Source organism: Ancylobacter sp. FA202 (assembly GCF_000380205.1).
Lineage (GTDB): Bacteria > Pseudomonadota > Alphaproteobacteria > Rhizobiales > Xanthobacteraceae > Ancylobacter.
In genome coordinates this window covers 2,493,509-2,716,591 of sequence record NZ_KB904818.1, presented here as the reverse complement: position 1 = coordinate 2,716,591, position 223,083 = coordinate 2,493,509, and the positions used below count along the sequence as shown (strand labels likewise).

Genomic DNA, 223,083 nt, shown 5'->3' with positions numbered 1-223,083 from the left:
GGCGCGCGATCCACCCCACCTTCCGACGAAAGGCCGCGCGCACCCGGTTGCCGGGGGGCCATGGTTCGATTATGAAGACGCGGCACAGGCGCCTCGCGCGCCTCGGCACCCGTAGCTCAGCTGGATAGAGCGCTGCCCTCCGAAGGCAGAGGTCGCACGTTCGAATCGTGCCGGGTGCGCCATTTCGGTACAAAACTGCGAACGCCGTTCGCCGCCGCTCCTACGCTTGATGCGGCCGCAAGAGTGCGCATTGGATCGACTTAACTCCCATCAGCCGACTCTCCGACCGGCTCACCACCGCGACGCGCTCGCAGGTGACATCACACTGTGGGACTGGAAACCTAGGCGGTGGGAACCGTGCCGCCGTCTATGATGTACTCGGTGCCGGTGATCGACGCCGCGCGGTCGGAGGCGAGAAAGGCGATGAGGCTGGCGACTTCGTCCGGCTTGGCCGGGCGGCCGAGCGGAATGCCGCCCAGGCCGTCCATGATGATCCTCTTCCCGCCCTCATAGTCCGTGCCGGCCTGGTCGGCCAGGCGCTGGACGAGCCGTTCGGCGGCTTCCGTCTCGATCCAGCCGGGGGCGACGCGCACCACGCGCACGCCCTCCGGCGATACTTCCTTCGACAGCGCCTTGCTGTAGGTCGAGAGCGCGGCCTTGGCGGCGGCATAGGCCGTCGTCGATTCCGGGAGCGGCAATACGCGCTGGATCGACGAGACATGGATGACGACGCCGCTTCCGCGCTCGACCATGCCGGGCACGAGTTGCCGATCCAGCCGGACGGCGGGCATCAGGTTGAGGTCGAGCTCCTGCTGCCACAGGGCGTCGGTCAACGCCGCGAAGCCACCCCCCGGTGCCGAGGAGCCGCCGAGCATGTGGACGATGATGTCCACGCCGCCCAGGCGCCGGTGGGTCTCTTCGGCCACGCGCGCGCAACCTTCCCCAGTGGTCAGGTCCGCCGCGACGAAGTGTTCCTCGGGCACGCCCTCGGGGCGCGCGCGGGCCGTCGTCAGCACCTTGGCGCCGAGCGCGCGGAACAGTTCGACGGTGGCCGCGCCGGCGCCCTTGGTTCCCGCCGTGATCAGGGCGCGCTTGCCGTTCAGGTTCAGGAAATCGGTCATCATCCGATCTCCAGCGCGACGATCTTGCCCTGCGCGATCGTGAAGGCGAAATCGAGCGTGGCCGGGCTGTTGGGGAAATCGCCTGACACCAGCGCGCAGACGGACACCGTCTCGCCGCCTCCGGACATCTCGATCGGGGCGGTGACGTGGTGGGTCTTCTCCTTGGCCGCGACCCACCAGCGGCGGATCGCGGTAAGCCCCTCATGGACGGCCCCCTCATCCCGCACCACCGCGCCGACGGCAAACGCCGCCACCAGCGCATCGGCGTCGTTGCGACGCTCAGCGTCGAAATAGGCCTGCACGCTCTCCGGCATATCCATCGTTGTGCTCCTCATCGGAAAATCCTGATTTTCACAATAAGGCTCGACGATTATTCCCATAAGTGGGACAAAGCAGGATGTCGTATCGAGGATTTCGGGACAATGAACCGCGCTGGGCTGAGTGAGCTGGAGGCCATCCTCACGATCGCCCGGCGCGGGACCTTCCGCGCCGCCGCGATCGATCTCGGCATGTCGACCACCGCGCTCAGCCACGCCGTCGCCAAGCTGGAGGCGAGCCTCGGCGTCCGCCTGTTCAACCGCACCACCCGCAGCGTCGCCTTGACCGAAGCCGGCACGCTGTTCGTGGAACAGGTGGGGCCGGCGCTGCAGGACATTCACGGCGCGCTGGAGGCGGTGCGCGCGCAACGCGAGACCCTGTCCGGCACGATCCGGATCAACGCGGCGCCCTTCGCCGCGCGTGCCATTCTCTCGCCCCTGGTGCTGGAATTTGTGCGTCGCTACCCCGACATGCATGTGGACCTCGTCACCGAGGGGCGCCTGATCGACGTCGTCGCCGAGGGGTTCGACCTCGGCGTGCGTGTCGCCGGGCTGGTTCCCACCGACATGATCGCCTTGTCGCTCGGGCACCCGCAGCGGCACGCCATCGTCGGGTCGGCCGATTATTTCGCCCGGCATGAGAAGCCGCGCGTTCCCCCGGATCTGTTCCACCACCGGTGCATCCGCGTGCGTCTGCCGGATGGTTCGCTGTTCCGCTGGCGCTTCGAGAAGGACGGAGAGGCCGTCCAGATCGACGTGCAAGGCCCCCTCATTCTCGACGAAGCCAGCCTTGCCCGAACGGCGGTGCTGGAGAATATCGGCATTGGCTACTTCATGGAGCAAAGCGTTCTTGCCGAGATAGAGGCCGGCCATCTGGTCCGGGTGCTGGCAGACTGGACGCCCCCCTATCCCGGCCTCAGCCTCTATTATCCCGGCCGCCGGAATTTACCGGCGGGCGTGAAGGCCTTCCTGGCCTTGGCGCGTGAGATGGCGGGCCGCCCGGGCACCTTCTCTGCCCGTTGACGATGCCGGCCTGCACGCTTCGGCTTGGGCTAGGCTGCACAACGCATCAAGATACCGCTTAGGTTGATTGACACCCCGGAACGGGCGCCGCCATGATCTTCCAGCGGTAAAATGCTGGGCAGCTCGGGCGAGGAATGCCGAATCGATGTCGGAAGAGGATACTCATTTCGCCCAGAGGCTTCGCTCCTGGCGTCGACTGAACGGCATCAAGCAGGTCGCGCTGGCGGATATGCTCGGCGTGTCCCAGGCGGCCGTGTCGTATTGGGAAAACGGGCACGACACGCCATCCGCCGACCTCATGCGGCGGATCCGCGACCTGATCGACCGGACGGACTGCGACGAGATCCTGCTGGAGCGTGTGTTCACCGAGCGCCAGCCCGGCATCATGGCGCTCTATGATCTTGACGGCGTCCGCTTGCTGGCGGCATCGCGGGGGTATCGCGCCCTGTGGCCGGGCATGTCGCTGCTGCAGGGCAAGTCGCTGGAACGTCATCTCGTGAACGAGTCCGGCGAGCTACTGGCGAACGCGGCTCTCCGGCGGGACATCAACTCCGGCAAGCTGGCGCTGGTCAGCGGCGTGAGCGACCGACATACCGATATCATCGTCGACACTGCGGTGCGGCATGAGTGGAACACCCGTGTCCGTCGCTTTGGGTCCAAGACGCTCCTGTCCATCTCCTACGATCCCTGCCCCGAAACGGTCCCGGTGGGCATCACCGAGGTCAAGCTCTTCACCGACCTGAGGTGAGCCACGGGAGGCGCGGCGCTTATGAAATATAAGCACCTGTCATCCAGCGGCACCCTCATGGCGCCCTTGCTCCGCTTCGCCAGCGCGCGCCATAATTCTGCACGACGGGCCAAGGTGACATACATCCACGGAATGCACGCGCTCACCCCTTCCAGATGCCAATGGTCGGCCACTGCGCGGCCGCTGGCGATGGGGTGTCGATGACAGCGCGCCCTGCTGAGCCCGGGCCGCCGCGCCGTCGCCTCGGCCGCGTGGTCGGCACCGTGCTCGACGGCAGCCGGCAGGCCCTCATCGGCGTCGGGGTGTTCAGCGGCGTCACCAACCTCCTGATGCTCACCGGCCCGCTGTTCATGCTCCAGGTGTATGACCGGGTGCTGGTCAGCCGTTCCTTGCCAACCCTGTGGGTGCTGGGTCTGATTGCGACGGCGCTCTACATCGCCTTCGCGATGATCGACTATGCGAGAGGCCGGGTTCTGGCACGCCTTGGCGATCGGCTGGAAGCGCAGTTCTCCGGGCCGGCCTTTCGCAGCGAGATCGCCGATGCGTTCGCGGGGCATGCGAGCACCGGCCGGCCGACAGCGGATCTGGCCACGGTCCGCCGCTTTCTCGGCGGGCCCGCGCCGCTGGCGCTGTTCGACCTGCCCTGGGTGCCACTTTATCTGGTGGTGCTGGGGCTTCTCCACTGGTCGCTCGGGCTCATCGGCCTGCTTGGCGTCGCGGTGGTGGTGTCACTTGCCCTCCTGAACAATCACCTGACGCAGGCGCCGATGGCGCTGGCGGCGAGCGAGGCGGCGCAGGCGGGCACGATGCTGGAAGGCGCCCGCCGCTCCTCCGAGGCGGTGACGGCGCTCGGCATGCGGCCGCAGGTGGCGGGCCTGTGGGGCGGGACACTGGCCCGGGCACGGGCCACCGAACGCGACGGCGGCGACGCGGCCGCCCGCATCGCGGCGATCTCACGCGGGTTCCGCCTGTTCCTGCAGTCGGCGACGCTGGCGATCGGCGCGGTTCTGGTGATCGAGCAGGCGGCGACCGGCGGCATCATGATCGCCTCGTCGATCATGCTGGGCCGGGCTCTGGCGCCCATCGACCAAATCGTCGCCCAGTGGAAGGCCATGGCCGGCGCCCGTGCCGCCCTTGAGCGACTGGAGCGGCGGCTTGCCGATGAGGCCGATGCGGCACCGAAGATGGATCTTCCCACACCCACCGGCCATCTCTCCCTTGCCGGCGTCATGGCGGCGCCGCCAGGGCTGCGTCGCCCGGTGCTGGAAGGCATCGGCTTCCGGCTCGAACCCGGCGAGGGACTCGGCATTCTCGGGCCAAGCGCCTCGGGCAAGTCCACCCTCGCCCGCATCATCGTCGGCCTCTGGCGCCCGATGAGCGGCAGCGTGCGGCTGGACGGCGCGACGCTCGACCAGTGGGACGCCGACAGGCTCGGCCGGCATATCGGCTATCTCCCGCAGGATGTGGAACTGATCGGCGGCACCGTGCGCGACGCGATCAGCCGGCACCAGCCGGGCGCGAAGGACGAGACCATCATCCGTGCCGCTCAGGCCGCGGCGGCTCACGCCATGATCCTGGCGCTGCCCGAGGGATATATGACCCGCCTCGGGCCGGGCGGAGCGGCGCTTTCCGGTGGTCAACGCCAGCGCATCGCCCTGGCCCGGGCACTTTATGGCGACCCCTGCCTGATCGTGCTCGACGAACCGAACGCCAGTCTCGACCAGGAGGGCGATGCCGCGCTGACGGCCGCGCTGCTGGCCGCCCGCAAGCGCGGCGCCGCCGTGATCGTCATCACCCACCGCGCCAGCGGCCTTGCCGCCTGCGACCGGGCGCTGGTGCTGAAGGAGGGGCGCATCGCCGCGCTCGGTCCCAAGGAAGCGGTGCTGCGCGACCTGATGAAGCCGCCCGCCGAGGCGGTGGCAAGGGCGGCGGTTGCGACGGAGAACGCCTCGTGAGCTCCGGCCCCTCGGATGACCGCCGCGCTTTGTCGTCCGACAAGGCTTCCCCGCCGCCATCCGCAGGGCCGGAACGCGCCGAAGGGCGAAAGTTCTTCGGCCGGCGCCGACCGGCCGCCTCCGGTTCCCGCGCAACCGATGACCCGGCCGATCCAGCCGGGCATCTGCGCTTTGGTGCCCTGGTCTGCGTCAGTGTCATTCTCGGCTTCGGCCTCTGGTCGGCCCTCGCCCTGCTGCAGAGCGCGGTGGTCTCCCCGGGCATCGTGGTGACGGAAGGAAAGTCACGCGCCATCCAGCACCTGGACGGCGGCATCATCAGCGCGCTGGCCGTGCGCGATGGCGCATCGGTCAAGGCCGGCGACCTGCTGATCCGCCTCGACGCCACCCGCCATGCCGCCGAACGGGCGATTGTCGAGAACCGGCTCTATGAGGCGCTGGCCCGGCAGGCCCGCCTCAAGGCCGAGCGCGACGATGCCCCGGCGATGACGCGGCCGGCCATGCTCGATGCCATGGTGGCGGTCGACCGGCAATGGGCGAATGCCGTGCCTCCCGGGGCCGGGCCGGACCTCGCCGGCGCGGGCCTGCTCGCCGACGGTATCGCGCCCCCCGAGACCGGCGCGGAAATCGCCGACCGCGTGTTCACCGGCCAGCAGCGGCTGTTTCAGGCCCGGCGCGAGACGCTGAAGGCGCAGGTGGCCCGCCTTGAGGCCGGCATTGCCCAGAGCCGGGAGCAGATCGGCGGCCTGGAGGCCCAGCGCGCGGCGGCCCTGCGCCAGCACGTCCTCATCGGCCGGGAGCTGGAGGCGGCGCGCGCGCTCGGCGAGAGGGGGCTGATGCCGACCACACGCCTTCTGGCGCTGGAGCGCCAGCAGGCCGAGCTGGAAGGCGCCATCGCCGGGCGCATTGCCGACAAGGCCGCCATCGAGCAAGGGATCGGCCAATTGCAACTGCAGATCCTGGAGCTTGAGCGCGACACGCGGGAGAAGGTACTGACCGAGCTGCGCGAGGCGGAGGCCAATGTGCAGGAGCAGACCGAGGAGCGCATCGCCGCCATCGACAAGCTCAAGCGCACGGATATTCGTGCGCCCGTGAGCGGCCGGGTCAACGGCCTCGCGTTCCACACCCTTGGTGGCGTCATCAAGCCGGGCGACGTGGTGATGGAAATCGTGCCTGATAACGAGACCCTGATTGTGGAAGCCCGCGCGGACCCGGCATCGGTGGACCGGATTCGCGCCGGACAGCCCGCCCGTGTCCGCCTCGCCGCCTTTGACCAGCACTCCACACCGGAATTGTCCGGCACGCTGCTCGTCGTCTCGCCTGACCGCCTGGTCGATCCCCAGACCGGCACACCCTATTATGCGCTGAAGGTCGGTATTGATGCTGGCCAGCTGGCCCTGCTCGGCCCGGAACAGGTTCTGGTTCCCGGCATGCCGGCCGACGTGTTCGTCGTGACCGGCGCGCGCACGCCGCTGAGCTACCTGACAAAGCCGCTGACCGACCAGATGGCGCGGGCGTTTCGGGAAGACTGAGCCCGGCGCCACGCCCGAAATCCGGTAGCGAGGGCCGCGCGCGCAAACAACTCTTCCACGCAGAGAGACGAAGGTCGCGTATGTCGCGCGCGGCGGCGATGCCGTTATTTCGGAAATCTCCCACTTATAAAATATAACCTGCCGAAAACGGCAGGAGAGCTAACCTTTTGACATGATGCCTTGATGCGCGGGGTGCATTCAGGCGTGGGCTGCGCAACACGGGCGCCGGAATGGTGCGCTTGGGACGGCTCGACCCTGCGGGTGGTGATACTGATCAGGAGGTTTCGATGTCTTTTGTTTCCGGTACAACGACAACGATCACATGGCAGTGGGGCACCGCGACGGTGCTTGCCTTCGACCCGGCCGCCGACGTGCTCGACTTCGGCTGGTTTTCCTCGACCAATTTCACCATCTCGGAAGTCGACGGCGAGGTCGTCATCTCCATTCCTTCCAACAACCAGACCTACCGGCTGGAAGGTGTCCAGCTGTCCGATCTGACCCTCGACAACATCACCGCCCGCGACGCCTCGGCCCTTTTGGCCTGGCAGGTCGCGCTCGAGGCGGCTGGCAGCGGCGACGGCACGGATGATGGCGGCGAGCCCGGCGATACCGGCGGGGATTCCGACGGGGATTCCGACGGCGACGGCGGTTCCGATGGCGACGGCGAAGAACCGGAAGCCGGCTATGCAGCCGCCTGGTCGGCCAGCGACATCTACACCGGGGGCGACCGCGTCAGCATCGGCAATCTGGTGTATCAGGCCGGGTGGTGGACGCAGGGCGAAGACCCCTCCGCCGGCGGGTCGGTATGGACCCTTGTCGGCTACATGGACACCACGCCCGTGGTGCCGGACGCACCGGAGGACCTCTATGCCGCCGGCACTTCCGCGACGACCACCGTGCTGGTGTGGGATGCGGCCGAGGTGAACGGGGTCGGCACGGTCAGCGCCTATCAGATCTACCAGGACGGCGTGCTGATCGCGACCACCTCCTCCACCTATTACAAGGTGACGGGGCTGGAGCCCTCCACCGCCTATGCCTTCAGCATCGTCGCGATCGACGAGGCCGGGGCTTCCCAGGCCTCCGAGGTGGTGAGCGTGAGCACCGCCGTCGAGGGCACGGGCGGGGGCGACAAGACCTTCTCGCCCTATATCGACATGTCGCTGTCCAGCAGCCAGAACCTGGTCGACATCGTCGACGCCGCCGGGCTGAGCGCCGTCACCCTGGCCTTCGTCCTCTCCTCCGGTCCCGACACGCTCGGCTGGGGCGGCATCGGCACGATTGCGGCGGACACGCTGCCCAATGGCACCTCCATCCTGTCGCAGATCGAGACGCTGCAGGCGCGGGGCGTGGAAGTGACAATCTCGCTGGGCGGCGCCAACGGCCAGGAAGGGGCGCTCACCTTCTCCAGCGCCGAGGCCCTTGCCGCCGCCTATCAGGAGATCATCGACCGCTACCACGTCACCCAGCTGGACTTCGACATCGAGGGATCGGCGATCGCCAATGACGCGGCCAATGCGCTGCGCAACGAGGCGCTGGTGCTGCTGCAGGCGGCCAATCCCGAGCTGGAAATCTCGTTCACCCTGCCGGTGCTCACCGTCGGCCTGACACAGGACGGCATCGACCTGCTCACCGCGGCCATGGCGGCGGGGGTGGAGATCGCCACCGTCAACATCATGGCGATGGACTATGGCGAGTATTACGACACCGGCGACATGGGCAATGACGCCATTTCCGCCGCGCAGGCGACCCTCGCCCAGATGGAGACGATCGGCCTCGACAGCCCGCTCGTGATCACGGTGATGATCGGCATCAACGATGTCACCTCGGAAGTGTTCACGCTGGAGGATGCCGAGCAGCTCGTCGCCTTTGCCCAGGCCAATGACAGCGTCGCCGGCATCTCCATGTGGTCGCTCAGCCGCGACAACGGTTCCGCCACCGGCTATGTCTCGCCGACCGGCAGCGGCCTCGTTCAGGACAGCTATGCCTTCGCCGAGATCCTGAAGACAGTGACCGACAGCAGCGATACCGACACCGGCAATGGCGACGGTGACGGCGATACCGATGGCGGCGATACCGACACCGGAAGCGAAGATGGTGACGGCGATACCGATGACGGCGACACCGATACCGGGAACGGTGACGGCGACACCGATGGCGGCGACACCGACACCGGGAACGGCGATGGTGACGGCGACACCGGAAACGGCGATGGCGTCAGCACCACCACCGCCATCAACTGGGCCTGGGGCACCGACACCGTGCTGGCCTTCGAGCCGAGCACCGACACGCTCGATTTCGGCTGGATGTCGGCGCAGAGCTTCTCGGTTTCGGAAGTTGGCGGCTCGGTCGTCATCGACATCGCCGGCAACAACCAGAGCTACACGCTCGACGGCGTGACGCTGGCCGACATGTCGATCGACGACATCACGGCCAAGGATGCCTCGGCGCTGGCCGAATGGCAGGCCCTGCTTGATGCCGCCGATGATGCCGCTGCGCAAACAGCCGTCGTCGCCAGCGCGCTGCACGCATCGGACGGCCTCGTCTGATCCACCGACCGCGACCAAGCCGCAGGCGGCCGTGATCCGCCTGCGGCCGCAGCTTTGGTCGCATCAACTGTGGTCGCAGGCGTTCGCGGGCACGCCGGGACCGGCCGTGAGGCACTCCACGAGATGGCGTGCGGCTTGCGTGCCCGGCGTTCCAAGGTCCGCCATGATGCTCATATGGTCGGCGCCGGGAAGCGTGCGTTGACAGACGCGGCTGCCGGCGGCGATCGCCAGATGCGCGCCGAAGGCGTTCATCTGCTGGTGAAACGGTGCCGTCTCCAACTCCCCGACCAGCAGCCGGATGTTGGCGCCGGCCGTGTAGTGCCGGGCCAGCGGGCTGAAGTCGCGGATCTCCTGGTCGGTGAGGCCGATCAGCTCCCGCAGGAACGAGCCCTGCAGCGGCGCGAGATCGTAGATGCCGCTGAGCAGAACGGCGCCGGCGATCGACCCCGCCGGGGCGCTCGCATCCAACAGCAGCGCGCCGAGTTGGGCACCGGCGGAGTGGCCGCTAATGGTGAGGCGGGAAGCGTCGCCGCCATAGGCGCCGATATGCGCCGCTATCCAGTCCCGGGCCCGGCGCACCTGCGCGACGAGCGTCGCCATCCGCACGGCGGGCATCAGGGCGTAATCGACGATCACCGCGATCGCCCCCGCCCCCGTCACCGTCTCGGCGACGAAGGAGAAGTCCTCCTTGGCGAACATGCGCCAATAGCCGCCATGAATGAACATGTGCACGGCGCCGGTCGCCAGATGCGACGGCGGGAGGAACAGATCGAGGCATTCCGCCGGCGAGGGGCCATAGGCGATATCGGCATGCATCGGCAGCCGCGCCCGCGTGATGAGGCTGCGCGCGGCATAGGCGGCCACGTGGCGGTCGAAATCCGGCACGACGTCGCGGGTTCGAAAGGGATCGGCCATGGCGGCGCATCTTCACGTTCAGGAGGGAAGCGGCGAGATCGGGCGCGCCGGGCGGTTTCCGCAGGCTGAGGAGCACCGGGCCGCCCAAGTGGGCACGGGCTGTCCGCACGGGAACGCGGCGTCGCGGCCGGCGCCGGCGCGCGCGCCGTAACAGGCGCAGGACCGGCGACGCGACAGCATCGACACGCCTCCACCGGCCGGCGCGCCGGGCACAATCAGGCGGCGCAAGAGGCCGACCGCTGCCGATAGCACTGTCCCGCGTCATCCGCGCCGTTGAGATGTCAGCCAAATGCCCCTCCCATGTTTCTGGTATAATGTATTATTAGTGAGCTATTGGCCTATATAAAATCGTATAGGATATCGTATTGAGTGGTGGAGAGGATCGTGCTAGCTGTTGATCGCTGTCAAGGGGCAACGCATGCGCAGTTCCAAACCTCACGCTACTTCCCGCTACCTCGCCGAAGACGGCGGATCGACGCCGGCGGTGCATCGTGGCGCCGGACTGGCCGATGAAGTCTATGAGGCGATCTTCGCGCGTCTTATGGCGCTGAAGATTCCGCCCGGCGCGCGCATCACTGTCGATAATCTGGTGCGCGAGCTGGAAGTGTCGCAGACCCCGATCCGGGAAGCGCTGGGGCGGCTGGAGGGCGAGGGCCTCGTCGTCAAGACCCATCTGGTCGGCTACAGCGCCGCGCCGCAGATCACCCGCGCCCGCTTCGAGGAGCTGTATGATCTGCGCCTGCTGCTGGAGCCGGAAATGGCCGGCCGCGCCGCGTCATCCATGACCGAGCCGGCGCTCAAGGCGCTGACGGGCGCCGCCGGCGTCAACCTGCGCGGTGGCGGCACGGATGAGCGCGCCCGCTACCCGCAATTCGCCCGGCAGGATGCCATCTTCCACGACATGATCCTGGAAATCGGCGGCAACGGCCTGGTGCGGGAAACGCTGGCGCACCAGCACACCCATTTTCACATCTTCCGCCTGATGTTCCATGCGCTCGTGACCGAAGAGGCGCTTGACGAGCATGAGGCCCTCCTCGCGGCCTTCGCCGCCCGCGATGTCGACGCCGCACGCCATGCGATGCGCGCCCATCTCGAGCGCTCGCGCGACCGCCTCTCACCGGCCTTCGACCAATGAGCGCGGCGCACGCCCATCTCCCCGCGCTAGAGGGCGCGCCGGTGCTTCGGGCCGAGCGGCTCGGCAAGGAATTCGGCGGCGTCACGGTGCTCTCGGAGGTGACGCTGGACATCCGGCCCGGCGAAATCCACGCCATCATCGGCGAGAACGGCGCCGGCAAGTCCACGCTCATGCGCCTGCTCTCCGGCTATCTCCAGCCGAGCGACGGCGAGCTGCTGATGGATGGCGCGCCGATCCGCTTCCACACGCCGGCGCAGGCGCAGTCGGTCGGCATCGCGCTGGTGCACCAGGAGATCCTGCTCGCCGAGGCGCTGACCGTCGCCGAGAACATCTTCATCGGCCGCGAGATCGCCCGCTTCGGCCGGCTCGACGAGCGCGCCATGCGCGAGGCCGCCGCCGCACAGCTCGCCGCCATCGGCTGCAGCGTGTCGCCGCGCGCCCGGGTCGGCGACCTCTCCATCGCCAACCGGCAGCTGGTGCAGATCGCCAAGGCGCTGCTCGGCAGCCACCGCGTGGTGATCTTCGACGAGCCGACAGCCGTGCTGACCCATGAAGAGGTCGACCCGCTGCTCGACATCATCCTCGCGCTGAAGCAGCGCGGAGTCGCCATTCTCTATATCAGCCACCGGCTGGACGAGGTGGAGCGGCTGGCCGACCGTGTCACCGTGCTGCGCGACGGGCGCATGGTCGGCACCTATGAGGCTGAGGGCCTCACCCCCCAGCGCATGGCGAGCCTGATGGTCGGGCGCGAATTCGCCAGCCTCTATCCGCCGAAGCTTGAAAGAGAGCTGGGCGAGCCTGCGCTCGACATCGCCCACGCCCAGGTGCCCGGCTTCGTGAACGACGTGTCGCTCACGCTGCGCAAGGGCGAGATTCTTGGCCTTGCCGGCATGATCGGTGCCGGACGGACCGAGCTTTTCGAGGGGCTGCTCGGCCTGCGGCCGGCCAGCTTCGGCGAGGTCCGCCTGCACGGCCGGCCGGTGCATTTCCGCTCGCCGGCCGAGGCCGCGCGGGCGGGGCTCGGCTATCTCACCGAGGACCGCAAGGGCAAGGGCCTGCTGCTCGGCGAGCGCCTCGCGCCCAATCTGACGCTGGCGGCGCTGGACCGAGTGCACCCCTTTGCCGGGCTCGACCTTGCCGGCGAGGCGCAGCAGCTCGACCGGGCCGTGCGCGGCTACGATATTCGCCTGCGCAGCCGCGACGCCCGCGCCGGCCAGCTCTCCGGCGGCAACCAGCAGAAGCTGCTGCTGGCCAAGGTGATGCTGAACGACCCTACCGTCCTCGTCATCGACGAGCCGACGCGCGGCATCGACATCGCCAATAAGAGCCAGATCTACGCCTTCATCCAGTCGCTGGTGCGGGAGGGGCGCTCCTGCATCGTCATCTCCTCGGAGATGCAGGAACTGATCGGCCTGTGCGACCGCATTCTGGTCATGCGGTCCGGCCGGATCAACGGGGAACTCACCGGCGACGCCATGTCGGAGAGCAATGTCGCGCTTTACGCCACCAGCAGTGTGGCGCGTGAACGAGCCTTAGAGGAAAACGCCCATGGCTGATGTCGCCACCGCGCCGCCGCGCGCCCAGCATAACTGGTCCATCGGCTGGGGTGATGCCGGCCCCTTCCTGGCGCTCGCCGCGCTGGTGGCGATCGGCTACCTGATCAATCCCGACTTCCTGTCGGCCAACAACATCGCCAACGTCGTCACCCGCAGCGCCTTCATCGCCATCATCGCGATCGGCGCGACCTTCGTCATCTCCTCGGGCGGGCTCGATCTGTCGGTCGGCTCGATGGCCGCCTTCATCACCGGGGTGATGATCCTGTTCATGAACACGGTGGCGCCGAATGTGGGCACGGCGGCGATCCCGCTCGGCATGGCGGTGGCGCTCGTCACCGGCATCGCCTGCGGCCTGCTCAACGGCACCATCGTCACAGTGGGGCGCATCGAGCCCTTCATCGCCACGCTGGGCACGATGGGGATCTTCCGCGCCCTCATCACCTATATGACCGATGGCGGCACGGTGGCGATCGACCGCAGCCTGCGCGATGCCTATCGCCCGGTCTATTTCGGCGATGTGCTTGGTGTGCCGATCCCGATCCTCGTCTCGCTCGCCGTGGCGCTGGTCGCCGCCTATGTGCTCTACCGCACGCGCTATGGACGGCGCTGCGTGGCGGTGGGCGCCAATGAGGACGTAGCGCGCTATTCCGGCATCTCGGTCACGCGCGTGCGCATCACCGCCTATGTGATCCAGGGCGCCTGCGTCGCCATCGCCGCCATCTGCTATGTGCCCCGGCTTGGCGCGGCGACCCCGACCACCGGGCTGCTGTGGGAGCTGCAGGTGATCACCGCCGTGGTGATCGGCGGCACCGCCCTGCGCGGCGGGCGCGGGCGCGTCTGGGGCACGGTGGCCGGCGCGGTGATCCTCGAATTCATCGCCAACCTCATGGTCCTTTCCGACTTCGTCTCCGAGTACCTCGTCGCGGCGGTGCAGGGCGTGATCATCATCATCGCCATGCTGATCCAGCGGATGTCCAAGAGGTAGCGAAGAGAAGAACCGGCGCGCGCGAGGCAGCCGCGACGCGCCGGGCATCAATCAAGACTGCCGCACCTGGTGGAGGAAACACATGCTCAGGAATGCACTCATTGCCGCTGGGGTGACGACCGCGCTGCTGGCGGCCGGCCCGGCTTCAGCCGCCGAAAAGAAGGTCATCGCCGTCTCCATTCCCGCCGCCGACCATGGCTGGACCGCCGGCGTCGTCTACCATGCGAACGCCGCCGCCAAGGAGATCAACAAGGCCTTTCCCGGCATCGAGGTGATCGTGAAGACCTCACCCTCGGCCAGTGCGCAGGTGAGCGCCATCGAGGACATGTCGGCCACGCGCAAGATGGACGCGCTTGTCATCCTGCCGCACAGCTCCGAGGAGCTGACCACGCCGGTGAAGACCATCAAGGAGAAGGGCACCTTCATCACCGTGGTCGACCGCGGCCTGAACGACCCGCATATCCAGGACCTCTATGTCGCCGGCGACAACATCGCCGTCGGCTTCAACACGGCGAAGTTCCTGGTCGAGAAGATGGGCGGCAAGGGCAATCTCGTCGTGCTGCGCGGCATCCCGACCGTCATTGACGACGAGCGCATCAAGGGCTTCCAGGACGGGATCAAGGGCTCGGACCTGAAGATCCTCGACATCCAGTACGCCAACTGGAACAGCGACGAAGCCTTCAAGCTGATGCAGGACTATCTCGCCAAATACCCGCAGATCGATGCGGTGTGGGCCAATGACGACGACATGCTGCTCGGCGTGCTGGAAGCGATCAAGCAGTCCGGCCGCAAGGACATCAAGTTCGCGCTCGGCGGCAACGGCATGAAGGAGATCATCGAGAAGGTGAAGGCGGGCGACGCCATGACCCCGGTCGAGACGCCCTATCCGCCCTCGATGATCAAGACCGCCATCTATCTCACCGCCGCGCATTTCGCCGGCCACGCCCCGGTGCGCGGCGCGCTCAAGCTCGATGCGCCGCTCATCACCAAGGACAATGCCGAGGAATACTACTTCCCCGACTCGCCGTTCTGACCCTTACCCTATCGGCCGGGCAGGCAAGACCGCGCCCGGCCCCTCACAATGAGCGGAGGTACTCATCATGCCGGGCAAGAAAATCCTGATGCTGACGGGCGAATTCACCGAGGAATACGAGATCTTCGTGTTCCAGCAGGGGATGGAAGCGGTCGGCCACACGGTCCATGTCGTCTGCCCCGACAAGAAGGCCGGCGACAAGATCCAGACCTCGCTGCACGATTTCGAGGGACACCAGACCTATATCGAGCGCTACGGCCACCTCGCCGACATCAACAAGACCTTCTCCGAGGTGAAGCTGGAGGAGTATGACGCCGTCTACTGCGCCGGCGGGCGCGGGCCGGAATATATCCGCACCGACAAGCGCATTCAGGCGATGGTCCGCCACTTCCACGAGACCGGCAAGCCGATCTTCACCATCTGCCACGGCGCGCAAATTCTGATGGCGGTGGACGGGGTGCTGACCGGCAAGCGGGTTGGCGCGCTCGGCGCCTGCGAGCCGGAAGTGCGCCTCGCCGGCGGCATCTATGTCGACCTCTCGCCGACCGAGGCGCTGGTCGACGGCAACATGGTCTCCGCCAAGGGCTGGACGGCGCTGGCCGCCTTCATGCGCGAATGCCTGAAGGTGCTCGGCACCGAAATCCGCCATTCCGACAACGTGCCGGCCGTCGCGACACGGGCGGCGTAGCGCCGGCTATCCCCGGGCGCCCACAGGGCCGCCCGGGGGTTCGCTCGATCGGCCGCCTGCCGAAGCGTCAAAGGCCAGGAAGGCGAAGGCGAAGGGCGCGCCCCGCGTCAGAACCGCTCGCCGACGAGTTCCTCGCTTTTGCGCCACAGGGCCTCCGCCCGCTCGGCGTCGAGGGCATAGGGGCGCACGCCGCCGCGAATGCCTTCGCCGTCCTGCACCTGAGCGACATGACAGTCCTCGCAATAGCGCCCGCCGACCGCCTCCGCATCGGCGACGCAGGCGGCCCATACCGTGGTCGCCGCCCCCTGCGGGATCGTCTTGAACGCGAAGGGCGGCAGGCCGGCCGCCGCGTGCGCGACGTTGATGGAGGCGACCAGAGCTTCCATGTCTTCGGGGGTCATGTGCCGGCCGAGCTCGGTATGGATGCCCCCGGGATGCACCGCCGTGGCGCGCACGCCGCGCGCGCGGTGCCGCCGGTCGAACGCGACGGCGAACAGGCTGTTGGCCGTCTTCGAACGTCCATACGCGACCCACGGGTCATAAGGGGTCCGTTCGAAATTGGGGTCGTCGAGCTCGACATCGGCGAAGCGATGGCCGGCGGAGGACAGGTTCACCAGCCGCCCGCCCTCGCCGATCAGGCCGGCGATCTTGTTCACCAGCACGAAGTGGCCGAGATGGTTGGTGCCGAACTGTGTCTCGAACCCGTCGGCGGTTCGGCCGAAGGGCGGCGCCATGACGCCGGCATTGGCGATCACCAGGTCGAAGCCGCGGCCATCCGCCAGCAGCCGGTCGGCGCAGGCGCGCACGCTGGCAAGCGAGGCGAGATCAAGCTCGATAAGCTCGAAGCTGCCGTCCTTCGCCCGGGCCGCTTCCCGCACGCCGGCGGTCGCCCGCTCGGCCTTGGCAAGGTCGCGCGCCGCGCCGACCACATGCGCGCCATGCGCCGCCAGAACCCTCGCGGTCTCGACGCCGAGCCCCGCCGAGGTGCCCGTCACCAGGACGCGCCTGCCGTGGAGATCGACCCCGGCAAGCACCTCGTCCGTGGTCGATGTCGCACCGAAAACCTCTGTCATGATCTGTTCCTGTTCGCTTGAAGCCGCGCGGTGATGCCGCGCGGTGATGCCGCGCGGTGATGCCGCGCGGTGATGCCGCGTCCCTGGCCGATATGGTCAGCGGCTTGCGAAGCCGAGCGCCCGATCGTATCAACTCCTTGCCTGATCCTATCAGCGGCGCTTGCGATGCCGGCGAGGAAGGAAAAGATCACCCCCATGCAGAATTTGCTCGATCGCATGTGCCACCGCATCGCGCGCCACACGGACGGCATGCGGCCGGAGACGCCGTTGCCGCATGTCGGCATAGGAATCGCCCGCCAGCACAGCGCGCCGGTGACGACGCTCTATGAACCGATGGCTTGCGTGGTGCTGCAGGGCACCAAGCAGGTGCTGATCGGCGACCGGATGCTGCGCTATGGCGCGGGCAGCTGCTTCATCGCCTCGCTGGAACTGCCGGCCACCGGCTGCGTGATCGAGGCGGCCCGCGACGCGCCCTATGTCGTCGCCAGCCTCGCCCTTGATCGCGACGTGCTCACCAGCCTGCTCGCGGAGATGCCGCCCGCCCCGCCTGCCGCGCCCACAGCCGCGCCGGCCTCCGGCTTCGGCGTGGCGCCCGCCACGGCCGCTCTGCTGGAGGCCTGGGATCAGCTGCTCGCGCTGCTGGACACGCCCGCCGACATCCGCTTTCTCGCGCCCTCGCGCGAGCGCGAAGTGCTGTACCGCCTGCTGCAGGGCGCGCACGGCCCGCTGCTCCGCCAGGCCGGGCGCACCGACAGCCGCCTGTCGCAGGTGCGGCGCGCGATCAGCTGGATCCGCCGCAACTTCGACCAGACGCTGCGGACCGAGGCACTGGCCGAGATCGCCGGCATGAGCGTCCCTTCCTTCCACCGCCATTTCAAGGCGGCGACGGCGATGAGCCCGCTGCAATACCAGAAGACGCTGCGCCTTCAGGCCGCGCGGCGATTGCTGACGACCCACACCGATGCCGCCCGCGCCGCCTATGCGGTCGGCTATGAAAGCGCCTCGCAGTTCAGCCGCGAATATGCCCGCCTGTTCGGCATGCCTCCCGCCCGCGACGCCGAGCGCCTGCGCCGCGCCGCGCAGCTGGGGGAGGCCATCTGACGGCGCCGGTTACGGGCGTTCGGCTCGGCGGCCAGGGACTGGCGGTCTTTTCCCGGCGACGGCGCAGCCGGGCCAGCGCGGGCTCTACTCCTCGCGGAAGGCGCGCATGAGCTGGTCCTGCAACGGCTTGAGGAAATAGGATAAAGCGAGGCGCGGGCCGGTGTCGATGAACACCTCCACCGGCATGCCGGGCACCAGCTTCAGCGGCGCGAGCCGTGCCACCGCTGCGGGATCGAGCGTGAGGCGGACCGTATACCAGCTCTCGCCGCTCGCCTCGTTCACGAACACATCCGGCGAGAGCCGTGCCACCACGCCGGCGAGTTCGGGCGTGGTGCGCCGGTTGAAGCTGGTGAGCCGCAGCAGCGCCGCCTCGCCGGCATGAACGTCGTCGATATCGTCCGGGCTCAGCCGCATCTCGGCGACCAGCGCGGCGCGCGGGACGATCTGCATGAGGGTTTCGCCCGGCGCGACGACGGCCCCGATCGTGTGCACGGCGAGGTCGTGCACGAGGCCGGCCTGCGGGGCGCGGACCTCCATGCGCCGGAGGCGGTCGCGGGCGGCGATCCGCTGCTCGGCGAGCTGGGCCAGCCTTGCGTCGATCTCGCGCAGGGCCTCCAGCGCCTCGGCCTGGCGCGTCTGGTCGATCTCGATGATCTGCAGCTCCGTCTCGGCGATCCGCCCTTCGGCGCGGGCGATCTCGGCGGTGAACTGGCCGTGTTCGCCGGTGAGCTGGGCGCGCAGCCGGCTCAGCTCCGCCACCTGGCCGAGGGTGGCGAGATCGCGGCCCCGCAACGTCTCGATGCTCTCAAGCTCGCGCGCGTTCCACGCCAGTTCCTCGGTCTTGGCGTCGCGCCGCTCGGCGAGGCCGTCGATCTCGCGGTGAATCTGGGCGATGCGCTCCCGAAGCTGGCGCTTCTGGCCGGCGGCAAGCGCGCGGCGGGCGCGGAACAGCGCCTGCTCGGAGGCGATGAGGGCGGCCGCGGCGCCGGGGGCCTCGCCGGCTTCCAATTCCACAGGCACCACAAGCTCCTCCGCCGCGTCGCGCTCGCCGACGAGACGCAGGCGCTGGGCGGCCAGATGCCGGATCTGGTCCTCGACAATGGCGAGGTTGGCCTTTGTCAGCGTGTCGTCGAGCCGGATCAGCAGCTGCCCCGCCGCCACCGCGTCGCCATCGCGCACATGGATGGCGCCGACCACGCCGCCATCGCGGGTCTCCACCTGCTTCACCCGGCCCTCGACCACCAGCGTGCCCTGCCCGACCACCGCGCCGGCAAGTTCGGTCGTCGCCGCCCAGCCGCCGAGGCCGCCGAACAGCAGGGCGACAAGGCCGAAGCCCATGGCCAAGTTGCGCCGGATCGACCGGGTCGCCGGCGAGGCGGACCCGCCCCGTGCGGAAGAGGGAAGGACCAGGCGCGGCTCCGCAGCACGCTCAGGCGGGGTCAGGGCGTCCATCGCGCTACTCCACCGGCGCTTTCAGCCGGGCGATCACTTCCGCCCGGGGCCCGAGGGCGGCCACCCGCCCCTCCTTGATGATCAAAAGCTGGTCGAGCGTGTCCAGCAGCTGGGTGCGGTGGGCAATGACGATGACGATCGCCCCACCCTGGCGGGCGCCGAGAATGGCGGCGGCGAGCGCGGCCTCGCCTTCCCTGTCGAGATTGGCGTTCGGCTCGTCGAGCACGATGAGGAAAGGCCGGCGGTAGAGCGCGCGGGCCAGCCCAATGCGCTGGCGCTGCCCGGCCGAGAGCGCCGTGCCGTCCACCCCGATCCGTGTGTCGTAGCCGGCCGGAAAGTGCAGGATCATGTCGTGGCAATTGGCGTTGCGGGCTGCCGCCAGCACCTCTTCCGCCGGGGCGTGTGGCTCGAAGCGGGCGATGTTCTGCGCCACGGTGCCGTCGAACAGCTCCACATCCTGCGGGAGATAGCCGATATGGCGGCCGATCGCCTCGGGCCGCCACTGCTTCAGCTCGGCACCGTCCAGCCGGATGGTGCCGCGCAGGCACGGCCAGCTTCCCACCAGCGCCCGGGCGAGGCTCGACTTGCCCGAGCCACTCGGCCCGGCTACGCCGAGGCCCTGCCCCGCCTCCAGCCGAAAGCTCGCCTCCCGCAGAACAGGCTGCGCGCTCCCCGGCGGCGCGACGGCGAGATGCTCGACGACGAGGCTGCGCGAGGGCGCCGGCAGGGCCATCGTCTCGGCCTCGGGCGGCACGGCGAGAAGCGCCTCCAGCCGGCTGCGGGCCTGCCGCGCCGCGATGAAGCCGCGCCAATGGGCCACCGCCTGCTCAATCGGCGCCAGCGCCCGCGAGGTGACGATGGAGGCGGCGATCATCACCCCCGGCGAAAGCTCCTGCCGGATCACCAGCAAGGCACCGAGCGCCAGCACGGCCGCCTGCAGCGCCAGCCGCAGCACCCGCGCAAAGCTGGCGTGCAGCCCGGCGATGTCGGCGATGCGCCGGCGCAGCCCCGTCTGCTCGCCATCGGTCCGGCGCCAGGTCGCGGCATAGGCGGGCACCATGCCCATGGCGTGCAGCACCTCGGCATTGCGCCGTCCCGCCTCCATGAGATCATGGCGGCGCAGGGCGAGGTCCGCGCTGTGCCGCACCGGCCCGCGCAGCGCCAGCTCATTGGCCACTGTGCTGCCCACCAGCAGAACCGCCCCCGCCACCGCCAGCCAGCCGAGCCAGGAATGGAAGGCGAAGACCACGACGAGATAGACCGGCAGCCAGGGCAGATCGCACAGCGCGATCGGCCCCGGCCCGGCGAGGAAGCCGCGGATCTGGTCGAGTTCGCCGACGGGCCGGCCGGCCCTTCCCGGGGGCGCGCCCAGCGGCAGTTCCAGCGCCAGGCGAAAACCGGCGGGTCCCAGCGTCTCGTCCAGCCGGTCGCCTATCCGGGTCAGCACGCGGCCCCGCACGATCTCGATCAGGCCGAGGCCGGCATAGAGCACCATCACCAGCACGCACAGCGCCGCGAGCGTCGGCACGCTGCGGCTGGTCAGCACCCGGTCATAGATCTGGATCAGGAACAGCGGGCCGGTGAGCATTAACAGGTTGCTCACCCCGCTCAGCACGCCGACGCCGAGGAACGCGCCGCGCACGTCGCGCAGTGCCCGCGCCACAAGGGTGCCGCCAGCGGGGGAGGCGGCGCTCATGGCCGGCTCCGCGCCACGGGGCGGCAGCTGGGCGCGTTCATCCGGCAGGCGGCTCGGCGGAGAGGGAGGGAAACGCATCGCTGCGCGGGCGAAAACACCTTGGCGTGATCCTCGTCCCGCGACCGCGCGGCCTCTCCCACTACTACAAGGCTATATGCTACCTGTAGAGCCTTCTCATCAAGGGAGTTCTCCGATGAGCCCAACGCCTGGCCCCGACCTTCCCGACGCAGCGCGTTCCCTTTCCGAGGCCGCGCCCTCCAGCGTTGCACGCGCGGGCACCGGCAGCGGCGATGACCGCCCAAGCGAGGAGATCAGCCTCAGCTTCGGCAGGATCGACGATCCGGCGACCAGCGCGGCGGGCACCGGCAGCGGCGATGACCGGCCGGGCGAGGAGCTCAGCCTCAGCTTCACCAAGCCGCCCGGGTCGGAGGCGACGGGCGGGACAGATGGCTTCGTGCCGTCCGACCCTGCGGGCGCATCGTCTGACCTCCTCGACTTCTCCGGCCTCACTGCCGAAGGCCCGGAGGAGATGGACGAGGCCTTTGCATCCGACGCGCTGGCGGGCGAGGCGACAGCCTTCGCCGGCACTTCGCACCCGGACCCGACCGGGGACCGGATCGAAGACATCGTCACCGCACCGGCTTCCCCTGCCGACGACTTCATCGCCTGAAGATGCCGCCTTTGGCGCGGTCGCGGGGGCGGCTGCGGCGTGAGGCGCCCCCTCCCCCGCTGCCTCACCCGGCAGGCGTGACCCGGACGCCGCGTCACAGCGGCGGGGCGTCGTCCCTGATCGGCGGCGTGATCGACAGGCGCCGCACTTCCGGCCGGTAGGTCTGGTTTTGCTGCCGGCGCAGCGAGGCGCGGAACTCGCGCGGCGCCATGCCGAACTGGGCATGAAAGGCGCGGGTGAACACGCTCGGATAGGAAAAGCCGCAGGCGGTGGCGACCTCCTTGATGCCGAATTCCTCATAGAACAGCATGTTGCGGGCGGCCTGCAGGCGGATGCGCAGATAAAGCCGCATCGGCGTCTCGTCGAAGCTGCGGCGGCAGGCGCGCAGCACGGTCTTCGGCGACACCTCCAGCCTTTCGGCGATCTCGTCCAGCGGCAGCGGGAAATCGAGATGGCGCTCCATCAGCGCGACGATGCGGTCCGGCAGCGCCGGCTGGGCGGCGACGCCGGGCAGGTCGTCGAGCCGCTGCGGCGCGGTGGCCGGGCGCGGGGCATAGACGAGGGCGTTGGCCACCTCGCTGGCCAAGGTCGGCGTCTTCAGCCGGCCGATCAGGTCGAGCATCATGTCGAGCGTGGCGATGCCGCCGGCGCAGGTCAGGCGCGGACCGTCGATCAGGTAGATCTGGTTCTTGACGCCCAGGCCGGGGAAGCGCTCGCGAAAGGTCGGCACCGCCTCCCAGTGCAGCACCACATCGCGCCGGTCGATCAGCCCGGCCTGGGCCAGCGCGAAGGTGCCGGTATCGATGGCGCCGATCGCGGCGCCGAAGCGGGCGGCGGTGCGCAGCTGGCCGAGCAGCTTCGAGGAATTGCGCTGCATCGGCAGATTGCCCTCGAAGACGAGATAGAAATCGGCCGCCGGCATGGAGGCCAGGCTGTCGTTGGCCGACATCCAGAAGCCGTTGCTGGCCCGCACCGGGGCGCCGTCCTCGGAGACGAAGCGCCAGCGGAAGATCTCGCGGCCGCTGTTCTGGTTGGCGATGCGCAGCGCCTCGCTGGCCAGCACCAGCGCGTTCAGCGGGAATTCCGGCTGCAGGATGAAGTTGAACGCGGGGACCCCGCCCCCGCCCGCTCTCCCGCCCGGGCCCGGTGTTTCAGTGGTGGAGGGCTGTGGCGGCATGGATGGCGCACCGATGAAGGCCAGTTGACCAGAATGATCAACAATACGTCCTTTCCTGTCAATTCACGGCGCATTTTCTCGGCACTATTGGGGCACGGAAGGCTTCGAGGAACCGCTGGCGGGACCGTCGGCGCCCGGATGTGTTGACCTGACATTTTGAGCAGCCACGCGACTTTTCGTCCGTGAATGCCTGCGGCCCGGCGGCCGCAGGCACGCGATGACGCGCGGCTGCGGTGAGCGGCGGAGTTGCGACGTGCAGACGGACATTCTCAAGAAGAAGCTCGAAGGTTGCTATGTCACCGTGCCGACGCCGTTTCGCGACGAGGAAGGTTTTCCCGTCGACGAGGCGGCGCTGCGCACCTATGTGCGCTTTCTCATCGAGGGCGGGCTGACGGCGGAGACGGCGGTGTTTCTCGCCGGCGGCGCGGCGGGCGACTTCTCCACCATGAGCTTCGACGAGCGGGTGCGGGTGGCGGAGATCGTCGTCGACGAGGTCGGCGGCCGGGTGCCGGTGGCGATGGGCGCCCAGACCACCAGCACGCTCGAACTCGTCCGCCTCGCCAAGGCCGCCCAGCGTATCGGGGCGGACTTCATCCAGGTGTCGTGCCCGTTCTACTTCAGCCATACCGAGGCGGATTTCGAGGAGTTCGTCCGCGCCGCCGCCGCCGCGGCGCCCGATATCGGCATCATCATCTACAACACCTTCTGGAACACCACGAACATCTCGTTCCGCATGGTCGAGCGCCTGGCGGAGATCCCGAATGTGGTCGGCCTTAAATGGGCGACCCCGCGCACCGACGCGATGGAATTCGAGAGCGTGGCGGCGCATTTCTCCAAGCGCTTCACCATCATCGACAACAATCTGTTCTTCGCCTTCAGCGCCATGCCCGCGCTCGGCGCCAGGGCGTTCGAGGTGCATCTGTGCAATTTCTGGCCCGCCTGGGGGCTGAAGCTGGTGCGCGAGATCGGCGCTGGCAATTACCCGGAAGTCGCGCGCATGCTGGTGGAGGAGGCGATGCCCTTCTACAAGCTCTGGGTCGAGATCGAGCGCGATTTCACCAGCGGCGACGGCTATCTCGACAAGCTCTGCATGGAACTGGTCGGCCTGCCCTCCAGCCGCTGCCGGCCGCCGACCCGCGACGTGCGCCGGGAATACCGCGCGGCGACGCTGGAAATGATGCGCGCCATCGGCACCCCCAACCTTGTCGCGGGCTGAGGGCGCCATGGCCGCATCGGCGAACCTCATCATCCTGGCGGCCGGCGACAATGTCGGCATCGCGCTGCGCGATATCGCCGCCGGGGAGATCGCCGCGACGCTGCCGGGCGTGACGCTGCGCGCCGAGGAAGCCATCCCGCAGGGGCACAAGCTGGCGCTCGACGCCATCGCCGAGGGGCAGGACATCGTGCGCTTCGGCATGAAGGTCGCGCTGGCGAGCGCGGCGATCGGCAAGGGGCGGCTCGTGCATGTCCACAATGTCACCAGCCGCTACCTGAACAATGACGAGGACCATTATGAATAGCCTCGCCCCCTCGCCCCCCGCCGCCGGAGGGATGCGCGGCTTCCTGCGGGCGGACGGCCGCAAGGGCATTCGCAACCAGGTGCTGGTCGCCTATCTCGTGGAATGCGCGCACCACGTCGCCCGGATGATCGCGGCGCCCTATCAGGGCGAGGGCGCGCAGCTCATCGGCTTTCCCGGCTGCTATCCCAGCGACTATGCCGAGCGGGTGATGACCAGTATCGCCACCCATCCCAATGTCGGCGCGGTGCTGCTGGTCTCGCTCGGCTGCGAGGAATTCCAGCGCACCCGGCTCAAGGTGGCGATCGCCGCCAGCGGCCGGCCGGTGGAGCTTCTCACCATCCAGTCCTGTGGCGGCACCGCCGGCACGGTGGCGAAGGGCCGGGCCTTTGTCGAGGCGCAGCTGGCCGTGCTCGCGCGTGTGCCAAGCGTGCCGATCACGCTGGCCGACCTCGTCATCGGCACCAAATGCGGTGGCTCGGACGGGCTGTCCGGCGTCACCATCAACCCGGCGGTCGGCCATGCCAGCGACCTTCTGGTCGATGCCGGCGCGACTGTCATGTTCGAGGAAACCTGCGAACTTATCGGCTGCGAAGCGCATATGGCGAGCCGCGCCACCACGCCTGCACTCGCCGAGGCGCTGCGCGAGGCGGTGCGCAAGGCCGACGCCTATTACACCGCGCTCGGCCATGGCAGCTTTGGCGGCGGCAACATCAAATATGGCCTGTCGACGCTGGAGGAGAAGTCGCTCGGCGCCTATGCCAAGAGCGGCTCGCGCCCGATCAGCGGCGTGCTGAAGCCGGGCGTGCGCCCGCCCGCCACCGGGCTCTATTTGATGGACACGGTGAATGACGGGCCGGTGCGCTACGGCATTCCCAACATCAACGACACCCAGACCATCACCGAAATGGTGGCGAGCGGCTGCCATCTGATCCTGTTCACGACAGGTGCCGGCTCGGTGGTCGGGCAGGCGGTGGCGCCTGTCATCAAGGGCGTGTCGAACTCGCGGACCTATGCCCGCATGGAGGGCGACATGGACATCAATGCCGGCACCATCGCCGACGGTGTCGAGACGGTGGAGGAGGTGGGGCGGCGCCTGCTGGCGGCCATCATCGCCGCCGCTTCCGGCGCGCCGACCAAGTCCGAGGCGCTCGGGCATCAGGAGTTCGTGCTGTCCTACAAGACGTACGAACCTCTCGGGCCCGGCTGCCTGCCGGCCTGAGCTTTTCCCGGTAACGCATAAGCAAAAACCAGAGCGAGGATCGAAATGATGATGTCTGCGACACTCGGAAAACGACTTGCCGGCGCGGCGCTGCTTGCCGTCAGCCTGTTCGGTGCCGGCGAGGCCAAGGCGCTCGACGATGTGCGGCTGCGACTCAACTGGATGTGGTACGGCTCGCACGCCGCCTTCGCCCTCGGCAAGGACCGTGGCTACTTCAAGGAAGCCGGCATCAATCTGGATGTCCGCTCGGGCAATGGCTCCGGTTCGGCGCACCGGCTGGTCGCCAATGGCGACAGCACCTTTTCCTATGGCTCCTGCGCCGGGCTGGTGAACCTTGCCGCCAAGGGCGCGCCGCTGGTGTCGGTCGCCGTCATCGACGCGATGGGGACGGAGGCCATCATCGTGCGGCCGGATGCCGGCGTCACCAAGATCGCCGATCTCAAGGGCAAGAAGCTGCTCACCACCTCCAATGCCGGGGTGAACACCTTCTTCCCGCTGGTGCTGAAGAATGCCGGGCTCGCCGAGGGCGATGTCGGCATCATCAACGTGCCCGATGGCGCGCTGGTGTCGAGCTATCTGCAGGGCGCGGGTGGCACGGTCGGCCTGCTCGGCGGGCTCGACGACAAGCCGGCCGAAATCAAGGCCGCCGGCGGCGCCCAGCCCGTCACCTTCCCCTATTCCGCCTTCGGCGTGAACCAGGTCGGCTATTGCATCGTCGCCTCGCGCGACACGGTGGCCAAGAACCCGGACCTGGTGAAGCGCTTCCTCGCCGCCACCATCAAATCCTACAAGGCGGCCGAGGCCGACCCGCAGGCGGCGGTCAACGCGATGGGCGACATTGTCGGCGGCACGATGAACGAGGAGGCCGGAAAGAAGCAGGCGGCCGAGGTGCAGAAGGTGACGCTCGACGTGCTCTATTCCGAAGCCAATAGCGGCAAAGTGCTGGGCCTGAACGTGCCGGCCGACTGGGCGGACATGATCGAGCTGATGAAGAAGTATAACGGGCTCGACACCAAGGAGCCGCCGACCTTCTTCTACACCAACGATTTCCTGCCGAAGTAGGATCATCCGGCTCGCGCGCGGGCGGCGTGTTTCCGCCCGCTTCGTTTCCAAGGGAGTGCTGGTGCGTTATGGGCGCGACGATCGACATCCGGTCGCTGACGAAGACGTTCGGGGCCGGTCCGGGGGCGGTACACGCCTTCGGGCCGATCGACCTGACCATCGAATCCGGTAGCTTCGTTTCACTGCTCGGCCCGTCGGGCTGCGGCAAGTCCACCCTCATGCTGATGATCGCCGGCCTGCTCGACGCCACGCGCGGCGACGTGTTCTTCGACGACGCGAAAGTCGATGGCCCGCGCACCGATATCGGCATCATGTTCCAGGACAACACGCTGGTGCCCTGGCGCACGGTGGAGGGTAATGTCGCCCTGCAGCTCGAACTGCGTGGGCTCGACCCGCGCGACTATGCCGACCGCATTCGCGACCTGCTGCGCTCGGTGAAGCTGGACGGCTTCCAGCACCGGCACCCCTATGAGCTTTCCGGCGGCATGCAGCAGCGGGCGGCCTTCTGCCAGGCGCTGGTGCACGAGCCGGACACGCTGCTGTTCGACGAGCCGCTCGGCAAGCTCGACGCCATGACCCGCGAGAGCATCCGCACCGACCTTCAGGCGCTGTGGATGCAGAAGCGGCCGACCGTGGTGTTCGTCACCCACTCCATCGAGGAAGCGGTGCAGCTCTCCTCCACCGTCTGCGTGGTGACGCCACGTCCAGGCCGGATCGAGCGCCGCATCGACATCGACCTGCCCTGGCCGCGCGACCTCGAAGTGAAGGCCAGCGCCCGGTTCACCCAGTATGTCCGCGAAATCCAGGGGATCTTCCATGACTATGGTGTCCTCTAGCATGCCGCCGGAGCCGGGCATGGCCGCCCGCGCCGCCGCCTGGCTGGCGATGGCGCTGCGCGCTTCCTGGCCCTTCGCCGCCTTCTTCATCGGCTTCTTCCTGGTGTGGGAATATTCCGTCGCGATCTTCAAGATCCCCGGCTATATCCTGCCGACACCCTCGCAGATCGTCAGCAATGGCTGGGCGGATATTCCCCGGCTGCTTGACTACACGCTGATAACGGGCGCCGAGAGCCTGATCGGCTATCTGCTCGCCATATGCATCGGCGTTCCCGTGGGCCTCGCCATCGCCTTTTGGAAGCCGCTGCAGCGCACGGTCTATCCCTTTCTGGTCAGCCTGGAGATGGTGCCGAAGATCGCCTTCGCGCCGCTGTTCATCGCCTGGCTCGGCTTCGGGCTGCTGCCGAAGGTCATCATCGTCGTGCTGGTGTGCTTCTTCCCCGTCGCGCTGAACGCGATCCATGCCTTCGGCTCGCTGTCGGACGAGCTCACCCGCTTCTGCCGCTCCACCGGGGCGGGGCCGCTGCGCACCTTCTGGAAGGTGCGGCTGCCGGCGGCGCTGCCGCAATGCTTCGTCGGCTTCAAATACGCGGCGCTGAACGCCACGGTGGGCGCGACCATCGCCGAGTTCATGGGTTCGGACCAGGGGCTCGGTTTCTACATCCAGATCGCCACCGGCAATATGCGCCCCGACCTCGCCTTTGCCGGCATCTTCTTCCTCACCTTGCTCGGCCTCGCTTTGTTCGGCGCCGTCTCGCTGGCCGAGAAGCTGCTCATTCCCTGGCACATCACGCTGCGCCGGCACTGAGCGCGCTGTTTCCCGAAGGATCTTCCATGGCGCCGCGTTTCGCCTCTTCCGAGCTTGTCTCCCTCGCCGAGGCCGTGCTGGCGCAGGCCGGCCTGCCGGCTGAGCCCGCCGCCGCGGTGGCGCTCGGCCTCACCGAGGCGGACCTGCTCGGCCACACCACGCACGGGCTGGCGCTGCTCGCCGATTATGTCGAGGAACTCGACAATGGCACGATGGAGCGCGAGGGCCGGCCGGAGACGATCGCCGACCAGCTCGCGGTCGCGACTTGGGACGCGCGGCGCCTGCCGGGCATCTGGACCACGCAGCTGGCGGTGGAGGACGCCACGCGACGGGCCGCCACCTTCGGCATCGGCGCCATCGCGCTGCGGCGCAGCCACCACATCGCCTGCCTCGCGGCCTTTCTGGAGGCGCCGGCGCGGGCGGGACTGCTCACCCTGGTCTATTCCTCCGACCCCAGCGACGCCCATGTCGCGCCGTTCGGCGGGCTGACCCCGGTGATGACGCCGAACCCCATCGCCGCCGGCATTCCCGCCGAGCCCGATCCGATCCTCATCGACGTCTCGACCTCGATCACCACCGCCGCCATGTGCGGGCGGGTGCGGGCCGCCGGGGGGCGCCTCAATGGGGCGTGGATCAAGGACAGCGACGGCAACGCCACCAACGACCCGGCGGCCTTCAAGGCGGGCGGCTCGATCCTGCCGATCGGCGGGCTCGACCATGGCCATAAGGGCTATGGCCTGTCGCTGATGGTGGAGGCGATGACGCAGGGGCTTGGCGGCTATGGCCGCGCCGACGCGCCGCGCGACTGGGGCGCCAGCGTGCTGGTGCTGGCGCTGTCGCCGGCGGCCTTTGGCGGGCTGGACGGCTTCACCCGCCAGACCGGCTGGCTGGCCGATGCCTGCCGCGCCTCCCGCGTGCCGGAAGGGGCGCCGCGGGTGCGGCTGCCGGGCGAGGCGGGGCTCGGCCGCAAGCGCCGCGCCCTGGCCGAGGGCGTCGTTCTGCATGACGGCATCGCCGACGATCTCGCCCGGCTCGCCCGCCGCTTTGGCCTGCCCGCCCCCACCCCGCTCGCCGATTGACCCTACAGGAGACCCGCCGATGAGCGCCTACACATCCACCGATGCCTACCGCGCCATCGCCGGGCGTCTCATTTTGCCCGCGCGGGCCTTCATCGATGGCGACTGGACGGGTGCCGCCTCGCAGCAGGTGTTCGAGAACATCAACCCGGCGACCGGCGCTGTGCTGGGAACGGTCGCGGCCTGCGACAGCGCCGATGTCGACCGCGCGGTGAAGGCGGCGCGCCGCTCCTTCGAGGCGGGCGTGTGGTCCCGCGCCGCGCCAGAGGAGCGCAAGGCGGTGCTGCTCAAGCTCGCGGAGCTGGTGCGCGCCCATGCCGAGGAACTGGCGGTGCTGGAAAGCCTCGACAGCGGCAAGACCATCAAGGACTGCCTGAACGAGATCGGCCACGAGGTGCCGACCTTCTTCCAGTGGTATGGCGAACTCGCGGACAAGTCGTTCGGCAAGGTGGCGCCGACCGCCGACAAGGTGGTGGCGATGATCGTGAAGGAGCCGATCGGCGTCGTAGGCCTCGTGCTGCCGTGGAATTTTCCGCTGCTGATGGCGGCGTGGAAAGTGGCGCCGGCGCTCGCCGCCGGCTGCTCGGTGGTGCTGAAGCCGGCGGAGCAGACCCCGCTCTCGGCGCTGCGCCTCGCCGAACTCGCCATCGAGGCCGGCGTGCCGCCCGGCGTGCTGAACGTGGTGCCGGGTTTCGGCGAGACGGCCGGGCAGGCGATCGGCCGGCACATGGATATCGACGCGGTGTCGTTCACCGGCTCGACTGAGGTCGGCGCCTATTTCCTGAAATACGCCAGCGAGAGCAATCTCAAGCCGGTGGGGCTGGAGATGGGCGGCAAGAGCCCGATGATCGTGCTGGACGATGCCGATATCGACGACACGCTTGTCTCTTCCGCCATCAACGCCGCGTTCTGGAATGGCGGGCAGAACTGCTCGGCCAATATGCGCCAGATCGTCGACCGCAAGGTGAAGGACGCCTTTCTCGACCGCGTGCTGGAAAAGACCCGCGCGCTTGTTGTGGGCGATCCGCTCGACCCGGCGACCGATCTCGGCTCGATGGTCAGCGCCGAGCACAAGGCGCGGGTGCTCTCCTATATCGCGATCGGCAAGGGCGAGGGCGCGCAGCTGCTCGCCGGCGGCGGCGCCAGCGCGGGGCTGCCGGGCGCCTTCGTCGACCCCACCGTGTTCGACAATGTCGCCCCTTCCATGCGCGTCGCCCGCGAGGAGATCTTCGGGCCGGTTCTTGGTGTCATTCCGGTCGACGGCATCGACGAGGCGCTGGCGATCGCGCGCGACACCGATTACGGCCTGCACGCCACCATTTTCACCCGCGACATCGACAAGGCCTTCCACCTCGCCAAGCGGCTGCCCTGCGGCACGGTGGCGATCAACGGCTTCAGCGAGGGCAATGTGACCACGCCCTTCGGCGGCTACAAGCGCTCGGGCTCAACCGCACGCGACAATGGCACCGAGGCGATGGACCAATATCTGCAGACCAAGACGATCTGGCTGTCGCTGCGGTGAGGTGAGCCGGTCTCGGCCAGGACAACTGAACCAAGACGGCGGAACCCCGCCCGGGCGCGCGGCCGATCCGTGATTCGTCGAAGCGGCGCGCCCGTGCCACCTCACTATCGGCGACGGGCCATCGGCGCGGGGGCGAACCCGCCCGCGCCGGCGCTCTCCCGGGGGCCGGAGGGCGCCGCCTTCGGAGCCCCGGGCCGCAAACCCGCGGCGGCGGCGCGCCCCTTGACCGTCAAGACCTCCAAAACCTTACATTTCCTCGCATTTCGCCCATCCATGGCGCGCGCCGGGCGGGCGCGACTGCCATTGTTTGTAATTATTAAATTTTGACTGTATTGGCTTTATTTTAGACATGCCAAACTGCTTCTGTTTGGAATCGATATAAGAGATTCCCTAGTTTTTAAGTTATATAAATCGAATGGATACGTGATTTGACTCAAGTATTTACTTAAATTAACCCTCCTCGCTCGAAATCAACTCAGCGTTCGGCACCGGCCGGACAGGGATGCGGGCGCCCGGTGCCCGCCGGGGAAAATCGTGTCGTCCGGCGGACGCGCGATTCGGGGATGGACACAGATGCGCAAGACCGACCGGGGCTCGTCCCGTCTCTCGACAGTCGCGCGGACGGCAGGGCTGGGCGTCTCCTGGCTCGCTTTGCTGGCCGCCGCGCCGGCAATGGCGCAGGAGGCGGCCGCGCAGTCCCCGGCCTCCAGCGCCGCCGTGGTCGAGACGGACGAGTTCGTCGAGCTCGACCCGATCACCGTCGTCGCCACCCGCACCGCCGAAAGCTGGATCGACACGCTGGCGGGCGTCACCGTTCGCCGCTCGGCGCAGCTGGAAACGCTGATGCCCGAGCGCACCGCGGACCTGTTCCAGGGCATGCCCGGCACCACCGCGATCCAGAACGCCAATACCAGCCAGACGCAGATCAATATTCGCGGCCTGCAGGATTTCGGCCGCGTGGCGGTGATCGTCGACGGCGCCCGGCAGAACTTCAACCAGCTCGGCCATGCCGGTGCCGGCGGCTTCTTCATTGAGCCCGGCCTCATCGCCGATGTCGACGTGGTGCGCGGCCCGGTGTCGAACATCTACGGTTCGGGCGCCATTGGCGGCGTCGTCACTATGCGGACCAAGGACGCCGACGACATCATCGCCCCCGGCCAGAGCTGGGGCGTCGAGGCCACCGGCGAAGCTGCCGGCAACGGGTTCATGGGCTATGGCTCGGTGCTCGGCGCGGCGAAGGTCGGCCAGAATGTCGACCTGTTCATCGGCGGCACCTATCGCGAGGCCGACAATTACCATGACGGCAATGGCGACGTGGTGCCCGACAGCGGCTTCGAGACCTGGACCGGCATCGCCAAGGCGACCTTCCGGCCGGTCGAGTTCCACGAGATCAAGCTGACCGCGCTGAACTACGACACCCAGTTCACCACCAGCGCCGACGCCAACGCCTCCACCTCCTACAGCACCCAGGCGACCAACCGCACGGTGACGGCGAACTGGAACTACCAGAACCCCGAGGACAATCTGTTCGACTGGCGCAGCTCGGTCTACTGGAACCAGGTCGACCAGGACCAGGTGAAGGTTTCCGGTTCGTCCAACCCGATCACCGGCGCGGTGGGCGATCCGCGCAGCTTCGTCATCGACACGGTGGGCTTCGACGCCAACAATACCAGCCGCTTTGATGCCGCCGGCTGGAACAACGCCATCACCTTCGGCGGCGACTATTTCGAGGACAAGATCGACAACACCGACGATTACGGCTTCGGCGAGGGCTATAATCCCTCGGGCGATCGCGGGGTCGGCGGCGCCTTCGTGCAGTGGAAGGCCAACTATTCCACCTGGCTGGAGGCCATCGCGGCGCTTCGCTACGATGCCTATTCGCTCAATTCCGACGATGGCGGCACCAGCGGCGAACGGCTCTCGCCGAAATTCACCCTTGGCGTCACCCCCTGGTCGTGGCTGACCCTCTACGGCACCTATGCCGAGGGCTACCGCGCCCCCACCGTGACCGAGGCGCTGGTCTCCGGCCCGCACCCGCTGCCGTTCAACACCGGCGGCACGATGTTCTACTTCCTGCCCAATCCCGGCCTTGAGGCCGAAATCGGCAAGAACAAGGAAGTCGGCATCAACATCAAGAAGGACGATCTGTTCGTTACGGGCGACAAGCTGCGCGCCAAGCTCAATTACTATCAGAATGACGTCGAGAACTATATCGAACTGGTCGAGTTCGGTGACTCCACCGGCACGATCTGCCCCATTCCCGGCCGGCCGACCACCTGCTTCCCCTATAATTGGGGCGTGCCCGGCTATGCGCAGTACCAGAACGTGCAGGAAGCGCGGCTGAAGGGCTTCGAGTTCGAGGGCACCTATGACGCGCGCAAATGGTTCCTCGGCCTCGCCGGCCAGATCTCGGAAGGCGAAGTCACGGCCGGCCTCTATGCCGGGCAGCCGCTGTCGAGCATCCAGCCGGACCAGGTCACGGCGACGCTCGGCTTCCGCTTCCTGGAGGAAAAGCTGACGGTCGCCGTGCGCTGGACCGCCGTCGCCGCCGTCACCGCCTCCGACCTGCCGACCGATTCGGTGTTCGAGCCGACGGACAGCTTCAACCTGGTCAGCGTCTATGCCGGCTACCAGCCGAACGCGAACACGCTGTGGCGGCTCTCGGTGGAAAACCTGCTGGACGAGCAATACACCCAGTATGAGAACTTCCTGCCGAGCGCCGGCCTCACCGTGAAGGCCGCCCTGACCATGCGTTTCGGCGGCGGCGAGATCGCCTCGGTCGCAGACCCGCTTTATGTGAAGTGAAACGTTTTCAAAGAGCGTGCCCGCCGGCCTGGCGGGATGAGAGGAGCACGATATGTCGATAGCCACGGATGTGGAGGCACCCAACCGCGCCAAGCGCCTCAAGGCTGCATCCACAGCCGCGCATGAGCGGGTGGATTCGGGCGTCATGCAGGCCGCCCCCTTCGCCGACAGCGCGAATTACCAGCGTTTCCTGCGCTTCCAGTACCATCTGCACCGTCGCGTCGAGACGCTCTACGCCGATGCAGAGCTGCAGGAATTGCTGCCGGATCTCGCCGAGCGCTCGCGTCTGGCGGCGCTGGAGCAGGACTTCGCCGATCTCGGCCTGACACCGCCGGAAGCCCCGCTCGGCCCGACACTGGAGCGGCCCGAGGCGTTCGGCTGGCTCTATGTCGTCGAGGGCTCCAACATGGGCGCCGCCATTCTTGCCAAGGAAGCGGCCAAGCTCGGCTTCACCGCCGAGCATGGCGCGCGCCACCTCGCCGGCCATCCCGAGGGACGGGCGCTGCACTGGCGCCGCTTCACCGCCGCGCTTAACGAGGCCGAGCTGACATCCGAGGAAGAGGCGCGGCTGGAGGCGGCCGCCAACGCCGCTTTCAGCCATGTCGAGGCGCTGGTCGGCCGCGAGCTCGCCTCCTAGCGCGGACGCCACCGCACCCGCCGCCTTCAGGCCCGCGAGGCGGCCTGCGGCAAGAGGAAGGGCGTGGGCGGTGCCCAGCCGACGCGCACCTTCACGCCATAGAGCTCGGCGATACGGGCATCGGTGAGCACCTGCGCCGGCGTGCCCCGCGCGGCGACGCAGCCCTGTTTCAGCGCGACAATCTCGTCCGCCACCATGGCGGCGAGGTTGAGATCGTGCAGCACGGCGAGCACGCCCACCCCTTCACCCGCCAGGTCCCGTATCAGCCGCAGCACCAGCAATTGCTGGGCAAGGTCGAGGCTGGCGGTCGGCTCGTCGAGCAGCAGATAGCCCGGCCCCTCGCCACCCTGCAGCTGCACCAGGGCGCGGGCAAGCTGCACGCGCTGCCTCTCGCCGCCGGAGAGAGGGTCATAGCTGTGGCCCGCCATCCCGGCGAGTTCGACCCGCGCCAGCGCCCTTCGGATACGCGCCGCGCTGTCGCGGCCGGGGGTGGCGCCAATGCCGACGACTTCCTCGACGGTGAAGGGAAAGGCGACATGCACGCTCTGCGGCAGCACCGCCCGCAGCCGTGCCAGCCGCGCCGGCTTCAGCCCGGCAAGATCGACGCCGTCGAGCGTCACCTGCCCGCGCTGCGGCCGCCGCTCGCCCGCCAGCACCTTGAACAGCGTCGATTTGCCGGCGCCGTTCGGGCCGATCAGCACGGTGACATGGCCGGGGCGGATGTCGACCGAGGCGCCGTCCAGCAGCGTGCGGCCACTGAGGGCAACGCCTATGTCACGCGCGCGGTACATCGGCTCACCCCATCAGCGCCGCGCGCTTGCGCAGCAGCAGCCAGAGGAAGAACGGCGCGCCGAAGCCGGCGGTGACGACGCCGAGCGGCAGTTCCGCCGGGCTGACAAGGGTGCGCGCCACCACATCCGCCCCGAGCAGCAGCGCCCCGCCGAGCAGGCCGGCGCAGGGCAGCAGCAGGCGATGGCCGGGGCCGAACATCAGGCGGATGAGATGGGGCACGACAAGGCCGACAAAGCCGATCACGCCCGCCACCGCCACCGAGGCCCCCGCGCCGGCGGCGATGCCGAGAATGGCGAGCCACTTGGCGCGCTGCACATCGATGCCGACATGGAACGCCTCCGCCTCGCCGAGCGCCAGCGCGTCAAGAGCGCGGGCCAGCCGGGTGCAGATCACCGCCAGCAGCCCCATGAAGGGCAGCGCCGCCGCCACCTTCTGCCAGGTGGCGCCGCCGAGCGAGCCGAAGGACCAGAAGGTGAAGTCGCGCAATTGCTGGTCCGACGCCACGAAGACCGTGAGGCCGGTGCCGGCGGCGGCCAGAGCGGCGATCGCGATGCCGGCAAACAGCATGGTGACGACAGAGGTCCGCCCCTCATGGGTGGAGATGGCATAGAGCGCCACCGTGGCGATGAGCGCGCCGCAGAAGGCCATGAGCGGCAGGCCGGCATCGGCAAGAGCCGGCGGCAGATAGAAAGCGAGCGACCCACCGGCGACGATCCACACCGCCGCCGCCAGCGCCGCGCCGTTGGAAATACCGATCAGCCCGGGATCGGCCAGCGGGTTGCGGAAAATCCCCTGCGTCACCGCGCCGGCCAGCGCGATGCCGCCGCCGACCAGCAGGCCGAGCAGGGTGCGCGGCAGGCGTACATCGAGCACGATCACCGCCTCGCGCAGCGCCGCCCCGCTCGCCCGCTCGCCGCGCAGGGCCGCGGCCAGGATCTCCACGATCCGTCCCGGGGCGATCGTCACCGGCCCGATCGCCAGCGAGGCGAGGAAGGCGGCAACGACCAGCACGGTGCAGAGGCCCAGCGCGAGCAGCGTCCGCCGCGGCCGGTGCGCCCGCAGCTCCGTGGCGGTCGGGACGGCCATGCTCACGGCGTGCCGGGCGCGGCGGAAGCGTGGGCCGGAAGCGCCGGCAAGGCCAGCTCGGGATAGATCAACGCGGCGAGATCACGCGCCGCCTGCGGCGTGCGCGGCCCGAAGCTCAGGAGATAGCCACCATCCATGCGGTAAAACCGACCGGCCGTCATCGCGGAGGTACCGGCAAAGGCCGGCATCGCCTTCACCGCGTCGTCGGTCAGCGCGTGGTTCTGGTCCTTCATCAGCACGATGGCGTAGGGATCGGCGCCCAGCACCGCCTCGCCCACCGCCGGCTTGTAGCCGTTGAGCGCCGCCATCGCATTGGTGACGCCGGCGAGTTCAAACATCGCCTGCGCCCCGGTGCCGGCCCCGCCGACAACCGGCGCCGCGCCGGAGGCCGACAGCACGAACACCGCGCTGCGCGGCGCGGGGATGCGGGCGCGGATCTGCGCCAGCGCCGCGAAATCCGCCGCCACCGCGCGCGCCAGCTCTTCGCCGCGCTCCGGCACGCCGGCCAGCGCCGCAATGCGCCGTATGTTGGCGAGAATGCCGGCCTCGTCGCGCGCCTCGGGAAGCGTCTCAAAGGGAATAGCGGCGCCCTTCAGCACCTTCACCGCGTCCGGCGGGCCGGCGCCGTCGAGGGCGATGATGAGATCCGGGCCGACCGACAGCACGCCTTCCGGCGACAGGGCGCGGAGATAGCCGACATTGGGCTTGTCGGCCAAAGCGCGGGGCGGATAGGTGCTCGACGTGTCGACTGCGACCACCCGGTCCTCCAGCCCCAGCGCATACAGCGTCTCGGTCACGGCGCCACCAATCGCCAGGATGCGCTGGGGCGACGCGGCGGAAGCGCCCCACGCCGGAAGCCCGCCGCCCGCAGAAGCCACGGCCAGCATCAGCAGGACCGCCGTCAGGGCCTTTTGGATCATTACGCGCCGCAGCATCGCTGTTCTCACTTCTGTTCGACGCGGGCGACAATAGGCAGGGGAAAGCCTGAGTTCCACAACAAGACGCGACAAAAAGGAACAAAGACGCAGATTATAAATGTAATAAATTGAAGACCTTAGGCCCTTTTTGCCAACCCGCCCGCGCCATACCAGCCGGGCCGGGAGCCACGTGCGGGATCACCGCGAAATCGTGGCGGACAACCCCGCCCCTCGCCGCCGGAATGGTTCCCCCGATGGGACGGACGCCCCCCATGGCCACGGCGACTCTTGGCACGCCCGCGCTCGCCCGGCATTGGCCTCGGGCTGTTGCAGCGCGAGAGGATCGGGTAAGGTTCTCTAGGAATCCTTCCTTTGATCACTATAATCGTGGCGTTTCCGATAGCCGCGCCTGATGACTGAGGCCAAGCGCCATTTCCGGCGTTCGCGGCCATCTCTGGATTGGGCTTGATGCACGGACAGATTACCCGAGCGCCGGCGAGCGACGACGACGATCGCATCGATCTCCATCAGATCATCGACTTTCTGGTCCGTCGCCGCCTGCTGATCGGCTTCATCGCCGTGATGACGATGGCGCTGGCGCTGGGCAGCGCCTTCCTGATGACGCCGCGCTACACCAGCACCGCCGAAATCCTGCTCGACCAGGCCTCGCGCTCGGCGCTGGGCACCGAGCTCAGCGGCATGGATGCCAACTCGGTGGCGGCCGCCGCGAATATCGAAAACCAGATCTCCATCATTGAATCGCTCAATTTGCTGCGGCGGGTGGTGGAGAAGGAAGGCCTGGTCAACGATCCGGAATTCGGGAATCAGGCTTCCAGCCGCTCCTGGAGCGCGGCGCTCCGAAGCCTGTTCGGAGCGACACAAGCCACGGTCGAGGCGGCGCTTCCGCCGGGTCCGGGCGCCTCCGGCATTCCCGACGACATACGGGCCTCGATCTACCGGCTGCGCGGGGCGCTCCTCGTCGAGCGCGTCGGGCGCTCCTATATTCTTCAGATCTCCGTCACCTCCACCGATCGCGACCGCGCCGCGCGGCTGGCCAATGCCGTCGCCGATGCCTTCATCGTCGACCAGCTCGAAACCCGCTTCGATGCCGCCCGCCGTGCCTCGGACTGGCTGAACGACCGGCTGCAGCGACTGCGCGACGCCCTGCGCCGTTCCGAAGAGGCCGTGTCGCAGTTCCGCACCGAGCACAATCTCGTCTCGGTCGGCACCCGTTCGCTCAATGAGCAGCAGCTCTCCGAAGTCAGCGCCGAACTCGTGCAGGTGGAGACCGAAGCGGCCGAGAAGCAGGCGAAGTACGAACAGGCCAAGAAGCTTCTCGACGGCGGCGGCAACCTCGCGACGCTTCCCGATGTGATCCGCTCGGGCGTGGTGACAAATCTGCGCAGCCGCCACGCCGAGGTCACCGGGCGCGAGGCGGACCTCGTCACCCGCTATGGCGAGCGCCATCCGATGGTGGTGAATGTGCGGGCCGAGCGGCGGGAGGTCGAGCGCCAGATTTCAGCCGAGATCAACCGCATCGTCGCCAATCTCGAAAACGACTATGATGTCGCCCGCACCCGGGCGGCGGCGATGGCGGCCAATGTCGCCGCAGCCTCCGGGCAGAACACCAGCGACAATGCCCTCACCGTGAAGCTACGCGAGCTGGAGCGGGACGCCGCGGCCAACCGCACGCTCTATGAGACCTTCCTGAGCCAGTCCAAAGTGACGTCCGAGCAGTCGGAACTGGACATTCGCGACGCCCGGATCATCACCCCGGCCTTCCCCTCGGGGTCACCCTCCTTCCCCAAAAAGTCGCTGTTCCTGGCCGCCGGCACCGCGCTGGGGCTGGTGCTCGGCATCGGCCTGGCGGCCTTGCTGGATATGCTCAATGCCGGCTTCAGCAGCCCGCGCCAGCTGGAAGAGGCGACCGGCCTGCCCGTGCTCGCCTCGGTGGAATGGGCTGACTTCACCGAGGGCGAGAAGACCAAGGGCGCCATTCCGATACTCGATTTCCTCACGACCAAGCCGCTCTCCCGCTTCAGCGAATCCATCCGCAGCCTGCGGGCCGGGGTGCAGATGTCCGATGTCGACAACCCGCCCCGGGTGGTCGAAGTCACCTCCGCCTCGCCTTCCGAAGGCAAGACCTCGATCGCACTGGCGATCGCCGCCTCCGCCGCCAGTTCCGGCAAGCGCGTGGTCCTGATCGACTGCGACCTGCGCCGCCCGTCGATCACCCAGCAATTCGGGCTCGACGAGAAGCCGGGCCTCGTCGAATGGCTGGCGCAGGCGGTGTCCTCCGATGGGCTGCTGCACCGCCACGGCGCCTCCGGCATCTATGTGCTGGGCGCCGGCGCCAAAACGCAGAACCCGCCGGACCTGCTCGGCTCGGCGCGGATGCAGCACCTGATCGAGCAGCTGCGGCAGAATTTCGACCTGGTGGTGATGGATGCGCCCCCTATCGGCCCGGTGGTGGACGCGGCCATCCTCGCTCCGGTGGCGGACAAGGTGCTGTTCGTCGTGCGCTGGAACACCACGGCGCGTGAATTCGTGCGGCATTCGATCGAGCGCATTCCCGGCGACCGCAAGATCTGCGGCATCGTTCTCAACATGATCGATCTGCGCGGCGCGCCGAAATATGGCCGCTATTCCTACCACTCCTCCGCCTATTACAAGAAATACTATGTCGGCTGACGCGCCCCGTCGGCAGGGCGGCAGCCGGGCGCTGCACGCGGTGTTTTCGCTGGTGCTGATCGCGCTCGCCGCCGGCGCCATCTTCAAGGGTGTCGCCTTCGCCCGGCTCGGCGCGCTCGAATGGCAGATGGAACGCGAAAGCGCCAGGATAGAAGCCAAGACCGGCGTCGTGACCGGCGCCGTCACCGGCGTCGTGACCGACTCGCGCTCCGGCGCGCGGGAGGCGCAGGCGCAGCGCGCGGCGCTGGCGCAGTGGCACGATGCCTGGGGGCTTCGCGACAAGGCGCGCCAGCTCTCGTTCAGCCTGGGCCAGCACGCGCTCGAACCGCCTTCCTCGACCGGGCTGGAGGAGCTTGTCGCCGTGCTGGAGGTGGATCCGCTGCGGTCCGCCTCCTGGATGGACCTTGCCCAGCTGACATGGCCGGACCTCGCCCTTCGCCCCACCTCGCTGGCGGCGTGGGAGCTCTCCCGCCTGACCGGGCCTTATGAATATGCCGAGATGCTGCGCCGGGTAAACTTCCTGGCGCGGCGCTGGATTTTTGCCGACGCCGACAGCAAGCGTCACTTCGTCTACGACGTGACCGTGATGCGCCGGTTTCCGGAGCCGTTCCTGCGCAGCTGGCAGCGCCTGCTGGCCTCGCTGCCCGCAGCCCAAAGCCGGCTTCTTAACGATGAGCTCAAAGCTCCGTCACCCTGATACCGCAACGCGGCATATTGCAGCCGATTCACCCGTTTCGTCCTGGCTGATTCCCGGCAAAGGCCTGAAATGACTTGAATGCTGCGTTGCCGAGGATGGCAATGCCGTCCTCGCTCTGCTATTCTTTTTGTCGGGTTTCGGGGCGGACGGGGCATGATTGTCAGAGCGGTTCGCGTGCTTGCAGTGATTGCCGCCACCAGCGCGACTGTGCCGGTGGGCGGCATCCTGTTGCCGACGATGGTTCAGGCCGCGCTTTCAACCGGTGAGCAGGCGGCTCTGAGTGTCGTCACTTCAGTCGAAGGCGAGGCCAGTCCCGCCGCGCAGGTCGCGGCCATCATGGGCTCCTCACTCAGCGGCCCGCAAAAGGCCCTTGCCCTGCAGTGGCTGGCCGAAGGTGCCGCGACCGATGCGCAAGTGGCCGCGATCGCGGCCGCGATCATCTCGGCCGTCGTCGAAGCCGGCGCCGCCGGCCAGACGGGCACGGTTGCCGTGCTCGGTACCGGCCTCGGCCAGGCGTACAAGGCGCTTAATGGCGATGGCCGCGCCTCCGCCGCCGGCGCTGTCATGGCGGCGATGCAGAACGCAACGGCCGAGCCCGGAGCGGCGGGTGGCCTGTCGCGGCAGACGGCTCAGGCTTTGACCACCGCCTTCACCGAGGCCGCCGCCGGCACCCCGCGCAGCGCCGCCGGCTCCTCGGGGGAAGATACGCCCGATCCCGGGCAGACCGACACCCCCGGGCCCACGCCTGAGAGCCCGAGCCCCTCGTGAGGAGCATCGGCTCATGAGAGCGCTCCCCCTCGCTGGATTGCTGGTCGGCCTGACGGTGCTTTCCGCACCGATGGACACGCGCGCGGACGATATCGCCCCCAGCTACCGTCCGGCCGTGGAAGTGGATCCGGCGCGCGCGGCGGTTCTGGACCGCCAGCCGGTCAACTACATGCCGCTCGGCGTGCCTGTCGGCGCCTTCGTGCTGTTTCCGACGCTCGGCCTCTCGACGGGCTACGACACCAACATCACCGCGACGAACAACAACCAGAAAGAGGATTGGCTGTTCACCGTCCGGCCGGCCTTCGACCTGCAGTCGGACTGGGGGCGCCACTTCCTTGCTTTCGACGGGTATTTCGAGAGCGCCAGCTACGCCAAATACAGCAATGCGGACTATGAGAACTACGCCGCCGGCGCGCGCGGCCGCATTGATGTCACCAGCGACTTCAACATTGGCGGCTATGCACGCTATGCCCATCTCAACGAGCTGCCGGGTGACGACGAGACCAATGTGAACAATCTCGGCGACCCGCTGCCTTATGAGCAGGTGACGGCGGGCGTAAGCTTCGACAAGCAGTTCAACCGTATCTGGACGACGGGCGGCTTCGATTTCCGCTACCGGGATTTCGACGACTGGCTGGATGGCGAGCCGACCGACCAATCCTACCGCGACGGCAGCGACTACAAGCTGGGCGGGCGTATCGGCTATGAGCTCAGCGCGCTGACCAGCGTGTTCGTCGGCGGCTCCTACCAATGGTTCGAGGTCCAGAATTCGGACTATAATTCCAGTGAATACAGGATCATCACCGGCGTTCAGATCGAACCCTCCCGCCTGACCCGCGGTGAGGCCTTCATCGGCTATTACAACTGGACCTCGGAGAACGGCTATCTCGACGGCAGTTCCGGACTGACCTTCGGCGCCAATCTGCAATGGTTCGTGACGCCGCTCGTGACCGCCACCTTCTCCGCCGGCCAGCAGGTCACGACCTCGAACTTTGAATATAACGGCTTCACCGGCTCGGCGGTGGTGAGCTCGACGGCCGGGGTGCGGCTCGACTATGAGTTCCGCCGCAACATCGTCATTTCCGGCTGGGTCGACTATCTGAACCAGGACTATGACGAATTCCCGCGCGTCGATAACCAGTATGTCGTCGGGGCGGAGATGCGTTACTCGATAAACCGCTACGCCACCGCCAAGATCAATTACTCCTACACCGATTTTGAAACGAACTTTAACAACATCAACGGCGCCGAGAACTACATCCGCAATTTGGTGATGGCCGGCGTCACCCTCGCCTATTGAACCCGCCCGGCCCCGGATCGCCGCCGGATGGCCTCAGCCATTTCGGCTAGGGAATTCGCCGTGAAAGCGGATAGGTTCGTCGCGAATAGAAAATGCTCCAGCGTGTTGATGGCAGAGCACTTTCTTATCGATCCGGTGCTACCACCTGATCGGAAAGGGCTTCTCGCATGTTCTTCTCCCGCTTCCGCGCGGCCGGAACACGGCGCGCACCGGCACGCATTCCCGAAGGCGTGCGCGTCTACGCCATCGGCGACATTCACGGCCGCCACGACCTGCTCCTTGCCCTTCTCGCGGCCATCGCCGCCGACACGGCGACCAGCACGAACGCCTGCCGGCTGGTCTTTCTCGGCGACTATATCGACCGGGGCGACGGCAGTGCGGGGGTGATCGCGCGTCTCCTCAGCGGCGTTGCCGAGGGCGATGCCGACGGACGAACCGATGCGTCCTGGACCTGCCTGATGGGCAATCACGAGGCGACGCTGCTGGCGGCGCTCGCGGGCGAGGCCGACTGGGAGACGTGGCTGCGGATGGGTGGGGCGGAGACGCTGTTCTCCTATGGACTCTCCGCGCGCAGCTTCGCCGGCCCGGGTCGCGACGAACAATTGCGCGAGGCGGCGCTCGCCGCCATTCCCGCCGCGCATCTCGACTTTCTGCGCCAGTTGCCCGCCAGCACCGAGATCGGCGACTATTATTTCTGCCATGCCGGCATCCGGCCGGGCGTCCCGCTGGATCAGCAGTCGCGTGACGACCTGATCTGGATACGCGACCCGTTCATCCGCTCCGCGCGCGACCACGGCAAGCGCATCGTGCATGGGCACACGCCGGTGATGGAGGTCGAACTGCACGCCAACCGGATCAATGTCGACACCGGCGCCTATCTCACCCATCGCCTGTCCTGCGTCGTGCTCGAAGGCGATCAGGCGCGGGTGATCCACACATGAGACCGTCGGCCGCCGCGCGTAGCGCGCCGCGCGCCGCAAGGCCCGGCGCCCCGCGAGCCTCGGCCTTTCTGGCGCGCGGCACACGGGCGGAAACCTATAATGACCTTGTCTTCGCCGGGCTTGTCCTATGCCTCGCCTGGGTTCCCTTCCTCCTCGGCAGCAACCGCCTGGTCGCCTGGGGCGTGAACGCGGTGCTGTTCGGCCTGCTGCTGGCGCTGTTCGAGGCCGGGCGGCTTGTCACCGGCGCCCGCCATCCCATCGCGCCACGCCGGCTCTGGTGGGGCTTTCTGCTGTTGAGCGCCGTTGCCGGCTGGATTGTCTTCCAGCTCTCGTCCTGGGCGCCGCCGGCCTGGCAGAACCCGTTCTGGTCGTTGTCCGCGGATGTGCTTCAGGCCCTGCCGGGCGCGGCGCCAAGCGAGGGCCACGTCTCGGTGACGCCGGATGCCGGCGTTCGCGGGCTTGTTCTGCTGCTGACGAATGCGATGGCGTTCTACCTTGCTTTGCAGCTTTGCCGCGATGGGCGGCGGGCCGACCTGCTGCTGCGCGCCCTGGTCGTGATCGGCGTCGTCTATGCTTTTTTTGGCCTTGCCCAGCACGCGCTGGCACCGCGCACGCTGCTGTGGTTCGAGCGTCAGGCCTATATCGGGCAGGTGACATCGACCTTCGTCAACAAGAACAGCTACGCGACCTATGCCGCCATCGGGCTGGTTGCGACCATCGGTCTGCTGATCGATGTCTATCGCCGCGCCGGGCGCCGGCGCGACCTGCCACTGGCGGTGCGCGCCACCGCCTTCGTCGAAACCACTCTGCAATCCGCATTGCCGATCCTCGCCAGCGCCGGCGTCATCGGCGTCGCGCTGGTGCTCACCGTGTCGCGGGCGGGGTTTATTGCCGGCATCGCCGGCTTGCTGACGCTGATCCTGCTGGCGCTCACCGCCAGCCGCCGGCGCTGGCTGATCTTCGTCATCGCCGCCCCGGTGCTCGCCGTCCTGTTCGCCGCGCTGGCGCTGTTCGGCGACGATCTGGGGGAACGCTTCGCCTTGCCGGGCGCCCGCGACGCCCGCTGGGAGGTGGCCGCCCGCGCGCTGGAAGCGGTGCGCGACGCGCCGCTGACCGGGTTCGGCTATGGCAGCTTCGAGCGCATGTTCGCCGTCTATCGCGGCAGCGAAGCCTTCACGCCCTGGCATCATTGGGACAAGGCCCACAATACCTATATCGAGCTTCTGTTCGACCTCGGCATTCCAGCCACCGCCCTGCTTGTCGTGCTGGTCGGCGCCCTGCTCGCGGTCCTGCTGGCCAATATGCTGCGCCGGGAGGCCCCGCATATGATCAGCCTTGTCGCTCTGGCGGCGAGCGCGACCGTTCTCCTGCACGCGGCGTTTGATTTCAGCCTGCAGATCCAGGCGGTGGCGATCACCTACTGGGCCCTTGTCGGCGCCGGCCTGGCACAGAGCTGGAGCCGGCGGATCGACACCGCCGCCTGAGCGCGCCGGCGCCCGCCGGGGGATCAGAACAGCCGCTCGCCAACCCGCACAATATCCCCGGGAAGAACCATGGTGGTGGTGGTGACGGGGTAGGAATATTCCTGGGTCTGGCCGGCGCGGCGGATATTCACCGTGGAATCGTTCGCCCGATAGGTGAAGCCGCCGGCCACCGCCACCGCGCTCATGATGTTCATGCCGTTGCGATAGGGATACTCGCCCGGCTTCGACACCTCGCCAATGATGTAGAAGGGACGATACTGCAGAACCTCGATATTCACGCGCGGGTCCCGCATGTAGCCGGACGACAGCTTCTGCGTGATCACGCTCTCCAGACCATGCGCCGTCTCGCCCTGGGCCTTGATGTTGCCGATGAGCGGAATCGAGATCATGCCGGCGGAATTCACCTCGAACTCGCCCGAGAGGGTCGGCTCGTTGAACACGGTGAGGCGCAGCCGGTCGCCGGTACCGAACTTGTATTCGACGGAGGCGTCCGCATCGGCCGCGGCGGGCGGCGGCGCGCTTGGTGCTGTCGAGCAGCCGGCCAGCGCAAGGAGGATCGGCACGAGAGCCAGCAGCAGCCTTGCAGGGCTCATTCGCTTCAAACGACCAACGCTCATATGGCTTCCGAACTCCTGTCTTCGCGGCCTGCGCCGTCCCTGCCCCATCGCCCCGCCTGAACAAGGCGTTCGTCGATGAAGGCCTTGATCCGGCTTTCAAACAGCTCGCGGCCGAACCGCGCGACATGCGAGCGGTAATCCTCGGCCGTGCCGTCGACAGCGCCCGCCTCGAAGCGCTGCACCGCGTCAATGATCGCATCGGCGGTTTGTTCATGAAAAAGCAGGCCGGTCTTGCCATCGACCACCGTTTCCCGCGCCCCGCCACGGCCGAAGGCCAGCACCGGGCGTCCGCTCGCCATGGCCTCCAGCGGAACGATGCCGAAATCCTCGACGCCGGGAAACACCAGCGCCTGGCAGCGCGCGAGGTGCCGCTCCATCTGCGTGTCGCTCACCGGGCCGAGGAAGCGGATGGTGGGGCCGGCCAGTCGCTTCAACGCCTCGCTGGCGCCGTCACCGATGATGTCGAGCCGGCGCCCCAGCCGGTTGAACGCCTCGATCGCCAGCTCGATCTTCTTGTAGGGCGTGATCTGGCCGGCGCAGAGATAGGCCTCGTCAAGCGTATCGCTGGGGGCGAAACGGCTGAGTTCGACCGGGGGATTGATGACGGTGGACTCGCGGCGATAGAACTTCTCGATCCGCCGGGCGACATAGTCGGAATTGGCGATGAAGGCGTCGACCCGGGCGGCCGTGGTCACGTCCCACTGGCGCAAGCCAGGACCGAAGAGCGACATGGCCAGCCGGGTGATCGGGCCGGAAGCGGCACGATATTGCGGCTCCAGATCCCAGATATAGCGGATCGGCGAGTGGCAATAGCAGACATGCAGACTGTCCGGCCGCGTCACCACGCCCTTGGCGGGCCCGGCCTCGCTGGAGATCACCAGATCGTAACCCGTGAGGTCGAGACTCTCCAGCGCATAGGGCATGAGCGGCAGCATCTTCTGGTAATGCCGGCGCCCGCCGATCTTCTGGAGGAACGATATGGTAATGGAATGACGCCGGATGGTCTCGGAAAGATTAGCCGGCTCTGCGACCAGGGTGAAAATATCGGCCTGCGGGTACAGCCGGCAGAAGGATTCGAGCACCTTCTCCCCGCCCCGCATGCCGACCAGCCAATAGTGAACCAGGGCGACCTTCATCAGGCTTCGTCTTTCATCGGGCGTTGGGAGAAGAAGAAAAGGTCCGTCGTCAATCGAACGCGCCCGCAGAATCGTCTTTCCACCGTTGCAGCGCCGCCGGCAGCAGGCCGCGACGGGCAAGACCGCGCGATTCCAGCCAGCCGGGCACCACATCCGTCGAACGCACCAGCTTCATCACACGGTCGGGATGGATGCCGATACCCGCGCCGGCCATCGGCCGCAGCGCGGCCGCCAGCCCGAGCACCACGGCGCGCGGCACCGTCAGCGTTCGTGCCTGCGGAAAGTGTTGCGAGCGGAAGGTTTCGACAATCTCCTCCAGTGTGTAGCGGTCGGCATAGCAGCCGTTGAACACAATGAAGCGCTCTTCAAGCGAGGCGGCATGGAGCAGCGAGTCCACGAGATCCTCGACATAGTAGCACGCCTTTATAGTGTCCCGCCGCCCGGGATAGACGAAGAGCCCCCGGCGCAGCAGCCGGGCGAGCCGGGTGAAGTTTCCTCCCTCGGCATGGCCGAAAATCACCGCCGGCCGGCAGATGACCAATTGGCGCCCCTCGCTTTCCGCCAGCCAGGAGCGGTGAATATCCTCCGCCATCCATTTCGACCGCCCATAGGGCGATTCCGGCTGGGGCGGGGAGGCTTCGGACTTCGTTTCCTCGCCAGCTCCGTAAACGGAGATAGAACTGGTGAAGACGATCCTCTTCACCCCCTGCCGGCGGGCGAAGGCCGACACTTCCAGCGCCCCGCGAATGTTGGTCTCGTAATATTCGTGCGCGGGGTGGCCCGGCGTGGTGTGAACTGCCGCGAGATTGTAGATCGTCCCGACCTCGGCACCGACATCGAGTGCTGAGAGATCCCGGACATCGGCAATTCTGTAATCGACACCGGGAACTTTTACCTTAGGCGGACGGATATCTACACTGATAAGCCCAGACGCGCACTTGGATACCATCTTGCGCAGCAGATGTGACCCGATGAATCCCCCACCCCCAAAAGCAACAATGGCCCCTTGATCGCTCATGCACCCCACCCGGCCGCAACCGACCCATGACCTGTCGTCAATTGCTTTAGATTAAAATTACTCTAAAATTCTAACGATACTCTCTACCGCCCCCCTTAGGCTTGCACGCGATCCCTCGCCCCATGTCCCTACGGAATATTGCCTAGCGGCAATTGCTTCTGCTATGAAAACACCATAGCGAATGGGAGCGGCATAAGACAGCTGGTAACGGCTCGACCGTGTATTTCTCATGGGTCGGATCGACATCCGTTGTCACGCTCGGTTCCAGACTACAGCGCGACATTTTCTTCCCAACGGCAGTGGTAACGCCGCCATGTGACCGGCGACAGGGCTCATCTGGCAGAAGCTTTGCCGGCTGTTGCGCGCTCATTGCCCGCACCATCCGGGTCTCAAATGAAGGAAGACGGACGGATGGATGGCATCGGCGCTTACGGTGGCAGGCGCGACGCTGCCACGGGCAGCGCATCGGAGGAGCGATCCCCCGACAGCCTCATGCGCTACCGCGACGCCATCCGGGTCTGCCTTACGGCAGGGTTGGCGGCTGTCGACCTGCTCGCCATTGCCGGCGGGTGCCTGGCCGGCGCGGCCCTGCGGCATGGCAGCCCGTTCGACGGCAATGTCGGCATCTTCTTCTTTCTCGCGCCCACCTATCTTCTCGCGGCGATCGCGTTGCGGGCCTATTCCATCGGGGCCGCAACATCGCCGAGCCGCGCGATCTCGGCCACCTTCACCGCCCTGCTCATTGCCGCCGGCCTCTTCCTCACCGCCCTCTTTGCGCTCAAGGTCGGCAGCCTGCTCTCGCGCCTCGAGATCGGCTACAGCTTCGTGACCGCCTTCGCGCTGATCGGCCTCGGCCGAATCGGCGCCATTCTCCTCACGCAAAAGCTGCTGGCTCCGATCGTCGCCCCGCGGCTGGTGGTTTTCACCGACGACACGGAACGGGGCGCGCTGCCGAACGATGCGTTGACCACCTATGTGGATGTGCGCGCGGCCCGACTGGTCCCGCATGTGCACGATCCCGATTTCTTCGCCGCCGTCAGCGACGTCATCGGCTATGCCGACCGGGTCGTGCTTGCTTTCGCGGACGCGCAGGAGCGGCTGAAATGGACCGAAGCCATGCGGCTGAGCGGCTTTGAAGCCGAAATCGTCTTCGATCTCGGCGGGTTCGAGCCGCTCGCGCTGTCGCGCTGGAGCGAGCGGACCACCCTGATCATTTCGCGAGGCCCCCTCACGCTTGCCGAGCGCCTGACCAAGCGGCTGTTCGATCTCGTCGTTACCCTGCCGCTCATCGTGGCCGTTGCCCCCACCATCGCGCTGGTCGCCCTGCTGGTGAAGCTCGATTCCCCCGGTCCGGCGTTCTTCGTCCAGGAACGGGTGGGCCGGAACAACCGCAGCTATCGCTGCTTCAAGTTGCGAACGATGCGCAGCGAGGCAAGCGATGCCACCGGCCGGGTCTCCACCTCACGCAACGACCGGCGCGTCACCCGGGTGGGCCGGTTCCTGCGGCGAACGAGCCTCGACGAGCTCCCCCAGCTCCTGAACGTCCTGATCGGCAATATGAGCCTGGTGGGACCGCGCCCCCATGCGCTGGGCTCGCGCGCGGAAGGGGCGCTGTTCTGGGAACTCGTCCCCGACTATTGGAGCCGGCATTCGGTGAAGCCGGGACTGACCGGCCTCGCCCAGATCCGCGGCCTGCGCGGGGCGACCCATAGCCGCCGGGACATCGAGGCGCGTGTAGCCTCGGATCTCGAATACATCAACAACTGGTCGCTGTGGATGGATGTGAAGGTTCTGCTGCTGACAGTTCGCGTCATCATCCACCGCAATGCCCATTGATTTAATGCGGAATGAAGCCTCTCGGCAGGCCTGCCGCGTTTCACATCCGGCAGGGCGCGCATGAATCCCACCATCGAATTCTCCGTCGCCATCGTGGTCGCCACGCTGGGGCGGGCGAAGAATGTCGCGGCATTGCTCGACCGGCTGGCACTGCAGAGCCCGCTGCCGGCCTGCGTGGTGCTGTCGATGGAGACCGCCGCGGACGCACCGCCGGCGCGCGACTATCCCTTCCCGCTGATCTCGCTCTTCGGGCCGCGCGGCCTGTGCCAGCAACGCAACCGCGCCCTCGACAGCCTGCCGCCCGCTATCGATATCGTCCTGTTCCTCGACGACGATTATGTTCCTTCCCGTCGCCTCGTCGCGGGCCTCGTGCGCTTCTTCACCGCCTTCCCGGCCATTGCCGGGGCGAGCGGCCGCCTGCTGGCGGACGGGATCGGCGGACCCGGCATCACGCCGCAGGCGGCGGCGGCGCTGGTGGAGGCGGAAGACGCCCGGGACGAGCGGCCGAGCCTCGGCGTTTCCGCGGCCCAGCCCGGGCTCTATGGCTGCAACATGGCGTACCGGACGGCTGCCATCGGCAGCTGCCGCTTCGACGAGAACCTGCCGCTCTATGGCTGGCAGGAGGATATCGACTTCGGCGGCCAGATCACCGGCCCGCTGGTCTACACGGATGCCTTCTATGGCGTGCATTGCGGCGAAAAGTCCGGACGCGAGCGCAATGGCCGGCGGCTGGGCTATAGCCAGATCGCCAACCCCTGGTATCTCTGGCGCAAGGGCACCATGCCGGCAGGCTTCGCGGGCCGGCTGATGCTGCGCAGCCTCGCCGCGAACGGCGCCCGCCTGCTCCGGCCGGAACCCTGGATCGACCGAAAAGGGCGCATGATCGGCAACTGGCTGGCGGTGCGTGATATCCTGCTGAGCCGCGTTCACCCGCGCCGTATCCTGGAGCTTTAAGCGTGCGTAGAAGACCGCCCCTGTACATCAACGGCAAGTTCGCTACAGGCGGCCCGGCCGCGGTGCATCGCGTCGCGCAAGAGTTAATCGCAGGCCTGGCGACAATCGTGGCGGATCGCCCTCTGGTCATGCTTGCCCCACAGGGACCTCTTGGTTTGGACATCGACCCGCGCGTCCCCACGGTGCGGGTCGGGCGGCTGAGCAAAACCGCCTGGGAGCAGCTTTCCCTGCCCCTTCACGTACGCGATGGCTTTCTGCTCAACCTGTGCAACGGGACCCCTTGGGCGACACGAAACGGCCTCACCCTGCTACACGACGCCCAAGTCTTCATGACGCCACAGTCCTACCCGTTCCTTCGCGCCAAATGGGGCCAGTGGCAGAGCCTCGCCGCCGGGCGGCGGCAGCTGGGGCTGCTCACCGTGTCGGAATTCGCGAAGTCCGAGCTTGTTGGCCTGCGCCTCGCCCCAGCCGGGCGGGTGCATGTCATCCCCAATGGCGTCGACCATGTGCTGCGCACGCCGGCGCAGCACGACATCCTCCCCCGGCTCGGGCTGGAGACGCGCGGCTACGCGCTGGCGCTCGCCAACCTCATGCCGCACAAGAACATCCCGCTGCTGATCCGCGCCTTCGCCCGCCCCGCTCTGGCTGAGATGACCCTGGTGCTGGTGGGTGGCGCCGGCCGGGAGGCCTTCGCCGCCGCCGGTCTCGCTCCCGGGGCCAATATCGTGTTTCCCGGCTATGTCACGGATGGCGAAATGCGCGCCTTGCAGGCCAACGCCCTGGCGGTGTGCACGCCCTCGCTGACCGAGGGCTTCGGCATGCCGCCGGTGGAAGGGCTGATGCTGGGCACGCCCGCCGTGATCGCGCCCTGCGGCGCGCTGCCGGAAGTGTGCGGCCCCGGAGCGCTGCAGGCGGACCCGCGCGACCCCGCCGCCTGGGAGGCCGCGCTGCTGCGGCTGCGCGACGACAGGGGGGTGCATGACCGCCTCGCCCGCGACGGCCAGGCCTTCGTCGCCCGCTTCACCTGGCAGGCCGCCGCCCGCCGCCTGCTCGACGTCATCGACGCGGTGGCGCCAAACTGACAAGGACGGCGCGTGGATCGGCGTTTGGATTTCTGCATCAATGGCCGCTTTCTCGCCGGTCCGCCGGCCGCAACCTATGCGGTCGCCGAACATTTGGCCCGCGCGGTCGCGCTGCTGACGGCCGAATCCGGCGAGCGGGAAGCCGCCCGGCAGATCCATGTGCTGGCACCGCGCAATGCGCGCCATGTCGACATGGGGCTGCCGATCGAGAGGGTCGGCCGCCGGACCGGCAATGTCTGGGAGCAGATTGATCTTCCGCGCGCCACCGCCGGCCGGATCCTCGTCAATCTCGCCTCGCGCAGTCCATTCCTACTGCGCCAGGGGCTGACCATGGTGCATGACGCGCAGGTCTTCACCACGCCGGCTTCCTATTCGCTGGCCTTCCGCGCGACCCTGAAGGCCAATGTCCGCCTTGCCGGGCGGCGGCAGCTGGGGCTGCTCACCGTGTCGGAATTCGCGAAGTCCGAGCTTGTTGGCCTGCGCCTCGCCCCAGCCGGGCGGGTGCATGTCATCCCCAATGGCGTCGACCATGTGCTGCGCACGCCGGCGCAGCACGACATCCTCCCCCGGCTCGGGCTGGAGACGCGCGGCTACGCGCTGGCGCTCGCCAACCTCATGCCGCACAAGAACATCCCGCTGCTGATCCGCGCCTTCGCCCGCCCCGCTCTGGCTGAGATGACCCTGGTGCTGGTGGGTGGCGCCGGCCGGGAGGCCTTCGCCGCCGCCGGTCTCGCTCCCGGGGCCAATATCGTGTTTCCCGGCTATGTCACGGATGGCGAAATGCGCGCCTTGCAGGCCAACGCCCTGGCGGTGTGCACGCCCTCGCTGACCGAGGGCTTCGGCATGCCGCCGGTGGAAGGGCTGATGCTGGGCACGCCCGCCGTGATCGCGCCCTGCGGCGCGCTGCCGGAAGTGTGCGGCCCCGGAGCGCTGCAGGCGGACCCGCGCGACCCCGCCGCCTGGGAGGCCGCGCTGCTGCGGCTGCGCGACGACAGGGGGGTGCATGACCGCCTCGCCCGCGACGGCCAGGCCTTCGTCGCCCGCTTCACCTGGCAGGCCGCCGCCCGCCGCCTGCTCGACGTCATCGACGCGGTGGCGCCCGCCGGTGACAGGACGGGGCGGCGCGCTGCATGAATGCGCTGGCGATCGCCTGTTTCTGGTCGCTGGCGCTGTGGGGCCTGTTCTCGCGGCGCCAGGTTCTGCTGTGGCTGTTCTTCGCCATGCTGCCCTTCGGCGCCTTCGCCGTCGTCCCGGTGGAAGTGACGGGAGGCCTCTCGATTCTGGCCGTGCATGTTACGGCCGCCTTTTTTTTGCTGCGCCGGTTTCTGCTGCGGCGGCACGGCATCACCGATCTGCTGACCACCGCCTTGCGATGGCCCGGCGTGATTTTGACGGTGTTCTGGGCGGTCGCGCTGCTGGTCACGCTGTTTGCGCCGCGCCTGCTGGCGGGGCAGGTCGCCATTGTCCCGATGGCGACGGCCTATCAGGAAGTCGCGCTGTTGCGCCCGACCCTTCAGAATGTCTCGCAGCTTGGCTATCTGACGGTGTCGACCTTGCTGGTCTTCGCCTTCGCCAATTTCTTCCGATCGCCGCAGCACCAACCGCTGATCCTGCGCGGCCTGATGTTCAGCGGCATCGTCACCATCATCACGGGGGTTCTGAGCTATCTTAACGCCCTCCTGCCGCTCGACCCCTTCCTCGATGCCTTCAAGAACGCCAGTTATGCGCTGCTGGACGCAGCCGCCATTTCGGATGGCAGTCGTCGGATCACCGGGCTGATGCCGGAAGCTTCCGCCTATGGCGCGCTGACGCTGAGCTTGCTGTCCTGCCTGTATTTTCTGCGCGGCATCGTCGAAAATCGGGCGCAGGCTATCCGCCTCAACAGCATCATCATCGCCCTCGCCATATTGCTGGTGATGTCCACGTCCTCGGCCGGCTATGTCGGCCTCGGGGTTCTCGGGCTGCTGATCGGCCTCGACTGGTTCACCCGCGCCTTCCGGATCAATCGCCCGCGCTTCTCCTATAGCGGCGTGCGGCAGGACTTCTTCCTGGCATTGGCGATCATCGGCTTCGCGGCCGCCGCGGTGATGGTCACACCGGGCGTCTTTGAGCCCGTCATGGAGCGCCTTGACGAGATGGTCTTCAACAAAACGGAGACCAGTTCCTATGTCGAACGCAGCGCTTGGAGCGCGAGATCGCTGCAGGCGGGGCTCGACAGCTATCTGCTGGGCGTCGGTCTCGGCTCGACACGGGCGTCGAACTTCGCCGTCGTGCTGTTCGCCAGTACCGGCCTCCTCGGTTTCACTCTCTATTTCGCCTTCGTCGCATGGCTGCTGCTCACCTCCGCCGCGACGGGAGACCCACGGCTTCAGGGGCTGGCGAGCGGGCTGAAATGGTCATTTTTCCCGGCTTTCGTCGTGAGCCTGCTGATCGGAACCACGCCGGATTTCGGCGTGTTCGAGGCGCTGCGCTTCGGCGCGCTGATGGCTCTGCTTCGAGCCGGAGGCGCAGCGATGCCCGCTGCCAGAGCCGGTCCGGTGCGAGCCGGCTCACCGGACCGGCTCTAGATTTTTGTTTTTACGCATTTTCTTCATGCGAACCGGAACCCACTTCGCTCGAAAATGCTCTAGGCCTTTGTTTTTAAGCATTTTCTTCACGCGACCGGGAACCCGCTTCGCTCGAAAATGCTCTATCCCTGCGGATCGTTTGCGGCCCGGGTCCGGTCGAGGAAGTCGATCAGCGAGACGCAGGCGCCGAGTATGTGCTGACGGGTCAGGTCGGCCGCTTCCTCGGCATCGCGGCGGATGCAGGCGAGAAGAATGCCCTCATGCTCGCGGCGCGCCCGTGCCATGCCGTCGGTCAGCACCAGCTGGGCGCGCAGATAGCGGTCGACGCGATCCAGCGCCGCGCTGATGGTCTGCAGGAAATAGGGGCGGCCGGACGCCTCGTAGAGGCTGTAATGGAAGCTCCGGTTCAGCTCGCCCCAATGCGAGGAATCGGTTTCGGTGGCGAAAGCATGGGCGAAGCGCTTGGCCGCCTCCAGCCCGTCGTCGGAGATGCGCTCGACCGAATAGCGCAGCACTTCCGGCTCCAGCAGGGCGCGAAACGCGAAGATCTCACGGATTTCCTCGGTGGACAGGGTGGTGACGACGGCCCCGCGATAGCGCTGGGTCGACACCAGCCCCTGCTCTTCCAGCCGTGTCAGCGCCTCGCGCACGGGGATGCGGCTGACATTGAACATGCGGGCGATATGGTCCTGACGCAGGGTCTGGCCCTCGGCGATATCGCCCTTGGCGATCGCCTCGCGCAGCGCGTCGAAAATGACATCCGACGCGGACGCCATCTGCGCAATGTCCGTAGCCTTGACCTTCAACGTGCCTGCCTCCTCAACGGCGTCGCCGGGCCGCCGGCCCATTTCACCGGACCAAACCCGCCGTCCCCACACCCTGCCGTTTTGTCGCGCGCGATGCCACCGGCCGACCACAGGTAAATTTCATTCGGCTCCTGCAAAATGGATATTGAAACTTGGATCCAAAAATCGCAAGCTTCTCCTGTCGCCGGAACCGGCACCTCGCTTGGCGCCGCCGGCCATCAACAATGAAGACAGCTTCCTCCAGAGGAGAGCCATCAATGGCTAAGGGATTCGGCATTCTGGCCGCGGCGGCGCTGACGCTCGCCGCCGTCCTGCCCGCGCAGGCGGACAAGCTCGACGACATCATCGCTTCCGGCACGCTGCGCTGCGCCGTGGTGCTGGATTTCCCGCCCATGGGATCGCGCGACGCCAATAACGAGCCGATCGGCTTCGACGTCGATTACTGCAACGACCTCGCCAAGGCGCTGGGCGTGAAGGCGGAAGTCGTCGAGACCCCCTTCCCCGACCGCATTCCCGCGCTGGTCTCCGGCCGCGTCGATGTCGGCGTCGCCTCGACCTCCGACACGCTGGAGCGCGCCAAGACCGCCGGCTTCACCATCCCCTATTTCGCCTTCAAGATGGTCGTTCTCACCAAGGACGGCCTCGGCATCAAGGATTACGACAGCCTGAAGGGCAAGAAGACCGGCTCGGTCTCCGGCACGTTCGAGGCGCTCGCGCTTGAGAAGGACGTGAAGGCCTGGGGCACCGGCTCGTTCCGTGGCTACCAGACCCAGGCCGACGTGTTCCTCGCCCTTTCCCAGGGGCAGATCGAGGCCACCGTCGTCACCTCCACCGTCGCCGCGGCGATCGTGAAAGAAGGCAAGTATAAGGGCCTGATGATGGGCGGCGACGCCCCCTACGACATCGACTATGTCGCGCTGATCGCCCTGCGCAATGAGCAGGGCCTGCTCAACTACCTGAACCTGTTCGTGAACCAGCAGGTTCGCACCGGCCGCTACAAGGCGCTCTACGACAAGTGGATCGGCCTTGGCGAGGCACCCGACCTGACGGTTCCCGGCGTCTATCGCTGAGCGGGTCTCCCTCGGTCATCCCGGTCGGCCGGCAGGCCGATCCGGGATGACACCGAGGCCAGCCCGGTCGACGATCCCGGCTCTGTGGCTTCGCCTCAGGCCGGGATGACGGCCCGGCATCTTTCTTGCCCCTGCATTCTGTGCCCGATGCCCGCGACCACGAGCCCGCCATGAACTATACTTTCCACTGGCTGCCAGCGTTCCGCGCGCTGCCCGAGATGCTGTGGGGCGCGCTGGTGACGCTTGAGATCGCCGTGCTCTCCATGGTGCTCGGCGTGTTGTTCGCGGTGCTGCTCGCGGTCGGCGCCTCCTCGCAATACCGCATCTTCCGCGCGGCGGCGGTGAGCTGGGTCGAACTCGCCCGCAACACGCCGGCGCTGTTCCAGATCTACATGGCCTATTTCGGCCTCGGCTCGCTCGGCATCCATCTCGACAGCTTCGTCGCGCTGCTGGCGGGCATCACCTTCAACAATGCCGGCTATCTCGCGGAGACCTTTCGCGGCGGCCTGCGCGCCGTGCCGCAGACCCAGGTGCGCGCCGCCCGCTCGCTCGGCATGGGCCAGATCCAGGCCTTCCGGCTGGTGGTGATGCCGCAGATGTTCCGCATCGTCTTCTATCCGCTCACCAACCAGATGGTCTGGGCGATCCTGATGACCTCGCTCGGCGTCATCGTCGGCCTCAACAACGACCTGACCGGGGTGACGCAGGAATATAATGTCCGCTCCTTCCGCACCTTCGAATATTTCGCCCTGGCGGCGGTGATCTACTATCTGCTCGCCAAGTTCGTCACCGTTTCCGCGCGCCTGATGGCGTGGCGGCTGTTCCGCTACTGAGGGAGGCGCGCCATGTTCTCCTCCCTGTTCGAGACCAGTTTCTCGGCCAACGACCTGATGTTCATGCTGAAGGGCGCCGGCGTCACGCTGATGCTCACCTTCTGGGCGGTGCTGGGCGGCACGCTGCTCGGCGTGGTCTTCGGCGTCATCCGCGCCATCTCGCCCTGGTGGGTGAATGCCCCGCTCGGCGCGGTGCTGGACGTGTTCCGTTCCATTCCGCTGCTGATCCAGCTGGTGGTGGCGAACTCGTTCAAGACCATTGTCGGCATTCACTGGAGCCCGTTCACCGTGGGCTGCGTGGTGCTGGCGCTCTACATGTCGGCCTATTGCACCGAAATCGTGCGCTCGGGCTTCCTCGCCGTGCCGACCACGACGCGCCGCGCGGCGCGCTCGCTGGGGCTGAGCTGGCGGCAGGACCTGACCGAGATCGTCTTCCCCATCGCGCTGCGCGTCGCTTTGCCGAGCTGGATCGGCCTGACGCTCGGCGTGATGAAGGACACCGCCATGGTGTGGTGGATCGGCGTGGTCGAATTGCTGCGCTCCTCGCAGGTGATCGTCACCCGCATCCAGGAGCCGCTCTTCGTGCTGTCCATCGCCGGGCTGATCTACTTCCTGATGAGCTTCCCCATCGCCCGCCTCGGCGCACGCCTTGAGAAGCGCTGGCGCGAGAACGACTGAGGACCGAAATGTCGATCGAAATTCAGGACGTCCACAAAGCCTTCGGCTCGCTCGAAGTGGTCAAGGGCGTGACCATGACCGTCGAGAAGGGGGAAGTTGTTTCCATCATCGGCGGCTCGGGCTCGGGCAAATCCACCCTGCTCATGTGCATCAACGGGCTGGAGCCGATCAATTCCGGCCGCATCCTCGTCGACGGCACCGATGTGCACGGGCGCGGCACCGACCTCAACAAGCTGCGCCGCAAGATCGGCATTGTTTTCCAGCAGTGGAATGCGTTTCCTCACCTCACCGTGCTGGAAAACGTGATGCTGGCGCCGCGCAAGGTGCTCGGCAAGTCGAAGGCCGAGGCCGAAGCGATCGCGGTGGAAAAGCTCGCCCGCGTCGGCCTCAGCGAGAAGATCAAGGTCTACCCCTCCAAGCTTTCCGGCGGCCAGCAGCAGCGCATGGCGATCGCCCGCGCGCTGGCCATGTCGCCGGACTACATGCTGTTCGACGAAGTGACCTCGGCGCTCGACCCGCAGCTGGTGGGCGAGGTGCTGGACACGATGCGCCTGCTCTCCTCCGAGGGCATGACGATGATCGTCGTCACCCACGAGATCGCCTTCGCCCGCGAGGTGTCGAACCGCGTCGCCTTCTTCCACAAGGGCCGCATCCACGAGATCGGCCCACCCGCCCAGGTGATCGGTAATCCGCGCGAGCCGGAAACGATCGACTTCCTGAAATCCGTCCTCTGATCCATAGATCGCATTCGCAAGAGACTTAAGGAGCACTCCCATGTGGCAGGGCGTCTATCCCGCCGTTACCGCCAAGTTCAACGAAGACGACACGCTCGACCACAAGGAGATGGAGCGCTGCTTCGCCTTGCAGATCGACGCCGGCGTCGACGGCATCATCGTCAATGGTTCGCTCGGCGAAGGCCCGATGCTCTCGCATGACGAGCGCCTCGCCGTGCTGAAGACCGCCAAGTCGGTCGCCGGCAAGCGCTCGGTGCTGATGACCATCGCCGACGCCTCGACCCGCGATTGCGCGAGCCTCGCCAAGCGCGCCGCGCAGGCCGGCGCCGACGGGCTGATGGTGGTGCCGAGCCTCGTCTACCACACCAACCCGAAGGAGACGGTCGCGACCCTCTCCGCGGTGGCTGAGGCCGCCGACCTGCCGGTCATGATCTATTCCAACCGCATCGCCTACCGCGTCGACATCACCATCGAGATCATGGCCGAACTGGCCAAGGACAAGCGCTTCGTCGCGGTGAAGGAGTCCTCGGACGACATCCGCCGCACGGTGGAACTGCAGAACGCCTTCGGCGACCGTTTCGACATCTTCACCGGCGTCGACAACCTCGCCTTCGAGGCGCTGGCGCTCGGCGCGGTGGGCTGGGTCGCCGGCCTCGTGGTCGCCTTCCCCGAGGAGACGGTGGCGATCTACCGGCTGATGAAGGCCAAGCGCTATGACGAGGCGCTGGAAATCTACCGCTGGTTCCGCCCGCTGCTCGATCTCGACGTGTCGACCTATCTCGTCCAGAACCTGAAGCTGGTCGAGGCGATGGTGACCGGCACCACCGAGCGCGTGCGCGCCCCCCGCCTGCCGCTCGATGGCGAGCAGCGCGCCAAGGTCGAGCGCATCGTGCGCGAAGGCCTCGCCACCCGCCCGACCCTCGCCAAGGCGGCGTGAGGCGGCAAAACGCCGAGTGACCCCTCATCCCCGGGCGTGACCCGGGGACCCAGGGACTGGATGCTTCCTACCGTCTGGGTGGCCGGGTCAAGCCCGGCCATGAGGGTGATACTTCCCATGTGCCTGAGCATGACAGCATGAGCGCCAAGACCGCCTCGGGCGACATCGTCATCGTCGGTGCCGGCATTGTCGGCCTCGCCACCGCGTTCCATCTGCTGGCCGAGGGGCATCGGGTGCGGCTCGTTGAGCGTGGCGGCGTGGCGGAAGGGGCGAGCTACGGCAATGCCGGGGCGCTGGCCTTTACCGACATTCTCCCCCTCGCCTCGCCCGGCATGCTGCGCAAGGCGCCGAAATGGCTGCTCGACCCGCTGGGGCCGCTCTCCATTCCCCCGCGCTACCTCCCGCAGATCACGCCGTGGCTGATCCGTTTCTGGCGTGCCAGCCTGCCCGACCGCTACGCCGCCTCGATAACGGCGCAGGGCAATCTGATGCGCTTCGCCGCCACCGCGACGCAGGCTCTGGTGACCCAGGCCGGTCTTGCCGAACATCTGCGCTCCGACGGCAATCTGCAGCTCTACGAGAGCGAGGCCGAGCTTGCCGCCTCCCTCCCCGGCTGGGAGGCGCGGGCGCGCGAAGGCATCGCTTTCGAACATGTGCGCGGCGAGGCGCTGGCCGCGCTTCAGCCGGGGCTTTCGCCGCGCTTCACGGTCGGCACCTTCACCCCGCACTGGCAGACGGTGAGCGACCCCTATCACTACGCGCTCGCCTTGTTCCGCATGGTGATGGCCCGCGGCGCCGGCCTCGTCCATGGCGAGGTTGTCAGCCTCAGCGCCGGGGCCGAGGGCGTGCAGTTGCGGCTCGCCGACGGCAAGGTGCTGACTGCCGGCCGGGCGGTGATCGCCGGTGGCGCCTGGTCGCGCCCGCTGGCGAAGTCGCTGGGCGATTCCATCCCACTGGAAACCGAGCGCGGCTACAACACCACCTTGCCGCCCGGCGCCTTCGACCTGCGCCGCCAGCTCACCTTTGGCGGGCATGGCTTCGTGGTCACGCCGCTCTCCACCGGCATCCGCGTCGGCGGGGCGGTGGAATTGGGTGGACTGAAGGCGCCGCCGAACTTCAAGCGTTCCGAGGCGATGCTGACCAAGGCGGCGCGCTTCCTGCCGGGGCTGCGCACCGAGGGCGGCCGGCAATGGATGGGCTTTCGTCCCTCGCTGCCGGATTCGCTGCCCGTCATCGGCCCCGCCACCGCCTCGCCCCGCGTGCTCTATGCCTTCGGCCATGGCCATCTCGGGCTGACCCAGAGCGCGGCGACAGGCCGGCTGATCGCCGATCTCGTGGCCGGGCGCCGCCCCTCCATTCCGCTCGAACCCTTCCGCCCCGACCGTTTCTGACGAGTATCCCCATGGCGCGACACAGCTTTTTCTGCATTGACGGCCACACCTGCGGCAACCCGGTGCGGCTGGTGGCCGGCGGCGGGCCGAACCTTGTCGGCGACACCATGATCGAGAAACGCGCGCATTTCCTGCGCGACTTCGACTGGATCCGCACCGGGCTGATGTTCGAGCCGCGCGGCCACGACATGATGTCGGGCTCGATCCTCTATCCCCCGACGCGGCCGGATTGCGACGTCGCCATCCTGTTCATCGAGACCTCGGGCTGCCTGCCCATGTGCGGCCACGGCACCATCGGCACGGTGACGATGGCGATCGAGCATGGGCTGGTGACGCCGAAGACCCCCGGCGTCTTGATGCTCGACACCCCCGCCGGCGTGGTGAAGGCGGAATACCGCCAGGTCGGGCAATATGTGGAAGAAGTGCGGATCACCAATGTGCCCGCCTTCCTCTATGCGCGCGGGCTGACCGCGCAATGTCCCGGCCTTGGCGAGGTGAAGGTGGATGTCGCCTATGGCGGCAATTTCTACGCCATCGTCGAGCCGCAGGAAGCCTTCCGCGACATGGCGGACTTCACCGCCGGCGAACTGGTGGGCATGAGCCCGGCGCTGCGCCGGGCGCTGAACGAAAAGTATGAATTCGTGCACCCGGAGAAGCCGGAGATTCGCGGCCTGTCGCACATTCTCTGGACCGGCGCCGCCCGCCACCCGGAGGCGCATGCGCGCAACGCGGTGTTCTATGGCGACAAGGCGATCGACCGCTCGCCCTGCGGCACCGGCACCTCCTCGCGCATGGCGCACCTCGCCGCGCTCGGCCAGCTGAAGGTGGGCGACGATTTCGTGCATGAGAGCATTATCGGCTCGCTGTTCAAGGGCCGGGTCGAGGCGGCGGTGAAGGTGGGGAATCGCGACGCGATCATCCCCTCCATCGGCGGCTGGGCCCGCATGACCGGCTACAACACCATCTTCATCGACGACCGCGACCCCTTCGCGCACGGCTTCGTGGTGGTGTGAGGCCTTCTTTTCGGCGCACCGTCATCCTGAGGTGCTCGGGCTTCGCCCGAGCCTCGAAGGAGGCTCACCCAGGGCGCCATCTGTTTCAACATCCTTCGAGGCTCGCTGCGCTCGCACCTCAAGATGACGGCTGAACGCGGGCGGCAACGGCAGACAACGGAAACCACGCCATGAAGATCACCGGCATCAAGGCCTATAAAGTCGGTCTCCCTCTCAAGGAGGGCCGCTACAACTGGTCGAACGGCAATTTCATCGAGGTGTTCGATTCCACCGTGGTGGCGGTGGAGACGGATGCCGGCATCACCGGCTATGCTGAATGCTGCCCGCTCGGCTCGGCCTATCTGCCGGCCTATGCCCATGGCGTGCGCGCCGGGCTGGAGGAAATCGGCCCGAAGGTGCTCGGCCTCGATCCCACCGATCTCAACGTGCTGAACCGGCACATGGACGCGGTGCTGCGCGGCCACCCCTATGTGAAGGCGCCGATCGACATTGCCTGCTGGGACATTCTCGGCAAGGTGGCGGGGCTGCCGGTCTACAAACTGCTGGGCGGCGCGGCGCAGGAGAAGGTCGCGCTCTACCGCGCCATCTCGCAGGAAGCGCCCGAGGTGATGGCGAAGAAGATCGCCGGCTACAAGGCCGAGGGCTACACCAAGTTCCAGCTGAAGGTCGGCGGCGATGCCGACCAGGACATCGACCGCATCCGCGCCACCCGCGAGATTCTCGACGCCTCCGACATTCTGGTCGCCGACGCCAATACCGGCTGGACGCGGGCGGAAGCGGCGCGCATCTGCGCGGAAGTGGCCGATCTCGACGTCTATATCGAACAGCCCTGCCCGACCTATGAGGAATGCCTCTCGGTGCGCGCCCGCACCGCGCGGCCCTTCGTGCTCGACGAGGTGATCGACGGCGTCGGCACGCTGATGAAGGGGCTGGCCGATGACGCCATGGACATCATCAACCTGAAGATCTCGAAAGTCGGCGGCCTCACCAAGGCGCGGCTGATGCGCGACATCTGCGTCGCCTCTGGCACCCCGATGACCATTGAGGACACCTGGGGCGGCGACATCGTCACAGCGACCATCGCCCATCTCGCCCGCTCGACGCCGGAGGAGTTCACCTTCTCCGCCACCGATTTCAACAGCTACGGCACGGTGGATATCGCGAGCGGCGCGCCCAAGCGCGAGAACGGCTTCATGACCGCCTCCGACGCGCCGGGGCTGGGCATCACCCCGTTGTTCGACGTGCTCGGCGATCCGGTGGTGGTGATCGGCTGAGATCGCCACGACGACTTTCCCGCCGCGCACCGTCATCCTGAGGTGCGAGCGAAGCGAGCCTCGAAGGATGTTCTTCAACGAGCATCCTTCGAGGCCCGGCCCAGGGCCGGGCGCCTCAGGATGACGTTGCTCTCTTCACGCGAGGCCCCCATGCGCTCCAGCAAGATCATCCACATCGTCGGCTGCCATGCCGAGGGCGAAGTCGGCGACGTGATCGTTGGGGGCGTGGCGCCCCCGCCCGGCGACAGCGTGTGGGCGCAGTCGCGCTTCCTCGCCAGCGACAACAATCTGCGCAATTTCGTGCTGCAGGAACCGCGCGGCGGGGTGTTCCGCCATGTGAACCTGCTGGTGCCGCCGAAGAACCCGAAGGCGGTGGCGGCCTTCATCATCATGGAGCCGGAAGACACCCCGCCCATGTCCGGCTCCAACTCGATCTGCGTCGCCACCGTGCTGCTCGACAGCGGCATCGTGCCGATGACCGAGCCGGAGACTTATATGGTGCTGGAAGCGCCGGGCGGGTTGATCGAGGTCACCGCCTATTGCCGCAACGGCAAGGCCGAGCGGATCAAGGTGCGCAACCACCCCTCCTTCGCCGACAAGCTCGACGCGAAGCTGGAGGTCGAGGGGCTCGGCACGCTGACCGTCGATACCGCCTATGGCGGCGACAGCTTCGTCATCGTCGACGCCCATGCGTTGGGCTTCTCCATCCGCCCGGATGAAGCCAAGGACCTTGCCGAGACCGGCATGCGCATCGTCAAGGCGGCGAACCGCCAGCTCGGCTTCAAGCACCCTGAGAATGCCGACTGGAACCACATTTCCTTCTGCCAGTTCGCCGCGCCCGTGGTGGAGATGGACGGCGTGAAATCAGGCGCCAATGCGGTGGCGATCCGCCCCGGCAAGATCGACCGTTCGCCCACCGGCACCGGCTGCTCGGCGCGCATGGCGGTGCTGCACGCCAAGGGCCAGCTGAAAGTGGGCGAGACCTTCATCGGCCGCTCGATCATCGATTCACGCTTCGAGTGCCGGATCGAGGGCGAAACGACGCTCGGAGGCCGCCCGGCGATCCTGCCCTCGATCATGGGCCGCGCCTGGGTGACGCACACCGCGCAGCTGATGGTGGACCCGGAAGACCCGTGGCCGACCGGCTACCGGCTCTCCGACACGTGGCCGGTTTGGACCGCGGAGTGATGTCCGCCTTTCGGCCGGTTGGGATGGCGGAGTGACGGGGCTTCACCCCTTCGCGCCGTCATCCTGAGGTGCTCGGGCATCGCCCGAGCCTCGAAGGATGCTCCCGCAGGGCGCCCTCGGCTTCAGCATCCTTCGAGGCTCGCTAACGCTCGCACCTCAGGATGACGTTGTGAGTCATGAAAAAAAGAGGCGCCCCGCGAGGCGCCTCTTTCATTTCAAGCGGCAACCGCTCTCAGCCCAGTGTCGCGCCGATCTTGCGCAGCTCGGGCAGGATGGGAGCCTTCGGCGCCCAGATCTTGTCGTATTCGGCGATGATCGGCGCCGCGTCGGCGGTCGGCGGCACGACGATCTTGATGCCAGTGCCCTCGAAGTCCTTCAGCAGCTTCGGCGCATTGGTCACGGTCTGGTCGACCTGCACGGCCAGCGCTTCCTTGGTGGCGGCGGTGATCAGCGCGCGGTCCTCAGTGGACAGCGTCTGCCAGGCCTTGCCCGACGCCAGCGCGATGAAGGGCATGAACACGGCGTCCATACGCATCAGCACCTTCGACACCTTGTCGAAGCGCTGGTTCCACGAGAAGTCGAGATCGGCCTCCAGCCCGTCCACCTGACCATTGGCCATGGCGTCATAGACCTGCGGCGTCGGGATCGGGGTCGGGGCGGCGCCGAGCAGCGAGTAGAAGTCGCGGAACGCCGGGGTGGTGTTGATGCGCAGCTTCATGCCGTTGAGGCCGGCGATACCGTCGATCTCCTTGGCCGAGAACACGACGCGGATCGAGGTGATTCCCCAGCCGAGGCCGATCGTGCCGGTCTCCTTCGGCAGCGGCTCCAGCATCTGCATGGCGATGGGCTGGCGCACCAGCTTGGCGGCGGCCTCGGTCGAGCGGATGACGTAAGGCGCGAGGATGGCAGCGACGTTGGGCACGCGGTTGCCGACTTCGGCCGCCTGCAGGAAGGCCATGTCGAGCGCGCCGGTCTGCAGCTGCTGCATCATCGCGCCTTCATTGCCGAGCTGGCCGGCATGGAACACGGTCATGGTCAGCTTGCCGCCGGTCTTTTCCTTCAGAACCTCGGCAACCTTCAGCGCCGCATTGTTCCAGGGGTGGCCGGGCGGGGTGATGATGCCGAGGCGCAGGTCACGCGCCTGGGCGCGCAGCACGCCGGGGGCGGCCAGCGGGAGAGTGGCGCCGGCAGCGGCGGCGAGCAGGGTACGGCGGGAGATCATCGGGGCGGTCCTTTCGGCTGGAAGGGTTCAGCGAACGAGGGCAGTGGAGAGGCCGGGGAAGATCGAGAGCAGCACCAGCAGCAGGCAGGCGGCGAAGAAGAACGGCAGGGTGACGAGGAACATCTTGCCGGGCTTGGCCCCCGTCACCGCCGCCGCCACGAAGAAGCACAGACCGACGGGCGGCGAGAGGAAGCCGAGCACAAGGTTGACCACCGCCACCACGCCGAACTGCACCGGGTCGATGTGATAGACCTCGGTGGCGATCGGCAGCAGGATCGGCACCGTCATGATCAGGCCCGGCGCGCCGTCGATCACCGTTCCGATGACCAGCAGGATGACGTTGACCAGCAGCATGAAGCTGATCGGCCCGGTGGCGATGGACTGGATCCACAGCGCCACTTCCTGCGGCACCTTGGCGAACACCAGCACCCAGGAGAGCACGCCGGCGGCCGCCACCAGGAACAGCACGATGCCGGAATAGACGCCCGCCCGAACCAGCATGCGCGGCAGCTGCGACAGGGAGAGTTCCCGCGTCCAGAACCGCCCGACCAGCACCGAGGCCAGCGCGCCGACGGCGGCGGATTCGGTGGGGTTGGCGAGGCCGGTGAGGATGGAGCCGACGATGACGATCGGGATCAGCAGCGTCGGGGCGCAGGCCACCACGGTGGCAACGCGCTCGCGCAGGGTGAAGCTCTCGCCGCGCGGGTAGTTGTAAACATAGCCCATGACGGCGATGACGACGCAGAACATCGCGGTGAGCACGACACCAGGGATGAGGCCGGCGACCAGCATGGTGCTGACCGGCACCTGCGCCAGCACCGAATACATGACGAACATGATCGAGGGCGGGATGATCGGCCCCAGCATGCCGGCATAGGCGCTGAGGCCGGCGGCGAAGGTCTTGTCATAGCCCTTCGCCTCCATCTCCGGCACCATGATCTGCGCCATGATCGCGACCTGCGCGGTCGCCGAGCCGAGAATGGACGAGACGAACATGTTGGCCAGCATGTTCACATAAGCGAGCCCGCCGCGCAGCGAGCCGACAAAGGCCATGGTCATGGAGATGATCTGGCGGGTGATGCCGCCGCCATTCATGATCTCGCCGATGAGGATGAAAAGCGGGATGGCGATCAGCCCGTAATTGTCGACCGAGCCGAACATCTGCATCGGGAAGCTCTGGTAGAGCACCGGATTGCCGGAGGCCTGGATGAAGACCACGCCGGTGAGGCAGATGGCAATGCCGATCGGCACCCCGATGAGCAGGAAGGCGAGGAAGGCGGCGCCGGTGAGCATCAGGCGACCTCCTCGGCATTGTGCAGGCCGATGCTGCTGCGATCGGGCGGGGACGCGAGGCCGAGATCTTCAAGCAGATTGGCCATGCTGTGGACCATCAGGGTGACGGCGAAAAGCGGCATCACCAGATAGACCACCCAGCTCGGCCAGTTCAGCGTCTGGGTGCGCTCGGTGTAGAGGAAATTGAACGTCGCACCGCCATATTCGCGGGCGTCGAAACCGGCGGAAGCGATGCCGACCGGGTCCATCCACAGCCAGCACATGGCGGCCAGCGCCAGGCCGAAGCCGAGGATGCAGAGCGTGGAGAGGACGCGCATCGCCTTCACCGCGCCCGCCGGAAGCCGCTCGGTCAGCAGCGTCATCGAGAAGTCGAGCCGCAGCCGCGACATGGCGGACGCGCCGATGAAGGTGAGCCAGACGGTGGTGAAGATGGCGGATTCGTCGATCCAGTACAGCGGGACGTGACCGTAGCGGGTGACGACGTTGAGGAGGATCAGCCCGGTGAGCAGCGCCATCAGCGCGCCGATGGCAAAGCGCTCCAGGACCAGAAGGGCTTCTGATGCGGCTGTGACGGCACGCAAGGGCCGGCCACCGGCAGCAAAGCCGTTGGTGTGCGACATGGTACCCATTCCCCTCTTTTGGTGGATCGTAGATTTTATAAATTATCTCCGTCAATATGCCTGATGTGATTATTCGGGGTGCGACGCCAGGAAAATGAACCCGCTTCTCAAGCACCGCACGCTGACGGCGGCCATACTCGACCAGTTGCGCATGGCGATCCTCGACGGCACCTATCCGGCCGGGGCGCAGCTGCGGCAGGACGCGCTGGCCGCGACGTTCAAGGTCAGCCGCATCCCCGTGCGCGAGGCGCTGTTCCAGCTCGACGCCGAGGGGCTGGTGCGCTTCGTGCCGCAGAAGGGCGCGGTGGTGGCCCAGCTCTCCACAGCCGAAATCCGCGACGTGTTCGAGCTGCGCCGGCTGCTGGAGCCGCGGCTGCTCGCCGGCTCCATTCCCGCGCTCGACGCCGACGACTTCGCGCGGCTCGACGCGCTGCACGCGGAAATGGTGACGGCCACGGCGGCGAACGATCTCGGCCGCTGGGGCCAGATCAACGCCGACTTCCACATGGCGCTTTATGCGCGGGCCGAACTGCCACGCTCGCTTACCATCGTCCACGGCCTGCTCCAGGCCAGCGACCGCTACACCCGCGTGCATCTGAGTGATGTCGCCGGCATGGGCATTGTCGGCATGCAGCGGGCGGTGAGCGAGCACGCCGCGCTCGCCGATCTCGCCCGCGCGGGCGATGTCGCCGGGGCCTGCGCCTTTCTCGACACGCATATCCTGACCGTGCAGCAGGACCTTCTGCGCGAGCTGGAGCGCAGCCAGCGCAAGGCGACGCCATGACCCGATCCCACACGCCCCCGCCCGACATGGTTCGCCTCAGCCTCGACGAGGTGCATGCTCTCACCCGCGACACGCTGCTGGCCGCCGGGCTCGGCGCGGCGCACGCCGAGGCGATCGCCCGCTCGATCACCCGGGCACAGGCCGATGAGTGCCATTCGCATGGGTTCTACCGGCTGCTGGGCTATGTCGACAGCGTCCGCAGCGGCAAGGCGGAGCGGGAAGCGCTGCCGGTGCTGACCCGGGCGACGCCGGTGGTGTTGCGGGTGGATGCGCGCCGCGCCTTCGCCCCACTCGCCATCGAGGCCGGCGTGCCGGCGCTGATCGCGGCGGCGAAGACCTATGGCATCGCCGCGCTGGCCATTCACGATTGCTACCATTTCTCGGCCCTGTGGGCGGATATCGAGCCGGCGATCGACGCCGGGCTCGCCGCCTGGTGCTTCACCGTCGGCCAGTGCTGCGTCGCCCCCGCCGGCGGCACGGCGCCGCTGATGGGCACCAACCCGATCGCCTTCGGCTGGCCGGGGCCGCAGGACCAGCCCTTCATCTTCGATTTCGCCACCAGCGCCGCCGCGCGCGGCGAGGTGGAGCTGAAGCGCCGGGCGGGCAAGGCCCTGCCCGCCGGATGGGCGGTGGGCCCGGACGGCGCCCCGACCACCGACCCCGCCGCCGCGCTGGCCGGGGCGCTGCTGCCCTTTGGCGGGCACAAGGGATCGGCCCTCTCGATGATGGTGGAGCTGATCGCCGGGCCGTTGATCGGCGACCTGACCAGCCGGCAGGCGAAGGCGGCGGAGAATGGCGATTCCGGCCCGCCGCTCGGGGGCGAATTGTTCATCGCCATCGACCCCGCCGTGTTCGGCGGCGCGACGCTGGCGCAGCGCATGGGCGATGCGCAGGAGCTGTTCGCCCTCGCCAAGGCGCAGCCCGGGGTGCGGCTGCCCTCGGAACGCCGCTACGCCGCCCGCGCCCGCAGTGCCGGGGGCGTGCTGATCCCGGCCGGCCTGCTCCAGGAAATCCGCGCGCTGACGAGCCCTCACGCGGCGGCAGAACGCGCCGGAGGCGGGTAGCGAGCGAGCGACCGCTTGGTATATCAGTGGCGGGCGCGGCGCTGAGGGCCGGGCCGGTGACAGGCGGACAGGCATGCGCGAGGAAGCGGTGGACGATATGGCAGCGGCGGGCACGCGCCCCTCGCTGCCGGGCGCTGACGGCCTTAGCCGGCATTTGTCCGCGATCGCCCGCTTTCTCATCCTCGTATTGCTGGTGGGAGGCGGCGGCGCCATCGCCTGGACGGCGGGCGTCTCCTCGCAGGACCATGTGCTTACCCGCGCCGTGCTGGAGGACCGCGACGGCACGCTGACCATCGACGAGGTGGCCGGCGCCGACTTCGCCCCCGTGTCCCCGATTCTGGCGCGCGGCTACACGCCATCGGCCACATGGCTGCGGCTGACGGTCGGCCCCGCCGACGGGGGGCCGCTGGTGCTGCGGATCCGCCCGACCTATCTCGACCGTGTCTCCCTGTTCGAGCCGGTGCCCGGCCGGCCCGGCGTCTGGCGCGAATATGTGACCGGCGACCGCACGCCATTTCTCGAACGCGAAATACCTTCGGTCACGCTTGGCTTCACCATCTGGCCGAGTGGACCGGAAACCACCTATTATCTGCGACTCTCCACCACCAGCACCTCGTTGATGCATGTCGAGGCGCTGCTGCCGCAGGTGGCCGCGCTGCGCGACCTGCACATCCATGTCAGCCAGATCTTCATCCTGGCGCTGCTGCTGTTCATCCTGTTCTGGACCACCAGCGAATTCGCCCTCAACAACGACATCGTGGTGGGCTGCTTCGCCATCAACCAGATTTTCTTCATCAGCTACAACGTCCTGATCATGGGCTATGGCGCCCTGATCTTTCCTGATGCTCCGACGGGCTTCGTCGACACGCTGACCAGCGTCGTCGTCATTGCCACGCCGCTGTTCTCGATCCTGACCAACCGCCTGCTGCTGCGCCAGTTCGACCTCATCCCGGTGGCGCGCTGGGCGCTCGACGCGCTGCTGCTGGCGCAGATCGTCGCGCTGGGCCTGCTGGCCTCCGGCGCAACCCAGACGGCGCTGACGGTGAATGCGCTGGTGGTGGCGCTGATCGTGCCGCTGCTGCCGGTGATGGCGTTCGGCACGCGGCGCGATGCCCCGCCCGGCCGGCGGACGCTGCGCATCTTCTATGTCATCCAGGCGGTGTCGCTGCTTCTCACCATGCTGCCCATCCTCGGCGTCCTGCCGGCCTCGGCCTGGAATCTCGACGCCAACATCATTCATGGGCTGCTGTCCGACCTGCCAATGTTCGTGCTGCTGGCCCTGCGCTCGCGCGAGGCACGGCTGCGCGGCATCGAGGCGCAGCTGGCGCTCGACCTGACGCGCGGCCAGCTGGAGCTGCAGCGGGACCAGTTCGAGATGCAGAACCGTTTCATGGCGATGCTGACCCATGAGCTGCGCACGCCGCTCTCCGTCATTCGCCTCGCCGTCGGCACGGCGAAAGTGGAGGGCGAGCCGCGCCGGCTGATCGAGGCGGCGTTCGGCAACATGGACGGCATCATCGACCGCTGCAGCTTCGCCGATCGCATGGAACAGAACAGCCTTGATGTCGTCCGCGCGCCGGTAGACCTTGCCGCCCTATTGCGCGCGACGGTGTCAGCAAGCACCGAATCCGCGCGCATCGCACTGCGCACCGAGGCGCTGCCCCCGATCAATTCCGACCGACAGCTCATCGCCACGGTCCTGCAAAACCTGATCGACAACGCGCTGAAATACTCGCCGGAGGGCTTGACCGTCGAGGTGGCGGCGACCGCGACGACCGGCGACGCCGGCCCCGGTGTGTGGATCACCGTCGAGAACGAATGCGGGCGCACCGGCACGCCCGACCCGGCGCAGCTGTTCGAGAAATTCTACCGGGGGCCGCATGCCCGCACCAAGAGCGGCTCAGGACTGGGGCTTTACATCGTCCACGGAATCGTGGACCTCCTCGATGGTTCGCTTGCATATGATCTCATCGAGGGGAGAGCGCGCTTCAGCGTCTGGTTGCCATGCTCAGCATTGCCGTCGTCGAAGACAATGACGATCTCAGGGCCGCCATCGTCAACGCCCTGAGCGGTGAAGGCCACCATGCGGTTGGTTTCGACTGTGCCGAAGCGATTGCCGAGCAGGGGCAGGCGCTGCGGATCGACCTTGTCGTGGTCGATCTCAACCTGCCGGGCGAGGACGGGCTGAGCCTCACCCGCCGGCTGCGCGTCACCAATCCCGATATCGGCATCATCATGATGACCGCCCGCACCCGCACCGACGACAAGCGGATCGGCTATGAGAGCGGCGCCGACATCTATCTGGCAAAGCCGGTCTCGCTCGACGAGCTGGCCGCCGCCATTCTCGCCCTGTCGCGGCGGCTGCGCCCGGCCCTGCCGCCCCCGGCGGCGCTCATGCTGGATACGGTGCGGCTCACCCTGGGTGGGCCACGGGGCCTGACCGCCCTCTCCGCCCCCGAGGCGGCGCTGCTCGCCGCCTTCGCGCGGGCGCAGGACCACCGGCTGGAAACCTGGCAGATCATCGGCGTGCTCGAACAGGGCGACCGCGCACCCAATCGCAACGCGCTTAATGTCACCATGTCCCGCCTGTCCGCCAAGGTGAGGCAGTGCGGCGCCGGCGCGCATCCCCTCCGCTCGATCCGCAATTGGGGCTACCAGTTCTGCGAGCCGATCATCCTCACCTGAGCGGCGCGCCGCAACGCCTGGAACCCTCGATTACCTTTCGTAAGCTTCGGTAATCCTTCCGTTTTCCGCTTCGCTAGGCTGCCACCATGGGACAGCCAGGCGCGGGAGCCTGGGCGGGGGGATCGCAGGGATATGGGCAAAGGTGAACGCCGGGTGAGCCGCATGCGCGGCGCCGGGAGACTGGCTGTTGGCGGCGCGCTGGTCGTCGCCTTCTCCGGCCTGGCCACGCAAGCACAGGCAGACTGCGTGCGCGACGGCACGGTCGTCACCTGCGCCACCGCCTCGCCCAATGGCTATGAGGAGACCGTCACCGACGGGCGAACGGACCGCACGGTGAACGTCTCGGCCGATGTGGCCGACGGGATCGACATCACCCTCTCGGCTGGCGGCAACATCGTCATCGACCAGACGGCCGGAACGATCACCAATAATTACGGCGACAGCGTCTATCTCAAGACCACCGACGGCAAGGTTTCCGGCACAGTCGGCAACCTTTCGACCAAGGACAACGCGCTTGAGATCGTGGCGTCGGAGATTGACGTCACCGTCGCCGGCTCGGTGAGCGGGACGGGGCGTTTCTCCTCCGGCGTGGTCTTCAACGATGTCGGCACCGTCAAGATCACCAATGCGGGCGGGACCGATCATGCCATCTCCGGCAATTCGGCCGGCATCAATGTCTGGCACGCCGACAGCCTGACGCTCATCAACGAGAACGGAAGCAAGATCCTCGGCACCGGGCGGAGCAATAGCGGCGTTTTCGCCAACGACGTCTCAGGTGATGTCTGGATCTCCAACGACGCCAGTTCCATCACCGGCTCCACCGCGCTCGGCGTCTGGTACAGCGGCGGCGATGTCACCGTGCTGAATGGCAGCGGGACGATGTCCGGCTCTGATTACGGCATCGACATCTATTCCTTGGCCGGCAATGCCAGCGTCACCAATGGCAGCGGCCTCCTCGCGGGCGGCACCTATAGCGGCGTTTCCTTCGTCACCATCGGCGGCGACGTCGAGCTGCACAATGGCGCCGGCGGGCGGATCACCAGCACCAGCGACTATGGCGTGCTGGCCTATCTGGTCGAGGGCGATACGCGCATCGAGAATCTCGGCGGCTTCATCTCGTCGGGTGGTTATGGCGGCATCTATGCCGACGGGGCGAGCGTGACGATCGTCAATGGCACGGGAACCGATGCCGAGGAGATCGAGCAACTGGGCTTCATCACCGGCGGCATCGTCATTGACAGCGGCGCCTATTCGGCAATCGACAACACGGGCGGCGCGACGCTTACCAACGAAGCCGGCGGCGTCATCATCAGCCAGGCACTTGATGTGCTCGACCAGGAAATCACCCGCGAGCAGATCGCGGCAGCCTCGGCCGATCGGGTGGTGAAGGCCACTGGCGGCCGGATCGCCATAGTCAATGACGGCATCCTGATCGGGCGGGTCGAACTCACCAAGTCAGACGACACGTTCGAGAATTCGCGGGTCTGGGCCGTGACCGGGATCAACGATTTCGGTGCGGGCCACGACGTGCTCACCAATCACGGGACCCTTTACGCGGCCTCCTTTGCCGAGACCGCCGAGACGACCCGGTTCGACAATCTCGAAAGCTTCGTCAACCATCGTATCTTCAGCCTAGCCGATGGCGGCGCGGGCGACTTGGCCAGCTTCAGCGGCGATGTCTCATTCGAGACGGGCGCGACTTACCTGATCGACGTCGACCTCGCTGGCCATGCCGACCTGATCTCGGCCGGGGGCACGGCCACCATCGATCCCGGCGCCAGCATCCGGCTGCGGGCGGTGGACGATATCGCCTTCGGGACCGATTATCACGTGCTCACCGCCACCGGCGGCGTGGATGGCAATTTCGGGAATGTCGACGGCGAGACCCCGGTCTCGGCTTTTGTCGGCCTTACCTCCAGCAATACCGGCAACGACATTTTCGTGCGCTTCGACCAGGCGCGCGCCTTCACGCAAGCGGCGTCAACGCGCAACCAGCGGGCGACCGCCACCGCGCTCGACACGCTGCCGGCCAAGGGACCGACGCGCGGCCTGCGCAACGCGCTGCTGTTCCTCGAAACCGATGCCCAGGCGCGCGGCGCCTTCGACCAGCTAGCGGGCGAGGTACACGCCTCGTCGCAGAGCCTGTTCATCCAGCAGAGCGGGCTGATCCGTTCTGCGCTGATCGACCGGATGCGCGCGGCGCAGGGGGCGGTGGCTGCTTCCGCCGCGCCGGTGCTGAGCTATGCACCGGCTCAAGGCACCAGCGCCGCCGGGCGTGCCATCGACGACGGCCTCGTCACCAAGGCGGCCCCGGCCGCGGCGACCACGCCCGAGCGGGCGCTGTGGGCCACCGGCTTCGGCTCCTGGACCAATATCGACGGCACCGCCAATTCCACCGGGCTCAATGGGGCGACGGGCGGCTTCCTGATGGGCGGCGACGGGGCACTCGATGGCGGCTGGCGCCTCGGCGTGGCCGGTGGCTACAGCTCCACCTCGTTCAGCGGCCAAGGCGCCTCCGGCGACAGCGACAACTGGCATATCGGCGCCTATGGCGGCAACCAGTGGGGTGCGCTCGCCCTGCGCGCCGGCCTCGCCTATACGTGGCAGGACGTGTCGACCTCCCGCTCGGTCGCCTTTCCCGGCTTTGCCGACAGCCTGAGCGCTGACTATCACGCCGGCCTGTTCCAGGCCTTTGGCGAGCTCGGCTACCGGCTGGACACGGCGTTCGCCGCCTTCGAGCCCTTCGCCAACCTCTCCTATGTCAGCCTCGACACCGATGGCTATGGCGAATGGGGCGGCGCGGCGGCGCTCTCCTCCAGCGGCACCGACATGGAAACCAGCTTCACCACGCTCGGCCTCAGGGCGGAGAAAGAGGTGCTGCTCGGCGCCTTCGCCACGACCTTGCGCGGCGCGGCCGGCTGGCGGCACGCCTTCGGCGACATCACCCCGGTGGCGACGCAGGCTTTCCTCGGCTCGGCCGCGTTCGACACGACAGGCGTGGCGATCGCGCAGGATGCCGCCGTGCTGGAAGTCGGCCTCGACGTGCAGGTGGGTGCCGGGGCGACGCTCGGCGTCGCGTACACCGGCCAGTTCGGCGACGGCGTCAGCGAGAACGGCTTCAACGCAACCTTCACACTGGGCTTCTGAAGCTTCGCCGAGCTTCCGAAGGTTCGCATCGCGAGATCCCGGCGGAATGCGGGTTCCGCCGGCTCTTCGTGGAGGATCGGCACCGAAAGGTGCGGTGACGTCGCGAAGGCCCCGGGCTGCCAGGGTGGGGGCGCCCGGGGGACGCTTTTCGGGACTGTGAGGCTGCCTATTCCTCCAGCTCCTCACTGTCGACGTCGGACGACAGATGCTGCACCGCCTCGCGCGTCGGCTGGCGGGTGAAGCCCTTGAGGTCGGCCGTCTGCTGGAAATCGCGGGTGATCTCGACCGGGCTGACGACATAGGCCGTCACCAGCTCGGCCAGCGAGCGCAGCGCGTGCATATGGATGCGCTCATAGCCGTGCGAGGCATCGACGCCGAAGGTGATCAGCGCCGTGCGCACATCCGCCCCGGCCACCACAGCGCTGGCCGAATCCGAACGGTAATAGCGAAAAACGTCCTTCTGGCAGCGTATGTCGTTGGCACGGCACAGCTCGGCCAGCTTGCGGGTGAGGTGGTAGTCGAACGGCCCGCTCTGGTCGGCCATGGAGAGGGTGACGCCGAACTCGTCGGAATTCTGCCCCGGCGCGGTGGTGCCGTTGTCGATCGCCACCAGCGAGGCGACATCGGCGGTGAGCACGGCGGAGGCGCCGACCCCGACCTCCTCGGCAATCGAGAACAGCCAGTGAATATCCACCGGCGTCTCGGCCTTAACCTCGTGCAGCGCCTTGATCGCCGCCAGCATCACCGCGACGCCAGCCTTGTCGTCGAGATGGCGCGAGACGATGAAGCCGTTGTCGAGAAATTCCGACTGCGGATCGATGGCGATGATGTCGCCGACCTCGAAGCCGAGATGGGCGAGGTCGGCCGCGTTGCGCGTCCGTGCATCGACCCGCAACTCGACATGGTCCCAGCCGATCGGGTGCCGGTCCACCTCGTCGTTGAAGGTGTGGCCCGAGGCCTTCAGCGGCAGGATGGTGCCGCTATAGCCGCCCTTCTCGGTGAAGACAGTGCCGCGCGCACCTTCCGCGAAGCGCGCCGACCAGGTGCCGATGGGCGCCAGCGACAGCCGCCCATTCTCCTTCAGCATCTTCACCTGGGCGCCGAGCGTGTCGACATGGGCGACCAGCGCCCGCGCGCCCAGATGCGTGCCGCCGGGGCGGATGGCGCGGATGGCGCCACGCCGCGTCAGCTCCACCTTCAAATCGAAATGGGCGAGCTCCTTGGCGACGAAGCGGACGATGGTGTCGGTGTAGCCGGTGGGGCTGGGGATGGCGAGCAGCCGGCGCAGCATCTTGGCGAGGTAATCGGCGTCGATGGTCAGCCGCGTCATGCCTCCGCCCTCCCCTGCGGGGCGTCCATCACCTGACGCACCCCGGCGGGGATGGCGAGGGGGAACAAGAGGTCGATGAAGCGCTCGGCGGTGGGCTGCGGCTCGTGATTGGCAAGGCCGGGGCGCTCATTGGCCTCGATGAAGGCGTAGTCCGGCCCGGAGGGCGACGTCACCATCAGGTCGACGCCGACGACGGGAATATCGATCGCCCGCGCCACCTTGATGGCGGCCTCCACCAGCGTGGGATGCACCATGTCGGTGATGTCGTGAATGGTGCCGCCCGTATGCAGATTAGCGGTGCGCCGCACCTTCAGCTCGCGGCCGGCGGGCAGCACGCTGTCCATCGCCATGCCGGCGTCGCGCACCGTCCGCTCGGTTTCGGCGTCGATGGGAATGCGGGATTCGCCTCCGGTGGCGGCGGCGCGGCGCCGGCTCTGCGCCTCGATGAGGTCGAGCACGGTGCTGCGGCCGTCGCCGACCACGGTCGCCGGACGGCGGATGGCCGCGGCCACGACCCTGAAATTGATGACCACCAGACGGACATCCTCCCCCGCGACGCATTCCTCCACCAGCACTTCGCTGGCGAAGGTGCGCGCCTCGGCGATGGCGGCGTCGAGCTCGTCCAGCGAGGCCACCCCGACGCTGACGCCCTGCCCCTGCTCGCCGCGTGCCGGCTTCACCACCAGCCGTCCGTGCCGCTTGAGAAAGGCGGCGATCTCGTCCATCGGCGCGCTCGTGGTGAGTTGGGCAGGCACCCGCACGCCCGCCTCGGCGACGATGCGGCGGGTGATGCTCTTGTCGTCGCAAATCGACATCGCCACCGCCGAGGTCAGTTCCGACAGGCTCTCGCGGCAGCGCACCGTGCGGGCGCCGAAGGCCAGCCGGAAGAAGCCGCCGGCGGGGTCGATCGGCTCCACCAGAATGCCCCGACGGCGGGCTTCGTTGATGATGATCTGGGCATAGGGATTATATCCCTCGCTTTGCTCGGGGCCGGCGAACAGCCTCTCATTGATCGGGTTCTTGCGCTTCACCGTGAAATAGGTGACGCGCTCGAAGCCAAGCTTCTCATAGAGCGCAATGGCCTGCGCATTGTCGTACATGACCGAGAGGTCGAGAAAGGCCGCGCCCTTTTCTTTGAAGTGCTCGGCGAGGCGGCGCACCAGCGCCTCGCCAATGCCGGGCTGGCGCGCCTGCGGGTCGACCGCGAGACACCAGAGCGAAGCGCCGAATTCGGGATCGTCAAAGGCCAGGCCATGGTCGACGCCCGTCACCGTGCCGATGATGCGGCCCGTCGCCTCGTCTTCGGCCACCAGATAGGTGAGCGGGTCGGGCGCGCGCGGGGACTGGAAGAACTCCAGCGGCACCGTCACCATGCCGCGCGAGGAATAGATGCGGTTGATGGCGTCGGCATCCGCCCCGCTCGACAGCGCACGCACACCAAAGCCGGCGAACGGCCGGTCGGAGGGGCGATAGGAGGCAAGGTCCAGCCGGAAGGTGTGGGAGGGATCGAGAAACACTTCCTGCGGCGCGTGCGAGAGCAGCACATGCGGCTCCTGGACATAGACGGCAATGTCGCGCCGGTCCGGTCCTTCCTCGCGCAGCGTCTCCACCAGATCGGGCAGCTTGTCGAAGGTCTGGCCGAAGATCAGCCGGCCCCAGCCGACATCGAGGGCGCAATTGGATGTCACGTCGCTCTCCTCCCGCTCAGACGCCATGCGACTGGAGCCACATTTCCAGCAGCGCCACCTGCCACAGCTCGGAGCCGCGCAGCGGCGTGATGTGGGAGACGGGGTCGGCGAACAGCGTGTCGAGATATTCCTGCCGGAACAGCCCGCGCTCGCGCGCCGCCTGCGAGCCGAGCACGTCGCGCACCATGTCGAGATAGGGGCCGGAGATATATTTCAGCTGCGGCACCGGGAAATAGCCCTTCGGCCGGTCGATCACCTCATGCGGCACCACCAGGCGGGCGGCGTCCTTCAGCACGCCCTTGCCGCCATGGGCGAGCTTGAAGGCGGGCGGAATGGTGGCGGCCAGTTCCACCAGCTCATGGTCGAGGAAGGGCACGCGGGCTTCCAGCCCCCAGGCCATGGTCATGTTGTCGACTCGCTTCACCGGATCGTCGACCAGCATCACCTGCGAATCCAGCCGCAGCGCCCGGTCCACCGGGGTCGCGGCGCCCTCCGCCAGCAGATGGGCGGCGACGAGATCGCGGCTGGCATCGGTGTCGGCAAGCCATTGCGGCCCGAGCTGGCGGGCGAGCGTGGCATGGTCGCGGTCGAAGAAGCCGCGGGCATAATCGCCGACCACGTCGTTGCTGTCGGCGAGCGGGGGATACCAGTGATAGCCGGCGAACACCTCGTCGGCGCCCTGGCCGGACTGCACCACCTTGATCGACTTCGAGACCTCGCGGGAGAGCAGATAGAAGCCGATATTGTCATAGGACACCATCGGCTCGGACATGGCGTGGATGGTGTCGGGGAGCGCGCCCATCAGGTCCGAGGACGGCACGAAGATCTTGTGGTGGTTGGTGCCGAAATGTTTGGCGATGAGGTCGGAATAGACGAATTCGTCGCCCTTCTCGCCATTGGCCTCCTCGAAGCCGATGGAATAGGTGGCGAGGTCCTTCTGGCCTTCCTGAGCCAGCAGGCCGACGATGATCGAGGAATCCACCCCGCCCGAGAGCAGCACGCCGACCGGCACATCCGCCACCATGCGCCGGCGCACGGCGGTGCGCAGGGCGTCCAGCACCCGGTCGCGCCAGTCCTGCGCGGTGAGATTGGAATCCTCCGCGCGGCGCTCATAGGGCGGCTGCCAATAGACCCGCTCGGTGAAGCTGCCATCGGGGGCGTAGCGGCGCACCGTGGCCGGGGGCAGCTTGCGCACGCCCTTGAGGATGGTGCGCGGCGGCGGCACCACGGCGTGGAAGCTCATGTAATTGTGCAGGGCGTCGCGGTCGATCGAGCTATCGACATCGCCCGCCGCCAGCAGCGCCGGCAGGCTGGAAGCGAAGCGCAGGCGCTTGCCGCCCTCGGTGTAGTAGAGCGGCTTGATGCCGAAACGGTCGCGCGCCAGCACCACCGCGCCGCTGTCGCGCTCGGCGATGGCGAAGGCGAACATGCCGTGGAAGCGCTCGACGCAGGCCTCGCCCCAGGCGTGATAGGCCTTGAGGATCACCTCGGTGTCGCCCTGCGAGAAGAAGCGGTAGCCCTTGGCTTCCAGCTCGGCCCGCAGCTCGGGGTAATTGTAGATGCAGCCATTGAAGGTGAGCGTCAGCCCGAGTTCCGGGTCGACCATGGGCTGGGCGGCCTTGTCGGAAAGGTCGATGATCCGCAGCCGCCGATGCCCGAAGGCAACCGGTCCACGCGCCTCCAGCCCGGCGCCATCGGGGCCGCGCGGGGCAAGGACATCCATCATGGCGGAGATGGCGCGCGCATCCGCGAATGAGCCATCAAATCGAACTTCACCGGCAATCCCACACATGCGGCTGTCTGTCTCCCTGGCGTTTCATCCCGACCGAGCACAGGCGCGTGGCAGCACCCGCTCCGACCTACTGGGATAGGGATAAGCCGACGGGAGCCGAAACGTTTCACGCGAGGGGTCGTTTTTTACCGCCCCCGCCCCCTCGACGACGCGGTGGGGGGGAACAGGTTCAGCCGCCTTCGGGCCCGGCGAGGGCGAGGCGGGTCCTGACGCCCGTCATGGCGACAGCCGCCACCGCCTTCAGTTCCGCCCCGCTGGTCCCGTCGCGGGCGAGGAGCGACATGCCGGTCTGCACCGTCTGCACGAAGCGGGCGATCTCCTCGCAATCCGAGCCGGCGGGCATCTCGCCTTCGGCCACGCCACGCTCCAGCCGCTCTTTCAGCCGGGCGAAGGTGACGGCGCGAGCTGCGCGCACGAGATCGCCGAGGTCGCGGTGCGCCTCGCAGTCGACGGTCGCCAGCGCCACCATGCAGCCCGGCGGCATGTCGGCCACACCTCCGGTCAACGCCGACGCGGAATCGAACAGCAGTGCGGCGATGGCGCCTTCGGCCGTCTCCGCGGCCCTGAACCCTGCCCAGACGCGGCCTTCATAGCTGCGTTCATAATGGCGCAGCGTCTCGACATACAACGCCTCTTTGCAGCCGAAGGCGGCATAGAGGCTGGGCGAGCCGATGCCCATCGCCTCGGTGAGATCGGCGATCGAGGTCGCCTCATAACCCTTGAGCCAGAACAGCCGCATGGCCTGCGCCAAGGCCGCGTCGCGATCGAAGGCACGCGGGCGCCCCCGGCGGCGACAGGCCTCGATTGTGCTGGCGTCTGAAGGTCCGTCCGAATTATGCATCGCTCACTATATAAAGGCTTGACCGCCTCAATCAATCGCTTTAGCCATTTATGTATCAATCACTATATAATTGGATCGATCATGAGTGAGCTTGCAGGAAAACGCGCTTTGGTCACGGGCGCCTCGCGCGGAATCGGTGCGGCCATCGCCCTGGCGCTGGCGGAAAAGGGAGCGGATGTCGCCCTCACCTATGAGCGCTCGGCCGAGCGGGCGGCAGAGGTGGTGCGCTCCATCGAGGCGATGGGCCGGCGGGCCATTGCGATCCAGGCCGACAGCGCCGATCCGGCGGCGGTGAAGCGCTCGGTCGAAGAGGCGGTGGAGCGCCTCGGCGGCCTCGATATCCTCGTCAACAATGCCGGCATCGCCCGGCAGGGGCCGGTGGCGGAGATAAGCCTCGCCGACATCGACGCACTGTTGAACGTCAATGTGCGGGCCGTGGTGCTGGCCTCGCAGGCGGCGATCCGGCATCTGACGGCGGGCGGGCGCATCATTTCCATCGGCTCATGCCTCGGCGAACGGGTGCCGTTCGGCGGCGTAACGGTCTATTCGATGACCAAGTCGGCGCTGCTCTCCTTCACCCGAGGTCTCGCCCGCGAACTCGGCCCCGCCGACATCACGGTGAACCTCGTGCAGCCCGGCGCCACCGACACCGAGATGAACCCGGCCGATGGCGAACAGGCGGACGGGATGCGCAGCCTCACCCCGCTGGGGCGCTATGGCACGCCGGCCGATATCGCGGCGGCGGTGGCCTTCCTCGCCAGCCCGGCGGCGCGGCAGATCACCGGCACCACCGTCACCGTCGATGGCGGCTTCAACGCCTGAACGCAGAAGGCGCCGCGCAGGGCCCGGCCGTCGAGGCCGGACCCTGCCGCAGCCTGCCCGCCGACGGGCCCTTGCAGCGTTTCATCGCCGCCCATAGCCGGCGCCACCGCGCCATTTCCCATCCCGTTCCGGCCATCATCCACCCGATCCGCGCGCTTCCGAGCGCGCGGCGGCACAGCCGCGTCTTGACCTCGCTCTCTTGGTATGTACACTGGTCTTACCACGGCAAGACTAGGGTCCTTTCCCGGCGATGGACGAGACATTTGAAATCACCCGCCTCGACGAGCAGGGCGGCAAGGGCTTCGAGAAGGTGTTCGCCTTCCTGCGTGAGCGTTTGCTCGCCGGCGCCCTCAAGCCGGGCGACCGGCTGATCCCGGAACGCGACCTTGCCGCGCAGCTCGGCGTCAGCCGTCCGATTTTGCGTGAGGCGCTGCGGGCGCTGACCGTGCTCGGCATCGTCGAGATCCGCGACCGCGTCGGCACCATTGTGCGCCGGCCGGACATTTCGGTGCTGAACGACTTCTTCACCTTCGCCCTCGCCCACCGCGCCGACCTGATGGACGACATCGTCCAGGCGCGCGTCGCCATCGAGTGCCAGTCCATCCGGCTGGCGGCCGAGCGGGCGAGCGTGAGCGACCTTGAGCGCCTCCAGACCGCGCTGCGCCGCATCGAGGCGACGATCGACGATGTCGACGCCGGCGGCCGCGCCGATTTCGATTTCCATCACGCCATCGTCCAGGCCAGCGGCTCGGAGACGTTGCGCGTGCTCTACGAATCGATGTCGGCCGTGCTGATGCGCTCGCATGTCGACCGCCGTCATCTCGTCGGCGTCTTCGACATGCGCACCTACCTCATCGAGGACCACAAGCGCGTCTTCGACGCCATTGTCGCCGGCGACCCTGAAGTCGCGGACCGCTCGCTGCGCGAGCACTTCGCCATTGGCGACGAGTTCCGCCGCAAGCTGGCCATTCAGGGAGGGCCACGGGTCGCCAAACCCGACTGAACCGCGCCACAACAAAAAACGCAGGATGCTATGGGACGGAAACACCAAGGAAGCGTCGGCTTCATCGGCCTCGGCACGATGGGCCGCGAGATGGCACGCAATCTTCTCGAAGCCGGCTTCGCCGTGCGCGTGTTCGACGTCGTGCCGGCGGCGATCGACGCTCTCGTCGCGCTGGGCGCCGAGGCCGCGAGCGGGCCTGCTGATGCCGCCCGCGATGCCGATATCGCCATCACCATGCTGCCGGACACGCCGCAGGTCGAGGAGGTCGTGCTCGGCCCCGGCGGCCTGCGGACCGATCCGCCGCGCGGGCGCCTCATTGTCGATATGAGCACAATCGCGCCGGTGGCGGTTCGGCGCATGGCGGCAGACCTCAAGGCGGCCGGCATCGACATGCTCGACGCCCCGGTTTCCGGCGGCCCGATGGGGGCCAAGAACGCCGCGCTCTCCATCATGGCCGGCGGCGAGGCCGACGCCTTCGCCCGCGCCCTCCCCTATTTCGAGGCGATGGGCACCACCATCAACCATGTCGGCGGCCCGGGTGCCGGCCAGGCGGTGAAGCTGTGCAACCAGCTGATCTGCGGCATCAACCTTCAGGCGATCTGCGAGGCGCTGGCGCTCGGGCGTGCCTGCGGGGTCGATCTCGACCAGCTCAGGCAGGTGCTGCTGGGCGGCTCGGCCGCCTCGTGGATGCTCGACCGGCTCGGCCCGGCGATGATCGCCGGCGACGACGCGGCCGGCTTTCGCATCGACCTGATGCTGAAGGACCTGCGGCTGGTGCAGGAGCAAGCGCTGGCGCTGGCTGTGCCGCTACCGGCGACCGCGCTCGTCACCAGCCAATATGTCGAGGCGCGCGCCCATGGCGAGGGCGCCAACGGCAACCAGGCGCTGTTCCGCGTCTATGACCGCATGGCCAACCAGCCGCGCCACCCCGTCGACGGCTGAGCCGCCGGCCGCCTTCCCCTACGCCTCCTGGACAGTTGGGCGGAGCCTCCCCCATGGGTCTCGTACTAGATTTTTCGGTCGTGCTCGATCGCTGGCAAGCCCTGCTCGACGGCGCCACCCTGACCTTGCAGCTCGCCTTCATCGCGGTGGTGTGCGGCGCGGCGATCGGCGTGTTTGGCGCCATCGGCCGGCGCGGCGGCAATGTGCTGGTCGAGCGGCTGTGCGGCGCCTATGTCGAGGCCATCCGCAACACGCCGCTGCTGGTGCAGATCTTCCTGGTCTATTTCGGCCTCTCCAGCCTGGGGCTGCAGTTCTCCGCCTTCACCGTCGCCGCCGTGGCGCTGACCATCAATGTCGGTGCCTACACCACCGAAATCATGCGGGCGGGCTTCGATTCCATCCACAAGGGCCAGATCGAGGCGGCGGAAGGGCTCGGCCTGTCCCGGGCGCAGATCTACTGGCACGTCATCATCTGGCCGGGCATTGAGCGGGTCTATCCCGCCCTCACCAGCCAGTTCGTGCTGCTGATGCTGGCCTCCTCGGTCACGTCGCAGATTTCGGCGGAGGAACTGACGGCGGTCGCCAACTACATCCAGTCCGAGACCTACCGTTCCTTTGAAACCTACATCGTCGTCGCGCTGATCTATGTGGCGCTGTCCTTCATCATGCGGTTCGGCTTCTGGCTTCTTGGCCTGGCGCTGTTCCCGCGCCGGCGCCGCCTCGGCACGCCGCTGTGAGGAGATGACCATGGGCGGCGCTCTCAACATCAACCACCTTCTCTTCCTTGGCCATGGCGCGCTGTGGACCATCGGGCTTTCCGCCATCGCGCTGGTCGGCGGCGGTAGCTTCGGCTTCCTGATCGCGCTCGGCCGGGTGTCGCCGAGCCGGGCGGTGCGGCTGCTGGCGGCCACCTATGTGCAGCTCATCCAGGGCACGCCGCTGCTGGTGATCATGTTCCTGTCCTTCTTCGGGCTGGCGGCGCTCGGCCTCAACATCTCGCCGCTGCTCGCCGCCGGGGCCTCCATGACGATCTTCGTCGCCGCCTATCTCGGCGAGATCTGGCGCGGCTGCATCGAGGCGGTGCCGAAGCAGCAATGGGAGGCGGCCGAAGGCCTCGCTTTGTCCCGCAGCCAGCGCATGGTCAAGGTCATCCTGCCGCAGGCCATCCGCCTCGCCACGCCGCCCACGGTCGGCTTCATGGTGCAGATCGTCAAGAATACCTCGCTCGCCTCGGTGGTCGGCTTCGTCGAACTGACGCGCTCAGGCCAGATCATCAACAATTCCCTGTTCGAGCCCTTCATCATCTACTCGATCATTGCCGTCGTTTACTTCTCGCTCTGCTACCCGCTCTCGCGCCTCAGCCGCCGGCTGGAGCGTTCGGCCCTCCAGAAGAAGCCGGCACTTGCGTGACACGGCCCGCGGAACGCCAAGGAAACCGCCCATGAACGCTCATGTAAATCCGCCCTCCGTGCCCCCGAACGCCCCGGTCGTGGCGCTGCGCAATGTCCATAAGAGCTTCGGCTCGCTCAAAGTGCTCGACGGCGTCAGCTTCACCGTCGGGCGCGGCGAGGTCACGGTGCTGATCGGCCGCTCCGGCTCCGGCAAGAGCACGGCGCTGCGCTGCATCGACCGTTTCGAGACCATCGATGGCGGCGAGATCGAGGTGTGCGGCCGGCGGGTGGACGATGCCGGGCTCGATGTGCGGGCACTGCGCCAGGATGTCGGCATCGTCTTCCAGAGCTACAATCTGTTTCCGCACCTCACCATCGAGGAGAACATCACCCTCGCCCCGCATGCGGTGAAAAAGGTGCCGAAAGCCGAGGCCCGTGCCCTCGCCGCCAAAGTGCTGGCGCAGGTGGGGCTGGAGGAAAAGCTCCACGCCTATCCCGAGCAGCTTTCCGGCGGCCAGCAGCAGCGCGCCGCCATCGCCCGCTCGCTCGCCATGCAGCCCAAGGTGATGCTGTTCGACGAGGTGACCTCCGCGCTCGACCCGGAACTCACCGGCGAGGTGCTGAAGGTCATCGAGGCGCTCGCGGCTGAAGGCATGACCATGGTGCTGGTCACGCATGAGATGAGCTTCGCGCGCGGCATCGCCGACCAGGTGGTGTTCATGCACAAGGGCAAGGTCCACGAAGCGGGACCGGCCGGCATCCTCTCATCGCCCTCCACGCCCGAACTCGCGCAGTTCGTCGGCACGGGGTTCTGAGCCTTCACAACAAAATGCAAGCAAGGGAGAGACGCATGATCAAGCATACGATGTTCGCGGCCGCCGTGGCGGCGGCCTGCCTCCTTGGCGCCACCGCCGCGCGGGCCGATCTTCTCGACGACATCATGGCGGCGAAGAAGATCCGCATTTCAACCGACCTCGCCATCCCGCCGTCGGGCATGATGGACGCCAGCATGAAGCCCACCGGCTCTGACGTGGAAACCGCCGAGCTTCTCGCCAAGGATCTCGGCCTGCAGATCGAGTGGGTGCAGACCACGGGCGCGACCCGCATTCCCAACCTGCAGACCAACAAGGCGGACGTCGTCATCTCCACCCTCTCGGTCACGCCCGAGCGCGCCAAGGTGATCGACTTCACCGAGCCCTATGCGGCGCTGGAATCGGTGGTCGGCGGCCTCAAATCGATCGAGGTCAAGGACTGGGACGGCCTGAAGGGCAAGAAGATCGCCGTCTCGCGCGGCACCACCCAGGACACGGCGCTGACCAATCGCGCCAAGGATGGCGGCGGGTTCGAGGTGGCGCGCTATGACGACGACGCCACCATGGTGACGGCGGCGGTGACCGGCCAGGCCGACTTCGTCGCCACCTCGGCCACCATCGTCAACCAGATCGGCGTCAAGAACCCGGCGCGCGCCTTCGAGCCCAAGGTGCTGATCACCACCTTCAATCTCGCCATGGGCGTGAAGAAGGGCGAGCCGCGCCTCGTCGCCAAGCTCAATGAGTGGATCGCCGCCAACATCGCCAACGGCAAGCTGAACGCGATCTACAAGAAATATCACGGCGCCGACCTGCCGGCAAACATGCGCGGCGCCAGCTGAGCCGCCCCCCTTCCCAACCGGCGGCGTCCGCGAACGGGCGCCGCCGCCCTGCCACACTCAAGGAAACCAACATGCGCCTTGTCATTGGATCCGATCATGCCGGCTGGTCGCTGAAAGGCGCCGTCATCGAGCACATTCGCAGCCTCGGGCACGAGGTGATCGATGTCGGCTCGTATGACGACACGCCGGTCGACTTCCCCGACATTGCCCGCCAGGTGGCGGCGAAAGTCACCTCGGGCGAGGCCGAGCGCGGCATCATGGTGTGCGGCACCGGCGTCGGCGCCTCGATCGCGGCCAACAAGATGAAGGGCATTCGCGCCGCCGTCTGCCACGACATCCACTCCGCCCACCAATCGGTCGAGCATGACGATGTGAACGTCATGTGCATCGGCGCGCAGATCATCGGCCCGTGGCTGGCGCAGGATCTCGTGGCCTCCTATCTTGCCGCCGAATTCTCCACCGACGAGGATTTCCGCCGCCGGGTGGAAAAGCTGCACCAGATGGACGCGGAAGGCTGACGGCCGTCAGGGCGGCGATGGGGAGGAAACCGTGATCCTTGTCTTCGGATCGATCAATATGGACCTCGTCGCCTGCGTCCCGGCGATTCCCCGGCCGGGTGAAACCGTGCTGTCGCCGGGCTACCGCACATTGTTCGGCGGCAAGGGGGCGAACCAGGCGGTGGCGGCCGCGCGCATGGGCGGGAAGGTCACCATGGTCGGCCGCGTCGGCGCGGACGGTTTCGGCGAGGCCTGCCGCGCCAACCTCGCCGCCAATGGCGTGACAACCGACCACGTCGCCACCTGCGCCACGCCGACCGGCTGCGCCTTCATCACCGTGGACAGCGCAGGCGAGAACGCCATCACGGTCGCCAGCGGCGCGAATGGAGAAGTCGAAGTCGGCGACCTGCCGGACGGCGTTCTCGCTTCCGCGTCCTTGGCGGTGATGCAGATGGAGGTGCCGCTGGCGGCCAGCCTCGCGGCCGCGGCGAGGGTGCGGGCCGCCGGCGGGCGGGTGATCTGGAACCTCGCCCCCGCCCCGGCCGGCCTCGGCGCGGCGGACATGCTCGCGATCCTCGCCGCGACGGACATACTTGTCGTCAATGAGATCGAGGCGCTGATGGCCGCCCACGCCCTTGGCGGCGCTCCCGATTTCAGCACCGCCGCGCGCCAGCTGGCGGCGCAGGGCGACACGGTCTGCGTCGTCACCGCCGGCGCGCAGGGGGCTTTTTTCGCAACACCCGATGGCGCGCTCCACCACGCCCCGGCCTTTCCGGTAACGCCGGTCGACACCACGGGCGCCGGCGACACCTTCGTTGGCGCCCTCGCCAGCGAACTGGCCTCGTTCACCGGGCTTGACCAGGCCGTGCAGCGCGCCTGCGCGGCCGCGTCGATGGCCTGCCTCGTCAGCGGCGCGCAGGACGGCATGCCGACGCGCCCGCAGCTCGACGCCTGGATCGCACGCTGATCCCTGCGACCACCGCGGACTGGCAGAACCGCAGGAGAAGCGGGCGCGAAAGCCGTGATCGCGGGGCCGGAGGAACGTTTCTTTTATTTGGAACACCACACCCGGCTTGACCGGCCCGGGCTCTGTCGGATTAGCTGCGGGGAAGCATTGAATTACCTGTACCGACGGACTTTCCACCGCCCTTGGGGATCAGCGTTCCACCACCAGAGGACAGCATCCACGGCGCCATGAGATCACGGTCGAGGCCCCCCAGCCGGATCCCCCCTCTCGCTTTCGGCAGCCACCAGGCTCTCGAATTCACCGATGCCGAGCAGATGTCGGAGGTGCTGACGCGGGCGGGGACCGCCACGACCGTCTACCGGCCCACGGGGCGCGACACGTCCTTTCTCAGCCGCGCCGCGATGTTGCGCGCCGGCAAGGCGCGTCTTGTCGCCAGCGCGTCGTCCTCCGTCCAGTTCGATGCCGGCGGCGCCAGCATCGGCATTCTGATGGTGCCTTTTCACGGCCTGACGACGACACGCTGCGACGGACGCAGCCTCGAATGGGGGGCGGCGCGCAGCGCGCTGTTCCTGCCGCCCGGCGGATGCAGCGGCCAGTCTACCGCCCGCTCAGTGGTGGGGATCGACATCGAGCCTGACGTGCTGGGCGCGATTCTGCGCGGCATGCTCGGCGATCAGCGCGCGGCCGACCGGAAGCCGGCCGCCGATTTCACCACGCCGCGCGCCTTGGGCCTCGCTTTGGAGGGCGTGGATTTCAGCCAGCTGCTGTTCCAGCACATCGCCCTGGATGAATGCGATGAATGGCGATCCCGAACGGATCACCCGCGGCCTGAACATGGCGTGCGACTATATCGACGCCAATCTGGACGGGCGGATCACCCTCAGCGATCTGGAACGGGTGAGCGGGTTGTCGGCGCGCAGCCTGCAATATGCTTTCCGTGCCACCTTCAATCGCTCGCCCATGCAATGGACCACGGACCGGCGCCTGGAAAAGGTGCGGGAACGGATCTTGTCCGCCCGCACCGGCGACACGCTGACCGCTATTGCCGGCGCGTATTTCACCAACCTCGGCGATTTCTCCCACTCTTACCGGGCGCGCTACGGAGAGCTTCCCTCGCAGACGCTGCAGAACGTGCTGGCGCGGCCGCTGCGCAGCTGAGGCCATGGCCGCCGCAATCCCGCGCCGGCGCCGGCCTTTTTCGGCTCCCGAGTCATGGCGGCGAGCCGGCTCAGCGAGATCGGTCAATAGAGTGCCGACGTCCTCGCGCGGCAATTGGCGCAGCGAGCGCCAACGCCATCCGCGCCGTCCCCACCCTGCCGCGTATTGGAACGAACACGCAAGCAGGATGGAAGCGCCGACACGCGTCGAGCCTTACTTCAGCGACAGGGCCAGCCCGCTCAGATCAAGGCTGACGATGACGCCCTTTTGCTCGCCGCTCAGCTCCAAAATGGCACCGTTCTGGTTCGTCAGGACGACGACTTGCGCGCCCTTTCCAAAGGCGGCGCCAGCACCGCCCTGGGCATAGACCCCAGACACGTCAGACGGACGCCGGATATTCTTGACCGTTCCGTGCAACCGCGTCTCGGAAGCGCCGAAGGTCAGGCCATAGCTCAGACCCCCGACCGAGAGGGGATATTTGCGGCCCTGAAACGTCAGCACGCCGTCACCGGCCGATCCGCCGACCACAAACCCGGCCTTCAAGATACGGATGCTGATGGTGCCGTCATCGGCATGCGCCATCGATACGGCACCGAAGAAGGTTGCCAATGCGAGGAGCCCGACCCTTAGTACCGACAAGAATTTCATCGACGATGCCTTCCAGACGAGAGCGATGCGCGATGTTGCCCACCGTTAGATAACGTTCACTCTGGCGTTTCGTTGCGCGACAATCAACCGGAGGAGGAACGCCTTTTCGTTGCGCCGAGTTGGCTTCGTTGCGCCAAGGTGGCCTGCCGCTTTGGCGTCTCCCACTCCGGCGCAGCGGCGAGAGCGCCGGCTTGACGCACGGCAGATGCCGCTCACGCGATCCGGCGACCGCGCGGTCGATACAAAGGGCACCGGGCAGGTGCTGTTTGGAGGGGTCTTTTCCAAGATACTGGATTGGGCGCCGGATTGGCTCCGCCTTCATCACGGCGCCATGTGTTGCGATAATCTGATCAGGACGTGATCGCCTGAAGCGGCAGTGGCATGCGGTGCGGCCAACACGTCTTCACTCGGGAGGCGGGAATGGTCCACGATGGCACCGGATGGTACCGGACCATCAACAGTTGTGTTTTCGTTGATATTACTACGTTTCCTGGACCTGGCAGGACAGCGCCAACCAAGCCCTCAATGCGATCGTGGAATTCGATCCAGACTGAACACGCCTCTTGGCCGATCGGCAGTTCCCGCGGATTGAGCTCGTTGGCGATGAACTCCGGGGGTAGAAGCGCGGGCTTGGCTTCCAGAAGGCGAAGCAGATGGGCGCTGTACTGGCGGATCGTCGCATCCACGTCTGAGGGAACGTCGCGATGGAAACGTGTGCCGGCTAGGCTCTCTGGCGAGGCGACGAGAAAGCGCGACAGCAGGCCCTGATCGAGCAGAGCTTCGCTGCCCAGGAAGTCCGCTGCCCCTCCCGGCTGGATCATGATGTGAATGGCAAGCCGCCGCCCATTGAGGATCGACACCCCGTCGCCCGCTCGGACCCGCTTGATGGGACTTCCATCCCATGCTTCGGAGAGAAGGGCGGCAGTACGCCGGCGGTTGTCCTCGGTCATAGCGTGACCGCCTGTGAACATGCTGCCTTCAGCGGTAATGAACCGCCCCGCGTTTTCTAGACGCCCTCGGCTTTGGCTTTGTGCTGCCGTTCGAACTCGATTGGGGACAGCATCCCATTGCGTGCGTGCTTGCGGGTGGGGTTGTAGAACATCTCGATGTAATCGAACACGTCCCCGCGTGCCTCGTCGCGCGTGCGGTAGACCTTGCGGCGGATACGCTCGCGCTTGAGCAGGTTGAAGAAGCTCTCGGCCACGGCGTTGTCATGGCAGTTGCCGCGCCGGCTCATGGATGGCTCCAGGTCGTGGTGCTTCAGGAACGACGCCCATTCCATGCTGGTGAACTGGCTCCCCTGGTCCGAATGCACCAGCACACGGCCCTTCGGCTTGCGTCGCCAGACGGCGGCCAGCAGCGCCTGAAGCACGACGTTGGTCGTCTGCCGGGCCTGCATGGACCAGCCGACGACGCGGCGGGAGAAGAGGTCGATCACGACCGCCAGATAGGCGAAGCCTTCGTGGGTGCGGATGTAGGTGATGTCGGTCACCCAGGCCTTGTCCGGCGCCTCCGCGTCAAACCGGCGATCGAGCGTGTTGTCGACCGCCAGGGATGGCTTGCCTCCATAGTGGCCGGGGCGGCGCTTGTAGCCGATCTGCGCTCGGATGCCGGCAAGCCGCGTCAGCCGCGCAACTCGGTTGGGACAGCAGCTCTCGCCCATGTCCGCCAAGTCATCGTGGAGCTTTCGGTAGCCATAGACCTTGCCGCTCTCGCTCCATGCCGCGCGGATCAGCTCGGTCTGTCGGTGGTCTTCCTGCGCGCGCTTGCTCAGCGGATCCTTCAGCCAGGCGTAGAAGCCACTGGGCTGGACACGCAGGCACCGACACATGGCACGGATCGAAAACAGCAGGCGATGCTCAGCGATGAACGCGTACTTCACTTTGCATCCTTGGCGAAGTACGCGGCTGCTTTTTTTAGGATGTCGCGCTCCTCCGTAACGCGTTGCAACTCGCGCTTCAGCCGGCGGACCTCCGCAGCCTGATCGTCATCGCGGGCCACGGCGGCAGGCTTGCCGTACCGTTTCCTCCACTCGTAGAGCGAGTACTTGCTGATCCCCAGTCGCGCCGCCACCTCCGCAACCGGATAGCCCCGCTCGGTGATCTGAAGGACCGCGTCGCGCTTGAAGTCCTCGGTGAAGTTCGCCTTGCCCATTGGGGCCTCCTTGCCTCAAAATTTAGGGAAGAAGGCGTCCAGGAATCTAGGGGCGGTTCAGAAGAAGTGGTCGACCAATTGAAGTCTCCTGACAAATTGCCACACATCCCATCCTTGGTCGCAACGGCATTTCAGACGGCACGTTTGTGGCCGAGTCATCGGCCTCAGGCCTTTGCGCAGATTCGTTCTGCAGTAGCCAGCCGAGATCCGATGCGCGTTTATCCAGCCTACGTCGCGATGAGTCAATTTGTCAGGAACGCGTCGCCAAGGGCCAAGGTTCCCCGTGAGATCAAAGAGCTTCTACTCCACGCTTGTGAACAGCGGACGCAACCGGGTCTGAGTTCCACTCTCAAGCTGTTGGGTGACATGATTGAAAAAAGCCAGCTGAACGACGATGACGTCGAGCGTCTTTCAAGCGCTCTACCCGACGTGCTCAATGAGTATCGCTATGACCAGCGAAACTTGGAGGTTCCGTCAATGGCGGAATTGCCCAACGTTCGCAAAGGCGTGCATCGCCTCTCGAAAATGTTGCTGGATAGCAGCGCTGAGGTGAAACGAATAATGTTAGAACTGGATAAGGACCCGCTGCCGGAAGTTCGTTTTCTCAATGAATAAAGCGATGCTACAGCTTCGAGCGGCAGGTCTTCGCGGAGGGCGGTGAAGGCCATGGTGTGCGTCTGGTCGGAATAGAAGACCTCGGCCAGGCATGGCCGTCGCGCGAACCTTCCTACAGCTGGAGGAACTTGCCATCACGCTCTAGATCGCTGCCAAACTCCATCGTGTAGGTGAGGCCGGCTAGGGAGAGGGAAGTCGCCATACGGCTCATCCCCCTATATCATCCCGAAATGCCGGAGCACATCCTCGATCGCGCCCCGCTTTTCGGGCGGGTACGGATGCTGCCTCACATTGCTATCGGCGCGGTTGAACGCTTCCCTGCCGACCAGGCCGTGGTCGCTTTTGACATGCGCAATCCAGCACGTCTTCGGCACGAAGCCAGCGGACGATTTCACCCGCTCCTGAACTTGCCGGCAAGTCGCCACGTCCCCCTCCATTCCGTTCCGGATCCCTGCGCAAGCCTTACCGGCCCGCCGGGGTCATCGCTCGCCTTCGGTCCAATTGCTCATTCGGTCACTCGGATGGCGCACCCAGCGAAGCCTCCCGGCGCCGCCCACTCAGGGTGTCGAGCGCGGCAGCGAGCTGGCCATCATTGAACAGCGCCTCCAGCCACGCATTGACCTGGCTGTAGATCGCCTGCGCCTGCTCGCGCTCTGTCGGCTTCTCTCGGATCACGTCGAGCAGCGAGCGTTGCACGATGATGAGTGTATGGCGGTTCTTGTTCTCGCCATCTCCTTGCAAGCGAACGACAACACCAGCCGAGGCGAGGCCTCCACGCTTGGCTGCCAGAACCCTCAATGCCTCGCTGCGGCGATCGCCAAGAGCCGGATTGGCCTCGATCCGCAGTATGACGTCGATGCTGTTTGCTGTGCCGTCAGCGAATGGAACGCCATGGTCGCCATTGTTGTGAAGGAACCCGATGGTGATCGTTCCATTCCAGTCTTCGGGCGCGAACTCGATCGCCACGCGCCCATAGATATCGCGGACGCGGTGGGGTTCAGATGCATTGTTCCATTCAGGGATGCGTTTCCAATCGTGCTCCATGAGGAGCTTTTTGGCCAAGCGATCAAGTTTGGATAAGAAGTTTTTGCTTTCGAGATACGCTTGAATCATCGAGGGCGTAATTGGCGGGCGAGCGCTCAGTGCGTGGCGATCCATGAACGCGATTAACTCCCCTAGAAGCCCATTGCGGCTTTCGGCCGAATACAGGAAGGCATACACATCCTCCCAGCGCAGCGCTTTGAATCCTATGCCATTATTCGGAGGAACGTATGTGCGTGCAAGGTTGTAGTCTTTAAAATCGGCACATATAAATACAACAAATGGGTTGATGTAGTCGTCAATCAAATGGCAATATTGTTCTATCTGTCTCTTCTGATAAGCGGAGCTCCACTTATTCTCGATTAAAATCGTGAACTCCGATTCATCCAGAAAGCGACCGCAAATATCGATGTCAGGATATATTGTCGTTCCGGCGGGCCCCTCATAGGACGATCGGGTGACGATTTTGACCGAGGCGGGATCCGGATCACGATCGGTCAATAACTTGACCCAGGCGCTCCGCAATTCATCATTAGTGCGCAGCACATAGACCAGCGCCTCTGTGAGAAAATTCTCCGCTGGGGTCATCCTATCGCGGGGACGCCACTCGAACAGCGACAAGAAAACGTTGGGTGAAGCGGCATCCATCGGCACAAGCGCCCCGTGCAGGTGAGTTAGGGCATTACTCTACCGTTTGCGCAGGCGGACGCCAGGACCCTCACCGTTCTCGTCGACGAAGATGACCCCGGCGGCTTCGAGAGCACCACGCATCGCCGCCATGGTCGCTTTTATGGGCTCACGGCGCCCCGCCTCGAAGTCGGAGATGGTGCGAACCGCAACCCCGGCCGATGCCGCCAACTCTTCCCGCGACCACTCAATCAGAGCCCGTGCGGCGCGGCACTGGGCAGGCGTCAAAGACATCTTGCAACGTTGCCTGTTTTAGGTATACCTATATCCGGCAATTTCGCCTTATATGGGTTCATACCACAGGAGCACGCGCATGGACAGCCATGTTCGCGAACGGGAGAGCCTTGTTCCCAGCCGGCGCCAGGCGCTTTGCCTTGGCGCGGCGCTTGTGACCGTGCCGACGGGCGTTCTGGCGCTGGCGGCGGCCCCAACCGCAAGCCTCGCCTCACCGACGACCGCCCCCATCGACCCGCTGCAGCGCGCCCGTGCGGCGTGGCTGGCCTTCGCGGCCGCCATGGACGAACTGGCGGCACCCGGCGATGGCTGGATGCTGGAGGGCGCCGGCGCCCGGCGGGCGGCGCATGGGCGCCCGGCCGAGGCGTGGGTCTATGCCAGCCGCCTGACCTATGAGTGGCAGGCCGATCCCCGCTTTCAATGCGGCGGCTTCCTCGACGAGCGCGCCGAACCGATCGACCTTTGGCGACGGGCGCGGGGCGCTGTCGGGCCGGAGGGCCGGGCATGAGCACCGAATCCCTCACCCCCAGCCGGCGCGAGGCGCTCGCCCTCGGCGCTGCACTGGTCACGGTGCCGACGGGTGCTCTCGCGATGGCGGCGGCGCCCGATCCGATCTTCGCGCGCATCGCCTGGCATAAGCGGCTGATGGAGCCTGCCCGGCCGTGACGGAGGAGGACGAGGACCGGCTCGCCGTGCTGGTCCGCATCGCAGACCATGGCTATGCCGAGATGCTCGGTACGGCGCCCACCTCGCTCGCCGGCCTGTACGCCCTCGTGGACTATGTTGAAGGCTCCGGCCAGGGCGGCGTGCGCCGCGACCTGCCGCTCGGCACCCAGGAGACGGATGACGGCGTGACCTATGAGGACCTGTTCCTCGCCGCGCTGCGCCGCTCACTTGCCCAGCTTTGCGGGGAGGCCCGGCCATGAACGGCGACCTGTTCGGGCAGGCGGCGCCGGCGACGGCGTTGCTCTCGCCGCAGCTGCGGCTGGAGATAGTGCCCAGCGACGCGATGGAGCCGACCTTGCGCAGCCAGTGGGACCATGTGCTGGTGCGCCCCTGCACGCGCTATGAGGGCGAGGGGATTTATCTGCTGCAGGACGTGTTTGGCGGGCGCAAGCTCGCCCGCGCCTCCAGCGTGCTCGGCGGGCCGGGGCATATCCTGCTGCATGTCGACAACAAGCATTATGGCGAGCACCTCGTGCCGCGCGAGGCGTTCGAGGACAATGTGCTCGCCATCGTGGTGGCCGATGTGAAGGTGCGCGACGCGCGGCTACTTAGCCAGGTGCAGCACCATGGCGAGGTGCGGCCATGAACGCCCACACCCGCGAGTTTGTCATGGTGGAGCGCCAGCGCCTGCGCGAGCGGGCCGAGCGCACAATCGAGGCGCTGATCGTGCTGCTCGACGAGCTGGACGCCGACCCGGACGAGGAAGACGGCGGCGATGATGAGCCGGACAGCGACGGCGAGCCCTCGCTCGGCTGGGAGGGCGGGCGGCCGGAGCACTTCGGCGGCGGCATCGGCCATTGGGACTGCGACTGCGAGCACGACCAGGCGGAAGACGGGATCGCCGATGCCGAGGGGCTGATCGAGCAGCGGGGCGGCGAGTGGAACGGGTGGCGTGTCGAGTGACCACGCGCCCAAATAATGACGTCGCACAAACCATCAGCACATTTCTTCTGTGTGGGGCTTCACACGTGAGAACGAACGCGCTATCAACTCAGGTGACGTGGGAGTTCACACATGGCCGAGATCGGCACCAGCATCACCATTCACCGGGCGCGCTTTACTGCCCCGGAAGTCGAGGAGATCACCGGCGTGCCGCAGGTGGTCATTCGCGACTGGCGCCGTCGCAAGCTGCTCGACAAGCTTCAGACCGAGATGGTCGGGCGCCGCGGCGCCTATACCGCGTTCGATCTTGGCTATCTCACGGTCCTGCACGACCTGACCTCGAAGGGCATGGCCATCGGCCAGGCGTTGATCGCGGCCGATGTGGCGGCGCCGCTGGTCGAGACCTTTGCCGAGTTCGCCACTTCCAAGGGGCCCGACGCCGCCTTCGTTGGTTTGCACGGCTCGCGCCTCGCCCGTTACGTGATCGTGGCGGGCGATGGCGAGATCGTTCGTGCCGGCAGCCTGGGCGATTGGGAGGCCTTTCGCGACAAGGAAGGCAAATCGGCCTCTGGCATCGTCATCGACTGCAAGGCCCTCGGCGAGCAGATCGCCGCCAAGGCGCCGCGTCCCGTCGTCTCCGTCGAGCGGAGCGCGCCGTGATGGGCAACCTTCTTTCCTCCCTCTTTGACCGCGCCAAGGGCGCGCTGCGCCCGGCCTCGCGCTCCTATGAGGGCGCGGCGACGGGCCGGCGTGCGACCGGCTGGGGCGCGATGCGCAACCAGCACGGCGCGGCGCAGGCGGCCCGCGCCCCGCTCGGCTATCGCGCCCGCTATCTCGTCGCCAACAACCCGCACGCGGCCGCCGCCAAAGCGGCATGGGTGGCGGCACTGATCGGCACCGGCATCGTGCCGGCCGTGACCGGCACGCTGGCGGCGCGCTGGACGGCGTGGACGGATGAGGCGGACGCCGACGGCCTGATGGACTTCTATGGCCTCACCGCCCTGATGGTGGGCGGCATGGTGGTGGATGGCGAGGCGCTGGCGCTGCTGATCGCCACCCCGGCGGGCCTGCGTATCCGGGTGCTCGATCCCGACCAGCTGGATGCCTCGCTCACCCGGCCGCTGCCCAATGGCGGGCGCATCGTCAACGGCGTCGAGTTCGATATGTTCGGCTCCCGCGTCGCCTACTGGATCGTCAAGGAGCGCCCCGAGATCGGCCTCGGCCTGAACCTCCAGCCGGTGCGCGTGCCGGCCGAGGACGTGGTGCATCTGTTCCGCCCCGACTTCCCCGGCCAGGTGCGCGGCGTCTCGTGGTTCGCCCCGGCGATCCTGCGCCTGGCCGAGCATGACGAGTGGCACGGCGCCCAGCTCACCCGCCAGAAGGTCGGCGCGCTGCTCGCCGGCCTCATCACCACCAATGACGGCACCGTGCCCTTCGGCGGCGAGACGCAGGGCGAGGCGCTGATCGGCTCGCTGGAGCCGGGCGCCATCGTGGTGCTGCCGCCGGGCAAGGACGTGACCTTCTCCAACCCGCCGGCGATTGCGCAGGAGGCCAACGACTTCGCCCGCATCACCCTGCACGAGATCGCCGCCGCGCTCGGCCTGCCCTATGAGGTGCTGACCGGCGACCTCTCCAGCGTCAACTATTCCTCGATCCGCGCCGGCCTCGTCGAGTGGCGCCGCCGGGTGGAGATGATCCAGCACAACGTGATCGTCTTCCAGGCGCTGCGTCCCATCTGGCGACGCTGGGCGATGATCGAGAGCCTGCAGGGCCGGCTTGCCGCCCGCCCGCAGGAGCTTCTCCCCGTGCGCTGGATCACCCCGAAGCAGCAATGGGTGGACCCGGCCAAGGACGTGCAGGCGGAGATCGAGGCGATCAATGCCGGGCTGATGAGCCGCCGCGAGGCGGTTGCGGCGCGCGGCATGGATGTCGGCGCGCTCGACGCCGAGATCGCCGCCGACAAGGCCCGCGAGGCGAGCCTCGGCCTCACCTTCACCGCCCCGGCCAAGCCTGCCGCCGCGCCGGCGATCGAGGAGACCGTGGCATGAACGCTCCCACCGAGATCCTCACCCGCCGCGCGCCGCTCCCCGCCTCCAGCTGGGATGCCGACAGCCAGACCTTCGAGGCCGTGCTCTCCACCGGCGCCGCTGTCGAGCGCTGGGACGTGCGCGGCCCCTATGACGAGATTCTCCTCCTGTCGCAGCCGGCGTGGCCCGCCCGCGTGCCGCTGCTCGACAGCCACGGAAGGGAGAGCGTGGACCGCCAGCTCGGGAGCGTCGACACGCTGCGCGTCGTCGGCGGGGACCTCCTCGGCCGCGCCACGCTCTCCCGCCATAATCTCCGCTCCCAGCGCATCGCCGCCGAGCTGACCGACGGTGCCACCTTCGGCATCTCCATCGGCTATGGCGTCGAGCGCTGGTCCGAGCGCACCAACCCGAAGACCGGCCGCCGCGAGAAGCGGGCCGAGCGCTTCACCCTGATCGAGGTCAGCCTCGTCGTTGTCCCCGCCGACCCGCATGCAGGCATCAGGAGCCACGACATGACGGTCAGCACCGAGCCGGCGCCCGCGCCCGCTCCCTCCGCCCAGCCCCTCAACCCCACGCCGGCCGCTATGGAGCGCGCCGCCGTCAACACGGAGATACGTTCCATCGCCAACGTCGCCGGCCTCGACCAGGGCTGGATCGACAGCCAGATCGACGCCAACGCCACCCCGGACGCCGCCCGTGGCGCCGCCTTCGCCGCCATGCAGGCCCGCAGCGCCCCGCTGCAGACCTTCCACCCCACGGTGGCGACCGTCACCCATGACCACGCCGACCCGGCCGCGATCCGCTCCGCCATGGGCGAGGCGCTCGCCCATCGCCTGGCTCCCGGCCGCGTCAAGCTGGAGGAGCGCTCCCGCCCCTATGCCGGCTTCCGCATGCTGGACATGATCTGCGACCTCGCCCAGGCGCGCGGCGAGCGTCTTAACCCGCGCGACCAGAACGCGCTGATGGAGCGCGCCGTCGGCGCCCATTCCACCAGCGACTTCCCCCTCCTGCTGGCGGACGCGGCCAACAAGGCCCTGCTCGCCAACTACGCCGCCGCCGAGCCGACCTATCGCCTGATCGCTGCCCAGCGGTCCTTCACCGACTTCCGCGATCATTCCTTCCTGCGCATCGGCGACTTCCCGACCTTCCAGGAGACCAACGAGGCCGGCGAGCTCAAATACGGCACGCTCTCCGAGAACCGCGAGAAGGTGCGGGCGAAGGAGCTGAATGCCGGCATCGCCATCGGCCGCCGCGCCCTCATCAATGACGACCTGTCGGCGCTGGCGGACTTCTCCTCGATGATCGCCATCCGCGCCGCCAGCGACGAGAACGCCCGCGTCTACGGCCTGCTCGCCGCCAATGCCGCCCTCTCCGACGGCAAGGCGCTGTTCCATGCCGACCATGGCAACAAGGCCACCACCGGCGCCGTCCTCTCGGTCGCCTCGGTCGGCCTCGCCGTCGCCGCGCTGCGCAAGCAGAAGAGCCTCGACGGCGTGCCGCTCAACCTCGCCCCCCGCTTCCTTGTGGTCGGGCCGGACACCGAGCTTGCCGCCCGCCAGGTGCTCGCCGCCATCACCGCCGCCAAGGCAGGCGACGTGAACCCCTGGGCGGGCACGATGGAGCTGGTGGTCGACGCCAATATCACCGGCGCCGGCTGGTACGTCATGGCGGACCCGGCCGCCGCTCCCAGCCTCGTCTATGGCTATGTCTCCGGCGCTGAGGGGCCGCAGATCCGCACCGAGATCGACTTCGACACCCGCGCCGTCAAGGTCGCCGCCGGGCTCGACTTCGGCTGCGGCGTCATCGACTTCCGTGGCCTCTACAAGAACGAGGGCGCGTGATGGCGATCAATGACAGCCTCGAAGACCGCCTTGCCAAGCTGCGCAAGATGCGCGCCGACGGCGTCCGCCGCCTGCGCTACACCGACGGCAAGGAGGTGGAGTATCGCACCGACAGCGAACTCGCCGCCGCCATCGCCGACGTCGAGCGCCAGATCGCCGGGGCAAACGCCCCGGCGAAGGTCGTCTATCTCGCAACAAGCAAGGGGCTCTGATGATGGCGAAGGCGATGCTCTCTCTTCAGGTGCAGCCCTACCGCATGCTGAAGAAGGCCGATGCGGCGGCCTATTGTGGCCTGCCGGCGAGCCGGTTCGAACTGCTCTGCCCCGTGGCGGCCGTCGCCTATCCCGACGGCTCGCGCCTCTGGGACGTGCGCGACCTCGATTCGTGGGTCGACAGCCTCAAGACCGGCGCCCTCGACAGCGACGACGCCATTCTGGAAAGGCTCGGCTAGCGATGACCGTGGTGCACGTCAAAGGCTTCCAGATCTTCAAGGACCGGCACGGAAAGATGCGGTGCTATCACCGCGCTTCCCGCACGCCGGTTGATCTTGTGAAGGCGCCGATTGGCACCGCCGCGTTCCTGGCGGAATGCACCCGCATCACCGCCCTTCAGGAGCGCACCAAAACGACGCGCCCGGGCACGCTCGGCGCCCTCATCAAGGAGTACCGTGGCAGCAGGGATTACCTTGAGCGGCTGACGCGCACGACCCGCGCCGGCTATCAGCGGGTGTTCGACTATCTCCAGCCGATCGAGGATACGCCCCTCACCCGTTTCACCTCGCCCTTCGTGGTGAAGATGCGCGACAAAGCCGAGGCCAAGCACAAGCGCTGGTTCGCGAACTATCTCAAAACCGTCCTGTCCCTGCTCTTCGCCTGGGGCAAGGAGCGCGGCCACATGAAGGACAACCCGGCGGAGGGCATTCGCAGCATCCGCCGCCCCAAGGGCCTGCCGAAGCAGAATCGCCGATGGACCGACGACGAGCGCCACGCGGTGCTCGACGCCGCCCCCGCGCATATGCTGCCGGCTCTCGCCCTGATGATGTTTACCGGCCTGGGGCCGAATGATGCGCTCAACCTGCCCCGCACGGCCTATGCCGGCGGCCGGATCAACACCAGCCGGTCCAAGACCGAGGAAGGCGTCATCTGGCCTGTCATCGACCCGCTGCGCGACATTCTCGCGGCGGCGCCGGCGCATTCGGCGATCACCCTCTGCGCCAACTCGCGCGGCCGGCCGTGGACCGTCTCCGGCTTCAACTCGTCATGGATGAAGCTTCAGCACACGCTGGAGAAGGCCGGGGCTGTCGGCGAGGGCCTGACGCTCTACGGGCTGCGGCACACGGTGGCGGCGATCCTGCGCGAGAGCGGCGCCGACCTGCGCACCATCGCCGACGCGCTCGGCCAGAAGACCGAGGCCATGGCGCAGATGTACGCGCAGGGTTCCGACCTGTCGAAAAAGATGGATGAGGTAGCCGGCCGCTTCGGCCACGAAGTGAACAGCCGCAGAACAAAGGCTGTCAAACCGGGTCAGAAAATATGACAAACTGGCTGAAAATCACTGCCCCTTGCGCCGGAAAACCTAGCAATATCAAGGGGGTAGATGGTGCCCAGGGACGGAGTCGAACCGCCGACACTGCGATTTTCAGTCGCATGCTCTACCAACTGAGCTACCTGGGCGTAGCCGGCAAGGCTTCAAGCCATGCGGAGCGGGCGGGTTATAGAGTCTTGGCCGCGCCCTGTCCATATCCAGGCAAAGGGAAATTCCGGCTTTCCCCAGAACTGCGTTCCGCATCGCCGGTGGCGCGGCGTCGGGCGACCGCTGCAGGAGCGGCAGAGCGAGCCGCGCCGAGGCGGCCGTGACGTCGCGCCTAGCCTTACGCAACGTCCGCCTGGCAGCAACGCTCCTGCGCGGGACAGCGGTCGGTTACGGTGGCCACAATCAGTGCGGCTGCCGGACAGCCGGCGCGTCGATCCCTCATCGCGCGTCGCCCTGCCACATGGCGGCTTCAAGGTAAGGCAGGCCCCTCGCCCTGCCTGCCGTCGCCGATCAGCCGGGCGCCGGAGGTCCCGCACGCAACCTGCGCCTCAGATCTCGCGGGGGGGATTCGGGGCGAGGGAGGGTTCCTCGCCGTCCTCGTCATCATTTTCCGTGACCGGGATCGCATAGGCGCCGGTGAGCCAGCGGTGCAGGTCGATATCGGCGCAGCGGGCGGAACAGAAGGGCCTGTACTTTTCCACCATCGGCTTGCCGCAGATCGGGCAGGGCTTGCCGCCGGCGGCGGGCGGGGTGGCGGCGCTCATTCCGGGTGGCCCCAGCGCTGATAGACCGGGAAGCGCTCGCCCCCCAGCAGCGCCACCGTCTCGGCGAGCGGCAGGCCGACGACATTGGTGTAGGAGCCGACCAGCTTGATCACGAACGCGCCGGCCAGGCCCTGAATGGCGTAGCCGCCGGCCTTGCCCTCCCATTCGCGCGACGCGACATAGGCGTCCATCTCTTCGCGCGAGAGGCGCTTGAACCGCACGCGGGTCTCGACCAGCCGCGTACGGATGCCGCCCTTCGGCGTCATCAGGGCGATGCCGGTATAGACGCGATGGGCGCGGCCGGAGAGCAGGCGCAGGCACTCGGCCGCCTCTTCCGAAACATCGGGCTTGGGCAGGATGCGCCGGCCCACCGCCACCACCGTATCGGCGGCGAGCAGGAAGGCGCCTTCATGCTCGCCCAGCATCCGGCGGCGCGCATCGGAGGCGTCGAGCTTCTCGCGCGCCAGGCGCAGCGCCAGCCGGCGGGGAAGCTCGCCGCGCTCCGGCGTCTCGTCAATATCGGCCGGCAGCAGGGCATCGGGTTCGATTCCGGCCTGGGCCAGCAGCGCCAGGCGGCGCGGCGAGCCCGAGGCCAGCACCAGTTTCGGGCGGGCGCTCACGCAGTCACTCCTTTTCCGCCGGCGGGCCCGGCGGTCCAATTCGCCGGCACGCTAGAGCATGTCCGGGCAAAGTTGAACGCTTTTCGCGAACTTCCCACCCCACTCATCGCGGGCGGAAGCGGGTACGGATGCGCCGCTCCAGCTCGTCGCGCACGCCGCGATAGGCGTCGAGGCGCTGCTCGCGATTGCCGCTGGCCAGCGTCGGGTCGGGGGTCGGCCAGTATTCCACGTCGATGGCGTTGGTGCGGGTAAGCTCCAGCGCCCGGTGATGGGCGTCGGGCGACAGCGTGATGACGAGATCGAAGCCGAGGCCCTCATTCTCCTCCAGCTCCTCCAGTGTCTGCGGCCGGTGGCGGGAGAGGTCGAGCCCCACCTCGTCGATGGCGGCGGTGACGAAGGGGTCGGTCTCGCCCTTGAGCACGCCGGCCGAGCCGACATAAAGCGAGCGGCCAAACAGATGCCGCGCCAGCACCGCCGCCATGGGCGAGCGCACGCTGTTCTGCCCGCACATGAACAGCACCGATTGCGGCCGGTCCCGACGGGGGGCCGGGCCGGGGCCGGCCGCTGCACCTTCTAAGGTGCCGGGCGCGGCCACGCTCAGCCTTTCCAGTGCAGGGCGCAGACCAGCGTGAACAGCCGCCGGGCCGTGCCGAAATCGAGGGCGATCTTGTCCTTCAGCCGCTCGCGCAGCAGCTCGGAGGCCTCATTGTGCAGGCCGCGCCGGCCCATGTCGATGGCCTCGATCTGCGACGGGCTGGCGGTGCGGATCGCCGAATAATAGCTCTCGCAGACCATGAAGTAATCGCGCACCACCCGCCGCAGCGGGCTCAGCGACAGCTGGTGCTGCACGACCGGGGCGCCGTCCTCGCGGGTGACATCAAGCACGAGGCGCCCCTCGCTCAGCGAGATGGTGAGGCAATAGGGGCCGGGGGCGGTATCGCCATGCGGGGCAAAGCTGTTCTCGGCCAGCAGATCATAGATGGCCACGGCCCGCTCATGCTCGACATCGACATTGGAACGGCCGATGGAAGCGCCATCCAGCGTCACTGACGCCAGGCGGCGGGTCTCCACATAGGGATCCTCCCCGGCCATCGCGCGGCCGTCAGAGGTTGAGCCGGATCGCGACGGAGCGGGCATGGGCGCTGAGCCCCTCCGCCTCGCCGAGCGCGATCGCCGCCGGGCCGAGCGCGCGCAGTTGCTCCGGCCCGCATTTGAGGATCGAGGTGCGCTTCATGAAGTCGAGCACGCCGAGGCCCGAGGAGAACCGCGCCGAGCGCGCGGTCGGCAGCACATGGTTGGAGCCGCCGACATAATCGCCGATCGCTTCCGGCGTGTGGGCGCCGAGGAAGATGGCGCCGGCGTGGTGGATGGCGTCGGCCAACCCCTCGGCATCCGCCGCCATGATTTCCAGATGCTCGGGGGCGAGGCGGTTGGCCAGCGCCGGCGCCTCACTGAGGCTGCCGAGCAGGATCACCGCGCCGAACTCGGCCCAGCTCTTCGCCGCGATGTCGCGGCGCGGCAGGGTGACAAGCTGCCGCTCGAGCGCGGCGATCACCGCCTCCGCCAGCGCCGCATCGTCGGTCATCAAAATCGACTGGGCGGCGGTGTCGTGCTCGGCCTGGGCGAGAAGATCGGCGGCGATCCAGTCCGGATTCTGCTCGCCATCGGCGATGACCAGCACCTCGGAGGGGCCGGCCACCATGTCGATGCCCACCGTGCCGAAGACATGGCGCTTGGCGGCCGCGACATAGGCGTTGCCCGGGCCGACGATCTTGGCCACGGGGGCGATGGTCTCAGTCCCATAAGCCAGCGCGGCGATGGCCTGCGCCCCGCCGACGCGGTACACCTCGTCGACCCCGGCGAGGTCGGCGGCGGCGAGCACCAGCGGGTTGAGCACGCCGTCGGGCGCCGGCACCACCATGGCGAGACGCTTCACCCCCGCCACCTTGGCCGGCACGGCATTCATCAGCACGGAAGAGGGATAGGCGGCGGTACCGCCGGGCACATAGAGCCCCACCGCGTCGACCGCCGTCCAGCGATGACCCAGCTCGACGCCAGCGGCATCGACATAGCGGCCGCTCTCCGGCAGCTGGCGCTGGTGATGGGAGCGGATGCGGCCATGGGCGAAGGCCAGCGCCTCGCGCGTCGCCGGATCGGAGGCCGCGACCGCCGCCGCGATTTCCTCGCCCGTCACGCGGATGCCGAGCGCGCCGAGATCGACGCGGTCGAAGGTCTTGGAAAGGGCGATCAGCGCCGCATCGCCGTGCTGGCGCACCTCCTCGACAATATGCGCCACCGCTTGCGCGACATCGGCCGACACCTCGCGCTTGGTGCCGAGGAAGGCGCGGAAGCGCTCAGCAAAATCGGGGGAGCGTGTGTCGAGGCGAAGCGGCATGTCGGAGTCCTGCGGGTCGGCGGTCCTGCGCGTCGAGGGCCGGTGCCCAGGCTCCCGCGGGCCGGGCCGCCGCGCACGCGCAGCAGGCGCTAGGCCGCGCAAAAGCGCAGGCACCGATTTTGGCTTGTCCTATCGCAACCGCGCTCGCCGAAGACAAGCGCATTCCGACACGGCCTGCCATCCCGCATCGCACACGGGCACCCGCGGGTGGCGCCCCTCACTCCACCTCGTGGCAGGGCGTTCCCTTGGCATCCCAGGCCGGCCCAAGATCCTCCAGCCCCGCCTCCAGGCATTCGACATCGAGCTGCACCTCGCCGCCACCGGAAAACAGGAAGGTCACGGTGCCGGAAGGCGCCTCGATCTCCTCGAAGGTCAGGGCCAGCAGGTTGAGGACACCCTGCTTCTTCTTGAGGTCGAGCCCGCGCACCCGGGCGCCAAGCACCCGCTCGAAACGCAGGCCCGCCCGGCGCCGCACGCAGGGGCCGGCAGCGGCGGCGGCCGCGCCGATCGGCGCGTCGATTTCGGCCATCGCCTCGGCCTGGATCGCCTTTTCCCAATCGAAGCGGTTGGCGAGCAGCACGAAGCGCTGCTCTTTCGGCAGGAAGGTCATGTCGCCAAGCGCGACTACCGCGTCCTGCAGATGCACCGAGAGAACCGCGAGATCCTCGCTATCGAGCGCAATCAGCTTCAACCCGGCCATGTCTTCTCTCCGCCTGCCTACCTGTCGCCCAGATGGCGCCGCGCAGCCGCATCGGCAAGGGGCGCGGTGAGACTGCGTAGATGCCCGCTCAGCCGGCCAGCCGTTCGATTTCGGCACCGCAGGCGGAGAGCTTCTCCTCCAGCCGCTCGAAACCGCGATCGAGATGGTAGACCCGGTGGATCATGCTCTCGCCCTCGGCCGCGAGCGCGCCGATCACCAGCGACACCGAGGCGCGCAGATCCGTGGCCATGACGGGCGCGCCCTTCAGCCGTTCCACGCCCTCGATCGTGGCGGTTTCGCCGTCGAGATGGATGCGCGCGCCAAGCCGGGCCAGTTCCTGCACATGCATGAAGCGGTTCTCGAAAATGGTCTCGGTGATGCGCGAGGTGCCGCGCGCCCTTGTGGTGAGCGCCATGAGCTGCGCCTGCAGATCGGTCGGGAAGCCCGGGAAAGGCTCGGTCGTCACCGTGACCGGGGAAATGCCGGCACCGTTGCGCTTCACCCGCAGGCCTTCATTGGAAACGGTGATGTCCGCGCCGGCCTCGCGCAGCGTATCGAGCGCCGATTGCAGCAAATCCGCCCGCGCGCCGGACAGCAGCACATCGCCGCCGGTCATCGCAACCGCCATCGCATAGGTGCCGGTCTCGATCCGGTCCGGCAGCACGCTGTGGCGGGCGCCCTTGAGGCGCGGCACGCCGACGACGCGGATGGTGGACGTGCCCTGCCCCTCGATGCGTCCGCCCATGGCGTTGATGCAATCGGCGACGTCGACGATCTCCGGCTCGCGCGCGGCGTTCTCGATGATCGTCTCGCCATCGGCGAGGCTCGCGGCCATGATCGCCGTGTGGGTGGCGCCGACCGACACCTTGGGGAAGACGATCCGCGCGCCTTTCAGCCCCTTCGGGGCCCGGGCGAGCACATAGCCCGCATCGATCTCGATCTCGGCGCCGAGCGCGCGCAGCGCGTCGAGATGGAAATCCACCGGCCGCGTGCCGATGGCGCAGCCGCCCGGCAGCGAGACCTTGGCCTCGCCCATGCGGGCCAGCAGTGGCGCGATGACCCAGAAGCTTGCCCGCATCTTCGAGACCAGTTCATAGGGCGCCGTGGTGTCGACGATGACCCGCGCGTCGATTTCCAGCGTCTGGCCGGCATAGGCATCATCGCCCCGCCTTTTGCCGTTCACCGTGATGTCGATGCCGTGATTGCCGAGAATGCGCTGCAGCTGCGACACATCGGCGAGGCGCGGCACATTCTCCAGCACCAGCTTCTCGTCGGTCAGCAGGCCCGCGATCATCAGCGGCAGGGCGGCGTTCTTGGCGCCGGAAATCGGGATGGTCCCATTGAGCGGGTTGCCGCCGACGATGCGGATGCGGTCCATGAAGCTCGGTACTCCTTCAGCGCGCGACAGAGGGCGCGACCTGTCCATTGCCCGGAACAATGTCGCATCCGGCGCCTGTCGGCAGCGGCATGTCTGGACGATGGGGCCGATTCGTGGCGGGCCACCGTCAATTCCCGTCCATCTCTACCGCGTGTGGCCGGGCGCGACAACGCGCGCGCTCACCCCTCGCCGTCCGGCCGGGCCGGCGCCTCGGCAAGTGGTGACAGGTCCGGCGACGTCGCACCGCCGTCCGGCGAATCCGGTGCGGTGCGCGTCGTCTCCTGCGCGTCGGGCGGTTCCTTGCGGCCGCGCGCCTGCTGCTTGCGCCGGGCGAGATTGGCGCGCAGCGCCGCCGCCAGCCGTTCCGCGCGCGCCGCTTCCTCCTGGCTGCTCATCCCGCTTCCTCCCCGCTGGTCCGGGCACGAGCGGCCCGCCGCCCCTCCTCTGCCGGCCGCACCCTGCGGCCCGCCGACTGCGCAGAGCCTTAACCTGCGGCCCTTGCGGGCGGAAGGGGCGAGGCAGGCGCAAACGAAGGGCGCCGGCGGGGTCCCGCCCCCCTTTTTGCGCATGCCATGCACAGGCAACGGGGGATTTGCACGGCGAACGCTTGCGCCGGCCGGCGCGCTGTGGCAAACGTCCCCGCGCCTTGGTGGCCCGTGCCGCCAACAGCCGGCGCTGCGGTAGCTCAGTGGTAGAGCACTCCCTTGGTAAGGGAGAGGTCGAGAGTTCAATCCTCTCTCGCAGCACCATCGTACCCCATTGAAATCGTTAGAAGCCTTGACCCGCAAGGGTTTCTGTCCATTCTGATGTTACAAAACACGTAACAAATCAGGTGGCGCGCGATGGCCGGCAAGGTCCGCAACCTTCTCAACCGAGACGGCCGATTCTTCGCCCGGTTGGTGATCCCGAAAGAGCTTCGGCCCTTCATGGATCGGAAGACCGAGCTTCGCACCCCGCTTGGTCCTGACTACCGCACCGCCCTGAAAAAGCTCCCCGGCGCGGTGGCTCTGCTTCAGCACGAGATCGCTCTTGCCGAACGCCGCGCGGTGGACGCTGGGCAGCAGGTGGCTACAGGCAGATACCCCCTCGCTCACGATCAGATTGCGCTCCGCAACTATCAGGCGCGCCTCGTGGATGACGAAGAGCTGCGCAACAGCGATCCCCGCTATGCACTGCACGGATTTGTCGACGATGTGCTGATCGCTCGCCTGCGTGACGGCATCGCCGGGCGTTTGACCGATAACGAGCTTGCGGAGATCGTCGGCAACCGGATCGAGCGCTATCGACGCCTCGGCAACACCACGCAGTGAACCGCCCCGGTTTCACCGGAGGCCATTTGGTTTAAGTCACGCCGCCATTTGCTGCTCACCGAGCATGACGTAGTAGCGCTCCTCGGCTTCGGCCGGCGGGATGTTGCCGATAGGCTCCAGGAGCCGGCGATGGTTGAACCAGTCGACCCAGGTCAGCGTGGCGAACTCGACGGCCTCGAAGGATCGCCAAGGCCCCCCACGATGGATGACCTCGGCCTTGTAGAGGCCGTTGATCGTCTCGGCGAGTGCGTTGTCATAGCTGTCACCGACGCTGCCGACGGAGGGCTCGATGCCGGCCTCAGCCAGCCGTTCGGTGTAGCGAATGCTCACATATTGCGAACCGCGGTCGCTATGGTGCACCAGGCCGCCGCGATGGGCGGGCCGTCGCTCGTGAAGGGCCTGCTCCAGGGCATCAAGCACGAAGCTGGCATGCGCGGTCCGGCTCACCCTCCAGCCGACGATGCGGCGAGCATAGGCGTCGATCACAAAGGCGACGTAGACGAAGCCCGCCCAGGTGCTGACATAGGTGAAGTCCGAGAGCCAGAGCCGGTTAGGCGCCGGCGCATGGAACACCCGGTTCACACGGTCGAGCGGGCACGGTGCCGACTTGTCCGAGATGGTCGTGCGGACCGGCTTGCCGCGGATCACACCAGCGAGGCCCATGCCCTGCATCAGCCGTTCGACGGTGCAACGGGCAACGTCAAACCCTTCGCGCATCATCTGTCGCCAGACCTTGCGCGCTCCATAGACCTCGAAGTTCTCGGCGAACACGCGCTCGATCTCGGGCCGCAAGGCCGCGTCCCGTAGCGCCCGTGCCGAGCACTTCGACGGATCAAGCCGCCGGGCGACATGCGCATGATAGGTCGATGGGGCGATCGGCAGGACCTTGCAGATCGGCTCGACCCCATACGCACCGCGATGATCATCGATGAACGCGATCATGTCTTCGACCGGCGGTCGAGCTCCGCCATGGCGAAATATGCAGATGCCTTGCGCAGGATCTCGTTCGCCTGCCGCAGCTCGCGGTTCTCGCGCTCAAGGGCCTTCAGCTTCGCAGACATATCCGTCGTCACCCCGGCCCGCTTACCGGCGTCGACCTCAGCCTTCTTCAGCCACTCGTTCAGTGAGTGTGCCGAGCAGCCAATCTTCGCCGCTATCGACACAATCGCCTGCCAGCGCGACGGATGCTCAGCCTCATGATCCAGCACCATCCGCACCGCGCGAGCGCGCACCTCAGGCGAGAACTTGTTCGTCGTCTTGCTCGTCATAGCCCCATCCTCTCAGGAGTTGGGGTCTCCGGCAAAGCCGGGGCGGTTCAATACGACATGAGTCTTACTTCAAAGGCGCTCTCCTAACGAATTCTGAAGATTCGAGCGAGTCAGAACAGAAGACTCAGGAAGCGGAAATTGGGTCGGCTCAATCTTAACGAGTGGGGGACGGAGCCATATTTGGGGTATAATGGCAGCCACGTAGGAGGAACCCCATGACCACCCCATTGAGGCCGTCGAACGTCATCCTGCTCTGGTTTCCAAAGGGTGAGATCCCTGTCGTCACGAATTTCGAGACGCTCGAGGATCTGAGTCCGCCGTCCCCCAATCCGGAGCCGCACGAATATATCGAGGACGCGATCAAACACGCCAACTTCTATGACGTCCGAGGCATCAACAAGGAGCCGTGGATCCTTGTTCGAACGGAGGGCGATCAGAGCGAAATTCTGTCCCCGAAAGTGATCAAGAGCCGCTGGTGGCGCCGGCCCGACGCATCCTGATCAGGGAACGGCGACGGCAGCGGTGATCTCGCAGCTCGTGGAAGTCGCTTGATTGTGGATGAATCCCATATTGAAGTCGTTCACCCGACGCGATCCGTTCGCCTTCACCACCTGGTAGATCACCCTGGAACTGGAATCGATCCGCGTGCCACTCTCGGCGAAATGCCTGCAGGTCAACTCGATGTCCTTGATATCGATCGGCGCCGTATTCCCGAGAGTGACGTCCACCATCATCACCGAGCCGAAGGCCTCCTTTGACCAACTGAGCTTCTTGACCTCGATGAACTGCTCGGGGCGTCTGATCGCGTCGGCTTTCTGTCGCTTGCGCTCGACCAGATTGACCCAATTGTCCCGAAAACGGGCATACTCGCGATTGTTGGGCTCCAGCTCGGCCAGTCGCTTGTAGAAGATGACGCTCTCCTCGTCGGTCATCGGTGGCGGGTTCTTGAGCTTCTCCTTCATGGCGGCGAGCTCGTCCGCTCTGGCCTTTTTCTCGGCTATGGCTCGCTGACGCTTCTCCTCCTCGCGCCGGGCGAGCTCTTCCGTGTGAGCGACCGGATCGATTGCCTTCAGCTCAGACATATATCGATCGTCGGACGCCCGCCCTTTTATGGTCGCGAGATAGAGCGTAGGATTGGTGCTCCTGATAAGATCGGTGGCCTCGCTGACAACCAGCGAGTCCGGGCCGGTCCGGCTGATCTCCAGGAGGTACGTCTCAGGAGCGGTGCTGCGCAGATTGGCCAGCCGATGCTTTTCGCCATTTTCCGCTGCGGCGAGAACTGCGATTAAGGAGATTGCGGAGACAATAATGCCGAAGCACGAAACGGCTCGGTTGTTTATCCACAGTCGCTCTATCGGCATCCATAATGATACAATGAATACCAATATAGCAAGGCTCGACGCTACAACCCCTGCTGGTAGCGATACTGCGGATATTACCACAAGAACAAGAAACGTCCCAAATAAAACTGCCAAGCTCTTGAGAATTGCGAGAATTATACGCATAGTTCGCCTTTGACATCGCATGGTGTACAGCTAGTTGCTTTTAATTATTATGCAATCATCGATTGGCCGTCAACATCTTACTCCCGGGCGCGACGCATTGAAAACCGCACATGCGCGCGCTACATTGACAAACGAGGTGATGAGATGAACGCGCAGCGCAAGCCCAATCCACAGACTTCCAGCGATCGTCCCGAGGACAAGCTGATGGATGCGATCTTTGGCGAAGCCAAGGTCGAGGCACGCGTGCGTCCGCAGATCAACGCCGTTGAGTTCGCGCGCAAGACGCTCGTCCGCTGGCCTAATGTGATCGCCAAACTCGCCGAGTAGGTCTCTTGCAAGAGCCGTTCTTTGTCGACGCCGACGAGGTCGTCGCGCTCAATCATGTCTATGTGAACGAGACGGGCGAGCCGCATCAGGTTCGCGATCCCGGACTTCTGCACTCAGCCCTGGCTGTGCCGAAAAATCGCTTCCACTATGAAGGGCGCGCGATTGATCAGCTCGGTCTCGACCTGGCGGTTGCAATCGCGCGCAACCATCCGTTCACCCAGGGCAACAAGCGCACAGGCTGGGGCGCCATGCTGCTGTTCTGGGAGCTCAACGGCTGGGAGCTCGTCAATGAGGATCACGCCTATTACGCGGATCTCTTCGTGGGCGTGATCACAGGCGAGGTTGCCGAAGAGGCGCTGCTGGCCCAGATGCACCTGCTCGAGATCTAATCGCTCTCGGGCGGTGTTTCGCCGTGCTTTTCGAGCAAATTTAACGGTCGTTACAACGTTACAAAACTCATTGTAACCCATTGATTTTATTTTCTAGTTCGAGAGTTCAATCCTCTCTCGCAGCACCATTTTTATGCCGGAAAAATCAAGAACTTACTGATAGATCAAGACCTTTGTGGCCGCCATTTCTCCGGAATGGTGCTACAGATGGCATTGCGCATGGCCCGTCCTTTCCGACATTCCAAGACCGGCATTTTCTGGTTTCGCAAGGCGGTTCCCGTCACCCTTCGCGAGCGAGTCGGGAAGCGGGAAATCTCCCAAAGCCTCGCCACGCGAGACCCTGACACGGCCAAGGAACTGATCGCGCCGCTCGATGCCGAGTGGAATGCGCGCTTCAAGTCGCTCCAGTCAGGCGTAAGCCGCATGCCCCGCTTTGCGGGACTTGCCGCCACTGTACCTGCGCCTGTTTTTTTACTGGCGGCCCTGCAGCGCCGCGATGAGCCCTGTTGCAGGAATGTGACGCCGGCTCCGCTACCGCTTCCGACGCATTCACGGTTGATTTTCTAATCGAGTGGGCGGCTGCAAAGCCACACTCAATGGAATCAAGGGCTAAGCCGTCTCACGTCCATCCGAGCGCAGCATCTCTCCTCATAATCTAGAAATGATCCAAATCATTGTGATTGCACGATATTTTTGCTGAACTTAAGAATGCGCAGCCGCTGGAGCACGTGAGGGCGCTCCAAATCTCTCAGGTTGCGCGACATTTCATGAACGCCCGTACCTTCAACATGGCAAAGCTGTACGAGGCGGAGCACGGCCGGCTTCGCACATTCGTGCGCCGCCTTGTCGGCAACCCAGCCACCGCCGACGATCTCGTCCAGCAGGCCTTTGCCAATCTGCTGGGCAAGAGCACGGAGACGGTACCCGAAAGCACCGCCTATATGACCCAGGCGGTGCGCAACCTGGCCCTCAACCATCTGCGCGACGCGCGCTGGCGTGCCAAGATCGAGATCTCGGGCGTCGAGGTCGAGCATATAGCGGATGCCCGGCCGTCGCCGGAGATGGCTGCGCTTTACCGCAGCGAGCTGCGCCGGCTGCTCGAAGCCATCGCCCAATTGCCGGCTCGCCGCCGGCAGGCTTTCGTTCTCAACCGGATTTCCGGCCTGTCCTATGACGAGATCGCGGCGCGCATGGGCATCTCCCGCAACACGGTGATCTCCCAGGTCGTCGCGGCGATGATGGAACTCGATCGCCGAATTCCGGTGAGATAAACACTCGCATCGATCATTAGTTTGCGCCTCTCGGGTGTCTAAGACATGAGAGGGACGTTGCGTCGGGACTCTGCCGGTCATGGCCGTTCCGGCAGCATCCAAGGCACGCACAGAGTGAACATGCAGGATTACGCGACCGATCCGGCCTATCTGGAAGCGCTGGAATGGTTCGTCCTGATGAAGGATGAAGAGGTCGGCGACGCCGAACGCAAAGCCTTTGTTGAGTGGCTGGCGGCCGATCCATCGCATGTCGCCGCCTATGATCGCGCGCGCGCCTTGTGGGATCGCTTCGAGATCGTGAAGCCGGAATATGACCGCCTGCATCGGGCGGGGCGTATCGGCCGTCGCAGCGCGCTGCTAGGCGGCCTGGCCGCGCTCGTTGCCGCGCCGGCATTCTACATGCTCACCCGGCCGGGCGCATTCGCCGACTACTCAACCGGAGCGGCCGAACGGTTCACTGCAACGCTACCTGATGGCAGCACGGTCGAGCTCGGCAGCTATTCTGCTTTGTCGCTCGACTTCACGCCGGAGCAGCGCCGGCTCGTCCTGCATCGCGGGCAGGCCTTCTTCCACGTGGCGACCGAACCGGCACGGCCTTTTGTCGTTCAGGCCGATGGGGGCACGATCCAGGCGCTCGGCACGGCGTTCGACGTAAAGATCGCGATGGATCAGGTCATCGTCACCGTCATCGAACATTCCGTGAAAGTTCACGCGGCTCACACATCACCCGTCGTGCTCGAGGCCGGCTGGCAACTCAGCTATGGCAACAACGGAGTACGACCGCCGGTGCGCGCCGATCTTGCCGCAGTACAAGCCTGGCGGCAGGATCGCCTCATCGTCGAGGACGTGCCCCTTCGTCAGGTCCTGACCGAGTTGGAACGCTACCGGCGAGGTCGCATCGTGCTGATGGACAATGCAATCGGGGACATCCCGGTAACGGCGGTTTTCAATACCCAGCACACTGACAAGGCCCTTCAGGTCATTGCCGAAACCCTGCCGGTCCAGGTGCTGAACGCTTATGGTTATCTCACCCTCGTTTATCCGAAGTGAGGCCCCGCATTTTTTTAAAGAAAGGCCGTCGATCCGATCATTAGATCGGTTCGCCCACGTGTCTAGCAATATGAGGGCCCATGACACCGCCCTCATGTGAGCACCGCACCCCTTCCATCACGGGTGCCAGACGCAGGGTGGGTTTATGCAGACCGGACAGCCACTGGAGCTAATGCGGGATACGACCGGCCCCCACAAGCAAGCGATCAAAGCGGGACAAAAATCCTCGCTCCTGCTGCTCCTGCTGATGACGACCGCCCTCGCGGCTCCTTCTTCGCACATGTCGCCTGCCAATGCGCAGGCGATCCCGACCCCCGCCTCTGTTGAACCGATATCCTACGATATTCCTGCCCAGCCGCTGTCGAGGGCGCTGGTCGCGTTCTCGAAAGCGACCGGCTCGGAGCTTTTCTTCGATGCGACCCTCGTTCGTGAAAAAACCTCGCCGGGCGCTCGCGGCCGCCTTACGCGAGAGGAGGCGCTCGGACGCATTCTCGCAGGTGCGGGGCTGACCTATCGCATCAGCGGCAACGCCGTGATCATCTCGGAAGTGAGCGCTGCGGTAGATGGCACCCTTAGCGCCGACGGCGCGATCGAGCTCGGCACGATCGATGTCACCGGCGCCGGCTCTCCCGCCGACTTGCCCTTCGAGACGCCGGGCTCGACCAATTTCATTTCCGGCCAGGAACTGGAGCGTTTCCCCGGCCTCACCTCCGGCTCGATGTTCCAGGGCACGCCGGGCGTGATCTCGGGCTCCAGCAATAACGGCGCCGCCATCGACCCCAACATCCGCGGCCTGCAGGGCATGAACCGCGTCGCCACCACCATCGACGGTTCGCAGCAATCCACCTCCACCTATCGCGGCTATGCCGGCGTCGACAACCGCACCTATGTCGACCCGGACCTCATTTCCGGCATCACCGTCACCAAAGGGCCGGACGGTAGTGTCGGCGGGGCCATCGGCGGCACCATCGCCATGGAAACGCTGAACGTCGACGACATTCTCAAGGCCGGCGAACGTTGGGGCGTACGGGTGCGCGCGGGGCTCAACACCAATTCGGTGGCGCCTGTCATCGACCAGACCTCGGCGGTGTTCGGTGGCGGCGACGGGGCGGACCTCACCAATGGCAGCTTCGCCGTCGCGGTGCGCGAAGACAATGTGGACCTGGTCGGCGCCTTCGTGCGCCGCAAGACCGGCAATTACTTTGCCGGCACGGAAGGCTCTCTCACCACCACCGACTATCTCGGCGAACAGGCTTCCCTGTCGAAATACGGCCATGGCCAGCTCGTCTACAACACCTCAGAGGACGTGACCTCGGCGCTGCTCAAGACCACCCTGCGCCCCACCGACGAGCAGGAACTGCAGATCGGTTATCTCTATTACGGCAACGATTTCGGCGAGGTCTCCCCTTCCGCGGTTGCCGCCACCACCGGCGTGACATGGCAGCTCCCGCTGAGTTCGGTCGAGGTCAGCCAGGTGACAGCACGCTATCACTTCAACCCGGAGGATAACGATCTCGTTGACTTCCGCCTGAACAGCTACTTTTCAAATGTAGATGAGACTAACGTCTTCGCCCTGCTGGGAGAATCCGGGACTATCCAGCAGCAATCAAAGAATGTGGGTGTCAGCGCGAGCAACGTGTCCCGCCTGTCCTTGCTGGGGGCGCCCCTGTCCCTCGAATATGGCGGTTCCTACACATATGAACGGGCAACACCGAGCGCCGGGACGGAAATCCTGAGTGGCTATCCCCGTTGGGCGATGGCGGCGGATGGCGAACGCCAGGTGTCGACGCTCAACGCCAGCGCGACCTGGGAGCCGTTCTCCTGGCTCGAGCTGGAAGCCGGCCTCGAATACATCTCCTATGAAACGACCTTCCTCGGCACCCTGCAGTATGATTACGAAGGGCCTGACTATACCGGCTATTCCGGCAGCGGCGTGAGCCCAAGCGCCAGCGTGATGGTGACGCCGCTTCCCGGCTGGCAGCTCTATGCGCAATACCAGAGCGGCATCCGCCCGCTCAGCGTGCGCGAGGTCAGCCAGACGCGCTTTGAGCAGGTTTTCAACCCGGACCTTGAAGCCGAAGAAGCCAGCAACTGGGAATTCGTCACGAATTTCCTGAAGAGTGATTGGCTGCAGGAAGGCGACAAGGCACGACTAAAGATTGCCTATTTCGATAATACAACAAATAACTATGTTGGTCGTTCTTATGAAAATTCCGATATGGTATTTTTCAACTACGACTATGTGCGCTTCAAGGGCATCGAAATCTCGGGTGGCTACGATGCCGGCTGGGGGTTCGTCGATTTCGGCTTCAACTATTACACCGGCTTCGAGTCCTGCCTGAAGAACGGCCAGTGCCAGGACTACACCCTTCAGGCCGACTATCTCACCAACCAGATCCCGCCCGACTTCACCGCGTCGATCACCGCTGGCCTGCGGTTCATGGACGATCGCCTCACCGTCGGTGGCCGCCTGACCTATATGGGTCAGCGCCTCGCGCCTTCGATCGAGGATGAGAGCTACTTCTGGGTCACAAGGCTATGGGAGCCCTACACCGTCGTCGACCTGTTCGGGCAATGGAAGATCAACGATGCGCTGACCCTTGACGTGAGCGTGCAGAACCTTTTGGACGCCTATTATGTGGACGCTCTCAACAACACGGATATGCCGGCTCCCGGCCGCGTGATCCGCGGCACGCTGACGGCGAAGCTCGGCAGTTCGGAGCCGGCGAAGGCGCCGACCTTCGGCCTCCCGCCGCGGTCGGAAAGCACCCCGTGGACCGGGTTCTATGCGGGTGGCCATTTTGGCTACGGCTTCGGCCAGATCGAGGGAAACACGACGCTCGGCGACGGCACGGCCAACTTCATTGCCGCCACTGAATCGGCGGACCAGAACCCGTCCAACATGTTGGGCGGCGCGCAAGTGGGCTTCAATTACCAGCTGTCCAACGGCTTTGTCTTCGGCGTGGAGGCCGACTATTCCTGGATGAACATGGTCGACTATCGCAACGCCTTCGCCACGGAAGGACAAAAGCTCATCGACAACCACCAGCTCCAGGCGCGCACCGACTACAGCTTCGACTGGCTGGCCACCATTCGCGGCCGTGTTGGATACGCCTGGGACCGGTTGTTCGTCTATGGCACGGGTGGTGTCGCCTTCCTGCAGGAGACCGAGACCCGCACGCAGTACCGCTCGTCGGCCGCCACTGCCGATCTGCCTGCCTGGCGGACCACTGACACCTTCTTTGTCGAATCCGCCAGTGCGACACGGACCGGTTTCGCCGTGGGCGGTGGCGCCGAATATGCTTTGTCGAACAATTGGTCGCTGAAGCTTGAGTACCTCTTTGCAGGCTTCGGTGCCACGGACTTTCTGTTCAAGAATGCGCGTGCCGGTGTCACCAAGAGCTACACAGTAACCACCAGATGCACCCGGTCCAACACGACCCCTCCCTGCCGGGGTATTCGTGAAAACGTGAATACCACATACCCTGGAACATCCGAGACCGTGAACGGCCGCGAGGCGTCCAACGACGCCGACCTGCAGATGCTGAAGATCGGCCTCAACTACCGCTTCTGAGCGCGGCGGTGCTCCCAAGGCCGCGGCCGCATCGTGCCCGCGAACTGGCCGGAGACTGAGGTCAAGCGGTGCAGGCAGCTTCGCCTGCGCCGCCGCCTTCGGCGCGTGTCGAAATGGGTAGCAGCGTCGCCCGCCAGCACTGTCGAGCGCCAGCAGCAAGGAGAGGATCGTGTTGCGAACGTCGCCGCCGCACGTCTCCAGGGCCGCGTCGATATCAGCCTCGCCAATGACGGGCTCAAGGGTCTGAGGGGCGTGGGATTCGGGTAGCTTCAGCGACACGCGGCGCGAAGGTCGAGCCTCGCCTCTGACGGTTCTGATGCGGAAGAGCGAGGAACCACGGCTCGGGCGTCGAATCCGTCCCTTGCGGCGCCGTCCCTGGGCCGCTTGCGGGTGCCGACGCGGGCGGCGCACCTTTTATCTATAATCACTCTAATTCATTGATGTTGCGTCGTAATTCCGATTGTTTAAGGCTATCGGGGCTTTCTTTCTGCGATCCTCCTGCGCCGGCGATGAGCGGCGCCGGCCGTTTTCGGTGACAGCCTTGGCCCCAAGCGCGACATCACACTGCCCAATGCCAGTCTCCGCCATCGCCCGTGCCGGCGGGGGCGCCTGTGAGTAGCGCGCTCAATATCTGGCTGGGTGATCTCTACCGGCGGCATCATCGCGATCTCGTGCGCTTCGCCGCCCGGCTGGTGGGCGATCGCGACGGCGGCGAGGAGGTAGTGCAGAACGCCTATCTCAGGCTCGCCGGGCGCCCCGCCCAGGCGGTGGCGATCGAGCACCCCAAGACCTATGCCTTCGCCGCCACCCGCACCGCCGCTATCGATTTTACCGCCCGGCGCCATGCCGAATGGCTCCACCGGGTCGATATCGAGGAAATCGACGCGCTCGCGGCCGGCGGCGCTATCGATGGCGCCCTCCACCACCGGCGGCGCATCGTCCGGCTCGCCGTGCTGCTGAACGAGCTGCCATCGGCCTGCCAGACGGCCTTCGTGATGAACAAGCTGGAGGGGCGGGGCCACCGCGAAATAGCGGCGCATCTCGGCGTGTCGGTCAGCATGGTGGAGAAGCACATCCTGCGCGCGCTGATGCACTGCCGCAACCTGATGCGCGATGATGACTGAGGCGCGAGCATTGAGGATTTTGCGCCCGGCGGCCGTCTATAAGGATGAGCCCTTCCCTCATTCCGGTGCGAGAAGCCCCGCGTGACGCCGCCGATCCATCGCCCTGCCCATCCGCCCCGCGCCTTGTCCGACGAAGCGCTGGCTTTCATCGTGCGCCTGCATTCCGGCGAGGCGCAGCCGGCCACCCTGGCTGCCTTCGCCGCCTGGCGACGGCTCAGCGCAGACCATGAGGCTGCCGCGCGCGAGGCCGAGCAGCTCTGGGGCGATGCCTCGGAACTGCATCAGGATGCGCGCAGCGGCCTCATCCGCCCTGGGTCGGGCCGACGTACCGGCCCGACCCAGGGCCTCTCGCGACGCGCCCTGCTGGGCGGCGCCGCCGGACTTGCTGTCGCGGGCGCGGGGGGCGCATGGCTGGCGGGCAGGCTGGGGCCGCGCGCGGATATCGCGACCGGCACCGGCGAGGTGAGGACGGTCACGCTGGCCGATCGCTCGCGCGTCACGTTGAACGCCCGCAGCGCCATCGCCCTCGATCTCAGCCCCGCCCATCGCCATGTCCGGCTGCTTGAAGGACAGGCCTTTTTCCAGGTGGCGGCCGACCCCGCACGCCCGTTCGAGGTGACGGCGGGGGCGGGCCGGCTGCAGGCGCTGGGCACCGCCTTCGATGTCGACGCCAATCGCGGCGACGGCTCGCTGGCGGTGAGCGTGGTCGAACATGCGGTGCGGGTCGCGGGCGCGAGCGAACTGACGCTGCAGGCGGGCGAGCGCGTCCGGATCGCCCCGGATGGCCGGCTCGGACCGGTCACACTCCAGCCGGCGGACATCACCCTCGCCTGGCGCTCGGGGCTGTATATCGCCGAGGACCGCCCGCTCGCCGACATCATCGCCGCGCTGCGCCCCTACCATGCCGGGTGGATCCTCGCCCGTGGATCGGGCATCGACGGGCTGCGGGTCAATGCGGTGCTGGATCTGCGCACCCCTGAGGCCTCACTCGCAGCCCTCGCCCAGGGCCTGCCGATCCGGGTGATGGCGCTCTCCCCCTTCCTCACCATCGTCTCGGCAGCGTGAGGATAAATTTTTTCCGAACCGCGCTGAGGATTTCCGCGCCGCGCCCCGTCTTAGCCAGCGAGGGACCAGACGACCCAGCAGGGCACGTCCCTCCTCACGCGAGCGGAGACGGGATGATGGTGGGCTTCAAGGGGCGGACGGGACTTCTGCGGGCATGGCTGGTGGCAACAACCATGCTGGTGCCTTTGCCCCTTGCCAGCGCGCAGGCGCAGCAGGCGAGCGCGGCGCGGAACAGCTTCGATATTCCGGCCCAGCCGCTCGGCGCGGCGCTGACCGCCTTCGCCCGCCAGACCGGCATCACATTCGCCTATCCCGCCGCGCTCACCGCCGGGCGAACCTCGCCGGCGCTGCGCGGCAGCTTTTCGCACGAAGAAGCGCTGGCCCGGCTGCTGGGCGGCAGCGGGCTGGCCTATGCCTTCACCAGCCCGACCCGCGTGACCATCTCGGCGCCGCTGTCGGGCGGCACGGAGGCGGCAGCTGACGGCGCGATCGAGCTCGGCACGATCGATGTCACCGGCGCCGGCGCGGCGGCCGACCTGCCCTTCGAGACGACAGGCTCCACCAACTACATCTCCTCCGAGGAAATCGAGCGCTTCCCGCCGCAGACCGCCGGCGCGCTGTTCCAGGGCACGCCCGGCGTCATTTCCGGCGGCGGCAATAACGGCGCCTCGATCGACCCGAACATTCGCGGCCTGCAGGGCCAGAACCGCGTCGCCACCACGATCGACGGTTCCCAGCAGTCGACCTCCTCCTATCGCGGCTATGCCGGCGTCGACAGCCGCACCTATGTCGACCCCGACCTCATTTCCGGCATCACCATCACCAAGGGGCCGGACGGCGCGGTGGCCGGCGCCATCGGCGGCACCATCGCCATGGAGACGCTGAACGTCGAGGACATCCTCAAGGCCGGCGAGCGCTGGGGCGTACGGGTGCGCGGTGGGCTCGCCACCAACTCGGTCGCCCCGGTGATTGGCGAGACGGCGGCGGTGTTTGGCGGCGGCGATGGCGCGGCCATCACCAATGGCAGCTTCGCCCTCGCCGTGCGCGAGGACAATGTGGACCTCGTCGGCGCCTTTGTGCGGCGGAAGACGGGCAACTACTTTGCCGGCACGGAAGGTTCGCTCACCACCACCGACTATCTCGGCGAGCAGGTTGGCCTGTCGAATTACGGCCATGGCCAGCTGGTCTACAACACCTCCGAGGACGTGACCTCGGCGCTGCTGAAGGCCACGTTCCGCCCGACCGACGAGCAGGAATTGCAGATCGGCTATCTCTATTACGGCAACGAATTCGGCGAGATTTCGCCCTCGGCGATCAATGTCGGCACCAATGTGACCTTCCAGATTCCGCTCAGCTCCGTCACCATCAACCAGGTAACGGCGCGTTATCACTACGACCCCACGGACAACGACCTCGTCGACTTCAAGGTCAATGCCTATCTCTCCAACACCGACGAGAGCAATGTGTTCGCCGTTCTGGGCACGACGCCCGAACTTCAGCAGCAATCGCAGAATGTCGGGGTGAATGCGAGCAACACCTCGCATTTCATGGTGAAGGACACCCCGCTCGACCTCACCCTCGGCGGTTCCTTCACCTATGAGGACGCCGAGCCCGTTTCCGTCGACGCCTGGGCCGACACGACGTGGTGGGCCATTCCGGCGGATGGCGACCGCACGATCGGCTCGCTGTTCGCCCGAGTAAACTGGGAGCCGACCTCCTGGCTCGCCTTGGCGGCGGGGGTCGAATACCTCTCCTATGAGACCAATTTCAACGGCACGACCTATTACGCCACCGACGAACCCTTCGCCGGCTATTCCGGCGACGGCTTCAGCCCGAGCGCCAGCATCACGGTGACGCCGCTGGAGGGCTGGCAGATCTACGGCCAGTACCAGAGCGGCATCCGCCCGCCCAGCGTGCGCGAGACCAGCCAGACCCGTGCCGACCAGGTGTTCACCAGCGATCTCGACGCGGAACAGGCGAGCAACTGGGAAGTGGGCACCAATTTCCTGCGCGACAACCTGTTCATGGAAGGCGACAAGGCGCGGCTGAAGCTGGCCTATTTCGACAACACCACGAATAACTATATCGGCCGCACCTATGACGGTAGGCTAGGCTTGTTCAATTACGACTATGTCCGGTTCAAGGGCTTCGAGATTTCCGGCCGCTACGATGCCGGGCCGATTTTCACCGAGTTCGGGTTCAACTATTACACCGACTATGAAGCCTGCCTTGATGACGGCACCTGCCTCGACTACACGCTGCCGGCGGATTACCTGACCAACCAGATCCCGCCGCAGTTCACCGCCTCCTTCACCGCCGGCGCCCGGCTGTTCGACGACCGCGTGACCATTGGCGGCCGCGTCACCTATATGGGCGAGCGCCTCGCCCCCGTGGTGGATGACGGTTCCTATTTCGTCACCACCAAGCTGTGGGAGCCCTACACCACGGTCGATGCCTTCGTGCAGTGGAAGATGAACGAGAACCTCACCCTCGACATCAGCGCTCTGAACATCCTCGACGCCTATTATGTCGACGCGCTCAACAACACCGACATGCCGGCGCCCGGCCGCACCATCACCGCCACCCTGACCGGTCGCTTCGGCAGCGGCGAGAAGCTCGCCCCGCTCCCGCTCGGCCTGCGGCTGAACAGCGAGGCCTGGACCGGCCTCTATGCCGGCGCCTCCTTCGGCTATGGCTTCGCCTCCATCAGCGGCACCACCACGCTGGCGGACGGCACGGCGAACGATATCGCGGCGACAGAATCGGCCGATGAATCGCTCGACGGCATGCTCGGGGGCGGGCAGATAGGCTATAATTACCAGCTCCGCAACGGCATCGTGCTCGGCGTCGAGGCGGATTTCAGCTGGCTGAGCCAGAAGGCCACGCATGCGGCGATGGCCACCGAGGCGCAGATCCTCATCGACAACGAGATGTGGCAGGCCAAAACCGACTATTCCCTCGAATGGCTCTCCACCATCCGCGGCAAGGCCGGCTACGCCCTCAACGACCGGCTGTTCGTCTACGGCACCGGCGGCGTCGCCTTCCTGCGCGAGAGCGAGCAGCGCTCGCAATACATCGCCACCACGTCAGGGGCGAGCGTGCCGAACGGGCATACCACCACGCTCTTCTTCACCGAGGCGGCCGGCGCGACCCGCACCGGCTTCGCCGTGGGCGGCGGCGCCGAATATGCGCTCTCCGACCGCTGGTCGCTGAAGATGGACTATCTCTTCACCGGCTTCGGTTCCGAGAGCTTCCTCTTCCCCAACGCCCGGGCCGGCGTCGGCAAATCCTACACCGTGACGACGCGGTGTACGCGAAACCCGACGCCGATGCCGCCCTGCCCCGGCGGGTGGGCCGGCACCATCACCCAGAACTTCACCGGCAGTTCCGAGACGGTGAACGGCCGCGAGGCCTCCAACTCGGCTGACCTGCAAATGCTGAAGATCGGCCTCAATTACCGCTTCTGACGCCCGGCACCGGCCTTCGCGCTCCCCCACAGGAAACGCGAAGGCCGGCGCGCGGCGGGGAGAGGAACATGCGCGCCATGTGAGGCGTTGCGCCCGGGGTATCTCAACGGGAGCGCGCGCGTGATCACCGACCTCTGGTACAAGAACGCCATCGTCTATTGTCTCTCCGTCGAAGGCTTCATGGATTCGAACGGCGATGGCGTCGGCGACTTCCGCGGCCTGATGCGGCGGCTTGATTACCTGCACGGGCTCGGCGTCACCGCCATCTGGCTGATGCCGTTCCAGGCCTCCCCCGGGAAGGATGACGGCTATGACGTCGCCGATTATTACGGCGTCGATCCGCGCTACGGCACGCTGGGCGATTTCGTCGAGTTCACCCACGCCGCCCGGCAGCGCGGCATGCGGGTGCTGATCGACCTCGTGGTGAACCACACCTCGAACCAGCATCCCTGGTTCAAATCCGCCCGCTCCGACCCGGATTCACCGTACCGCGATTGGTATGTCTGGTCGACGACCAAGCCGAAGAATGCCAATGAGGGCATGGTGTTTCCCGGCGTGCAGAAGACCACCTGGACCTATGACAAGGCGGCTAAGGAATATTATTTCCACCGCTTCTACGACTTCCAGCCTGACCTCAACACCGCCAACCCCGACGTGCAGGCGGAGATCCTGCGCATCATGGGGTTCTGGCTGGAACTCGGCGTCTCCGGCTTCCGCATGGACGCCGTGCCCTTCGTCATCGCCGAGAAGGGCGCCGACATCGACGGTAAGCCGATCGAGCATTTCAACATGCTGCGCACCTTCCGCGAATTCCTGCAGTGGCGGCGGGGCGACGCCATCATCCTGGCGGAGGCGAACATTCTTCCCGAGGACGACAAGAAGTATTTCGGCGAAGACGGCGACCGCATGCACATGATGTTCAACTTCCAGGTCAACCAGTCGCTGTTCTACGCCCTGGCCAGCGCCGACATGAAGCCGCTGGTGAAGGCGCTGAACGCGACAAGGCCGGACTATGCGACGGCGCAATGGGGCCTGTTCCTGCGCAATCATGACGAGCTCGACCTCGGCCGGCTGACGCCGGCGCAGCGCGAGCAGGTGTTCCAGGCGTTCGGGCCGGACAAATCGATGCAGCTCTATGATCGCGGCATCCGCCGCCGGCTCGCGCCGATGCTGAAGGGCGACCGCCGCATGATGGAGCTGGCCTACAGCCTCATGCTGTCGCTGCCCGGCACGCCGGTGCTGCGCTATGGCGACGAGATTGGCATGGGCGACGATCTCGGCCTGCCCGAGCGCTATTGCGCCCGCACGCCGATGCAATGGTCGAACGAGCCGCAGGGCGGCTTCAGCGCGGCGGAGAAGACCTATCTGCCCGTTATCTCCGAGGGGGCCTATGGCTTTGAGCAGGTGAACGTCGCCGACCAGCGCCGCGACCCACAATCCTTCCTCAACTGGATGGAACGGATGATCCGCACCCGCCAGGAGACGCAGGAAATCGGCTGGGGCGCTTTCGAGATCGTCGATGTCGGCCACGACGCGGTGCTGTGCCTGCGCTATGAGTGGCGCAACAATGTCGCCGTGTTCCTGCACAATTTCCACCCCGAGGGGCTGAGCGTGCAGTTCAAGCTCACGCCGCCGGAAGGCGAGCCGAACCGCCTTGTGAACCTGCTGTCGGACAGCCACAGCGAGGCGGACGGCAAGGGCCGGCACGCCATCACGCTCGAACCCTATGGCTACCGCTGGTTCCGCATGGGCGGTCTCGACTACGCCTTCCGCCGCACAGAACTTTAGAGCCACACCGATCAGCCTGCGACGCAGGCTGATCGGTTGCGTTCTCTCCTTGGTTCAAAGCCGGGCGTCGAGCGCGACGATGACGCCTTCATGGGGCCGCAGGGAAAGGTGGCCCTCCACCCTCTCCTCGCGCGGGCGGTCAGGCTCGGTGGAGAGAAGCACCCGCCCTTGGGTGCCGGGCGGCAGCGGGATGTCGTCCTGCACGGTGCCCGCGAGATTCAGCGCCACCAGCACGCATTCCTCGGCGCTCTCACGCAGGAACACCAGCACATCGCCCAGCGCGGTGATCTTGCGATAGGTGCCGGCATGCAGCACCGGATGGGCGCGGCGCAGGGCGATCAGGTCGCGATAGAGCCCGAGCAGCGAGGCGGGCTGTTCCAGCTGGACGGCGACGTTGCGCGTGGTGAAGTCGGCCGCCAGCGGCAGCCAGGGCCGGCCATTGGTGAAGCCGGCATTGGGCGAGGCGTCCCACTGCATCGGCGTGCGCTCGGGATCGCGGCCAAGGCCGAGCCCCGGCTCGTTCTTCTCCCAGGGGTCGTGAGCATCCTCGGTGGCGATCGGCACATTCTCCATGCCGATCTCGTCGCCATAATACATGGTCGGCGTGCCACGCAGGGTGAGCAGCAGCATGGCCGCGACCCGGGCGCGGCGGGCACCGATGCGCGAGGCGATGCGCGGCTGGTCGTGATTGCCCAGCACCCAGTTCGGCCAGCCACCTTCCGGCACCGCCGCGTCATAGTCGGCGATCAGCTCGGCGAGGCGAGGCGCGCTCCAGCTGGCGTGGATCAATTGGAAATTGAACGGCAGATGGGCGCCTTCGAGATTCTCGCCGTAATAGGCGACCAGCCGATCGATCGGCAGGTAGATCTCGCCGATCAGCACCCGGTCCTCATATTCGTCGATCACAGCGCGCAGCTCGGCGATGATCGCATGCACGTCCGGCTGGTCGGTGGAGCGGGTCTGCAGGAAGCGGCGGATATCGGCGTCGCCCGGCCCATATTCCGGGTTGGGCGGGTTGTCGCGGAAATTGGCGTCCTTCATCAGGTGCCAGATCACATCGACCCGAAAGCCATCGACGCCGCGCGCCATCCAGAAGCGCAGCACGTCGTGCATCGCGGCGCGCACCTGCGGGTTGCGCCAGTTCAGGTCCGGCTGCTGCGTCAGGAAGGCGTGGTAATAATATTGCCCGCTGGCGGGGTCATAGGTCCAGGCCGGCCCGCCGAAATTGCTCATCCAGTTGTTCGGCGGCCCGCCATCGGGCGCGGGGTCGCGCCAGATGTACCAGTCGCGCCGGGGATTTTCGCGCGAGGCGCGGCTCTCAGCGAACCACGGGTGCTGGTCCGACGTGTGGTTCGGTACGAAATCGAGCACGATCTTGAGCCGGCGGGCATGCGCCTCCTCGATCAGCCGATCAAAGGCGTCGAGGTCGCCGAACATCGGGTCGATGCCGCAATAATCCGCGACGTCATAGCCGAAATCGGCCATGGGCGAGGGGAAGATCGGCGAGATCCAGACCGCGTCGATGCCGAGCGCGACCAGATAATCGAGCCGGGCGCGAATGCCATCGAGATCGCCGATGCCATCGCCATTCGTGTCCTGAAATGAGCGGGGATAGACCTGATAGAAGATCCCGCGCTGCCACCATTGTGTCTGCGCCATCCGCGCCTCCTGAAGGTTTGGTCAGGCCCCGCCCCGCAGCTGGGGAAGCACGAGGGCACCGAACGTCTCGATGAACGCCCGCTGGTTTAGCCCGACATTGTGAAGGTAGATGTCGCGGAAGCCGAGTTCGGCGCATTCGGCCAGCCGCGCGGCGTGCCAGCCGGGATCGCTGGAGATCAGGATGCTGTCGTCGAGGTCCTCCGCCCGCACGTGGCGGGTGGCGGCGTCGAACTGCTCGGGCAGCTTCAGCTCGGCCGCAACCGAGGAAGTGAGCGTGTTGAAACGCCATTGGTCATGGGCGCTGGCGCGAGCCTCGTCCAGCGTGGCGGCATAGGAGAGATGAACCTGGAGGGACAAGGGCTTGCCCTCGCCGCCGCCCTCCTGGAAGGCATCGACGATCGCCCGCAATTGCTCCAGCGGCTGGTTGATGGTGACGAGGCCATCCGCCCATGCCCCCGCCCGGCGCGCCGTTTCCGGCGTCAGCGCGGCAGCGATGAAGGCCGGCGGCACGTTCGGCCGGGTATAGAGCCGGGCCTCCTCGACATCGATCAGACCGCCGCGCCGGCTCACCGTCTCGCCAGCGAACAGAGCGCGCATGATGTCGACCGCCTCGCGCAGCCGCGCGTCGCGCTCCGCCTTGGCCGGCCAGCGCTCGCCGGTCACGCGCTCGTTCAGCGCCTCGCCGGAACCCAGCGCCATCCAGAACCGCTCGGGGAACATCTCCGCCAGCGTCGCGGCCGCCTGGGCGGTGATGACCGGGTGGTAGCGCCGGCCGATCGGGGTGGTGACGACGCCGAAGGACAGCGACGTGGTCGCCAGCGCCGCGCCGAGCCAGCTCCAGGCGAAGCCTGAATGAGGCTGGCGCGCGCTCCAGGGGGCAAAATGGTCCGAGCACATGGCCGCATCGAAGCCCGCCTGTTCCGCCGCCTGCACGCAGCCGAGCAGCGCGCTCGGGGCGAATTGTTCGTGCGAGGCGTGATAGCCGATGCGAAGGCGGGCGGCTGGCTCGGCGCGCATGTGTGATGATCCGGTGAGGCTGGAGGGTCGGGCGGGCTCGTCCCGCACGGGGGGTGGGAGGAGAACGCCCCAGGTGGCCAAGTGTTTCCTCGTGCTGTTTGCTCGGCCTGACGCACGCAGGATGCGAAGCCGAACCGCCCAAACTTCGCCATCCACGCGACGGCGCGAAACGTCTATGGTGGCGGTCGATAAGCGGAAGAAGATCCGCACCAGGGAAGGAAGCCCCACATGCGCGCACTCATCATGGGACTGTCGATGTTCGTGGCCCTTGCGGCCGGCAGCGCCGCACAGGCGCAGCAGAACGACCTCGCCAAATACTGCAAGGCGGACGTGGCACGGCTGTGCCCCAACGTGCCCCCCGGTGGCGGCAAGATCATCCAGTGCCTCAAGGCGCACGGCAAGGAAATGTCGGTCGGCTGCGCCCAGGCGCTGCAGAAGATGAAGGGCTGAGGCCTTTTCAGCTTGCCCATGGTGCGGATGGTGGAACAATCGAGCCCGCGCCGGCTTTTGTCGGCAGCATCTCGACACCATCTAGCCCGGGGGTTTCCATGGTCGCATCCATCAGCCGTCGCCGCCTGCTGGCAACCGCTGCCATCGCATCCCTTGTGCCGGCGGCGCTTGCGCGTGCCGCCGGCCCCGTGGTCGTCAGCTCCAAGATCGACACCGAGGGCGCGGTGCTCGGCAACATCATCGCGCTGGTGCTGGAACATGCCGGCATCCCGCTGACGCGGCGTCTGCAGCTCGGCCCGACCAAGATCGTGCGCACCGCGCTGCTGGCGGGAGAGATCGATATCTACCCCGAATATACCGGCAATGCCGGCTTCTTCTTCGCCATGGCGGACGATCCGGTGTGGAAGAACGCCAGGGCGGCCTATGAGAAGGCCCGTGACCTCGACGCCGCCAATAGCCTCGTCTGGCTCGCCCCGGCACCGGCCGACAACACCTGGGGCATCGCGGTGCGCGGCGATGTGGCGGCGCGTGAAAAGCTGGCGACGCTGGAGGATTTCGCCCGCTGGACGAAGCAGGGCAACGTCAAGCTCGCCGCCTCGGCCGAATTCGTGGAGAGCGCGGCGGCGCTGCCGGCTTTCCAGAGCGCCTATGGCTTCACGCTTTCCGGCGGGCAGTTGCTGGTGCTGTCGGGCGGCGACACCGCCGCCACCATCAAGGCGGCAGCGGAAGGCACCTCCGGGGTCAATGCCGCCATGGTCTATGGCACCGACGGCGCCATTGCCGCGCTCGACCTCAAGGTGATGGCGGACACCAAGCAGGTGCAGCCGGTGTATCAGCCGGCGCCGGTGATCCGCAAAGCGGTGCTCGACGCCTATCCCCAGATCGCCGCGCTGCTCGCCCCGGCCTTTGCCGGCCTCACCTTGCCAGTTCTGCAGCAGCTCAACGCGCAGGTGCAGCTGGAAGGGCTCGACGCGCGCGCGGTCGCCGAGGCCTATCTGAAGGCGCAGGGGCTGCTCGGGTGAGACGCCCGGCCGGGCGGGAGCCGGCACCTGCCCGGCGCGCCGGTGCGAATCTCGATGTCCTGCCCCTGCTCATCTCAGCCCTCGCCCTCGTGGCCCTGCTGCTGGGCGGCTTCGTCGTGGTGGCGCCCAACCGCCTGCTGTCGGGCACTCCCCTCAGCCTGTGGCAAGCGGCGGGGCCCGGCGGGGCCGCGAGCCTGCTGGCGATCCTTGGTGTGATCGCGCTGCTCGCGGCACGCCCGGCGCTGCGCTTCCAGCGCGTCCTGATCGGCCTGGCCGCCGGCACCCTGATGGTGCTGGCGCTGGCGCTGGCGGGGATGACTGCGAGCGAACAGGCCGCCGCCGCCGGCCGGCTGACGCGGGTATCGCTCGGCGCCGGTTTCTGGACCCTTTTCGTGGCCGGGCTGCTCCTGCTGGCCGACAGCGCCGAGCGGGAGACCCACCGGGCTGGCAAGGCTTTGCCGCTCCTCGCCACGCTGCTTGGCCTTGCCGCGCTCATCGCCAGCGGTCGCCTGGCGCAGCTGTCGCTGGCGCGGGAATATGCCGTGCGCCAGCAGGCCTATCTGGACGAAATGCTGCGCCATCTCCAGCTCACCGGCTCGGGCCTCGCTCTGGCGCTGGTCGCAGGTGGGGCGATCGGGCTGCTGGCCTATCGGCGGCCGCGGCGGGCCGGGCCGGTCTTTGCGGCGCTCAACATCGTGCAGACCATCCCCTCTCTGGCGCTGTTCGCGCTTCTGATCGGGCCGCTGACGGTGCTGACCGGGCTATTTCCGGCGCTTAGGTCGCTGGGAATCGCCGGAATCGGTCCCTTTCCTGCGATCCTGGCGCTGGGGCTCTACGGCCTGCTGCCGGTCGCGCGCGGCGTGCATGCCGGTCTCTCCGCCGTGCCGAACACGGTGGTGGAGGCGGCTCTCGGCATGGGGATGACGCGGGGGCAGATCGTCCGCCATACGTTGATTCCGCTCGCCTTGCCGACCCTGCTGCAGACGCTGCGGCTCACCCTGGTGCAGCTGATCGGCCTCGCGGTTCTGGCGGCGCTGATCGGCGCCGGCGGGCTCGGCACCTTCATCTTCCAGGGACTCGGACAGACGGCCGCCGACCTTGTCCTGCTCGGCGCGCTCTCGGCAATCGCGCTCGCCCTGATCGCCGATACCGCCTTGCGCGGCCTCACTCTTTTCCTCCTGCGGAGGCCGCAGAATTGATCCGGTTCGAGGGTGTTTGCAAAAGCTTCGGCGGGGCGAGGGCGGTCAACGAGGTGACGCTCGACGTGGCGCGGGGAAGCTTGTGCGCGCTAGTGGGAACCTCGGGTTCCGGCAAGTCCACTTTGCTCCGTCTGGCCAATCGTTTGCTGGAGGCCGATGAGGGCAGCATCCGGTTCGATGGGGCCGATGTGACCAATATCCCCCCGGTCGAGCTGCGCCGGCGCATGGGCTATGTCATCCAGTCGGTCGGCCTGTTCCCGCACTGGACGGTGGAGCGCAATGTCGCCACCGTGCCGCGCCTGCTCGGCTGGTCGCCGGCACGGATTGGCGAGCGGGTGGCCGAGCTGCTCGACCTTGTCGGCCTGCCGCCCGGCCGGCATGCCCGACGCTACCCGGACGAACTTTCCGGCGGCCAGCAGCAGCGCGTCGGGGTGGCGCGGGCACTCGCCGGCGAGCCCGAGCTGCTGCTGATGGACGAGCCGTTCGGCGCGGTTGACCCGCCGACGCGGCGCGGGCTGCAGGACAGCCTGATGGCCATCCAGAAACGGACCGGCACCACCATCCTGCTCGTCACCCATGATGTGGAGGAGGCGATCCGCCTCAGTGGCACCCTTGCCGTTCTCGACCAGGGACGGCTCCTGCAGACCGGCACGCCGGCGCAGGTGCTGACCCAGCCGGCGACGGACGCGGTGGCGCGCTTCTTCGGTGGGCCGCTGCTGGGGCTCAACCGGCTCAAGGCGCTGCGGGTCGGCGATCGGGCGCAGGCCGCCGCGTCCCCGGATGAGCGCGAACCCATCGACATGGACGCCACCCTGGAGGCGGCGCTGGCGCGCATGGTGGCGGAGGGCTGTTCGCGGCTGCCCGTGCGCCGCCTCGCCGATGGCACGCGCGGTGTTCTGGACCTTGCCGATCTGGTCCGGCCATGAGACGGCGGCCATGAGGATGATGTCGGTGATGCGGACGGCGGGGCGCCTCGCCCGCCGCCCGGTCGTGTGGGTCGGGGCGGTCTTCCTCGCCCTCACCTTCGGCATGGACGGGCTGGCGCCGCATCTCGGCTTTCTGTTCCCCGCGGGCACGCGCCTGGTCTATACGCGGGCCAGCTTTCCCGAGCTGGTCGCGTCGCACGCTCTGCTGACGGGAGCGGCAAGCCTCATCGCCATCGCGATGGGTGTGGCCGCCGCGCTGTTCGCCACACGGCCAGCCGGCCGCGCCTATGCGGCGACGCTGGACCGGCTCGGCGCGCTCGCCCAGACCTTTCCCCCGGTGGCCGTGCTGGCGCTGGCAGTGCCGAGCCTTGGCTATGGCGCGCTGCCAACCGCCTTCGCGCTGGTGCTCTATGGTGTGCTGCCGGTGATGGGCGCCGGCATGGCGGGGCTGAGCAGCGTGCCGGCCGCCGTGCTGGAGGCGGCGGATGGCAGCGGCTTTTCCCCCGCCGGCCGGCTATGGCGGATCGAAATGCCGCTGGCGGCGCCGATCCTCCTCGCCGGCGTCCGCACCTCGGTGACGATCGGCATCGGCACCGCGACCATCGGCTCGACGGTCGGCGCGCTGACGCTGGGCTCGCCGATCATCGACGGCCTGTCAGGCGACAATCCGGCCTTCGTGCTGCAGGGCACGGTGCTGGTGGCGCTGTTCGCCGTCACTGTCGACCTTGCCATCGGCGAGGCCCAGCGGGCGCTGCCGCAGCGCCCGAATTAGGCCCGCGCCTCACCGGGCGGAAAGGCGCCGAAAACGCTCTAGTTGCCGTGGCCCGAGCGCTCCTGGCAGCGATAGCCGGCGAGGCACTGGCTCTGGTCCTGCGAGGGAATCCAGCTCGGCGCGCCGCCATCGGAGGCCATGCACAGGCTGGGATTGGAGACGACGCGGCTGAGGTCGCCGCCGCCGGTGTCGAACACCACCTGGCCGCGCTCCTGCACCAGCGCCGCCACCGCCGCGCAGCTCATGGAGGTGGAGCGCGGGGTTTCCTGGGCCGAGGCCGGGACGGCGGCAAGGATGAGCGCGGCAGACAGGAAGAGGACGCTTCGCATATGGGGCTCCCGAAAGCTCTCGTCGCACCCGGGCGGGTTCGACATCCGGCCCGTCCGGCGGGCCGTTGCGGCATCCTAGCAAATCCCCCGCGCGACGACAGGCAAAGCGGCGTGAACCGCCCACGACACGCAATCCCGGAGCAAGCCTGCGCATCTATCGATCACCACCCGCCGCACGAGGATGGCGGATGGAGCCCGTCGCATGCACCTTCTGTCGCGCAATCACGCCCAGCTTACCCTGAACGCGCTAGATCGCTCCCTCGCGGTGATCGAGTTCACGCCGGACGGCCGGGTCACTACAGCAAACGGCAATTTTCTCGGCCTGATGGGCTACGAACTGGCCGACATTGCCGGCCAGCCGCACGCTCTGTTCCTGACGGCGGAGGAGCGCGCCAGCGACGCCTATCGCAGCTTCTGGGAGGATCTGCGCGCCGGCACGTTCAAGTCAGCCGAGTTCCAGCGCGTCGCCAAGGGTGGTCGGGCCGTTTTCCTCCAGGCGACCTATAACCCGATCATGGTCGGCGGCAAGGTCATCAAAGTCATCAAAGTCGCCGCCGACGTGACCCAGCAGAAGACCGTGCAGGCGGAATGCGAGAGCATCATTCGCGCCGCCAGCACCTCGCAGGCGATCATCCAGTTCACGCCGGATGGCTATGTGCTGGAGGCGAACCAGAACTTCCTCGATGCGCTCGGCTACACGATCGACGAGATTCGCGGCCGGCACCATTCGATCTTCATCGACCCGAAGGAGCGCGAGACGCCGGCCTATCGCAGCTTCTGGGCCGAGCTCGGGCGCGGCACGTTCCAGGCCGGCGAATTCCGGCGCGTCGCCAAGAACGGCCAGGACGTCTGGATCCAGGGTTCGTACAACCCCGTCTACGATGCGGCTGGCCAGCTGACCAAGGTGGTGAAGTTCGCCACCGACACCACGGCGCAGGTGATGCAGCGCCGGCGGCGGGAAGCGACGCAGACCTCGATGAGCGTCGATATCGAGCGCATCGCGCAGGAAATCTCCGATACCAGCCGCCAGGCGGCGAGCGCTTCGGCGGCCACCGAGCAGACCGCCGGCGGCATCAATGCGGTGGCCTCCGGCGCCGAGGAGCTTTCCGCCTCCGTGGCCGAGATCAGCCGCCAGCTGGGCCTTGCGCTGGATATTTCCCGCGACGCCGTGACCGAGAGCGAGCGCACCAACGAGGTCGTCTCCGCCCTCGCCGAGGCGGCGCAGCGGATCGGCCAGGTTATCGACCTGATCAAGCAGATTGCCTCCCAGACCAATCTGCTGGCGCTGAACGCCACCATCGAGGCGGCGCGGGCGGGAGAGGCCGGGCGCGGCTTCTCGGTTGTGGCGACCGAGGTGAAGAGCCTGGCCGGCCAGACAGCCCACGCTACCGACGAAATCGCCACGCAGATTGCCGCTGTGCAGCAGCGCACGCAGGAGGCCGTGGCCGCCCTCGCCGCCATCGGCAACCGGATCCGCGGCATCAACGATATCTCGACCGGCATCGCCGCCGCCGTCGACGAACAATCGGCGGTGGCGAAGGACATGTCGCACAGCATGCAGGACGCCGCGCACGGCGTCGCCTCCATCACACGGAGCATGGCGGCCATCGCGGCCTCGACGCGCCATGTGGAACACGCGACGCAGGAACTGCGCACCGTCTCGCGCGAGATCGCGTGAGGCGGATTCGCCCGCCCGTCGCCGCGCGGCGCCTTACCCCGCGAGGCGCCGCGCCCGGCGCTTGCGCAGCACGGCGATGGTCGCCAGCGCGATGAGGATGACCGCCATGGAGAACAGCGTCGTCACCGTGCCCAGCGCATAAAGCACCGGCGTCGTGACATTGGTGGTCATGCCGTAGATTTCCAGCGGCAGCGTGTTGAAGCTGCCCGAGGTCATCAGCGTGCGGGCGAACTCGTCATAGGAAAGCGTGAAGCCGAACAGGCCGACGCCGATGAGGCTCGGCAGGATGATCGGCAGCACCACATGGGCGAAGGTCTGCCAGGGGCTGGCGCCAAGGTCGCGCGCGGCTTCCTCATAGGCCGGGTTGAAGCGGTTGAACACGGCGAACATGATGAGGAGGCCGAAGGGCAGCGTCCAGGTGAGATGCGCGCCGAAGCCGGAGGAGTACCAGGCCGGCTCCAGCCCGAACACGTTGAAGGCGAGGCCGATGCCGAGCGAGATCAGGATCGAGGGCACGATCAGGCTGGCGATGGTGAGATAGAACAGCGGCCCGCTGCCGAGAAAGCGCCGGCGGAAGGCGAGGCCGGCCAGCAGCGAGACCACGACCGTGGTCAGCATGGTCATCAGGCCGAGAAGGAGCGAGCGCGAGAAGGCGCCGCCGAAATCGCCCACCGCCTGCTGCTCGAACAACAGGTTCTCGAACCAGCGCAGCGACACCCCGTTCATCGGGAAGGTGAGCCCGCCATTCGGCCCCTGGAAGGACAGGATGAAGATGGTGGAGAGCGGCCCGTACAGGAACAGCACGAACAGGATGAAGAAGGCGGTGAGCACGTAGAAGCCGGGGCCGCGCTTTTCGGAAGTCATCGGCTGATCCTCCGCAAGGGCCTGCGTGCTGCGAGGCGCGCTGTCGCTCGCACCTCAGCATGACGGGCCGTTGCCCTCCCCGGCTCAACGTCATCCTGAGGTGCCCGGACATCGCCCGGGCCTCGAAGGATGTGGGTCGCGCGCGCCATTCCCGCCATCTCACAGCTCCTTGCGGATGTTGACGATGCGCAGGATGGCGGCGACCAGCAGCAGCACGAGCACCAAGAGGATCACCGCATTCGCCGCCGCCGCCGGGTATTGCAGCAGCGCGATCTGGTTCGCCATCATCAGCCCGACCGAGGCCGATTGCCCCCCCGACATGAAGCGCACGGTGATGAAGTCGCCCATCACAAGCGTCACCACGAAGATCGAGCCGATGGCGATGCCGGGCTTGGCCAGCGGGATGATGACATTGGTGAGGATCTGGAAGGCGCTGGCGCCGGCGTCCCGCGCCGCCTCGATCAGCGCCCGGTCGATCCGCATCAAGGTGTTGAAGATCGGCGTCACCATGAACAGCGTGTAGAGATGCACCATGGCCAGCACGACGGCGAAATCCGAGAACAGCAGGAATTCCAGCGGCTGGTCGATCAGGCCCATCGTCATCAGGCTCTGGTTCAGCAACCCGTTGCGGCCCAAGAACGGGATCCACGAGATCATGCGGATGATGTTCGAGGTGAGGAACGGAATGGTGCAGACCAGGAACAGCACCATCTGCATCGTCGCCGAGCGGATATGGAAGGCGAGGTAGTAGGCGACCCAGAAGCCGACCAGCAGCGTCACCGCCCAGACGATGACGGTGTATTTCAGCGTGTTGAGATAGGTGCGCCAGGTCACCGGCGAGGTGATCGTCTCCTCGTAATTGGTGAAGACGAAATCCGGGAAGATCTGGATCGAGTCATAGTCCCAGAAGCTCACCATCACGATGGTGGCGATCGGCAGCACGAGAAACGCCGCCAGGATCAGCGTCAGTGGCGCCGCCTGCAGATAGGGTGCGATCCGGGACAGGGTCATGCGGGGCTTCCGATGAGCGGCTTCAATCCTGCTGAACGTCATCCCCGGGCTTGGCCCGGGGATCCACGTCTTCTTCGCCGCCCACCCTAACAAAGGCGTGGATGGCCGGGCCAAGCCCGGCCATGACGGCGTCGCCCGCCTCACGCGGCGATGAACTCGTTCCAGCGGCGGACCATGTAGCGGTCCTCGTCCATGACCGAGTTCCAGCAGGCCACCGCGCCCATGCGCTCCTTGAACGAGCCGCCATCGCGCACCGCACCGGCGGTGTACATCACCTTGCCCTCGGGCGAGAGAATGTCGGTCTTGGCCGGCTGGCCGAGCATCCAGAACGCCCATTCGTCCGGCGTCATGTTCTTCTCGGCGGTGGAGAGCACGGCGGAATAATAGCCCTGCCGGTTGAGATAGGCGCCGACCCAGCCGGAGAGGTACCAGTTGATATATTCATAGGCCGCATCGAGCTGCGCGCCCTTGAGGTGCTTGGCGATGCCGAGGCCGCCGCCCCAGGCGCGGTAGCCTTCTTCCAGCGGCTGGTAGACACAGGGAATGCCCTTGGAGCGCACCGCCGCCACCGCCGGCGACCACATGGACTGGATCACCACCTCGCCCGAGGCCATTAGGTTCACGCTCTCGTCGAAGGTCTTCCAGAAGGCGCGGAACTGGCCGGCCTGCTTGGTCTTGATCAGGAAATCGATGGTGATGTCGATCTCCGCCTTGGTCATGTTGCCCTTGTCGGCATATTTCACGATGCCGGCGCTCTCGCAGATCATCGCCGCGTCCATGATGCCGATGGACGGGATGTTGAGGATCGAGGTCTTGCCCTTGAAGGCGGGGTCGAGAATGTCCTTCCAGTTCTTGATCGGCCGGCCGACGAGGTCGGGGCGGATGCCCAGCGTGTCGGCGTTGTAGATGGTGGGGATCAGCGTCATCCACTGGGTCGGCGCGGGGGCGAACTTCTTGGAATCCGGGCCGTCGACGAAGCTGACCGTGTTCGGCGCGGTGCCCTGCGCGATCTTGGACTCCGGGGTCAGCTTGCCGGTGGTGAAGATCGGCACGATCTGGTCGTAATACTTGATCTTGGCGACATCCATCGGCTGCAGCGTGCCGGCGGCGAACACCTTCTTGCAGATCCAGTATTCGATGTCGGCGATGTCGAAGGAGTTGGCCTGCGTCACCACGCGCTGCGACACGGCGTCGGAATCCAGCGCGGTCATCTGCAGGGTGATGCCGAGGTCCGCCTTGCACTTCTCGGCGATGGCGTTGAGGTTCGACACGCCGGTGCCGAACTGGCGCAGCGTGATCGGGTTCTGCGCCCACACGGTCGGGAAGCCGGTGACGGCCTGGCCGCCAACGGCAAGGCCGCCCAGCGCCGCCGCGCCTTTCAGCAGGCCGCGGCGGCTGACGCCCTTGGCGCCAGACGCTCCGGTACGATCCGTGGTCTTCTTGCTCATTGCAGTCTCCCGAGCGTTGTGCGGCGGGGTGAGCCGCCCATGTGTCTGGTGTCAGGCGGAAGGCGAAGGCTGAAGGATGTGAACGTCCTGCGGTGTCCAGCCAAGCGGCACGGCATCGCCGATGCTGAGCGGGGCGGCGAAGAAGGCGGTTTCCGGCACCTGCACGGCGAACTCCGCCACGCCGGGGGCGGCAAGCGCCACCTGCACCTTCTGGCCATGATATTCGATGTTCTGCACGAGGCCGGTGAGGCCGCAGCCCGGCATCGCCCCGGCGCCGAGCGTCACCCGGTCGGTGCGCACGGCGATCTCCAGCGGCGCGCCCGGCTCCAGGCCCGGCGCCAGTTCCGGCCCCGCCGGCGCGCGGAAGGAGGCCCCGCCCGGCACCTCGAAGGTCACGTCCTCGGCGCCGATCGCGGTCACGCGCCCGGCGATCACGTTATGGTCGCCCATGAAGCGGGCGACAAAGGCGGTAGCGGGGCGGTTGAACACTTCGCGCGGCGTGCCCGCCTGCTCGATCCGCCCGCCATTCATCACCACCACGAGGTCGGAGAGCGCCATCGCCTCCTCCTGGCTGTGGGTGACATGGATGAAGGAAATGCCGAGCTGCAGCTGCAGCTTCTTCAGCTCCTGCCGCACCTTGATCTTGAGGAAGGGATCGAGGGCGGAGAGCGGTTCGTCGAGCAGCAGCACCTGCGGATCGGTGATCAGCGCCCGCGCCAGCGCCACGCGCTGCTGCTGGCCGCCGGAAAGCTGGGCCGGGCGGCGCTCGGCCAGATGGTCCATCTGCACCAGCTTGAGCATCTCCATGGCTTTCGCGCGGCGCGAGGCCTTGTCGACCCCCTTCATCTTCAGCGAGAAGGCGACATTGTCGACCGTGTCGAGATGGGGGAACAGCGCGTAGCTCTGGAACATCATCGCCGTGCCGCGCTTGGCCGGCGGCAAATCCGTCACCACGGTCGGGCCGAGGCGGATATCGCCTTCGGTGATGCTCTCATGGCCGGCCATCATCCGCAGCGTGGTGGTCTTGCCGCAGCCGGAAGGGCCGAGCAGGCAGCAATAGGTGCCGGCCGGAATTTTCAGCGAGACGCGGTCGACCGCCAGCGCCGCGCCGTAGCGCTTGGTGACGTCGATGAGTTCAATGTCGGCGCCCTTGCTCATGGGATCGGCATGGCTCCCCTGCTGCTGCGAACAGGCGGTGCTTCTCGCAAGCGATATGCCAGTCGGGGCAACCCTGCCGCGAATCACGGCCTGTCTCGCTCGCCGGAAGCCGGCGCTGTCTGCGTGCGGAACAGAGTACCCCACGCGCCGCGCGATTGCCTAGCGAAGAGGCAGAACGCCGGCGGTGTGGCCAAATCCTTGCCCAGATCGGACCGCGCACCACCAGCCGGCCTGCGACGCATGACGGATTGAGCGTGACGCGGCGATGCCGCACTCTAGATAGATCCATAGCCCGCAGAGGCACGCCCGCGCATGGCGCGCGGGGATCAGGGAGATCGCCGGATGATACGCACACTCATCGCCGCCGCCATGGCCACGCTCTTCGCAGCCGGCACCGCCGGCGCGCAGGATTTTCCCAACCGGCCGGTAACGCTGGTCATTCCCTTCGCCGCCGGCGGCTCCACCGATCTGGTCGGCCGGCTGATCGCCGAGCGCATGAGCGCGGAGCTCGGCCAGCCCGTGGTGGTGGAAAACAAGGGCGGCGCCGGCGGCAATCTCGGCGCGGCGCAGGTCGCCAAGGCGACGCCCGATGGCTACACCATCCTCATGGGCACGGTCGCGACCCACGCGCTGAACCCGACGCTCTACAAGAAGATGCCCTATGACCCCGTCACCAGCTTCGCCCCGGTGTCGCTGCTGGTGGTGGTGCCGAACGTGCTGGTGGTGAACCCGGACTTCCCGGCCAAGACCACCGAGGAACTGATCGCGCTGCTCAAGAAGGACCCGGACAAGTATTCCTACGCCTCGTCAGGCAATGGCACGCCGCTGCATCTCTCGGGCGAATTGTTCAAGAGCATGGCGGGCGTCGACATGCAGCACATTCCCTATCAGGGCGCGGGCCCGGCGCTGATCGACGTGCTGTCGGGGCAGGTGCCGATCATGTTCGACAACCTCCCCTCCTCCACCGGCCACATCAAGTCCGGCAAGCTCAGGGCACTTGGCGTGACCACCGCCAAGCGCGCGCCCTCCTTCCCGGACCTGCCGGCCATCGCCGAGGCGGTGCCGGGCTATGAAACCTATACCTGGAACGCCGTCTTCGCCCCCGCCGGCACGCCGCCCGAGGTGATCGCCAAGCTGAACGCCGCCGCCAACAAGGCGCTGGCCGACCCGAAGGTCCAGGCGCGCCTCGCCGATTTCAGCGCCGTCTCGGTGGGCTCGACCCCGGAGGAGCTGGGCGAGCATGTGAAGAAGGAAATCGCCAAATGGGCGCCGATCGTGAAGGCATCAGGCGCGCAGCTGGACTGAGGCAGAGGCCGCTCATCCGTCGCCCTCCCTCTCCCCATGGGGGAGAGGTGGCCCGCGAAGCGGGTCGGTGAGGGGTCATGGCACCTTTGCACGCCCCTCACCCCAACCCTCTCCCCGACGGGGAGAGGGAGAAGCCCTTTCAGAACACCGTGCCGTCGGCGTCGATGGCGAGCGGCGGCGGGCCGGCGGGCGGGCGCCGCTCGGCGGCGATGCGGCGCCCCGCCGTCCAGGTGCCGCCCTGCAGCAGCTTGGCGAGCGGGAATTGCGAGGCATCGAGACCGAGCCGCTCGCGCACCCGGTCGGCGAGGAGGTCCATCAGCGCCACGGTGAGCGCCCGCCATTCCACCACCATCTCCGACTCGACCCGGTGCTTCACCGCCGGATCGAGCGGGGCGCGCGGCACGATCGCGCCGAGGTCGATCAGCAGTCCGCCATTGCGGTATTCCGGCAGGGCGGTCAGCGCATCGAGTTCGGTGATGGCAAGGCCGGACGCCTCGAACGGCTCCAGCAGCGAATAGGTGAGCCATTGCGACAGCTTGTGAAAAGGCACGAGCTGGTCGGAGAGATCGTCCATCCGCACTGCCGGGTGGCGCCCGACATCGCCCAGCGCCACGCCCGCCACTTCCAGCCCCGAGGGCCAGATGACGGAGAGCCCGTCGAGCAGCGCCTTGAGAATGGCCTCGGCCGGCAGGCGGCCGATCCGCGCCTGCGGCGCCAGCGTGTCGTAGAGCCCGCCCGGCCGCCCGGCCGGCCCGAAAACATCCGGCCGCGCCGCCACCGCCTGGCCGAGCCGGTTCAAGAGCGCCGCTCGCCCGGCGAGCCCGACCAGCGGATTTTCCTCCGACACCTGGAAGAACCGGCCGAGCGTGCCGGCATCGAGCGCGACCAGCGCTGATGCGTCGGCGCGCAGGGGCAGACCGGGATCGGCGGAGAAGCCGCCGGCCGCGAACATGTTCACGCTCGCCACCGCCAGCCCTTCCGAGCGGCCGATGGTGAGGCCGGTGCCCTCCTCCTGGTAGCGCCAGGCGTCGCCCGCGCCGGCGTCGAGCAGCACGCTGACCACGGCGAGGTCGATCATGGTGCGGGCCCGCTCGGCGGCGTCGACGCCCTCCAACTGGGCGGCCAGCCGCTCCCAGCGCGCCACCCCGCCGGCGTCGAAGTGCCGCCAGCGGCTGTGATAGGGAATGTCGAGGCCGGGATAGTCCTGCCGCGTCACCTCGGCCACATAATCCGCCACGCCGTCGAGCGCGGCGAGATCGAGCGTGAAATGCGGCGAGCGGCCTTCCCGCACATAATCGAGCACCTGATGGCTGCGCGCCCGCACGGCGGCGGGCGAGCGCAGGGCGGCGAGTTCGGGGGGGATCATCGAAGGCAACATCCTCGTCGAAAACAGCACTCTCCCTACGGAGAGAAATCAACCGTCATCCCCGGGCTCGGCCCGGGGATCCATGACTTTGCTCCGCCGCGTCCAAACCCAAGGCGTGGATGGCCGGGCCAAGCCCGGCCATGACGCTGTCATGGGGGTAGCGACGCCTACTCCTCCAGCGCCCGCCCTTGCGTGGCGTCGAACTGGCTCTGGAAGCCGCCGCTGAAATAGCCGGCGGAAACTTTCGCCTCCATCTCGACGCGGGCGTCGGGCGGGATCAGGTCTTCGGGGATCGCCACCCGCTCGCCCACTTCAATGCCGGCGCGCTCCAGCGCGTTGAACTTCATGTCGCTCATCGAGGCGAAGCGGTCGATCCTGGTGATGCCCAGCCAGTGGAACACGTCCGGCATCAACTCCTGGAAGCGCATGTCCTGCACGCCGGCGACGCATTCGGTGCGCTTGAAATAGGTCTCGGGCAAATCGCCGCCCTCCTGCCGCTTGCGGGCGTTGTAGACGAGGAACTTCGTCACCTCGCCCAGCGCGCGGCCTTCCTTGCGGTTATAGACCACGAGGCCAACGCCGCCCTGCTGCGCCATCTCCACGCAGATCTCGATGCCATGGGCGAGATAGGGCCGGCAGGTGCAGATGTCGGAGGAGAACACGTCCGAGCCGTTGCATTCGTCATGCACCCGGCAGGCGAGCGGGGTGACGCCGTCGCCGATCTTGGAAGGGTCGCCGAACAGATACAGCGTCATGCCACCGATCGGCGGCAGGAACACTTTGAGGTCGCCGCGCGTCACCAGCTCGGGGAACATGCCGCCCGTGTGCTCGAACAGCGCCCGGCGCAGCGCGCCCTCGCTGACGCCGAAGCGCGCGGCGATGCCCGGCAGGTACCAGACCGGCTCGATCGCCGCCTTGGTCACGCGCACATCGCCCTTTGGCCCGATGATGTCGCCGTCGATCTTCAGCCGACCGGCGCGCAGCGCATCGCGGATTTCCGGCATGTCGATATGGGCGCGGGTGATGGCGATGCTCGGGCGCACATCGAGCCCGCCCGCCACCTGGGCGCCGAAGGCCTCGCCGATCATGTGGCCGAACGGGTCGAGCGAGACGATCTTGCCCGGATCGCCCCATTGCGGATGCGGGCCGATAATGTCGGAGGGCGCGGTGTTGGTGAGGTCGGCCTTGAAATCAGCCGGCAAAGCACCGGCCGCGATGGCCAGCGCGCGATAGACCGCATAGCCGCCGGCATGGGTGCCGATGGCGTTGCGCCGCTTCATCTCGGTGAGGGTGGCGACGACAGGACCGCGCAAGGCGGGGTCGGGCGCCCCCCAGTTCAGCACCGGGCCGTCGGCGGCGACGCCGGTGGGCGCGCCATGGGAGGTGAGGACGATATGATTGCGGGAACGACCGCCTGCACTGGCATTGACGGACATGATTGGCTCGCTTCGCGTCCGGCGGACATCGCCGGCGTCCTGGAAGCAACGTATGTGAGCGTGAAAAAGCGCCTTCCGCAAGGGGGCATCGCGCCAGCCGGGCTAAAAAACGGACGGGATGGTCCGTTTCTTGTATCGGATTTCGCGCTATCCTGACGCCAATGGCAGGCTCCGGCACGTTGCCGCAGACCGCCCCCACCCCGAGGACGACGCCGAGATGAACGCGCCCACCAGCCCCAAGGCCGCCCTGCCGCCGAACATTGTCGTCGTCGATCACCCGCTGATCCAGCACAAGCTGACGCTGATGCGCCGCTCGCGCACCCCGGCCAACGAGTTCCGGCTGCTGCTGCGCGAGATCAGCATGCTGCTGGCCTATGAGGTGACGCGCGACATGCCCACCGAGATGACCGAGATCGAGACGCCGCTCACCACGATGCAGGCGCCGATCCTCGCCGGCAAGAAGCTGTGCCTCGTCTCGGTGCTGCGCGCCGGCGGCGGCATTCTGGAGGGCATGCTGGAAATCCTGCCGGCCGCGCGCGTCGGCCATGTCGGGCTGTACCGTGATCCGGTCTCGCTGGCGGCGGTGGAATATTATCTGAAACTGCCGCGCGATATTTCCGAGCGCACCGCCATCATTCTCGACCCGATGCTGGCGACAGGCAATTCGGCGGCGGCGGCGGTGTCGGAGGTGAAGGCGGCAGGCTGCCAGTCGGTGAAGTTCGTCTGCCTCATCGCCGCGCCGGAAGGGCTGAAGACGCTGCACGACGCCCATCCCGACGTGCCGGTCTATACGGCGGCGGTCGACAGCCACCTCAATGACCACGGCTATATCGTGCCGGGTATCGGCGACGCCGGCGACCGCATCTTCGGCACCAAATAAAGCGCCCGAACTTTCGGCGCCGGCGCGGGCAATTGCCGCTTATCGGGGCTTCTCCCCGGCGCCGGACCGATCTAGGCTGAACGCAAATGTCCCTAGGGTTCCGGTGCCGTGACGCTGTCGCGGTGCGCTGGTCCGAGAGGGGCAGCCGGGCACGCCTGAAAGGGCCCGGTCCACGGCGGGACAAAAGCCCGGGAGGCTCGCGCGGCGGCATTCGCGGCGAAGACCCTTCCGCGTGCGCGCCGGGGTCTCCTCAGCGAAGGCCGTCAAGGCCCTTCGACGAACGGAGACAGGACATGCCTCACCCGTCCAGCATGCGTCATTCCCTCACGCGCGCCCGCCGGTTCGCCGGCCTCGCCCCCGCCCCGCAGCGGCAGCGCCTTCATCACCCCAATTTCGAAATCCGGGGCATGCAGGGCTGGAGGGCGCTGGAGGCGGAGGAAAAGCTCTCCGAGGATGGCTGGCGCAAGGAGCAGCAATGGGCGCTCGACATGGGCCTGCCCGGCGCGGATTCGATCACCGACAAGTCGATCCCGACCTTCGCGCGCGGCGAGCTGCCGCATTTCGCCGGCATCAACACCTTCATGAAAGCCCCTTACGTCGAGAATGTCCGCGATGTCGGCCGCTATGACGCCGCCGTGCTGGGCATTCCCTTCGACAGTGGCACCACCTACCGCCCCGGCACACGGTTCGGGCCGCAGGGCATCCGCCGCATCTCCGCGCTCTACACCCCCTATAATTACGAGCTGGGCGTCGATCTGCGCGAGCAGATGACGCTGTGCGACGCCGGCGACGTGTTCACCATTCCCGCCAATCTCGAAAAGAGCTTCGACCAGATCTCGAAGGGCGTCTCCCACGTCTTCTCCTCCGGCGCGCTGCCGATCATGCTCGGTGGCGACCATTCCATCGGCTTTCCCTGCGTGCGCGGCATTGCCGAATGCACCTCCAAGCGCATCGGCATCATCCATTTCGACCGGCATATCGACATCCAGGAAAAGGATCTCGACGAGCGCATGCACACCACGCCCTGGTATTGGGCGACCAACCTGCCGAATGTCTCGCCCAAGAACCTCGTGCAGCTCGGCATTGGCGGCTGGCAGGTGCCGCGCTATGGCGTGCAGGAGGCGCGCAAGCGCGGCACCAATGTGCTGACCATCGACGATATCGAGAAGATCGGGCTGGAGAAGGCGGCCGAAATCGCGCTGGAGCTGGCGTGGAAGGACGCCGACGCGGTCTACATCTCCTTCGACGTCGACAGCATCGATTGCGGCTTCGTGCCCGGCACCGGCTGGCCGGAACCGGGTGGGTTCCTGCCGCGCGAGGCGCTGAAGATCCTCGGCCTGGTGGCGGCGGAAGGCCTGTGCGGGCTGGAGGTGGTGGAAGTCTCACCGCCCTACGACACGTCGGACATCACCGCCTTGTTCGCCACCCGCGTGGTGGTGGAAGCGCTCGGCTCCATGCTCGCCCATGGCAAGCTGGGAAGCCACAAGCACATGATCGACAAGCCGGTGAATTACTGATCGGCTCTCGGACGAGCATCCTTCGAGGCCCGGGCGAGGCCCGGGCACCTCAGGATGACGATGCACCCGGAACCGACATCGTCATGCTGAGGTGCCGCCGCAGGCGGCCTCGAAGCACGCAGAAGGCTTAAAACATGCATCGCGGCCACGACCATCATCACCATGACCACGGCGCCGGCGGGCATTCCCATGCCGAGACGCATTCCCACGCCCACGCCCATGGCCATAATCACGGCCACTCGCCGCGCCCGGCGGCGCAGTGGCAGACGCCGCATCTGCCACAGCCGCCGGAAGCGGCGGAGGAACCCGGCCACGAGCCCGATCTCGATCTGGTGGAAAAGGCCTTCGTCGAAGGCTTCGCCAGCGCCAGCGACCCCACCAGCTTCCTGCGCCTCGCCCGTGTGCCGTTCGACGCGGTGACAGTGGAGGGCACGCGCGTCAGCCTGCTGCGGGTGGAGACCGGGGAGACCACCGATATCGGCGCGGTGATGCCGCATCTGGGCGGCGGCAGCTTCCGCTACGACCCGCTGCCGGCCGCCATGACCTCACGCCGGCGCACGCTGCGCTTCGTCTATTTCGACGGCGCCGCCGCTCTGCCGCTAACGCTGGCGCAGGTGCGCGCCCTCGCGCAGAGTTGAGCGGGGCCTTTTCCGATAGGCGCGCCCGATCGCCGCGTCAGGGCTTTGCCGGGTTGATCGGAACGGCTCCAAAGTTCATGGTGCCCGCACAGTGCCTCGCTGGGTCGCCGGCGATGCCCAGTTGGGATGCGCCATGGACTACGCCCGCTTCTTCCAGGATGCCGTCGACACGCTCAAGAATGAGCGTCGCTACCGCACCTTCGCCGAAATCGAACGCGACACCGCGCGCTTCCCGCACGCCATCTGGCACACGCCGGAAGGCAAGCGCGACATCGTCATCTGGTGCTCCAACGACTATCTCGGCATGGGCTGCCATGAGGACGTGGTGGAAGCGATGTGCGCCACCGCCCGGCAGGCCGGCGCGGGCGCGGGCGGCACCCGCAACATTTCCGGCAACAGCCATGCCGTGGTCGAGCTGGAAGCCGAACTCGCCGATCTGCACGGCAAGGAAGCCGGGCTGGTCTTCACCTCGGGCTATGTCTCCAACCAGACCGGCATCGCCACGCTGGCCAAGCTCATTCCCGACTGCCTCATCCTGTCGGACGCGCTGAACCACAATTCGATGATCGAGGGCGTGCGCCAGGCCGGGCGCGAGAAATTGGTGTTCCGCCACAACGACCTCGCCCATCTGGAAGAGCTGCTGCGCGCCGCCGGCGATCGGCCGAAGCTGATCGTGTTCGAGAGCATCTATTCGATGGATGGCGACGTCGCCCCCATCGGCGCCATTTGCGATCTTGCCGAGCGCTACGGCGCCATGACCTATCTCGACGAGGTGCACGCGGTCGGCATGTATGGCCCGCGCGGCGCCGGCCTTGCCGAGCGCGACGGCGTGATGCACCGGGTCGATGTGATCGAGGGCACGCTGGGCAAGGCGTTCGGCGTGGTCGGCGGCTACATCACCGGCACGCGGGCGGTGATGGACGCGGTGCGCTCCTATGCGCCCGGCTTCATCTTCACCACCGCCCTGCCCCCGGCAGTGGCGGCGGCGGCGGCGGCCTCGGTGCGCCATCTCAAGGCCTCGCCCCATGAGCGCACCCGCCAGCAGGCGCAGGTCGCCAAGGTGAAGCGGGCGCTGGACCTCGCCGGCCTGCCGCAGATGGTCACCGACACCCATATCGTGCCGATCATGGTCGGCGACGCCGAGGCCTGCAAGGCGGCGAGCGACCTGCTGCTGGAAGAGCACGGCATCTATATCCAGCCGATCAACTACCCCACTGTGCCGCGCGGCACGGAGCGGCTGCGCATCACCCCCGGCCCGTTCCATGACGACGCGCTGATCGCCCATCTGGCGCATGCGCTGACCGATGTGTGGAGCCGGCTCGGGCTCGGCTTCGTCAAGCGGGCGCAAGCGGCGGAGTAAGCCGCCGCGAAACGCGGACAAGGGCGGCGGCGTCACCCGCCGCGCGTCAGTCCTTCGGCTCGGTCTTGTCGATCTCGACATTCTCGGACGGAATGTCCGCCCGGCCGAAGAACAGCCGGGCGATGACCGGGATCGCCAGAGCGAGGCCGAGAAAGCGCACCAGATGGTGCGCGGCGACAAAGGCCGGGTCCATGCCGAGCACGAAGGCCATGATGGTCATCGCCTCCAGCGCGCCCGGCACATAGGCCACCAGCACCTTGGGCAGCGGCTCGTCGGCGAGCCAGGCGCCGAGCACGGCGAAGGCCAGCGCGACGGCGGTGGCGATCGCGAGCGCCACCAGCGAATCGACCAGGAAATGCCGCAGCGTGGAAATCCGCGTGCCGGCGAAGCGGCTGCCGGTATTGGCGCCCAGCACCACGAAGCCGACGATGAGGAAGATGTCGGGCAGCCGCCCCTCGATCAGCCCGAAGCCGTGCACCAGCGCACTCGCCAGCATGGCGCCGACCATGGCGCCGCCGGGAAAGCGGCTGCGCTCGGCGAGAAACCCGCCAAAGATGCCGACGCCGAGCGAGGCGAGGAAATTCGTCAGGTCCGGCACGACCGGGTTGATCGGCAGCGTGCCGGAGGGTTCATGGCCGAGCCCGCCAATCGCCGCCGGCAGCAGCGCCACCAGCACGAACAGCCGCAGCGACTGGCCGAACACCACCCGGCGCGTATCGGCGCCCGAGCTTTCCGCCATGACCAGCACGGTGGAAAGCGCGCCGGGCGCGGCGGCGAAGAAGGCGCTGCGCCGGTCCCAGCCGGCGACCTTCTCCAGATAGAGAATCACCGCCACCATCATGACCGGCACCGAGGCCACCAGCACCGCCATCGTCACCGGCCAGGCGGTGATGCCGCTCAGCGTTTCCGGCGTGATCGCCGAGCCCATCGAGGTGCCGAGGATGATGTAGACGCCGAGCCTTGTGTTCTTCTCCACCCCCACCGGGGCGCCGAGCAGCGCCGCCAGCGCGGTGGCCACCAGGGCGCCGGAGAGCCAGCCCGCCGGCATGGCGAGAAAGGCGAAGAAGGCGCCGCCGGCAAATGCGAGGGCGAGCGTCGCGCCATACCAGGCAGAACGTTTAGCGGCGGGCGAGGTCAGGAAGGCGGGCAGCGGCATTGGGCGGGAACCAAGGGGCGGGGCGCCCCCGGCACGCCCGAGGGGCCTGCGCGAACGCCCGCAACGCGGCGACATTTGCGCCGGATCAATGCGACGAATGCCGGTTCGGGTCAAATCCTCTCCATGCATAACACAACGCTCATCCATGCAGAGCGGGCCGTGCCCCGCTACACCTCCTACCCCACCGCGCCGCATTTTACCGGCGCGATCCGGGCCGGCGCGCATGCCGACTGGCTCGCCGTCCTGCCGGCGCAGGCCAGCGTCTCGCTCTATCTGCATGTGCCGTTCTGCCCGGCGCTGTGCTTCTATTGCGGCTGCACCACCAAGGCGACGCGCCGCGCCGAGCCGGTGGCCGCCTATGCCGAGCGGCTGGAGCGCGAGATCGACCTCGTCGCCGCCCGCATTGGCGGGCGCGCCGTGACGCACATCGCCTGGGGCGGCGGCACGCCAAGCCTGCTGGGGCCGGCGATGCTGAAGCGGCTGGGGGAGAGGCTGGCCGAGGGCTTCCAGCTCGACCATCTCGCCGAATATGCCTTCGAACTCGACCCGCGCGAGACCGACGAGCCGCTCGCCGACGCGCTGGCCGCGATGGGGGTCGACCGCGTCAGCCTCGGCGTGCAGGATTTCAGCGCCCATGTGCAGCGGGCGATCGGCCGCATCCAGCCCTTCGCCACGGTGGAGCGCGCCATGCGCCTGCTGCGCGAGGCCGGCATCTCCTCGATCAATCTCGACCTGATGTATGGCCTGCCGCACCAGAGCGAGCGCGACATCCGCCGCACCACCAAGCTCGCGACCCTGCTGGCGCCGGAACGTCTCGCTCTGTTCGGCTATGCCCATGTGCCGTGGATGCGCGCCAACCAGAAGATGATCGACGAGGCCTCCCTGCCCGGCGCCGCCGAGCGGCTCGACCAGTCGGAAGCGGCGCGCGAGGTGCTGCTGGCCAATGGCTATGTCGCCATCGGCCTCGACCATTTCGCCCGCACCGACGACAAGCTGGCCCGGGCGGCGGCATCCGGCCAGCTGCGGCGGAATTTCCAGGGCTACACCGCCGACCAGGCCGATGTGCTGATCGGCATGGGCGCCTCGGCGATCAGCCGCTTTCCGCAGGGTTTCACCCAGAACGCGCCGGATGCGGGCTCCTATATGCGCGCCATCGACGATGGCGGCTTCGCCACGGTGCGCGGCATCGCCATCACCGCGCAGGACCGCCAGCGCGGCGCGCTGATCGAACGGCTGATGTGCGACCTCGAAGTCGATCTCGACCCCTCGACGCTGGCCGACGCCGCCCCGCGCCTCGCCGGCCTCGCCGCCGACGGGCTGCTTACGCTGGAAGGCCGGCACGTCGCCATGACCGCCGGCGGGCGCCCCTTCGTGCGGCTCGCCGCCGCCGCGCTGGACCACCGGCTGCAAAGCCAGACCGCCGCCCGCCACTCGGCCGCCGTCTGATCCGCGCCTTCGCTCTACCCGCCAAAAGAAAAGGGCGCTCCGCGAAACGGGGCGCCCGATCACTGCTCAAAGAAAAGGGCGCTCCGCGAAGCGGGGCGCCCGATCACCCCTCCAAAAGAAAGGGGCGCTCCGCGAAGCGGGGCGCCCAGGTGCTGGAAGGGGGAAGAAGCGCCGCGCTGTGGACAGGACGGCGGGCAGAGACGCGGAAAGAGCTCAGAGCGCCCCGGCGAGGCGGCGCATGCTGCCGCGATCCTGGATCCGCACCTCGTCAGCCCGCTGCAGCACCACGAGGCCGCGCCGCTTGAGCTCGGAAAAGGCCCGGCTCACCGTTTCCAGCGTCAGGCCGAGGAAATCGGCGATCTCCTGCCGGGTCATCGACAGATGCAGCGTGGTGCCGACCATGCCGTCCGGCATCAGCCGCAGCAGGAAGAAGGCGACGCGCTCCAGCGCCGACATGCGCCCCAACACCAGCGCGTGGGAGTGCATGACGCAGAGCTGCGCCTCGAAGCGCCGCAGCAGCCGGGCGGCCAGCACCGGGTCGCGCTCCAGCGCGCTGCGGTCATGGGTGTTGATGGTGGCGGGGGTGAGCGTCTCGGCCGAGCAGGCATAAATCTCGTCATGGGCAAGGCCGAACACGTCGCCCGGGCCGAGCAGTTCCACCACCTGGCGGCGCCCGTCCGGGAGCAGCTTGCTGAGCATGACGGCGCCGTCGACCACTTCCATGATGCGGCGGGCGGGATCGCCCTCATGCAGCACGGTGACATGGGCGGCGATCCGCATCGTCGGCGCATGAGACGGGCCATGGAGCGCGCTATGGGGCTCGGCGCCATAGGGCGGGCGAACGGTGCCGCCGGTGCGTTCGTCGATGATCTGTCGCATCTTTATCGCTCCACCCTTGATCTTGCGCAAGGCTAGCGGGCAAAGCGGGCCGGCACAGTTCGGTGGGCTGCGTAAGGGACTTTCCGGAAGCGCCGGCGGAAACCGCCCTCCGGCGCGCCGATTCCCGCCGGCGCGGCGCGTCAGAGCGGCGGCAGAACCCGGGCGATGGCGTCGACATCGAGCGGCTTGCGCATCACCCCATCCGGCACCAGGCCGCGCAGCTGGTGGTCGATGAAGCCCTGCGACTGGCCGGTGATGACCACCACGCGCGGCGGCGCGGCAAGGTTGAGCAGCCAGCGCACCAGCTGTGCGCCCGGTATGCCGGGCAGGCTGAGATCGACGATCACCGCGTCCGGCGCCTCGGGCACAGAGCCTTTGAACAGGCTCTCCGCATCGCGGTGGGAGATCACCGTGTGTCCGATATTGCGGAGGATGAGGGCGAGCGAATCGCTCACACCGGCATCATCCTCGACCACGTGAACTCTCAAGGGCTCTCTCCCGCTCTTTTCACAGACAGTGAGAAAGTGCGACGGCATCAGCAATTCGTAGGGATGCGTAGAGGGCCGCGTCCTGCACGGGCATGGTGGAAGGCCACCCGCTCAGTCGCGCATGTCCTTGAGCACGATACGCACGAGGTCGGCGGCGTTCTTGGCGCCGAGCTTTTCCATGATGCGGGCGCGGTGCACCTCGATGGTGCGCGGCGAGATGCCGAGCGTGCGGCCGGCCTCCTTGTTGGAGGCGCCGGAGGCGATCTGCACCAGCACTTCGCGCTCGCGCGGGGTGAGCAGGTCATGGCCGGGGAAATGCGCCGTCAGCAGGTCGCCCGGCTCGGCCGAGGCGCGCCGTCCATGGGCGGCGATGGCGTCGCGCACCCGCTCCAGCACCGTGTCGGCGTCGAACGGCTTCTCGATGAAGTCGAGCGCGCCGTGGCGGATGGCGTCCACCGCCATGGGAATGTCGCCCTGGCCGGAAATGATGAAGATAGGCGCCGGGTAGCGGTCGGCCTCCAGCTCTTTCAGAATGTCGAGCCCGGAGCGGCCGGGCATGTGCACGTCGAGCACGATGCAGGACGGCACATGGGTGCGCGCCACCGACAGGAAGGCGGCGCCGTCGGAAAAGCCGCGCACATGGTAGCCCTCCAGGCTGAGCACGAGCGAGAGCGCATCGCGCACCGCAGCATCGTCGTCGACGATGAAGACCTCACCCAGATGCGCCATCAACGGCCCCCCCTTACCCGACCTCGTCCGGCACCGGCGCCGCCGGCAGGACCAGCGTGAAGCACGCGCCCCTGCCATTGCCGCCGGGATCGACCAGCAGGTCTCCCCCGTGGTTCTGGGCGATCGTCCGCGAAATCGCAAGGCCGAGCCCCATGCCGCGACGTTTTGAACTAGCGAACGCCTCGAACAGCTTCGACAGCGCCTCCGGCGCGATGCCGGGGCCATTGTCCTGCACCTCCAGCCGCACGCTGCCCTCGCTCGCCAGGGTGCGGATCTGGATCGCCGGGTCGGGCACGCTGGCGGCGGCTTCGATGGCATTGCGCACCAGATTGACCACGATCTGCTGGATCTGCACCGGATCGACCGAGACCGGCGGCAGGCTCTCACCGGTCTGGCGGATGATGCGGATGCGGTGGCGCTGGCCGAGCAGGGTGAGGTCGATCGCCTCGTCGATCAGCGGGTCGAGCGGGCGCACATGGCGCTCGGGGTCGCGCTTCTCCACGAACTGGCGCATGCGCTGGATGATATGGCCGGCGCGCTCGGCCTCATTGGCCGCCTTGTCGAGAATGTCCCCGACCACCGTGACGATATCGATGCCCCGGCTATGGGCGCGGCGGATCGCCTGCAGATAGAGCATCAGCGCCGTCAGCGGCTGGTTCAGCTCATGGGCGATGGCGGCCCCCATCTCATCGATGGCGGAGACGCGGGCGAGGTGGACCAGCTCGCTCTGCAGATCGGCGAGCCGCTGCTCGCTCTCCTTGCGCGGGCGCAGATCGCGCAGAATGCCGATGAATTGCCGCCCTTCCGGGGTGGCCGCCTCGCCGACCGACAGCTCCAGCGGAAACACCGTGCCATCGGCATGCCGGCCCTGCACCTCGCGGCCGATGCCGATGATCTTCTTGACCCCGGTGCGGATATAGCTGCCGACATAGGCGTCGTGGTCGCGCGCATATTCGGTCGGCATGACAAGCTTGACGTTCTGCCCCACCGCCTCGGCGGTGGTGACGCCGAACATCTTCTCGCAGGCCTTGTTGAAGATCAGGATGCGGGCGTGCTCGTCGATGACGATGATGCCGTCGGCGGCGGTGTCCAGCACCGAGAGCAGCCGCGCCTCCGAGACGGTCGGCGGGTGCGGCGCATCGGACGGTGGCGCGAAATCCTTCATGATTTCAGTGTGCTCCGCCGGCGCGCCGGCCGCAACCGATCCGTGCCCGATTTCGGCCGGTGCGGCCCTGCCGGTGGCTCATTTCTGCAGCCAGCGCACCAGCCGGTCGGTCGCCTCAACCATCTGCGCCTCGCCACGGGCAAAGCACATGCGGATATAGCTTTCCCCGCCGGGGCCGAAGGCGGTGCCGGGGGCGAGGCCGATGCCCGCCTCGTCGACCAGCTTCAGCGCCAGCGCGCGCATATCCGCCTCGCCCTCGACGCCGAAGAACATGTAGAAGGCGCCGGGCGGCGAGGCGAAGCGCACACGGTTGGAGGTGGCCAGCCCCTTGGCCACGATGTCGCGCCCGCGCCGCGCCCGCTCGATCTGGTGGGCGACGAAGCTCTCGCCGCGCTCCAGCGCCGCCACGCCGGCCCGCTGCATGAAGGCGGCGACGCCCGAGGTGGAATACTGGATCAGGTTCTCCAGCACCGGGCCGAGCGAGGGGTGCGCCTCGATCCAGCCGAGCCGCCAGCCGGTCATCGCCCAGTTCTTGGAGAAGGTCTGCACGAACAGGATGCGGTCGTCCTCTTCCATCACGTCGTGGAAGGACGGCGCAAGGGCCGGGCCGCCCTCCTCCGCCTCGTAGAAGAAGCGGCCATAGATCTCGTCGGCGACGATCCACAGCCCGTGCCGGCGGGCGATGTCGAGCACGCCGCGCAGCGTGTCCGGCGAGGCGACAAAGCCGGTGGGGTTGGCCGGCGAGTTGATGAAGATCACCCGCGTGCGCGGCGTCACCGCGCTCTCCAGCCGGTCGAGATCGAGCCAGAAGCCGCGCGCCGCGTCGAAGGAGAACGGCACGAACACCGGCCGCGCGCCGACCACCTCGGCCGCCGCCGCTGCGTTCGGCCAGGAGGGCGAGGGGATGAGGATCTCGTCGCCCGCCGACAGGGTGAGCGCCAGCGCCACCTGGATCGCCTGCATGCCCGAGCCGGTGACGTAGTAGCGCTCGGGATCGTCCGCCACGCCATAGAGCCGGTGCATGTAGCGGGCGAGCGCGGCGCGCAGTTCCGGGATGCCGCGCTGCCAGGTGTAGAAGGTCTCCCCCGCCGCCAGCGAGCGGGTCGCCGCCTCGCTGATGAAGGCCGGGGTCGGCAGATCACCCTCGCCGGCCCAGAGCGGAATCAGCCCTTCCTTCCGGCGGCCGTAATTCATCACCTCGACAATGCCGCTCTCCGGCAGCGACAGCGCCTGCGGGCGGATATGGTCGAGCAGCGAGGGCTTGGCGAAGAAGGGCGCGGCGTCGGCGGACATGGGAGAACCTGAAAAGGGCGCGGGGCGGGAGAGCTGAAAGAGCGCGGGCCGCCAGTCTACAACCGACCGGCGGCGTGGATTCATCAAAAGAGATGAGCCGGCAATGAAGGAAAACGATGGATCGCGCGCGGCCGATCAGCCTTCCTCGTCGGCGATGCGCAGGAGATAGGCGCCATAGGCGGACTTCCTCTGCGCCTCGCCAAGCGCGCGCAGCTGGGCGGCATCGATGAAGCCGGCGCGGAAGGCGATCTCTTCCGGCGAGGCGATGCGCAGCCCCTGCCGGCTCTCCAGGATCTGCACGAACTGCGCCGCTTCGATCAGCGATTCCGGCGTGCCGGTGTCGAGCCAGGCGAAGCCCCGGCCCATCATCAGCACATCGAGCTCGCCGCGCTCCATATAGGCGCGGTTGACGTCGGTGATCTCGATCTCGCCGCGCGGCGAGGGTTTCAGCCCGGCGGCGATCTCCACCACCCGGTTGTCGTAGAAATAAAGCCCGGTCACCGCGAGATTGGAGCGCGGCACCGCCGGCTTCTCCTCGATGGAGAGCACCTTGCCGCCCTCGCCCATCTCCACCACGCCGTAGCGCTCGGGGTCCTTGACCGGATAGCCGAACACGGTGGCACCGGCCTCGCGCGCGGCCGCCTTGGCCAGCAATTCCGGCAGGCCATGGCCGAAGAACAGGTTGTCGCCCAGCACCAGCGCCACGGGATCGTCGCCGATGAAGTCGCGCCCGACGATGAAGGCATCCGCCAGCCCGCGCGGGCTTTCCTGCACCGCATAGCTCAAGCGGAGGCCGAACTGCGCACCGTCCCCCAGCAGCTTCTGGAACAGCGGGCTGTCATGCGGCGTGGTGATGACCAGAATGTCCCGGATCCCCGCCATCATCAGCGTGGTGAGGGGATAGTAGATCATCGGCTTGTCATAGACCGGCAGCAGCTGCTTCGACACGACCAGCGTGATCGGGTGAAGCCGCGTACCGGAGCCGCCGGCGAGGATGATGCCCTTCATGTGCGTCCGTGTCCTGTGAGATCAGCCCGCCGGCGAGGCGAGCAGCGCGTCGACCACCTCGGCCACCCGTTCCTGCCAGGGCGCGGCGCGGGTGCCGCTCGCCCGCGCGAATGCCTCGCTCGACAGTTCCGAATTGGCCGGGCGGCGCGCCGGGGTGGGGTAGTCCACTGTCGTGATCGGCACGATCTCGGGATGGCGGCCGGTGTGCTGGCCGGCCCGCTCCAGTATCGCGGTGGCGAAGTCGAACCAGGTCGTCGCCCCGGTGCCGGCGAGGTGATAGGTGCCCGGCGTCAGCGTCCCCGCCGCCAGCGGCGCCGCCGCGGCCAGCAGGCCTTCGGCGATATCGCGTGTCGCGGTGGGGCAGCCGCGCTGGTCGGCGACGATGGTCAGCCGGTCGCGCTCGGAGGCGAGGCGCAGCATGGTCTTGAGGAAATTGGCGCCATGCACGCCATAGACCCAGGAGGTGCGGATGATGAGATGGCGCGCCAGCCCCGCGCGCACGGCCCGCTCGCCCGCTTCCTTCGAGGCGCCATAGACGCCGAGCGGGGCGACGGGGTCACTCTCGACATAGGCGCCCGGCTTGGTGCCGTCGAACACATAGTCGGTGGAGAGGTGGATCAGCGCCGCGCCCTGTTCGGCGCAGGCCTGCGCGATCAGCCCGGGGGCGACCGCGTTGATGAGATGCGCCCGCTCGGGCTCGCTCTCGGCCCGGTCCACCGCCGTATAGGCGGCGGCGTTGATCACCACCTCCGGCCGCGCCGTCGCCAGTGCCCGCGCCAGCGCGGCGGCGTCCGTGATGTCGAGCCCGGCATGGTCGAGCGCCACCAGCTCATGGCCGGCCTCGCCCGCCCGGCCGGCGATTTCGCGGCCCACCTGCCCGCCGGCGCCGAGGAGCAGAAGCCGGCTCATGTGGCGAGGCCGATGCGCTGGCGGGCATAGCGCGCCTTCAGCGGCTCCCACCAGCCCGGATTGTCGAGATACCAGCGCACGGTCTTCTCGATGCCGCTCTCGAAGGTCTCCGCCGGCACCCAGCCGAGTTCGCGCTGCAGCTTGCCGGCGTCGATGGCGTAGCGCGCATCATGGCCGGGGCGATCGGTGACGAAGCGGATCAGCCCCTCGCGCGGGCCGATTTTCGCATCGGGCACCACGCGGTCCATGATGGCGCAGATGGTGCGGACCACGTCGATGTTGCGGCGCTCATTATTGCCGCCGACATTGTAGCTCTCGCCCGGCCGCCCGCGCGTGGCGATGAGGTCGAGAGCGCTCGCGTGGTCGTCGACATAGAGCCAGTCGCGCACATTCTCGCCCTTGCCATAGACCGGCAGCGGCGCGCCTTCCAGCGCGTTGAGGATGGTGAGCGGGATCAGCTTTTCCGGGAAATGGTACGGCCCGTAATTGTTCGAGCAGTTCGACATCACCACCGGCAGGCCATAGGTGTGGAACCAGGCCCGCACCAGATGGTCGGACGAGGCTTTCGAGGCCGAATACGGGGAATTTGGCTGGTAGGGCGTGTCCTCATGGAACAGCCCTTCCGCCCCCAGCGTGCCGAACACCTCGTCGGTGGAGATGTGGTGGAAGCGGAAGCGCCCCCGCGCCGCGCCGTCGAGCCCGCGCCAATAGGCCAGCGTCTCGTCCAGCAGCGTGTAGGTGCCGACGATATTGGTGCGGATGAAATCGCCCGGCCCGTCGATCGAGCGGTCGACATGCGACTCGGCGGCGAGGTGCATCACCAGATCGGGCCGGAACTCCGCCAGCGCCGCGCGGAACGCCGTGCCGTCACAGATATCGGCCTGAAGGAAGCTGTGGCCGGGCAGATTGTGCACCTCGCCCAGCGAGGCGAGGTTGCCGGCATAGGTCAGCTTGTCATAGGTCAGCACCTGCCGGCCCTGCCGCACCAGCCGGCGCACCACGGCCGAGCCGATGAAGCCGGCGCCGCCGGTGACGAGAACACGCTGGGCGGGAACGCTCATGATCTCACGCTCCTGCCGGCTCGAAGGTGAAGGGCGTCGCATAGTCCCGCAGCAGCGGCGCCGCCCGGTCCTTGGCCGAGAGGATCGCCGCTCCGGCCGCCACCGGCCAGTCAATGGCCAGATCCGGGTCGTCCCAGCGAATGCCGGCGTCGTTTGCCGGCGCATAAGGCGCATCGACCTTGTAGGAAACCAGCGTATCGGGCTCCAGCGTGCAGAAGCCGTGGGCGAAGCCGTGCGGCACCAGCAATTGCTCGCCCCCGGCGGCGGTCAGCGTCGCCGCAACCCAGCGCCCATAGCTGGGCGAACCCTTCCGGATATCGACCGCCACGTCGAAAATGGCGCCGCGCACCGCCCGCACCAGCTTGGCCTGCGCCATGGGCGGGGTCTGGAAATGCAGCCCCCGCACCACGCCGACCTCGCGCGAGAGCGATTCATTGTCCTGCACGAAGGCGATGTCGAGGCCGAAGGCGTCGAATGCCGGCTTCTTGTAGGTCTCGCAGAAATAGCCCCGCGCATCGCCATGCCGGACCGGCTGGACGAGGACGACATCGGCAATGGCAAGACGGGTAAAGCTGGTCATATCGCTCTGCACTCGACGGGAACTCCGGCGCTTTTACCCGCTCTTGCGTTCCCGTCACAGCCCTCAGGGGGTCGTCGATTGGTCGAGGGGGCCCGGCGCGGCCTTGCGGGCGAGAATGTCGCGGATTTCGGTGAGCAGCACCTCCTCCTTGGTCGGCGGCGCGGGCAGCGGCGGCTCCTTCGCCGCGTTGCGGCGCAGCCGGTTGATGCCCTTCACCACCAGGAACAGGATCCAGGCGATGATGAGAAAATTGATTACCACAGTGAGGAAATGGCCATAGGCGAACACCGCGCCCTGCTCGCGCGCGGCGGCGAGCGAGGTGGCGGTGACGCTGGAGGACAGGCCGACAAAGTAATTGGAGAAATCCAGCCCGCCAAAGGCGGCGCCGACGATGGGCATGAACAGGTCGGTGACGATCGAGGACACGATCTGGCCGAAGGCGGCGCCGATGATCACGCCGATGGCGAGATCGACCACATTGCCCTTCACCGCGAATTCGCGGAACTCGGTGAGTACCTTGCTCATGAAACCTCCAACATACGGCTGCCCGGCGGCACCACTGTGATACGGCGCACCGGCGCGGGCAACCCTTCCGGCACCCCCGCGTGGTGGACAGGTGCCACCGCGCGCCATCTTGCCGGAGCGGGCGGGCGCGGCGCATAAAGGCAGCGGCTCCACGCCGCCGGGAGAGTGCATGCTTCAGGCATGGTCCATCATCGCCGTCGCGCTCGTCTATATCGGCTTTCTCTTCGCCGTGGCGAGCTTCGGTGACCGGCGCCTGCCGCGGCGCGGGCGCGAGGGGCGGCCCTATATCTATTCGCTCTCGCTGGCGGTCTACTGCACCTCCTGGACCTTTTTCGGCTCGGTCGGCCTTGCCACCACCCAGGGCATCAACTTCCTGACCATCTATATCGGGCCGATCCTGGTGTTCGCGCTGGGAACGCCGTTCCTGCTGCGGGTGGTGCGGCTCGCCAAGGCGCAGAACATCACCTCGATCGCCGATTTCGTCGCCGCCCGCTACGGCAAGAGCCAGGGCGTGGCGGCGCTGGTGGCCTGCGTCGCCATTGTCGGCTCGCTGCCCTACATCGCCCTGCAGCTGAAAGCCGTCTCCGCCGCCCTTCTCGCCATGCTCGGCGATTTCGAGGGGCTGGGGATGCACTACCCGCTGGTGGGCGATCTCGCGCTGACCGTCGCGGTGGCGATGGCGGTGTTCGCCGTGCTGTTCGGCACCCGCCATATCGACGCCACCGAGCATCAGGAAGGGCTGATGCTGGCGGTGGCGACCGAATCCATCGTCAAGCTGGTCAGCTTCCTGGCGGTCGGCCTGTTCGTCGTGTTCGGCATGTTCGCCGGCCCGTGGGACCTGTTCGAGAAGGCGGCCGCGAAGGGCGTGCTGCCGGTGCTGACCGACGGCTTCACGCTGGGCAGCTGGGCGGCGATGACGCTGCTCTCGGCGCTCGCCATCCTGCTGCTGCCGCGCCAGTTCCACGTCGCCGTGGTGGAGAACACCTCCGAGAACGAAATCCGCACCGCGCGCTGGCTGTTCCCGCTCTATCTCGTGCTGATCAATTTGTTCGTCATCCCCATCGCCATCGCCGGCCTGGTCGCCTTTCCGCCCGGCTTTATCGATGGCGACATGTATGTCGTCACCCTGCCGCTGTCGGCGGGGGCGCAGCTGATGTCGCTGGTGGCCTTTGTCGGCGGGCTTTCCGCCGCCACCGCCATGGTGATCGTCGAGACGGTGGCCCTCGCCGTCATGGTGTCGAACGACATCTTCATGCCGCTGATGGTGCGCGGCCGGCGGCTGCGGGAGGGGGAGGATTCCGGCCGCGCCGGCGCCCCGCCTGACCATGTCGACATGGGGCACCGCCTGCTCACCGTGCGGCGCATCGCCATCTTCGCCATTCTGCTGCTGGCCTATCTCTATTACCGCGTCACCGGCGAGGCGCAGCTGGCGCAGATCGGCCTCTTGTCCTTCGCCGCCGTCGCCCAGTTCGGGCCGGCGCTGCTGATCGGCCTCGTCTGGCGGCGCGGCACCGGGCTCGGCGCGCTGGCCGGCATCGCCGCCGGCATCGCGCTCTGGGCCTATACGCTGCTGCTGCCCAATTTGGTCGATGCCGGCCTGTTCAGCCCGGCGCTGGTGAGCGAGGGACCGATGGGCCTCGCCTTCCTGCGCCCGCAGGCCTTGCTCGGCGTGCAGGCGAGCCCGCTGGTGCATGGCGTGCTGTGGAGCCTCACGGTCAATGTGCTGGTGTTCTTCGCTGCCTCGATGATCCGCCGGCCCACCCCGATCGAGCGGCTGCAGGCGAGCGTGTTCGTGCAGAGCGAGCATGTCCCCTCGGCCCCGAGCTTCCGGCTGTGGCGCTCGCCGGTGACGGTGGGCGAGCTGATCGCCACCGTCGCCCGCTATCTCGGCGAGGAGCGCACCCGCGCCTCGTTCGAGAGCGTGGCGGCGATGCGCGGCGTGTCGCTGGAGCCGGGGCGCGAGGCGGATTTCCAGCTCATCCGCTATGCCGAGCACCTGCTCGCCTCGGCCATCGGCGCCGCCTCCTCGCGGCTCGTGCTGTCGCTGATGCTGAGGAAGCGCACCGTTTCCACCAAGGCGGCGCTCAAGCTGCTCGACGACGCCTCCGCCGCCATCCAGTACAACCGCGAAATCCTGCAGACCGCGCTCGACCATGTGCGCCAGGGCATCGCGGTGTTCGACCGCGACCTGCGGCTCGTCACCTGGAACCGCCAGTTCGGCGAGATGCTGGACCTGCCGCCGGAAATCCTGCGCATCGGCATCGGCATCGACCAGATCATCCGCTTCAACGCCACCGCCGGCCAGTTCGGCCCCGGCACGGTGGAGGAGATCGTGCGCGAGAAGCTCTCGCGTTATGCCCGGCGCAATGTCGCCTTCCAGGAACGCCTCGCCCCGCGCGGCGTGGTGATGGAAGTGCGCGTCAGCACCATGCCGGATGGCGGGGTGGTGGTGACCTTCACCGACATCACCCCGACGGTGGAAGCCGCCGAGGCGCTGGAGCGGGCGAACGAGACGCTGGAACGGCGCGTGCGCGAGCGTACCAAGGCGCTGGAGAACCTCAATGCCCAGCTGGCGCAGGCCAAGTCCGAGGCGGACGAGGCCAATATCTCGAAAACCCGTTTCCTCGCCGCCGCCAGCCACGATATTTTGCAGCCGTTGAATGCGGCCCGGCTTTACGCCACCAGCCTTGTCGAGCGCGCCGAGGGCGGCGACGACGCCCGCCTCGCCCGCAATGTCGATGCCTCGCTGGAGGCGGTGGAGGAAATTCTCGGCGCGCTGCTCGACATTTCCCGCCTCGACGCCGGAGCCCACAAGCCGGAATTCGCCGCGCTGCGGCTCGACGAGATCTTCCGCCAGCTCGACGTCGAATTCGCCCCGATGGCGATGGAGAAGGGGCTGCGGCTGACCTTCGTGCCGAGTTCCGCCGCCGTGCGCTCCGACCGGCGGCTGCTGCGCCGGCTGCTGCAGAACCTCGTCTCCAACGCGATCAAGTACACCCCACGCGGCCGGGTGCTGGTGGGGGTGCGGCGGCGGCGCGGCAAGCTGCGCATCCAGGTGCTCGACACCGGCGTCGGGGTGCCTGTCAACAAGCAGAAGCTCATCTTCAAGGAATTCCTGCGCCTCGACGAGGGCGCGCGGGCGGCGCGCGGGCTGGGGCTCGGCCTCTCCATCGTCGAGCGCATCGCCCGCGTGCTCGGCCACGCCATCACCCTCGCCTCGACGCCCGGCAAGGGCTCGGCCTTTTCAGTCGAGCTGCCGGCCGCCCCCGCCATTCCCGCCCGCGACGCGCCGTCACCGCGCGCGAGCGTGCCGCTGGCGAGCCTGCAGGGGCTCACCGTGCTGTGCATCGACAACGACCCCGCCATTCTCGACGGCATGGAGACGCTGCTCAGCGGCTGGGGCTGCGAGGTGCTGAAAGCGCCGGGCATCGAGGAAGCGCTCGCCATGCTGCGCGAGCGGCGCACCCCGCCCGACATGCTGCTGGTCGACTACCATCTCGACACCGGCGACGGCATCGAGGCGGCCAAGCAGCTGCGCTGGAAGCTCGGCCAGAGCCTGCCGGCGGTGCTGATCACCGCTGATCGCTCCAAGCGGGTGCGCGACGCGGCGAAGGCGACCGAGATGGAGGTTCTGAACAAGCCGGTGCGCCCGGCCGCGCTGCGCGCTTTACTCGCCCAATGCCGCGCCGCCCGGGCGGCGGCGGAGTGAGGCCAGCCGCGTCAGGGATGCGGAACCGGAAAGCCGTGCCGTTCGCTCAGGGCGGCGAGAATGCCGTCCTTGTCGGCGATGAAGTGCCGCCCTTCATGGCTTCCCATCGCGTGGGGCGAGGTTTCGCCCGGTGCTAGTATGAGAAGCGGAAGGGACTGGTTCGCCTCGCCGGCGAGGAGGATGGCGGCATGGCGAGGTCGCGCCCACGCGATCCGCTCGATATCGAGGCGCGTGGCCAGATGGGGGAAAGAGGCGAGCACGCCTTCGATCAGGGCACAGTGCCAGCAATAGAATAGCCGGCAGGGATAGGCCGGATCGGCAAAGCCGGGCCGCAGCAGCAACAGCGTATCCCGCCCCGTCACCGGCTCACCCCGCCGCAGCGCTTCCCTGCGCCCAGGTGCCGCCCTCGATCTTGGAAGCGGCAATCACCGCCTGGGTGCGGCTCTCGACGCCGAGCTTCTGCAATATGGCGGAGACATGCGCCTTCACCGTCGCCTCGGAGACGCCGAGCTCATAGGCGATCTGCTTGTTCAGCAGCCCCTCGGACAGCATCATCAGCACCCGCACCTGCTGCGGGGTCAGCGTGGCGAGGCGGGAGACGAGGGCCTGCGTCTCCTTGTCGGCGCCGCCGGCAAGGTCGACATCCGGCGGGGTCCAGGTGCGGCCCTCCAGCACGGCGGCGATGGCGGCGCGCATGGTTTCCACTGCGCTGGTCTTGGGGATGAAGCCCGAGGCGCCGAATTCCATGCAGTTGCGGATGACGCCGGATTCCTCATTGGCGGAAACCACCACCACCGGAATGCCGGGATATTGCGCGCGTAAGTACATCAGCCCGGAAAAGCCGCGCACGCCGGGCATGGTGAGGTCGAGCAGGATGAGATCGAGATCGCTCTCGCGCTCCAGCAGTGCCTGGAGATCCTCGAAGCCGCCGGCCTCGAACAGCTCCGCCGCCGGAAACTGGCGCGACACCGCCTCGCGCAGCGCGCCCCGGAACAGCGGGTGATCATCTGCGATCACCAGCCGGAAACTCGTCGTCATATCCACGCGCAGCGGCCCCTTCCACCTGCACAGACCCGCTCTCGGCGCAGGCCGGCACCGCGATCATGGGGCGGACGGACCGCCACCGCAAGCCGCGCGGCCGGCAGGCCTGCAGCGGCCCCGATCGCAGGTCAATACTCGACCTTTAGTGGGCCTCGCCGACAAACGCCACAACCAATTCGCGCCGGTGCGGCCGCACCCGGTGCTCGACGAGATAGAGCCCCTGCCAGGTGCCGAGCGCCATGCGCCCGCCGATGACGGGCACGGCGAGATGAACGCCGGTGAGCACCGCCTTGATGTGGGCGGGCATGTCGTCCGGCCCTTCGAGATCATGCACCCATCCCGCATGCTCGGGCGCCAGCCGCTCCAGCGCGGTGAGGAGGTCGGTCTTCACATCGGGATCGGCGTTTTCCTGCAGGGTGAGCGAAGCGGAGGTGTGCCGGCAGAACACCGAGACCTCGCCCTCGCTGGCCCCGATGCCGGCGAGAAAGGAAGCCACCGCCCCGGTGATTTCGCTAAAGCCGCGCCCCTTGGTGTCCACCGTGAGAATGGTCGTGAACCGCCGCGTTACCACGCTTTCGCGCACCTCGCCTTGCCGGATCCGCGCCATCGGCATGCCTCCTGTCACCCTTGCGCGCTTGATGTCACGCACCAGCTAGGCTTGGATAGACGCGATCAGCCCTTGATGACAGGTCCTTCGCCACGCCCATTCCGGAGTGTCGCCTTCCCATGAATTCCGTGAATCCCGCGCCGACCCCGTCGCGCGCCCCCGCCCCGCTGGTGGTCGACCCCGCTTTGTTCGACCCCGCCGCCGTCGCCGCCGACACCCGGGCGGTGAATACCGGGATCGTCAAGGCGCTCGGTGCCGTGCCGGACCGCTGGGTGTTTCCGATGGCGATGCTGCGCAAGCTGCGGCTGGAGGGCAAGGGGCCGTTCCCGCTCTCGCCCGAAAGCCCCTATGCGCAGGTGATCGAGATCGAGGGGCCGCACGGGCCGGTGCCGCTGCGCATCCTCACCCCGCCGGCCCCGCCCAAGGGGGTCTATCTGCATCTGCATGGCGGCGGCTGGTGCCTCGGCTCGGCGCGCGAGAATGACGGACTGAACCATCGCTTTGTCGAGCGCACCGGCTTTGCCGTGGTCTCGGTCGACTACCGGCTGGCGCCCGAGATTCCCTATCCCGCCGCGCCGGATGATTGCGAGGCCGCCGCGCTCTGGCTGCTGCGCGAGGGGCCGGCGCGCTTCGGCACCGACCGCTTCGCCATTGGTGGGGAATCGGCCGGCGCCAACCTCTCGGTCGCCACGCTGCTGCGCCTGCGCGACCGGCACGGGCTCACCCCGTTCCGCGCCGCCAATCTCAATGCCGGCGCCTATGATCTCGCGCTGACACCGAGCGCGCGCAACTGGGGCGACGAGCCTTTGGTGCTGAACACGCGGGACATCAATGTCTTCGTCGGCCATTATCTGCGCGAGGGCGGCGATGTCGCCTCCAGCGATGTCTCGCCGCTCCATGCCGATCTCAAAGGCCTGCCGCCGGCGCTGTTCACCATCGGCACCCGCGACGCGCTGCTCGACGACACGCTGTTCATGGCGCCGCGCTGGCTTTCCGCCGGCAATGGCGCCGAGCTCGCCATCTATCCCGGCGGCTGCCACGTCTTTGTCGGCTTTCCCGGCTCGCTGGCCGACCAGGCGCTGGCCCGCATCCACGCCTTTATCGGCACCTGCTGAAGCGAGAGCGAGCGCCGGTCAGCTGGCATCCACCGGACCGGCTCTCTCTAGAACGGCTCGCCCTTCGGGGGCACCGGTGCCGGCGGCCCATCCGGGGGCAGGTCCTTGCGCAGACGCTCGACCATCTCAACGAAGCGCCGGAAGGCATGCTCGGCAAGGTTCATCGCCTGGTCGAGACGCTCGCGGGCCTGTGCCGGAAGCTCCCCGTTGGCCTCGGGCGACGGTGTCGAAGGGGCTGCGGCGGGCGGCGAGGTCTCGGGCGGCGCCACGCCAGGGGGCGCGGCCTGCGGCGGGGCCATGATATCAGGCACGCCGGCACCGCCCGCCCCGCGGCTCTTCTCCAGCGTGGCAATGCGGGCCTGAAGCCGGTCGATCTCCGCCTCCAGGGCCGCCCGGTCGTCCGGCACCGCCTCACAGGCCCAGCCGCCCGCGCGCTGGGCGCAGAACGACATTGCGCCGGTTTGCGTGTCCAGCCGCAGCAGCCCCCCCTCCACCGTCTGCACGGTGAAGCGCACCTGTTCGGCGGCGGGATCGGCGGCCGGCTGCGCCTGCGCGCTGGCGGCCAGCAGGATCGCCGCCACAAGCGGGGCGGCACGCCCCAGCCCGTTGGTCATGCGGATGGTCAGGCGCATGTTCTGGCCTCCTTCAGCCGGCGCGGGCGTCGCGCCTTTCGCCGCTACGGCGTGAACGGCGCCCGCCCGCTCGACAACGCACCGTCGAGCAGTTCGATCCGGTCCTGACCCCAGAACACCTCGCCATCGAGCACATAGGCGGGCGATCCGAACACATCGGCCTCGATGGCGGCGTCGTGATTGGCCTGGTAGATCGTCGCGGTCCGGTCCTGCGCCGCGGCCTCCAGCAGGTCGGCCGGCAGGCCGAGTTCCGCCAGCACGGCGGCCAGCGTCGCCGGGTCGGCCAGGTTTTCCTCGCGCTGCCAGACACCGGACATCATCCGCCCCGCCAGCGGCCCGACATCATGTCCGGCGATCTGCGCGGCGATGATCAGCCGGTCGGCCGGCTTGGGGTCGAACGGCCAATGGGCCGGCTTGATATTGAGCTCGATACCGCGCGCCTCGCGCCAGCGCTTGAGCTCCAGCAGCCGGTAGCGCTGCCGGGCCGGGTGGCGCTTGGCCAGCGGCAGCCCGCCGGTTTCGGCGAACAGGTCGCCCAGCTGGACGGGTAGGAAATTCACCCGCGCGCCATGGCGGCGCGCCAAGGCGAGAAAAGGTTCATGGCCGATGAAGGCCCAGGGACTGACGACGGAGAAATAATAGTCGATGGAACGGGACATGGGGGCACTCGGCAGAGCGGGTTGATCTGGACCTTGCCGCCCACGCTAGAGCATTTTCGCGCGATGTGGGCCCCCGTTCGCGTGCCTGCCCTCCCAAAAGCGAACGGCGCCCGTTGGGGCGCCGCCAGAGTTTCGTCGCGGAGGATCAGGGTGTCAGGCGGCGCTGCGGGCGGAGAAGGCGGCAACCATCTGGCGCAGCTCGCCAATGGCTTCCTCGATCTCGACCTTCTGCTGCTCCAGCAGAGCCAGCTGCTCGACGCATTTCTCGGCGGTGAGGGCGAGGCCGCCGGCCGGCACCGCGCTGCCTTCGCGCAGGGCGACCATGGCCTTGATCTCCGCCAGGGTGAAGCCGAGCTTCTTGCCCTTGAGGATGATGGCGAGGCGGGAGCGCTCGGCGGCGCTGTAGAGCCGGGTGAGGCCTTCGCGACGCGGGGCGAGCAGGCCCTTGTCCTCATAGAAGCGCAGGGCGCGCAGCGTCACACCGAACTCGCGGGCGAGATCGCCAATGGTGAAGAAACCGCTCTCGCCTGACGAGGCGAGGGCGATGTCGGCGGTGCGTTCGGCCTCGTAGGAGGTGAAATCCATCTGGGCAACTCCGGGGGAAACGACGGGTAACGCGACAGCGATGTTGCCCCACTGTCGCAGACCGGTTGCCGCAAGGGGAGAAAGTCACACCCGACGTTAGGGAAACTTACTGTTAAATGGAAAGTCATCCCTCTGATTTCATGTGTCTTTTTCGGTTCCCTCTCTCGCACTCCCCGTCGACGCTAAGCGCCTGCCGGCCGGCTGGGGCGCGGCCCGGATCGTCCGCCGACAGCGCGGCGCTGCCCGGCCAGGCGGCGGGATGACCGCCCCCCGGGTGCGGCGAGAGGGCGCCCGCCGCCTCGGCGGCCCCGTGCGGCGTGGGGGTCGTTAACGCGCCCTTTACCAAGATTCGTAACAGTTGCGGCAGGCAGCCTCCCGCGGTCGCCGCGGTGATTCCTGCCGCCATTCGTGCCGGAGCGACGGAGACCAAGGTGAGGCAAGAGGCCCCTTCGACAACCGGACAGATCGCTCCCGAAGCGTGGCGCGCCATGGGTGAGGCGGCCCAGAGGGCTGGCCTGCCTCTGGACCAGTGGCTGCGTGGGCAGCTGATGGGCACCACCGCCGCCGGCACGCCGCCGGTCGGCATTGACGGGCTGAACAATCTGGCCGAGCTGCGCCGGCGCATCGAGGAACTTGCCGGCCAGATCGGCCGGACCGACCTTGCCGCCCCGGCCGAGCGTCCTGTCGCCTCCCCTCCGGCCGAGGCAGCGGAGCCGCCGGCCCGCATTGCGGTGCCGGAGAGGCCGCGCGCACCGTCCGCCACCGGCTCGGCCTATGCCGATGAACGGCTCGCCGCCGCCATGCGCGAGATCGACCAGCGGCTGGAGGCGCTTCAGCTGAGCCGCCGCCGCGCGGCGACGCCCGAAGAAGCCCCCAGCCCCGCCGCCATCGAGGCCGCCGTGGCCGAGATCGCCGCCCGCCAGAGCGAACTGGATCGCGACGGCCCGCGTCGGCGCGTCGAGAGCCCCATTAAAAGGCGCGAGCCCACGCCGCGGGACGCCTTCACGCCCGCAGCGCCGGCGCCCGCCTCGTTCGTGCCCGACGCCTTTGAGCCCGAACCCCTCTTGCCCGAATCCCTCTTGCCCGCCCCCCTCGTGTCGGAGGCGGCGGAACATGCCCCCTCCCCCTCCCCCGCGCCGCTGCCGCACGCGGCGCTCACCGCGCTCCAGCAGGAACTGTCCAGCCTGCGGCAGGCCGTGGCCACGCTGGCGCCGCGCCACGCGGTCGACGAACTCCAGCGTGTGGTGCAGCTTCTGGTCGAACGGGTCGAGCGCTCCGACACGCGCGACGAGGGGCTGCGCGCCACGCTGGCCACGCTGCGCGAGATGATCGGCGGTCTGCGGCTGCCCGAGCCGCCGGAGCTGCTGCTCGGGCGCATCGGCGCGCTGGAGCGCAAGATCGACATCGTCAATGCCAAGGTGGTGGACGGCGCCACCGTCGCCCGGCTGCAGGCGCAGATCAGCGAAATCCGCGAGCTTCTGGCGCGGGCGCTGTCGTCGGATTCGGTGCGGCTGCTGGCCGAGCAGGTGTCGCTGCTCGCCAGCCGCGTGGCCGAGATGGCGGCGCATGAGGACGAGGCCCTGCGCACCGCCTTCGGTTCGCTGGAGCGGCGGATCGAGACGCTGTCGGACCGTATCGGCACGCCCTCGCCCCTGCCGCTCGACGACCTGCTGGGCCGCCTCGACGCCATCCAGACCGATCTCGCCAGCGCGCGGCGCGAGCTGCCCGCCGGCATGGAGACGCTGATCAAGGGCCTGTCCGACCGTATCGAGCGCATCGAGCGGCCGCTGCCACCGGTGGATGACGGCGCCCGCTTCGAGGCGCTCGGCCAGCAGATCGAGGAACTTTCGCGCCGGATCGGCGCCGGGATGGGCGATACGGAAATCTCCGGCCAACTCTCTGGCCCGCTTGCCAGCCAACTTGCCAGCCAACTTGCCAGCATCGAGCGGGCGGTCAACGACCTGTTCATCCAGATGGAAGAGACGCGGGCGAGCCTGCTCGCCGCCTCCCGCCCTCGCCCGCCCTCCGGTTCCGGCGGCGAGCCCGACAGCGTCACCGCCCTCATCCGGCGGGAGATCGCCGCGCTGGAGGGTCGCCGCGCGGCCGAGACACCGACGGCGCGCGGGTCTGTCTCCGCCGCCGCCGAGGCGGCGGTCGCGGCCGAACTGGCCAACCTCGCCGCCGCGCCAAAGCCTGCGCCAAAGCCTGCGCCAAAGCCTGCCGCACCGCCCCCGGCGAAGGCTGGCGAGGTCGCGCACGAGGTGGCGTTCACCCCGGCACCGGCCTCGATCCCGAAGGCGTTCGAGCCGCAGCTGATGCGCGCCGCGCTGGAAGCGCTCAGCCGCACCTCCGCCGCGACCCGTCGCGCGACGGCGCCGGTCGCTGAAATCGAGAGCGAACCCGCCGCCCCGGCGGCGCCGGACGCAGCGGGCGACAATGCCCCGCGCCGCACCGCCTTCATCGCCCAGGCCCGGCGCGCCGCGAGCCCCGCCACCGCCCCCGCCGCCAACCGGCCCCAGCCCGGCGCGCCGGTGGAACTGCGCAGCCATATCGGCACGCGCGCGGCACCGCCGCCCGGCCGCTGGCTGGCGCGCATCCGCGCCACGCTGGTGATCGCCCTGTGCGGCTCGGCGCTGGCCTATGGCTCCTGGCACCTCGTGGCACAGCTGCGGCAGGAGCAGCTGCGCGCCGCCGGCCCGGCCACGGTACCGGGGCCCGAGGACATCACCGGCTCGGTCGGCGGCACCACCCCGCGTGCGCCGGCCGCCCCTTCCAGCCTGTTCTTCTCGCGCTAGAACCTAAACGTCAGCGGTCCGGCAGGCAGGCATGGTGGGCGATGCGGTAGGTGCGCGCCGCCCCGACCAGATGCGCGTCGAACGCGCCGCCGAACAGGCCCGCCAGCGCCGCGTCGCGAATGTTCAGCCCGCCGGCATAGGCGCCGAGCGCCGGCAGGACGAGGCGGCGCCCATCGGTGGCGAAGCAGCGCCGGCGCAGGCTGCGCCCGCGCAGCACCAGCCGCGCGACGGGATGGAAATGCCCGGCCACCTCGCCCTCCCCTGCCTCAGCGGCCGGCTCGTGGCGCAAGGTGAGCCGCCCGAGCCTGAGCTCGCCGGCATGCAGGCCGCCGATACCGGGCATCGGCTCGGGATCGTGATTGCCGGCGATCCACACCATGTCGCGCCCGCGCGTCAGCAAAGCCAGACTCGCGCGCTCCTCGTCGCCGAGCCGGCCGGCACCACCGCGATCATGGAAGCTGTCGCCTAGCGCGATGAGCGTGCGCGGCGCCCAGCGCGCGACGAGGCGCTCCAGCAGCGCAAGCGTGGCGCGGGTGTCATAGGGCGGCAGCGGCACGCCGCGGGCGGCGAAGGCGGAGCCCTTTTCCAGATGCAGATCGGCGACGATCAGCGCCCGCTCGGCCGGCCACCACAGCGCGCCGGCGGGGTCGAGCACGAGGCGTGCGCCGGCCAGCTCGATCTCGCTCTCGCCCGTGCGCTCATCGGCCGGGCCCGCTGTCATCGTCGCCGGCACGCATCGCCTCCCTGATCAGTTCATCCTCGGCCTCGGCCAGCAGCGCCTCCGAGGCGCCGCCCGCGACCATTTCGCGGCCGATCTCCAGCATAACCGGCACCGCCAGCGGCGAGACGCGCGGCAAGGCGAGATGGTCGATTCGGCCCCTCACCCGCGTGAGCATGTCGGAGAGCCGGCGAATGTCCAGAAGCCCGGTCGCCGCATCCGCCCGCGCCGTGCGCAGCAGCACATGGCCCGGCTCATGCCGGCGCAGCACGTCATAGACGAGGTCGGTGGACATCGTCACCTGACGGGAATTCTTCTCCTTGCCGGGAAAGCGCCGCTCGATCAGGCCGGCGATGACAGCGCATTGCCGGAAGGTGCGCTTCATCAACGCGGATTCCGCGAGCCATTCCTCCAGATCGTCGCCGAGCATGTCGGCGTCGAACAGCGCGTCGAGCGAGAGCCGCCTTTGTGCGATCGCAAGCGACATGTCGGAAACGCCGTAAATCACCAGCGCGTAGTCGTTGGCCATGAAACCGAGCGGGTGCAGACCGGCGCGGTCCAGCCTTCGGGTCAGCAGCATGCCCAGCGTCTGGTGGGCGAGCCTTCCCTCGAACGGGTAGGCGACGAGATGATAGCGCCCGCCGCGCGGAAAGGTCTCGACCAGCAGATCCTCCCGTCCCGGCAGGCGCGAGCGCAGCTTCTGCAGCTCCAGCCAGTCGCGCACCTGGCCCGGCAGGCTCGCCCAGCGCGCCGGCTCGGAGAGCAGCGCCCGCACCCGCGCGGCAAGGAAGGTGGAGAGCGGGAACTTGCCGCCGGCATAAGAGGGAACCCGCGGCTCCTTGGCGCTGGTGCGGGCGACGCGGACCTCGTTCTCGGTAATCGTGAGATATTCCAGCACCTCGCCGGCGAAGACGAAGGTGTCCCCCGGGCTCATCGTCTCGACGAAATACTCCTCCACCTCGCCCAGCACCCGCCCGCCAAAGCGCGATTTGGCGCTGGCGAGGCGCACTTTCAGCATGGTGGATTCGACGATAGTGCCGACATTGAGCCGGTACTGCTGCGCCACCTGCGGGTTGGCGACGCGCCAGCGGCCGTCCTTCATCTGCCGTATGCGGGCGAAGCGCTCATAGGCGCGCAGCGCATAGCCCCCGGTGGCATTGAAGCCGACCACATCGTCGAAATCCGCGCGGGAGAGCTCCGCATAGGGCTCGGCGGAGGTGATTTCCGCGAACAGCTCGTCCGCGTCGAACGGGGTGGCGCAGGCCATGCCGAGCACGTGCTGCGCCAGCACGTCGAGCGCGCCGGAGCGCACCACCGCGCTGTCCTGCGCCCCCGCCCGCACCGCCTCCAGCGCGGCGCGGCATTCCAGCACCTCGAAGCGGTTTGCCGGCACAAGAACGGCGCGCGAGGGCTCGTCCAGCCGGTGATTGGCGCGGCCGATGCGCTGCATCAGCCGCGAGGAGCCCTTGGGCGCGCCGACATTGACCACAAGGTCCACCGCGCCCCAGTCGATGCCGAGATCGAGCGAGGAGGTGCACACCACCGCCTTCAGCTTGCCCTCGCCCATCGCCGCCTCCACCCGGCGGCGCTGCGAGACGTCGAGCGAGCCGTGATGCAGCGCGATCGGCAGATTGGCGTCGTTGATGTGCCACAGTTCCTGAAACAGCAGCTCCGCCTGCATGCGGGTGTTGACGAAGACCAGCGTCGTCGTGTGGCGGGTGATGAGGCCGTAGATCTCTTTGAGCGAATGGCGCGCCGTGTGGCCGGCCCAGGGCACATGGGCGGCGCTGTCGAGCATGGAAAGATCCGGCGCGGCGCCGGGATCGGCGATCACCAGTTCGCCCATCTCCGCGTTACCGCGCTGCGGCACCAGCCAGCGGCGCAGCGTGTCCGGGTCGGCCACGGTGGCGGAGAGGCCGACCGTCTGCGCGACAGGCGCGATCGCGCGCAGACGGGCGAGGCCGAGGCTCAAGAGATCGCCGCGCTTGGAGCCGGCCAGCGCATGCAGCTCGTCCAGCACGATGCGCTTGAGATCGGCGAACAGCGGCTCGGCATCGTCGGAGGCCAGCAGCAGCGCGATCTGCTCGGGCGTGGTCAGCAGGATATCCGGCGGGTCGCGGCGCTGGCGCTGGCGGCGCGAGGCCGGGGTGTCGCCGGTGCGGGTCTCGATGCGGACGGCCAAGCCCATTTCCTGCGCCGGCCGCTCCAGATTGCGGGCGACATCGACCGCGAGCGCCTTCAGCGGCGAGATGTAGAGCGTGTGCAGGCCGGGCGGGCGGGGGCTGTTGCGCGGGACGGGCCGCCCGGCGAGTTCGACCAGGCTCGGCAGGAAGCCGGCCAGCGTCTTGCCAGCGCCCGTAGGGGCGATGAGCAGGGTGGAGCGCCCCTCGCGCGCCTGCGCCAGCAATTCCAGCTGGTGCGCGCGCGGCGCCCAGCCCCTGCCGGCAAACCAGCGTCGGAACGGCTCGGGCAGAAGATCGTCGGGCGCGGCATCGATGTCAGGCACGCCGACAAGCTAATGCCTCGGCGCGCAATTGCGAGGGGGCATGCAGCGCCCCGGCCGGCAGTGACGGCTAGATATCGACGCCCTTGCCCGGCCCCGCCGGCAGCGCTGTTGGCGCGAGACGGTCGATGTGCGTCCACAGCGCCGTGGCGGCCGCGCCGATTTCCTGGGCAGCGTAGTGCCAGACGACAAGGCTAAGCGCGATATTGAGTGCCGCGACGAGCGCCGGCCCCTGCCATTCCCGCTCGTTCAGGCGCTGCGGCTGCTGCGAGACTTTCAGCGCGATGATGGCCAAAGCGGCGATCGGCGGGCCGACCAGCAGCGGCACCCACGCCAGAATCCGGGCGATCTCCAGAATGCTCAGGCTGCCGAGCGGCCGCCCGAGCAGCGTCGACACGGCACCGCTGATCACCCCGTTTCCGGCGAGCTCGGCCACCGGGATGACCGCACCGCAATTCTCGCACACCGTCGTGCGGGCCGAGATGCGGAACCCGCAGGCCGGGCAATGCAGGCTGGTGCGCAGGCGCTCGACGCTCAACGAATGATCCCCGCGGCCAGATTGCGGAGGTAGCGCTCATTCATGCCCTTGGCGGTCTGGTAGGCGTCGATCCACGACCAGATGTTGATGATCCATCCGAGAAGGACGAACCAGAGCAGAATGCAGGCGAAGAACATGAGAACGCCCTTGCCGATCTGCCCATTATACAGCTGGCCCAGCCCGACGATGAGAATGGAGAGGATCAGCGCCGTGCCGGCGGATTTCGGCTTGGCGATGCCCGGGTCCAGGATCACCACCTGCTGGGGGCGCGGATCGCTGGTGATGTTGTTCGTCACCTGAACCACGGTGGCACCGGCCTCCGCCCGCACCGGCCCGGCGGGCGGCGGCGCGGGAAGGGCGGCGCGGGGGAACAGCGATATAAGCGCGGGGTCGTCGGCCGCCCGGGTCCAGGTCTCCGCCCCGAGCCGTACCACCTGCGTCTCGGCGCCGACCCGCTCCTCCTGGGTGAAGCCGCGCAGCTGGTGGCCGGTGAAGGGGCCGAACACCTGGCCGTCGAGATGGACATACCATTCGCCGTCGAGCGGGTGCGGCGGCGGCTTCGGCACTGCCGCGCCGAGGCCAGGCGCCGCCGGCGCGACGGGATGCGTGCCGGCCGGCTTGTTCTCATTGTCCATGCGTCCACCCCACCCTTTGGTACCATCATTCTGCGGGGCCGCGCGCGCGTCAACCGGAGGGACAGGAAAGGCGGGGGACATCTTGGGGTAGGCGTGACGCCCTCACACCTCGCGCAGGGCCACCACCACCAGCCCCGCGACCGGCTGGTCCTTTTCCTTGCGCACCGACACCGCCTCCACCGTGAGGGGGGTGAGGCCGGCGGCGGCGAGAGAGGTGCGGACATAGGCGTGCGCATGGGCGAAGCGCAACGTGTCGCGCAGCAGCACGTCCTCGCCGTCATGGGTCTCGGTGGTGAAGGCGAGCAGCCCGCCCGGCTCCAGCACGCGGCGGGCCTCGGCGAGGATGGGGGCGAGATCGTCGAGATAGCAGAAGGCGTCGCCGGCGAAGACGAGGTCGACCTCGCGCGCCGGGCGCCCGCGCAGGAAGGCGACCATCTCGCCGGCCACCAGCGCGTCATAGATGCCCCGGCGCCTGGCATGGGCGACCATGTTGGGCGAGAGATCGACCCCCTCCATCGCGCCGATGCGGTCGACCAGGCGGGCGCCGACCAGCCCGGTGCCGCAGCCCAGATCCAGCCCGTGCGCGAAGGCATAGGGCCGGCCAAGGCGGGCGCAAGCGTCGGTCAGCGCGTCGTCGATCACCTCCGGCCCGCGATAGTCGAGCCGGGCCAGCGCGGCCTCGAAGCGGTCGGCATATTGGTCGAACAGCACCCGCACATAGGCCGGGCTCATGCCCGCCACCTCGCCCTCCAGCCGGGCGAGGCGCAGCGTGGCGCCCAGCGTGTCGGCGGGATCGAGGGCGAGCACCTCCTCGAAGGCGACGCGCGCGCCGGGCGCATCGCCGGCCGCCTCGCGCGCCTCGCCGAGCAGGAACCAGCCCGGCGCGTACTGGCCGGCGCGGGCCACCGCCTCGGTCAGAAGCTCGGCCGCGTCGGTGGCATTTCCCTCCTCCAGCAGCGCGCGCGCCCAGTCGATCCGGCGATCGACCGTGGGGTCGCCGGAGGAAAGAATGAGCCGGCCGGAGGCCATGGGCGGGATGTCTCGCGAAAAAGCTGGAGGGCGCCCTATATAGGTTCCACCATGCGCCCGGAAGAGCTTCTCCACACCACCCCACAGGGGCTTTATTCGCCGGCCGGCGACTTCTTCATCGACCCGACGCGGCCAGTGGCGCGGGCGTTGATCACCCATGGCCATTCCGACCATGCCCGCGCCGGCCATGGCGCCGTGCTGGCGACGCGCCAGACGCTCGACATCATGGCCATCCGCTATGGCGAAGCCTTCGCCGGCACGGTGCAGGCGGCCGACTATGGTGCGCGGATCGAGGTCAACGGCGTCGGCGTCCGCTTCCATCCCGCCGGGCATATTCTCGGCAGCGCGCAGATCGCGCTGGACTGGCGCGGCTGCACCATCGTCGCGTCAGGCGACTACAAGCCAGGCGCCGACCCCACCGCCCTGCCCTTCGCCCCGGTGCGCTGCCATGTCTTCATCTCGGAGGCGACCTTCGGCCTGCCGGTGTTCCGCCATCCCGCGCCCGCGGCGGAGATCGCCAAGCTGATGGATTCGCTGGCGCTGTTTCCCGAGCGGGCGCATCTGGTCGGTGCCTATGCGCTGGGCAAGGCGCAGCGGGTGATGGCGCTGCTGCGCGCCGCCGGGCATGAGCGGCCGGTTCTGCTGCACGGCGCGATGGAGAAGCTGACCGCCTATTACCGCACCCAGGGCATCGATCTTGGCGACACCCGCCCGGCCCGCGACGCCTCCCCGACGGAGCGCGCCGGCGCCGTCGTGCTGTGCCCACCCGGCGCGCTGGCCGATGTGTGGTCGCGGCGCTTCCCCGATCCCGTCACCGCCTTTGCCTCCGGCTGGATGCGGATCCGCGCCCGCGCCCGGCAGAACGGCGTCGAGCTGCCTTTGATCCTTTCCGACCATGCCGACTGGGACGAGTTGCAGGTCGCCATCCGCGCCACCGGCTGCGAGGAGCTGTGGGTGACGCACGGGCAGGAGGACGCGCTGGTGCACTGGGCAACGCAGGAAGGGCTGCGCGCCCGGCCACTGCACATGGTCGGCTATGGCGAGGAAGAGGGCGAGAGCGCCGCGCCCGATGCCTCCGCCCCGGAGGCGCCTCCCACACCGGAGGTGGCGCCGTGAACCGATTCGCCGCCTTGCTCGACCGCCTCGCCTATGAGCCGCGCCGCAATGGCAAGATACGGCTCATCGCCGCTTATTTCCGCCACACGCCGGACCCGGAACGCGGCTGGGCGCTGGCCGCGCTCACCGGCGCGCTGTCGTTCCGCAACGCCAAGCCCGGCCTCATCCGCCAGCTCATCGGCGAGCGCACCGACCCGGTGCTGTTCGCCCTCTCCTATGACTATGTCGGCGACCTCTCGGAGACGGTGGCGCTGATGTGGCCGGCGCCGCACGGGCTCAACGACACCGAACCGCCGTCGCTCGAAGCCATCGTCCATGCCTTCACCCATATGGGCCGCGCCGAGATGCCGGCGGTGCTGACCTCCCTGCTCGACCGGCTGGACGAGACCGGGCGCTGGGCGCTGCTCAAACTGATCACCGGCGGCCTGCGCATCGGCGTCTCGGCCCGCCTGGCCAAAACAGCGGTGGCGGCACTGGGCGACCATGCGCCCGACGCGGTCGAGCTGGTCTGGCCGGGGCTGGCGCCGCCTTATCAGGAGCTGTTCGCCTGGGCCGAGGGGCGCGGGCCGAAGCCCGAAACCGAGGACCCCGCCCCGTTCCGCCCGGTCATGCTCTCCCATCCGCTGGAGGAGGCGGATGTCGAAAAACTCGACCCCGCCGCCTTCCGCGCCGAATGGAAATGGGACGGCATCCGGGTGCAGGCGGCGCGCGCCGCCGGGCCGGACGGGCGGCATGTGACGCGGCTCTACAGCCGCACCGGCGAGGATATCTCAGGCGCTTTCCCGGACCTTGCCGAAGCGCTGGCCTTTGACGGGGTGGTGGACGGCGAATTGCTGATCCTGCGCGAGGGGCGTGTGCAGTCCTTCAACGTGCTGCAGCAGCGGCTGAACCGGAAGACGGTCTCGGCCAAGCTCATGCTGGACTACCCCGCCCATATCCGCGCCTATGATGTGCTGGTGGCGGCGGGCGAGGATCTGCGCGAGCAGCCCTTCGCGGCGCGGCGGGCGCGGCTGGAAGCGCTGATTTCAGCCCATCCTGCCGAGGGCCGACTCGATCTCTCCCCCCTCGTGCCCTTTCCCAGCTGGGACGCGCTGGCGCAGGCCCGCGCCGACCCCGCCGCCCATGGCGCGGGAGAAGATGCCGAGGCGGTGGAAGGGGTGATGCTGAAGCGCGCCGACAGCCCCTATCTGCCCGGCCGCCCCAAGGGGCCGTGGTGGAAATGGAAGCGCGACCCGCACAGCGTCGATGCCGTGCTGATGTACGCCCAGCGCGGCCACGGCAAGCGCTCCTCCTATTATTCCGACTACACCTTCGGCGTGTGGACGGGAGAGACCTCCGGCACGGGTGAGTTGGTGCCGGTCGGCAAGGCCTATTTCGGCTTCACCGATGCCGAGCTGATCGAGATCGACCGCTTCGTGCGGCGCCACACGGTGAACCGCTTCGGCCCGGTGCGCGAGGTGGTGCACACCCCGACCGAGGGGCTGGTGGTGGAAGTCGCCTTCGAAGGGCTGGCCCGCTCCACCCGCCACCGCTCGGGGCTCGCCATGCGCTTTCCCCGCATCGCCCGGCTGCGCTGGGACAAGCCGCCCCTTGAGGCCGACCGGCTGGAGACGCTGGAGAAGATGATCGGTGGCGAGGATGAAAGCCACGCTCCCCGCCGGCCGACGGCCGTGCTAGGGAAGCAGCGTTCGCCTGCCGAGGAAATGTGAGTCATGGCCGATAATCAGCTTGCCCGCTGGATGGGCGGTTCGCCCTTCTGGGTCCTCATGCGGCTCGTCGCGCTCTCGGTGGTGGTCGGCGTCATTCTCGCCGCGCTCGGCCTCGATCCGTTCAACATCCTCTCCAGCATTGAGAGCCTGCTGCGGCATCTGTTCAATTTCAGCTTCGAGGCGATCGAGCGGCTGTGGCGCTATTTCGTCCTCGGCGCCGGGATCGTGATCCCGCTCTGGCTCATCCTGCGCATCGCCAGCCGCGGCCGCTGATCCCGTGAACGTCACGGTCGCCGGCCGGGTCGAAGTCACGTCCCGGCGCTTCCTCGCCATCGCGCTGCCGGCGACGCTGGCGCAGATGACGACGCCGGTGCTCGGGCTGGTCGCGACCGGCGCCATCGGCCGGCTGGGCGATGCGGTGCTGCTCGGTGCGGTGGCCTTGGGCGCGCTGCTGTTCGATTTCGCCTTCTGGATCTTCGGCTCGATCCGCATGGGCACGGCCGGCCTCACCGCGCAGGCGCTGGGGCGCGGCGAGAGCGTGGAGCTGCGCGCGGTGCTGATCCGCGCGCTGCTGATCTCAGCCGCCATCGGCCTCGCCCTCATCGTGCTGCACGGCCCGCTCGCCGATCTCGCCTTTCTCGGCATGGGCGCCAGCGAAGGGGTGCGGAGCGCGGCGACGGTCTATTTCTCCATCCGCATCCTGTCGGCGCCGTTCGCCATAGGCAATTTCGCCGTGCTCGGCTGGCTGGTCGGCATCGCCCGCACCGATATCGGCCTCGGCCTGCAGATCCTGATCGCGGTCGTGAATGCCGTGGCGACGGTGCTGCTGGTGCTGTGGTGGGATTTCGGCATTGCCGGGGCGGCCATCGCCAATGTGCTGGCGGAGATCACCGGGACGGCGTTCGGCCTCATCGCCGCCGCCCGGCTGGTGGGCCGGAACTGGCGCGTGCCGTGGCGCACCGTGATCGACCGTGTCCGGCTGATCGAGACGGTGGCGGTGAACCGCGACATCATGATCCGCACCGCGCTGATCATGAGCGTGATCCTGTTCTTCACCGCGCAGGGGGCGCGGCATGACGACGTGACGCTCGCCGCCAATGCGGTGCTCTACAACATCGTCATGGTCTCGGCCTTTTTCCTCGACGGCTTCTCCACCGCCGCCGAACAGATCTGCGGCCAGAGCGTCGGGGCGAGGGACCGGGCGGGCTTTCGCCGCGCGGTGCGGCTGGTGCTGTTCTGGGGCTTCGGCTTCGCCGCGCCGGCCACCGCGCTGCTGCTGGTCGGCGGCGGGCCGCTGATCGACCTGCTCTCCGCCAATGAGCAGGTGCGCGAGGTCGGCCGCGCCTTCCTGCCGCTGGCGGCGCTGACCCCGCTGCTCGGAGTCGCCGCCTTCGCCTATGACGGCATCTATGCCGGCGCCACCTGGGCGCGCGACATGCGCAACATGATGATCCCGGCGGTGGCGCTGTTCTTCCTCGCCTGGTGGCTGACGCTGCCGCTTGGCAATAGCGGCCTGTGGCTCGCCTATCTCACCTTCATCGCCGGGCGCGGGGTGTTCCTGGCGCTGCGGCTGCCGGCGCTGGAGCGGGGCACCTTCGGCTAGAGCACGCGCCGATCAGCCTGCATCGCAAGCTTATCGGATAACGCGTTCTCCATCTTAGAGTTAGAGGGCGATTTACCGATCAGATTGGTTCAATCTGATCGGATCGCACTCAAGAGCATTTTCGAGCGAAGTGGGTTCCGGTTCGCGTGAAGAAAATGCGTAAAAACAAAAACCTAGAGCACATCAGGTGAACCCGTTTTCACCTGATGTGCTCTAGGTCGGGAACGGCGCCGCCACCAATTCGCGTGCGCGACGCCCGGTCAGCGCCGCGAGCGTGGTGGTCTCGCGCGTCAGCTTCGCCCGCACGCCCTGCTTGATCTTGTCGACCAGCCCCAGCCCCTCATAGACCAGCCCGGAATAGAGCTGGATGAGGCTGGCCCCGGCCTCGATCTTGGCCAGCGCGGCGGCGGCGCTGTCGATGCCGCCGACGCCGATCAGCGGGAAGACGCCGTCCACCCGCACATAGGTTTCCGCCAGCATGCGGGTGGAGAGGGCGAAGAGCGGCCGGCCCGAGAGCCCGCCGGTCTCGCCCCGCTGCGGCGCGCGCAGGCTCGGGGGCCGCGAGATCGTGGTGTTGGAAACGATCAGCCCGTCGATCCGCCGCCGCCGCGCCACCATGACCACGCCGTCGAGATGCGGCAAGGCGAGATCGGGCGCGATCTTCAGCAGCAGCGGCACGCCGGGTGCGGCCTCGTCACGCGCCGCGATCACCCGGGCCAGCAGTTCGTCGAGCGCGTGCTCCTCCTGCAGGTCGCGCAGGCCGGGCGTGTTGGGGGAGGAGACATTGGCGGTGAAATAGCTCGCCACCCCGGCAAAGGCGCGGATGCCGGCGACATAGTCGGCGGCGCGGTCGGTGCTGTCCTTGTTGGCCCCGACATTCACCCCGACGATGCCCGGCGCCCCGCGCTTGGTGCGGGCGGAAAGCCGCGCCAGCGCCGGGCCATGGCCGCCGCTGTTGAAGCCGTAGCGGTTGATCACCGCGCGGTCCTCGACCAGGCGGAAATTGCGCGGGCGCGGATTGCCCGGCTGCGGGCGCGGGGTGATCGTGCCCACCTCGACGAAGCCGAAGCCGGCGCCGAGCATGGCATCGGGCACCTCCGCCTCCTTGTCGAACCCCGCCGCCAGCCCCACCGGATTGGCAAAGGCGAGGCCGAAGGCGGACACGTTGAGGCGGGAATCGTCCACCGGCGCCGGGCGCGGCGGCAGGCAGGCGAGAGCGCGGAGGGACAGGCCATGCGCGGTCTCGGGGTCCAGCATCCGGGCGAAGGGAAGGGCGAGGTCGAGCAATCGGCTCATGGGATCAACCTTCCAGCGCGGGAAACAGATGGCGCCCGTGCGGGCCGAGCGGCAGGTCGCGCACGAAGGCCACCGCGTCGAGGGCGAGCGGGCCATAGAGATGGGGAAAAAGGTCGCCGCCGCGCGAGGGCTCCCAGCGCAGTTTGTCCGGCGGCAGCAGTTCCACTCGGATCGCGACCAGCAGCAGGTCATCCTGCCCGGCAAAGTGCTTCGCGGCGGTCTCTGCCACCTGGCCGGCGGTGGAGAAATGGATGAAACCATCAGCCACATCCACCCGCGCGCCCTCGAACCGTCCGGCGCTCTCGGCCGCCTGCCAGAGCGTGCGCGGCGCGATCTTGTAGATGAGGCTTGCCTGCGCCGCCGCCATGTCCAACTCCCCGCGCGTTTCCGTCGGGGTCCGTCCTACAGGGCCCCGGCCGCACTGGCAACGCGGCGCCAGGCGTCGATGATCGCCTGCGCGGAGAGGCGGATATCGTCATCGGTGGTGGAAAAGCCGATCACCGAGAGCCGCAGGATCCAGCGCCCCCGCCAGGAAGCCCCGGCGGCGAAGCAGGTGCCCTCCTCCTGCACCGCCGCGATGGTGGCGCGGGTGAGCGCATCGCCCTCGGCCGCGTCCGCCGCGCCGCCGAAGCGCACCGCCACCTGGTTCAGCACCACCTCGTTCAGCACCGTGATGCCCGGCTCGGCCGCGAGAAGGCCGGCCAGAAGCCGCGCCTGCGCGCAATGGCGTTCCACCAGGACGGCGATGCCGTTGCGGCCGAAATGGCGCAGCAGCGCCCAGCTGGCAAAGCCGCGCGCGCGGCGCGACAGCTCCGGCACATAATGCGAGGGGTCGCGCTCATGCTCGCTCACCGGCGGCAGATAGCTCGCCGCGATCGTCATCGCCCGGCGATGGGCGTCGGCGTCGCGCACGATGGCATAGCCGCAATCGAACGGCGTCTGCAGCCATTTGTGCCCGTCCGTGGCCCAGGAATCGGCGGCCTCCACGCCAGCGGCGAGGTGCGCCCGCGCCGGGCAGGCGCGCGCCCACAGGCCGAAGGCGCCATCCACATGCACCCACCCCGCCCGCGCCTGGGCCAGCGGCACGATCCGCTGATGCGCGTCGGTGGCGCCACTATGGATGTGCCCGGCCTGCGTCACCACGATCAGCGGCGCGCCCTCGGGCACGTCGCGCGCCAGTCTCTCCCCGAAGGCATCCGGCTCCATGACGCCCTGCGCGTCGGCCGGCACGCGGATCAGGCTCGCCTTGCCGAAGCCGAGATAGTGCAGGGCGGAGAACACGCTGGCATGCGCCTCCTCGCCGATCAGCACCCGCACCGGCGGGGCGCCGAACAGGCCCTGCGCCTCCACATCCCACCCCGCCCGCGCCAGCACCTCGCCGCGCGCGGCGGCGAGGGCGACGAAGCTCGCCATGGTGGCGCCGGTGACGAAACCGACCGAGCTTTCCGCCGGCAGGCGCAGCAGCTCCAGCAGCCAGCGCGCCGCCACCGTCTCGGCAGCGGCGGCGGCGGGCGCGGCGAAATGATTGGCTGTGTTCTGGCCCCAGGCTGACGTCAGCCAATCCGCCGCGACGCCGACGGGATGCGAATTGCCGATGACCCAGCCGAAGAAGCGCGGCCCGGTGGCGGCGTGCAGGCCCGGCTCGGCCCGCGCCACCAGTGCCGCCAGCACGTCCGGTGCCGCCTCGCCCTCCTCCGGCAGCGCGTCGTCGAAGGCGGCGACGCAGTCGGCATAGCTTGCCTCGGCGCGCTGGTGCGCCGGCTGCGCCGTGCGATAGGCGATGGCCCGGCGCGCCGCCGCCAGCAGAAGCGCTTCCATGTCGTCGCGTGGCGCGTCGTCGTTTGGCGCGTCGTCTCGTGTCATCCCGGCCCCTGCCCTGAAGGGCGGCCATCCTAGGCAGCGCGCGCGCCCTGTCCAGCGCCGGGCGCCGGAGGCACGGCGCGCGCGGCAAAACGGCTGGACAGCGGCGGAAATAGGGTATAATTCCTAGATAACAGATAAAATTCTGGACGCGACTCATGCTCAGCCACGCGCATATCTGGCGCGCCCTGGACACGCTGGCGGAGCGGCTGGGCCTCAGCGCCTCGGCCCTCGCCCGCCGCGCCGGGCTGGACGCCACCACCTTCAACCGTTCCAAGCGCGAGGCGCCGGACGGGCGGCCGCGCTGGCCCTCCACCGAGAGCATCGCCAAGGTGCTGGCGGCCACCGGCACCAGCCTCGACGAGTTCATGGCGCTGATGGACGGCGCGGGCAGCGGGCGCCGCGCCATCCCGCTGATCGGTTTCGCGCAGGCGGGCGAAGGCGGCTTTTTCGACGATGCCGGCTTCCCGGTCGGCGGCGCCTGGGACGAGATCGCCTTTCCCAATGTCGGCGACGAACACGCCTATGCCTTGGAGATTTCAGGCGATTCCATGCTGCCGCTGTACCGCGACGGCGATATTGTGGTGGTCTCGCCGGCGGCGCCGATCCGGCGCGGCGACCGGGTGGTGGTGAAGACCCGCGAGGGCGAGGTGCTGGCCAAGGAGCTGAAGCGCCAGACCGCCAAGACGGTGGAGCTGCGCTCGCTCAACCCGGAGCATTCCGACCGTCTGCTGCAGGACGGCGAGATCGCCTGGATCGCCCGGGTACTCTGGGCCAGCCAATAGCCACGCACGAAAACGGCCCCGCTGGGGGGCCGCCTCTCGAAACCGTCTGTCGCCTGCGATCAGCAGCGCACCGCCACGCGGCGGCCATAGCGGTCATAGGCGTAGCAGTCACCGGGCGAGGTCGCCGCGCCGATGATCGCGCCGGTGCCGGCACCCACGCCCGCGCCAATGGCCGCGCCAGTGCCGCCGCCGGCGATGCCGCCGATCACCGCACCCGTGCCGCCGCCGATCAGCGCGCCGCCGGCCGCGCGGCGTTCCGTGGTGGTGCAGGCGGCGATGCTGAGCGTGGCCAGCGAAAGCACAACGATCTTGAGCATGATCCAACTCCTTTTGAGCATGCCGGACCTGCCCAGCAGATCGCGACGGCCATTGCCTGATGACGACAGCGCCCCGCGCCACCGCGTCGGCTGCGGCGGAGCGCCCGAGGGGTAACGTGCTCTGCGCCTGCCAGTTCCACTGTCGTGGAAGAGGAGTAGGATCGCGCTTCCAAAACGCCGCCACGCCGATTATGCTACAAAAATAATAGATTTCTCACGGGAGTTCGTCATGACCATCCGCCTTGGGGACGTCGTTCCCGATTTCACCGCCGAGACCACCGAGGGCCCGATCCGCTTTCATGAATGGCTGGGCGATTCCTGGGGCGTGCTGTTCTCGCACCCGAAGAACTTCACCCCGGTCTGCACCACCGAGCTCGGGCAGGTGGCGCGGCTGAAGCCGGAATTCGACCGCCGCCATGTGAAGGTGATCGGCCTCTCGGTCGATCCGCTCGACGCGCATGAGAAATGGGCGGAAGACATCGCCGAGACGCAGGGCTACGCCCCGAATTTCCCGCTGATCGCCGATCCCGACCGCACCGTCTCCGGCCTCTACGACATGATCCACCCCAACGCCTCCGACACGATGACGGTGCGCTCGGTCTTCGTCGTCGGGCCCGACAAGAAGCTGAAGCTCTCCCTCACCTATCCCGCCAGCGCCGGGCGCAATTTCGACGAGATATTGCGGGTGATCGATTCGCTCCAGCTCACCGCCCAGCACGCCGTGGCGACGCCGGCGAACTGGAAGGACGGCGAGGACGTGATCATCGTCCCCTCGGTCAGCGACGAGGCGGCGAAGGAGAAGTTTCCCGGCGGCTGGAAGACGCTGAAGCCCTATCTGCGCCTGGTGCCGCAGCCGGGCAAGTGAGGGCGCGGCCCACCGCCCCGCAAAACGAAGGCGTCATCCCGGCCGGCGCGAAGCGCAGAGCCGGGATCGCTCGCCAATGTCAGGCGATCCCGAACCACGCGATCCCGGATCGGCCTTGCGGCCGTCCGGGATGACGCAATCCGGAGGCGCCCCTCAGGGCGCCAGCGGCTTGCGGTACTGGATGAAGCCGGTGCGCTCGGCCACGCCATTATAGAGCCGCTGCGCCGTCAGATTGGTCTCGTGGGTCAGCCAGTAGACCTTCGGGCTGCCCTTCGCCGTTGCATCAGCGGCAACATGCTCGATCAGCCGGCGGCCGAGGCCCTGCCCCCGCTGGCTGGCGTCCACATACAGATCGTTGAGGTAGCACACCTCGCCCACCGTCCAGGTCGAGCGGTGAAACAGCCAGTGCGCCAGCCCGACCGCCTGCCCGCCGGCGTCAAACGCCAGCGCGCCGTGCACCGGCTCGGCCGGGTCGAGAAGCCGCTGCCACGTCGTCTGCGTCACTTCCGCCGGCAGCGTCGCCTCATAGAAGACGAGATAGGCCTGCCAGAGCGGCAGCCAGTGCGCGTGATCGTCGGCCGTGAGAGCGCGTATGTCCGTCATGTCACCACCATGCCCGCGGCGAGATCGCTGCCGCGCAAAAATTCGTCCGCCGCCATCGCCCGGCTGCCGGCCTTCTGCACCTCGACCAGCCGCACCGCGCCATCTCCGCAGGCGATGGTGAGCGCCCCGTCCAGCAGCGTGCCGGGCGCGCCAACACCCTCGACCAGCGTCGAGCGCAGCACCTTCACCCGCGTGCCGGCGAGATCAAACCACGCGCCGGGGAAGGGCGAAAGGCCGCGAATATGGTCGTGCACCGCCTGCGCCGGCCTTGCCCAGTCGATGCGGGTCTCGCCCTTGTCGATCTTGGCGGCATAGGTCACGCCCTCGGTCGGCTGCGGCGTGAAGGAGAGCGCCCCGCGCTCCAGCGCCGCCAGCGCCCGGCCCATCAGGTCGCCACCGACGATCATCAGCCGGTCATGCAGTTCGCCCGCCGTCATGTCAGGCCCGATGGCGACGCGCTCGACGAGCCCAACCGGCCCGGTGTCGAGCCCGGCCTCCATCTTCATCACGGCGACGCCGGTCTCGGCGTCCCCGGCCATGATGGCGCGCTGGATCGGCGCGGCGCCGCGCCAGCGCGGCAGCAGCGAGGCGTGGAGGTTGAGGCAGCCCAGCGCCGGCAGGTCGAGAATGGCCTGCGGCAGGAGGCGGCCATAGGCGACAACCACAGCGGCCTCCGCCTCATGCGCGGCGAAGGTCTCAGTCGCTTCGTCCGTGCGCAATGTCGATGGGGTCAGCACCGGAATGCCCAGCCGCTCGGCGGCGCGGTGCACCGGTGAGGGCACCAGATCGAGCCCGCGCCGCCCGGCCGGCGCCGGGGCGCGCGTATAGGCCGCCACCACCTCGTGGCCGGCGCCGACAATCTCGACCAGGGTGGAGACGGCGAAATCGGGCGTGCCCATGAAGACGATGCGCATGTGGCTCCCCGCAAGGCTATGGAAACGAGGCGTCGCGAGCGGCGGGGGTCAGTCCCCGGTCCGCTCCTTCTTCGCCAGCTTGGTGAACCTGGTGATCACCCGGTCGCGCTTGAGCTTGGAGATATGGTCGATGAACAGAACGCCGTTGAGATGGTCGATCTCGTGCTGCACGCAGGTGGCGAGCAGGCCATCGGCGTCGATTTCCTGGGTCTCGCCATTGAGGTCCATATAGCGGACCCGCACGCTGGCCGGGCGTTCGACATCGGCGTAATATTCCGGGATCGACAGGCAGCCCTCGGAATAGACCGACAATTCCGGCGACGCGGCGATGATCTCCGGGTTGATCAGCGCCAGCGGGTGCTTTTCGCGCTCGGCCTCCTCGTCGTCGGCGCCTTCGGCCCTGGCTTCGCGCGGGCCGACATCGACGGTGACGATGCGCTCGGGAATGCCGACCTGGATCGCCGCCAGCCCGATGCCGGGCGCGTCATACATGGTCTCGAACATGTCCTCGACGATCGCGCGCACGCGCGCATCCACCCGAACGATGGGATCGGAGAGCTGGCGCAGGCGGGTATCGGGGAGGATCACGAGCGGGCGTATCGACATGCCGTCCAGATAATCGCTGGCCGGGCTTCGGTCAACGGAACGAATGCACGGTTAGGGGGGGATGTTCACTCTACGTTCGCGTGCCGTGTCGAATCTGCTAGAAGCGGATCATGGATCAGGTTCTGTTCGTCATCGGCGCGCAGCCCGTGACGCTGGCGCAGCTGGTGGCCGGCGCGGGCGCGCTCGCCTTCCTGCTGCTGGTGGCGGTGCTGCGCGCGGTCTCCCGCAGCGCCCGGCAGAACGCCGCCGAGGCGGACGAGCAGGCGCGCCGGGCCGACGAGCTGGAAATGCGGCTGGTGGAACTCGCCCGCACCCAGGCGGAAACGGTGGGGCGGGTGCAGTCCATGGCCGAAGTTCTGGCGCACCGGCAGGGCGAACTCGCCCGCGCCGTGGCCGAGCGGCTCGACGCCTCCTCGCACCGCATGGGCGAGAGCCTGGCGCGCGCCAGCGAGGCGACGCATGAAAACCTCGCCCGGCTCAATGACCGTCTTGCCATCGTGGACCAGGCGCGGGCCAGCCTTGGCGAACTCTCGGGGCAGGTGATGAGCCTGCGCGAAACCCTGTCCAACAAGCAGGCGCGCGGCGCCTTTGGCGAGGGCCGGCTGCAGGCGATCATCGCCGACGCGCTGCCGCGCGACAGCTTCGCCTTCCAGCACACGCTGGGCAATGGCAAGCGCGCCGATTGCGCGATCTTCCTGCCCGGCGACAGGCGCCCGCTGCTGGTCGATTCCAAATTTCCGCTGGAGGCGATCACCGCCTTTCGCGAGGCACAGACGCCGGAGGCCCGCAAGCCGGCCGAAGCGCGGCTGAAGGGGGATGTCGGCCGGCATGTGAAGGACATTGCCGAACGCTACCTCATCAGCGGCGAGACGCAGGACGTGGCGCTGATGTTCGTGCCGTCGGAATCGGTCTATGGCGAATTGCACGAGCATTTCGACGACATTATCCAGCAGGCCTTCCGCGCCCGCGTCATCCTCGTCTCGCCCTCGCTGCTGATGCTGGCGGTGCAGGTGGTGCAGTCGATCTGCAAGGATGCCCGCATGCGCGAGCAGGCCGACCTCATCCGCGCCGAATGCGGCAAGCTGGTCGCCGATGTGGTGCGGCTGCGCGAGCGGGTCGGCAATCTGCAGCGGCATTTCGGCCAGATGAACGAGGATGTGGCGCAGGCGCTGACCTCCGCCGACAAGATCGCCAAGCGCGGCGAGCGGATCGAGCAGCTGGAATTCGAGGCCGACGGGCCGACAGGCGATGCCGGGCCGCGCGATGCTGGATTTGCGGAGCTGCTGCCGACCCCGCCGCTTTCCACATCTTCGTTACGCGGCGCGGCGGAATAGCGCGCCGTTCTTTAATCCGTCCAATTCGCAAGGACTGGCTTTTCTGATAGTTTGATAGAACGTTTCTATCGTTACGTCTGAGAAAGCCTCCCGCGTGATCGACCGTTTCGAACTTCTGCTCGCCCTCGCCAAGGAGCGCCATTTCGGCCGCGCTGCGGAATCCTGCGGCGTGACCCAACCCACCCTCTCGGCCGGCCTCAAGCAACTGGAGGAGCAGCTGGGCGTGCGCCTGGTCGAGCGCGGCTCGCGCTTCATCGGCTTCACCCCGGAAGGCGAGCGGGCGCTGCAATGGGCGCGCCGCGTCATCGGCGATGTGCGCGCCATGCGGCAGGAAATCGCCGGTATGCGCAAGGGGCTTTCCGGCCATCTGCGCATCGCCGCCATTCCCACCGCGATGCCGATGCTGTCGGAGCTGACCACGCCGTTCCACGCCAAGCATGCCGATGTGCGCTTCACCCTCATTTCCGCCTCCTCCAACGAGGTGCTGCGGCTGATCGAGAATCTGGAGGCCGATGCCGGCGTCACCTATCTCGACAATGACCCGCTCGGCCGGCTGAAGACGGTGCCGCTCTACAAGGAGGGGTATCGCTTCCTCACCTCGGTCGGCGCCCCGCTGGGCGACCGCGCCACGGTGACGTGGGAAGATGTCGCGCAGGTGCCGCTGTGCCTGCTCACCCCCGACATGCAGAACCGCCGCATCGTCGACAAGCAGCTGGCCGAGGCGGGCCACGCCACGATCGTCCCCATGCTGGAAGCCAATTCCACCATCGCCCTGCTCTCGCATGTGCGGACCGGCAAATGGGCGAGCGTGGTGGCCAACACGCTGGCGGATGTGTTCGCCTTTCCCGCCAGCATCCGCTCCATCCCGATCGAGGGGCCGGAGGTGCTGCACCAGATGGGCCTTGTCGTGCTCGACCGCGAGCCGATGACCCCCATCGTCACCGCCCTGCTCACCGAGGCCCGCGCCGTCGCCCCGGGACTGACCGAGCGGATCTGAGCCGCGGCCTCGCACGCGGGAACCCTGAGCCGTCTCATCGGTTGTCCCGCCATGCGGCCACGGCCGTATCGTGATGTGGAGGCTTACATGCTGGGTTGGGCGCTGACCTTTCTCGTGGTGGCTCTGATCGCCGCCGTTCTCGGCTTCGGCGGCATCGCCGGAACCGCCATCGAAATCGCCAAGATCATCTTTTTCGTCGCCATCATCCTGTTCCTGGTGTCGGCGGTGTTCGGTTTCATGCGACGCGGCCGCGCGCCCTAGATTGGCGCGTTGCCGAGTTGATGCAGAACGCAAAACGCCCCCGGCCGAAACCGGGGGCGTTCTCGCGTGGGGGAGCGCGAGTGGAACAGGCATGACTTTTGAGGGGATCGGTCGTCGGAAGAAGGTCAGCCGGCGTTGCGGCCGCTCAGGTGCGCTCGGCGGCAAGTACCGCCCGCGTGGTCTTGTCGGGGCCGAAATCGCTGGCATCGTCGAGCGCCAGCATTTCCCCAAGCCTCTTGCGCGCGCGGTTCACCCGGCTCTTGATCGTGCCCACCGCGCATTGGCAGATGTCGGCGGCTTCCTCATAGGAAAAGCCGGACGCACCCACCAGCACCAGCGCCTCGCGCTGGTCGGAAGGCAGCTGCTCGAGCGCGGCGCGGAAATCCTCGAAATCCAGATGGGTGTTCTGGTCGGGATTGCTGGTCAGCGTAGCGGCGAACGCACCATCGGAATCGGGCACCTCGCGCCGGCGCTTGCGGTATTCCGAGCGGAACAGGTTGCGCAGGATGGTGAACAGCCAGGCCGGCAGGTTGGTACCCGGCCGGAAGCTGGAAATATTGGCGAAGGCGCGCAGAAGCGTCTCCTGCACAAGGTCATCGGCGCGGTCGACGCTACCCGACAGCGATATGGCAAACGCGCGCAGATTGGGAATGGCGGCGATAATCTCGTCGCGCAATGTTGGATCGAACCTGCTCACTTCCGCCCTCCGCCCTCGCCGGACGTGGGGTCCGCCTTGTCGAGCTTGGAAAGCAGGTCCATGAACCGGTCCGGAACGCCCTGGCGCACCACATCGTCATACATGGCGCGCAAATGCTGACCGATCTTGGCCTGGATATCGCTGCCGAGGACGGTTCCCTTGCCGTCGCCGAGAGGAGAAGAGGGCCCATCCGCCATAGCGGACGCGCTCTCGGATTGATCGTCACTCATCAGTTTCTTTCCCGACATTGAGCCCCCGGAATGGTCGAGAGGAGTTGGCTCCGTCGCTACATACGCAGTCACAACGAGCCAGTTGCGAAACGGTTCCGGCAATTGTTGGCTCGGCGCATAAATTTTTCGCGTACTCCGGAACCGAACCGTCCATGATGCGTTATCAGGCGCTTCACACATGCAGCTTCGGGGAGACGCGAGTGAGCACTTCTCAACTTGTCGCGCAGCACCTGCCCTTTCTGCGCCGCTATGCGCGCGCACTCAGTGGCAGCCAATCGGCTGGCGACGCCTATGTCACGGCCATGCTCGAGACCCTTATCGCCGATCCCGGCACGCTCGACCGGACCGTGGATCCCCGCGTGGCGCTCTACAGTCTGCTCACCCGGCTGTGGGATTCGGTGGCCCTGAACGCGCAGGTGGACGCGGCCCCCGCCCCGCTGCAGGGCGAACGGCGGCTCGGTCACATCACGCCGGTGGTGCGGCAGGCCTTCCTTCTCGTATCCCTTGAAGGGTTCTCGGAGGAAGAGGCGGCCGGCATTCTTGAGATCGACGTGCCGACGCTGCGCAATCTGGTGGAGGATGCCGGGCGCGAACTGGCGGCTGAGATCGCCACCGACGTGCTCATCATCGAGGACGAGCCGTTCATCGCGCTCGATCTGGAAGGCCTCGTGGAAGGCCTCGGCCACCGCGTCACCGGCATCGCCCGCACCCATACCGAGGCGGTGGACCTGGCCCGCCGCAAGGCGCCCGGGCTCATCCTCGCCGATATCCAGCTGGCCGACGGCTCGTCCGGCCTCGATGCGGTGAACGAGCTGATCGAGAAGACCGAGGTTCCGGTCATCTTCATCACAGCCTATCCCGAGCGCTTCCTCACCGGCATTCGCCCCGAGCCGGCCTTCCTGATCGCCAAGCCCTTCCAGCCGTCGACCGTCGCCGCCGTGATCAGCCAGGCGCTGTTCTTCGAGCGACGCGCCCGCCCGCGGGAGCAGCGCGCCACCGCCTGAGCGCAGATAAATGCCCCTGCCTGACATCGCTTTCGTCGACAACGCGGCACGCTGGATCACGGTCCTGTCGTCGCTAGCGATATTCGTGGGGCTCGTGCGCCTGCTGCATGTGCGCCGCAATCTCTCCCTGCGCACACGGCTCCTGGGTCTGCTGCTGGCGACCCTGGTGCTGATGTTCGGCCTGCTGTCGCTGCTCGTCATCTTCGACACCGGCGACACCTTCCCGATGGCGCCGACAGCCGTGCGGCTGGGTATCGGCCTGCTGAACCTCGTCGGGGCGGTGGCGCTGTGGTCGAATTACGCCGCGCTGCTGGACATGCCGACGCCGCGCCACGCGGTGAGCGAGCAACGCCGGCTGACGCTGGAGCTGGCCACCGCCCTGCAGCGCTATGAGATGGCGCTGCGCGGGTCGAATGTCGCGATTTTCACCCAGGATCGCGAGCTGCGCTACACCTCGGTCAGCAAGCCGCTTTTCGGCTTTCCGGTGGAGCAGGTGCTCGGCTCCAGCGATGCAGACCTGCTCGGCGAAGCGCAGGCGCAGGCGCTCACCCTCCTGAAGCGGGAGGCGCTGGCCACCTCGTCCTCGCGCAAGGGCGAGATCGAGATCGAGGAGGCCGGCCGCAAATTCTGGTACGACATCCATATTGATCCGCTGCGCGACCTCGCCGGCACCACGGTGGGCCTGACCGGGGCCGCTGTCGACGTCACCGAGCGCAAGGAGAATGAGCAGCATCTGCGCCTTCTCATGCGCGAGCTGACCCACCGCTCGAAGAACCTGCTGGCGGTGATCCAGGCCATGGCCCGGCAGACCGCCCGGCACGCCGGCTCGATCGACGGTTTCGTGGAAATCTTCAGCGCCCGGCTGCAGGCCCTGTCGAAATCGCACGACCTGCTGGTGCAGGAGAGCTGGTATGGCGCCTCGCTCGCCGACATGGTGCGCTCGCAGCTCGGCCACCATCTCGACCGCGAGAACAGCCAGTTCACCATCGAGGGCCCGAACCTCTTCCTCAAGCCGGAAGCGGCGCAGAATATCGGCCTCGCCATTCACGAGCTGTCCACCAATGCCGCCAAATATGGCGCGCTGTCGGTGCCGACTGGCCATGTCGACATTACCTGGACGCGACGCACGCCGGAGGCCGGGGGCGGCTTTGAACTCGCCTGGCGTGAACGCGGCGGGCCGCCCGTCGCCAAGCCGGCCGGGCGCGGCTTCGGCTCGCTGGTGATCGAGCGCAATTTGGCGCGCGCCCTCGATGGCACGGTCGATATGGACTTCGCGCCCTCGGGCCTCGTCTGCACCGTCAGCGTGCCCGAGAACCACCTGATCCCGGACCGCTAAGCGCCGCCCGGGCCGGTCGTCGAAGGGCTCCCGGCTGCGCACAGCCTGCGCGAACCCACCCCCGCCCTTCCCGCGCCCTCCCCGCGCGCGAAAACGTGATCGTGGGCGGGAACGCGATCCCTTCCCGCGCATTAACCTTAAGACGGCGTCACAGGACGCCGTCCGATTTTACCGAAAACGTCTGCGGACAAGCTCCGGCGGCGACGTGGTCCACGTCGTCGTGCCGATGGCGGCTGCCTGCGGATATCAGCCGGAAGGGGAAGCCGTGATGACGGGCGTCGACAGCATCTTCAAAGGTTCCGCCTATCTTCTCGGCGCTGTGACCGGTGTCGCGCTCATGGTGCCGCTCACCGCCGGCGCCCTCGCCACCAGCTCGATGACGCGGCTGGCCCCCCAGGCCATGGCGATCGACGCCTTCGGGCCGGGCACGCGGCCCGACCAGGGCGCCGGACAGGCCCATCTCGTCAACCGCACCGCCAAGGGCCCGCGCCTCGATTTGGGCCCGCGCCTCGATCTGGGGTCGCGCCCGGCGGCCACCTCCCCCGCTCCGGCGATGATCGTGCCGGCCCGCGCACCTGCGGAGACGCCGGCGCGCGCCATCGTCAATAATCTGCCCGAGTCGACCCCGGTGACGCCGAGCCGCGCCACCCGGACCCCCAAGGGCTGCCTGTCGGCGCTGGGGGTGACAAAGTCCAGTCTATCGACCGAGGAGTTGACGGTTTGCGTCGCCGACGCCTCGATGATCGGTCGCGGCTGACATCTACTAAATATATACCTCTCGCCGCAAATCGAAAAATCATCGGAACTTCTTCCACTCTATTTCGTTTTTTCTGCAGACGGTTGAACGTTCGACCTGATTTACGAAATCTTGAAAAACGACGGAGAAGACGATGACCAGCAAGCTTGCGACACTCACCGCCGCCGCTGCCCTGGCGCTCGCCCCGGCGGTCGCCTTCGCCCAGAGCCCCGCTCCGCAGACCACCACGCCGCCGGCCGCCAGCCCGGTTCAGCCGGATGCCGGCAACCCGCAGGCCCCCGCCGCCGAAATGCCGGCGACCACCCCGACCCCCGGCACCGCCGGTTCGACCGACAGCGCCGCTCCGGCCAGCTCGGCGATGGCGACCCCGGCCACCCCGAAATTCGTCAGCGCCCAGAGCTCGGGCCAGTGGCTCGGTTCGGACCTGACCGGCACTGAAGTGGTCACGTCCAGCGATGAGAAGCTCGGCTCAATCAGCGACGTGCTCGTCGAGCGCGATGGCAGCATCGTCGCCGTGGTGATCGATGTCGGCGGCTTCCTTGGCCTCGGCGCCAAGCCGGTGGCTGTGTCCTTCGACTCGCTGACCGCCACCCCGACCGATGACGGTGAGAAGGTGGTCGTCACGCTGACCAAGGAAGAGCTGAACGCGGCGCCGGAGTTCAAGAGCCTGGAGCAGGCGCGTTCCGACGCGAACACCGGCACCACCGGCACCGCCACCGGGACCACCGGCACCACCACCAACTGATCCCGCCCCTAACGGTTCGGCCGCCGCGCGCGGCCCTCGCCTAGCGACCGCCGGCGCCAGCCGTGCCGTCAGGATGGACATGCCCGGCCCTCGCGCCGGGCATGTCTTGTTTGTGCCTATGGCAGCGCACGATGACGGCGCCCGCCGGATCGGGTAAAGCGGATATCCGACCAGCCGGACCCCGCCATGACCGAACCCCGCCGCCGCCCCGACCATCCCTTCAAGGACCTGTTCGACATCGACGCGATGCGCGTCGAGCTCGGCATGCTGGCGCGCGAGGTGCTGGAGCGGGGACAACCCGGCCGCGAGATCGAATTGCGCACGCAATTGGCGCGGCGGCTCAAGGCCGCCTATCAGCACGGCCACCAGGTGGCCGAGCGCTGGCTGATGGTGGAAGGTTCCGGCCGGCGCTGCGCCGAGCGGCTGTCGCGGCTGCAGGACGAGATCATCACGCTGGTGCACGAGCTGGCGGTGAAGACGCTCTACCCCTCCGACAACCCCTCCACCTCCGAGCGCATGGCGATCGTCGCCGTCGGCGGCTATGGCCGCGGGCTGATGGCGCCGGGCTCCGACACCGACATCCTGTTCCTGCTGCCCTACAAGCAGACCGCCTGGGGCGAGAGCGTCGCCGAGGCCATCCTCTATGTTCTCTGGGACATGGGGCTCAAGGTCGGCCATGCAACCCGCTCGGTCGATGAGTGCATCCGCCAGGCGCGCGGCGACATGACCATCCGCACCTCGCTGCTGGAGGCGCGGCTGCTGATCGGCGAGCGCAAGCTGTTCGACGAGCTGGTCGAGCGCTTCGACAGGGACGTGGTGCAGGGCACGGCGGTCGAATTCGTCGCCGCCAAGCTGAACGAGCGCGAGGAACGGCTGAAGCGCGCCGGCCAGTCACGCTATGTGGTCGAGCCCAATGTGAAGGACGGCAAGGGCGGCCTGCGCGACCTGCACACGCTGTTCTGGATCGCCAAATATGTCTACCGCGTGCATGAGACGCGCGAATTGGTGGCCAAGGGCGTGTTCACGCCTGAGGAAGCCAAGATTTTCCGCCGCTGCGAGAATTTTCTCTGGTCGGTGCGCTGCCACCTGCATTTTCTCACCGGCAAGGCGGAAGAGCGCCTGTCCTTCGACCTGCAGCGCGAAATGGCCGAGCGCCTCGGCTACCTCGCCCATCCCGGGCTGAAGGATGTCGAGCGTTTCATGAAGCACTATTTCCTGGTGGCGAAGGATGTCGGCGATCTCACCGCCATCGTCTCCGCCGCGCTGGAGGAGCGCCACGACAAGCCGGTGCCGCGTCTCGACCGGATGATCGCCCGGCTGCGCCGCTCGGGAAGGCGCACGCTGAAGGAAAGCGCCGATTTCATCGTCGACAATGACCGGATCAATGTCGCCGATGCCAGCGCCTTCGGCCGCGATCCGCTCAATCTGATCCGCATCTTCCATCTCGCCGGCAAGCACGGGCTGAACTTCCACCCCGACGCGATGCGCCTCGCCACGCGCTCGCTCAAGCTGATCGACCACACGCTGCGCGAGAGCCCGGAGGCCAACCGGCTGTTCGTCGAGATCCTGTGCTCGAAAGAGACGCCGGAGATCGTGCTGCGGCGGATGAACGAAACCGGCGTGCTCGGCCGCTTCATCCCGGAATTCGGCCGCATCGTCGCGATGATGCAGTTCAACATGTATCATTCCTACACGGTGGACGAGCATCTCATCCGCTCCATCGGCGCGCTCTCGCACATCGAGCGCGGCGACCGGCCCGATTACGGCCTCGCCAACGAGCTGATGCCGACGATCAAGAACCGCCAGCTGCTCTATATCGCGGTGCTGCTGCACGATATCGCCAAGGGCCGGCCGGAGGACCATTCCATCGCCGGCGCCCGTGTCGCCCGCCGCCTGTGCCCGCGCTTCGGCCTCAGCCCGGTCGACACCGACACGGTGGCCTGGCTGATCGAACAGCACCTCACCATGTCGACCATCGCCCAGTCGCGCGACCTCTCCGACCGCAAGACGATCGAGAATTTCGCCGCCGTGGTGCAGAATCTGGAACGGATGAAGCTGCTGCTCATCCTCACCACCGCCGACATCCGCGCCGTCGGGCCCGGGGTGTGGAACAACTGGAAGTCGCAGCTGCTGCGCACGCTCTATCACGAGACCGAGCCGGTCATCACCGGCGGCTTCTCGGAGAGCAACCGCAATCTGCGCGTCGCCCGCGCCCAGGCCGAGCTGCGCACCGCCCTCACCGAGTGGGATGCCGCCGCGCTCGACGCCTATATGGGCCGCCACTACCCCACCTACTGGCTGCAGACCGACCGCACGCACCAGATGGAGCATGCGCGCTTCATCCGCGAGACCGAGGAGCGGGGCAAGGCGCTGGCCACCCGCGCCAAGACCGACCCCAAGCGCGGCATCACCGAGCTGACCGTGTTCGCGCCCGACCATCCCAAGCTGCTGGCGGTGATCGCCGGCGCCTGCGCCAGCGCCGGGGCGCACATTGTGGACGCCCAGATCAGCACCACCACCGACGGGCGGGCGCTCGACACCATCTCGCTGACCCGCGCCTTCGAGCAGGACGAGGACGAGGTGCGCCGCGCCGACCGCATCGCCGGCGCGATCGAGAAGGCGCTGGCCGGCGAGATCAAGCTCCCCGAGGTGGTAGCCCGCCGCATCCCGAAGCGCCCGCGCGCCTTCACCGTGGAACCCGAGGTCACGCTCAACAATTCCTGGTCGAACCGCCACACCGTGATCGAGGTCTCCGGGCTCGACCGGCCCGGCCTGCTCTACGGGCTCACCCAGACGCTCTCGCGGCTCAACCTCAACATCGCCTCGGCCCATATCGCCACCTTCGGCGAGCGGGCGGTGGACGTGTTCTACGTCACCGACCTCATGGGGGCGAAGATCATGGGCGCCGCCCGCCACTCCGCCATCCGCCGCGCTTTGCTCCAGGTGCTCGACGCCGATGACGAGGCCAATGCGGCGTGAGGCGCTTGTAGACCGAGCTGCAGTCTAAAATCGTCCATTGGCTAATGGAGCCGACTCGTGCGTATCATCAACTGCCTTTCAGGAGTTTTGCTCATAGTTATGCTCGCCACTTTCTTGCTGATTTGGCCATCAATCCTGACAACTATTACACGCGAGGATTTTATGTCGGACAGCAATGCAGCTTGGGTACAGGCAATAGCCGCAGCTATAACCATTATGGGGGCCACTGGCTATGCCGTTTTTGGAATGATAAAGGCGAGCTTCGCGGACAACAGAGAAAGACATCTTACATTCAGAATTGCTTGTGACGTTTTTTCAGATAGCGCCAAATATCTTTACGACATACACGACTTAGGAAACCATAGGTCTGAGTCACTTAAGGCACCGTCATTGATATTTCAGGCCAATGCTGAAATACTTCAGCAGATGGCGTTTCGTCCATTACCTGATGGAGATCATGCGAACCTCGTATTCGAGCTTCGCACATGTAGCTACCGAATGCTTTCCGGCATCATAGCTCTTCAAGCCCATCCGAGCAGCGCGCCACCCCTTGCCCAGATATCAGACGCTCTGAAGGAGGCAAAAAAGCTCATAGCGGGCCCACTATTCATAAAGTCGGAGCAGCGCACTCCAAAGATCAAAATTGCTTGATTTGAACCGCCCCTAGATTCCTGGACGCCTTCTTCCCTAAATTTTGAGGCAAGGAGGCCCCAATGGGCAAGGCGAACTTCACCGAGGACTTCAAGCGCGACGCGGTCCTTCAGATCACCGAGCGGGGCTATCCGGTTGCGGAGGTGGCGGCGCGACTGGGGATCAGCAAGTACTCGCTCTACGAGTGGAGGAAACGGTACGGCAAGCCTGCCGCCGTGGCCCGCGATGACGATCAGGCTGCGGAGGTCCGCCGGCTGAAGCGCGAGTTGCAACGCGTTACGGAGGAGCGCGACATCCTAAAAAAAGCAGCCGCGTACTTCGCCAAGGATGCAAAGTGAAGTACGCGTTCATCGCTGAGCATCGCCTGCTGTTTTCGATCCGTGCCATGTGTCGGTGCCTGCGTGTCCAGCCCAGTGGCTTCTACGCCTGGCTGAAGGATCCGCTGAGCAAGCGCGCGCAGGAAGACCACCGACAGACCGAGCTGATCCGCGCGGCATGGAGCGAGAGCGGCAAGGTCTATGGCTACCGAAAGCTCCACGATGACTTGGCGGACATGGGCGAGAGCTGCTGTCCCAACCGAGTTGCGCGGCTGACGCGGCTTGCCGGCATCCGAGCGCAGATCGGCTACAAGCGCCGCCCCGGCCACTATGGAGGCAAGCCATCCCTGGCGGTCGACAACACGCTCGATCGCCGGTTTGACGCGGAGGCGCCGGACAAGGCCTGGGTGACCGACATCACCTACATCCGCACCCACGAAGGCTTCGCCTATCTGGCGGTCGTGATCGACCTCTTCTCCCGCCGCGTCGTCGGCTGGTCCATGCAGGCCCGGCAGACGACCAACGTCGTGCTTCAGGCGCTGCTGGCCGCCGTCTGGCGACGCAAGCCGAAGGGCCGTGTGCTGGTGCATTCGGACCAGGGGAGCCAGTTCACCAGCATGGAATGGGCGTCGTTCCTGAAGCACCACGACCTGGAGCCATCCATGAGCCGGCGCGGCAACTGCCATGACAACGCCGTGGCCGAGAGCTTCTTCAACCTGCTCAAGCGCGAGCGTATCCGCCGCAAGGTCTACCGCACGCGCGACGAGGCACGCGGGGACGTGTTCGATTACATCGAGATGTTCTACAACCCCACCCGCAAGCACGCACGCAATGGGATGCTGTCCCCAATCGAGTTCGAACGGCAGCACAAAGCCAAAGCCGAGGGCGTCTAGAAAACGCGGGGCGGTTCAATTGCCGCGATTTTGGACGGCGAACGCGCTTTTAGCTTGTCGCTTCAGGAGGCATGAGCCCCCCTGCCGTTTTGTATGCATCGGTGAGCTGTCGTGCAAGAAGGGCTGAAAGAAGCGCCTCCATGGTCGTCAAATCTAGGCGGCCCTGCGCCCACGCTGCGTCGGCGTCGTCGAGAGCCCTAAAGTAAGGGCGCTTCTCGCCAACAATTTGGTCAGGAATCGTCGGCAGCCCCGGAAGAATATTACCTGTCTTTATACAAAGGATGACATAGGACACCATCCGTGATGTCCGCCCATTTCCATCGGAAAAAGGGTGTATCCAGTTCAATCGCCACATCAAATACGACGCGAGATGAATGGCGGTGGCTTCATCCCAATGATCATTAACAAATTCACACATGTCCTCCACCAACGCACTCACCTCGTGGGCTGCTGGCGGGTTGTGTTGGCTATTACTGATGTCCACAGACCCCGGACGATAATTACCCGCATATTCGCTGATGTCAGCGAGAGCCTCTCTCTGCAAGGCTTGGATCATCGACGGACGAAGCCGAAAGCTTTTGTCTGTTTCGAGCGCCTGCGCGATCAAACGAAGTGCGAAGTCGTATTGCTTTAGCCCGTTTCTGGCCTCAGCCTTAGCAATTTCAATTGGATCGCTGAGAATTCTGGCGCCAGCGGCGATGCTATGCCGCTGGCCTGTTTCATCGCTCACCAGATTGTTCTTTCGCGAGCTTGTCTGCCTGCTGGTTAACCATTTCACGAGTGATGTCAGCATTCTCAAACGCGGTGTTCCCATACGCGAAGCTGCGGCGCTGCTCCTCGCGATGCTCCTCAGAAACATGCATCCGCTTGGCCGCTTCTAAAAGTTGGGTCAGTTCATGTGTCATTCTAATTCCCTGCGTCATTTTCAGAATCTCAATTCGGACGGGCGAGATTCGCAAATGTCGAGTTGCATGATGCCACATATTGGCTTTCGAGAGTGTTGCGAAAATGGTCGGCGGGATCACAAATTGCGTTGCCGAAATTATATCCACGAAATAAATGTGAAATAAGGATTAATTTCGATTACCAATGGGCAGGCGCCGTCCGGGGGCGGGGGCGTCGCGAGGCCTGCGCTTGGTGACCCGTGCATCCGAGTTTCTGTTTTTTGGGCGTGGAGGTCGATGGGTGGCTCTTCAAAAAAACGGCCCAGCCACCTCGAAGGACCGAGTGTTGCCGCGGGATAAAGGACCATCCCCCGCCTCACTCTCTCCCCTTAACCCCCGCTTAAAAGCCCTGATTTAGAGTTCGTTTACCGGCTCAATCAGGTGCCCTCGGGGGCGGAGGTTCATGTTCGGACGACGCGGCGACAGGGAGAGACGCGAGCCGGTGCTGGGCACGCCCGGCTTCGACGGCGACCTGCGCCTGAATGCCGACGACCGCCCGACCCTCCCGACCGCCCCGCTGGAGCGCGAGCGCGCCCCGCGCAAGGCCGTCCCCAAGCCGACCGCCAAGCCGCTCGCCAAGCCCCGTCCGCCGGCTCAGTCCAGCCGCCGCAGCCGGCACGACGACTGGTCCGACGCGGAAGAGGCCGATTACGAGGACGAGCCGCGCATGGCCCGCAACAGCCGCAGCCGCGACCGGGACCGCGATGACCGACGCAACCGCGACACCGGGCGTGGCGGCGGGCGCCGCCGCACGCAAAGGCGCGGCCTGTTCGGCCGGCTGGTCTATTGGGGCGTCGTGCTCGGCCTGTGGGGGGTGATCGGGCTCGCCGGGCTCATCTTCTACGAGGCGAGCCAGCTGCCGCCGATCCAGAATCTGGCCATTCCCGACCGCCCGCCCACCGTCATCATCCAGGGCGCGGACGGGCAGGCGATCGCCACGCGCGGCGAGATGGGCGGCACCAATGTGCCGCTGCGGGCGCTGCCGCCCTATCTGCCGCAGGCTTTTGTCGCCATCGAGGACCGGCGCTTCTACTCGCATTTCGGCCTCGATCCGCTGGGCCTCGCCCGTGCGGTGGTGGTCAATATCACCCAGGGCCGGGTGCGCGAGGGTGGCTCGACCCTGACCCAGCAGCTGGCCAAGAACCTGTTCCTCAACCAGGAGCGCACCCTGTCGCGCAAAGTGCAGGAGCTGATCCTCTCGCTGTGGCTGGAGGCCAAATATTCCAAGAACGAGATCCTCGAACTCTATATGAACCGCGTCTATTTCGGCGCTGGCGCCTATGGGGTGGAAGCCGCCGCGCAGCGCTATTTCGGCGTGTCGGCGCGCCAGGTCACGCTCTCGCAGGCCGCCATGCTCGCCGGGTTGGTCAAATCGCCCTCGGCGCTCGCCCCCACCCGCAATCTGGAGGGCGCGCAGGCCCGGGCGGAAGTGGTGCTGGGCGCGATGCAGGAGGCCGGCTTCATCACCCCGGAGATGCGCCAGACGGCGCTGGCCCGCCCCGCCACCGTCGCCAAGGCGCAGGGGCCGGATTCCTATGGCTATGTCGCCGACTGGGTGCTGGAGCAGGTGAAGACGCTGGTCGGCCCGGTGACGCAGGACCTGATCGTGCAGACCACGCTCGACCCCGCCCTGCAGAGCGCCGCCGACAAGGCGCTGAAGGACGCGCTGGCGAAGTCCGGCAAAAAGCTCGGCGTCGAGCAGGGCGCGCTTGTGGTGATGGACACCGGAGGCGGGGTGCGGGCGCTGGTCGGCGGCCGCTCCTATGAGGAGAGCCAGTACAACCGCGCCGTCACCGCGCGGCGGCAGCCCGGTTCCTCGTTCAAGCCCTTCGTCTATCTCACCGCCATGGAGCGCGGCCTGACGCCAGAGACCGTGCGCGCCGACGCGCCGATCCAGCTCAAGGGCTGGAAGCCGGAGAATTTCTCCAAGGAATATCGCGGCGCGGTGGACCTCAAGACCGCGCTGGCGCTCTCGCTCAACACCGTCTCGGTGCGGCTGGCGCTGGAAGTGGGGCCGGACGAGGTAGTGAAGACGGCCCATCGCCTCGGCATCAACTCCAAACTGGAACCCAACGCCTCGATCGCGCTCGGCACCTCGGAAGTCTCGGTGCTGGAGATGGCGAGCGCCTATGCGCCCTTCGCCAATGGCGGCGTCGGCGTCACCCCGCACATCATCGAGCGGGTGCGCGACAAGAGCGGGACCCTGCTCTACGCCTATGCCGAAGCGGGGCGCGGAATGGTGATGGCGCCGCCGCATGTGGCGATGATGAACCGCATGCTGCAGGACGTGCTCACCATCGGCACCGCCCGCCGCGCCGATTTGCCGGGCTGGCCGGCCGCCGGCAAGACCGGCACCAGCCAGGATTACCGCGACGCCTGGTTCGTCGGCTATACCGGCCGCTTCGTCACCAGCGTCTGGCTGGGCAATGACGATTCCTCGCCGACGAAGAAAGCCGGTGGCTCCGGCCTGCCGGTGGATATCTGGAGCCAGGTGATGAAGGTGGCGCACAAGGACCAGCCAATCATCGCCCTGCCCGGCACAGAGATTGCCGCCCCCGTGGCCGGCGGCCAGCTGCCGCCCGGCCAGCTCCCGCCCGGCGACGTGCCGGAGGAGCCGGTGGTCACCGGCGGCCCGCAACGCGCCCCGGCCGCCCCGCGCCCGAGCCTCGACAATTGGCTGCTCGACAAACTGTTCGGCAGTGGCTGAGACGCGCCACAGGCCACGCCCCCTGCCGGATGATCGGTTACTCCACCCCGTAGCGGTGCAGGCCGGCGCCGTGCTTCTTGAGCCAGGCCTCGGCGGCGTGGCGTTCGGGAAACAGCGCGTCCACCGTCGCCCAGAAGCGCGGCCCGTGGTTCATCTCGCGGCGGTGCGCCACCTCATGGGCGGCGAGATAATCCAGCACCGAGGGCGGGGCGAGGATGAGCCGCCACGAGAAGGAAAGCGCACCGGCACTGGAGCAGGAGCCCCAGCGGCTCGCCGTGTCGCGCAGGGTGACGCGGGCGAGGCTGACGCCCAGCGCGCGAGCATGGCGCTGGGCCGCCTCGACCAGGTCGCGCCGCGCCTCGCGCTTGAGGAAATCGCCCACCCGTCGCGCCACATGCGCGCCATCGCCGGCGACAAAGAGCACGGCCTCGCCGTTCTCGCTGCCGGTCCACACCGTGCCGCGCGCGGCGGGCCGATGAACGATGCGGTGCGGGGTGCCGCGCAGCGGCAGCACCGCGCCGGGGGCGAAGAGCACGGCCTGCGGCAGGCGGGCGAGGCGCACCTCCACCCAGCCGGCATGGCGGCGGGCAAAGTCCAGCGCCTCCGGCAGCGTGCCGCGGGCGGGAAGGGTCAGCATCACGTCGCGCGTCGCCGCCCGGACCCGCAGCGTGTAGCGCCGGGCGCGCGGGTTGCGGCGGAGCTGGACGACGACCTCCTCGGCCGTCAGCCGCAGCGTGAAATGGCCGGGCTCAGGCGCGGCAGGGGTCTTGCGTCGGGCGGAGGTGAGGGCGCGGAAGAGCATGAAACGACCGGGCCGGGAAAGTTGGTCCCAATTATGGCACCGGCTGGCACGCAGGCGCCAGCCTCCTCCTGCACCCGCCCGTCAGGCGATGCGGGCGCGCGTCAACGCGCGAGGCGGCGCCGGTTGCGGTCCTGCACCGGCTGGTAGGCGATGCGGGCGTGATAGGCGCAATAGGGCAGGCCGGTCTTGGAGCGGCTGCCGCAATAATGGAAGTCGCCCTTGCCGGGGTCGCCCACCGGCCAGCGGCAGGTGAATTCGGTCAGGTCGAGAATGGTGCATCCCCCGCCCATCGGGATCACCTTGGCGACCGGGTCGGCTGCGACCTCGGGCTCGGGCTGAGCCACCGTCTCGACAACAGGCGCCAGCGCCGTGTTGCCCTGCACCATCGGCCGCATGACCTGGGTGGTGGCAGTGGGACGCGGCTTGCGCGGGCGGGGCGCCGGCGAGGCGGCAGCCTTGGCGCGGCCGGAAAGGCCAAGCCGATGCACCTTGCCGATGACCGCGTTACGGGTCACGCCGCCGAGTTCCGCCGCGATCTGGCTCGCCGAGAGTCCTTCCGACCAGAGTTTCTTGAGCAGCTCGACGCGCTCGTCCGTCCAGTTCATTGCATGGCCTCCTTCGTGCCGACCGGGAGGCGGAATCCCTCACCCCTTCGGCAAGTCAACTTGCCGAAGCCAACGCCCGCAAACGCCACCAGGGAATTGCCGCCGCACGAGATGTCGTATCTCACTGGGGGGAGGCTACAATATGCGCGGACTCGGGGCGAGTAGGTTCAGGACCGAAACGATCGTTTTCCCCAGCTAGAGTCCGCGCTGCAACACTCACAAGCGAAGCGGAGTCGCATCAAGCACTTGGCAGCGCCCTGGTCGCGGGCGCCGGGGCAACGTCTATCATTCCAGCGCGCACCAGCCATGCGTGAGCCTGGGAACTCAACGGGTTTCCCACCGGTTTGGACGATAGGCGCGACCGTCCCCTTTTGCGTTGGCGAGGGGGGCGGGGGGCGTGTCCCGCTCTCAGTGGAGATGTCGATGAAACCGCGTGCCGAGAAACCGCGTGCCCAAAGGCCGCGTGCCCAAAGGCCGCTTGCCCAGAGGCCGCTTGCCGGCGCCCTTTCCTGCCTCACCCTTGTTGGCGCCCTGTCGCTGCCCGCCGCGGCCGGGCCCGCCTCGCCCTATGCCACGCCCCGCGCGTGGCGGAGGCTGCTGCCGGCACGCGCGCCATTCCCGTCGCCCAAGGCTGCGGCCCTGGTGCCTGGCGCGGGCCGTGGGGCGGCTGCCGCGATACGCCCTATACCGGCCCGCTGCCTGGCGGGGGCTATGCCGGCCCGCCCGGCGCGCCGGTCTATTACGGCAATGGCTGCCCGCCCGGCTTCTGGCGCGGGCCCTGGGGCCATTGCCGCGACACGCCCTATCACGGGCCGCTGCCCGGTGGCGGCTGGAAGCCCTGATCGCACGCGCTGACGGAGATTGACCATGGCCCACCCCTTCTCTCTGGCGACGCTCGCCGCCGGGCTCGCCCTCGCCACCGCCGCGCAGGCGCAGAGCCCCGCCCCCGAGCCCCCGCCGCTCTCGACCGAAGCCGCCCAGCCGCTGGTCGACCTCTACACGGAGGAAGACGCGCAGGCGGCGCTCGACGCCCGGCTGATCGCCCTCAAGACCGTTCTGCGCCTCACCCCGGAACAGGAGAAGCTCTGGCCGCCGGTGGAAGCGGCACTCCGGCAGGCGGCGAAGAACGCGGCCGGCCGCGCGGCGGACCGCGCCGAGGCGGAACCGGCGCAGGACTTCCTCGACGTGCTGGAGCGCCTCGCCGGAGCGGAAGCCGCCCGTGCCGCCGACCTCAAATCGATCGTCACCGCCGCGCGGCCGCTGGTCGCCGCGCTCAGCGTCGGGCAGAAGCGCCGGACCCCCGCCTTTCTCGGCATGACCGACCATGCGGGCCGCCCGCAGCCGACGCTGGAATTGTGGATCTTCGAGGCCGAGCAGGAATAGCACCCGCCGCCCGCGAGGCCCGACGGCAATTCACGTCCGCCGGGCTGGCCCAATATTGACCACACGCCCCCAATCGATAGAATTGCCGCCATCGGGTGCCGCCCCCGCAAGGGCGGCACGTTTCGTTTTGGGGCAGGCGCACACCCTTCGGGGGCGCCGCAAGCTTGAGAGAGGGAGGGGCGCGGTGATCACCCCCATCCTGCCGACCTATAACCGTGTCGACCTCGTCTTCGAGCGGGGCGAAGGCGCCTGGCTGTTCACCAAGGACGGCGAGCGCTATCTCGACTTCACCGCCGGCATCGCGGTGAACGTGCTCGGCCATGCTCATCCCCATCTCGTGGCGGCGCTGACCGAGCAGGCCGGCAAGCTCTGGCACCTGTCCAATCTGTTCCGCATCGAAGGCGGCGAGCGCCTGGCCGCGCGCCTTGTCGCGGCGACCTTCGCCGACACGATGTTCTTCACCAATTCCGGGGCGGAGGCGCTGGAATGCGCCATCAAGATGGCGCGCAAGTACCACTCCGCAAACGGCCGGCCCGAGCGCGCCCGCATCATCACCTTCGAGGGTGCCTTCCACGGCCGCACGCTCGCCACCATCGCCGCCGGCGGCAACCCGAAATATCTGGAGGGCTTCGGCCCGGCCATGCCCGGCTTCGACCAGGTGCCGTTCGGCGATCTCGACGCGGTGAAGGCGGCCATCACCCCCGAGACCGGCGCCATCCTCATCGAGCCGGTGCAGGGCGAGGGCGGCGTGCGCGCCGTTTCCTGGAGCTTCCTGCGCGAATTGCGCGCGCTGTGCGACGAACACGGAATGCTGCTCCTCCTCGACGAGGTGCAGTGCGGCGTCGGGCGCACCGGCAAGTTCTTCGCCCATGAATGGGCCGGCATCACGCCCGATATCATGGCGGTGGCCAAGGGCATTGGCGGCGGCTTCCCGGTCGGCGCCTGCCTCGCCACGCAGGAGGCGGCCAAGGGCATGACGGCGGGCACGCATGGCTCGACCTATGGCGGCAACCCGCTGGCCATGAGCGTCGCCAATGCCGTGCTCGACGTGGTTCTGGAAGACGGCTTCTTCGAGCGCGTGCTCGCCACCTCCACAAGGCTGCGCCAGCGCCTGGCCGAGCTGAAGGACCGCCATCCCTTGGTGATCGCGGAAGTGCGCGGCGAGGGGCTGCTGCTCGGCCTGCGCACCGTGGTGCCGAACACCGACCTCATCGCCGCGATGCGCGCCGAGGGCATGCTCGCCCCCTCGGCAGCCGACAATGTCGTGCGCCTGCTGCCGCCGCTGACCATCGGCGACGCCGAGATCGACGCCGCCTTCCAGAAGCTCGACGCCGCCTGCGCGCGGATCGAGCAGGGCCTGACGGCCGATACCGCAAAGGGAGCGGCCGCATGAACGCGATGAACCCGGGCGCCGTGAAGCATTTCCTCGACCTCGACCAGTTGCCGGCCGGGGACCTGCGCGCGGTGATGGAACTGTCGAAGGATCTCAAGAGCCGCAAGCGCGAAGTGGCGCTGGAGAAGCCCTTCGCCGGCAAAGTTCTGGCGATGGTGTTCGACCAGCCCTCCACCCGCACCCGCATTTCCTTCGACCTCGCCATGCGCCAGCTCGGCGGCGAGACCCTCATGCTGACCGGCGCGGAAATGCAGCTCGGGCGCGGCGAGACCATCGCCGACACCGCCCGCGTGCTCTCGCGCTATGTCGACGCGATCATGATCCGCATTCTCGACCATGCCGCGCTGGCGGAACTCGCCGAGCACGCCACCGTGCCCGTCATCAACGGGCTGACGCGCGACTCCCATCCCTGCCAGGTGATGGCTGACGTGCTGACCTTCGAGGAGCATCGCGGCCCGATCACGGGTCGCACCGTCGCCTGGACCGGCGACGCCAATAATGTGCTGGTGTCCTGGGTGCAGGCCGCGCAGCGCTTTGACTTCGCGCTGAACGTCGCCACCCCGCCGGAGCTTTCTCCGCGCCCAGCGCTGGTGAACTGGGTGCGCGAGACCGGCGCCAGGGTGAGCTTCGGCCACGCCGCCGAGGCGGCGGTGGAGGGCGCGGATTGCGTCGTCACCGACACCTGGGTGTCGATGGGCGATGCCGAGGCCGAGCGCCGGCACAATCTGCTCAAGCCCTATCAGGTCAATGGCGCGCTGATGCGGCGTGCGGCGCCGGACGCGCTGTTCATGCACTGCCTGCCGGCCCATCGCGGCGAGGAAGTCACCGACGAGGTGATGGACGGCCCGCAATCGGTGGTGTTCGACGAGGCGGAGAACCGGCTGCACGCGCAGAAGGGCATTCTCGCCTGGTGCCTGGAAGGCACCGCCGTCTGAGCCGGCACACGGTGCCCGCCCCGCCCGCCGGCCGGCGCGGGGCGCGCCGCGCGTCCTGCGGCGCGGCCCCTCGCAGAGTTCCCCTCGCGCTCCTATATGGGCGGGCGACATGACAACACATTCCGCTTCCCCCTCCCCCGCCCCCCGTGGGCCCGATCCGCGCGCGGTCGATGACCGCGTCACCCCGTTCCACATCGACGGGCTCGATGTGCGCGGGCGCGTCGTGCGTCTGGGCAGCAGCCTCGACGCCGTGCTCGCCCATCATGACTATCCCGCCGCCGTCAAGCGCCTGCTCGGCGAGGCGGTGGCGCTTACCGTGCTGCTCGGCTCGACGCTGAAGATCCAGGGCCGCTTCATCCTGCAGACCCGCACCGACGGGCCGGTCGACCTGCTGGTGGTGGATTTCACCGCCCCGCAGGATGTGCGCGCCTATGCCCGCTTCGATCTGGAGCGGCTGCAGGCGATGCAGGCGGGCCTGCCCGCCGGCGCCGGCTTCGACAGCGGCGCGCTGCTCGGCCATGGCCATCTCGCCATGACCATCGACCAGGGGCTGAGCGTCAACCGCTACCAGGGTGTCGTCGCGCTGGAAGGCGGCGGGCTGGAAGCGGCCGCGCACCAGTATTTCACCCAGTCGGAGCAGATCCCCACCCGCGTGCGCCTCGCCGTGGCGGAGGAGATGCGCCCGGGCGGGGCGCCGTCCTCCTGGCGCGCCGGCGGGCTGATGGTGCAGTTCCTGCCCACCGAGGGTGGGCGGGTGCGCCCGGTCGACCTGCATCCCGGCGATGCCCCGGAAGGCACCGATCTTCCCGAGACGGAGGAGGACGATGCCTGGGTCGAGGCGCTGTCGCTGGTCGGCACGGTGGAGGATGTCGAGCTGGTCGATGCCGATCTTTCCAGCGAGCGGCTGCTGTTCCGGCTGTTTCACGAGCGCGGCGTGCGGGTGTTCGAGACCGAGAACGTGGTCGCCAAATGCTCCTGCTCGCGCGACCGGGTGATGAACGTGCTCGCCAGCTTCACGCCGGAAGAGCGCACCAGCCTGGTCGAAAACGACAAGATCGCCGTCACCTGCGAGTTCTGCGGCCGCACCTACGACTTCAAGGCCGAGGAGATCGTCGACGTCGCTGACGATGCCTCCCCCGACAGCGACGCCGCCGCGCAGGGCTGAAGCGCCCGGCCCCTCCCGCACAACGTCATCCCCGGGCCCGGCCCGGGGATCCACGGCTTGACCGTCAGATGCGGCCCTGCGTGCCGGCGAGTGCCGTCCCCTACCCCACGCACTCCGCGATGAGCCCGGCGAGGAACCGCTCGCAGGCGCGCAGCTGGCTGACCTCGATATATTCGTCCGGCTTGTGCGCCTGGTCGATCGAGCCCGGCCCGCAGATGATGGTGGGGATGCCCTGCGCCTGGAAATGCCCGCCCTCGGTGCCATAGGCGACCGTATAGGTGCGGTTCTGGCCGGCGAGGCGCAGCGCCAGCAGCTCCGCCTCCGAGCCGGTCTGCGGCGCCAGCGGCGGCACCTTGTAGATGAAATCGGTGGTGATCGCCGCGTCCGGCGCGGTCTCCAGCAGGCCGGGCAGAACCTTTTCGCGGCCGAAGCGCTCGAAGCGCTCCAGCAGCGCCTCCTCGTCGAAGCCCGGCAGGCCGCGCACATTCCAGCGGATGGCGCATTGGCGCGGCACGATGTTGCCGGCGGTGCCGCCATTCACCACTGTCACCTGCACGGTGGAGCTTGGCGGGTCGAAGCGGCCGGAGGGGTCGCCGGCCTCGATCAGCTCGGCGCGGATGCGGTCGAGTTCGCCGATCAGCGCGGCGGCGGCGAAGATGGCGTTGGCGCCCAGCTGCGGCATGGAGGAATGCGCCTCCCGGCCGGTCACGGTGGTGACATAGGCGAGGCCGGATTTGTGCGCGTCCACCACCCGCATCGAGGTCGGCTCGCCGACGATGCACGCGCGCGGAAGCGGCAGGTCGACCCCCAGCCGGCGCACCGCCGGCACCACGCCGGTGCAGCCGATCTCCTCGTCATAGGACACCAGAAGATGGATCGGCGTCGCCAGCCGCGCCGCCACCATCTGCGGCACCATGGCGAGGCAGCAGGCCAGGAATCCCTTCATATCGCAGGCGCCACGCCCATACACCCGGTCGCCGTCGGGCGTCAGGGTGAAGGGGTCGGTGCTCCAGGGCTGCCCGTCCACCGGCACCACGTCGGAATGGCCGGAAAGGCACACGCCGCCCATGCCGGCCGGGCCGATGGTGGCGAACAGGCTGGCCTTGTCGCCGGCCTCGCTCGGCACGATCACGCTCTCGACGCCAAAGGCGGCGAGGTAGTCGCGCACGAAGGCGATGAGGTCGAGATTGGAATTGCGGCTCGTCGTGTCGAAAGCGACCAGATAGGCCAGAAGTTCCTCGGTCGTCGTACGTACGGCCAGCATGGAGAATCCCCGTCGCGATTAAGCGCTCATCATAAAGGGTTATGCTGCGCCGCCAAACTAGCGCCGCCAGAAACTCGGCAGGAAGAGCACGAGAACGGTGAACAGTTCCAGCCGCCCCACCAGCATGCCGAGCGACAGCAGCCAGATCACGCTGTCCGGCAGGCCGGCGAAGTTCTGCGCCGGGCCCACCACCGGGCCGAGGCCGGGGCCGACATTCGCCAGGGCGGTGATCGAGGCGGAGAACGAGGTGATGAGGTCGAAGCCCAGCACGTTGATGGCGATGCCGATCAGCAGGAAGGTGGCGAGATAGAGAAAGGCGAAGGACAGCACCGAGGCGACCACATCGTCACCGATCGGCTTGCCGCCATAGAGCACGGGAAACACCCCGTTGGGATAGATGACGCGCCTGAGATGCTGCTTCAGCGCCGAGCCGAGAATGGCGATACGAAAGCTCTTCATGCCGCCGGCGGTGGAGCCGGTGCAGGCCCCCAGAAACAGCACGACGAAATACAGCGCCTCGGTCGGCGGCCCCCAATTGGTGAAATCGTCCGCCACGAAGCCGGTGGTGGACATGATCGACACCACGTTGAACAGCGCGTTGCGCAGCGCCGTCTCGCCCTCGTTTATGCCTCCCCACACCTGCTGCACGGTGGAAATGATGGTGAACAGGGCCACCAGCGACAGGAACAGCCGCACCTCCGGATTGGCGAACAGCCGGCTGAAATCGCCGGCCAGCACGCGCACATACAGTACGAAGGGCAGCGAGCCCGACAGCATGAAGAAGATGGCGGCATATTCGATCGCCGGGCTGTTGAAATAGCCGATCGAAGCGTCGTGGGTGGAAAAGCCGCCGGTGGAAATGGTCGCCATCGCATGGGCGACGGCGTCGAACACGCTCATGCCGCAAAAGGCATAGGTGAGCGCGCAGGCGAAGGTGAGGAAGAGATAGGAGGCGAGGATGCCCTTGGCCATCTGCGCCGCGCGCGGCAGCATCTTTTCCGACTTGTCGGAGGATTCGGCGCGGAACAGCTGCATGCCGCCGATCTGCATCATCGGCAGCAGCGCGATCGCCATGACGATGATGCCGATGCCGCCATACCAGTGCAGGAAGGCGCGCCAGATCAGCAGGCCGGGCGGGCGCTTGTCGAGGCCGCCAATCACCGTCGCGCCGGTCGTGGTCAGCCCGCTCATCGCCTCGAAATAGGCGTCGGCCAGCGACAGGTCGGTTTCCGCCCACATGAACGGGATCGCGGCGAAGGCGGAGAGCAGCACCCAGCTCAACGTGGTGAGCACAAAAGCCTGGCGCAGCGACAGCCGCTCCACCTCGCCCGAGCGGCCGGCCAGCCACAGCGACAGGCCGACGAACACGGTGATGACAGAGGAGGCGGTATAGGCAAGGAAATCGCCGCGGCCGGCGACGAGGTCGACCAGCGCCGGAATCATCATCATCGTGCCGAGGATGGCGAGCAGGACGCCGAGAATTGCGGCGATCGGGCGAAAGTCGATCACGGGATCAGGAGACCGTTCGGCGCGGCGGGAAGCTCACGGCGTGGAAGCTGCCGCCACCATAGCTGCTTCGCCGCAGGGCCGGAAGCGCCATGCGTGCGCCGCCACCCGCTTAGTTGAGCGTGCGGGCCTCGCCCGGCACATCGAGCGAGAAGGCCGGCACCTCGGCCTCGAAGCTCTCGCCGGCCGTCGTCACCAGGCTGTAGCTGCCTTCCATGATGCCGGTGGAGGTCGGCAGCGGCACGCCGCTGGTGTACTCGAAATGCCCGCCGGGCGGCAGCACCGGCTGTTCGCCCACCACCCCGGCCCCGCGCACTTCCTGCACCCGGCCGAGCGCATCGGTGATGATCCAGTGGCGGGATTTGAGCTGCACCGTATCGACGCCGAGATTGAGAATCTCGACCGTGTAGGCCCAGAAATACTGGCCACGCTCGGGATCGGAGCGCTCGGGTGCGAAGCGCGGCGTCACCGTCACCTGCACGCCTTTCGTCGTCGCCCGATACATGCCCGCTCCCCTGCGCCTCCCGAATCGCTCAAGTCCCACTACTGAAAGGCTTTTGCCCGGAGAGGGCAAGGCGGCGGCGCTTCACGCCTGCGTTTGTGCACCGCCGCCCGATACCCCAGCTCACACCGCCTTCAGCGCGCGGGTGATGTCGTCGGTGAGGTCGTCGACATGCTCCAGCCCGACCGAGAGCCGCACCATGCCGTCGAAAATGCCCATCTCGGCCCGTGCCTCGGGGCTGAAGCGCTGGTGCGTCGTGGTGGCGGGGTGGGTGACAAGGCTCTTGGCATCGCCGAGATTGTTGGAGATCCGCGCCAGTTTCAGCCCGTTGAGGAAGCGGAAGGCGCCCGCCTTGCCGCCCTCGACCTCGAAGGTCACCAGCGTGCCGCCGCCCCGCATCTGGCGGATCGCCAGCTCATACTGCTTGTGGTCGGCGCGGTAGGGATAGATCACCCGCGTGATGCCGGGCAGCTCGGCCATCCGGTCCGCCAGCAGCGCCGCGCTGGCCTGCGAGCGCTCGACCCGCAGCGGCAGGGTTTCCAGCCCCTTCAGCATCACCCAGGCGTTGAACGGCGAGATCGACGGGCCGGTCTGGCGCAGGAAGGTCTGGAGATGGTCGTTGAGGAATTTTTCCGAGCACAGCACCACGCCGGCGAGGCACCGCCCCTGGCCGTCAATATGCTTGGTGGCGGAATAGACCACCACATCGGCGCCCAGCGCCAGCGGGCTCTGCAGCATCGGCGTGGCGAACACATTGTCGACGATCAGGCAGGCGCCCGCCGCCTTGGAGATTTCCGCTACGGCGGCGATGTCGACCAGTTCCAGCGTCGGGTTGGTCGGGCTCTCCAGGAACAACACCCGGGTTTCCGGCCGCACCGCCGCCTTCCAGGCCGCAAGGTCAGTGCCGTCGACCAGCGTGGTGGCGATGCCGAAGCGCGGCAGCAATTCCTCGATCACATAGCGGCAGGAGCCGAACAGCGCCCGCGCCGCCACCACATGGTCGCCGCTTCTCAGCTGGCACAGCAGCGAGGCGGTGACGGCCGCCATGCCCGACGCGGTGCCGCGCGCCACTTCCGCGCCTTCCAGCAGCGCGAGGCGGGTCTCGAACATCGCCGCCGTCGGGTTGGAATAGCGGGTGTAGATAAAGCCAGGGTCCTCGCCCTTGAAGCGGGCTTCGGCCTGCTCGGCGCTCTCATAGACATAGCCCTGGGTGAGGTAGAGCGCCTCCGCCGTCTCGCCGAAGGGCGAACGCAGGATGCCCCCCTGCACGAGGCGGGTCTCGGGCCGCAGCTGGGCGATGTCGGCGGGGGAAAGCTTGGCGGGCGGAAGATTGGGTGTCTCGGTCATCTGCGGCTCCGGTATCTCATATTAAACCGGGTCGCTCGCGCGTCGTGTCGCGCGGCCCCGGCCTGTTTAGCAACCTTGTTTAGCGTGGCGGCAAGCCGGCCGGCTCAAATGACCACGTCGTGCTTTTCGCTTACTCCCAGGCCAGAGGTGCCGTCAAGCGGAGTTCACGACAGCAGGCTTGGCGCGAACGGGCCTGTCCGGTAAAGCCAACGGCACGAGTGAACAGCCATCATCAGCGGAGCGGCGCGCGTGGCCGAGAACGGCATGACAGTTTCGGGCACGGCGACATCCGGGCTGGCCGGCGCGGGCATCCTGCCCGGCCACGCCATCGAGGCGCTGGCCGCGCGCGGCGCCATCCGCACGTCCCGCCCCTTCGATGCCGACCAGGTGCAGCCCGCCAGCCTTGATCTGCGGCTCGGCCCGGTCGCCTGGCGCATCCGCGCCAGCTTCCTGCCCGGCCCGAACGAGACGGTGGCCGAGCGCCTCACCCGGCTCGGCCTGCACCAGCTCGACCTCACCGGCGGCGAGGTGCTGGAAACGGGCTGCGTCTATCTGGTCGAGCTGGAGGAGGCTCTGGCGCTGCCCGCCGACATCGCCGCTTCCGCCAACCCGAAAAGCTCCACCGGCCGGCTCGACGTGTTCACCCGCGTCATCGCCGATCGTTCGCGCGCCTTTGACATCGTGCCCGCCGGCTACGCCGGCAAGCTCTATCTGGAAATCAGCCCGCGGACCTTCCCGATCCTGGTGCGGCAGGGCTCGCGCCTGTCGCAGATCCGCTTCCGGCGCGGCGACGCGCGGCTCGACGAAGAGGGGATCGCCGCGCTCAACGCCGCCGAGCGGCTGGTCGACAGCCCGCTCGCCGATGTCGCCGGCGGCGGCATCGCGGTCAGTGTCGATCTCTCCGGCGAGGGCTTTGGCGGCCTGCTCGGCTTCCGCGCCAAGCGCCATACCGGGGTGATCGACGTCGACCGCCGCGCCGCCTGCGAGGTCGAGGATTTCTGGGAGCCGCTGGTCACGCGCGGCCGGCGCGAACTGGTGCTGGACCCCGATGCCTTCTACATCCTCGCCTCCAAGGAAGCCGTGCATGTGCCCCCCAGCCATGCGGCGGAGATGGTGCCGTTCGACCCGCTGGTCGGCGAGTTCCGCGTGCATTATGCCGGCTTCTTCGACCCCGGCTTCGGCCATGACGCCGCCGGCGGGCGAGGCGCCCGCGCCGTGCTGGAAGTGCGCTCGCGCGAGGTTCCGTTCATTCTGGAAGACGGGCAGATCGTCGGCCGGCTGGTCTATGAGAACATGCTGGAGCGCCCGCGCACCCTCTATGGCGAGGGCCTCGGCTCGAATTACCAGGCGCAGGGGCTGAAGCTCTCCAAGCATTTCAAGGCCTGGACGCGGGACTGAGGCGCCGGGCCTGTCACAACGGCACAGCAGTAGGAACGTCATGGCCGGGCTTGGCCCGGCCATCCACGACTTGCCTCGTTCAACAAGCCGAAGTCATGGATCCCCGGGCCAAGCCCGGGGATGACGGTGTGAGAGCGGCGGGACGCCTCCCCTCAACCTCACCCCGCCGGCGGGTCGCGCCCTTCCACGAAGGCCCGCAGCAGATGGTGCGCGATCGCCATGCGCGGCGGGGCCACCAGCCCGTCCGGGTGGGTGCGGGTGAGCAGCAGCCGCGCCTCGTCGCGCGAGAACCAGCGCGCGCCCTCCAGCTCGTTCGGGTCGATGACGATCTCGCGTGACGCCGCCACGGCATGGAAGCCGGTCATGACCGACATCGGGAACGGCCAGGGCTGCGAGCAGAGATAGCGCACCGCGCCGGTGGCGATGCCCGCCTCCTCCAGCGTTTCGCGCCGCACCGCGTCCTCGAAGGTCTCGCCCGGCTCGACGAAGCCGGCGAGGCAGGACCACATGCCGGGCGCGAAGCGGGCGGAGCGGCCGAGCAGGCAGTCGTCGCCATCCACCGTGAGCATGATGACGACCGGATCGGTGCGCGGAAAATGCTGCGCGCCACAGGCCGGGCAGTCGCGCCGCCAGCCGGCCTCCGCCATGCCGAGCCGCCCGCCGCAATTGGAGCAGAAGCTGCGGCGCGCGTGCCAGGCCAGCATCGCCTTGGCGGTGGCGAGCTGGCCGGTCTCCTCCACGCTGGCGAGTTCGCGCACGGCGATGGCGCGCAGATCGATCACCAGCAGGTCGGGCCGCGCCTCCGGCCGCTCGGTCAGCGCGCCGAGCGCGGCGGCGGGCAGCGGCAGCACGAGATGCGGCACGTCGCCATCCAGCCCCAGCAGGCACGCCTCGCCCAGCCGCCCGCCCAGCGCCACCGCCTCAGCGAGCGGAAACAGCGCGGTGCAGGAACCCGGCCCTTCCTCCATGCCGGCGATGAAACCCGGCAGGCGGCGCAGGACGACGCTCTCGCCGGAAATCAGGCAGGCGCGGGCGCGGGGGTCGGCGAGGAAGCTCTCCATCTCGCCGCGCCGCAGGCCGGCCCGGTCGAGCCGCGCGCCGGTATAGCCAAGATGCGGCCACAGGCCGAGCGAGGTGTCGTCGGTGGAGGCCAGGTCTGTCGTGACGATCTCGCTCATGCCGCCAGCGCCTCGCGCAGCTGGCCCACCAGCCGCATCGCCTGCGGCGCGGCATAGCTCTGGCGCTCGCCCCCCGCGCCCCACACCGCGCCGGGCCAGGCGGCATCCCGCTCGAAGCGGGCGATGACATGGATGTGCAGCTGGCGCACCATATTGCCGAGCGCGGCAATGTTCAGCTTGTCGCATTCCGTCAAGGACTTGAGCGCCCGGCTCACCGCGTCGATCTCGCCCCAAAGCGTGGCGCGGGCGGCGTCGTCAAGGTCGATCAACTCGGCCAGCCTGGGGCGACGCGGCACCAGGATCACCCAGGGAAAACGCGCATCGTCCATCAGCCGCACGGTGGCGAGGGTGAGGTCGAGCACCGGGAAGCTGTCGCCCGCAAGGCGCGGATCGAGGACGAAGGTCGAGGCATCGCTCATGCTGGCGCACGCTCCCATGCCCGGCCGGACTGCGGGCGCGGGAAAGCTATAGCGCCGCACGGGACGCCTTTCCATCGCGGCCCGGCTGCAAACGGGGCAGATCGGCTTCCCGCAGCGGGCATTTGTCGGCCGCGACGCATTGTCCTAGAGAGAAGGCCGCGCCCCCGTAGAGCGCGCCCCGAAGAAGCAGCGTGCCATGACCCTCTCCGTGCCGGTCGATTCCCTTCGCCGCACCGCCCTGCCGGTGCTGGTGGCGCTCAGCGCCGCGCATTTCCTCAACGACATGATCCAGTCGCTGATCCCGGCGATCTACCCGCTGATCAAGGACGCCTATGCGCTGGACTTCGCCCAGATCGGCGTCATCACCCTCACCTTCCAGATTTCCGCCTCGCTGCTGCAGCCGCTGATCGGCCTGTATACTGACCGCCACCCCATGCCCTATTCGACGATTGTGGGCATGGCGTTCACCCTTGTCGGCCTCATCGGCCTCGCCCATGCCGGCACCTACCCGCTATTGCTGGTCGCGGCGGCCTTTGTCGGCATCGGCTCGTCGATCTTCCACCCCGAGGCGACCCGCATGGCGCGCAAGGCGTCGGGCGGGCGGCACGGCTTCGCGCAGGGGCTGTTCCAGGTCGGCGGACAGACCGGCGGCGCTATCGGCCCGCTGCTCGCGGCCTTCATCATCGTGCCGAACGGCCAGTCCAGCCTCGCCTGGTTCTGCGCCGCCGCGCTCATCGCCATGCCGCTGCTGTTCTGGACCGCGCGCCACCGCGCGCTGGCCGTGCCGGTGCGTCCGGCCGGACACCGAGCCGAGCCGGAGGTGGCGCACAAGCCGTTCCGCGAGGTCGCCTTTCCGCTGGCGATCCTGATCGTGCTGCTGTGCTCGAAGACTGCCTATACCGCGAGCTTCACCTCCTTCTACACCTTCTATCTGATCGAGCGTTTCGGCGTGTCGGTGCAGGCCTCGCAGCTGATGCTGTTCCTGTTCCTCGTCTCCTCGGCGGCGGGGGTGCTGTTCGGCGGCATGCTGGGCGACCGTATCGGGCGCAACAAGATCATCTGGTTCTCCATTCTCGGCGCCCTGCCCTTCACCCTGGCGCTGCCCTATGCCGGGCTCGCCGGCACGGCTGTCCTCACCGTCCTCATCAACCTCATCATGTCGAGCGCCTTCGCCGCCATACTGGTCTACGCCATCGACCTGATGCCGCACCGCATCGGCCTCGTCGGCGGCTTCTTCTACGGGCTGGTGTTCGGCCTTGGCGGGCTGGCGGCGGCGGCGCTGGGGATCTTCGCCGACCGCTACGGCATCGATGCGGTCTATCAGATCTGCGCCTTCCTGCCGGCCTTCGGCCTGCTCGCCTTCCTGCTGCCGAGCCTGCGCGGCGCGCGGGTCTCGTAAGGCACCCGGACCCCGCCTAAGGGATTTTCCGCTTGAACCGGCGGGCATGGCGCGGCCTGATGGCGGCATCGCCGTCCGTTCAGGAGCTGCGCAATGCCCTCCCGCCTCGCCCGCCTGTTCTGCCTCTCCCTCGCCGGCCTTGTCGCCGCCGGACCGGCGCTTGCCTGCACGCGGCTGGTCTATCTCGGGCCGGAGTCCAACATCGTCACCGCCCGCTCGATGGACTGGAAGACCGACATCCTCACCAATCTCTGGATCTTTCCGCGCGGCGCCACCCGCAACGGCGAGGCCGGGCCGAACTCGGTGTCCTGGACCTCGAAATATGGCAGCGTCATCGCCTCCGGCTTCGACATCTCCACCGCCGACGGCGTGAACGAGGCCGGGCTGGCGGCCAATGTGCTGTGGCTCACCGAGGCGGCCTATCCCGCCTATGACGGCAAGGCCCCCGCCCTCTCCATCGCCCTGTGGGCGCAGTACATGCTCGACAATTTCGCCACCGTCGCCGAGGCGGTGGCGGCGCTGGAAAAGCAGCCCTTCGTGGTGCGCACCGCCAATCTGCCGGATGGCGAGACGCTGGCGACGCTGCATCTCTCGCTCTCCGATCCCACCGGCGACAGCGCCATCGTGGAGTATCTCGACGGGCGGCAGGTGATCCATCACGGCCGGCAGTATCAGGTGATGACCAACTCGCCGAGTTTCGACCAGCAACTGGCGCTGGCAAGCTACTGGCAGGAGATTGGCGGCGCCATGCTGCCGGGCACCAACCGCGCCGCCGACCGCTTCGTGCGCGCCTCCTATTATGTCGGGGCGGTGGCGCAGCAGCCCGAGCCGGACAAGGCGGTGGCCGCCGCCATCAGCATCATCCGCAACGTTTCCGTGCCCTATGGGCTGACCTCCGTGGATGCGCCCTATGTCTCCTCCACCCGCTGGCGCTCGGCGGTGGACCACAAGCGGCGCATTTACTTCTTCGAATCCGCGCTGACGCCCAACACCTTCTGGGTCGACCTGAAGCAGATCGACTTTTCCCCCGCGACCGGCAAGGTGAAGAAGCTGGAGCTCGGCCCCAGCCAGGACATCACCTATGACGGCGATGCCGCCAAGGACTTCAAGGAGGCAGCGCCGCTGCGCTTCATGGGGGTAGAGTAGCGGGTGAGTCGGCCCCGCGCCGGCGCCCCGCCACCCAGCATAAGCACGGCCCCCATGAGCGAACTGCGCAGCCTCTACCCGCCGATCGAACCTTTCGCGACCGGCATGCTCGATGTCGGCAACGGCCATTCCATCTATTGGGAGCGCGCGGGGACCCCGGGCGGCAAGCCCGCCGTGTTCCTGCATGGCGGCCCGGGCGGCGGCATTTCGCCCGCCCATCGCTCGCTGTTCGACCCCGCCCGCTATGAGGTGATCCTGTTCGACCAGCGCGGCTGTGGGCGCTCCACCCCCTATGCCGAGCTGGAACACAACACGACCTGGGATCTCGTCGCCGACATCGAGCGGCTGCGCGAGACCTTCGGCTTCGAGAAGTGGCAGGTCTTCGGCGGCTCCTGGGGCTCGACGCTGGCGCTGGCTTATGCCGAAACCCATCCCGAGCGCGTCAGCGAGCTCATCCTGCGCGGCGTCTACACCCTCACCCAGGCCGAGCTCGACTGGTATTACCGCTTCGGCGTCTCCGAGATGTTCCCCGACAAATGGGAGCGGTTCCTCAGCGTGCTGAAGACCGAGGAAGAGCGCGCCGACCCGGTGACGGCCTATCGCGCCTTGCTCACCGGCACGGACGAGACGGCCAAGCTGGAAGCCGCCAAGGCGTGGTCGACCTGGGAAGGCGAGACCATCACGCTGCTGCCGGATGCCGGCTATTCCGCCGCCTTCAGCGATGGGCATTTCGCCCTCGCCTTCGCCCGCATCGAGAACCACTATTTCGTGCACAAGGCGTGGCTGCGCGAGCGCCAGCTGCTCGACGACGCCCACAGGCTGAAGGGCATTCCCGGCGTGATCGTGCATGGGCGCTACGACATGCCCTGCCCGGCGCGCTATGCGTGGGAACTCTCCAAAATCTGGACCGATGCCGAGCTGCATCTGATCGAGGGCGCCGGCCACGCCTATTCCGAGCCCGGCATTCTCGACCGGCTCATCCGCGCCACGGACACATTCGCGGGCTAGAGCACGCGCCGATCCGCCTGCATCGCAAGCGGATCGGATGATGCGTTCTCTCTCTTCGAGTGAGAGGGCGAGGCTATCCGCGCCAGAGAGGTTCCGATGATCACATTGTCCCGCCGCGCTCTGCTCGCCTCCACCCTGCTGCCGCTCAGTGCCGCGCTGGCGCCGGCCCGCGCGCAAAGCGCGCCGGATTTCGGCAAGGTCGCGCCGCCCATCTTCAGCGCGCTGGCCAAGACGAACGACATTCCCGGCCTTGTCGTCGGCATCACCCGCAATGGCGTGCACGAAATCCTCGCCATCGGCCAGACCGCCCGCAAGGACGGGCAGCCGGTGGACGGCAGCACGCTGTTCGAGCTGGGATCGGTGAGCAAGACCTTCCTCGTGACGCTGGCCGCGCTGGCGGCGGAGCGCGGGCAGCTCGATCTCAACGCGCCGCTGGAAAAGGTGGCGCAGCGGCTCACCGGCACGGCCTTCGGCGCTCTCACACCGCTCGATCTCGCCACCCATGCCACGGGTGGCATGCCGCTGCAGCTTCCCGACAGCATCCGCAACGAGAAGGAACTGGTCGAATGGCTCGCCGCCTGGAAGCCGGCCGCGCCGCCGGCGACGCGCCGGGCCTATTCCAATATCAGCATCGGCGTGCTCGGCCTCGTCACCGCCACCGCGCTCGGCACCAGCTTCACCCGCGCGGCGCAGCGTGACCTGTTCCCCCTGCTCGGGCTGAACAGCACCTATATCGACGTGCCCGAGGACGCCATGGCGCGCTATGCCATGGGCACCACCAAGGACAACAAGCCCGCCCGCCTCACCCCGTCGCTGCTGGGCCCGGAAGCCTATGGCGTGAAATCCACCGCGCTCGACATGCTCACTTTCCTCGACGCCAATATGGCCGTCGGCACGGTGGCGCCTGATATGGCGCGGGCCCTGGCCCTCACCCATACCGGCTATTTCGAGACCAAGAGCTATGTGCAGGAAATGGTCTGGGAGCGTTATCCCTGGCCGGTCGGGCGCGAGCGCGTGCTCGCCGGCAATGCGCAGGACATGGCGATGAAGCCGCAACCCATCACCCGGCTCGACCCGCCCTCCCCGCCCGCGCCGGCGAGCTTCATCAACAAGACCGGCTCGACCAATGGCTTCGGCAGCTATGTGGTGATGCTGCCGGCGGAAAAGCTCGGAATCGTCGTGCTCGCCAACCGGAACTATCCGAACGAGGACCGGGTGAAGGCGGTCTACGCGCTGGTGGAAGGGCTGCTCGGCGGGGCGGGCTGACACCCTAGAGTGCGATCCGATCAGATTGAACCAATCTGATCGGTAAATCGCCCTCTAACTCTAAGATAGAGAACGCGTTATCCGATCAGCTTGCGATGCAAGCTGATCGGCGCGTGCTCTAGCCCTGCACCTGGCTCAGGCCGCCTTCGGTGGAGCGCCGCTCAGCCTTATGAAGGGCACGCCCGCCAGCAGCACGCCGACGCCGACCAGCGCGCCATAGCCGGTATAGGCGATGCTGGCATACAGCAGATAGGCGCAGGTGAGGCAGAATAGCGCCGGGGTCCACGGGTAGAGCGGCGCGCGGAAGCGCTCGGTCCGGCGGCTCTCGCGCTGGCGGAGAATGAAGAACGACACCCCGACCAGCAGCAGGAAGAACCAGAACACCGGCGCGGTATATTCCACCATGGCCTGGAAGCCGACGCGGGTGCTGGCGCCGAACACGACCAGCGCCAGCGCGATGGCGCTCTGGGCGATGATGGCGTTCACCGGCATGTTGCTGCGCTCTTCCCACAGGCCGATGCGACCCAGAAGCGGCAGTTCACGACCGAGCGAATAATAAAGCCGCGCGCCGGTGAAGATGGTGGCGTTCATCGTGCTCAGCGCCGCGAAGCACACCAGCAGCGCCACCGCCAGCGAGGCGCCGGGCCCGAAGAGCTGGTGCAGCGTGTCGGCCGCCACCACGTCGCTGGCGCGCAGGCCGTCAAGCCCCAGCACGTTCAGATAAGCCAGATTGATGAGTAAATACAACGCAGTAATGATCGCCACGCTCGTCACCAGCACGCGCGGCATGTTCCGGCGCACATTCTTCATCTCGCCCGAGAGATAGGCCACCTCGTTCCAGCCGCCATAGGTCAGCAGGATCAGCACCATCGCCAGCCCGAACGCGCCGCTGGCCGAGCCGGCCTCCGGCGGCGGGGCGAGTGTCGGGGCGCGGCCCAGTGCCAGGCCGAAGCCGGCGACAAGGACGATGGCGAGGATGATGAGGACGGTGAAGACGATCTGCAGCGTGCGGCTCTGCTTCGAGCCGGTCAGGTTGATGGCGGTGAAAACGACGATCGCCCCGGCGGCATAGAGCGCCGGCCCCCAGGGCCCGAGCGGCAGGATTCCCTGCGCGTAATCGCCGAACACGAAGGCCACCGCCGCGATGGCGCCGGTCTGGATCACGGTGAGCCGGGCCCAGGCGAACAGCAGCGCCACCGGCCGCCCGAGCGCCCGGCGCAGATAATGATACTCGCCCCCGGCATGGGGATAGGCCGAGCCGAGTTCGGCATAGACGAACGCGCCGATCAGCGTGACGGCGCCGCCGATCAGCCAGAAGGCGACAAAGGCCCATTCGCTCGACACGTTGAGGGCGACGATCTGCGGGGTGCGGAAAATGCCGATGCCCACCACGATGCCGACCAGCATGGCGATGCCATCCAGCGCCGACAGGCTCGACTTCGGGGTGCCCTGCGGCCCGCCCTGCGCCGCCAAGGCGGGGTCGGCAGTCACGGCGGAATCGCGCGCAATCGCGAGGGGCTTCACGGAGCACACTCCAGTTTTTCAGGTGGGGATAGCGGCGCCGGGCCGTCGGAAGGCGCGCGCCAGGCCGAGGCACGCCGAAACGAGGCGCGCCGGGACAAGGCGCGCCAGAACAGCCGGGCGGCGCGGGAGCCGCCGCCCGGGAGCGTTCGAGGGCCGGCCTTAGCCGCGGATGGCGGTCCAGT

The 223,083-nt window shown here is 67.6% G+C and carries 212 protein-coding genes, 3 tRNA genes, 2 riboswitches and 1 other annotated feature (1 of these 218 running past the window's edge); of the genes, 125 read left to right on the top strand and 90 right to left on the bottom strand.

Annotated features, from left to right (window positions below; translation table 11 throughout):
• The first annotated feature begins 105 nt into the window (after positions 1-105).
• A tRNA-Arg gene (locus A3M1_RS0112285) sits at positions 106-182 on the top strand.
• A gap of 159 nt (positions 183-341) precedes the next feature.
• Here A3M1_RS0112285 and A3M1_RS0112280 read toward each other — a convergent pair.
• On the bottom strand, positions 342-1,121 hold the full coding sequence (locus A3M1_RS0112280; protein ID WP_018389271.1) for an SDR family oxidoreductase: 780 nt from the start codon (positions 1,119-1,121) through the stop codon (positions 342-344).
• Complete coding sequence (locus A3M1_RS0112275; protein ID WP_018389270.1) at positions 1,121-1,441, bottom strand: nuclear transport factor 2 family protein; 321 nt, start codon at positions 1,439-1,441, stop codon at positions 1,121-1,123. Before A3M1_RS0112275 ends, A3M1_RS0112280 begins: the two co-directional genes overlap by 1 nt.
• A gap of 102 nt (positions 1,442-1,543) precedes the next feature.
• Between A3M1_RS0112275 and A3M1_RS0112270 the strand changes: the two genes are divergently transcribed.
• From A3M1_RS0112270 to A3M1_RS0112250, 5 genes are all read left to right on the top strand, one after another.
• Entirely contained in the window at positions 1,544-2,461 is a 918-nt protein-coding gene (locus tag A3M1_RS0112270; protein WP_018389269.1) for a LysR family transcriptional regulator, read from the top strand.
• 145 nt (positions 2,462-2,606) lie between these two features.
• Positions 2,607-3,209: a helix-turn-helix domain-containing protein gene (locus tag A3M1_RS0112265; RefSeq protein WP_018389268.1), complete on the top strand. Its 603-nt coding sequence runs from the start codon at positions 2,607-2,609 to the stop codon at positions 3,207-3,209.
• Positions 3,210-3,409: 200 nt separating this feature from the next.
• Positions 3,410-5,164, top strand: a complete 1,755-nt coding sequence (locus tag A3M1_RS0112260) for a type I secretion system permease/ATPase (protein WP_245261656.1) — start codon at positions 3,410-3,412, stop codon at positions 5,162-5,164.
• Complete coding sequence (locus A3M1_RS0112255) at positions 5,161-6,693, top strand: HlyD family type I secretion periplasmic adaptor subunit (protein ID WP_018389266.1); 1,533 nt, start codon at positions 5,161-5,163, stop codon at positions 6,691-6,693. Before A3M1_RS0112260 ends, A3M1_RS0112255 begins: the two co-directional genes overlap by 4 nt.
• Before the next feature lie 287 nt (positions 6,694-6,980).
• Positions 6,981-9,239: a fibronectin type III domain-containing protein gene (locus A3M1_RS0112250; protein WP_018389265.1), complete on the top strand. Its 2,259-nt coding sequence runs from the start codon at positions 6,981-6,983 to the stop codon at positions 9,237-9,239.
• Between the two features lie 63 nt (positions 9,240-9,302).
• On the opposite strand, the gene A3M1_RS0112245 is transcribed toward A3M1_RS0112250, so the two are convergent.
• Positions 9,303-10,154: an alpha/beta hydrolase gene (locus A3M1_RS0112245; protein ID WP_018389264.1), complete on the bottom strand. Its 852-nt coding sequence runs from the start codon at positions 10,152-10,154 to the stop codon at positions 9,303-9,305.
• Positions 10,155-10,695: 541 nt separating this feature from the next.
• Here A3M1_RS0112245 and A3M1_RS0112235 point away from each other — a divergent pair.
• The 5 genes from A3M1_RS0112235 (at position 10,696) to A3M1_RS0112215 (ending at position 15,551) form a co-directional block, all read left to right on the top strand.
• On the top strand, positions 10,696-11,289 hold the full coding sequence (locus tag A3M1_RS0112235) for a GntR family transcriptional regulator (RefSeq protein ID WP_245261880.1): 594 nt from the start codon (positions 10,696-10,698) through the stop codon (positions 11,287-11,289).
• Entirely contained in the window at positions 11,286-12,845 is a 1,560-nt protein-coding gene (locus tag A3M1_RS0112230) for a sugar ABC transporter ATP-binding protein (RefSeq protein WP_018389261.1), read from the top strand. Before A3M1_RS0112235 ends, A3M1_RS0112230 begins: the two co-directional genes overlap by 4 nt.
• Positions 12,838-13,830: an ABC transporter permease gene (locus tag A3M1_RS0112225; protein WP_018389260.1), complete on the top strand. Its 993-nt coding sequence runs from the start codon at positions 12,838-12,840 to the stop codon at positions 13,828-13,830. The genes A3M1_RS0112230 and A3M1_RS0112225 overlap by 8 nt, the downstream gene beginning before the upstream one ends.
• Before the next feature lie 82 nt (positions 13,831-13,912).
• A complete protein-coding gene (locus tag A3M1_RS0112220) occupies positions 13,913-14,863 on the top strand; it encodes a substrate-binding domain-containing protein (RefSeq protein WP_018389259.1) in 951 nt (316 codons plus the stop codon).
• Positions 14,864-14,930: 67 nt separating this feature from the next.
• Positions 14,931-15,551, top strand: a complete 621-nt coding sequence (locus A3M1_RS0112215; protein WP_018389258.1) for a DJ-1/PfpI family protein — start codon at positions 14,931-14,933, stop codon at positions 15,549-15,551.
• Between the two features lie 107 nt (positions 15,552-15,658).
• Here the strand turns inward: A3M1_RS0112215 and A3M1_RS0112210 are convergent, their stop codons facing one another.
• Positions 15,659-16,624 (bottom strand): SDR family NAD(P)-dependent oxidoreductase, encoded by a 966-nt coding sequence (locus tag A3M1_RS0112210; protein WP_018389257.1) that lies wholly within the window; start codon positions 16,622-16,624, stop codon positions 15,659-15,661.
• Positions 16,625-16,819: 195 nt separating this feature from the next.
• On the opposite strand from A3M1_RS0112210, the gene A3M1_RS0112205 reads away from it, so the two are divergent.
• Positions 16,820-17,725: an AraC family transcriptional regulator gene (locus A3M1_RS0112205; RefSeq protein ID WP_018389256.1), complete on the top strand. Its 906-nt coding sequence runs from the start codon at positions 16,820-16,822 to the stop codon at positions 17,723-17,725.
• A gap of 84 nt (positions 17,726-17,809) precedes the next feature.
• Here the strand turns inward: A3M1_RS0112205 and A3M1_RS0112200 are convergent, their stop codons facing one another.
• Positions 17,810-19,177, bottom strand: coding sequence for an HlyD family type I secretion periplasmic adaptor subunit (locus A3M1_RS0112200; RefSeq protein WP_245261655.1), 1,368 nt, complete (start codon positions 19,175-19,177; stop codon positions 17,810-17,812).
• Between the two features lie 4 nt (positions 19,178-19,181).
• Positions 19,182-20,873, bottom strand: coding sequence for a type I secretion system permease/ATPase (locus A3M1_RS0112195; protein WP_018389254.1), 1,692 nt, complete (start codon positions 20,871-20,873; stop codon positions 19,182-19,184).
• 193 nt (positions 20,874-21,066) lie between these two features.
• On the opposite strand from A3M1_RS0112195, the gene A3M1_RS0112190 reads away from it, so the two are divergent.
• Complete coding sequence (locus A3M1_RS0112190) at positions 21,067-21,543, top strand: hypothetical protein (RefSeq protein WP_018389253.1); 477 nt, start codon at positions 21,067-21,069, stop codon at positions 21,541-21,543.
• A gap of 94 nt (positions 21,544-21,637) precedes the next feature.
• Here A3M1_RS0112190 and A3M1_RS0112185 read toward each other — a convergent pair whose 3' ends face one another.
• Positions 21,638-22,720 (bottom strand): GlxA family transcriptional regulator, encoded by a 1,083-nt coding sequence (locus tag A3M1_RS0112185; RefSeq protein ID WP_018389252.1) that lies wholly within the window; start codon positions 22,718-22,720, stop codon positions 21,638-21,640.
• A gap of 253 nt (positions 22,721-22,973) precedes the next feature.
• Between A3M1_RS0112185 and A3M1_RS0112180 the strand changes: the two genes are divergently transcribed.
• The 10 genes from A3M1_RS0112180 to A3M1_RS0112135 all read left to right on the top strand — a co-directional run bounded on the left by A3M1_RS0112180 (position 22,974) and on the right by A3M1_RS0112135 (position 34,205).
• On the top strand, positions 22,974-23,936 hold the full coding sequence (locus A3M1_RS0112180) for a dihydrodipicolinate synthase family protein (RefSeq protein ID WP_018389251.1): 963 nt from the start codon (positions 22,974-22,976) through the stop codon (positions 23,934-23,936).
• A 7-nt stretch (positions 23,937-23,943) separates the two neighbouring features.
• Positions 23,944-24,240, top strand: coding sequence for a UxaA family hydrolase (locus A3M1_RS0112175; protein ID WP_018389250.1), 297 nt, complete (start codon positions 23,944-23,946; stop codon positions 24,238-24,240).
• Entirely contained in the window at positions 24,233-25,459 is a 1,227-nt protein-coding gene (locus A3M1_RS0112170; RefSeq protein ID WP_245261654.1) for a UxaA family hydrolase, read from the top strand. The genes A3M1_RS0112175 and A3M1_RS0112170 overlap by 8 nt, the downstream gene beginning before the upstream one ends.
• A 51-nt stretch (positions 25,460-25,510) precedes the next feature.
• The gene (locus A3M1_RS0112165; protein ID WP_245261653.1) at positions 25,511-26,521 is read left to right on the top strand and encodes an ABC transporter substrate-binding protein; all 1,011 of its coding nucleotides are present in this window, start codon (positions 25,511-25,513) and stop codon (positions 26,519-26,521) included.
• 68 nt (positions 26,522-26,589) lie between these two features.
• The gene (locus tag A3M1_RS0112160; RefSeq protein ID WP_018389247.1) at positions 26,590-27,357 is read left to right on the top strand and encodes an ABC transporter ATP-binding protein; all 768 of its coding nucleotides are present in this window, start codon (positions 26,590-26,592) and stop codon (positions 27,355-27,357) included.
• Positions 27,338-28,165 (top strand): ABC transporter permease, encoded by an 828-nt coding sequence (locus tag A3M1_RS0112155; RefSeq protein ID WP_245261652.1) that lies wholly within the window; start codon positions 27,338-27,340, stop codon positions 28,163-28,165. Before A3M1_RS0112160 ends, A3M1_RS0112155 begins: the two co-directional genes overlap by 20 nt.
• A gap of 26 nt (positions 28,166-28,191) precedes the next feature.
• On the top strand, positions 28,192-29,244 hold the full coding sequence (locus A3M1_RS0112150; RefSeq protein WP_018389245.1) for an Ldh family oxidoreductase: 1,053 nt from the start codon (positions 28,192-28,194) through the stop codon (positions 29,242-29,244).
• Between the two features lie 19 nt (positions 29,245-29,263).
• Positions 29,264-30,763: an aldehyde dehydrogenase gene (locus A3M1_RS0112145; protein WP_018389244.1), complete on the top strand. Its 1,500-nt coding sequence runs from the start codon at positions 29,264-29,266 to the stop codon at positions 30,761-30,763.
• Positions 30,764-31,336: 573 nt separating this feature from the next.
• A complete protein-coding gene (locus A3M1_RS0112140; RefSeq protein ID WP_018389243.1) occupies positions 31,337-33,568 on the top strand; it encodes a TonB-dependent hemoglobin/transferrin/lactoferrin family receptor in 2,232 nt (743 codons plus the stop codon).
• A gap of 52 nt (positions 33,569-33,620) precedes the next feature.
• Positions 33,621-34,205 (top strand): biliverdin-producing heme oxygenase, encoded by a 585-nt coding sequence (locus A3M1_RS0112135; protein WP_018389242.1) that lies wholly within the window; start codon positions 33,621-33,623, stop codon positions 34,203-34,205.
• A 26-nt stretch (positions 34,206-34,231) separates the two neighbouring features.
• Here A3M1_RS0112135 and A3M1_RS0112130 read toward each other — a convergent pair whose 3' ends face one another.
• From A3M1_RS0112130 to A3M1_RS0112120, 3 genes are read right to left on the bottom strand one after another with little or no spacing between them, the layout of a single operon-like run.
• Positions 34,232-34,996 carry a heme ABC transporter ATP-binding protein gene (locus A3M1_RS0112130; RefSeq protein WP_018389241.1) on the bottom strand — a complete coding sequence of 255 codons (765 nt, stop codon included), beginning with the start codon at positions 34,994-34,996 and terminating at the stop codon, positions 34,232-34,234.
• Positions 34,997-35,000: 4 nt separating this feature from the next.
• Positions 35,001-36,083, bottom strand: a complete 1,083-nt coding sequence (locus tag A3M1_RS0112125; protein ID WP_018389240.1) for an iron ABC transporter permease — start codon at positions 36,081-36,083, stop codon at positions 35,001-35,003.
• A gap of 2 nt (positions 36,084-36,085) precedes the next feature.
• Positions 36,086-37,018 (bottom strand): hemin ABC transporter substrate-binding protein, encoded by a 933-nt coding sequence (locus tag A3M1_RS0112120; protein ID WP_018389239.1) that lies wholly within the window; start codon positions 37,016-37,018, stop codon positions 36,086-36,088.
• Positions 37,019-37,468: 450 nt separating this feature from the next.
• On the opposite strand from A3M1_RS0112120, the gene A3M1_RS0112115 reads away from it, so the two are divergent.
• The 6 genes from A3M1_RS0112115 (at position 37,469) to A3M1_RS0112090 (ending at position 44,881) form a co-directional block, all read left to right on the top strand.
• Entirely contained in the window at positions 37,469-39,691 is a 2,223-nt protein-coding gene (locus tag A3M1_RS0112115; RefSeq protein ID WP_018389238.1) for a polysaccharide biosynthesis tyrosine autokinase, read from the top strand.
• On the top strand, positions 39,681-40,388 hold the full coding sequence (locus A3M1_RS0112110; protein ID WP_018389237.1) for a hypothetical protein: 708 nt from the start codon (positions 39,681-39,683) through the stop codon (positions 40,386-40,388). Before A3M1_RS0112115 ends, A3M1_RS0112110 begins: the two co-directional genes overlap by 11 nt.
• A 153-nt stretch (positions 40,389-40,541) precedes the next feature.
• Entirely contained in the window at positions 40,542-41,156 is a 615-nt protein-coding gene (locus A3M1_RS0112105; protein ID WP_018389236.1) for a hypothetical protein, read from the top strand.
• Positions 41,157-41,169: 13 nt separating this feature from the next.
• On the top strand, positions 41,170-42,456 hold the full coding sequence (locus A3M1_RS0112100) for an outer membrane beta-barrel protein (protein WP_245261651.1): 1,287 nt from the start codon (positions 41,170-41,172) through the stop codon (positions 42,454-42,456).
• Between the two features lie 167 nt (positions 42,457-42,623).
• Entirely contained in the window at positions 42,624-43,397 is a 774-nt protein-coding gene (locus tag A3M1_RS0112095) for a metallophosphoesterase family protein (RefSeq protein ID WP_018389234.1), read from the top strand.
• Positions 43,394-44,881, top strand: coding sequence for an O-antigen ligase (locus tag A3M1_RS0112090; protein ID WP_018389233.1), 1,488 nt, complete (start codon positions 43,394-43,396; stop codon positions 44,879-44,881). The genes A3M1_RS0112095 and A3M1_RS0112090 overlap by 4 nt, the downstream gene beginning before the upstream one ends.
• Positions 44,882-44,904: 23 nt before the next feature.
• Here the strand turns inward: A3M1_RS0112090 and A3M1_RS0112085 are convergent, their stop codons facing one another.
• Genes A3M1_RS0112085 through A3M1_RS25875 form a run of 3 tightly spaced genes read right to left on the bottom strand, consistent with a single transcriptional unit; the run spans position 44,905 to position 47,652 of the window.
• Positions 44,905-45,474 (bottom strand): polysaccharide biosynthesis/export family protein, encoded by a 570-nt coding sequence (locus A3M1_RS0112085; protein WP_018389232.1) that lies wholly within the window; start codon positions 45,472-45,474, stop codon positions 44,905-44,907.
• A 20-nt stretch (positions 45,475-45,494) separates the two neighbouring features.
• Complete coding sequence (locus A3M1_RS0112080) at positions 45,495-46,634, bottom strand: glycosyltransferase (protein ID WP_018389231.1); 1,140 nt, start codon at positions 46,632-46,634, stop codon at positions 45,495-45,497.
• A 49-nt stretch (positions 46,635-46,683) separates the two neighbouring features.
• A complete protein-coding gene (locus tag A3M1_RS25875; protein WP_026221292.1) occupies positions 46,684-47,652 on the bottom strand; it encodes an NAD(P)-dependent oxidoreductase in 969 nt (322 codons plus the stop codon).
• 411 nt (positions 47,653-48,063) lie between these two features.
• Here A3M1_RS25875 and A3M1_RS0112070 point away from each other — a divergent pair, with 411 nt between their 5' ends.
• The 5 genes from A3M1_RS0112070 to A3M1_RS0112050 all read left to right on the top strand — a co-directional run bounded on the left by A3M1_RS0112070 (position 48,064) and on the right by A3M1_RS0112050 (position 54,091).
• Positions 48,064-49,488 carry an exopolysaccharide biosynthesis polyprenyl glycosylphosphotransferase gene (locus A3M1_RS0112070; protein ID WP_018389229.1) on the top strand — a complete coding sequence of 475 codons (1,425 nt, stop codon included), beginning with the start codon at positions 48,064-48,066 and terminating at the stop codon, positions 49,486-49,488.
• Positions 49,489-49,548: 60 nt separating this feature from the next.
• Positions 49,549-50,442 carry a glycosyltransferase family 2 protein gene (locus tag A3M1_RS0112065; RefSeq protein WP_018389228.1) on the top strand — a complete coding sequence of 298 codons (894 nt, stop codon included), beginning with the start codon at positions 49,549-49,551 and terminating at the stop codon, positions 50,440-50,442.
• Between the two features lie 329 nt (positions 50,443-50,771).
• A complete protein-coding gene (locus A3M1_RS0112060; protein WP_018389227.1) occupies positions 50,772-51,524 on the top strand; it encodes a glycosyltransferase family 1 protein in 753 nt (250 codons plus the stop codon).
• Positions 51,525-51,536: 12 nt separating this feature from the next.
• Positions 51,537-52,658 (top strand): glycosyltransferase family 1 protein, encoded by a 1,122-nt coding sequence (locus A3M1_RS0112055; RefSeq protein ID WP_245261650.1) that lies wholly within the window; start codon positions 51,537-51,539, stop codon positions 52,656-52,658.
• Positions 52,655-54,091, top strand: a complete 1,437-nt coding sequence (locus A3M1_RS0112050; RefSeq protein WP_018389225.1) for an O-antigen ligase family protein — start codon at positions 52,655-52,657, stop codon at positions 54,089-54,091. The genes A3M1_RS0112055 and A3M1_RS0112050 overlap by 4 nt, the downstream gene beginning before the upstream one ends.
• A 122-nt stretch (positions 54,092-54,213) precedes the next feature.
• Here the strand turns inward: A3M1_RS0112050 and A3M1_RS0112045 are convergent, their stop codons facing one another.
• Positions 54,214-54,867, bottom strand: a complete 654-nt coding sequence (locus A3M1_RS0112045; protein WP_245261649.1) for a GntR family transcriptional regulator — start codon at positions 54,865-54,867, stop codon at positions 54,214-54,216.
• Positions 54,868-55,154: 287 nt separating this feature from the next.
• Between A3M1_RS0112045 and A3M1_RS0112040 the strand changes: the two genes are divergently transcribed.
• The 9 genes from A3M1_RS0112040 to A3M1_RS0112000 all read left to right on the top strand — a co-directional run bounded on the left by A3M1_RS0112040 (position 55,155) and on the right by A3M1_RS0112000 (position 64,015).
• Positions 55,155-55,967, top strand: a complete 813-nt coding sequence (locus tag A3M1_RS0112040; RefSeq protein ID WP_018389223.1) for a transporter substrate-binding domain-containing protein — start codon at positions 55,155-55,157, stop codon at positions 55,965-55,967.
• Positions 55,968-56,137: 170 nt separating this feature from the next.
• On the top strand, positions 56,138-56,800 hold the full coding sequence (locus A3M1_RS0112035; protein WP_018964107.1) for an amino acid ABC transporter permease: 663 nt from the start codon (positions 56,138-56,140) through the stop codon (positions 56,798-56,800).
• Positions 56,801-56,824: 24 nt separating this feature from the next.
• Positions 56,825-57,478 (top strand): amino acid ABC transporter permease, encoded by a 654-nt coding sequence (locus tag A3M1_RS0112030; RefSeq protein ID WP_026221290.1) that lies wholly within the window; start codon positions 56,825-56,827, stop codon positions 57,476-57,478.
• An 8-nt stretch (positions 57,479-57,486) separates the two neighbouring features.
• Complete coding sequence (locus A3M1_RS0112025; RefSeq protein WP_018389220.1) at positions 57,487-58,212, top strand: amino acid ABC transporter ATP-binding protein; 726 nt, start codon at positions 57,487-57,489, stop codon at positions 58,210-58,212.
• Positions 58,213-58,252: 40 nt separating this feature from the next.
• Positions 58,253-59,149 (top strand): dihydrodipicolinate synthase family protein, encoded by an 897-nt coding sequence (locus tag A3M1_RS0112020; protein WP_018389219.1) that lies wholly within the window; start codon positions 58,253-58,255, stop codon positions 59,147-59,149.
• Positions 59,150-59,286: 137 nt separating this feature from the next.
• Positions 59,287-60,540, top strand: coding sequence for an FAD-binding oxidoreductase (locus tag A3M1_RS0112015; RefSeq protein WP_018389218.1), 1,254 nt, complete (start codon positions 59,287-59,289; stop codon positions 60,538-60,540).
• 11 nt (positions 60,541-60,551) lie between these two features.
• On the top strand, positions 60,552-61,553 hold the full coding sequence (locus A3M1_RS0112010; RefSeq protein ID WP_018389217.1) for a 4-hydroxyproline epimerase: 1,002 nt from the start codon (positions 60,552-60,554) through the stop codon (positions 61,551-61,553).
• A 170-nt stretch (positions 61,554-61,723) separates the two neighbouring features.
• Positions 61,724-62,827, top strand: coding sequence for a cis-3-hydroxy-L-proline dehydratase (locus A3M1_RS0112005; RefSeq protein ID WP_018389216.1), 1,104 nt, complete (start codon positions 61,724-61,726; stop codon positions 62,825-62,827).
• Positions 62,828-62,977: 150 nt separating this feature from the next.
• A complete protein-coding gene (locus A3M1_RS0112000; protein WP_018389215.1) occupies positions 62,978-64,015 on the top strand; it encodes a proline racemase family protein in 1,038 nt (345 codons plus the stop codon).
• A gap of 232 nt (positions 64,016-64,247) precedes the next feature.
• Here the strand turns inward: A3M1_RS0112000 and A3M1_RS0111995 are convergent, their stop codons facing one another.
• The 3 genes from A3M1_RS0111995 to A3M1_RS0111985 are packed head-to-tail and all read right to left on the bottom strand — an operon-like array spanning position 64,248 to position 67,150.
• Positions 64,248-65,237: a TRAP transporter substrate-binding protein gene (locus A3M1_RS0111995; RefSeq protein WP_018389214.1), complete on the bottom strand. Its 990-nt coding sequence runs from the start codon at positions 65,235-65,237 to the stop codon at positions 64,248-64,250.
• 27 nt (positions 65,238-65,264) lie between these two features.
• Complete coding sequence (locus A3M1_RS0111990) at positions 65,265-66,530, bottom strand: TRAP transporter large permease (protein ID WP_018389213.1); 1,266 nt, start codon at positions 66,528-66,530, stop codon at positions 65,265-65,267.
• A complete protein-coding gene (locus tag A3M1_RS0111985; RefSeq protein WP_018389212.1) occupies positions 66,530-67,150 on the bottom strand; it encodes a TRAP transporter small permease in 621 nt (206 codons plus the stop codon). The genes A3M1_RS0111990 and A3M1_RS0111985 overlap by 1 nt, the downstream gene beginning before the upstream one ends.
• A gap of 94 nt (positions 67,151-67,244) precedes the next feature.
• Here A3M1_RS0111985 and A3M1_RS0111980 point away from each other — a divergent pair, with 94 nt between their 5' ends.
• From A3M1_RS0111980 to A3M1_RS0111960, 5 genes are all read left to right on the top strand, one after another.
• Positions 67,245-67,934, top strand: a complete 690-nt coding sequence (locus A3M1_RS0111980) for a GntR family transcriptional regulator (RefSeq protein WP_018389211.1) — start codon at positions 67,245-67,247, stop codon at positions 67,932-67,934.
• Positions 67,931-68,998, top strand: a complete 1,068-nt coding sequence (locus A3M1_RS0111975; RefSeq protein ID WP_245261648.1) for an Ldh family oxidoreductase — start codon at positions 67,931-67,933, stop codon at positions 68,996-68,998. Before A3M1_RS0111980 ends, A3M1_RS0111975 begins: the two co-directional genes overlap by 4 nt.
• A 73-nt stretch (positions 68,999-69,071) precedes the next feature.
• Positions 69,072-71,066, top strand: coding sequence for a 7TM-DISM domain-containing protein (locus tag A3M1_RS0111970; protein ID WP_018389209.1), 1,995 nt, complete (start codon positions 69,072-69,074; stop codon positions 71,064-71,066).
• Positions 71,003-71,683, top strand: a complete 681-nt coding sequence (locus A3M1_RS0111965) for a response regulator transcription factor (RefSeq protein WP_018389208.1) — start codon at positions 71,003-71,005, stop codon at positions 71,681-71,683. Before A3M1_RS0111970 ends, A3M1_RS0111965 begins: the two co-directional genes overlap by 64 nt.
• A gap of 162 nt (positions 71,684-71,845) precedes the next feature.
• Positions 71,846-74,830, top strand: a complete 2,985-nt coding sequence (locus A3M1_RS0111960; RefSeq protein WP_245261878.1) for an autotransporter domain-containing protein — start codon at positions 71,846-71,848, stop codon at positions 74,828-74,830.
• 166 nt (positions 74,831-74,996) lie between these two features.
• On the opposite strand, the gene A3M1_RS0111955 is transcribed toward A3M1_RS0111960, so the two are convergent.
• The 4 genes from A3M1_RS0111955 to A3M1_RS0111940 all read right to left on the bottom strand — a co-directional run bounded on the left by A3M1_RS0111955 (position 74,997) and on the right by A3M1_RS0111940 (position 80,481).
• Positions 74,997-76,160 (bottom strand): osmoprotectant NAGGN system M42 family peptidase, encoded by a 1,164-nt coding sequence (locus A3M1_RS0111955; protein ID WP_018389206.1) that lies wholly within the window; start codon positions 76,158-76,160, stop codon positions 74,997-74,999.
• The gene (ngg, locus tag A3M1_RS0111950; protein ID WP_018389205.1) at positions 76,157-77,875 is read right to left on the bottom strand and encodes an N-acetylglutaminylglutamine synthetase; all 1,719 of its coding nucleotides are present in this window, start codon (positions 77,873-77,875) and stop codon (positions 76,157-76,159) included. The genes A3M1_RS0111955 and ngg overlap by 4 nt, the downstream gene beginning before the upstream one ends.
• Positions 77,865-79,640 (bottom strand): N-acetylglutaminylglutamine amidotransferase, encoded by a 1,776-nt coding sequence (locus tag A3M1_RS0111945; protein WP_018389204.1) that lies wholly within the window; start codon positions 79,638-79,640, stop codon positions 77,865-77,867. Before A3M1_RS0111945 ends, ngg begins: the two co-directional genes overlap by 11 nt.
• A 169-nt stretch (positions 79,641-79,809) precedes the next feature.
• Entirely contained in the window at positions 79,810-80,481 is a 672-nt protein-coding gene (locus tag A3M1_RS0111940) for a TetR family transcriptional regulator (protein ID WP_018964109.1), read from the bottom strand.
• 81 nt (positions 80,482-80,562) lie between these two features.
• Between A3M1_RS0111940 and A3M1_RS0111935 the strand changes: the two genes are divergently transcribed.
• From A3M1_RS0111935 to A3M1_RS0111895, 9 genes are all read left to right on the top strand, one after another.
• Positions 80,563-81,303 carry an SDR family NAD(P)-dependent oxidoreductase gene (locus A3M1_RS0111935; protein WP_026221288.1) on the top strand — a complete coding sequence of 247 codons (741 nt, stop codon included), beginning with the start codon at positions 80,563-80,565 and terminating at the stop codon, positions 81,301-81,303.
• Between the two features lie 250 nt (positions 81,304-81,553).
• Complete coding sequence (locus A3M1_RS0111930; RefSeq protein ID WP_018389201.1) at positions 81,554-82,306, top strand: FadR/GntR family transcriptional regulator; 753 nt, start codon at positions 81,554-81,556, stop codon at positions 82,304-82,306.
• A gap of 30 nt (positions 82,307-82,336) precedes the next feature.
• Positions 82,337-83,248: an NAD(P)-dependent oxidoreductase gene (locus A3M1_RS0111925; RefSeq protein ID WP_018389200.1), complete on the top strand. Its 912-nt coding sequence runs from the start codon at positions 82,337-82,339 to the stop codon at positions 83,246-83,248.
• 53 nt (positions 83,249-83,301) lie between these two features.
• Positions 83,302-83,985, top strand: coding sequence for an amino acid ABC transporter permease (locus tag A3M1_RS0111920; protein ID WP_018389199.1), 684 nt, complete (start codon positions 83,302-83,304; stop codon positions 83,983-83,985).
• A 10-nt stretch (positions 83,986-83,995) separates the two neighbouring features.
• A complete protein-coding gene (locus A3M1_RS0111915; RefSeq protein ID WP_018389198.1) occupies positions 83,996-84,658 on the top strand; it encodes an amino acid ABC transporter permease in 663 nt (220 codons plus the stop codon).
• A gap of 31 nt (positions 84,659-84,689) precedes the next feature.
• Entirely contained in the window at positions 84,690-85,454 is a 765-nt protein-coding gene (locus tag A3M1_RS0111910; RefSeq protein ID WP_018389197.1) for an amino acid ABC transporter ATP-binding protein, read from the top strand.
• Positions 85,455-85,489: 35 nt separating this feature from the next.
• Positions 85,490-86,290: a transporter substrate-binding domain-containing protein gene (locus A3M1_RS0111905; protein ID WP_018389196.1), complete on the top strand. Its 801-nt coding sequence runs from the start codon at positions 85,490-85,492 to the stop codon at positions 86,288-86,290.
• A 71-nt stretch (positions 86,291-86,361) separates the two neighbouring features.
• On the top strand, positions 86,362-86,808 hold the full coding sequence (rpiB, locus tag A3M1_RS0111900; RefSeq protein ID WP_018389195.1) for a ribose 5-phosphate isomerase B: 447 nt from the start codon (positions 86,362-86,364) through the stop codon (positions 86,806-86,808).
• 31 nt (positions 86,809-86,839) lie between these two features.
• Positions 86,840-87,754 (top strand): ribokinase, encoded by a 915-nt coding sequence (locus tag A3M1_RS0111895; RefSeq protein ID WP_018389194.1) that lies wholly within the window; start codon positions 86,840-86,842, stop codon positions 87,752-87,754.
• A gap of 608 nt (positions 87,755-88,362) precedes the next feature.
• Here A3M1_RS0111895 and A3M1_RS26705 read toward each other — a convergent pair.
• Positions 88,363-88,530, bottom strand: a complete 168-nt coding sequence (locus tag A3M1_RS26705; protein WP_018389192.1) for a hypothetical protein — start codon at positions 88,528-88,530, stop codon at positions 88,363-88,365.
• Between the two features lie 19 nt (positions 88,531-88,549).
• Here A3M1_RS26705 and A3M1_RS0111880 point away from each other — a divergent pair, with 19 nt between their 5' ends.
• Complete coding sequence (locus A3M1_RS0111880) at positions 88,550-88,912, top strand: helix-turn-helix domain-containing protein (RefSeq protein ID WP_018389191.1); 363 nt, start codon at positions 88,550-88,552, stop codon at positions 88,910-88,912.
• Positions 88,913-89,125: 213 nt separating this feature from the next.
• Here A3M1_RS0111880 and A3M1_RS0111875 read toward each other — a convergent pair whose 3' ends face one another.
• The 3 genes from A3M1_RS0111875 to A3M1_RS0111865 form a co-directional block, all read right to left on the bottom strand.
• On the bottom strand, positions 89,126-89,560 hold the full coding sequence (locus tag A3M1_RS0111875; protein WP_018964110.1) for a hypothetical protein: 435 nt from the start codon (positions 89,558-89,560) through the stop codon (positions 89,126-89,128).
• 350 nt (positions 89,561-89,910) lie between these two features.
• On the bottom strand, positions 89,911-90,549 hold the full coding sequence (locus A3M1_RS0111870; protein WP_256379652.1) for a DUF3987 domain-containing protein: 639 nt from the start codon (positions 90,547-90,549) through the stop codon (positions 89,911-89,913).
• 17 nt (positions 90,550-90,566) lie between these two features.
• A protein-coding gene (locus A3M1_RS0111865; RefSeq protein WP_085930251.1) for an IS3 family transposase occupies positions 90,567-91,714 on the bottom strand; the annotation gives its coding sequence in 2 pieces (ribosomal slippage) (positions 90,567-91,468 and positions 91,468-91,714; 1,149 coding nt in all).
• 210 nt (positions 91,715-91,924) lie between these two features.
• Between A3M1_RS0111865 and A3M1_RS0111855 the strand changes: the two genes are divergently transcribed.
• Entirely contained in the window at positions 91,925-92,329 is a 405-nt protein-coding gene (locus A3M1_RS0111855) for a hypothetical protein (RefSeq protein WP_018389189.1), read from the top strand.
• A gap of 513 nt (positions 92,330-92,842) precedes the next feature.
• Here A3M1_RS0111855 and A3M1_RS26465 read toward each other — a convergent pair.
• Both A3M1_RS26465 and A3M1_RS0111835 read right to left on the bottom strand, forming a co-directional pair.
• Positions 92,843-94,018: a PD-(D/E)XK nuclease family protein gene (locus A3M1_RS26465; protein WP_018964112.1), complete on the bottom strand. Its 1,176-nt coding sequence runs from the start codon at positions 94,016-94,018 to the stop codon at positions 92,843-92,845.
• A 39-nt stretch (positions 94,019-94,057) separates the two neighbouring features.
• Positions 94,058-94,291 carry a DNA-binding transcriptional regulator gene (locus tag A3M1_RS0111835; protein ID WP_018389185.1) on the bottom strand — a complete coding sequence of 78 codons (234 nt, stop codon included), beginning with the start codon at positions 94,289-94,291 and terminating at the stop codon, positions 94,058-94,060.
• Positions 94,292-94,370: 79 nt separating this feature from the next.
• Between A3M1_RS0111835 and A3M1_RS0111830 the strand changes: the two genes are divergently transcribed.
• The 11 genes from A3M1_RS0111830 (at position 94,371) to A3M1_RS0111780 (ending at position 101,303) form a co-directional block, all read left to right on the top strand.
• On the top strand, positions 94,371-94,799 hold the full coding sequence (locus A3M1_RS0111830) for a hypothetical protein (RefSeq protein ID WP_018389184.1): 429 nt from the start codon (positions 94,371-94,373) through the stop codon (positions 94,797-94,799).
• Positions 94,796-94,957 (top strand): hypothetical protein, encoded by a 162-nt coding sequence (locus A3M1_RS26700; protein WP_018389183.1) that lies wholly within the window; start codon positions 94,796-94,798, stop codon positions 94,955-94,957. Before A3M1_RS0111830 ends, A3M1_RS26700 begins: the two co-directional genes overlap by 4 nt.
• A complete protein-coding gene (locus A3M1_RS0111820) occupies positions 94,954-95,217 on the top strand; it encodes a hypothetical protein (protein WP_018389182.1) in 264 nt (87 codons plus the stop codon). The genes A3M1_RS26700 and A3M1_RS0111820 overlap by 4 nt, the downstream gene beginning before the upstream one ends.
• Complete coding sequence (locus tag A3M1_RS0111815) at positions 95,214-95,603, top strand: hypothetical protein (protein WP_018389181.1); 390 nt, start codon at positions 95,214-95,216, stop codon at positions 95,601-95,603. The genes A3M1_RS0111820 and A3M1_RS0111815 overlap by 4 nt, the downstream gene beginning before the upstream one ends.
• Entirely contained in the window at positions 95,600-95,920 is a 321-nt protein-coding gene (locus A3M1_RS0111810; RefSeq protein ID WP_018389180.1) for a hypothetical protein, read from the top strand. The genes A3M1_RS0111815 and A3M1_RS0111810 overlap by 4 nt, the downstream gene beginning before the upstream one ends.
• A 111-nt stretch (positions 95,921-96,031) precedes the next feature.
• Complete coding sequence (locus A3M1_RS0111805) at positions 96,032-96,559, top strand: MerR family transcriptional regulator (RefSeq protein ID WP_018389179.1); 528 nt, start codon at positions 96,032-96,034, stop codon at positions 96,557-96,559.
• Complete coding sequence (locus tag A3M1_RS0111800) at positions 96,559-97,947, top strand: phage portal protein (protein ID WP_018389178.1); 1,389 nt, start codon at positions 96,559-96,561, stop codon at positions 97,945-97,947. Before A3M1_RS0111805 ends, A3M1_RS0111800 begins: the two co-directional genes overlap by 1 nt.
• Positions 97,944-99,767: a prohead protease/major capsid protein fusion protein gene (locus tag A3M1_RS0111795; protein ID WP_018389177.1), complete on the top strand. Its 1,824-nt coding sequence runs from the start codon at positions 97,944-97,946 to the stop codon at positions 99,765-99,767. Before A3M1_RS0111800 ends, A3M1_RS0111795 begins: the two co-directional genes overlap by 4 nt.
• Positions 99,767-99,979, top strand: coding sequence for a phage head-tail joining protein (locus tag A3M1_RS0111790; protein ID WP_018389176.1), 213 nt, complete (start codon positions 99,767-99,769; stop codon positions 99,977-99,979). Before A3M1_RS0111795 ends, A3M1_RS0111790 begins: the two co-directional genes overlap by 1 nt.
• A gap of 2 nt (positions 99,980-99,981) precedes the next feature.
• On the top strand, positions 99,982-100,218 hold the full coding sequence (locus A3M1_RS0111785; RefSeq protein WP_245261646.1) for a hypothetical protein: 237 nt from the start codon (positions 99,982-99,984) through the stop codon (positions 100,216-100,218).
• 2 nt (positions 100,219-100,220) lie between these two features.
• A complete protein-coding gene (locus A3M1_RS0111780) occupies positions 100,221-101,303 on the top strand; it encodes a tyrosine-type recombinase/integrase (RefSeq protein WP_018389174.1) in 1,083 nt (360 codons plus the stop codon).
• A 61-nt stretch (positions 101,304-101,364) separates the two neighbouring features.
• On the opposite strand, the gene A3M1_RS0111775 is transcribed toward A3M1_RS0111780, so the two are convergent.
• The 9 genes from A3M1_RS0111775 to A3M1_RS0111735 all read right to left on the bottom strand — a co-directional run bounded on the left by A3M1_RS0111775 (position 101,365) and on the right by A3M1_RS0111735 (position 107,552).
• Positions 101,365-101,440: transfer RNA gene (locus A3M1_RS0111775), tRNA-Phe, on the bottom strand.
• 408 nt (positions 101,441-101,848) lie between these two features.
• A complete protein-coding gene (gene yacG / locus A3M1_RS0111770) occupies positions 101,849-102,064 on the bottom strand; it encodes a DNA gyrase inhibitor YacG (protein WP_018389173.1) in 216 nt (71 codons plus the stop codon).
• Positions 102,061-102,684 carry a Maf-like protein gene (locus A3M1_RS0111765; protein WP_018389172.1) on the bottom strand — a complete coding sequence of 208 codons (624 nt, stop codon included), beginning with the start codon at positions 102,682-102,684 and terminating at the stop codon, positions 102,061-102,063. The genes yacG and A3M1_RS0111765 overlap by 4 nt, the downstream gene beginning before the upstream one ends.
• Positions 102,685-102,787: 103 nt before the next feature.
• A complete protein-coding gene (locus A3M1_RS0111760; protein WP_245261645.1) occupies positions 102,788-103,195 on the bottom strand; it encodes a low molecular weight phosphatase family protein in 408 nt (135 codons plus the stop codon).
• An 86-nt stretch (positions 103,196-103,281) separates the two neighbouring features.
• Positions 103,282-103,776 carry a UPF0262 family protein gene (locus A3M1_RS0111755; RefSeq protein WP_018389170.1) on the bottom strand — a complete coding sequence of 165 codons (495 nt, stop codon included), beginning with the start codon at positions 103,774-103,776 and terminating at the stop codon, positions 103,282-103,284.
• Positions 103,777-103,786: 10 nt separating this feature from the next.
• Positions 103,787-105,079, bottom strand: coding sequence for a histidinol dehydrogenase (gene hisD, locus A3M1_RS0111750; RefSeq protein WP_018389169.1), 1,293 nt, complete (start codon positions 105,077-105,079; stop codon positions 103,787-103,789).
• A gap of 217 nt (positions 105,080-105,296) precedes the next feature.
• Entirely contained in the window at positions 105,297-105,779 is a 483-nt protein-coding gene (locus A3M1_RS0111745; protein WP_018389168.1) for a DUF2948 family protein, read from the bottom strand.
• 88 nt (positions 105,780-105,867) lie between these two features.
• Complete coding sequence (gene murA, locus A3M1_RS0111740) at positions 105,868-107,157, bottom strand: UDP-N-acetylglucosamine 1-carboxyvinyltransferase (protein ID WP_018389167.1); 1,290 nt, start codon at positions 107,155-107,157, stop codon at positions 105,868-105,870.
• A gap of 179 nt (positions 107,158-107,336) precedes the next feature.
• The gene (locus A3M1_RS0111735; protein WP_018389166.1) at positions 107,337-107,552 is read right to left on the bottom strand and encodes a hypothetical protein; all 216 of its coding nucleotides are present in this window, start codon (positions 107,550-107,552) and stop codon (positions 107,337-107,339) included.
• 279 nt (positions 107,553-107,831) lie between these two features.
• On the opposite strand from A3M1_RS0111735, the gene A3M1_RS0111730 reads away from it, so the two are divergent.
• Positions 107,832-107,906 (top strand) — tRNA-Thr (locus A3M1_RS0111730).
• A 93-nt stretch (positions 107,907-107,999) separates the two neighbouring features.
• On the top strand, positions 108,000-108,467 hold the full coding sequence (locus A3M1_RS0111725) for a hypothetical protein (RefSeq protein WP_018389165.1): 468 nt from the start codon (positions 108,000-108,002) through the stop codon (positions 108,465-108,467).
• A 36-nt stretch (positions 108,468-108,503) separates the two neighbouring features.
• On the opposite strand, the gene A3M1_RS0111720 is transcribed toward A3M1_RS0111725, so the two are convergent.
• Positions 108,504-109,735, bottom strand: a protein-coding gene (locus tag A3M1_RS0111720) for an IS3 family transposase (protein WP_085930248.1) whose coding sequence is annotated in 2 segments (ribosomal slippage) — positions 108,504-109,438 and positions 109,438-109,735 — 1,233 coding nt in all. Because the reading frame shifts where the segments join, the coding sequence is not laid out codon by codon here.
• Positions 109,335-109,451 (bottom strand) — a sequence feature (AL1L pseudoknot). Its footprint overlaps the gene before it by 117 nt.
• 215 nt (positions 109,736-109,950) lie before the next feature.
• Between A3M1_RS0111720 and A3M1_RS0111710 the strand changes: the two genes are divergently transcribed.
• Complete coding sequence (locus tag A3M1_RS0111710; protein ID WP_018389164.1) at positions 109,951-110,235, top strand: hypothetical protein; 285 nt, start codon at positions 109,951-109,953, stop codon at positions 110,233-110,235.
• Here the strand turns inward: A3M1_RS0111710 and A3M1_RS0111705 are convergent, their stop codons facing one another.
• Positions 110,236-111,096 (bottom strand): hypothetical protein, encoded by an 861-nt coding sequence (locus A3M1_RS0111705; RefSeq protein WP_018389163.1) that lies wholly within the window; start codon positions 111,094-111,096, stop codon positions 110,236-110,238.
• A gap of 288 nt (positions 111,097-111,384) precedes the next feature.
• Between A3M1_RS0111705 and A3M1_RS0111700 the strand changes: the two genes are divergently transcribed.
• The 10 genes from A3M1_RS0111700 to A3M1_RS0111660 all read left to right on the top strand — a co-directional run bounded on the left by A3M1_RS0111700 (position 111,385) and on the right by A3M1_RS0111660 (position 125,295).
• Positions 111,385-111,567 carry a hypothetical protein gene (locus tag A3M1_RS0111700; RefSeq protein WP_018389162.1) on the top strand — a complete coding sequence of 61 codons (183 nt, stop codon included), beginning with the start codon at positions 111,385-111,387 and terminating at the stop codon, positions 111,565-111,567.
• 5 nt (positions 111,568-111,572) lie between these two features.
• The gene (locus A3M1_RS0111695; RefSeq protein WP_018389161.1) at positions 111,573-111,956 is read left to right on the top strand and encodes a type II toxin-antitoxin system death-on-curing family toxin; all 384 of its coding nucleotides are present in this window, start codon (positions 111,573-111,575) and stop codon (positions 111,954-111,956) included.
• A gap of 207 nt (positions 111,957-112,163) precedes the next feature.
• On the top strand, positions 112,164-112,523 hold the full coding sequence (locus A3M1_RS26460; protein WP_156029638.1) for a DUF6538 domain-containing protein: 360 nt from the start codon (positions 112,164-112,166) through the stop codon (positions 112,521-112,523).
• A 113-nt stretch (positions 112,524-112,636) separates the two neighbouring features.
• Positions 112,637-113,227: an RNA polymerase sigma factor gene (locus tag A3M1_RS0111690; RefSeq protein WP_245261644.1), complete on the top strand. Its 591-nt coding sequence runs from the start codon at positions 112,637-112,639 to the stop codon at positions 113,225-113,227.
• A gap of 120 nt (positions 113,228-113,347) precedes the next feature.
• The gene (locus A3M1_RS0111685; RefSeq protein ID WP_018389159.1) at positions 113,348-114,277 is read left to right on the top strand and encodes a FecR family protein; all 930 of its coding nucleotides are present in this window, start codon (positions 113,348-113,350) and stop codon (positions 114,275-114,277) included.
• A gap of 145 nt (positions 114,278-114,422) precedes the next feature.
• Entirely contained in the window at positions 114,423-117,851 is a 3,429-nt protein-coding gene (locus tag A3M1_RS0111680) for a TonB-dependent receptor domain-containing protein (protein WP_245261643.1), read from the top strand.
• 611 nt (positions 117,852-118,462) lie between these two features.
• Positions 118,463-118,975, top strand: a complete 513-nt coding sequence (locus tag A3M1_RS0111675) for a sigma-70 family RNA polymerase sigma factor (RefSeq protein ID WP_018389157.1) — start codon at positions 118,463-118,465, stop codon at positions 118,973-118,975.
• Between the two features lie 81 nt (positions 118,976-119,056).
• Complete coding sequence (locus tag A3M1_RS0111670; protein ID WP_018389156.1) at positions 119,057-120,040, top strand: FecR domain-containing protein; 984 nt, start codon at positions 119,057-119,059, stop codon at positions 120,038-120,040.
• A gap of 116 nt (positions 120,041-120,156) precedes the next feature.
• Positions 120,157-123,507 carry a TonB-dependent receptor domain-containing protein gene (locus A3M1_RS0111665; RefSeq protein ID WP_245261642.1) on the top strand — a complete coding sequence of 1,117 codons (3,351 nt, stop codon included), beginning with the start codon at positions 120,157-120,159 and terminating at the stop codon, positions 123,505-123,507.
• Between the two features lie 120 nt (positions 123,508-123,627).
• Positions 123,628-125,295 (top strand): alpha-amylase family protein, encoded by a 1,668-nt coding sequence (locus A3M1_RS0111660; RefSeq protein WP_018389154.1) that lies wholly within the window; start codon positions 123,628-123,630, stop codon positions 125,293-125,295.
• Between the two features lie 54 nt (positions 125,296-125,349).
• Here the strand turns inward: A3M1_RS0111660 and A3M1_RS0111655 are convergent, their stop codons facing one another.
• Both A3M1_RS0111655 and A3M1_RS0111650 read right to left on the bottom strand, forming a co-directional pair.
• Positions 125,350-126,954, bottom strand: coding sequence for an alpha-amylase family glycosyl hydrolase (locus A3M1_RS0111655; RefSeq protein WP_018389153.1), 1,605 nt, complete (start codon positions 126,952-126,954; stop codon positions 125,350-125,352).
• A gap of 21 nt (positions 126,955-126,975) precedes the next feature.
• Positions 126,976-127,971 carry a TIGR03885 family FMN-dependent LLM class oxidoreductase gene (locus A3M1_RS0111650; RefSeq protein ID WP_018389152.1) on the bottom strand — a complete coding sequence of 332 codons (996 nt, stop codon included), beginning with the start codon at positions 127,969-127,971 and terminating at the stop codon, positions 126,976-126,978.
• Between the two features lie 228 nt (positions 127,972-128,199).
• On the opposite strand from A3M1_RS0111650, the gene A3M1_RS0111645 reads away from it, so the two are divergent.
• The 5 genes from A3M1_RS0111645 (at position 128,200) to A3M1_RS0111625 (ending at position 132,340) form a co-directional block, all read left to right on the top strand.
• Positions 128,200-128,421: a cysteine rich repeat-containing protein gene (locus tag A3M1_RS0111645; protein ID WP_018389151.1), complete on the top strand. Its 222-nt coding sequence runs from the start codon at positions 128,200-128,202 to the stop codon at positions 128,419-128,421.
• Between the two features lie 98 nt (positions 128,422-128,519).
• The gene (locus A3M1_RS0111640; protein ID WP_018389150.1) at positions 128,520-129,443 is read left to right on the top strand and encodes an ABC transporter substrate-binding protein; all 924 of its coding nucleotides are present in this window, start codon (positions 128,520-128,522) and stop codon (positions 129,441-129,443) included.
• Entirely contained in the window at positions 129,440-130,642 is a 1,203-nt protein-coding gene (locus A3M1_RS0111635; RefSeq protein WP_018389149.1) for an ABC transporter permease, read from the top strand. The genes A3M1_RS0111640 and A3M1_RS0111635 overlap by 4 nt, the downstream gene beginning before the upstream one ends.
• Positions 130,639-131,568 carry an ABC transporter ATP-binding protein gene (locus A3M1_RS0111630; RefSeq protein ID WP_026221281.1) on the top strand — a complete coding sequence of 310 codons (930 nt, stop codon included), beginning with the start codon at positions 130,639-130,641 and terminating at the stop codon, positions 131,566-131,568. The genes A3M1_RS0111635 and A3M1_RS0111630 overlap by 4 nt, the downstream gene beginning before the upstream one ends.
• 10 nt (positions 131,569-131,578) lie before the next feature.
• Complete coding sequence (locus A3M1_RS0111625) at positions 131,579-132,340, top strand: ABC transporter permease (RefSeq protein ID WP_198291130.1); 762 nt, start codon at positions 131,579-131,581, stop codon at positions 132,338-132,340.
• A gap of 38 nt (positions 132,341-132,378) precedes the next feature.
• Here the strand turns inward: A3M1_RS0111625 and A3M1_RS0111620 are convergent, their stop codons facing one another.
• Positions 132,379-132,669, bottom strand: coding sequence for a hypothetical protein (locus tag A3M1_RS0111620; RefSeq protein WP_018389146.1), 291 nt, complete (start codon positions 132,667-132,669; stop codon positions 132,379-132,381).
• A 202-nt stretch (positions 132,670-132,871) separates the two neighbouring features.
• Between A3M1_RS0111620 and A3M1_RS0111615 the strand changes: the two genes are divergently transcribed.
• Positions 132,872-134,347: a PAS domain-containing methyl-accepting chemotaxis protein gene (locus A3M1_RS0111615; protein ID WP_018389145.1), complete on the top strand. Its 1,476-nt coding sequence runs from the start codon at positions 132,872-132,874 to the stop codon at positions 134,345-134,347.
• 33 nt (positions 134,348-134,380) lie between these two features.
• Here the strand turns inward: A3M1_RS0111615 and A3M1_RS0111610 are convergent, their stop codons facing one another.
• The 4 genes from A3M1_RS0111610 to A3M1_RS0111590 form a co-directional block, all read right to left on the bottom strand.
• Positions 134,381-135,211: an ABC transporter permease gene (locus A3M1_RS0111610; RefSeq protein WP_018389144.1), complete on the bottom strand. Its 831-nt coding sequence runs from the start codon at positions 135,209-135,211 to the stop codon at positions 134,381-134,383.
• A 159-nt stretch (positions 135,212-135,370) separates the two neighbouring features.
• Positions 135,371-136,222 carry an ABC transporter permease gene (locus A3M1_RS0111605; RefSeq protein ID WP_018389143.1) on the bottom strand — a complete coding sequence of 284 codons (852 nt, stop codon included), beginning with the start codon at positions 136,220-136,222 and terminating at the stop codon, positions 135,371-135,373.
• Positions 136,223-136,362: 140 nt separating this feature from the next.
• Complete coding sequence (locus A3M1_RS0111595) at positions 136,363-137,670, bottom strand: PotD/PotF family extracellular solute-binding protein (protein ID WP_018389141.1); 1,308 nt, start codon at positions 137,668-137,670, stop codon at positions 136,363-136,365.
• 51 nt (positions 137,671-137,721) lie between these two features.
• Positions 137,722-138,828, bottom strand: coding sequence for an ABC transporter ATP-binding protein (locus A3M1_RS0111590; RefSeq protein WP_018389140.1), 1,107 nt, complete (start codon positions 138,826-138,828; stop codon positions 137,722-137,724).
• Between the two features lie 342 nt (positions 138,829-139,170).
• Here A3M1_RS0111590 and A3M1_RS0111585 point away from each other — a divergent pair, with 342 nt between their 5' ends.
• The gene (locus tag A3M1_RS0111585; protein ID WP_018389139.1) at positions 139,171-140,133 is read left to right on the top strand and encodes a tripartite tricarboxylate transporter substrate binding protein; all 963 of its coding nucleotides are present in this window, start codon (positions 139,171-139,173) and stop codon (positions 140,131-140,133) included.
• A 139-nt stretch (positions 140,134-140,272) separates the two neighbouring features.
• On the opposite strand, the gene A3M1_RS0111580 is transcribed toward A3M1_RS0111585, so the two are convergent.
• Together A3M1_RS0111580 and A3M1_RS0111575 are read right to left on the bottom strand one after the other, a co-directional pair.
• A complete protein-coding gene (locus A3M1_RS0111580; protein ID WP_018389138.1) occupies positions 140,273-141,499 on the bottom strand; it encodes a URC4/urg3 family protein in 1,227 nt (408 codons plus the stop codon).
• Positions 141,500-141,666: 167 nt separating this feature from the next.
• Complete coding sequence (locus tag A3M1_RS0111575; protein ID WP_018389137.1) at positions 141,667-142,935, bottom strand: GTP cyclohydrolase II; 1,269 nt, start codon at positions 142,933-142,935, stop codon at positions 141,667-141,669.
• A gap of 217 nt (positions 142,936-143,152) precedes the next feature.
• Here A3M1_RS0111575 and upp point away from each other — a divergent pair, with 217 nt between their 5' ends.
• From upp to hemA, 4 genes are all read left to right on the top strand, one after another.
• On the top strand, positions 143,153-143,815 hold the full coding sequence (gene upp, locus A3M1_RS0111570; RefSeq protein WP_018389136.1) for a uracil phosphoribosyltransferase: 663 nt from the start codon (positions 143,153-143,155) through the stop codon (positions 143,813-143,815).
• 81 nt (positions 143,816-143,896) lie between these two features.
• Positions 143,897-144,012, top strand: a riboswitch (guanidine-I (ykkC/yxkD leader).
• Positions 144,013-144,126: 114 nt separating this feature from the next.
• Positions 144,127-145,332: an agmatinase family protein gene (locus A3M1_RS0111565; RefSeq protein WP_018389135.1), complete on the top strand. Its 1,206-nt coding sequence runs from the start codon at positions 144,127-144,129 to the stop codon at positions 145,330-145,332.
• A 134-nt stretch (positions 145,333-145,466) separates the two neighbouring features.
• Complete coding sequence (locus tag A3M1_RS0111560) at positions 145,467-145,970, top strand: hypothetical protein (protein WP_018389134.1); 504 nt, start codon at positions 145,467-145,469, stop codon at positions 145,968-145,970.
• Between the two features lie 133 nt (positions 145,971-146,103).
• Positions 146,104-147,330 carry a 5-aminolevulinate synthase gene (gene hemA / locus A3M1_RS0111555; protein WP_018389133.1) on the top strand — a complete coding sequence of 409 codons (1,227 nt, stop codon included), beginning with the start codon at positions 146,104-146,106 and terminating at the stop codon, positions 147,328-147,330.
• Positions 147,331-147,376: 46 nt separating this feature from the next.
• On the opposite strand, the gene A3M1_RS0111550 is transcribed toward hemA, so the two are convergent.
• Positions 147,377-148,486 carry an AbrB family transcriptional regulator gene (locus tag A3M1_RS0111550; RefSeq protein ID WP_018389132.1) on the bottom strand — a complete coding sequence of 370 codons (1,110 nt, stop codon included), beginning with the start codon at positions 148,484-148,486 and terminating at the stop codon, positions 147,377-147,379.
• 123 nt (positions 148,487-148,609) lie between these two features.
• Between A3M1_RS0111550 and hemN the strand changes: the two genes are divergently transcribed.
• Positions 148,610-149,932 carry an oxygen-independent coproporphyrinogen III oxidase gene (gene hemN, locus A3M1_RS0111545; protein WP_018389131.1) on the top strand — a complete coding sequence of 441 codons (1,323 nt, stop codon included), beginning with the start codon at positions 148,610-148,612 and terminating at the stop codon, positions 149,930-149,932.
• Positions 149,933-150,145: 213 nt separating this feature from the next.
• On the opposite strand, the gene A3M1_RS0111540 is transcribed toward hemN, so the two are convergent.
• From A3M1_RS0111540 to mscL, 10 genes are all read right to left on the bottom strand, one after another.
• Positions 150,146-150,811, bottom strand: coding sequence for a Crp/Fnr family transcriptional regulator (locus A3M1_RS0111540; protein ID WP_018389130.1), 666 nt, complete (start codon positions 150,809-150,811; stop codon positions 150,146-150,148).
• Positions 150,812-150,951: 140 nt separating this feature from the next.
• Positions 150,952-151,299 (bottom strand): response regulator, encoded by a 348-nt coding sequence (locus A3M1_RS0111535; protein WP_245261641.1) that lies wholly within the window; start codon positions 151,297-151,299, stop codon positions 150,952-150,954.
• A 111-nt stretch (positions 151,300-151,410) separates the two neighbouring features.
• Positions 151,411-152,028 (bottom strand): response regulator transcription factor, encoded by a 618-nt coding sequence (locus A3M1_RS0111530; protein WP_018389128.1) that lies wholly within the window; start codon positions 152,026-152,028, stop codon positions 151,411-151,413.
• A gap of 13 nt (positions 152,029-152,041) precedes the next feature.
• Positions 152,042-153,193 carry an ATP-binding protein gene (locus A3M1_RS0111525; protein WP_018389127.1) on the bottom strand — a complete coding sequence of 384 codons (1,152 nt, stop codon included), beginning with the start codon at positions 153,191-153,193 and terminating at the stop codon, positions 152,042-152,044.
• Positions 153,194-153,271: 78 nt separating this feature from the next.
• Positions 153,272-154,486, bottom strand: coding sequence for a pyridoxal phosphate-dependent aminotransferase (locus tag A3M1_RS0111520; RefSeq protein ID WP_018389126.1), 1,215 nt, complete (start codon positions 154,484-154,486; stop codon positions 153,272-153,274).
• Between the two features lie 135 nt (positions 154,487-154,621).
• Positions 154,622-155,494: a glucose-1-phosphate thymidylyltransferase RfbA gene (gene rfbA / locus A3M1_RS0111515; protein WP_018389125.1), complete on the bottom strand. Its 873-nt coding sequence runs from the start codon at positions 155,492-155,494 to the stop codon at positions 154,622-154,624.
• 21 nt (positions 155,495-155,515) lie between these two features.
• Positions 155,516-156,403: a dTDP-4-dehydrorhamnose reductase gene (gene rfbD, locus A3M1_RS0111510; RefSeq protein ID WP_018389124.1), complete on the bottom strand. Its 888-nt coding sequence runs from the start codon at positions 156,401-156,403 to the stop codon at positions 155,516-155,518.
• Positions 156,400-157,464 carry a dTDP-glucose 4,6-dehydratase gene (gene rfbB / locus A3M1_RS0111505; RefSeq protein ID WP_018389123.1) on the bottom strand — a complete coding sequence of 355 codons (1,065 nt, stop codon included), beginning with the start codon at positions 157,462-157,464 and terminating at the stop codon, positions 156,400-156,402. The genes rfbD and rfbB overlap by 4 nt, the downstream gene beginning before the upstream one ends.
• Positions 157,465-157,468: 4 nt before the next feature.
• Positions 157,469-158,044, bottom strand: a complete 576-nt coding sequence (rfbC, locus tag A3M1_RS0111500) for a dTDP-4-dehydrorhamnose 3,5-epimerase (protein WP_018389122.1) — start codon at positions 158,042-158,044, stop codon at positions 157,469-157,471.
• 63 nt (positions 158,045-158,107) lie between these two features.
• Complete coding sequence (gene mscL, locus A3M1_RS0111495) at positions 158,108-158,569, bottom strand: large conductance mechanosensitive channel protein MscL (protein WP_018389121.1); 462 nt, start codon at positions 158,567-158,569, stop codon at positions 158,108-158,110.
• Between the two features lie 169 nt (positions 158,570-158,738).
• Between mscL and A3M1_RS0111490 the strand changes: the two genes are divergently transcribed.
• A complete protein-coding gene (locus tag A3M1_RS0111490) occupies positions 158,739-162,278 on the top strand; it encodes a hybrid sensor histidine kinase/response regulator (protein WP_018389120.1) in 3,540 nt (1,179 codons plus the stop codon).
• Between the two features lie 11 nt (positions 162,279-162,289).
• Here A3M1_RS0111490 and A3M1_RS0111485 read toward each other — a convergent pair whose 3' ends face one another.
• From A3M1_RS0111485 to A3M1_RS0111475, 3 genes are all read right to left on the bottom strand, one after another.
• Complete coding sequence (locus tag A3M1_RS0111485; protein ID WP_018389119.1) at positions 162,290-162,619, bottom strand: DUF3088 domain-containing protein; 330 nt, start codon at positions 162,617-162,619, stop codon at positions 162,290-162,292.
• Between the two features lie 25 nt (positions 162,620-162,644).
• Entirely contained in the window at positions 162,645-163,316 is a 672-nt protein-coding gene (locus A3M1_RS0111480) for a response regulator transcription factor (protein ID WP_018389118.1), read from the bottom strand.
• 145 nt (positions 163,317-163,461) lie between these two features.
• Complete coding sequence (locus tag A3M1_RS0111475; protein WP_018389117.1) at positions 163,462-163,926, bottom strand: secondary thiamine-phosphate synthase enzyme YjbQ; 465 nt, start codon at positions 163,924-163,926, stop codon at positions 163,462-163,464.
• Between the two features lie 119 nt (positions 163,927-164,045).
• On the opposite strand from A3M1_RS0111475, the gene A3M1_RS0111470 reads away from it, so the two are divergent.
• Positions 164,046-165,041, top strand: coding sequence for an alpha/beta hydrolase (locus A3M1_RS0111470; protein WP_018389116.1), 996 nt, complete (start codon positions 164,046-164,048; stop codon positions 165,039-165,041).
• Positions 165,042-165,088: 47 nt separating this feature from the next.
• Here the strand turns inward: A3M1_RS0111470 and A3M1_RS0111465 are convergent, their stop codons facing one another.
• The 3 genes from A3M1_RS0111465 to A3M1_RS0111455 all read right to left on the bottom strand — a co-directional run bounded on the left by A3M1_RS0111465 (position 165,089) and on the right by A3M1_RS0111455 (position 166,917).
• Entirely contained in the window at positions 165,089-165,673 is a 585-nt protein-coding gene (locus A3M1_RS0111465; RefSeq protein ID WP_018389115.1) for a hypothetical protein, read from the bottom strand.
• Between the two features lie 44 nt (positions 165,674-165,717).
• Positions 165,718-166,332, bottom strand: coding sequence for a 2-hydroxychromene-2-carboxylate isomerase (locus A3M1_RS0111460; RefSeq protein WP_018389114.1), 615 nt, complete (start codon positions 166,330-166,332; stop codon positions 165,718-165,720).
• Between the two features lie 153 nt (positions 166,333-166,485).
• Entirely contained in the window at positions 166,486-166,917 is a 432-nt protein-coding gene (locus A3M1_RS0111455; protein ID WP_018389113.1) for a MerR family DNA-binding transcriptional regulator, read from the bottom strand.
• Between the two features lie 488 nt (positions 166,918-167,405).
• Between A3M1_RS0111455 and A3M1_RS27085 the strand changes: the two genes are divergently transcribed.
• Positions 167,406-169,712 (top strand): hypothetical protein, encoded by a 2,307-nt coding sequence (locus A3M1_RS27085; RefSeq protein WP_018389112.1) that lies wholly within the window; start codon positions 167,406-167,408, stop codon positions 169,710-169,712.
• 10 nt (positions 169,713-169,722) lie between these two features.
• Here the strand turns inward: A3M1_RS27085 and pdeM are convergent, their stop codons facing one another.
• The 5 genes from pdeM to A3M1_RS0111420 form a co-directional block, all read right to left on the bottom strand.
• A complete protein-coding gene (pdeM, locus tag A3M1_RS0111445; RefSeq protein WP_018389111.1) occupies positions 169,723-170,445 on the bottom strand; it encodes a ligase-associated DNA damage response endonuclease PdeM in 723 nt (240 codons plus the stop codon).
• Positions 170,411-172,936 carry a ligase-associated DNA damage response DEXH box helicase gene (locus A3M1_RS0111440; RefSeq protein ID WP_018389110.1) on the bottom strand — a complete coding sequence of 842 codons (2,526 nt, stop codon included), beginning with the start codon at positions 172,934-172,936 and terminating at the stop codon, positions 170,411-170,413. Before A3M1_RS0111440 ends, pdeM begins: the two co-directional genes overlap by 35 nt.
• 67 nt (positions 172,937-173,003) lie before the next feature.
• Positions 173,004-173,471: a hypothetical protein gene (locus A3M1_RS0111435; RefSeq protein ID WP_018389109.1), complete on the bottom strand. Its 468-nt coding sequence runs from the start codon at positions 173,469-173,471 to the stop codon at positions 173,004-173,006.
• Complete coding sequence (locus A3M1_RS0111430) at positions 173,468-174,106, bottom strand: DUF4339 domain-containing protein (RefSeq protein WP_018389108.1); 639 nt, start codon at positions 174,104-174,106, stop codon at positions 173,468-173,470. Before A3M1_RS0111430 ends, A3M1_RS0111435 begins: the two co-directional genes overlap by 4 nt.
• Positions 174,107-174,208: 102 nt before the next feature.
• Positions 174,209-175,135, bottom strand: coding sequence for a methyltransferase domain-containing protein (locus A3M1_RS0111420; RefSeq protein WP_018389107.1), 927 nt, complete (start codon positions 175,133-175,135; stop codon positions 174,209-174,211).
• Between the two features lie 51 nt (positions 175,136-175,186).
• Between A3M1_RS0111420 and A3M1_RS0111415 the strand changes: the two genes are divergently transcribed.
• The 4 genes from A3M1_RS0111415 to A3M1_RS0111400 are packed head-to-tail and all read left to right on the top strand — an operon-like array spanning position 175,187 to position 179,563.
• Complete coding sequence (locus A3M1_RS0111415) at positions 175,187-176,251, top strand: ligase-associated DNA damage response exonuclease (protein WP_018389106.1); 1,065 nt, start codon at positions 175,187-175,189, stop codon at positions 176,249-176,251.
• A complete protein-coding gene (locus A3M1_RS0111410; protein ID WP_018389105.1) occupies positions 176,248-177,960 on the top strand; it encodes a cisplatin damage response ATP-dependent DNA ligase in 1,713 nt (570 codons plus the stop codon). The genes A3M1_RS0111415 and A3M1_RS0111410 overlap by 4 nt, the downstream gene beginning before the upstream one ends.
• Before the next feature lie 3 nt (positions 177,961-177,963).
• On the top strand, positions 177,964-178,233 hold the full coding sequence (locus tag A3M1_RS0111405) for a DUF6460 domain-containing protein (RefSeq protein ID WP_018389104.1): 270 nt from the start codon (positions 177,964-177,966) through the stop codon (positions 178,231-178,233).
• A gap of 4 nt (positions 178,234-178,237) precedes the next feature.
• Positions 178,238-179,563, top strand: a complete 1,326-nt coding sequence (locus tag A3M1_RS0111400; RefSeq protein WP_018389103.1) for an MATE family efflux transporter — start codon at positions 178,238-178,240, stop codon at positions 179,561-179,563.
• A gap of 213 nt (positions 179,564-179,776) precedes the next feature.
• Here the strand turns inward: A3M1_RS0111400 and A3M1_RS0111395 are convergent, their stop codons facing one another.
• Genes A3M1_RS0111395 through A3M1_RS0111385 form a run of 3 tightly spaced genes read right to left on the bottom strand, consistent with a single transcriptional unit; the run spans position 179,777 to position 182,677 of the window.
• Positions 179,777-180,859, bottom strand: coding sequence for a quinone-dependent dihydroorotate dehydrogenase (locus tag A3M1_RS0111395; protein ID WP_018389102.1), 1,083 nt, complete (start codon positions 180,857-180,859; stop codon positions 179,777-179,779).
• A gap of 4 nt (positions 180,860-180,863) precedes the next feature.
• Complete coding sequence (locus A3M1_RS0111390) at positions 180,864-181,226, bottom strand: DUF952 domain-containing protein (RefSeq protein ID WP_018389101.1); 363 nt, start codon at positions 181,224-181,226, stop codon at positions 180,864-180,866.
• A gap of 35 nt (positions 181,227-181,261) precedes the next feature.
• On the bottom strand, positions 181,262-182,677 hold the full coding sequence (locus A3M1_RS0111385) for a pyridoxal-dependent decarboxylase (protein ID WP_018389100.1): 1,416 nt from the start codon (positions 182,675-182,677) through the stop codon (positions 181,262-181,264).
• 200 nt (positions 182,678-182,877) lie between these two features.
• Here A3M1_RS0111385 and A3M1_RS0111380 point away from each other — a divergent pair, with 200 nt between their 5' ends.
• Positions 182,878-183,504: a helix-turn-helix transcriptional regulator gene (locus A3M1_RS0111380; RefSeq protein ID WP_018389099.1), complete on the top strand. Its 627-nt coding sequence runs from the start codon at positions 182,878-182,880 to the stop codon at positions 183,502-183,504.
• A 59-nt stretch (positions 183,505-183,563) separates the two neighbouring features.
• Here A3M1_RS0111380 and A3M1_RS0111375 read toward each other — a convergent pair whose 3' ends face one another.
• Positions 183,564-183,821: a YMGG-like glycine zipper-containing protein gene (locus tag A3M1_RS0111375; protein WP_018389098.1), complete on the bottom strand. Its 258-nt coding sequence runs from the start codon at positions 183,819-183,821 to the stop codon at positions 183,564-183,566.
• A gap of 229 nt (positions 183,822-184,050) precedes the next feature.
• Here A3M1_RS0111375 and A3M1_RS0111370 point away from each other — a divergent pair, with 229 nt between their 5' ends.
• Positions 184,051-184,686: a peroxiredoxin gene (locus tag A3M1_RS0111370; protein ID WP_018389097.1), complete on the top strand. Its 636-nt coding sequence runs from the start codon at positions 184,051-184,053 to the stop codon at positions 184,684-184,686.
• A gap of 153 nt (positions 184,687-184,839) precedes the next feature.
• Here the strand turns inward: A3M1_RS0111370 and A3M1_RS0111365 are convergent, their stop codons facing one another.
• Genes A3M1_RS0111365 through def form a run of 3 tightly spaced genes read right to left on the bottom strand, consistent with a single transcriptional unit; the run spans position 184,840 to position 186,809 of the window.
• Positions 184,840-185,289: a GNAT family N-acetyltransferase gene (locus A3M1_RS0111365; protein ID WP_018389096.1), complete on the bottom strand. Its 450-nt coding sequence runs from the start codon at positions 185,287-185,289 to the stop codon at positions 184,840-184,842.
• Positions 185,286-186,203 (bottom strand): methionyl-tRNA formyltransferase, encoded by a 918-nt coding sequence (gene fmt / locus A3M1_RS0111360; protein ID WP_018389095.1) that lies wholly within the window; start codon positions 186,201-186,203, stop codon positions 185,286-185,288. The genes A3M1_RS0111365 and fmt overlap by 4 nt, the downstream gene beginning before the upstream one ends.
• A 48-nt stretch (positions 186,204-186,251) precedes the next feature.
• A complete protein-coding gene (gene def / locus A3M1_RS0111355; protein ID WP_018389094.1) occupies positions 186,252-186,809 on the bottom strand; it encodes a peptide deformylase in 558 nt (185 codons plus the stop codon).
• Positions 186,810-186,919: 110 nt separating this feature from the next.
• On the opposite strand from def, the gene A3M1_RS0111350 reads away from it, so the two are divergent.
• From A3M1_RS0111350 to A3M1_RS25870, 3 genes are all read left to right on the top strand, one after another.
• Positions 186,920-188,143: a DNA recombination protein RmuC gene (locus tag A3M1_RS0111350; protein WP_018389093.1), complete on the top strand. Its 1,224-nt coding sequence runs from the start codon at positions 186,920-186,922 to the stop codon at positions 188,141-188,143.
• A gap of 94 nt (positions 188,144-188,237) precedes the next feature.
• On the top strand, positions 188,238-189,140 hold the full coding sequence (locus tag A3M1_RS0111345) for a LysR family transcriptional regulator (protein WP_018389092.1): 903 nt from the start codon (positions 188,238-188,240) through the stop codon (positions 189,138-189,140).
• Between the two features lie 87 nt (positions 189,141-189,227).
• Positions 189,228-189,401 carry a DUF1328 domain-containing protein gene (locus A3M1_RS25870; protein WP_018389091.1) on the top strand — a complete coding sequence of 58 codons (174 nt, stop codon included), beginning with the start codon at positions 189,228-189,230 and terminating at the stop codon, positions 189,399-189,401.
• 145 nt (positions 189,402-189,546) lie between these two features.
• Here the strand turns inward: A3M1_RS25870 and A3M1_RS0111335 are convergent, their stop codons facing one another.
• On the bottom strand, positions 189,547-190,098 hold the full coding sequence (locus tag A3M1_RS0111335; RefSeq protein WP_026221278.1) for a sigma-70 family RNA polymerase sigma factor: 552 nt from the start codon (positions 190,096-190,098) through the stop codon (positions 189,547-189,549).
• On the bottom strand, positions 190,095-190,328 hold the full coding sequence (locus tag A3M1_RS0111330) for a NepR family anti-sigma factor (protein ID WP_018389089.1): 234 nt from the start codon (positions 190,326-190,328) through the stop codon (positions 190,095-190,097). Before A3M1_RS0111330 ends, A3M1_RS0111335 begins: the two co-directional genes overlap by 4 nt.
• 200 nt (positions 190,329-190,528) lie before the next feature.
• Here A3M1_RS0111330 and A3M1_RS0111325 point away from each other — a divergent pair, with 200 nt between their 5' ends.
• From A3M1_RS0111325 to A3M1_RS0111295, 7 genes are all read left to right on the top strand, one after another.
• Positions 190,529-191,332, top strand: a complete 804-nt coding sequence (locus tag A3M1_RS0111325; RefSeq protein ID WP_018389088.1) for a response regulator — start codon at positions 190,529-190,531, stop codon at positions 191,330-191,332.
• A gap of 10 nt (positions 191,333-191,342) precedes the next feature.
• A complete protein-coding gene (locus A3M1_RS0111320) occupies positions 191,343-192,668 on the top strand; it encodes a sensor histidine kinase (protein ID WP_018389087.1) in 1,326 nt (441 codons plus the stop codon).
• Positions 192,669-192,936: 268 nt separating this feature from the next.
• Positions 192,937-193,425 (top strand): hypothetical protein, encoded by a 489-nt coding sequence (locus A3M1_RS0111315; RefSeq protein ID WP_018389086.1) that lies wholly within the window; start codon positions 192,937-192,939, stop codon positions 193,423-193,425.
• Positions 193,426-193,558: 133 nt separating this feature from the next.
• The gene (locus A3M1_RS0111310) at positions 193,559-194,170 is read left to right on the top strand and encodes a PRC-barrel domain-containing protein (RefSeq protein ID WP_018389085.1); all 612 of its coding nucleotides are present in this window, start codon (positions 193,559-193,561) and stop codon (positions 194,168-194,170) included.
• Between the two features lie 186 nt (positions 194,171-194,356).
• Complete coding sequence (locus tag A3M1_RS0111305) at positions 194,357-197,149, top strand: [protein-PII] uridylyltransferase (protein WP_018389084.1); 2,793 nt, start codon at positions 194,357-194,359, stop codon at positions 197,147-197,149.
• Between the two features lie 57 nt (positions 197,150-197,206).
• Complete coding sequence (locus A3M1_RS26455) at positions 197,207-197,800, top strand: hypothetical protein (RefSeq protein ID WP_156029639.1); 594 nt, start codon at positions 197,207-197,209, stop codon at positions 197,798-197,800.
• Between the two features lie 62 nt (positions 197,801-197,862).
• A protein-coding gene (locus tag A3M1_RS0111295; RefSeq protein ID WP_085930251.1) for an IS3 family transposase occupies positions 197,863-199,010 on the top strand; the annotation gives its coding sequence in 2 pieces (ribosomal slippage) (positions 197,863-198,109 and positions 198,109-199,010; 1,149 coding nt in all).
• A gap of 49 nt (positions 199,011-199,059) precedes the next feature.
• On the opposite strand, the gene A3M1_RS25040 is transcribed toward A3M1_RS0111295, so the two are convergent.
• Together A3M1_RS25040 and A3M1_RS0111285 are read right to left on the bottom strand one after the other, a co-directional pair.
• Positions 199,060-199,740: a Fic family protein gene (locus tag A3M1_RS25040; RefSeq protein ID WP_038196920.1), complete on the bottom strand. Its 681-nt coding sequence runs from the start codon at positions 199,738-199,740 to the stop codon at positions 199,060-199,062.
• Positions 199,730-199,915, bottom strand: a complete 186-nt coding sequence (locus A3M1_RS0111285) for a hypothetical protein (protein WP_018964115.1) — start codon at positions 199,913-199,915, stop codon at positions 199,730-199,732. Before A3M1_RS0111285 ends, A3M1_RS25040 begins: the two co-directional genes overlap by 11 nt.
• A gap of 442 nt (positions 199,916-200,357) precedes the next feature.
• Between A3M1_RS0111285 and A3M1_RS0111280 the strand changes: the two genes are divergently transcribed.
• Positions 200,358-202,661 (top strand): transglycosylase domain-containing protein, encoded by a 2,304-nt coding sequence (locus A3M1_RS0111280; protein WP_245261640.1) that lies wholly within the window; start codon positions 200,358-200,360, stop codon positions 202,659-202,661.
• A 37-nt stretch (positions 202,662-202,698) separates the two neighbouring features.
• Here A3M1_RS0111280 and A3M1_RS0111275 read toward each other — a convergent pair whose 3' ends face one another.
• Together A3M1_RS0111275 and A3M1_RS0111270 are read right to left on the bottom strand one after the other, a co-directional pair.
• Entirely contained in the window at positions 202,699-203,463 is a 765-nt protein-coding gene (locus A3M1_RS0111275) for a M48 family metallopeptidase (RefSeq protein WP_018389078.1), read from the bottom strand.
• A 101-nt stretch (positions 203,464-203,564) separates the two neighbouring features.
• On the bottom strand, positions 203,565-204,068 hold the full coding sequence (locus tag A3M1_RS0111270) for a GcrA family cell cycle regulator (protein WP_018389077.1): 504 nt from the start codon (positions 204,066-204,068) through the stop codon (positions 203,565-203,567).
• A gap of 509 nt (positions 204,069-204,577) precedes the next feature.
• On the opposite strand from A3M1_RS0111270, the gene A3M1_RS0111265 reads away from it, so the two are divergent.
• The 5 genes from A3M1_RS0111265 to A3M1_RS0111245 all read left to right on the top strand — a co-directional run bounded on the left by A3M1_RS0111265 (position 204,578) and on the right by A3M1_RS0111245 (position 208,944).
• On the top strand, positions 204,578-204,910 hold the full coding sequence (locus A3M1_RS0111265) for a GCG_CRPN prefix-to-repeats domain-containing protein (RefSeq protein ID WP_371258782.1): 333 nt from the start codon (positions 204,578-204,580) through the stop codon (positions 204,908-204,910).
• 25 nt (positions 204,911-204,935) lie between these two features.
• Positions 204,936-205,451, top strand: a complete 516-nt coding sequence (locus tag A3M1_RS0111260) for a hypothetical protein (protein WP_018389075.1) — start codon at positions 204,936-204,938, stop codon at positions 205,449-205,451.
• A 184-nt stretch (positions 205,452-205,635) separates the two neighbouring features.
• Positions 205,636-206,844 (top strand): aspartate aminotransferase family protein, encoded by a 1,209-nt coding sequence (locus tag A3M1_RS0111255; RefSeq protein WP_018389074.1) that lies wholly within the window; start codon positions 205,636-205,638, stop codon positions 206,842-206,844.
• Positions 206,841-207,779 carry an ornithine carbamoyltransferase gene (gene argF, locus A3M1_RS0111250; protein ID WP_018389073.1) on the top strand — a complete coding sequence of 313 codons (939 nt, stop codon included), beginning with the start codon at positions 206,841-206,843 and terminating at the stop codon, positions 207,777-207,779. Before A3M1_RS0111255 ends, argF begins: the two co-directional genes overlap by 4 nt.
• A gap of 109 nt (positions 207,780-207,888) precedes the next feature.
• Positions 207,889-208,944 carry an Hsp33 family molecular chaperone gene (locus A3M1_RS0111245; RefSeq protein WP_018389072.1) on the top strand — a complete coding sequence of 352 codons (1,056 nt, stop codon included), beginning with the start codon at positions 207,889-207,891 and terminating at the stop codon, positions 208,942-208,944.
• A 100-nt stretch (positions 208,945-209,044) separates the two neighbouring features.
• On the opposite strand, the gene argE is transcribed toward A3M1_RS0111245, so the two are convergent.
• The 4 genes from argE to A3M1_RS0111225 form a co-directional block, all read right to left on the bottom strand.
• Positions 209,045-210,208, bottom strand: coding sequence for an acetylornithine deacetylase (argE, locus tag A3M1_RS0111240; protein ID WP_018389071.1), 1,164 nt, complete (start codon positions 210,206-210,208; stop codon positions 209,045-209,047).
• 57 nt (positions 210,209-210,265) lie between these two features.
• Entirely contained in the window at positions 210,266-211,717 is a 1,452-nt protein-coding gene (locus tag A3M1_RS0111235; RefSeq protein WP_018389070.1) for a TrkH family potassium uptake protein, read from the bottom strand.
• Positions 211,718-211,826: 109 nt separating this feature from the next.
• Positions 211,827-212,219: a Co2+/Mg2+ efflux protein ApaG gene (gene apaG / locus A3M1_RS0111230; RefSeq protein WP_018389069.1), complete on the bottom strand. Its 393-nt coding sequence runs from the start codon at positions 212,217-212,219 to the stop codon at positions 211,827-211,829.
• A 120-nt stretch (positions 212,220-212,339) separates the two neighbouring features.
• Entirely contained in the window at positions 212,340-213,563 is a 1,224-nt protein-coding gene (locus A3M1_RS0111225; RefSeq protein WP_018389068.1) for an O-succinylhomoserine sulfhydrylase, read from the bottom strand.
• A gap of 45 nt (positions 213,564-213,608) precedes the next feature.
• Positions 213,609-213,689: riboswitch (SAM riboswitch) on the bottom strand.
• 138 nt (positions 213,690-213,827) lie between these two features.
• Between A3M1_RS0111225 and A3M1_RS0111220 the strand changes: the two genes are divergently transcribed.
• Positions 213,828-214,961: a 2'-deoxycytidine 5'-triphosphate deaminase gene (locus tag A3M1_RS0111220; protein ID WP_018389067.1), complete on the top strand. Its 1,134-nt coding sequence runs from the start codon at positions 213,828-213,830 to the stop codon at positions 214,959-214,961.
• Positions 214,962-215,119: 158 nt separating this feature from the next.
• Here A3M1_RS0111220 and nudC read toward each other — a convergent pair whose 3' ends face one another.
• Entirely contained in the window at positions 215,120-216,139 is a 1,020-nt protein-coding gene (gene nudC, locus A3M1_RS0111215) for an NAD(+) diphosphatase (RefSeq protein WP_018389066.1), read from the bottom strand.
• Positions 216,136-216,558: an HIT domain-containing protein gene (locus tag A3M1_RS0111210; RefSeq protein ID WP_018389065.1), complete on the bottom strand. Its 423-nt coding sequence runs from the start codon at positions 216,556-216,558 to the stop codon at positions 216,136-216,138. Before A3M1_RS0111210 ends, nudC begins: the two co-directional genes overlap by 4 nt.
• 196 nt (positions 216,559-216,754) lie before the next feature.
• Here A3M1_RS0111210 and A3M1_RS0111205 point away from each other — a divergent pair, with 196 nt between their 5' ends.
• From A3M1_RS0111205 to ampC, 4 genes are all read left to right on the top strand, one after another.
• Positions 216,755-217,957 (top strand): MFS transporter, encoded by a 1,203-nt coding sequence (locus tag A3M1_RS0111205; protein WP_018389064.1) that lies wholly within the window; start codon positions 216,755-216,757, stop codon positions 217,955-217,957.
• Between the two features lie 93 nt (positions 217,958-218,050).
• The gene (locus tag A3M1_RS0111200; protein ID WP_018389063.1) at positions 218,051-219,103 is read left to right on the top strand and encodes a linear amide C-N hydrolase; all 1,053 of its coding nucleotides are present in this window, start codon (positions 218,051-218,053) and stop codon (positions 219,101-219,103) included.
• 54 nt (positions 219,104-219,157) lie between these two features.
• The gene (pip, locus tag A3M1_RS0111195; RefSeq protein ID WP_018389062.1) at positions 219,158-220,111 is read left to right on the top strand and encodes a prolyl aminopeptidase; all 954 of its coding nucleotides are present in this window, start codon (positions 219,158-219,160) and stop codon (positions 220,109-220,111) included.
• A gap of 96 nt (positions 220,112-220,207) precedes the next feature.
• Positions 220,208-221,377, top strand: coding sequence for a class C beta-lactamase (gene ampC, locus A3M1_RS0111190; RefSeq protein WP_018389061.1), 1,170 nt, complete (start codon positions 220,208-220,210; stop codon positions 221,375-221,377).
• A 135-nt stretch (positions 221,378-221,512) separates the two neighbouring features.
• Here ampC and A3M1_RS0111185 read toward each other — a convergent pair whose 3' ends face one another.
• Together A3M1_RS0111185 and A3M1_RS0111180 are read right to left on the bottom strand one after the other, a co-directional pair.
• A complete protein-coding gene (locus A3M1_RS0111185) occupies positions 221,513-222,901 on the bottom strand; it encodes an APC family permease (RefSeq protein WP_018964117.1) in 1,389 nt (462 codons plus the stop codon).
• A 159-nt stretch (positions 222,902-223,060) separates the two neighbouring features.
• Positions 223,061-223,083, bottom strand: partial view of a cyclopropane-fatty-acyl-phospholipid synthase family protein gene (locus tag A3M1_RS0111180; RefSeq protein WP_018389059.1) — the final stretch only. The gene runs 856 nt beyond the window's last position; the window shows 23 of its 879 coding nt (coding positions 857-879); the start codon falls outside the window, past its right edge; its stop codon occupies positions 223,061-223,063.

What these genes read in the sequence shown, in the direction of transcription:
- A3M1_RS0112280 (WP_018389271.1), bottom strand. Translation starts at nt 1,121, where the DNA reads ATGACCGATTTCCTGAACCTGAACGGCAAGCGCGCCCTGATCACGGCG.
- A3M1_RS0112275 (WP_018389270.1), bottom strand. Translation starts at nt 1,441, where the DNA reads ATGGATATGCCGGAGAGCGTGCAGGCCTATTTCGACGCTGAGCGTCGC.
- A3M1_RS0112270 (WP_018389269.1), top strand. Translation starts at nt 1,544, where the DNA reads ATGAACCGCGCTGGGCTGAGTGAGCTGGAGGCCATCCTCACGATCGCC.
- A3M1_RS0112265 (WP_018389268.1), top strand. Translation starts at nt 2,607, where the DNA reads ATGTCGGAAGAGGATACTCATTTCGCCCAGAGGCTTCGCTCCTGGCGT.
- A3M1_RS0112260 (WP_245261656.1), top strand. Translation starts at nt 3,410, where the DNA reads ATGACAGCGCGCCCTGCTGAGCCCGGGCCGCCGCGCCGTCGCCTCGGC.
- A3M1_RS0112250 (WP_018389265.1), top strand. Translation starts at nt 6,981, where the DNA reads ATGTCTTTTGTTTCCGGTACAACGACAACGATCACATGGCAGTGGGGC.
- A3M1_RS0112245 (WP_018389264.1), bottom strand. Translation starts at nt 10,154, where the DNA reads ATGGCCGATCCCTTTCGAACCCGCGACGTCGTGCCGGATTTCGACCGC.
- A3M1_RS0112235 (WP_245261880.1), top strand. Translation starts at nt 10,696, where the DNA reads ATGGCGCTGAAGATTCCGCCCGGCGCGCGCATCACTGTCGATAATCTG.
- A3M1_RS0112230 (WP_018389261.1), top strand. Translation starts at nt 11,286, where the DNA reads ATGAGCGCGGCGCACGCCCATCTCCCCGCGCTAGAGGGCGCGCCGGTG.
- A3M1_RS0112225 (WP_018389260.1), top strand. Translation starts at nt 12,838, where the DNA reads ATGGCTGATGTCGCCACCGCGCCGCCGCGCGCCCAGCATAACTGGTCC.
- A3M1_RS0112220 (WP_018389259.1), top strand. Translation starts at nt 13,913, where the DNA reads ATGCTCAGGAATGCACTCATTGCCGCTGGGGTGACGACCGCGCTGCTG.
- A3M1_RS0112215 (WP_018389258.1), top strand. Translation starts at nt 14,931, where the DNA reads ATGCCGGGCAAGAAAATCCTGATGCTGACGGGCGAATTCACCGAGGAA.
- A3M1_RS0112210 (WP_018389257.1), bottom strand. Translation starts at nt 16,624, where the DNA reads ATGACAGAGGTTTTCGGTGCGACATCGACCACGGACGAGGTGCTTGCC.
- A3M1_RS0112205 (WP_018389256.1), top strand. Translation starts at nt 16,820, where the DNA reads ATGCAGAATTTGCTCGATCGCATGTGCCACCGCATCGCGCGCCACACG.
- A3M1_RS0112200 (WP_245261655.1), bottom strand. Translation starts at nt 19,177, where the DNA reads ATGGACGCCCTGACCCCGCCTGAGCGTGCTGCGGAGCCGCGCCTGGTC.
- A3M1_RS0112195 (WP_018389254.1), bottom strand. Translation starts at nt 20,873, where the DNA reads ATGAGCGCCGCCTCCCCCGCTGGCGGCACCCTTGTGGCGCGGGCACTG.
- A3M1_RS0112190 (WP_018389253.1), top strand. Translation starts at nt 21,067, where the DNA reads ATGAGCCCAACGCCTGGCCCCGACCTTCCCGACGCAGCGCGTTCCCTT.
- A3M1_RS0112185 (WP_018389252.1), bottom strand. Translation starts at nt 22,720, where the DNA reads ATGCCGCCACAGCCCTCCACCACTGAAACACCGGGCCCGGGCGGGAGA.
- A3M1_RS0112175 (WP_018389250.1), top strand. Translation starts at nt 23,944, where the DNA reads ATGGCCGCATCGGCGAACCTCATCATCCTGGCGGCCGGCGACAATGTC.
- A3M1_RS0112170 (WP_245261654.1), top strand. Translation starts at nt 24,233, where the DNA reads ATGAATAGCCTCGCCCCCTCGCCCCCCGCCGCCGGAGGGATGCGCGGC.
- A3M1_RS0112165 (WP_245261653.1), top strand. Translation starts at nt 25,511, where the DNA reads ATGTCTGCGACACTCGGAAAACGACTTGCCGGCGCGGCGCTGCTTGCC.
- A3M1_RS0112160 (WP_018389247.1), top strand. Translation starts at nt 26,590, where the DNA reads ATGGGCGCGACGATCGACATCCGGTCGCTGACGAAGACGTTCGGGGCC.
- A3M1_RS0112155 (WP_245261652.1), top strand. Translation starts at nt 27,338, where the DNA reads ATGACTATGGTGTCCTCTAGCATGCCGCCGGAGCCGGGCATGGCCGCC.
- A3M1_RS0112150 (WP_018389245.1), top strand. Translation starts at nt 28,192, where the DNA reads ATGGCGCCGCGTTTCGCCTCTTCCGAGCTTGTCTCCCTCGCCGAGGCC.
- A3M1_RS0112145 (WP_018389244.1), top strand. Translation starts at nt 29,264, where the DNA reads ATGAGCGCCTACACATCCACCGATGCCTACCGCGCCATCGCCGGGCGT.
- A3M1_RS0112140 (WP_018389243.1), top strand. Translation starts at nt 31,337, where the DNA reads ATGCGCAAGACCGACCGGGGCTCGTCCCGTCTCTCGACAGTCGCGCGG.
- A3M1_RS0112135 (WP_018389242.1), top strand. Translation starts at nt 33,621, where the DNA reads ATGTCGATAGCCACGGATGTGGAGGCACCCAACCGCGCCAAGCGCCTC.
- A3M1_RS0112130 (WP_018389241.1), bottom strand. Translation starts at nt 34,996, where the DNA reads ATGTACCGCGCGCGTGACATAGGCGTTGCCCTCAGTGGCCGCACGCTG.
- A3M1_RS0112125 (WP_018389240.1), bottom strand. Translation starts at nt 36,083, where the DNA reads ATGGCCGTCCCGACCGCCACGGAGCTGCGGGCGCACCGGCCGCGGCGG.
- A3M1_RS0112120 (WP_018389239.1), bottom strand. Translation starts at nt 37,018, where the DNA reads ATGCTGCGGCGCGTAATGATCCAAAAGGCCCTGACGGCGGTCCTGCTG.
- A3M1_RS0112115 (WP_018389238.1), top strand. Translation starts at nt 37,469, where the DNA reads ATGCACGGACAGATTACCCGAGCGCCGGCGAGCGACGACGACGATCGC.
- A3M1_RS0112110 (WP_018389237.1), top strand. Translation starts at nt 39,681, where the DNA reads ATGTCGGCTGACGCGCCCCGTCGGCAGGGCGGCAGCCGGGCGCTGCAC.
- A3M1_RS0112105 (WP_018389236.1), top strand. Translation starts at nt 40,542, where the DNA reads ATGATTGTCAGAGCGGTTCGCGTGCTTGCAGTGATTGCCGCCACCAGC.
- A3M1_RS0112100 (WP_245261651.1), top strand. Translation starts at nt 41,170, where the DNA reads ATGAGAGCGCTCCCCCTCGCTGGATTGCTGGTCGGCCTGACGGTGCTT.
- A3M1_RS0112095 (WP_018389234.1), top strand. Translation starts at nt 42,624, where the DNA reads ATGTTCTTCTCCCGCTTCCGCGCGGCCGGAACACGGCGCGCACCGGCA.
- A3M1_RS0112090 (WP_018389233.1), top strand. Translation starts at nt 43,394, where the DNA reads ATGAGACCGTCGGCCGCCGCGCGTAGCGCGCCGCGCGCCGCAAGGCCC.
- A3M1_RS0112085 (WP_018389232.1), bottom strand. Translation starts at nt 45,474, where the DNA reads ATGAGCCCTGCAAGGCTGCTGCTGGCTCTCGTGCCGATCCTCCTTGCG.
- A3M1_RS0112080 (WP_018389231.1), bottom strand. Translation starts at nt 46,634, where the DNA reads ATGAAGGTCGCCCTGGTTCACTATTGGCTGGTCGGCATGCGGGGCGGG.
- A3M1_RS25875 (WP_026221292.1), bottom strand. Translation starts at nt 47,652, where the DNA reads ATGAGCGATCAAGGGGCCATTGTTGCTTTTGGGGGTGGGGGATTCATC.
- A3M1_RS0112070 (WP_018389229.1), top strand. Translation starts at nt 48,064, where the DNA reads ATGGATGGCATCGGCGCTTACGGTGGCAGGCGCGACGCTGCCACGGGC.
- A3M1_RS0112065 (WP_018389228.1), top strand. Translation starts at nt 49,549, where the DNA reads ATGAATCCCACCATCGAATTCTCCGTCGCCATCGTGGTCGCCACGCTG.
- A3M1_RS0112060 (WP_018389227.1), top strand. Translation starts at nt 50,772, where the DNA reads ATGACGCCACAGTCCTACCCGTTCCTTCGCGCCAAATGGGGCCAGTGG.
- A3M1_RS0112050 (WP_018389225.1), top strand. Translation starts at nt 52,655, where the DNA reads ATGAATGCGCTGGCGATCGCCTGTTTCTGGTCGCTGGCGCTGTGGGGC.
- A3M1_RS0112045 (WP_245261649.1), bottom strand. Translation starts at nt 54,867, where the DNA reads ATGGCGTCCGCGTCGGATGTCATTTTCGACGCGCTGCGCGAGGCGATC.
- A3M1_RS0112040 (WP_018389223.1), top strand. Translation starts at nt 55,155, where the DNA reads ATGGCTAAGGGATTCGGCATTCTGGCCGCGGCGGCGCTGACGCTCGCC.
- A3M1_RS0112035 (WP_018964107.1), top strand. Translation starts at nt 56,138, where the DNA reads ATGAACTATACTTTCCACTGGCTGCCAGCGTTCCGCGCGCTGCCCGAG.
- A3M1_RS0112025 (WP_018389220.1), top strand. Translation starts at nt 57,487, where the DNA reads ATGTCGATCGAAATTCAGGACGTCCACAAAGCCTTCGGCTCGCTCGAA.
- A3M1_RS0112020 (WP_018389219.1), top strand. Translation starts at nt 58,253, where the DNA reads ATGTGGCAGGGCGTCTATCCCGCCGTTACCGCCAAGTTCAACGAAGAC.
- A3M1_RS0112015 (WP_018389218.1), top strand. Translation starts at nt 59,287, where the DNA reads ATGAGCGCCAAGACCGCCTCGGGCGACATCGTCATCGTCGGTGCCGGC.
- A3M1_RS0112010 (WP_018389217.1), top strand. Translation starts at nt 60,552, where the DNA reads ATGGCGCGACACAGCTTTTTCTGCATTGACGGCCACACCTGCGGCAAC.
- A3M1_RS0112005 (WP_018389216.1), top strand. Translation starts at nt 61,724, where the DNA reads ATGAAGATCACCGGCATCAAGGCCTATAAAGTCGGTCTCCCTCTCAAG.
- A3M1_RS0112000 (WP_018389215.1), top strand. Translation starts at nt 62,978, where the DNA reads ATGCGCTCCAGCAAGATCATCCACATCGTCGGCTGCCATGCCGAGGGC.
- A3M1_RS0111995 (WP_018389214.1), bottom strand. Translation starts at nt 65,237, where the DNA reads ATGATCTCCCGCCGTACCCTGCTCGCCGCCGCTGCCGGCGCCACTCTC.
- A3M1_RS0111990 (WP_018389213.1), bottom strand. Translation starts at nt 66,530, where the DNA reads ATGCTCACCGGCGCCGCCTTCCTCGCCTTCCTGCTCATCGGGGTGCCG.
- A3M1_RS0111985 (WP_018389212.1), bottom strand. Translation starts at nt 67,150, where the DNA reads ATGTCGCACACCAACGGCTTTGCTGCCGGTGGCCGGCCCTTGCGTGCC.
- A3M1_RS0111980 (WP_018389211.1), top strand. Translation starts at nt 67,245, where the DNA reads ATGAACCCGCTTCTCAAGCACCGCACGCTGACGGCGGCCATACTCGAC.
- A3M1_RS0111975 (WP_245261648.1), top strand. Translation starts at nt 67,931, where the DNA reads ATGACCCGATCCCACACGCCCCCGCCCGACATGGTTCGCCTCAGCCTC.
- A3M1_RS0111970 (WP_018389209.1), top strand. Translation starts at nt 69,072, where the DNA reads ATGCGCGAGGAAGCGGTGGACGATATGGCAGCGGCGGGCACGCGCCCC.
- A3M1_RS0111965 (WP_018389208.1), top strand. Translation starts at nt 71,003, where the DNA reads ATGCTCAGCATTGCCGTCGTCGAAGACAATGACGATCTCAGGGCCGCC.
- A3M1_RS0111960 (WP_245261878.1), top strand. Translation starts at nt 71,846, where the DNA reads ATGCGCGGCGCCGGGAGACTGGCTGTTGGCGGCGCGCTGGTCGTCGCC.
- A3M1_RS0111955 (WP_018389206.1), bottom strand. Translation starts at nt 76,160, where the DNA reads ATGACGCGGCTGACCATCGACGCCGATTACCTCGCCAAGATGCTGCGC.
- ngg (WP_018389205.1), bottom strand. Translation starts at nt 77,875, where the DNA reads ATGGCGTCTGAGCGGGAGGAGAGCGACGTGACATCCAATTGCGCCCTC.
- A3M1_RS0111945 (WP_018389204.1), bottom strand. Translation starts at nt 79,640, where the DNA reads ATGTGTGGGATTGCCGGTGAAGTTCGATTTGATGGCTCATTCGCGGAT.
- A3M1_RS0111940 (WP_018964109.1), bottom strand. Translation starts at nt 80,481, where the DNA reads ATGCATAATTCGGACGGACCTTCAGACGCCAGCACAATCGAGGCCTGT.
- A3M1_RS0111935 (WP_026221288.1), top strand. Translation starts at nt 80,563, where the DNA reads ATGAGTGAGCTTGCAGGAAAACGCGCTTTGGTCACGGGCGCCTCGCGC.
- A3M1_RS0111930 (WP_018389201.1), top strand. Translation starts at nt 81,554, where the DNA reads ATGGACGAGACATTTGAAATCACCCGCCTCGACGAGCAGGGCGGCAAG.
- A3M1_RS0111925 (WP_018389200.1), top strand. Translation starts at nt 82,337, where the DNA reads ATGGGACGGAAACACCAAGGAAGCGTCGGCTTCATCGGCCTCGGCACG.
- A3M1_RS0111920 (WP_018389199.1), top strand. Translation starts at nt 83,302, where the DNA reads ATGGGTCTCGTACTAGATTTTTCGGTCGTGCTCGATCGCTGGCAAGCC.
- A3M1_RS0111915 (WP_018389198.1), top strand. Translation starts at nt 83,996, where the DNA reads ATGGGCGGCGCTCTCAACATCAACCACCTTCTCTTCCTTGGCCATGGC.
- A3M1_RS0111910 (WP_018389197.1), top strand. Translation starts at nt 84,690, where the DNA reads ATGAACGCTCATGTAAATCCGCCCTCCGTGCCCCCGAACGCCCCGGTC.
- A3M1_RS0111905 (WP_018389196.1), top strand. Translation starts at nt 85,490, where the DNA reads ATGATCAAGCATACGATGTTCGCGGCCGCCGTGGCGGCGGCCTGCCTC.
- rpiB (WP_018389195.1), top strand. Translation starts at nt 86,362, where the DNA reads ATGCGCCTTGTCATTGGATCCGATCATGCCGGCTGGTCGCTGAAAGGC.
- A3M1_RS0111880 (WP_018389191.1), top strand. Translation starts at nt 88,550, where the DNA reads ATGAATGGCGATCCCGAACGGATCACCCGCGGCCTGAACATGGCGTGC.
- A3M1_RS0111875 (WP_018964110.1), bottom strand. Translation starts at nt 89,560, where the DNA reads ATGAAATTCTTGTCGGTACTAAGGGTCGGGCTCCTCGCATTGGCAACC.
- A3M1_RS0111855 (WP_018389189.1), top strand. Translation starts at nt 91,925, where the DNA reads ATGCGCGTTTATCCAGCCTACGTCGCGATGAGTCAATTTGTCAGGAAC.
- A3M1_RS26465 (WP_018964112.1), bottom strand. Translation starts at nt 94,018, where the DNA reads ATGGATGCCGCTTCACCCAACGTTTTCTTGTCGCTGTTCGAGTGGCGT.
- A3M1_RS0111835 (WP_018389185.1), bottom strand. Translation starts at nt 94,291, where the DNA reads ATGTCTTTGACGCCTGCCCAGTGCCGCGCCGCACGGGCTCTGATTGAG.
- A3M1_RS0111830 (WP_018389184.1), top strand. Translation starts at nt 94,371, where the DNA reads ATGGACAGCCATGTTCGCGAACGGGAGAGCCTTGTTCCCAGCCGGCGC.
- A3M1_RS26700 (WP_018389183.1), top strand. Translation starts at nt 94,796, where the DNA reads ATGAGCACCGAATCCCTCACCCCCAGCCGGCGCGAGGCGCTCGCCCTC.
- A3M1_RS0111815 (WP_018389181.1), top strand. Translation starts at nt 95,214, where the DNA reads ATGAACGGCGACCTGTTCGGGCAGGCGGCGCCGGCGACGGCGTTGCTC.
- A3M1_RS0111810 (WP_018389180.1), top strand. Translation starts at nt 95,600, where the DNA reads ATGAACGCCCACACCCGCGAGTTTGTCATGGTGGAGCGCCAGCGCCTG.
- A3M1_RS0111805 (WP_018389179.1), top strand. Translation starts at nt 96,032, where the DNA reads ATGGCCGAGATCGGCACCAGCATCACCATTCACCGGGCGCGCTTTACT.
- A3M1_RS0111800 (WP_018389178.1), top strand. Translation starts at nt 96,559, where the DNA reads ATGGGCAACCTTCTTTCCTCCCTCTTTGACCGCGCCAAGGGCGCGCTG.
- A3M1_RS0111795 (WP_018389177.1), top strand. Translation starts at nt 97,944, where the DNA reads ATGAACGCTCCCACCGAGATCCTCACCCGCCGCGCGCCGCTCCCCGCC.
- A3M1_RS0111790 (WP_018389176.1), top strand. Translation starts at nt 99,767, where the DNA reads ATGGCGATCAATGACAGCCTCGAAGACCGCCTTGCCAAGCTGCGCAAG.
- A3M1_RS0111785 (WP_245261646.1), top strand. Translation starts at nt 99,982, where the DNA reads ATGGCGAAGGCGATGCTCTCTCTTCAGGTGCAGCCCTACCGCATGCTG.
- A3M1_RS0111780 (WP_018389174.1), top strand. Translation starts at nt 100,221, where the DNA reads ATGACCGTGGTGCACGTCAAAGGCTTCCAGATCTTCAAGGACCGGCAC.
- yacG (WP_018389173.1), bottom strand. Translation starts at nt 102,064, where the DNA reads ATGAGCGCCGCCACCCCGCCCGCCGCCGGCGGCAAGCCCTGCCCGATC.
- A3M1_RS0111760 (WP_245261645.1), bottom strand. Translation starts at nt 103,195, where the DNA reads ATGTGCGGGCAGAACAGCGTGCGCTCGCCCATGGCGGCGGTGCTGGCG.
- A3M1_RS0111755 (WP_018389170.1), bottom strand. Translation starts at nt 103,776, where the DNA reads ATGGCCGGGGAGGATCCCTATGTGGAGACCCGCCGCCTGGCGTCAGTG.
- hisD (WP_018389169.1), bottom strand. Translation starts at nt 105,079, where the DNA reads ATGCCGCTTCGCCTCGACACACGCTCCCCCGATTTTGCTGAGCGCTTC.
- A3M1_RS0111745 (WP_018389168.1), bottom strand. Translation starts at nt 105,779, where the DNA reads ATGGCCGGGTTGAAGCTGATTGCGCTCGATAGCGAGGATCTCGCGGTT.
- murA (WP_018389167.1), bottom strand. Translation starts at nt 107,157, where the DNA reads ATGGACCGCATCCGCATCGTCGGCGGCAACCCGCTCAATGGGACCATC.
- A3M1_RS0111735 (WP_018389166.1), bottom strand. Translation starts at nt 107,552, where the DNA reads ATGAGCAGCCAGGAGGAAGCGGCGCGCGCGGAACGGCTGGCGGCGGCG.
- A3M1_RS0111725 (WP_018389165.1), top strand. Translation starts at nt 108,000, where the DNA reads ATGGCCGGCAAGGTCCGCAACCTTCTCAACCGAGACGGCCGATTCTTC.
- A3M1_RS0111710 (WP_018389164.1), top strand. Translation starts at nt 109,951, where the DNA reads ATGACCACCCCATTGAGGCCGTCGAACGTCATCCTGCTCTGGTTTCCA.
- A3M1_RS0111705 (WP_018389163.1), bottom strand. Translation starts at nt 111,096, where the DNA reads ATGCCGATAGAGCGACTGTGGATAAACAACCGAGCCGTTTCGTGCTTC.
- A3M1_RS0111700 (WP_018389162.1), top strand. Translation starts at nt 111,385, where the DNA reads ATGAACGCGCAGCGCAAGCCCAATCCACAGACTTCCAGCGATCGTCCC.
- A3M1_RS26460 (WP_156029638.1), top strand. Translation starts at nt 112,164, where the DNA reads ATGGCATTGCGCATGGCCCGTCCTTTCCGACATTCCAAGACCGGCATT.
- A3M1_RS0111685 (WP_018389159.1), top strand. Translation starts at nt 113,348, where the DNA reads ATGCAGGATTACGCGACCGATCCGGCCTATCTGGAAGCGCTGGAATGG.
- A3M1_RS0111680 (WP_245261643.1), top strand. Translation starts at nt 114,423, where the DNA reads ATGCAGACCGGACAGCCACTGGAGCTAATGCGGGATACGACCGGCCCC.
- A3M1_RS0111665 (WP_245261642.1), top strand. Translation starts at nt 120,157, where the DNA reads ATGGTGGGCTTCAAGGGGCGGACGGGACTTCTGCGGGCATGGCTGGTG.
- A3M1_RS0111655 (WP_018389153.1), bottom strand. Translation starts at nt 126,954, where the DNA reads ATGGCGCAGACACAATGGTGGCAGCGCGGGATCTTCTATCAGGTCTAT.
- A3M1_RS0111650 (WP_018389152.1), bottom strand. Translation starts at nt 127,971, where the DNA reads ATGCGCGCCGAGCCAGCCGCCCGCCTTCGCATCGGCTATCACGCCTCG.
- A3M1_RS0111645 (WP_018389151.1), top strand. Translation starts at nt 128,200, where the DNA reads ATGCGCGCACTCATCATGGGACTGTCGATGTTCGTGGCCCTTGCGGCC.
- A3M1_RS0111640 (WP_018389150.1), top strand. Translation starts at nt 128,520, where the DNA reads ATGGTCGCATCCATCAGCCGTCGCCGCCTGCTGGCAACCGCTGCCATC.
- A3M1_RS0111625 (WP_198291130.1), top strand. Translation starts at nt 131,579, where the DNA reads ATGAGGATGATGTCGGTGATGCGGACGGCGGGGCGCCTCGCCCGCCGC.
- A3M1_RS0111620 (WP_018389146.1), bottom strand. Translation starts at nt 132,669, where the DNA reads ATGCGAAGCGTCCTCTTCCTGTCTGCCGCGCTCATCCTTGCCGCCGTC.
- A3M1_RS0111615 (WP_018389145.1), top strand. Translation starts at nt 132,872, where the DNA reads ATGCACCTTCTGTCGCGCAATCACGCCCAGCTTACCCTGAACGCGCTA.
- A3M1_RS0111610 (WP_018389144.1), bottom strand. Translation starts at nt 135,211, where the DNA reads ATGACTTCCGAAAAGCGCGGCCCCGGCTTCTACGTGCTCACCGCCTTC.
- A3M1_RS0111605 (WP_018389143.1), bottom strand. Translation starts at nt 136,222, where the DNA reads ATGACCCTGTCCCGGATCGCACCCTATCTGCAGGCGGCGCCACTGACG.
- A3M1_RS0111595 (WP_018389141.1), bottom strand. Translation starts at nt 137,670, where the DNA reads ATGAGCAAGAAGACCACGGATCGTACCGGAGCGTCTGGCGCCAAGGGC.
- A3M1_RS0111590 (WP_018389140.1), bottom strand. Translation starts at nt 138,828, where the DNA reads ATGAGCAAGGGCGCCGACATTGAACTCATCGACGTCACCAAGCGCTAC.
- A3M1_RS0111585 (WP_018389139.1), top strand. Translation starts at nt 139,171, where the DNA reads ATGATACGCACACTCATCGCCGCCGCCATGGCCACGCTCTTCGCAGCC.
- A3M1_RS0111580 (WP_018389138.1), bottom strand. Translation starts at nt 141,499, where the DNA reads ATGATCCCCCCCGAACTCGCCGCCCTGCGCTCGCCCGCCGCCGTGCGG.
- A3M1_RS0111575 (WP_018389137.1), bottom strand. Translation starts at nt 142,935, where the DNA reads ATGTCCGTCAATGCCAGTGCAGGCGGTCGTTCCCGCAATCATATCGTC.
- upp (WP_018389136.1), top strand. Translation starts at nt 143,153, where the DNA reads ATGAACGCGCCCACCAGCCCCAAGGCCGCCCTGCCGCCGAACATTGTC.
- A3M1_RS0111565 (WP_018389135.1), top strand. Translation starts at nt 144,127, where the DNA reads ATGCGTCATTCCCTCACGCGCGCCCGCCGGTTCGCCGGCCTCGCCCCC.
- A3M1_RS0111560 (WP_018389134.1), top strand. Translation starts at nt 145,467, where the DNA reads ATGCATCGCGGCCACGACCATCATCACCATGACCACGGCGCCGGCGGG.
- hemA (WP_018389133.1), top strand. Translation starts at nt 146,104, where the DNA reads ATGGACTACGCCCGCTTCTTCCAGGATGCCGTCGACACGCTCAAGAAT.
- A3M1_RS0111550 (WP_018389132.1), bottom strand. Translation starts at nt 148,486, where the DNA reads ATGCCGCTGCCCGCCTTCCTGACCTCGCCCGCCGCTAAACGTTCTGCC.
- hemN (WP_018389131.1), top strand. Translation starts at nt 148,610, where the DNA reads ATGCATAACACAACGCTCATCCATGCAGAGCGGGCCGTGCCCCGCTAC.
- A3M1_RS0111540 (WP_018389130.1), bottom strand. Translation starts at nt 150,811, where the DNA reads ATGCGACAGATCATCGACGAACGCACCGGCGGCACCGTTCGCCCGCCC.
- A3M1_RS0111530 (WP_018389128.1), bottom strand. Translation starts at nt 152,028, where the DNA reads ATGGCGCATCTGGGTGAGGTCTTCATCGTCGACGACGATGCTGCGGTG.
- A3M1_RS0111525 (WP_018389127.1), bottom strand. Translation starts at nt 153,193, where the DNA reads ATGAAGGATTTCGCGCCACCGTCCGATGCGCCGCACCCGCCGACCGTC.
- A3M1_RS0111520 (WP_018389126.1), bottom strand. Translation starts at nt 154,486, where the DNA reads ATGTCCGCCGACGCCGCGCCCTTCTTCGCCAAGCCCTCGCTGCTCGAC.
- rfbA (WP_018389125.1), bottom strand. Translation starts at nt 155,494, where the DNA reads ATGAAGGGCATCATCCTCGCCGGCGGCTCCGGTACGCGGCTTCACCCG.
- rfbD (WP_018389124.1), bottom strand. Translation starts at nt 156,403, where the DNA reads ATGAGCCGGCTTCTGCTCCTCGGCGCCGGCGGGCAGGTGGGCCGCGAA.
- rfbB (WP_018389123.1), bottom strand. Translation starts at nt 157,464, where the DNA reads ATGAGCGTTCCCGCCCAGCGTGTTCTCGTCACCGGCGGCGCCGGCTTC.
- rfbC (WP_018389122.1), bottom strand. Translation starts at nt 158,044, where the DNA reads ATGACCAGCTTTACCCGTCTTGCCATTGCCGATGTCGTCCTCGTCCAG.
- mscL (WP_018389121.1), bottom strand. Translation starts at nt 158,569, where the DNA reads ATGAGCAAGGTACTCACCGAGTTCCGCGAATTCGCGGTGAAGGGCAAT.
- A3M1_RS0111490 (WP_018389120.1), top strand. Translation starts at nt 158,739, where the DNA reads ATGCTTCAGGCATGGTCCATCATCGCCGTCGCGCTCGTCTATATCGGC.
- A3M1_RS0111480 (WP_018389118.1), bottom strand. Translation starts at nt 163,316, where the DNA reads ATGACGACGAGTTTCCGGCTGGTGATCGCAGATGATCACCCGCTGTTC.
- A3M1_RS0111475 (WP_018389117.1), bottom strand. Translation starts at nt 163,926, where the DNA reads ATGGCGCGGATCCGGCAAGGCGAGGTGCGCGAAAGCGTGGTAACGCGG.
- A3M1_RS0111470 (WP_018389116.1), top strand. Translation starts at nt 164,046, where the DNA reads ATGAATTCCGTGAATCCCGCGCCGACCCCGTCGCGCGCCCCCGCCCCG.
- A3M1_RS0111465 (WP_018389115.1), bottom strand. Translation starts at nt 165,673, where the DNA reads ATGCGCCTGACCATCCGCATGACCAACGGGCTGGGGCGTGCCGCCCCG.
- A3M1_RS0111460 (WP_018389114.1), bottom strand. Translation starts at nt 166,332, where the DNA reads ATGTCCCGTTCCATCGACTATTATTTCTCCGTCGTCAGTCCCTGGGCC.
- A3M1_RS0111455 (WP_018389113.1), bottom strand. Translation starts at nt 166,917, where the DNA reads ATGGATTTCACCTCCTACGAGGCCGAACGCACCGCCGACATCGCCCTC.
- A3M1_RS27085 (WP_018389112.1), top strand. Translation starts at nt 167,406, where the DNA reads ATGGGTGAGGCGGCCCAGAGGGCTGGCCTGCCTCTGGACCAGTGGCTG.
- A3M1_RS0111430 (WP_018389108.1), bottom strand. Translation starts at nt 174,106, where the DNA reads ATGGACAATGAGAACAAGCCGGCCGGCACGCATCCCGTCGCGCCGGCG.
- A3M1_RS0111420 (WP_018389107.1), bottom strand. Translation starts at nt 175,135, where the DNA reads ATGGCCTCCGGCCGGCTCATTCTTTCCTCCGGCGACCCCACGGTCGAT.
- A3M1_RS0111415 (WP_018389106.1), top strand. Translation starts at nt 175,187, where the DNA reads ATGCGCCCGGAAGAGCTTCTCCACACCACCCCACAGGGGCTTTATTCG.
- A3M1_RS0111405 (WP_018389104.1), top strand. Translation starts at nt 177,964, where the DNA reads ATGGCCGATAATCAGCTTGCCCGCTGGATGGGCGGTTCGCCCTTCTGG.
- A3M1_RS0111395 (WP_018389102.1), bottom strand. Translation starts at nt 180,859, where the DNA reads ATGAGCCGATTGCTCGACCTCGCCCTTCCCTTCGCCCGGATGCTGGAC.
- A3M1_RS0111390 (WP_018389101.1), bottom strand. Translation starts at nt 181,226, where the DNA reads ATGGCGGCGGCGCAGGCAAGCCTCATCTACAAGATCGCGCCGCGCACG.
- A3M1_RS0111385 (WP_018389100.1), bottom strand. Translation starts at nt 182,677, where the DNA reads ATGGAAGCGCTTCTGCTGGCGGCGGCGCGCCGGGCCATCGCCTATCGC.
- A3M1_RS0111380 (WP_018389099.1), top strand. Translation starts at nt 182,878, where the DNA reads ATGCTCAGCCACGCGCATATCTGGCGCGCCCTGGACACGCTGGCGGAG.
- A3M1_RS0111375 (WP_018389098.1), bottom strand. Translation starts at nt 183,821, where the DNA reads ATGCTCAAGATCGTTGTGCTTTCGCTGGCCACGCTCAGCATCGCCGCC.
- A3M1_RS0111370 (WP_018389097.1), top strand. Translation starts at nt 184,051, where the DNA reads ATGACCATCCGCCTTGGGGACGTCGTTCCCGATTTCACCGCCGAGACC.
- A3M1_RS0111365 (WP_018389096.1), bottom strand. Translation starts at nt 185,289, where the DNA reads ATGACGGACATACGCGCTCTCACGGCCGACGATCACGCGCACTGGCTG.
- fmt (WP_018389095.1), bottom strand. Translation starts at nt 186,203, where the DNA reads ATGCGCATCGTCTTCATGGGCACGCCCGATTTCGCCGTCTCCACCCTG.
- def (WP_018389094.1), bottom strand. Translation starts at nt 186,809, where the DNA reads ATGTCGATACGCCCGCTCGTGATCCTCCCCGATACCCGCCTGCGCCAG.
- A3M1_RS0111350 (WP_018389093.1), top strand. Translation starts at nt 186,920, where the DNA reads ATGGATCAGGTTCTGTTCGTCATCGGCGCGCAGCCCGTGACGCTGGCG.
- A3M1_RS25870 (WP_018389091.1), top strand. Translation starts at nt 189,228, where the DNA reads ATGCTGGGTTGGGCGCTGACCTTTCTCGTGGTGGCTCTGATCGCCGCC.
- A3M1_RS0111330 (WP_018389089.1), bottom strand. Translation starts at nt 190,328, where the DNA reads ATGAGTGACGATCAATCCGAGAGCGCGTCCGCTATGGCGGATGGGCCC.
- A3M1_RS0111320 (WP_018389087.1), top strand. Translation starts at nt 191,343, where the DNA reads ATGCCCCTGCCTGACATCGCTTTCGTCGACAACGCGGCACGCTGGATC.
- A3M1_RS0111315 (WP_018389086.1), top strand. Translation starts at nt 192,937, where the DNA reads ATGACGGGCGTCGACAGCATCTTCAAAGGTTCCGCCTATCTTCTCGGC.
- A3M1_RS0111310 (WP_018389085.1), top strand. Translation starts at nt 193,559, where the DNA reads ATGACCAGCAAGCTTGCGACACTCACCGCCGCCGCTGCCCTGGCGCTC.
- A3M1_RS0111305 (WP_018389084.1), top strand. Translation starts at nt 194,357, where the DNA reads ATGACCGAACCCCGCCGCCGCCCCGACCATCCCTTCAAGGACCTGTTC.
- A3M1_RS0111285 (WP_018964115.1), bottom strand. Translation starts at nt 199,915, where the DNA reads ATGACACATGAACTGACCCAACTTTTAGAAGCGGCCAAGCGGATGCAT.
- A3M1_RS0111280 (WP_245261640.1), top strand. Translation starts at nt 200,358, where the DNA reads ATGTTCGGACGACGCGGCGACAGGGAGAGACGCGAGCCGGTGCTGGGC.
- A3M1_RS0111275 (WP_018389078.1), bottom strand. Translation starts at nt 203,463, where the DNA reads ATGCTCTTCCGCGCCCTCACCTCCGCCCGACGCAAGACCCCTGCCGCG.
- A3M1_RS0111270 (WP_018389077.1), bottom strand. Translation starts at nt 204,068, where the DNA reads ATGAACTGGACGGACGAGCGCGTCGAGCTGCTCAAGAAACTCTGGTCG.
- A3M1_RS0111260 (WP_018389075.1), top strand. Translation starts at nt 204,936, where the DNA reads ATGGCCCACCCCTTCTCTCTGGCGACGCTCGCCGCCGGGCTCGCCCTC.
- argF (WP_018389073.1), top strand. Translation starts at nt 206,841, where the DNA reads ATGAACGCGATGAACCCGGGCGCCGTGAAGCATTTCCTCGACCTCGAC.
- A3M1_RS0111245 (WP_018389072.1), top strand. Translation starts at nt 207,889, where the DNA reads ATGACAACACATTCCGCTTCCCCCTCCCCCGCCCCCCGTGGGCCCGAT.
- argE (WP_018389071.1), bottom strand. Translation starts at nt 210,208, where the DNA reads ATGCTGGCCGTACGTACGACGACCGAGGAACTTCTGGCCTATCTGGTC.
- apaG (WP_018389069.1), bottom strand. Translation starts at nt 212,219, where the DNA reads ATGTATCGGGCGACGACGAAAGGCGTGCAGGTGACGGTGACGCCGCGC.
- A3M1_RS0111225 (WP_018389068.1), bottom strand. Translation starts at nt 213,563, where the DNA reads ATGACCGAGACACCCAATCTTCCGCCCGCCAAGCTTTCCCCCGCCGAC.
- A3M1_RS0111220 (WP_018389067.1), top strand. Translation starts at nt 213,828, where the DNA reads ATGACAGTTTCGGGCACGGCGACATCCGGGCTGGCCGGCGCGGGCATC.
- nudC (WP_018389066.1), bottom strand. Translation starts at nt 216,139, where the DNA reads ATGAGCGAGATCGTCACGACAGACCTGGCCTCCACCGACGACACCTCG.
- A3M1_RS0111210 (WP_018389065.1), bottom strand. Translation starts at nt 216,558, where the DNA reads ATGAGCGATGCCTCGACCTTCGTCCTCGATCCGCGCCTTGCGGGCGAC.
- A3M1_RS0111205 (WP_018389064.1), top strand. Translation starts at nt 216,755, where the DNA reads ATGACCCTCTCCGTGCCGGTCGATTCCCTTCGCCGCACCGCCCTGCCG.
- A3M1_RS0111200 (WP_018389063.1), top strand. Translation starts at nt 218,051, where the DNA reads ATGCCCTCCCGCCTCGCCCGCCTGTTCTGCCTCTCCCTCGCCGGCCTT.
- pip (WP_018389062.1), top strand. Translation starts at nt 219,158, where the DNA reads ATGAGCGAACTGCGCAGCCTCTACCCGCCGATCGAACCTTTCGCGACC.
- ampC (WP_018389061.1), top strand. Translation starts at nt 220,208, where the DNA reads ATGATCACATTGTCCCGCCGCGCTCTGCTCGCCTCCACCCTGCTGCCG.